Annotated in this window: 205 protein-coding genes, 1 tRNA gene and 6 pseudogenes; 84 read left to right on the plus strand and 128 right to left on the minus strand. The window is 66.4% G+C overall.

All coding sequences use genetic code 11. From position 1 onward, the window contains the following. A partial coding sequence (locus NA8_RS08740) for a helix-turn-helix transcriptional regulator (RefSeq protein WP_063049882.1) occupies positions 1–715 on the plus strand: 715 nt, incomplete at its 5' end. 75 nt (positions 716–790) lie between these two features. After that, on the plus strand, positions 791–1561 hold the full coding sequence (locus NA8_RS08745; protein WP_063049883.1) for a glucose 1-dehydrogenase: 771 nt from the start codon (positions 791–793) through the stop codon (positions 1559–1561). A gap of 15 nt (positions 1562–1576) precedes the next feature. On the opposite strand, the gene NA8_RS08750 is transcribed toward NA8_RS08745, so the two are convergent. Next, the gene (locus tag NA8_RS08750; RefSeq protein ID WP_063049884.1) at positions 1577–2569 is read right to left on the minus strand and encodes an NAD-dependent epimerase/dehydratase family protein; all 993 of its coding nucleotides are present in this window, start codon (positions 2567–2569) and stop codon (positions 1577–1579) included. A 220-nt stretch (positions 2570–2789) separates the two neighbouring features. On the opposite strand from NA8_RS08750, the gene NA8_RS08755 reads away from it, so the two are divergent. Continuing rightward, complete coding sequence (locus tag NA8_RS08755) at positions 2790–3425, plus strand: TetR/AcrR family transcriptional regulator (RefSeq protein WP_063049885.1); 636 nt, start codon at positions 2790–2792, stop codon at positions 3423–3425. 62 nt (positions 3426–3487) lie between these two features. Next, a complete protein-coding gene (locus NA8_RS08760; RefSeq protein WP_040866298.1) occupies positions 3488–3886 on the plus strand; it encodes an NUDIX hydrolase in 399 nt (132 codons plus the stop codon). A 251-nt stretch (positions 3887–4137) separates the two neighbouring features. Here the strand turns inward: NA8_RS08760 and NA8_RS08765 are convergent, their stop codons facing one another. Beyond that, positions 4138–4554: a hypothetical protein gene (locus tag NA8_RS08765; protein WP_063049886.1), complete on the minus strand. Its 417-nt coding sequence runs from the start codon at positions 4552–4554 to the stop codon at positions 4138–4140. A 157-nt stretch (positions 4555–4711) separates the two neighbouring features. Between NA8_RS08765 and NA8_RS33600 the strand changes: the two genes are divergently transcribed. The 5 genes from NA8_RS33600 (at position 4712) to NA8_RS08785 (ending at position 8186) form a co-directional block, all read left to right on the plus strand. Then, on the plus strand, positions 4712–4864 hold the full coding sequence (locus NA8_RS33600) for a hypothetical protein (RefSeq protein ID WP_157106600.1): 153 nt from the start codon (positions 4712–4714) through the stop codon (positions 4862–4864). Positions 4865–5021: 157 nt separating this feature from the next. Then, on the plus strand, positions 5022–6218 hold the full coding sequence (locus NA8_RS08770) for a lipase family protein (protein ID WP_063049887.1): 1197 nt from the start codon (positions 5022–5024) through the stop codon (positions 6216–6218). A 143-nt stretch (positions 6219–6361) separates the two neighbouring features. Continuing rightward, positions 6362–6688 carry a hypothetical protein gene (locus tag NA8_RS08775; protein WP_063049888.1) on the plus strand — a complete coding sequence of 109 codons (327 nt, stop codon included), beginning with the start codon at positions 6362–6364 and terminating at the stop codon, positions 6686–6688. 42 nt (positions 6689–6730) lie between these two features. Further along, the gene (locus NA8_RS08780; RefSeq protein ID WP_063050051.1) at positions 6731–6973 is read left to right on the plus strand and encodes a hypothetical protein; all 243 of its coding nucleotides are present in this window, start codon (positions 6731–6733) and stop codon (positions 6971–6973) included. Between the two features lie 151 nt (positions 6974–7124). After that, a complete protein-coding gene (locus NA8_RS08785; protein WP_063049889.1) occupies positions 7125–8186 on the plus strand; it encodes an NAD-dependent epimerase/dehydratase family protein in 1062 nt (353 codons plus the stop codon). Between the two features lie 203 nt (positions 8187–8389). Here NA8_RS08785 and NA8_RS08790 read toward each other — a convergent pair whose 3' ends face one another. Then, the gene (locus NA8_RS08790; RefSeq protein ID WP_084466630.1) at positions 8390–9127 is read right to left on the minus strand and encodes an IPT/TIG domain-containing protein; all 738 of its coding nucleotides are present in this window, start codon (positions 9125–9127) and stop codon (positions 8390–8392) included. Between the two features lie 696 nt (positions 9128–9823). Between NA8_RS08790 and NA8_RS08795 the strand changes: the two genes are divergently transcribed. The 4 genes from NA8_RS08795 to NA8_RS08810 all read left to right on the plus strand — a co-directional run bounded on the left by NA8_RS08795 (position 9824) and on the right by NA8_RS08810 (position 15585). Beyond that, positions 9824–11614 carry a choline/carnitine O-acyltransferase gene (locus NA8_RS08795; protein ID WP_245663725.1) on the plus strand — a complete coding sequence of 597 codons (1791 nt, stop codon included), beginning with the start codon at positions 9824–9826 and terminating at the stop codon, positions 11612–11614. 219 nt (positions 11615–11833) lie between these two features. Continuing rightward, positions 11834–13252 carry an MFS transporter gene (locus NA8_RS08800; protein WP_063049891.1) on the plus strand — a complete coding sequence of 473 codons (1419 nt, stop codon included), beginning with the start codon at positions 11834–11836 and terminating at the stop codon, positions 13250–13252. 108 nt (positions 13253–13360) lie between these two features. Next, positions 13361–14542 carry a pyridoxal phosphate-dependent aminotransferase gene (locus tag NA8_RS08805; protein WP_084466631.1) on the plus strand — a complete coding sequence of 394 codons (1182 nt, stop codon included), beginning with the start codon at positions 13361–13363 and terminating at the stop codon, positions 14540–14542. 2 nt (positions 14543–14544) lie between these two features. Then, a complete protein-coding gene (locus NA8_RS08810) occupies positions 14545–15585 on the plus strand; it encodes a 2-hydroxyacid dehydrogenase (protein ID WP_169810473.1) in 1041 nt (346 codons plus the stop codon). Positions 15586–15649: 64 nt separating this feature from the next. Here the strand turns inward: NA8_RS08810 and NA8_RS08815 are convergent, their stop codons facing one another. Then, the gene (locus NA8_RS08815) at positions 15650–16234 is read right to left on the minus strand and encodes a TetR/AcrR family transcriptional regulator (protein WP_063050053.1); all 585 of its coding nucleotides are present in this window, start codon (positions 16232–16234) and stop codon (positions 15650–15652) included. A 64-nt stretch (positions 16235–16298) separates the two neighbouring features. Between NA8_RS08815 and NA8_RS08820 the strand changes: the two genes are divergently transcribed. The 3 genes from NA8_RS08820 (at position 16299) to NA8_RS08830 (ending at position 18501) form a co-directional block, all read left to right on the plus strand. Further along, positions 16299–17168 (plus strand): alpha/beta fold hydrolase, encoded by an 870-nt coding sequence (locus NA8_RS08820; protein WP_063050054.1) that lies wholly within the window; start codon positions 16299–16301, stop codon positions 17166–17168. 95 nt (positions 17169–17263) lie between these two features. Then, positions 17264–17638 carry a MerR family transcriptional regulator gene (locus NA8_RS08825; protein ID WP_063049894.1) on the plus strand — a complete coding sequence of 125 codons (375 nt, stop codon included), beginning with the start codon at positions 17264–17266 and terminating at the stop codon, positions 17636–17638. Continuing rightward, on the plus strand, positions 17635–18501 hold the full coding sequence (locus NA8_RS08830; protein WP_063049895.1) for a TIGR03619 family F420-dependent LLM class oxidoreductase: 867 nt from the start codon (positions 17635–17637) through the stop codon (positions 18499–18501). The genes NA8_RS08825 and NA8_RS08830 overlap by 4 nt, the downstream gene beginning before the upstream one ends. Before the next feature lie 32 nt (positions 18502–18533). On the opposite strand, the gene NA8_RS08835 is transcribed toward NA8_RS08830, so the two are convergent. The 11 genes from NA8_RS08835 to NA8_RS08885 all read right to left on the minus strand — a co-directional run bounded on the left by NA8_RS08835 (position 18534) and on the right by NA8_RS08885 (position 30402). Continuing rightward, entirely contained in the window at positions 18534–19034 is a 501-nt protein-coding gene (locus NA8_RS08835) for a flavin reductase family protein (RefSeq protein ID WP_040866291.1), read from the minus strand. 340 nt (positions 19035–19374) lie between these two features. Then, positions 19375–20703 (minus strand): MFS transporter, encoded by a 1329-nt coding sequence (locus tag NA8_RS08840; protein WP_063049896.1) that lies wholly within the window; start codon positions 20701–20703, stop codon positions 19375–19377. A gap of 126 nt (positions 20704–20829) precedes the next feature. Then, complete coding sequence (locus NA8_RS08845; RefSeq protein ID WP_063049897.1) at positions 20830–22059, minus strand: cytochrome P450 family protein; 1230 nt, start codon at positions 22057–22059, stop codon at positions 20830–20832. A 9-nt stretch (positions 22060–22068) separates the two neighbouring features. After that, positions 22069–23331 carry a cytochrome P450 gene (locus tag NA8_RS08850; protein ID WP_063049898.1) on the minus strand — a complete coding sequence of 421 codons (1263 nt, stop codon included), beginning with the start codon at positions 23329–23331 and terminating at the stop codon, positions 22069–22071. Positions 23332–23532: 201 nt separating this feature from the next. Continuing rightward, on the minus strand, positions 23533–24831 hold the full coding sequence (locus NA8_RS08855) for a cytochrome P450 (protein ID WP_063049899.1): 1299 nt from the start codon (positions 24829–24831) through the stop codon (positions 23533–23535). Positions 24832–25090: 259 nt separating this feature from the next. Then, on the minus strand, positions 25091–26320 hold the full coding sequence (locus NA8_RS08860; RefSeq protein WP_063049900.1) for a cytochrome P450 family protein: 1230 nt from the start codon (positions 26318–26320) through the stop codon (positions 25091–25093). Between the two features lie 14 nt (positions 26321–26334). Then, positions 26335–27606 carry a cytochrome P450 gene (locus NA8_RS08865; RefSeq protein ID WP_245663726.1) on the minus strand — a complete coding sequence of 424 codons (1272 nt, stop codon included), beginning with the start codon at positions 27604–27606 and terminating at the stop codon, positions 26335–26337. After that, positions 27603–28208 (minus strand): GTP-binding protein, encoded by a 606-nt coding sequence (locus tag NA8_RS08870; RefSeq protein ID WP_040866287.1) that lies wholly within the window; start codon positions 28206–28208, stop codon positions 27603–27605. The genes NA8_RS08865 and NA8_RS08870 overlap by 4 nt, the downstream gene beginning before the upstream one ends. Beyond that, the gene (locus NA8_RS08875; RefSeq protein ID WP_039805398.1) at positions 28183–28533 is read right to left on the minus strand and encodes a DUF742 domain-containing protein; all 351 of its coding nucleotides are present in this window, start codon (positions 28531–28533) and stop codon (positions 28183–28185) included. The genes NA8_RS08870 and NA8_RS08875 overlap by 26 nt, the downstream gene beginning before the upstream one ends. 73 nt (positions 28534–28606) lie before the next feature. After that, complete coding sequence (locus NA8_RS08880; RefSeq protein ID WP_063049901.1) at positions 28607–29032, minus strand: roadblock/LC7 domain-containing protein; 426 nt, start codon at positions 29030–29032, stop codon at positions 28607–28609. After that, positions 29032–30402: an ATP-binding protein gene (locus tag NA8_RS08885; RefSeq protein WP_063049902.1), complete on the minus strand. Its 1371-nt coding sequence runs from the start codon at positions 30400–30402 to the stop codon at positions 29032–29034. The genes NA8_RS08880 and NA8_RS08885 overlap by 1 nt, the downstream gene beginning before the upstream one ends. Positions 30403–31028: 626 nt before the next feature. On the opposite strand from NA8_RS08885, the gene NA8_RS08890 reads away from it, so the two are divergent. Further along, positions 31029–31460 (plus strand): type II toxin-antitoxin system Rv0910 family toxin, encoded by a 432-nt coding sequence (locus NA8_RS08890; protein WP_063049903.1) that lies wholly within the window; start codon positions 31029–31031, stop codon positions 31458–31460. Positions 31461–31469: 9 nt separating this feature from the next. On the opposite strand, the gene NA8_RS08895 is transcribed toward NA8_RS08890, so the two are convergent. Next, on the minus strand, positions 31470–32186 hold the full coding sequence (locus tag NA8_RS08895) for an SDR family NAD(P)-dependent oxidoreductase (RefSeq protein ID WP_063049904.1): 717 nt from the start codon (positions 32184–32186) through the stop codon (positions 31470–31472). Between the two features lie 83 nt (positions 32187–32269). Here NA8_RS08895 and NA8_RS08900 point away from each other — a divergent pair, with 83 nt between their 5' ends. Continuing rightward, on the plus strand, positions 32270–32824 hold the full coding sequence (locus NA8_RS08900) for a TetR/AcrR family transcriptional regulator (protein WP_063049905.1): 555 nt from the start codon (positions 32270–32272) through the stop codon (positions 32822–32824). Positions 32825–33035: 211 nt separating this feature from the next. Here NA8_RS08900 and NA8_RS08905 read toward each other — a convergent pair whose 3' ends face one another. Both NA8_RS08905 and dapA read right to left on the minus strand, forming a co-directional pair. Beyond that, entirely contained in the window at positions 33036–34574 is a 1539-nt protein-coding gene (locus NA8_RS08905) for a DHA2 family efflux MFS transporter permease subunit (protein WP_063049906.1), read from the minus strand. Then, a complete protein-coding gene (gene dapA / locus NA8_RS08910) occupies positions 34571–35506 on the minus strand; it encodes a 4-hydroxy-tetrahydrodipicolinate synthase (RefSeq protein ID WP_084466633.1) in 936 nt (311 codons plus the stop codon). Before dapA ends, NA8_RS08905 begins: the two co-directional genes overlap by 4 nt. Before the next feature lie 71 nt (positions 35507–35577). On the opposite strand from dapA, the gene NA8_RS08915 reads away from it, so the two are divergent. Beyond that, positions 35578–36456 carry a LysR family transcriptional regulator gene (locus NA8_RS08915; protein ID WP_063049907.1) on the plus strand — a complete coding sequence of 293 codons (879 nt, stop codon included), beginning with the start codon at positions 35578–35580 and terminating at the stop codon, positions 36454–36456. Positions 36457–36461: 5 nt separating this feature from the next. On the opposite strand, the gene NA8_RS08920 is transcribed toward NA8_RS08915, so the two are convergent. Beyond that, positions 36462–37118, minus strand: a complete 657-nt coding sequence (locus tag NA8_RS08920) for an EthD domain-containing protein (RefSeq protein ID WP_063049908.1) — start codon at positions 37116–37118, stop codon at positions 36462–36464. Between the two features lie 111 nt (positions 37119–37229). Between NA8_RS08920 and NA8_RS08925 the strand changes: the two genes are divergently transcribed. Then, positions 37230–38705 carry an MFS transporter gene (locus NA8_RS08925; RefSeq protein ID WP_063049909.1) on the plus strand — a complete coding sequence of 492 codons (1476 nt, stop codon included), beginning with the start codon at positions 37230–37232 and terminating at the stop codon, positions 38703–38705. Here NA8_RS08925 and NA8_RS08930 read toward each other — a convergent pair. Both NA8_RS08930 and NA8_RS33605 read right to left on the minus strand, forming a co-directional pair. Next, on the minus strand, positions 38684–41404 hold the full coding sequence (locus tag NA8_RS08930) for a hypothetical protein (protein WP_063049910.1): 2721 nt from the start codon (positions 41402–41404) through the stop codon (positions 38684–38686). The genes NA8_RS08925 and NA8_RS08930 overlap by 22 nt on opposite strands. Positions 41405–41923: 519 nt before the next feature. Then, positions 41924–42082, minus strand: coding sequence for a hypothetical protein (locus NA8_RS33605; protein ID WP_157106603.1), 159 nt, complete (start codon positions 42080–42082; stop codon positions 41924–41926). 828 nt (positions 42083–42910) lie between these two features. Here NA8_RS33605 and NA8_RS08940 point away from each other — a divergent pair. Then, a complete protein-coding gene (locus NA8_RS08940) occupies positions 42911–43987 on the plus strand; it encodes a baeRF2 domain-containing protein (RefSeq protein ID WP_063049911.1) in 1077 nt (358 codons plus the stop codon). Between the two features lie 13 nt (positions 43988–44000). Here NA8_RS08940 and NA8_RS08945 read toward each other — a convergent pair whose 3' ends face one another. The 5 genes from NA8_RS08945 to NA8_RS08965 form a co-directional block, all read right to left on the minus strand. Continuing rightward, the gene (locus NA8_RS08945) at positions 44001–44687 is read right to left on the minus strand and encodes a PAS and ANTAR domain-containing protein (RefSeq protein WP_063049912.1); all 687 of its coding nucleotides are present in this window, start codon (positions 44685–44687) and stop codon (positions 44001–44003) included. A 439-nt stretch (positions 44688–45126) separates the two neighbouring features. Further along, a complete protein-coding gene (locus NA8_RS08950; protein WP_218019426.1) occupies positions 45127–46719 on the minus strand; it encodes a carboxylesterase/lipase family protein in 1593 nt (530 codons plus the stop codon). A 427-nt stretch (positions 46720–47146) separates the two neighbouring features. Further along, a complete protein-coding gene (locus tag NA8_RS08955) occupies positions 47147–51445 on the minus strand; it encodes a type I polyketide synthase (protein ID WP_063049914.1) in 4299 nt (1432 codons plus the stop codon). Then, positions 51442–51708 (minus strand): acyl carrier protein, encoded by a 267-nt coding sequence (locus NA8_RS08960; RefSeq protein ID WP_063049915.1) that lies wholly within the window; start codon positions 51706–51708, stop codon positions 51442–51444. Before NA8_RS08960 ends, NA8_RS08955 begins: the two co-directional genes overlap by 4 nt. A 25-nt stretch (positions 51709–51733) precedes the next feature. Beyond that, positions 51734–53401, minus strand: coding sequence for a fatty acyl-AMP ligase (locus NA8_RS08965; RefSeq protein ID WP_063049916.1), 1668 nt, complete (start codon positions 53399–53401; stop codon positions 51734–51736). A gap of 291 nt (positions 53402–53692) precedes the next feature. Between NA8_RS08965 and NA8_RS08970 the strand changes: the two genes are divergently transcribed. Both NA8_RS08970 and NA8_RS08975 read left to right on the plus strand, forming a co-directional pair. Further along, positions 53693–54190 (plus strand): MarR family winged helix-turn-helix transcriptional regulator, encoded by a 498-nt coding sequence (locus tag NA8_RS08970; protein WP_063049917.1) that lies wholly within the window; start codon positions 53693–53695, stop codon positions 54188–54190. Next, the gene (locus NA8_RS08975; protein WP_063049918.1) at positions 54183–55829 is read left to right on the plus strand and encodes an MDR family MFS transporter; all 1647 of its coding nucleotides are present in this window, start codon (positions 54183–54185) and stop codon (positions 55827–55829) included. Before NA8_RS08970 ends, NA8_RS08975 begins: the two co-directional genes overlap by 8 nt. A 70-nt stretch (positions 55830–55899) precedes the next feature. Here NA8_RS08975 and NA8_RS08980 read toward each other — a convergent pair whose 3' ends face one another. The 10 genes from NA8_RS08980 to NA8_RS09025 form a co-directional block, all read right to left on the minus strand. Further along, entirely contained in the window at positions 55900–56250 is a 351-nt protein-coding gene (locus tag NA8_RS08980; protein ID WP_063049919.1) for a hypothetical protein, read from the minus strand. Between the two features lie 90 nt (positions 56251–56340). Then, positions 56341–56751 carry a hypothetical protein gene (locus tag NA8_RS08985; protein ID WP_063049920.1) on the minus strand — a complete coding sequence of 137 codons (411 nt, stop codon included), beginning with the start codon at positions 56749–56751 and terminating at the stop codon, positions 56341–56343. 4 nt (positions 56752–56755) lie between these two features. Then, a complete protein-coding gene (locus NA8_RS08990) occupies positions 56756–58435 on the minus strand; it encodes a S8 family peptidase (protein ID WP_063049921.1) in 1680 nt (559 codons plus the stop codon). 195 nt (positions 58436–58630) lie between these two features. After that, on the minus strand, positions 58631–59572 hold the full coding sequence (locus NA8_RS08995; protein ID WP_063049922.1) for a GlxA family transcriptional regulator: 942 nt from the start codon (positions 59570–59572) through the stop codon (positions 58631–58633). A gap of 9 nt (positions 59573–59581) precedes the next feature. Further along, on the minus strand, positions 59582–61402 hold the full coding sequence (locus NA8_RS09000; protein WP_218019427.1) for an NAD(P)/FAD-dependent oxidoreductase: 1821 nt from the start codon (positions 61400–61402) through the stop codon (positions 59582–59584). Positions 61403–61405: 3 nt separating this feature from the next. Beyond that, positions 61406–62209, minus strand: a complete 804-nt coding sequence (locus NA8_RS09005) for a TauD/TfdA dioxygenase family protein (protein WP_063049924.1) — start codon at positions 62207–62209, stop codon at positions 61406–61408. Further along, the gene (locus NA8_RS09010) at positions 62206–63141 is read right to left on the minus strand and encodes an L-tyrosine/L-tryptophan isonitrile synthase family protein (protein ID WP_063049925.1); all 936 of its coding nucleotides are present in this window, start codon (positions 63139–63141) and stop codon (positions 62206–62208) included. Before NA8_RS09010 ends, NA8_RS09005 begins: the two co-directional genes overlap by 4 nt. Positions 63142–63640: 499 nt before the next feature. After that, a complete protein-coding gene (locus NA8_RS09015; RefSeq protein ID WP_063049926.1) occupies positions 63641–64786 on the minus strand; it encodes an acyltransferase family protein in 1146 nt (381 codons plus the stop codon). A gap of 5 nt (positions 64787–64791) precedes the next feature. After that, positions 64792–65970 carry an acyl-CoA dehydrogenase family protein gene (locus tag NA8_RS09020; RefSeq protein ID WP_063049927.1) on the minus strand — a complete coding sequence of 393 codons (1179 nt, stop codon included), beginning with the start codon at positions 65968–65970 and terminating at the stop codon, positions 64792–64794. Between the two features lie 10 nt (positions 65971–65980). After that, positions 65981–66787 carry an SDR family oxidoreductase gene (locus NA8_RS09025; protein WP_245663727.1) on the minus strand — a complete coding sequence of 269 codons (807 nt, stop codon included), beginning with the start codon at positions 66785–66787 and terminating at the stop codon, positions 65981–65983. Positions 66788–67108: 321 nt separating this feature from the next. Here NA8_RS09025 and NA8_RS09030 point away from each other — a divergent pair, with 321 nt between their 5' ends. Together NA8_RS09030 and NA8_RS09035 are read left to right on the plus strand one after the other, a co-directional pair. Next, entirely contained in the window at positions 67109–68407 is a 1299-nt protein-coding gene (locus NA8_RS09030; RefSeq protein ID WP_169810474.1) for a cation:proton antiporter, read from the plus strand. A 47-nt stretch (positions 68408–68454) separates the two neighbouring features. Then, the gene (locus NA8_RS09035; protein ID WP_084466635.1) at positions 68455–69120 is read left to right on the plus strand and encodes an HAD family hydrolase; all 666 of its coding nucleotides are present in this window, start codon (positions 68455–68457) and stop codon (positions 69118–69120) included. On the opposite strand, the gene NA8_RS09040 is transcribed toward NA8_RS09035, so the two are convergent. Then, positions 69117–70085 carry a GlxA family transcriptional regulator gene (locus NA8_RS09040; RefSeq protein ID WP_063049931.1) on the minus strand — a complete coding sequence of 323 codons (969 nt, stop codon included), beginning with the start codon at positions 70083–70085 and terminating at the stop codon, positions 69117–69119. The genes NA8_RS09035 and NA8_RS09040 overlap by 4 nt on opposite strands. Before the next feature lie 115 nt (positions 70086–70200). On the opposite strand from NA8_RS09040, the gene NA8_RS09045 reads away from it, so the two are divergent. Next, positions 70201–71451 (plus strand): KasA/KasB family beta-ketoacyl-ACP synthase, encoded by a 1251-nt coding sequence (locus tag NA8_RS09045; RefSeq protein WP_245663742.1) that lies wholly within the window; start codon positions 70201–70203, stop codon positions 71449–71451. A 33-nt stretch (positions 71452–71484) separates the two neighbouring features. Here the strand turns inward: NA8_RS09045 and NA8_RS09050 are convergent, their stop codons facing one another. From NA8_RS09050 to NA8_RS09060, 3 genes are all read right to left on the minus strand, one after another. Further along, complete coding sequence (locus NA8_RS09050; protein ID WP_063049933.1) at positions 71485–71892, minus strand: ArsR/SmtB family transcription factor; 408 nt, start codon at positions 71890–71892, stop codon at positions 71485–71487. Then, a complete protein-coding gene (locus tag NA8_RS09055) occupies positions 71892–72548 on the minus strand; it encodes an SRPBCC family protein (RefSeq protein ID WP_063049934.1) in 657 nt (218 codons plus the stop codon). Before NA8_RS09055 ends, NA8_RS09050 begins: the two co-directional genes overlap by 1 nt. 117 nt (positions 72549–72665) lie before the next feature. Next, positions 72666–73205: a TetR/AcrR family transcriptional regulator gene (locus NA8_RS09060; RefSeq protein WP_245663728.1), complete on the minus strand. Its 540-nt coding sequence runs from the start codon at positions 73203–73205 to the stop codon at positions 72666–72668. Positions 73206–73396: 191 nt separating this feature from the next. On the opposite strand from NA8_RS09060, the gene NA8_RS09065 reads away from it, so the two are divergent. After that, complete coding sequence (locus tag NA8_RS09065) at positions 73397–74698, plus strand: lipase family protein (RefSeq protein WP_218019428.1); 1302 nt, start codon at positions 73397–73399, stop codon at positions 74696–74698. A 602-nt stretch (positions 74699–75300) separates the two neighbouring features. Further along, positions 75301–76539, plus strand: a complete 1239-nt coding sequence (locus tag NA8_RS09070; RefSeq protein WP_157106605.1) for an alkane 1-monooxygenase — start codon at positions 75301–75303, stop codon at positions 76537–76539. Positions 76540–76648: 109 nt separating this feature from the next. Here NA8_RS09070 and NA8_RS09075 read toward each other — a convergent pair whose 3' ends face one another. The 4 genes from NA8_RS09075 to NA8_RS09090 form a co-directional block, all read right to left on the minus strand. After that, positions 76649–77563: a class I SAM-dependent methyltransferase gene (locus tag NA8_RS09075; protein WP_063050056.1), complete on the minus strand. Its 915-nt coding sequence runs from the start codon at positions 77561–77563 to the stop codon at positions 76649–76651. Between the two features lie 661 nt (positions 77564–78224). Then, positions 78225–79049 (minus strand): MBL fold metallo-hydrolase, encoded by an 825-nt coding sequence (locus tag NA8_RS09080; protein ID WP_063049937.1) that lies wholly within the window; start codon positions 79047–79049, stop codon positions 78225–78227. A 152-nt stretch (positions 79050–79201) separates the two neighbouring features. Beyond that, the gene (locus NA8_RS09085; RefSeq protein ID WP_063049938.1) at positions 79202–79990 is read right to left on the minus strand and encodes an oxidoreductase; all 789 of its coding nucleotides are present in this window, start codon (positions 79988–79990) and stop codon (positions 79202–79204) included. A gap of 73 nt (positions 79991–80063) precedes the next feature. Continuing rightward, a complete protein-coding gene (locus NA8_RS09090) occupies positions 80064–80639 on the minus strand; it encodes a TetR/AcrR family transcriptional regulator (RefSeq protein WP_063049939.1) in 576 nt (191 codons plus the stop codon). Positions 80640–80872: 233 nt separating this feature from the next. Between NA8_RS09090 and NA8_RS32555 the strand changes: the two genes are divergently transcribed. From NA8_RS32555 to NA8_RS09115, 6 genes are all read left to right on the plus strand, one after another. After that, positions 80873–81313 (plus strand): GNAT family N-acetyltransferase, encoded by a 441-nt coding sequence (locus NA8_RS32555; protein WP_245663730.1) that lies wholly within the window; start codon positions 80873–80875, stop codon positions 81311–81313. 118 nt (positions 81314–81431) lie between these two features. Beyond that, positions 81432–81575 (plus strand): hypothetical protein, encoded by a 144-nt coding sequence (locus NA8_RS33610; protein WP_157106606.1) that lies wholly within the window; start codon positions 81432–81434, stop codon positions 81573–81575. A gap of 539 nt (positions 81576–82114) precedes the next feature. Continuing rightward, complete coding sequence (locus NA8_RS09100) at positions 82115–83299, plus strand: cytochrome P450 family protein (RefSeq protein ID WP_245663731.1); 1185 nt, start codon at positions 82115–82117, stop codon at positions 83297–83299. 101 nt (positions 83300–83400) lie between these two features. Beyond that, entirely contained in the window at positions 83401–84021 is a 621-nt protein-coding gene (locus tag NA8_RS09105; protein ID WP_063049941.1) for a TetR/AcrR family transcriptional regulator, read from the plus strand. After that, positions 84018–84821, plus strand: a complete 804-nt coding sequence (locus tag NA8_RS09110; protein WP_063049942.1) for an SDR family oxidoreductase — start codon at positions 84018–84020, stop codon at positions 84819–84821. Before NA8_RS09105 ends, NA8_RS09110 begins: the two co-directional genes overlap by 4 nt. Before the next feature lie 104 nt (positions 84822–84925). Further along, positions 84926–84999: transfer RNA gene (locus NA8_RS09115), tRNA-Pro, on the plus strand. Positions 85000–85042: 43 nt separating this feature from the next. Here NA8_RS09115 and NA8_RS09120 read toward each other — a convergent pair. The 6 genes from NA8_RS09120 to NA8_RS09145 all read right to left on the minus strand — a co-directional run bounded on the left by NA8_RS09120 (position 85043) and on the right by NA8_RS09145 (position 89875). Next, a complete protein-coding gene (locus NA8_RS09120) occupies positions 85043–86314 on the minus strand; it encodes a site-specific integrase (RefSeq protein ID WP_063049943.1) in 1272 nt (423 codons plus the stop codon). Further along, a complete protein-coding gene (locus tag NA8_RS09125; protein WP_063049944.1) occupies positions 86314–86541 on the minus strand; it encodes a helix-turn-helix domain-containing protein in 228 nt (75 codons plus the stop codon). The genes NA8_RS09120 and NA8_RS09125 overlap by 1 nt, the downstream gene beginning before the upstream one ends. A gap of 2 nt (positions 86542–86543) precedes the next feature. Continuing rightward, complete coding sequence (locus tag NA8_RS09130) at positions 86544–86744, minus strand: helix-turn-helix transcriptional regulator (protein ID WP_063049945.1); 201 nt, start codon at positions 86742–86744, stop codon at positions 86544–86546. 425 nt (positions 86745–87169) lie between these two features. After that, entirely contained in the window at positions 87170–87880 is a 711-nt protein-coding gene (locus tag NA8_RS09135; protein ID WP_063049946.1) for a hypothetical protein, read from the minus strand. Next, complete coding sequence (locus NA8_RS09140; protein WP_063049947.1) at positions 87877–88908, minus strand: hypothetical protein; 1032 nt, start codon at positions 88906–88908, stop codon at positions 87877–87879. Before NA8_RS09140 ends, NA8_RS09135 begins: the two co-directional genes overlap by 4 nt. Positions 88909–89116: 208 nt before the next feature. After that, positions 89117–89875 carry a helix-turn-helix domain-containing protein gene (locus NA8_RS09145; RefSeq protein WP_157106607.1) on the minus strand — a complete coding sequence of 253 codons (759 nt, stop codon included), beginning with the start codon at positions 89873–89875 and terminating at the stop codon, positions 89117–89119. Between the two features lie 214 nt (positions 89876–90089). Here NA8_RS09145 and NA8_RS09150 point away from each other — a divergent pair, with 214 nt between their 5' ends. From NA8_RS09150 to NA8_RS32560, 3 genes are all read left to right on the plus strand, one after another. Next, complete coding sequence (locus tag NA8_RS09150) at positions 90090–90932, plus strand: hypothetical protein (RefSeq protein WP_063049949.1); 843 nt, start codon at positions 90090–90092, stop codon at positions 90930–90932. A gap of 1 nt (position 90933) precedes the next feature. Continuing rightward, a complete protein-coding gene (locus tag NA8_RS09155) occupies positions 90934–91764 on the plus strand; it encodes a protein phosphatase 2C domain-containing protein (RefSeq protein ID WP_063049950.1) in 831 nt (276 codons plus the stop codon). 666 nt (positions 91765–92430) lie between these two features. Continuing rightward, a complete protein-coding gene (locus NA8_RS32560) occupies positions 92431–93522 on the plus strand; it encodes a toll/interleukin-1 receptor domain-containing protein (RefSeq protein WP_084466638.1) in 1092 nt (363 codons plus the stop codon). Between the two features lie 155 nt (positions 93523–93677). Here the strand turns inward: NA8_RS32560 and NA8_RS09160 are convergent, their stop codons facing one another. The 11 genes from NA8_RS09160 to NA8_RS09205 form a co-directional block, all read right to left on the minus strand. After that, the gene (locus tag NA8_RS09160; protein ID WP_084466639.1) at positions 93678–95417 is read right to left on the minus strand and encodes a recombinase family protein; all 1740 of its coding nucleotides are present in this window, start codon (positions 95415–95417) and stop codon (positions 93678–93680) included. 344 nt (positions 95418–95761) lie between these two features. Further along, positions 95762–96121, minus strand: coding sequence for a hypothetical protein (locus NA8_RS09165; protein ID WP_063049951.1), 360 nt, complete (start codon positions 96119–96121; stop codon positions 95762–95764). Between the two features lie 135 nt (positions 96122–96256). After that, positions 96257–96835: an MT-A70 family methyltransferase gene (locus NA8_RS09170; protein ID WP_063050058.1), complete on the minus strand. Its 579-nt coding sequence runs from the start codon at positions 96833–96835 to the stop codon at positions 96257–96259. 11 nt (positions 96836–96846) lie between these two features. After that, positions 96847–97914: a replication-relaxation family protein gene (locus tag NA8_RS09175; protein ID WP_084466640.1), complete on the minus strand. Its 1068-nt coding sequence runs from the start codon at positions 97912–97914 to the stop codon at positions 96847–96849. Next, complete coding sequence (locus tag NA8_RS09180; RefSeq protein WP_063049953.1) at positions 97911–100118, minus strand: type IV secretory system conjugative DNA transfer family protein; 2208 nt, start codon at positions 100116–100118, stop codon at positions 97911–97913. Before NA8_RS09180 ends, NA8_RS09175 begins: the two co-directional genes overlap by 4 nt. Beyond that, positions 100108–100386 (minus strand): hypothetical protein, encoded by a 279-nt coding sequence (locus tag NA8_RS33615; RefSeq protein WP_157106608.1) that lies wholly within the window; start codon positions 100384–100386, stop codon positions 100108–100110. Before NA8_RS33615 ends, NA8_RS09180 begins: the two co-directional genes overlap by 11 nt. A 187-nt stretch (positions 100387–100573) precedes the next feature. After that, positions 100574–100771 carry a hypothetical protein gene (locus NA8_RS09185; RefSeq protein ID WP_245663732.1) on the minus strand — a complete coding sequence of 66 codons (198 nt, stop codon included), beginning with the start codon at positions 100769–100771 and terminating at the stop codon, positions 100574–100576. Next, positions 100768–101040 carry a hypothetical protein gene (locus tag NA8_RS09190; RefSeq protein ID WP_063049955.1) on the minus strand — a complete coding sequence of 91 codons (273 nt, stop codon included), beginning with the start codon at positions 101038–101040 and terminating at the stop codon, positions 100768–100770. The genes NA8_RS09185 and NA8_RS09190 overlap by 4 nt, the downstream gene beginning before the upstream one ends. Positions 101041–101165: 125 nt before the next feature. Then, positions 101166–102443: a hypothetical protein gene (locus NA8_RS09195; protein WP_063049956.1), complete on the minus strand. Its 1278-nt coding sequence runs from the start codon at positions 102441–102443 to the stop codon at positions 101166–101168. Between the two features lie 303 nt (positions 102444–102746). Then, positions 102747–103937: an OmpA family protein gene (locus NA8_RS09200; protein WP_063049957.1), complete on the minus strand. Its 1191-nt coding sequence runs from the start codon at positions 103935–103937 to the stop codon at positions 102747–102749. A gap of 88 nt (positions 103938–104025) precedes the next feature. After that, complete coding sequence (locus tag NA8_RS09205; RefSeq protein WP_063049958.1) at positions 104026–104280, minus strand: hypothetical protein; 255 nt, start codon at positions 104278–104280, stop codon at positions 104026–104028. A gap of 459 nt (positions 104281–104739) precedes the next feature. Here NA8_RS09205 and NA8_RS33620 point away from each other — a divergent pair, with 459 nt between their 5' ends. Together NA8_RS33620 and NA8_RS33625 are read left to right on the plus strand one after the other, a co-directional pair. After that, a complete protein-coding gene (locus tag NA8_RS33620) occupies positions 104740–105372 on the plus strand; it encodes a hypothetical protein (protein WP_157106609.1) in 633 nt (210 codons plus the stop codon). Between the two features lie 20 nt (positions 105373–105392). After that, positions 105393–108713: a hypothetical protein gene (locus tag NA8_RS33625; RefSeq protein ID WP_157106610.1), complete on the plus strand. Its 3321-nt coding sequence runs from the start codon at positions 105393–105395 to the stop codon at positions 108711–108713. Positions 108714–109315: 602 nt separating this feature from the next. Here the strand turns inward: NA8_RS33625 and NA8_RS09220 are convergent. From NA8_RS09220 to NA8_RS33630, 3 genes are read right to left on the minus strand one after another with little or no spacing between them, the layout of a single operon-like run. Then, complete coding sequence (locus NA8_RS09220; RefSeq protein ID WP_063049961.1) at positions 109316–109552, minus strand: hypothetical protein; 237 nt, start codon at positions 109550–109552, stop codon at positions 109316–109318. Continuing rightward, positions 109549–110157: a hypothetical protein gene (locus NA8_RS09225; protein WP_157106611.1), complete on the minus strand. Its 609-nt coding sequence runs from the start codon at positions 110155–110157 to the stop codon at positions 109549–109551. The genes NA8_RS09220 and NA8_RS09225 overlap by 4 nt, the downstream gene beginning before the upstream one ends. A gap of 5 nt (positions 110158–110162) precedes the next feature. Next, positions 110163–110372 (minus strand): hypothetical protein, encoded by a 210-nt coding sequence (locus NA8_RS33630; protein WP_157106612.1) that lies wholly within the window; start codon positions 110370–110372, stop codon positions 110163–110165. A 337-nt stretch (positions 110373–110709) separates the two neighbouring features. Here NA8_RS33630 and NA8_RS32565 point away from each other — a divergent pair, with 337 nt between their 5' ends. Further along, complete coding sequence (locus tag NA8_RS32565) at positions 110710–111930, plus strand: helix-turn-helix domain-containing protein (protein WP_169810476.1); 1221 nt, start codon at positions 110710–110712, stop codon at positions 111928–111930. A 27-nt stretch (positions 111931–111957) separates the two neighbouring features. Here the strand turns inward: NA8_RS32565 and NA8_RS09245 are convergent, their stop codons facing one another. The 4 genes from NA8_RS09245 to NA8_RS34945 all read right to left on the minus strand — a co-directional run bounded on the left by NA8_RS09245 (position 111958) and on the right by NA8_RS34945 (position 114457). Then, positions 111958–112728: a TIGR02391 family protein gene (locus tag NA8_RS09245; RefSeq protein WP_063049966.1), complete on the minus strand. Its 771-nt coding sequence runs from the start codon at positions 112726–112728 to the stop codon at positions 111958–111960. A 162-nt stretch (positions 112729–112890) separates the two neighbouring features. Continuing rightward, positions 112891–113724 carry a helix-turn-helix domain-containing protein gene (locus tag NA8_RS09250; RefSeq protein WP_063049967.1) on the minus strand — a complete coding sequence of 278 codons (834 nt, stop codon included), beginning with the start codon at positions 113722–113724 and terminating at the stop codon, positions 112891–112893. Then, positions 113721–114260: a DUF6879 family protein gene (locus NA8_RS09255; protein ID WP_063049968.1), complete on the minus strand. Its 540-nt coding sequence runs from the start codon at positions 114258–114260 to the stop codon at positions 113721–113723. The genes NA8_RS09250 and NA8_RS09255 overlap by 4 nt, the downstream gene beginning before the upstream one ends. Then, complete coding sequence (locus tag NA8_RS34945) at positions 114257–114457, minus strand: hypothetical protein (protein WP_245663733.1); 201 nt, start codon at positions 114455–114457, stop codon at positions 114257–114259. Before NA8_RS34945 ends, NA8_RS09255 begins: the two co-directional genes overlap by 4 nt. A 365-nt stretch (positions 114458–114822) precedes the next feature. Here NA8_RS34945 and NA8_RS09265 point away from each other — a divergent pair, with 365 nt between their 5' ends. The 3 genes from NA8_RS09265 to NA8_RS09275 all read left to right on the plus strand — a co-directional run bounded on the left by NA8_RS09265 (position 114823) and on the right by NA8_RS09275 (position 115864). Next, complete coding sequence (locus NA8_RS09265) at positions 114823–115110, plus strand: hypothetical protein (protein WP_157106613.1); 288 nt, start codon at positions 114823–114825, stop codon at positions 115108–115110. 99 nt (positions 115111–115209) lie between these two features. After that, positions 115210–115449 (plus strand): hypothetical protein, encoded by a 240-nt coding sequence (locus tag NA8_RS09270; RefSeq protein ID WP_157106614.1) that lies wholly within the window; start codon positions 115210–115212, stop codon positions 115447–115449. A gap of 10 nt (positions 115450–115459) precedes the next feature. Further along, positions 115460–115864, plus strand: a complete 405-nt coding sequence (locus NA8_RS09275) for a hypothetical protein (protein ID WP_063049972.1) — start codon at positions 115460–115462, stop codon at positions 115862–115864. Between the two features lie 153 nt (positions 115865–116017). On the opposite strand, the gene NA8_RS33635 is transcribed toward NA8_RS09275, so the two are convergent. From NA8_RS33635 to NA8_RS34950, 4 genes are all read right to left on the minus strand, one after another. Beyond that, positions 116018–116890, minus strand: a complete 873-nt coding sequence (locus NA8_RS33635; protein WP_157106615.1) for a hypothetical protein — start codon at positions 116888–116890, stop codon at positions 116018–116020. 127 nt (positions 116891–117017) lie between these two features. Further along, positions 117018–117764, minus strand: a complete 747-nt coding sequence (locus tag NA8_RS33640) for a hypothetical protein (protein ID WP_157106616.1) — start codon at positions 117762–117764, stop codon at positions 117018–117020. 21 nt (positions 117765–117785) lie between these two features. Beyond that, positions 117786–118682, minus strand: a complete 897-nt coding sequence (locus NA8_RS09280; protein ID WP_063049973.1) for an MBL fold metallo-hydrolase — start codon at positions 118680–118682, stop codon at positions 117786–117788. Between the two features lie 381 nt (positions 118683–119063). Then, positions 119064–119672, minus strand: coding sequence for a helix-turn-helix domain-containing protein (locus NA8_RS34950; RefSeq protein ID WP_245663734.1), 609 nt, complete (start codon positions 119670–119672; stop codon positions 119064–119066). Between the two features lie 541 nt (positions 119673–120213). On the opposite strand from NA8_RS34950, the gene NA8_RS33645 reads away from it, so the two are divergent. Continuing rightward, positions 120214–122295 (plus strand): restriction endonuclease FokI C-terminal domain-containing protein, encoded by a 2082-nt coding sequence (locus tag NA8_RS33645; RefSeq protein ID WP_157106617.1) that lies wholly within the window; start codon positions 120214–120216, stop codon positions 122293–122295. Between the two features lie 4 nt (positions 122296–122299). Next, on the plus strand, positions 122300–123604 hold the full coding sequence (locus NA8_RS33650; protein ID WP_157106618.1) for an HNH endonuclease: 1305 nt from the start codon (positions 122300–122302) through the stop codon (positions 123602–123604). A gap of 126 nt (positions 123605–123730) precedes the next feature. Here NA8_RS33650 and NA8_RS35985 read toward each other — a convergent pair whose 3' ends face one another. The 4 genes from NA8_RS35985 to NA8_RS34310 all read right to left on the minus strand — a co-directional run bounded on the left by NA8_RS35985 (position 123731) and on the right by NA8_RS34310 (position 125681). Then, positions 123731–124021: a ScoMcrA-related endonuclease gene (locus NA8_RS35985; RefSeq protein WP_501193535.1), complete on the minus strand. Its 291-nt coding sequence runs from the start codon at positions 124019–124021 to the stop codon at positions 123731–123733. 580 nt (positions 124022–124601) lie between these two features. Further along, positions 124602–124796: a hypothetical protein gene (locus NA8_RS09295; protein WP_063049976.1), complete on the minus strand. Its 195-nt coding sequence runs from the start codon at positions 124794–124796 to the stop codon at positions 124602–124604. Next, a complete protein-coding gene (locus NA8_RS09300; RefSeq protein ID WP_157106619.1) occupies positions 124793–125146 on the minus strand; it encodes a site-specific integrase in 354 nt (117 codons plus the stop codon). The genes NA8_RS09295 and NA8_RS09300 overlap by 4 nt, the downstream gene beginning before the upstream one ends. Next, a complete protein-coding gene (locus NA8_RS34310) occupies positions 125106–125681 on the minus strand; it encodes a hypothetical protein (protein WP_169810477.1) in 576 nt (191 codons plus the stop codon). Before NA8_RS34310 ends, NA8_RS09300 begins: the two co-directional genes overlap by 41 nt. On the opposite strand from NA8_RS34310, the gene NA8_RS32575 reads away from it, so the two are divergent. Beyond that, positions 125670–126059, plus strand: coding sequence for a dienelactone hydrolase family protein (locus NA8_RS32575; protein WP_169810478.1), 390 nt, complete (start codon positions 125670–125672; stop codon positions 126057–126059). The genes NA8_RS34310 and NA8_RS32575 overlap by 12 nt on opposite strands. A 223-nt stretch (positions 126060–126282) precedes the next feature. Next, positions 126283–127491, plus strand: a complete 1209-nt coding sequence (locus NA8_RS09310; RefSeq protein ID WP_063049979.1) for an FAD-dependent oxidoreductase — start codon at positions 126283–126285, stop codon at positions 127489–127491. Positions 127492–128322: 831 nt separating this feature from the next. On the opposite strand, the pseudogene NA8_RS35695 reads toward NA8_RS09310, so the two are convergent. Further along, positions 128323–128565: pseudogene (locus NA8_RS35695) on the minus strand (nuclear transport factor 2 family protein); the annotation flags it as partial. A 125-nt stretch (positions 128566–128690) separates the two neighbouring features. On the opposite strand from NA8_RS35695, the gene NA8_RS09320 reads away from it, so the two are divergent. The 3 genes from NA8_RS09320 (at position 128691) to NA8_RS09330 (ending at position 131231) form a co-directional block, all read left to right on the plus strand. After that, on the plus strand, positions 128691–129125 hold the full coding sequence (locus NA8_RS09320) for an acyl-CoA-like ligand-binding transcription factor (RefSeq protein WP_063049981.1): 435 nt from the start codon (positions 128691–128693) through the stop codon (positions 129123–129125). After that, a complete protein-coding gene (locus NA8_RS09325; protein ID WP_063049982.1) occupies positions 129122–130363 on the plus strand; it encodes an NADH:flavin oxidoreductase in 1242 nt (413 codons plus the stop codon). Before NA8_RS09320 ends, NA8_RS09325 begins: the two co-directional genes overlap by 4 nt. Positions 130364–130454: 91 nt before the next feature. After that, the gene (locus NA8_RS09330; protein ID WP_063049983.1) at positions 130455–131231 is read left to right on the plus strand and encodes an IclR family transcriptional regulator; all 777 of its coding nucleotides are present in this window, start codon (positions 130455–130457) and stop codon (positions 131229–131231) included. A 34-nt stretch (positions 131232–131265) separates the two neighbouring features. On the opposite strand, the gene NA8_RS09335 is transcribed toward NA8_RS09330, so the two are convergent. Further along, positions 131266–131871, minus strand: a complete 606-nt coding sequence (locus NA8_RS09335) for a PadR family transcriptional regulator (RefSeq protein WP_084466655.1) — start codon at positions 131869–131871, stop codon at positions 131266–131268. Positions 131872–132035: 164 nt separating this feature from the next. Between NA8_RS09335 and NA8_RS09340 the strand changes: the two genes are divergently transcribed. Next, positions 132036–132383, plus strand: a complete 348-nt coding sequence (locus tag NA8_RS09340; RefSeq protein ID WP_063049985.1) for a hypothetical protein — start codon at positions 132036–132038, stop codon at positions 132381–132383. Beyond that, a complete protein-coding gene (locus NA8_RS09345) occupies positions 132376–133071 on the plus strand; it encodes a Dabb family protein (protein WP_063049986.1) in 696 nt (231 codons plus the stop codon). The genes NA8_RS09340 and NA8_RS09345 overlap by 8 nt, the downstream gene beginning before the upstream one ends. On the opposite strand, the gene NA8_RS09350 is transcribed toward NA8_RS09345, so the two are convergent. Together NA8_RS09350 and NA8_RS09355 are read right to left on the minus strand one after the other, a co-directional pair. After that, positions 133068–133934 (minus strand): alpha/beta fold hydrolase, encoded by an 867-nt coding sequence (locus tag NA8_RS09350; RefSeq protein ID WP_063049987.1) that lies wholly within the window; start codon positions 133932–133934, stop codon positions 133068–133070. The two genes, NA8_RS09345 and NA8_RS09350, sit on opposite strands and share 4 nt — an antisense overlap. 619 nt (positions 133935–134553) lie before the next feature. Next, positions 134554–135153: a TetR/AcrR family transcriptional regulator gene (locus NA8_RS09355; RefSeq protein WP_063049988.1), complete on the minus strand. Its 600-nt coding sequence runs from the start codon at positions 135151–135153 to the stop codon at positions 134554–134556. Between the two features lie 98 nt (positions 135154–135251). Here NA8_RS09355 and NA8_RS09360 point away from each other — a divergent pair, with 98 nt between their 5' ends. The 8 genes from NA8_RS09360 to fadD11 are packed head-to-tail and all read left to right on the plus strand — an operon-like array spanning position 135252 to position 144272. Then, positions 135252–136133, plus strand: coding sequence for a metal-dependent hydrolase (locus NA8_RS09360; RefSeq protein WP_063049989.1), 882 nt, complete (start codon positions 135252–135254; stop codon positions 136131–136133). After that, positions 136130–137161, plus strand: coding sequence for a PDR/VanB family oxidoreductase (locus NA8_RS09365; RefSeq protein ID WP_063049990.1), 1032 nt, complete (start codon positions 136130–136132; stop codon positions 137159–137161). The genes NA8_RS09360 and NA8_RS09365 overlap by 4 nt, the downstream gene beginning before the upstream one ends. A 22-nt stretch (positions 137162–137183) precedes the next feature. After that, positions 137184–137693: an SRPBCC family protein gene (locus NA8_RS09370; RefSeq protein ID WP_063049991.1), complete on the plus strand. Its 510-nt coding sequence runs from the start codon at positions 137184–137186 to the stop codon at positions 137691–137693. After that, positions 137690–139186, plus strand: a complete 1497-nt coding sequence (locus NA8_RS09375; RefSeq protein WP_063049992.1) for an aldehyde dehydrogenase family protein — start codon at positions 137690–137692, stop codon at positions 139184–139186. Before NA8_RS09370 ends, NA8_RS09375 begins: the two co-directional genes overlap by 4 nt. A gap of 3 nt (positions 139187–139189) precedes the next feature. Then, a complete protein-coding gene (locus tag NA8_RS09380; RefSeq protein WP_063049993.1) occupies positions 139190–140653 on the plus strand; it encodes a flavin-containing monooxygenase in 1464 nt (487 codons plus the stop codon). After that, positions 140653–141519, plus strand: a complete 867-nt coding sequence (locus tag NA8_RS09385; protein ID WP_063049994.1) for a short-chain dehydrogenase/reductase — start codon at positions 140653–140655, stop codon at positions 141517–141519. Before NA8_RS09380 ends, NA8_RS09385 begins: the two co-directional genes overlap by 1 nt. Beyond that, positions 141516–142448, plus strand: coding sequence for an alpha/beta hydrolase (locus NA8_RS09390; RefSeq protein ID WP_063049995.1), 933 nt, complete (start codon positions 141516–141518; stop codon positions 142446–142448). The genes NA8_RS09385 and NA8_RS09390 overlap by 4 nt, the downstream gene beginning before the upstream one ends. Before the next feature lie 18 nt (positions 142449–142466). After that, positions 142467–144272, plus strand: coding sequence for a fatty acid--CoA ligase FadD11 (fadD11, locus tag NA8_RS09395; protein ID WP_063049996.1), 1806 nt, complete (start codon positions 142467–142469; stop codon positions 144270–144272). Positions 144273–144424: 152 nt separating this feature from the next. Here the strand turns inward: fadD11 and NA8_RS09400 are convergent, their stop codons facing one another. The 5 genes and pseudogenes from NA8_RS09400 to NA8_RS09420 form a co-directional block, all read right to left on the minus strand. After that, positions 144425–147733 carry a protein kinase domain-containing protein gene (locus NA8_RS09400; protein WP_063049997.1) on the minus strand — a complete coding sequence of 1103 codons (3309 nt, stop codon included), beginning with the start codon at positions 147731–147733 and terminating at the stop codon, positions 144425–144427. A gap of 438 nt (positions 147734–148171) precedes the next feature. Next, positions 148172–148582, minus strand: coding sequence for an arsenate reductase ArsC (locus tag NA8_RS09405; protein ID WP_063049998.1), 411 nt, complete (start codon positions 148580–148582; stop codon positions 148172–148174). A 279-nt stretch (positions 148583–148861) separates the two neighbouring features. After that, positions 148862–149977 (minus strand): ACR3 family arsenite efflux transporter, encoded by a 1116-nt coding sequence (arsB, locus tag NA8_RS09410; RefSeq protein WP_063049999.1) that lies wholly within the window; start codon positions 149975–149977, stop codon positions 148862–148864. Further along, positions 149974–150351 (minus strand): ArsR/SmtB family transcription factor, encoded by a 378-nt coding sequence (locus NA8_RS09415; protein WP_063050000.1) that lies wholly within the window; start codon positions 150349–150351, stop codon positions 149974–149976. Before NA8_RS09415 ends, arsB begins: the two co-directional genes overlap by 4 nt. A gap of 68 nt (positions 150352–150419) precedes the next feature. Then, positions 150420–150926 (minus strand): annotated as a pseudogene (locus tag NA8_RS09420) (GNAT family N-acetyltransferase); the annotation flags it as partial. Between NA8_RS09420 and NA8_RS34965 the strand changes: the two are divergent. From NA8_RS34965 to NA8_RS34975, 3 genes and pseudogenes are all read left to right on the plus strand, one after another. Then, a pseudogene (locus NA8_RS34965) lies at positions 150913–151596 on the plus strand (alpha/beta fold hydrolase); the annotation flags it as partial. The pseudogenes NA8_RS09420 and NA8_RS34965 sit on opposite strands and share 14 nt — an antisense overlap. After that, positions 151563–151847: pseudogene (locus NA8_RS34970) on the plus strand (hypothetical protein); the annotation flags it as partial. The pseudogenes NA8_RS34965 and NA8_RS34970, both read left to right, overlap by 34 nt. Positions 151848–151931: 84 nt before the next feature. Then, a complete protein-coding gene (locus tag NA8_RS34975; protein ID WP_245663745.1) occupies positions 151932–152432 on the plus strand; it encodes an NAD(P)/FAD-dependent oxidoreductase in 501 nt (166 codons plus the stop codon). 203 nt (positions 152433–152635) lie between these two features. Here the strand turns inward: NA8_RS34975 and NA8_RS09435 are convergent, their stop codons facing one another. Further along, complete coding sequence (locus tag NA8_RS09435) at positions 152636–153028, minus strand: group I truncated hemoglobin (protein ID WP_063050003.1); 393 nt, start codon at positions 153026–153028, stop codon at positions 152636–152638. A 467-nt stretch (positions 153029–153495) separates the two neighbouring features. On the opposite strand from NA8_RS09435, the gene NA8_RS09440 reads away from it, so the two are divergent. Next, positions 153496–154269, plus strand: a complete 774-nt coding sequence (locus tag NA8_RS09440) for an SDR family oxidoreductase (RefSeq protein WP_063050004.1) — start codon at positions 153496–153498, stop codon at positions 154267–154269. A 109-nt stretch (positions 154270–154378) separates the two neighbouring features. Here the strand turns inward: NA8_RS09440 and NA8_RS09445 are convergent, their stop codons facing one another. Continuing rightward, entirely contained in the window at positions 154379–154885 is a 507-nt protein-coding gene (locus NA8_RS09445; RefSeq protein WP_063050005.1) for a TetR/AcrR family transcriptional regulator, read from the minus strand. Positions 154886–155041: 156 nt separating this feature from the next. Here NA8_RS09445 and NA8_RS09450 point away from each other — a divergent pair, with 156 nt between their 5' ends. After that, positions 155042–155980: an SAM-dependent methyltransferase gene (locus NA8_RS09450; RefSeq protein ID WP_245663736.1), complete on the plus strand. Its 939-nt coding sequence runs from the start codon at positions 155042–155044 to the stop codon at positions 155978–155980. On the opposite strand, the gene NA8_RS09455 is transcribed toward NA8_RS09450, so the two are convergent. Continuing rightward, positions 155944–156936, minus strand: coding sequence for a helix-turn-helix transcriptional regulator (locus NA8_RS09455; RefSeq protein ID WP_063050006.1), 993 nt, complete (start codon positions 156934–156936; stop codon positions 155944–155946). The genes NA8_RS09450 and NA8_RS09455 overlap by 37 nt on opposite strands. A gap of 61 nt (positions 156937–156997) precedes the next feature. Between NA8_RS09455 and NA8_RS09460 the strand changes: the two genes are divergently transcribed. Further along, complete coding sequence (locus tag NA8_RS09460) at positions 156998–157351, plus strand: YybH family protein (protein ID WP_218019429.1); 354 nt, start codon at positions 156998–157000, stop codon at positions 157349–157351. Between the two features lie 136 nt (positions 157352–157487). Here the strand turns inward: NA8_RS09460 and NA8_RS09465 are convergent, their stop codons facing one another. The 5 genes and pseudogenes from NA8_RS09465 to NA8_RS35890 all read right to left on the minus strand — a co-directional run. Continuing rightward, complete coding sequence (locus tag NA8_RS09465) at positions 157488–158651, minus strand: MAB_1171c family putative transporter (protein ID WP_063050007.1); 1164 nt, start codon at positions 158649–158651, stop codon at positions 157488–157490. A 1-nt stretch (position 158652) separates the two neighbouring features. Beyond that, positions 158653–159165: a zinc metalloprotease gene (locus NA8_RS09470; RefSeq protein ID WP_063050008.1), complete on the minus strand. Its 513-nt coding sequence runs from the start codon at positions 159163–159165 to the stop codon at positions 158653–158655. A gap of 818 nt (positions 159166–159983) precedes the next feature. Further along, entirely contained in the window at positions 159984–160259 is a 276-nt protein-coding gene (locus tag NA8_RS09475; protein WP_063050060.1) for a GlsB/YeaQ/YmgE family stress response membrane protein, read from the minus strand. Positions 160260–160413: 154 nt separating this feature from the next. Next, the gene (gene folE / locus NA8_RS09480; RefSeq protein WP_084466644.1) at positions 160414–160962 is read right to left on the minus strand and encodes a GTP cyclohydrolase I; all 549 of its coding nucleotides are present in this window, start codon (positions 160960–160962) and stop codon (positions 160414–160416) included. Between the two features lie 2 nt (positions 160963–160964). Next, positions 160965–161129 (minus strand): annotated as a pseudogene (locus tag NA8_RS35890) (DUF2231 domain-containing protein); the annotation flags it as partial. A gap of 146 nt (positions 161130–161275) precedes the next feature. On the opposite strand from NA8_RS35890, the gene NA8_RS33670 reads away from it, so the two are divergent. After that, positions 161276–161446, plus strand: a complete 171-nt coding sequence (locus tag NA8_RS33670) for a helix-turn-helix domain-containing protein (protein WP_157106622.1) — start codon at positions 161276–161278, stop codon at positions 161444–161446. A 41-nt stretch (positions 161447–161487) separates the two neighbouring features. Here NA8_RS33670 and NA8_RS09490 read toward each other — a convergent pair whose 3' ends face one another. The 3 genes from NA8_RS09490 to NA8_RS09500 form a co-directional block, all read right to left on the minus strand. After that, complete coding sequence (locus NA8_RS09490) at positions 161488–162477, minus strand: BtrH N-terminal domain-containing protein (RefSeq protein WP_063050009.1); 990 nt, start codon at positions 162475–162477, stop codon at positions 161488–161490. A 207-nt stretch (positions 162478–162684) separates the two neighbouring features. Beyond that, complete coding sequence (locus tag NA8_RS09495) at positions 162685–163218, minus strand: hypothetical protein (RefSeq protein WP_157106623.1); 534 nt, start codon at positions 163216–163218, stop codon at positions 162685–162687. Positions 163219–163222: 4 nt separating this feature from the next. Next, complete coding sequence (locus tag NA8_RS09500) at positions 163223–164419, minus strand: protein kinase family protein (protein ID WP_063050011.1); 1197 nt, start codon at positions 164417–164419, stop codon at positions 163223–163225. Positions 164420–164612: 193 nt separating this feature from the next. On the opposite strand from NA8_RS09500, the gene NA8_RS09505 reads away from it, so the two are divergent. Next, positions 164613–167426, plus strand: a complete 2814-nt coding sequence (locus NA8_RS09505; RefSeq protein WP_063050012.1) for a helix-turn-helix transcriptional regulator — start codon at positions 164613–164615, stop codon at positions 167424–167426. 22 nt (positions 167427–167448) lie between these two features. Here NA8_RS09505 and NA8_RS09510 read toward each other — a convergent pair whose 3' ends face one another. From NA8_RS09510 to NA8_RS09520, 3 genes are all read right to left on the minus strand, one after another. Then, positions 167449–167712 carry a hypothetical protein gene (locus NA8_RS09510; protein ID WP_063050013.1) on the minus strand — a complete coding sequence of 88 codons (264 nt, stop codon included), beginning with the start codon at positions 167710–167712 and terminating at the stop codon, positions 167449–167451. A 329-nt stretch (positions 167713–168041) separates the two neighbouring features. Continuing rightward, complete coding sequence (locus NA8_RS09515; RefSeq protein ID WP_063050014.1) at positions 168042–170348, minus strand: ATP-binding protein; 2307 nt, start codon at positions 170346–170348, stop codon at positions 168042–168044. Between the two features lie 157 nt (positions 170349–170505). After that, on the minus strand, positions 170506–171177 hold the full coding sequence (locus NA8_RS09520) for a chymotrypsin family serine protease (RefSeq protein WP_063050015.1): 672 nt from the start codon (positions 171175–171177) through the stop codon (positions 170506–170508). A gap of 397 nt (positions 171178–171574) precedes the next feature. On the opposite strand from NA8_RS09520, the gene NA8_RS09525 reads away from it, so the two are divergent. Further along, positions 171575–172219, plus strand: coding sequence for a dihydrofolate reductase family protein (locus NA8_RS09525; RefSeq protein WP_063050016.1), 645 nt, complete (start codon positions 171575–171577; stop codon positions 172217–172219). A gap of 24 nt (positions 172220–172243) precedes the next feature. On the opposite strand, the gene NA8_RS09530 is transcribed toward NA8_RS09525, so the two are convergent. Then, positions 172244–172774, minus strand: coding sequence for a hypothetical protein (locus tag NA8_RS09530; protein ID WP_063050017.1), 531 nt, complete (start codon positions 172772–172774; stop codon positions 172244–172246). Between the two features lie 155 nt (positions 172775–172929). Between NA8_RS09530 and NA8_RS09535 the strand changes: the two genes are divergently transcribed. Further along, positions 172930–173772 carry a helix-turn-helix domain-containing protein gene (locus NA8_RS09535; protein WP_063050018.1) on the plus strand — a complete coding sequence of 281 codons (843 nt, stop codon included), beginning with the start codon at positions 172930–172932 and terminating at the stop codon, positions 173770–173772. 46 nt (positions 173773–173818) lie between these two features. Here the strand turns inward: NA8_RS09535 and NA8_RS09540 are convergent, their stop codons facing one another. From NA8_RS09540 to NA8_RS09550, 4 genes are all read right to left on the minus strand, one after another. Further along, the gene (locus NA8_RS09540) at positions 173819–174448 is read right to left on the minus strand and encodes a VOC family protein (protein WP_063050019.1); all 630 of its coding nucleotides are present in this window, start codon (positions 174446–174448) and stop codon (positions 173819–173821) included. Between the two features lie 49 nt (positions 174449–174497). Beyond that, positions 174498–174620 (minus strand): hypothetical protein, encoded by a 123-nt coding sequence (locus NA8_RS35500; RefSeq protein WP_281198991.1) that lies wholly within the window; start codon positions 174618–174620, stop codon positions 174498–174500. 480 nt (positions 174621–175100) lie between these two features. After that, complete coding sequence (locus NA8_RS09545) at positions 175101–175589, minus strand: hypothetical protein (RefSeq protein WP_063050020.1); 489 nt, start codon at positions 175587–175589, stop codon at positions 175101–175103. A gap of 84 nt (positions 175590–175673) precedes the next feature. Continuing rightward, a complete protein-coding gene (locus tag NA8_RS09550) occupies positions 175674–176348 on the minus strand; it encodes a hypothetical protein (RefSeq protein WP_063050021.1) in 675 nt (224 codons plus the stop codon). A gap of 126 nt (positions 176349–176474) precedes the next feature. On the opposite strand from NA8_RS09550, the gene NA8_RS09555 reads away from it, so the two are divergent. The 3 genes from NA8_RS09555 to NA8_RS09565 all read left to right on the plus strand — a co-directional run bounded on the left by NA8_RS09555 (position 176475) and on the right by NA8_RS09565 (position 178668). Next, positions 176475–176711 carry a hypothetical protein gene (locus tag NA8_RS09555; RefSeq protein ID WP_063050022.1) on the plus strand — a complete coding sequence of 79 codons (237 nt, stop codon included), beginning with the start codon at positions 176475–176477 and terminating at the stop codon, positions 176709–176711. 90 nt (positions 176712–176801) lie between these two features. Beyond that, positions 176802–177722 (plus strand): RNA polymerase sigma-70 factor, encoded by a 921-nt coding sequence (locus NA8_RS09560; protein ID WP_063050023.1) that lies wholly within the window; start codon positions 176802–176804, stop codon positions 177720–177722. A 205-nt stretch (positions 177723–177927) separates the two neighbouring features. Then, positions 177928–178668, plus strand: coding sequence for an SDR family oxidoreductase (locus NA8_RS09565; RefSeq protein WP_063050061.1), 741 nt, complete (start codon positions 177928–177930; stop codon positions 178666–178668). Positions 178669–178714: 46 nt separating this feature from the next. Here the strand turns inward: NA8_RS09565 and NA8_RS09570 are convergent, their stop codons facing one another. Beyond that, complete coding sequence (locus tag NA8_RS09570) at positions 178715–181921, minus strand: ATP-binding protein (protein ID WP_063050024.1); 3207 nt, start codon at positions 181919–181921, stop codon at positions 178715–178717. 27 nt (positions 181922–181948) lie between these two features. Here NA8_RS09570 and NA8_RS09575 point away from each other — a divergent pair, with 27 nt between their 5' ends. Beyond that, entirely contained in the window at positions 181949–182692 is a 744-nt protein-coding gene (locus NA8_RS09575; protein WP_063050025.1) for a hypothetical protein, read from the plus strand. 71 nt (positions 182693–182763) lie between these two features. Here NA8_RS09575 and NA8_RS09580 read toward each other — a convergent pair whose 3' ends face one another. The 5 genes from NA8_RS09580 to NA8_RS09600 all read right to left on the minus strand — a co-directional run bounded on the left by NA8_RS09580 (position 182764) and on the right by NA8_RS09600 (position 189505). Next, a complete protein-coding gene (locus NA8_RS09580) occupies positions 182764–184479 on the minus strand; it encodes an ABC transporter ATP-binding protein (protein ID WP_063050026.1) in 1716 nt (571 codons plus the stop codon). Further along, a complete protein-coding gene (locus tag NA8_RS09585) occupies positions 184476–186395 on the minus strand; it encodes an ABC transporter ATP-binding protein (protein ID WP_084466648.1) in 1920 nt (639 codons plus the stop codon). The genes NA8_RS09580 and NA8_RS09585 overlap by 4 nt, the downstream gene beginning before the upstream one ends. A 20-nt stretch (positions 186396–186415) precedes the next feature. After that, positions 186416–187357: an alpha/beta hydrolase gene (locus NA8_RS09590; protein ID WP_063050027.1), complete on the minus strand. Its 942-nt coding sequence runs from the start codon at positions 187355–187357 to the stop codon at positions 186416–186418. A gap of 253 nt (positions 187358–187610) precedes the next feature. After that, entirely contained in the window at positions 187611–188288 is a 678-nt protein-coding gene (locus NA8_RS09595; RefSeq protein WP_063050028.1) for a response regulator transcription factor, read from the minus strand. Further along, positions 188285–189505: a sensor histidine kinase gene (locus NA8_RS09600; protein ID WP_063050062.1), complete on the minus strand. Its 1221-nt coding sequence runs from the start codon at positions 189503–189505 to the stop codon at positions 188285–188287. The genes NA8_RS09595 and NA8_RS09600 overlap by 4 nt, the downstream gene beginning before the upstream one ends. Before the next feature lie 315 nt (positions 189506–189820). On the opposite strand from NA8_RS09600, the pseudogene NA8_RS35505 reads away from it, so the two are divergent. After that, a pseudogene (locus NA8_RS35505) lies at positions 189821–190054 on the plus strand (peptide deformylase); the annotation flags it as partial. Between the two features lie 159 nt (positions 190055–190213). Next, the gene (locus NA8_RS09605) at positions 190214–190861 is read left to right on the plus strand and encodes a LysM peptidoglycan-binding domain-containing protein (protein WP_063050063.1); all 648 of its coding nucleotides are present in this window, start codon (positions 190214–190216) and stop codon (positions 190859–190861) included. 12 nt (positions 190862–190873) lie between these two features. On the opposite strand, the gene NA8_RS09610 is transcribed toward NA8_RS09605, so the two are convergent. Together NA8_RS09610 and NA8_RS34985 are read right to left on the minus strand one after the other, a co-directional pair. Next, on the minus strand, positions 190874–192115 hold the full coding sequence (locus NA8_RS09610) for a PepSY-associated TM helix domain-containing protein (RefSeq protein WP_063050029.1): 1242 nt from the start codon (positions 192113–192115) through the stop codon (positions 190874–190876). Positions 192116–192171: 56 nt separating this feature from the next. Next, entirely contained in the window at positions 192172–192579 is a 408-nt protein-coding gene (locus NA8_RS34985; RefSeq protein WP_063050030.1) for a hypothetical protein, read from the minus strand. A gap of 23 nt (positions 192580–192602) precedes the next feature. Here NA8_RS34985 and fabG point away from each other — a divergent pair, with 23 nt between their 5' ends. Genes fabG through NA8_RS09635 form a run of 4 tightly spaced genes read left to right on the plus strand, consistent with a single transcriptional unit; the run spans position 192603 to position 196359 of the window. Next, complete coding sequence (fabG, locus tag NA8_RS09620) at positions 192603–193355, plus strand: 3-oxoacyl-ACP reductase FabG (protein WP_063050031.1); 753 nt, start codon at positions 192603–192605, stop codon at positions 193353–193355. Between the two features lie 55 nt (positions 193356–193410). Next, positions 193411–194277, plus strand: a complete 867-nt coding sequence (locus NA8_RS09625) for a carbohydrate ABC transporter permease (RefSeq protein ID WP_063050032.1) — start codon at positions 193411–193413, stop codon at positions 194275–194277. Continuing rightward, a complete protein-coding gene (locus NA8_RS09630; protein WP_063050033.1) occupies positions 194267–195088 on the plus strand; it encodes a carbohydrate ABC transporter permease in 822 nt (273 codons plus the stop codon). Before NA8_RS09625 ends, NA8_RS09630 begins: the two co-directional genes overlap by 11 nt. Continuing rightward, complete coding sequence (locus NA8_RS09635) at positions 195085–196359, plus strand: ABC transporter substrate-binding protein (RefSeq protein WP_063050034.1); 1275 nt, start codon at positions 195085–195087, stop codon at positions 196357–196359. The genes NA8_RS09630 and NA8_RS09635 overlap by 4 nt, the downstream gene beginning before the upstream one ends. Before the next feature lie 2 nt (positions 196360–196361). On the opposite strand, the gene NA8_RS09640 is transcribed toward NA8_RS09635, so the two are convergent. Both NA8_RS09640 and NA8_RS09645 read right to left on the minus strand, forming a co-directional pair. Then, entirely contained in the window at positions 196362–197651 is a 1290-nt protein-coding gene (locus NA8_RS09640; protein ID WP_063050035.1) for a YhgE/Pip domain-containing protein, read from the minus strand. 142 nt (positions 197652–197793) lie between these two features. Next, complete coding sequence (locus tag NA8_RS09645; protein WP_063050036.1) at positions 197794–198918, minus strand: amidohydrolase family protein; 1125 nt, start codon at positions 198916–198918, stop codon at positions 197794–197796. A 353-nt stretch (positions 198919–199271) separates the two neighbouring features. On the opposite strand from NA8_RS09645, the gene NA8_RS09650 reads away from it, so the two are divergent. Beyond that, on the plus strand, positions 199272–199640 hold the full coding sequence (locus NA8_RS09650; RefSeq protein WP_245663737.1) for a hypothetical protein: 369 nt from the start codon (positions 199272–199274) through the stop codon (positions 199638–199640). A gap of 90 nt (positions 199641–199730) precedes the next feature. Here NA8_RS09650 and NA8_RS09655 read toward each other — a convergent pair whose 3' ends face one another. Continuing rightward, positions 199731–199943, minus strand: coding sequence for a hypothetical protein (locus NA8_RS09655; protein ID WP_063050037.1), 213 nt, complete (start codon positions 199941–199943; stop codon positions 199731–199733). A gap of 27 nt (positions 199944–199970) precedes the next feature. Here NA8_RS09655 and NA8_RS09660 point away from each other — a divergent pair, with 27 nt between their 5' ends. Further along, on the plus strand, positions 199971–200360 hold the full coding sequence (locus tag NA8_RS09660; protein WP_157106625.1) for a DNA-directed RNA polymerase subunit beta: 390 nt from the start codon (positions 199971–199973) through the stop codon (positions 200358–200360). A gap of 59 nt (positions 200361–200419) precedes the next feature. Here NA8_RS09660 and NA8_RS09665 read toward each other — a convergent pair whose 3' ends face one another. The 6 genes from NA8_RS09665 to aztB all read right to left on the minus strand — a co-directional run bounded on the left by NA8_RS09665 (position 200420) and on the right by aztB (position 208221). Next, complete coding sequence (locus NA8_RS09665) at positions 200420–202258, minus strand: hypothetical protein (protein WP_245663738.1); 1839 nt, start codon at positions 202256–202258, stop codon at positions 200420–200422. A gap of 47 nt (positions 202259–202305) precedes the next feature. Then, complete coding sequence (locus NA8_RS09670; protein WP_063050039.1) at positions 202306–202992, minus strand: hypothetical protein; 687 nt, start codon at positions 202990–202992, stop codon at positions 202306–202308. A gap of 116 nt (positions 202993–203108) precedes the next feature. Further along, a complete protein-coding gene (bla, locus tag NA8_RS09675; RefSeq protein WP_063050040.1) occupies positions 203109–204014 on the minus strand; it encodes a class A beta-lactamase in 906 nt (301 codons plus the stop codon). Between the two features lie 87 nt (positions 204015–204101). After that, positions 204102–205271 (minus strand): zinc metallochaperone AztD, encoded by a 1170-nt coding sequence (gene aztD / locus NA8_RS09680; RefSeq protein ID WP_063050041.1) that lies wholly within the window; start codon positions 205269–205271, stop codon positions 204102–204104. A 32-nt stretch (positions 205272–205303) separates the two neighbouring features. Then, positions 205304–206221, minus strand: coding sequence for a zinc ABC transporter substrate-binding protein AztC (gene aztC, locus NA8_RS09685; protein WP_063050042.1), 918 nt, complete (start codon positions 206219–206221; stop codon positions 205304–205306). Continuing rightward, positions 206218–208221, minus strand: coding sequence for a zinc ABC transporter permease AztB (gene aztB / locus NA8_RS09690; RefSeq protein ID WP_063050043.1), 2004 nt, complete (start codon positions 208219–208221; stop codon positions 206218–206220). The genes aztC and aztB overlap by 4 nt, the downstream gene beginning before the upstream one ends. 59 nt (positions 208222–208280) lie before the next feature. Between aztB and aztA the strand changes: the two genes are divergently transcribed. Beyond that, entirely contained in the window at positions 208281–208967 is a 687-nt protein-coding gene (aztA, locus tag NA8_RS09695) for a zinc ABC transporter ATP-binding protein AztA (RefSeq protein ID WP_063050044.1), read from the plus strand. Here the strand turns inward: aztA and NA8_RS09700 are convergent. Then, a complete protein-coding gene (locus tag NA8_RS09700) occupies positions 208964–210142 on the minus strand; it encodes an MCE family protein (RefSeq protein ID WP_063050045.1) in 1179 nt (392 codons plus the stop codon). The two genes, aztA and NA8_RS09700, sit on opposite strands and share 4 nt — an antisense overlap. A 195-nt stretch (positions 210143–210337) precedes the next feature. On the opposite strand from NA8_RS09700, the gene cyp51 reads away from it, so the two are divergent. Continuing rightward, positions 210338–211702, plus strand: coding sequence for a lanosterol 14-alpha demethylase (gene cyp51 / locus NA8_RS09705; RefSeq protein ID WP_063050046.1), 1365 nt, complete (start codon positions 210338–210340; stop codon positions 211700–211702). 61 nt (positions 211703–211763) lie between these two features. Here cyp51 and NA8_RS09710 read toward each other — a convergent pair whose 3' ends face one another. The 6 genes from NA8_RS09710 to NA8_RS09735 are packed head-to-tail and all read right to left on the minus strand — an operon-like array spanning position 211764 to position 217794. After that, the gene (locus NA8_RS09710; RefSeq protein WP_063050047.1) at positions 211764–212990 is read right to left on the minus strand and encodes a cytochrome P450; all 1227 of its coding nucleotides are present in this window, start codon (positions 212988–212990) and stop codon (positions 211764–211766) included. A 31-nt stretch (positions 212991–213021) separates the two neighbouring features. Further along, positions 213022–214137, minus strand: a complete 1116-nt coding sequence (locus tag NA8_RS09715) for an NAD(P)H-dependent amine dehydrogenase family protein (protein ID WP_063050048.1) — start codon at positions 214135–214137, stop codon at positions 213022–213024. Position 214138: 1 nt separating this feature from the next. Continuing rightward, positions 214139–215737 carry an acyl-CoA synthetase gene (locus NA8_RS09720; protein WP_063050049.1) on the minus strand — a complete coding sequence of 533 codons (1599 nt, stop codon included), beginning with the start codon at positions 215735–215737 and terminating at the stop codon, positions 214139–214141. Positions 215738–215762: 25 nt separating this feature from the next. Then, the gene (locus tag NA8_RS09725; protein WP_063050067.1) at positions 215763–217013 is read right to left on the minus strand and encodes a hypothetical protein; all 1251 of its coding nucleotides are present in this window, start codon (positions 217011–217013) and stop codon (positions 215763–215765) included. Positions 217014–217018: 5 nt separating this feature from the next. Beyond that, positions 217019–217570 (minus strand): nuclear transport factor 2-like protein, encoded by a 552-nt coding sequence (locus NA8_RS09730; RefSeq protein WP_063050050.1) that lies wholly within the window; start codon positions 217568–217570, stop codon positions 217019–217021. Beyond that, positions 217570–217794: a ferredoxin gene (locus NA8_RS09735; protein WP_063050066.1), complete on the minus strand. Its 225-nt coding sequence runs from the start codon at positions 217792–217794 to the stop codon at positions 217570–217572. Before NA8_RS09735 ends, NA8_RS09730 begins: the two co-directional genes overlap by 1 nt. Between the last annotated feature and the right edge of the window lie 63 nt (positions 217795–217857).

A 217857-nucleotide genomic window follows, 5' to 3' on the forward strand; every position in this document is an offset into this window, starting at 1 on the left:
CCTGCGACGAGAGGAAGTCGCGATGCTCGCGGGAGTGGGCGTGTCCTGGTACACGTGGCTGGAGCAGGGACGCGATATCACCGTGTCGGCGGAGGTCCTCGACGCGGTCGGCGCGGCACTGCGCCTTTCCGGACCGGAACGGTCACACCTGTATCTGCTCGCCGGTCTCAATCCGCCGCCGCCGGGCCCGGCCCGCGACACCGAGGTCACCCCCGAGCTGCACCGGTTGCTCGACGCGTGGGGATCGCGCCCGGCGGTGCTGCGTGACCGCTACTGGAATCTGCTCGCGGTCAACGACGCGGCACGAATTGTCTTCGGATTCAGCGACGCCGACCAGAACTGCCTGATCAGCTTTTTCACCAACGCCAGGTACCGCGCCATGCACGTGGCATGGACCGCGATCGCGCCCGCGGTCGTGGCCGCTTTCCGCGCCGACGCCGCGCACGCCCCCGACGATCCCGAGTTCACCAGGGTGGTCGGCGAACTCGCCGCCGCGAGTCCCGAGTTCGCCCGGCTGTGGGCCCGCCACGACGTGGGCGCCGCCGTCCAAGCGGTGAAGGCGGTGCGCCATCCCGAAGCCGGTGAACTGCTGTTCGACACGACTACCCTCGCGGTGGCCGACCATCCGGACTGGTTCCTGGTGCTCTACAACCCACAACCCGGCACCGCCCGACGGGTCGACGGGCTGATGCGCATCCAACTCGCCCCGGCGTGACCGCAACCTGGTGGTGCCACACCTAGGTCAACTGGACACTGTTCGGTCCCGGGATGCTTCGGCACGCTGATTCCCATGACGCACAACATCTCCCGATTCGACGGCAAGGTCGCGCTCATCACCGGCGGCTCGAGCGGCATGGGGCTGGCCACCGCACGACGGCTGCTCACCGAAGGCGCGCAGGTGGTCATCACCGGCCGGGACCGGACGCGATTGGACGCCGCGGCAGACGCATTGCACGGCGGCGACCGCGTGTTCGCGATCCGAGCCGACGCCGCGCGTCTCGCCGACCTCGACACGCTCACCGCCGCCATCCGCGACCGGCACGGCCGCCTCGATGTCGTGTTCGCCAACGCGGGGGTCGCGTCCTTCCAGCCGAACGCCGAGATCACCGAGGACGAGTTCGACCGCGTCGTGGACACGAACTTCAAAGGCGTGTTCTTCACCATCCAGAAAGCCCTGCCGCTGCTGTCCGCGCACGCCGCGGTCGTCATCAACGCGTCGTGGACGCTGCATCGCGGCCTGCCCGGGGCCTCGCTGTACGCGGCGACCAAGGCGGCCGTGCACAACCTGGCCCATACCCTCGCGGCGGAGCTGGGACCCACAGGAATCCGGGTCAATTCCGTGAGCCCCGGGTACATCGAGACTCCGATGTTCCACGACAACGTCAGCCCCGACGCGCACACCGCCGTGCTGGCCGAAGTGGCGAGCCGCCGGTTGGGTACCGCCGACGATGTGGCCGACGCCGTGGCATTCCTCGCGTCCGCCGAGGCGTCCTACGTCAACGGCCAGGATCTGATCATCGACGGCGGTCTCGTCGCCGCCGTATCCCGCGAGCTGATCTGACCGGCTCGCGTTCGCTCACGTGCGCGAACCGTTCTCGCGCCGCACGGATTCGACGATGGCGTCCCGGATGGGCCGCCATCGCACATCGAGCTCGGCCAGGGTCCGGGAATCGTCGGTCGGCGTGGCAGTGGTCAGCAACCACGCGGCCTCGTAGCTGAGCCCGGCGCTGATCGGCAGGAATAGGGCGGCGGCGTCGGTGAGCCGCCCGATTCCCAGCAGCGCGGCCTTCGGCACCGGGACCCGCCGGATCCGCTGCCCGGCAGCGCTTTCCAGGATGTCCACGATCTCGTCGAACGCCACCAGGTGACCGCCGCACAGATAGCGCCGCGGTCCGAGACCGGGACGCATGACGGCGGCGTGCACGGCGGCCACGTCCCGGACGTCGATCATCTGCATCCCGCCGCGAATCCGCGGCGCGATCCGGGCCCGCAGAATCGCGCCCCAGCCGTCGGAGGTGATCCCGGCCTGTGCGCCGAGACCAGGGCCGACGACGCTGGAGGGGTAGGTGATCACGATCGGCGCACCCGCGGCCTGCAACGCCCGGGCGATCCGATCGGCGGCCGACTTGGTGCGGCCGTAGGCGCTGCGGCCGGGCGCGGTCGGGCTGTCGGGCGTGATGACCGGATCGGGGCTGGGGAAAAGCGCGCTGTAGCTGGCGACGTGCACGATCGGGTCAAGTCCGAGCGCTGTCGCGCGGGCCAGCACGGTGGCCGTCGCGTCGGCGTTGACCTCCCACATCAACTGCTCGCGCCGGTTGTCGGTGCCGACCACGCCCGCCGCGTGCAGGACGGCGTCGCATCCGTCGAGCAACGCCTCAACCACCTTCGGATCCCGGATGTCGCCCGGCAGCACCGACAGCGCTTCGGGCCCGGCATCGAACATGCCGACCGCCGCCGGGACCGATTCGCTCGGATGGACCAGCAGGACGACGCTGTGCCCCGCGCGCAGCAGTGCGGAAACTGTGTGCGCACCCAGGTAGCCGGTGCCGCCGGTGACCGCGATTCGCATCCCGGCTACCCCTTGTCGTTTCCGGTCGACCGCTCCCGCGTTTCCGTTCCCCGCGCCGCCGTCCACGGTCGACCGTTTCGTCCGCCCATCTCATTCCTTCGTCACCTGAGCTCACCTGTCCGGGTCGGCCACGGGGCGCCTTCGGCGCGCCGCGACAATTGCCCGAAGCATCGGCATAAATTCGATGCCAGTGGCATCGTAATAGAAGGCGGGAAGCGGCATGGGCGAAACGGCACAGGACCCGCGGTCGGAGCCTCGGAGCGTCGGCCGGCCTCGGGACGAGTCGGTCGAGCAGCGTGTGCTGGCGACCGTCCGGGAGATGTTGGCCGAAGTCGGATGGGACGAGTTGAGCGTCCGGGCGGTGGCGGCACGCGCCGGAGTCGGCCGGGCGTCCATCGGTCGCCGCTGGCAATCGAAGGCGGAGTTGGTGCTGCACGCCGTTCTGGGTGAGACACCCGACCTGGGCCCGTTCGAGGGCACCGACCAGAGCGGGTGGATCGAGTGGGTGCTGCGCGGCAGCCGGGAATTGTTCGCGCGCGGCGATGTTCGCGCCGCCGTCCCGGGGCTGTTGACCGCGCTGGATCACGACCCGCACTTGCGCCACCGGCTGTGGGCCGGGTTCAGCACACCGGCGGCCCAACTCTTCGCTGCGGGCGACACGGCCGGACGCCGTGGCGGGACTGTCCGGCCGGAGGCCACCGAACCCCGCGGGCAGGCCGAACTCGACGCCAGGGCTGTCATCGCACTGGCGGCGGGTGCGGCGCTGTTCCTGGAGTTCGTCGCCGACGGGGACGATACCGCGCTGATCCACCGGCGCATCGGCGAACTGCTGCACCGCGCCGTCCTCGAGCGCTGAGCCGGCCGATCCGCGCGAAATCCGGTTGGCGTCCCGTCCGGGCCGCTCAGTACAGTGGGCCGGTGATTCGCACGTCCGCGCTGGCCCATATCCGGGATCGCCGCCTACTGCAGGCGCGCTCGGCAGGCAAAGACGTCTTCTACATGGCCGGCGGCAAGATCGACCCCGGCGAAACACCCGAGGCGGCACTGCACCGCGAAGTGCGCGAGGAACTCGGTGTCGGCGTCGTCTCCTGCGACGAACTCGGGGTGTTCCACGCCGAGGCGTACGGCCACTCCCCCGGCACCCGCCTGCACATGACCTGCTTCACCGCGGAACTCGACGGCGACCCGCGCCCGACCAGCGAGATCGCCGAACTGCGCTACTTCACCGTGAGCGAGTACGCCGCGATGGATCACGTGGCACCCGGTTCGATGCTGGTCTTCCGCAAGCTCCACGAGCTAGGCGTGGTCGACTGGTAGCCCTCGCGAACTCCTGTCCTTGCAGCGCCGGCGCTGGTGGTGAACGACATTCTTGCGCCCGTAGCGCCGGACGGCTCCGTTCGTCACGCAGAGCGGGGCGTCCTGTGGCGGAACCGGATTCGGCCATCGAAATCGGCCACACGACGACGTGACGTGCACCGGATTACACAACCCGGCGCCCGGACCGCGCAAACCGCCGCACTCGGGCGGCACGTCGAAGCCGGGGAGCGGCGAGCGATGCCGACATCAGATCACCCTTCGCTCCCACTCCGCACGGTCTCCGGAGCACGACGAGCATGCTCGGCCACCCAGACGCCGACGCCGATCGCCCCGGCGACCGGCCACGACACCAGCCCGGTGACCGCCGCCGCCCCGAGCCCGCCGAAATAGAGCAACGACTCCCGATCCGGTACCCGATTGCGCACCGCCGTGGTCGCCGACGAAACTCCGGTCGCGACGGTGCGCGGCCCGGGCGGAAGCGGAATGCGGGCCATCCGCATGCCGATCGTGGGAACCGGCACGCGCAACCCGGCGCGGGCGGTGGTCGCGGGGTGCGACCCGGTCTTCGATTCGGCCTTCGATTCGGTCTCGGTGCCGGGCACCGGCGGTGCCGTCTCCCGCGCCTCGGAGCCGGATGCGCGGACCTTCTCGGTTGCTGCCTTGGACATGACCGCTCCTTCCTTCGTCCTGCACCTCGTCACTGTGTATGTGATCCAGCCAAGCCGTGCTCGCCCCTCGTCGCAACCCCCGGGCGATTGCCGGGCCGCCCGACCGCGCGCAGGACGCGCCGCAGCCGAACGGCCGTCGCCCAGGCGGGCGTGGCCGGTGGCGACCCCACATATCGCGGACCCGATCCCGGCGATGCGCCACCGCGTCATCGGCTTCGAATCGACGCAACGAACCAGAATGGCCAAAGGATTGCTGGAGACCAGGATACCCGCAGTAGAGCCGGAGAATTCGAAGTTCTATCGCCCGTAAAACGGCCTTTCTGACCGATTTCGGTTTCACCCCATGTGTCGCTGGTAATTTGCTGAGGGACATCAACCCAGCCAGCTGATCGACGAATGCGGCGAACTACCCTTGGAGGTCAACGGTCGTGACTCGTCCATTTCTTCGTATCCTGGGCAGCGGGCGCATGGGTTCGGTCCGTGTCCTCGGCGCGGTCGGCGGCATGGCACTCAGCCTGCTGCTGTCGACGACGGCAACCGCGGAGCCGATATATCCGCTGCCCGATCCGGATCCGTTCTACGCCGCCCCAGCCGATCTGGCGGCGCACCGACCAGGTGACGTGCTCGCGGTGCGGCCCTTGCCGCCGCTGGCTTCCTTCCCGGGCGCCGCCGTCCGGCTGGTCGAGTTCCGTTCCACCAACTCGCACGGCGCGCCGATCGCGGCCACCACCACGATCATCACCCCCGCCTTCCAGCGGCCCGGCATGCCACTGTTGTCGTATCAGCACTTCATCAATTCGCTCGGTACCGGCTGCGCGGTATCGCACCTGCTCTACGAGAACGATTTCAATTTGACGATGGCGACGCCGATGCTGAACGTGATGGTCCAACAGGGCTGGAGCCTGGCGCTGCCGGACCATCTCGGACCGCAGTTCGCACTCGGAGCCGGACGTTTGGGCGGCCAGATCACGCTGGACGGTATCCGGGCGGCGAGACAACTGCCCGAACTCGCCGTTCAGCAGAGCCCAGTGGCGCTGGCCGGCTACTCCGGCGGCGGTCTCGCCACGGCCTGGGCGGCAGCGCTCCAACCGTCCTACGCACCTGACGTGCGGCTGGCAGGCGCGGCCTTCGGCGGCGCTCCGATGAACCTGGTGGCGATGGCGGAGGGGCTGGGTTTGAATCCGCACCCGGCCTTCGGTCTGGCCATGGCGGCGGCGATCGGCCTGGAGCGGGAGTACCCGGATCGCGTGGTGATCAGCTCGAATCTCAACGGGCGCGGCCGCGCGCTCCGTGACGCCATGGCCAACAGCTGCACTAACGAAATCCTTGCCATCGGCGCCGGCGGCAGCGCGCGCGAGATGACCGACAGCACCTCGGTCTTCGACATGCCCCAGGCCTGGTCGGTGGTGGAGGAGAACAGCGTCGAGCTCTACGGCAGCGCTCCGGAAACTCCGATCTTCGAATGGCATTCGCCGACAGACCCGCTGATTCCGATCAGTGCCATCGACAACACCGCCCGACGGTGGTGCGGGGCCGGGGTACCGGTTCAGATGGTGCACGTGCCCGCGATCGACCATCTGTCCGCGGCGGCCGTGGGCGCTCCTGCGGTGGCGGCATGGCTCGAAGGCCGGGTTCGCGGAGAGCCCGCGCCCTCCAACTGCTGACGAATCGTCCCCGCTCGATGACTGCCGGTCGCTACGACCACGGCAGACGTCGAGCGCTCGGGCAGCGGAGGCAGCAAGCGGCCGACCCGAGCCGGATTGCGCGGCGATCTGCTGGGTAAACCGCCGTCACAGGAGGTGATCACATGCCGAAGGCTTGGTCGGACAAGCAGGAACGCCAATACGAGCACATCAAGGACTCCGCGAAAACCCGCGGCGCGAGCACCGATCGCGCGAAGGAGATCGCCGCTCGCACGGTCAACAAGAACCGCGCCCAGTCCGGGCAGTCCAAGACCGCGAGCAAGACGTCGACCAACGACAAGTCGCCGCAACAGCGCGGCGGACAGCGTTCGCACAGCGGCGCACAAGGGCCGACGCGCGACCAGCTGTACAACGAGGCCAAGAAACGCAATGTCGAAGGCCGCTCGAAGATGACGAAGAAGGAGCTGGCGCACGCGCTCGGACGGGACTGAGCAGGCGCGCCGCTCGACGACGAAGAGGCGAGAGGAGTGGAGATGGCCGAGCAGCGGGAAACGGGCACCGTTACCGGCACCAGGGACAAGGATTACAACCTGATCTGGTTCGTCGAAGCGTCCCTGGAGAATGCTCTGCGTCTGGATACGTTCATCCGGGACGCGGAACGCGACGGAGACAGCGAGCTGGTGGAATTCTTCCGCAAGGCGCAGGCCGACAGCCGTAAGGGCGGTCGGATGGGTAAAGAGCTGCTGTCCCGGCGCCTCGCCGAATCCGATATCTGAGCTCTTCCCGACGACAGGCGGGGAGGGTGGCCACGCGGCCGCCCTCCCCGCCTGTTTCCATCTTTATCCAGCTGGAACGGATGTCCGGGTGTCGTCGTCCGGAAGCCGGGTACATCGCTGTCGAATCTCGCCGCCGAGCCGAGGAGCAGATATGCGCGTAGTCGTGGTCGGTGCCACCGGAAACGTGGGGACGAGCTTGCTGGAGACCCTGTCGGCCGAAGCGGGGGTCGGTTCGATCGTGGGAATCGCGCGACGCGTCCCGAGCAAGTCTTGGGATGGCGTCGAATGGGTGCGGGCGGACATGCGAACCGACGACCTGGAATCCCACTTCCACGGCGCCGACGCGGTGGTGCACTTGGCATGGCTGTTCCAGCCCACTCACCAGCCCATGGTCACTTGGCGCGCGAATGTCGGCGGCACCGAGCGCGTGCTGCGTGCCGTGGCCGCGGCGCAGGTCCCGGCTTTCATCTACGCCTCGTCGGTCGGCGCCTACTCCCCGTGCCACGACGACGAGCCGGTGCCGGAGAGCTGGCCGACCGATGGCTGGCCGCCCGCCGCGTACACCCGTGAGAAGGCCTATGTCGAACGGCTGCTGGATCGGTTCGAGGCCGAGAATCCGGACCGCCGCGTGGTCCGGATGCGCCCAGGGTTCATCTTCCGCCGGGAGACCGCCAGCCAGCAGCGGCGACTGTTCGCCGGGCCGCTGCTGCCGAATCGTCTGATCCGGCCCGGGCTCCCGCCGATCCTGCCGCTTCCGCGTGGCCTGCGATTCCAGGCGGTACACAGCGACGACGCCGGTCGCGCCTATGCCCTGGCCATCGCCACCGACGCCCGTGGGCCGTTCAATCTGGCCGCGGAACCGGTGATCGACCGCTTCCGGCTGGCCGAGTTGTTCGGCGCCCGGGTGGTGTCCGTGCCGCCCGGACTCGTCCGCGCCGCACTCGCCATGGGGTGGCACGCGCGGACCCTGCCCGCGGCCCCGGACCTGTTCGACGCGGTGATGCGTCTGCCGATCCTGGACACCGGCCGCGCGCGGGCCGAACTCGGCTGGACGCCGCGGTTCACCGCGGTCGACGCCATCCGGCATTTGCTCTCCGGTTTGCGCGCCGGCGCAGGGGAAGACACCCCACCTCTGGCTCGCGACGCGGGCGGACCTTGGCGCTGGCGGGAATTCGCGTCCGGGGTGGGTGGACGAGAGCTGGGTGTCGGCTAGTTCGCCTGCCGATCTTCGCCTGCCGCAGCGGTCGCCGTGCCGGTGCCGGGGGCGACGGCGCTCGAGTCGTTCGACGACCCGGAGTCGACGTCACCATGACCGGAGGGGCCGACCCGTGCATCAGGGTCGACCCCTCCGGCCTTCGGATGCCGCCACCTGCGCAGTACTACCGCCTCAGGCTCGGACACATGCGGGCGGCGGCGTCAGCTGTAGATGAAGAACACGCCGGTGGCGATGCCGCCCGGACCGGTGACCGTGACCGGCACCGGACCGAAGCCCACCGGGGTGATCGCGGTGATCTGCGTGTCGGAATTCACCGTGAACGACGCTGCCGGAAGGAAACCGAAGAACACCCCGGTGGCGCCGGTGAATCCGGTGCCGGTGATCGTGACCGCGGTACCGCCGGTCACCGGCCCGGTATTCGGCGAAACCGAAATCAGCGTCGGCACCGAAACATACGTGTACGGCACTCCCGGACTTGTACCGGCCGGAGTGGTGACGGTGACCGGCACCGTACCCGTTCCCGGCGGAGCGATCGCGACGATCAGCGTACTGGAGATTCCGAAGAAGAATGTGGCCGGCGTGGCACCGAAGTTGACCGAAGTAACTCCGGTGAAGCCGGTTCCGACGATCAAAACCAAGGTTCCACCGGTCGACGGCCCGGAATTCGGAATCACCGCGGCCACTACAGGTGGCTGCACGACATAGGTGTAAGGAAAACCATTGCTGATTCCGCCCGCATTGTCAACGGTGACCTGTACGGTGCCGGTGCCGGGCGGGGCGATCGCCGTGATCTGCGTATCGGAATCCAGGGTGAAAGTCGTTGCGGTCGCGCCGAATCGCACCGTGGTCGGCCCGGTGAATCCGGTTCCGGTGATAACCACACTGTTACCCCCCGAAGTCGGGCCCGTAGTCGGCGATACCGAAGTGATAGTAGGCATGACATTGCCCCTTTTCAGAGTTGATTACCTGCACCGGGGGGTGCTCGACCTGCTGGTTGCCCGGCTGTAACCATTAAGGCCCTGAAACCATCGCTGCGGCAATGCATATCGCGATCCGTTTTCGTCTGTTTTAGTCCGCTTCCGTCTGGTTTATGACCGGCTCGACTACACAGCGATAAGACCGCGCCGGACAGACTACTTGGGCGAAGGCGACCAGGAGGTGGCCCTCGACATGGATATGGGTCGGCCCGGATATCCGGGGGCATGCGTATGGATGCGCATTTGCCGATGCCACCTCCCGTCGCGCCGTCGACGGACAGCTTCCGGCGTCGGTTCCCGTCCGTACCCGACAACATCCGGGATATGTTGCGCTGCTGGATGTCTCGCGGCTGCTGTCGAGCTACCTCGGCGGTTGGCACCGCGCAGGGTCGCGGGCTCCGGTCGAGCCGCTGCCACCGCGGGTTCGCTGCGCGCTCACAAGGCGACGGTGCCGCTACCGACGAGCGGGAGGTATTGACCGCGGTGGTGTTCGCACTGGTCAACGGCTGTTCGGAGATTAGGGTTCGATGCTCGAGCCGGGCCGGTGGACCGCGGCAAGCCCAGCTCGAGGATCCGCGTACTGTCCGCGGAAAAGCCTCGACCGGGCATTCCCACCGCTGGAGTCAGTCGTCGCGGTTGCGATGAGACACTCTGACGGTGACCGAGAAACTCGCCACCGAGATGCCCGTCAGCACATTCGATTACGACGAGCAATTGCCACGGCTTCCCATCCCGACGTTGGAGGAAACGTGCGAGCGGTTTCTCGAGAGGTGCTCGCCGTTGCTGACCGACGAGGAACTCGCTGCCACGAAAGCGGCTGTGGAGCAGTTCCTCGCGCCGGACAGTCCGGCACGGACATGGCAAAGCGAGATCGAGCGATTCGATCGAACACCCGGCGTCCATAGTTGGCTCGACGGATTCTGGAAATCTCGCCATCTCGGCTACCGGGACAGTATCGCCTACAACGCGAATTCCTTCTTCTTGTTTCCGGACTCGGGGCATGGGCAACTAGAACGTGCCGCCGCCCTGATCTTCCGCACCGCCGCGTATAAATTCGAACTCGACGCCGAGACGGTGTCGCCTGTGCTACTGCGCGGCAGGCCACTGTCCATGCATCAGAACAGGCGCCTGTTCTCCACCACCAGGATCCCCGGCATCGAGTGTGACACCGTGCGCTCGGCCTACAGTGCCGCCGAACCCGGGCCGCCGACCGCCCGGCACATCGTCGTCTTCTTCCGAAGTCGTGCGTTTCGAATGGACGTTGTCGCGCCAGACGGCACCCCGCATTCCGTCGAGGACCTGATCGCCGGGCTGGACGCGATCAGGGCAGCCGATCCGGCCGCGGAGGCGTCGCCGGGTGCGCTGACAACTGGACCACGCACGGCTTGGGCGAGGGCTCGCCAAGCCCTCATGGGAGATCCGGACAACGTCGCCGCGTTCGAAGCGATCGAAACGGCGCTGTTCTGTGTCGCGCTCGACGACTTCGCGCCCCGAGACGAACTCGCGGCCTGTAACCAGCTCATGCACGGCGACGGCGGGAACCGCTGGTACGACAAAGCGTTGACATTCATCGTGTTCGCCGATGGTCGCGCCGGCGTCAACATCGAAGAGTCCGGCCTGGACGGAACCACTGTGGCCGGCTTGTGCGACGCGGTTCTGGCGAGCGCGACAGCCATCTCGGCAGAAAAGCCAGGACAGGCGCCCGCGATATCACCGATCGAATTCCGTCTCGACGAGGCTGTCCGGCAGGAGGTTCGGCAAGCCTCAGCCGACTTCGCCGAGCTGGCGGGCGAGACCGCCACGCAGGTCGTCACGTTCGACGGCTTCGGCGCGGACACAGCCAAACGGCTCGGAATATCACCGGATGCGTTGGTGCAAATGGCTTACCAACTGGCTCATCAACGGTCCAGGGGGTTGCTCGGCACCACCTATGAATCCGTTGCCGTGCGGCATTACCGCCACGGCCGCACCGAGGCACTCCGCGTGGTCACCCCCGAAGTGGTTCGCTTCGTCACATTGATGAACGACTCGACCGCCACGGCCACCGCTCGGGCCGAAGCGCTACGTACCGCGGCGGGGGTACACGTCGCTCACACCAGAGACTGCCAGGCGGGGCGTGCTCCCGAACGGCACCTCGCGGAGCTACTGCGAATCCAGCGACAGCACGACGATAAGCCGCTCGCGCTGCACGAATCTCCCGGCTGGCAAATTCTGCGTGATGACTATCTCAGCACCAGTGCCGTGTCATCGGTCAATATTCGATTCTTCGGTTTCGGGCCCGCGGCCGACCGATGCATCGGGATCGGCTACCTCGTGCAGCCCGGCGGTCTCAACATCCACCTCAGCGCACCCAAGGGCATCGAACAGCCCCTGCGCCGATTCGCGCACGCTCTCTCTGTCGCCATCCCAGAGTTGTGCGACCTGCTCGAGACGACATCCGTCGCCTAGCGTTGCGTGTCGATGAATGACTTGTCGAAGACGGCAGTTCTCGCACGACAATCTAATAAGTGGTGCGTATAGGTCACGAAGTCATGGTGGCGAACATGGGCAGAGAGTTCGCCTGAACGAGACCGCGCCGATCGGCTCCAGGAGTACGAGTTGCACCCCGAGAGGTGAGTGGGGGTGAAAGCGTACCGAGAGCTTCTGGCGAATCGGACAGTATGCAACATGATTTTGCTCAGTCTGCTGTTCCGGACTGTTCTCAACTCCCAGTCGCTGTTGCTGGTCATGCATGTGCGGCACACGTTGGACCTCTCCTACGGTGCTGCGGGCCTATTGAGCACCGTGGTCTATCTGTGCATGGCAGGCACCGAGCTACAGCGCGGCCCGCGGCTCGATCGATCGGGCTTGCGGCCCACCATGGCTCCGGCGATCGTGGTGAACGGGATCTGTTGGCTGATCGCGCCATTCGCCCCGTTTCCGCTGTTGCTGCTGCTCGCGGCGTTGGCGGCATGGTTCGAGATACCGATCATCAACGTCGCGAAACAGGCCATCACGGTCGCCACGACCGAACGCGAGCGGCGACCGGCGCTCGCCGCGTACGAGGTGACCGCGGATATCTCGCTACTGGTCGGGCCGCCGCTGGGTGTCGCGGCGATGAGTATCTGGGATACGGCGGTGGTGCTGCTCGTCGTCCGACTGGTGGCCGTGGGTTGCGGGATCGTGTTGTTGCGACAGAACCCGCCGCTGCGAACCGGTCCGATCCGAGTGGCACGGCGTACCCCACGGCGATTCTGGTTGCAGATCGGGTTCGTGGCGCCGAATGTCGGGTACGCCGCGGCCGCCGCCGTCCTGTGTGCGGAGGAACTGAGTGTCATCACGGTCATGCACGATTTCCACGCCAAGAAATCGATCGGGCTGGTGCTCGCCATAGGCGCAGCCGGTGCGGTGGCCGGTGGGTACGGTTACGGCGCGATCTCCAGAACCATCTCGCCGTATGTCCTACTGGTCGGGCTCGGAATCGGCGTGGTGCCTTGCGCCCTGGCCACGGGGCCGGTTTCGCTGGCCATAGCCGTTTTCATCGTCGGCGTGCTGGCCGGTGCTGTTTTCCCGGCCAGCACCGATCGGATGAATGCCGTGGTATCCGAGGACGCACTCGGTGAAGCCCTCGGCTTTCATTTCAGCCTGATGTGGGTGGGCGTGGCCATGGGAAGCATCCTGGCGAGTCAGTCCGTCGACTTCGCCGGTTCATCAGGTGGCTTCCTATCCGCGACCGCGATCGGTATCGGTGCGGGAATCGGGCTGGGCCGGATCGCGGCGCGCGCTGCCCCTACCCCCGGGGCACCCGACGAAGTGAGTCGAGAACTCATCGTCACCACGACAAGGCGGATAGTGGACGCTGTCCTCGGCGACGATATCTACGGCTCGCTCGAGGCCCGGCCCCACGTGGATGACACCTCCGAGAAACACGCGGACCCTTCGGTTCCCGGACGCCGAAACCGAACAGAAGTCGCGGCCGTGACACCGATCAATTCCCACGCCGTGGACGAAGGCCAGACCGGGGGGCAACGCTTCCCGACACCTCGAGCCGAAACTCCGTCACCGCCCGAGCGAAAAGGCTCGCCATGGAGCCGACGGCCGGTCTAATTCCTCGGTCTTGCCGGCTGACGGCTTCTGGATATAGCCGAGTGAACGGCGACCCGCCCGAAGCCATACGCACCAAAATGTAACTACCACTTCGAAGGTTTACCAACCGTGACATCTACTCGTACGCAGTGTTCGAATCTTCCGAATCCGCTCGGGCACACCACCAGCACTACCTACGAGAGGCGCAGTCTCGATCGAGCCGTAAACCTATCGGATGCTCATTGCCGTCAACCGCTGACGCTTTCGCAGAACAACATCGTCGAGCGGTTCCCCGAGCTGTTCCACGACGCGCGAAAGCAATCGCAATCCGAGCTGGAAGAAGCGTTCCTCGCCGCTTTTCTGCGGCTGGCCGGCGAGCCGATGCATCGCGATGTGTCCAGGTATATGCTGTCGTATTCCGCGTCATCTGCCATCACGATGGTAGTAAGTCATTGCGCTCGCGCGGGTAAACGAGTCGCCTTGATCGAGCCGGTCTTCGACAATATTTCATCGATCCTGCGCCGAGAGAATGTCGAGCTCGTACCGCTGCCGGAACAAGAGTGCACCGTCGAACGCCTGCCCGCGGCGGTGGCTCGGCTCGAACCTGCGGTGATCTGGTTGGTCTCACCCAACAATCCCACTGGATGGGCGCTGTCGGAACCGGAGTTCAGAACCCTGGTCCAATGTTGCGCCGACCGTCGTTGCACCCTGGTCCTCGACGCCTCCTTCCGCTTCTTCTCGCCTCAGCCCATCGGTTGGTCGCAGTACCAGGTTCTGGAGGAATCGGGAATCTCATATATCGTGCTCGAAGACACCGGCAAGACCTGGCCCACCAGTGAAATCAAGGTCGGACTGACGGTATGCAGCCCGGATATGTACAAGGACATGTACCGGCTGCACGACGACCTGTTGCAAAGCGTCTCCCCTTTCCATCTCCGGGTGCTGACGGAATTCATCGAGGACAGCTGCACGAATGGCGTAGAGCGCAGCATCCTGCCTGCTGTACTACAGAACCGGGATATCCTCCGGTCGATCCTGGCGGATTCGGAATTGGATTTCCTCACCGATTTGCGGTCGCCCGTTTCGGTGGACTGGCTACGCCTCCGGGAGGGATGCGATTGCGAGGATTTCGTCCATGCGGCGGTTCGAGATGGAGTCCACGTTCTACCCGGGACGAACTTCTTCTGGAATCAGCCGGAGCGCGGGCGAGAGTTCGTTCGGGTCGCCTTGGCCCGCGATCCGCAGCTGGTGCTGGAGGGTGCGCGGTTGCTGCGAGACACCGCGACCCGGCTCGCCGCGAAAGAAGCATGACGATGAGCGCTCGATCGAGCCGTTATCGCACCTTGCTGACCGGGGCTGATCCGACACCCGCCGATACCGAATGGCTGCGGCGGAAGAATCTCGAAGTCGATGTTCGTCGCCACGACCTATCCGAAGCCGAGTTGGCGCGCGCGCTGATAGGCAAGGACGCGTACATTCTCGGTGGTGTGGAGCGCGCGACCGCCACCGCGCTGTCCACTGCCGACGACCTCCGAGTCATCGCGTTCATGGGCGTCGGATATCAGCCATACATCGATATCGCGGCAGCGACTGCGGCGGGAATCGCGGTGACCAACACGCCCGGAGCCAACGCACGTGCGGTCGCGGAATTCACGATCGGTCTCATGCTCGACGCGTGGCGCCGGATCACGGACCTGACGATGGAAACGAACGCCGGTCGATGGCCCGAGATCAAGGGGCGCAACCTTCATGCGAAGACGCTCGGCATCATCGGAATGGGGACCATCGGTGCCATCGTCGCCCGGATGGCGGCCGATGGGTTCGGGATGCGGGTGGCCTACGTGAGCCGAACAGCGAAACCCGAACTGGAACAAAAGATCCCCGCTCGCCGGGTCGAGCTGCCCGAGCTGCTCGCCGAGTCCGATGTCATCAGTCTCCATGCTTCATACGGCCCGCAGACGGACCGGATGATCGGCGAAGCGCAGCTGGCTGCCGTCAAGCCCGGCGCGATTCTGATCAACACTTCCCAAGCGGAACTCGTGGATCCAGCGCCGTTGCGAGCCGCACTGCTCGACGGTCGCCTCGCGGCCGCTGCCATGGACGGCTATTACATCGTGCCCGCGCCTTCCGCGCAAGACGATCCCCTCGGGTTGATGACGTTGAGCAACAACAGGTTTCTCGTCACACCGCACGCGGCGGGCGCTACCGAGGAGTCCTTCCGCGCGATGCTCACGGCCAATGTCGAGTCCATCAGGAATATTCTCGAGACTGGAGAAGACCCCCGAGTCGTCAACCCAGGCTTCCGTGATCATGCCCGTTGGTTGCCGGCGCCCCGCAGGCCCTCGAGTCGATGACGTCGAATCAGTGTGCCCGGATTCGCCGCGAGGGGCACTCGGATGATGGCGGACTATTGATCTCCTATTCGCCCGCCCCGTTCAGCATCTGCTCGATGCGGGCGCGCAACGATCGGCCGGCCGCGTGCAGGGGTTCGGTCGAGCGAAGGGTGCGGCTGAGCACGAAAGCGCCCTCGAGCGCCGCGAGGACGGCGAGGATGAGCTCGCGGGCGTCCGGTGCGGGCAAGCCGCGGCGGGCGAAGTAGTCGGCGCCCTCGTCGATCCAGGAGGCGATGACCTCGGCGGCGACTTCGCGCAGCCCGGGTTCGCTGTCGGCGACCTCGCCCGCGACGGTGCCGACCGGGCACATGTTCATCCAGCCGGTCTGTTCGATCTGCTCGGCCGCCGACGCGAACGCGGCGGGAATCGCCTCGCGCAGGTCATCGTCGACGTCCAACAGCACAGGGAGCAACTGCAGGTACGCGGCTCCGGACGTGCGCAGCGCCGCGGCGGCGATCTGCGGTTTCCCCTCGGGGAAGTGGTGATAGAGCGACCCCATCGGCGCGCCCGCGGCGACGGTGAGCTGCTTGACGCTGGCGCCCGCGTAGCCCTGCGTTCGCATCAGCTCGGCCATCGCGGTGACGAGGCGTTCCCGGGTGCTGGTTGACATCTTCTCGGTCACCGTTCCAGACTAGAGCAACTACTCTAGAGCGATCGCTCGGATGGAGGCGGACATGCCCGTTGTCGAACTACCGGTGGGCCGGGTGCACTACGTCGAACGCGGCGAAGGACCGCCGGTCGTTCTGTTGCACGGCCTGCTGATGAACCACACGGTATGGGACGAGGTCCTCGACGTCCTGCCCGACGGCTTCCGGTACGTGCTGCCGGACCTGCCGCTCGGCGCCCACCCCCTACCGCTGCGCCCGGGTGTGGACCTGAGCTTGCGCGGCTTGAATCAACTCGTCGCCGATTTTCTCGCCGCATTGGATCTGCGGGATGTCACGCTCGTGCACAGCGATTGGGGTGGTGCGCTGTTCCTCACCGCCTACGGGCTCGACGAACGCGTCGGCAGGCTCATCGTGCTGCCGTGCGAGGCGTTCGACAATTTCCCGCCCGGCCTGCCGGGCAAGATGGCCACCGTCGCCACCTATCTGCCGGGCGGCGTTTCACTGGCGCTGCGGCAATTACGCGTTCGATGGCTGCGTCGCTCGCCGCTGCTGTTCGGTTGGATGGCGCGGCGCCCGCTGTCCGACGCGCTGGTGCGCGACTGGACCGAACCGGGGCTGCGGGATGCCGGGATTCGGCGCGACCTGCTCGCCTACACCAAGTCGGGGTTCCGCAAGCCGGAATTGATCGCGAATACCGAGGCACTGCGCGACTTCCAGGGCGACGCGCTGATCCTGTGGTCGTCGGCGGGCAAGGTGATGCCGCGCGAGCACGGCCGCAGGCTCGCCGAACTGATCCCCGGGGCGAGACTGGTCGAAATCGATGACGCCTACGTCCTTTCGATGCTCGATCAGCCCGCCGCGGTCGCCGAGGCGATGTCGGAGTTCTTGGTCGAGCACCGCACCGCGCCGGAGCGGAACACTCGCCGACCGCGGTAGCGCACAGGCGTCCACCGCAGGCAGCGCTCTCGGGTGCTTGCCTTGACGTCGACGAGAAGGTTTAGCGTGGCGGTGACGGCGGCGAAGGAGGACGGATGCGCATCGGCGAACTGGCGCAGCGGGCGGGCACGAGCACCCGGGCCCTGCGGTACTACGAGGAACACGGTTTGGTGCGGCCGCGCCGCGCGGCCAACGGGTACCGCTCCTACGACGACGCGGAGGTGCGGATCGTGGCGAAGATCCGTGAACTGCTCGGCGCGGGGTTCGATCTCGACGACATCCGACCGTTCGTCACCTGCTTGCGGGCGGGCAACGGCTCCGGAGACATCTGCCCGGACTCGGTCTCCACGTTGCGGCGCAAGCTGGCCGAGGTCGATTCGTATATGGAACGGCTGGCCCAGGTGCGTCGCCATCTGAACGACCGGCTCGCGGCGGCCTGTGAGTTCGACCGGATCGAGCAGCCGAGGTGAAATTCGCGGTCAGCTACAGCACCCCCTTCTTCGGCGTCGACCCGGATCGACTGATCGCCTACGCCCAGCACGCCGAACGCTGTGGATTCGAGGCGATCTACCTGCCCGAGCACGTCGCGCTGTACCCGGGTGCGACGATCGGGCCGATGGAGCTCACACCGACGGTGCCGTTCGCCGACCCGCTCGACGCGCTGAGTTTCGTGGCCGCCGCGACGGATCGGATTCTGCTCGGCACCGCGGTGCTGCTGCTGCCCTATCACCATCCGGTGGTGCTCGCCAAACGCCTGGCGACGATCGACGTCCTGTCCGAAGGACGGATGCGCCTGCTCACGGTGGGCCTGGGCACGCTGCCCGGCGAGGCGCGGGCCGTGGGCGTCGATTTCGCCACCCGGGGCCGCCGTGCCGACGAGGCCATCGACGTGCTCCGGCTCCTGTGGTCCGGCGGCGCGGACGGGGTGAGCTTCGAAGGCGAGTTCTTCCGGTTCGAGAACCTGTGCAGTTACCCGAAACCCACCGGGGGCGGAACTTTGCCGATCCATGTCGGCGGATCGAGCCGCGCCGCCGCGCGCCGGGCCGGATCCCGCGGCGACGGCTACTTCCCGGGCGGGGTGCTCGGGCCGGTCGAACGCGCCACCCAGCTGGAGATCGCCCATGCCGCGGCCGGTACGGCGGGCCGGGACCCCAGCGCGTTCGAATACACCCGCTGGGGATCGATCGACATGCCCGCCGAGCGGGTCGAGGGAATGGCCGAACAGGGCGTCACGCGGATCGTCGTTAGCGCGAGTACGGGCGACCCGGAGCGCGCCCGCGACGAGTTGTCCGCCTTCGCAGCGCGCTTCGATCTTGCGAACGCACGGACGTAGCGACCGCGCACTCGTCGGCGCCGGAAACCTCCTCAGACGGCGTGGCCCGCAACCAGATCCGCCACCGAGTGATAATGCAGGGTCTCGGCGGCGGGTCGCCGCACGTCCCCGTCCTCGGGTTCCAGCAGCATGCCGACGTGATCGCCGAAGTCGTAACGCTCGCGGATGCGGGCGCTGAACCAACTGGGGACCGTACTGAGCACCGGAATGCCATCGGGACCCGCGTGCCAGTCGCAGTGCACGAACTTGTCGATGTCGTCGCCGGTCTCACCGCCGAAAAGCCGCGCCAGCGACAGCTGTTCACTGCCGAGCAAATGTACCGCGAGCCGCTCGGCGCGCTGCGCGACCCGGTATGTGTGGTTCTTCTTGGACAGGCCGATCAAGAACCGGCGCGGCTCGATGCTGACCTGCGTCGCGAATCCGACGAGACAACCGGCGCGCCGGCCATCCGCCTGCGCGGTGACCAGCAGCACGGGATAGTCTGCCGCCGCGACCACCGCGTCGAACACTGCGGTCCGGTCTTCGGTAGCCATCGGTCCTCCCAGCGTGATGCAACGTCTTCCCCGGATGCCCGCGCGATCGTCGCGCAAACATGCCGGACCGGGCAGCGCTCACCCTTCAACCGCGGCGGCCAACCGTCTGAGACGGCGACGCCGGAAGGGTGGGAAGCCCGGGTGACGGCCCGTGTAGATCGGCTCATTCCGGTCTACATCCCGTGGATGATAGTCCACCACAACGACTTACGCGCCGACACTGAAAACGCATGGTGGCGGTCGCCACATTGCGAGCGCACGGGCGCACTCCGCGGTCGACGTGCCCCGTCGCCCTCGTTTCAGCGGTGCCGGACCCGCGGTGAGCGCCGCTCCGGGCGGATCATGGCTCCGAGTTCCGGCGCACCGGAACGTCGCTCGCGCGTCCCCGCAGTGTCAGTACGCCTACGGCGGCCGCGATCATGCACAGCCCCACCACCCAGAGCCCGGCGCGCTGGCTTCCCGTCGCGTCCCTCAGCCCACCGGTGACGTACGGCGCCACGAAACCACTGACGTTGCCGATCGAGTTGATCAGCGCGATGCCGCCCGCCGCGGCGGCACCGGTCAGGAAGGTGCCGGGCAGGGCCCAGAACGTCGGCAGCGCCGCGAGCACGCCCACCGCGCAGACGGTCACCGCGATCATCGCGGCGAACGGATCGCCGAGATACAGGGCCGCCGGAATGGCGAGGCCGCCGAGCAGCGCGGGCAGCGCGACGTGCCAGACGCGCTCGCCGGTCCGGTCGGCGTGCCGCCCCCACCACACCATCACCATCGCCCCGATCAGGTAGGGCACCGCGTTGATCAGCCCGCGCTGCACCACCGAATACCGGGTACCGTACTGCTGCTGGAAGCCGTCGATGATCGTCGGCAGGAAGAAGCCCAGCGCGTAGAGGCCGTAGACGATGCCGCCGTAGACCAACGCGAGCCCGAGCACCCGCGGATGGGTCAGCGCGCGACGCAGAGTCCAGTGCTCGGCGCTGCGCAGCGCGTCTTGCTCGGCGGCGAGTTCGCCCGCGAGCCATTCCCTTTCCGCAGGGGCCAGCCAGGTCGCCCGCTCGGGACGGTCGGTCAGATAGAACCACGTCACCACCGCCAGCGCGATGGCGGGCAGACCCTCGACCAAGAACATGAACCGCCATCCGCTGAGCCCGAAGACCCCGTCGCCGTACTGGATGATCAGGCTCGACACCGTCGCGCCCAGCGCGGTGGAGATGGGCACCGCGGTCATGAACAACGCCACGATCCGCGCCCGTTGCGTCTGCGGGAACCAGTAGGTCAGATAGAGCAGGATGCCGGGAAAGAAGCCCGCCTCCACCACACCCAGCAGGAACCGCAGGATGTACAGCACGGTGGCGTCGGGCACGAACGCCATCGCCGTGGCCACCAGACCCCAGGTGACCATGATCCGGGCGATCCAGCGCCGGGCGCCGAACCGGTGCAGCGCCAAGTTGCTCGGCACCTCGAGCAGCAGGTATCCGACGAAGAAGATACCCGAGGCGAATCCGAAGGCGGTCTCGGTGAGACCGAGAGCGGTCTTCATACCGCTGGGTCCGGCGAATCCGATGTTCACCCGGTCCAAGTAGTTGACGAAGTACAGCAGCCCGAGAAAGGGCACCAGGCGAATCGTGACCTTGCGCAGCGTCGCGCCGGCCACCTCGGTGGTGGAAACCATCAGCGAACTCTCGGCCCCAGACCACCGCTTCGTCAAGTACGCCGCGGGAGAACCGCTCTCGCGCGAGCACACGAGACCGACGGCCGCTTCGCGCCCCCGGCCGTCACCGGGGGCGCGTGTCCGCGGCTAGTCGGCCGGCTCCAGATACACCGGAAGCCTGGCGTGTCCATTGGAAATGAAGCTGGACACGGTGCCGAGTTCATCGGGTCCTGCCGCTAAGCGCATGTTCGGGAAGCGCTGGAAGAGCGCGGGCAGGGCGATCTCGGCTTCCAACCGGGCCAGCGGAGCGCCCAGGCAGTGATGCGCCCCGTACCCGAAGGACATGTGCTCCTTGGTCGCTCGCCGCACGTCGAACTCGCCCGCGGTGGCGCCGTGCAGCTTCGGATCGCGGTTGGCCCCGGCGTAGGACGCGAGAATCGGCTCGCCTTTGGCGATGCGCAGGCCGTCGATCTCGATGTCGTCGGCGGCGAAGCGCAGCGGAAGATGCGCCACGGGCGCCTCGTAGCGCAACGCCTCCTCGATCAGGTCGGTCCAGGTCGCCCGCCCGTCGGTCACCTCGGCGAGCTGATCGGGGTGGGTCAGCAACGCGAAAACGGCCTGATCCAACAGGTTCACCGTGGTCTCGTGCCCGGCGCTGATGACGAGCAGCAGCGTGTCGATCAGCTCCTGCTCGGTCAGCTGCGAACCGTCGTCCTCGTCTCGGTGCGAGATCAGCAGGCTGGTCATGTCGTCGCCGGGTGTCTCGCGCCGATAGGCGACGAGCTCACCCAGGATCCGGTACATCTCCAGGTAGTTCGCCTGCGACTGTTCAGGAGTCAGCGAAGTATCGAAGATGCCGTCGACGCAGGTGCGCAAACCGGCGTGCAGGAATTCCGGAACCCCCATCAGGGCACTGATCACCTGGATCGGCAGCGGGTAGGCGAAGCCTTCCCTGAGGTTCACCGCGTCGCCCGCCGGAGTCGCCGCGAGCTTGCTCAGCAGATCCGTGGTGATCCGCTCGATCATCGAGCGCATGGCCTGGGTGCGGCGGTGGGTGAATGCGGGCGCGACCAGTTTGCGCAGTCTGCGATGGTCCGCACCGTAGGCGGTGAACATGTTGTTCACCGCGACCCACGGCAGCAACGGCCAGTCCTGCGGTATCTGCCCGTTGATGAGCGCAGGCCAGTGCTGCTTGGCGTCCTTCGACACCCTGGGATCGGCAAGCAACCGCTTGAGCAGATCCGCGTCGGTGACCGACCACGCCCGCACACCGCCCGGCAATTCGACGAGCGCCGCCGGCCCGCGCGCGCGGATTCGCGCGGATTCACCCTGGATGTCGGCGCCCGTCGGGTCGAGAACTAGGGGCTGGGTGTCCATCGGAACTCCTTAGAAGACGGTCAGCGGAGGGGATTTCGGAAAGACCACGGGCAGCGACACCAACGCGCGGTGGAACGGGCCCGGCCGCCAGTTCAACTGGCTGGGCGACACGGCCAAGCGCAGCTCGGGCAACGCGTCGAGGATCTGATCGATCGCGTCCTGGACCACCAGGTACGCGGCCGATCGGGCGGGGCAGGCATGCGGCCCCACGCTCCACGCCAGATGGGCGCGGCTGTCGGTGCGCTGACCGACACTGATCGCGGGATCGTTGTTGCAGCCCGCCATGCTGATCACGACCGGCTGGTGCGCGGGCAGCCAGACACCATCGATGAGGATCGGCTGCTTGGGATAGCTGACGCAATAGTTCGCCATCGGCGGGTCGTTGAACAACACTTCGTCGAGGGCGTCGCGAGTGGAAAGGCTCCCGCCGAGGAAATCTCCCGCGAACCGTTCGTCGGTGAGCATGAGCAGCAGTGTGTTGACGATCAGGTTCTGCATCGGTTCGATGCCGGCGCCGTAGAGCGTGACCAACTGATGGATCATCTCGACATCGGTTAGGCCCGCATCGTGCCGCAACAGCCGCGAGGTGACGTCGTCACCGGGCTCTTTGCGCTTCATCTGTACGAGTTCGAACAGCGCGTCGGTGAGCATCGCGTTGCCCTTGTCCGCGTTCACGCCCTCGAAGATGGCGGCCATGCCGGTCGCGACCTGCTGGCCGATGTCCGCCGGGCAGCCGATCATGGCGTTGAGCACCGCGAAGCTGAGCGGGAACGCGTACTGGCTGATCAGATCCGCCGCACCGTCCTCGCAGAACGCGTTGATCAACGGGATGGCGATGTGCTCGATGGTTCCGTGCAGCGAGTGCAGATCGACCCCGGCGATGCTCGCGACGTTCGCCTGCCGGTAGCGCAGATGTTCCAGGCCGGAACTGCGCAGCGCGTTCGGACGCCATTCCAGCATCGGCAGGACCGGGCACTCGCCCGGAACGTCCTTCTGCCAGGTGCGCGGATCGGCCGGGAAGTGGTCGGGATCGTTCAAGATGCGCAGCGCGGTGTGGTAGCCGATCACCAGCGTGGCGGGCAGGTTGGGCGACAACTCGACCGGGACGAGGGGACCGTACCGGCGGCGCATCTCGCGATAGGCCTGGTGCGGATCCTCGGCGTATTCCTGCGAATACAATGGGTAGCGAGGGCCGCTGCTGTCGATCGGCGAGCTGTGCGCGACGGGGCATCCGTTCGCGAACGCGGACGGCGGGAAATGTGGCGTGGTCAAAGACGAAACTCCAGAGGAACGAATATTTCGACGAACGCGATCGCCCGGCGCGTGCGCGCCGCGACGGCATAGGTCGACGTGATGCGGGGAAATCGGTGACAGGCCGGCGCACACCCTCATCAGCTGTGTGCACGACGACCTCTGAGGGCAACCTCCTTCTGGGTCGGATGCCACGGCGTCGGCACGCCGCGCGGAGCGCGACTACGACGCCGGACTCTTCGCCGACTGATCCCAAAGGACGGGCAGCGGCGGCGATTCGGGGAACACGACGGGCAGCGCGGTCAGCGATCGATGGAACGGACCCGGTCGCCAGGTCAGCTCCTCGGCGGGGACGGCCAGCCGCATCTCGGGCAGCGCGTCCAGCAGTTGGTCGATGGCGTCCTGCGCGATCATATAGGCCACCGAGCGGGCCGGGCAGGTGTGCGGCCCGACACTCCAGGCGAGATGAGCCCGGTTGTCGGTGTACTTGCCGGTGTTGATCGCCGGGTCGTTGTTGCATCCGGCCATGCTGACGACCACCGGCTGGTGAGCGGGTAGCCAGACGCCGTCGATCAGTATCGGCTGCCGTGGGAAGGTGACGCAATAGTTCGACAGCGGCGGGTCGGTGAACAACACTTCGTCCAGCGCGTCCCGGGTCGACAGGCTGCCGCCGAGGATGCCGCCCGCGAACCGCTGGTCGGTGAGCATCAGCCGCAGGGTGTTGATGATCAGGTTCTGCTCCGGCTCGATGCCCGCGCCATACAGCATCAGCACCTGCTGGGCCATCTCCGCGTCGTCGAAATCGACGGGATGGCTCAGTATCCGGGAGACGATGTCGTCGCCGGGATGAGATCGCTTCAGTGCCACCAGTTCCGCCATCGCGTCGTTCAACATCGCGTTGCCCCGCTCGGCCTCCACGCCTTCGAACATCGCCGCCATTCCCATCGCCGCCCGCTGCCCGATTTCCAGCGGGCAACCGAGCATGGCATTGATCACCGCGAACGACAGCGGAAAGGCGTATTGCGCGATCAGATCGGCCGAGCCCTCCGCGCAGAAGGTGTTGATCAGCGGAACGGCGATCTGCTCGACCGTGTTGTGCAGCGCGAACTGGTCGATCTCCTCGATGGCCGCGACGGTGGCCTGCCGGTACCTGGCGTGTTCCAGGCCGGTGTTGCGGATCGCGGCCGGACGCCACTCGAGCAGTGGAAGGACCGGGCAGTCGCTGGGCACGGTCTGCTGCCAGGTCCGCGAATCGGCGGGAAAATGGTCTGGGTCGTTGAGGATGCGCAGCGCGGTGTGGTAGCCGAGCACCAACGTCGCGGGCACTCCGGGCGACAGTTCCACCGGCACCAGCGAACCGTATCGCTTGCGCGCCTCTCGATAGACACGGTGCGGGTCCGATGCGAAATCGTCCGAGTACAGCGCGACGCGGGGGCCGTCGGAGCCGACCGGTGAGCCGTGCCGGACCGGGCAGCCGCTGGAAGCGGAAGCGGACGATGTCGAGGACTGTGGGTGGGTCAAAACGTGACTCCAAGGTCGGAACGTTCGACGAGCAGGGTAGGCACACGACACGCGTCCCGTGGTCTCGGGACTCGCTTTCCGTGTGAGCTTCGCAGTTCGACTTTACGCCGAATCACACTGCGGCAGAGCATATCTCGTGCACCGAACCGGCGCGATGGGCTGGGTTCCGCGTGCGCGCGCCCGCAGTGGAACACCTCTGCCCGGCACGGGCCGTCCGAGCGCCCGTGCCGGGTGGATCGAGATGTTCTTCCGGACCGGACTACCGCGCTGCCTCCAGGAACACCGGCAGCTCGGAATGGCCGTTGGAGATGAAGCTGAGCACGGTGCCCAGCTCGGACGGGTCGGTCGCGAGGCGCATGTCGGGGAAGCGCTGGAAGATGGCGGGCAGGGCGATCTCGGCTTCCAGCCGGGCCAGCGGCGCGCCGAGGCAGTGATGCGCGCCGTAACCGAAGGCCAGATGATCCTTGGCCGATCGCCGCAGGTCGAACTCGCCCGCGGTGGCGCCGTGCAGTTTCGGATCGCGGTTGGCCGCCACATAGGAGGCCAGGATCGCCTCACCCTTGGGAATGCGGACACCGGCGATGTCGATGTCCTCGACGGCGTAGCGCAGCGGCAGGTGCGCCACCGGCGCCTCGAAGCGCAGCGACTCCTCCACCACGTCCGACCACGGAATCCGGCCCGCCACCACGTCGGCGCGCTGGTCCGCGTGGGTGAGCAACGCGAAGATGGCCTGATCGAGCAGGTTCACCGTCGTCTCGTGCCCGGCGTTGATGACCAGCATCAGGGTGTCGACGAGTTCCTTCTCGGTCAGCTGTGAGCCGTCCTCCTCGTCCCGGCTGGCGATCAGCACGCTGGTGATGTCGTCGCCGGGCGTCTCCCGCCGGTAGGCCACGAGTTCGCTGATCAGCCGGTACATCTCGAGATAGTTGGCCTGGGCCTCCTCCGGCCCGAAGGAGGTGTCGAAGAATCCGTCGACACATTGCCGCACGCCGGGGCCCAAATGATCGGGCACACCCATCAGCTCGGTGATGACCTGGATCGGCACCGGATAGGCGTAGCCCTCGCGCAGGTCGACGGCCACACCGCGCGGGGTCGCCGCCAGTCCGTCGAGCAGGTCCGCGGTGATCGCTTCGATGCGCGGTCGAAGCGCCACGGTGCGGCGGTGCGTGAACGCGGGTGCGACAAGCTTGCGCAGCCGCCGATGTTCGGCGCCGTAGGCGGTGAACATGTTGTCGACCGCCACCCATGGGTGCAACGGCCACTCCTGGGTGATCTCGCCGTTCATGAACGCCGCCCAGTGCTGCCGGGGATCCTTCGACACGCGCGCGTCGGCCAACAGGCTCTTGAGCACGACGGCGTCGGTGATCGACCACGCGGGCACCCCGCCGGGCAGTTCCACCAGGGCCACCGGCCCACGCTCGCGCAGCCGCGCGGCCTCGCCTTGGATATCGGAACCGGTCAGATCCAAGACTATCGGCTCTTGCGACATCGGGACGCTTCTCCTTACACCATGTTCAAGGGAGGGGACTTCGGGAAGACGACCGGCAAAGCCGCCAACGCCCGGTGGAACGGCCCGGGCCGCCAGACCACTTGATCCGCGGGCACGGCCAACTGCATTTCGGGAAGCGCGTCGAGGAGCTGGTCGATGGCTTCTTGGACGACCACCGACGCCACCGACTTCGCGGGGCAGGCGTGCGGTCCGACAGCCCATGCAAGATGCGATCGGTTGCCTGCGGTTTCACCGCCGCGAATCGCCGGATCGTTGTTGCAGGCGGCCAGGCTGACCATGACCGGCTGATGCGCGGGCAACCAGGTGTTGTCGATCAGGATGGGCTGGCGCGGATAGGTGATGCAGAAGTTCGCCATCGGCGGGTCGTTGAACAACACCTCGTCCAGCGCGTCGCGCGTCGACAGACTGCCGCCGAGGACGTCGCCGCCGAAACGGTCGTCGGTGAGCATCAGCAGCAGCGTGTTGGTGATCAGGTTCTGCTGCGGCTCGATTCCAGCGCCGTAGAGACTGATCAGGTTGGAGAGCATCTCCTCGTCGTTGAGATTGGCCGGGTGATGCGCCAGCCGGGACGTGACATCGTCGCCCGGCTCCGCGCGGCGCTGGTGGATCAATTCCATCAAGGCCTCGGAGAGCATCTGCATGCCCTTGGCCGCCTCGACGGTGTCGAAGAGCATCGCCATGCCGGTGGCGACCCGCTGACCCAGTTCCGTCGAGCAGCCGACGATCCGGTTGAGCACTTCGAAGACGAGCGGGAACGCGTACTGCGTCACCAGATCGGCGGATCCGACCTCGCAGAAGGTGTTGATCAGCGGAATCGCGATGCGCTCGACCATCGAGTGCACCTCGTGCAGGTCGATGGCATCGATGCTCGTGGTGTAGGCGCCCCGGTAGCGGGCATGCGCGGCGCCGCTGTTACGCAGCGCGTTCGGGTACCACTCCATCATCGGACGGATGGGCGAGTCCTCGGGGATGTTCTTCTGCCAGACGCGGGGATCGGCGGGAAAGTGCTCGGGATCGTTGAGGATACGCACGGCTTCCTGATAGCCGATCACCAGCGTGGCGGGCACACCGGGCGACAGCTCGATCGGGACCAGCGATCCGTGGCGCCTGCGCATCTCCCGGTAGATCCCGTGCGGGTCGGCCGCGAATTCCTCCGCGTAGAGCGGGATCCTGGGACCGTCGGTGTCGATCGGCGATCCGTGCGCGACCGGGCAGGCGCCGGCGGCTAGTTCTGCGGGGAAAATCGAGGACTGTGGCGTGGTCAAATGCGAGACTCCAAACGGTGGAACAAGAATTCGACAAGCGTGATCAGCGAACGCAGGCACGTGCCTCGATCACGCGCGTCCAGTAACGTCAGCGGGGTGCCGGGTTCCAGGTCGAGGGCATCGCGCACCTCTTCCAACGGGTAGGGCCGTGCGCCTTCGAACTGATTGACCGCCACGGAATACGGAACGCCGCGTTCCTCGAGCACCGAGAGGACCTCGTCGGACTTCTCGATGCGGCGGGTGTCCACCAGCACGAGCGCGCCGAGAGCACCGCGGGCCAACTCCTCCCACAAGGGGACGAAACGCTGCTGGCCCGGAGTGCCGAACAGGTAGAGCGCGAGCTTGGGACTGAGGGTGATACGACCGAAGTCCATCGCGACCGTGGTCTGCGATTTGCCGGGCAGTCCGGCCATGTCGTCCACGCCGACGCTGGCTTCGGTGATGGTCTCCTCGGTGCGCAGCGGCTTGATCTCCGAGACGCTGCTCACGAACGTGGTCTTACCGACGCCGAAATTGCCGGCCACCAGCAGTTTCACCGAGCGGGTCACGGTCTCCGGCACGTAGTCGACGGCGCGATCAGACGGCGAGAGCACGGAGCCCATTGAGTACCTCCTCCAGCAGAGCGATCTCCGGCAGGGACTCGGCCGGGGTGGGGGTGACCAGGTGCCCGCCGTCCATGAGATCGGACGCGACGATCTTCACGACGGACGGCGGGAGGTCGAGGTACGCCGCGATCTCGGCGATCGACAGCGCACCTCGACGGCTGCACAGGGCCATGACCCGGCGCGCATCGGGCGACGCGCCGGGGAGTGGATCTTTGGCGGTCAGGACCAAAGTAACCAGGTCCAGCTCGCGAGTAGGACGCGTACGCCCTCCGGTGCGCACATAGGCCCGGACCAGGTCCGGATCGCGCCGCGGCTTGCTCATGACGGCGCCTCGCTTTCGCTCGGCTCCGTGATGCGCAGCGGCGCAGTACCTTTGACTCGCTCGCTGCGCTCGATCATGGCATTTCGCTGCCGTCTACGCGCCTACGCGGCTGGCTGCCGAGCTCGCGTCCGACCCGGCCGGCCAACTCGTTCATCCGGTGGGCGACGAGGCCCACATCGATCTCGTTGGTGGTCGCGACGCCGAGTAACGCGCCCTCGCCCGCCGCGGTGATGAGGATCATCCCCTGGTCGTACTCGGTCATGTTCTGCCGGACGCCATTCGTGGAATCGCCACAGAACTCGCCGAGCGCCTTGCCGAGCGAGCGCAGGCCGGAGGCCGCCGCGGCGAAGCGTTCCGCCTCGTCGCGGGCGATCCCCGTGGAGTGCGCGATCCGCAGGCCGTCGTCGGACAGCAACACCGCGAACCGCACACCCGTGATGCTGAGATCTTCGAGTAGCCAGCCCAGTTTGTTGCTGCTGTCGGTCACGGGTGTGGCCATCAGGATGTCATCCCTTCCGTGTCATCAGATGCGGCGGCGCGGCCGCTCTTGGAGCCGGTATGCCAAGCTGCTGCGACCTCGGGGCGAGCGAGGCCCGGTTCGGTGCGCGGCCCGACCGGGGCGAGCGCGACCGTCCGGCGTCGTCGCTTGGGTAACCCGCCGCTGGTGATCTCACTCACCGTCAGCGCGTGCTCGTCCTCGCCGGGCTGCTCGCTCGGCGCGTCCTGCGCGGGAACCGTCACCGGCTCCGGTTTTGCCTCGGTCACGGGCGCGACCTCCTGGACGTTCTGCGGGGTGACCAGCAGCGACTCCGGGATGTAGACCATCGCGCGCATGCCGCCGTAGACGTTCGGGCCGTCGATGTAGACGGTGAAACCGTAGCGGCGGGCCAGCGCGGCGATACCCGGGAAGCCGACCTTCGGCGACGGGCCGAGCTGGTGGATGTCGACGGGCCGCTCGTGCGCGAGCACTTGGCGGGCCTCCTCCATCTGCTCGGCGTTCATCCGCACGCCCGCGTCATCGATGATGACGGTGACGCCGTGATGTCCCTCCTGGAAGTTGACGTCCACGTAGGAAGTCGGCGGGGAGTATCGCAACGCGTTGTCCAGCAGGGTCGCCATCGTGTGCACGAGCGGTTCCACCGCGCGGCTGATCACGACGCGATCGAGCTGGTTGGGCCGCACCCGCAGGTATTCGCGGACGCGGCCGATGGCGCCGCCGACCACGTCGGTCAGCGTCTGTGCGGGCCAACGGCGGCCGGGCAGACCACCGCAGACGATCACGTAGGACTGCGCCTGACGGATCATCTGCTGCACGGTGTGGTCGATGCGGGTGAGGGTTTCGTACACCGCGTCGTCGCGATGCTCACGCAGCGCGGCGCTCACCACCTGGCTGACATCCGCGCCGAGACTGACCACGGAGGTACCGAACGAGCGCACCGCGGCGCTGGTCGCCTGGCGCGACGCCGAGGCGACCTCGGTGCGCGCGGCCTCCTCGGCGGCCTTGATCGCCTGCTGCGCCTCGTTGTTGGTCAGGTCCCTGGTCTCCGAGCGCATCAGGCTCAGATCGTCGGCGTACCGCTCGGAGATCCACCGCAGGATCTGCGCGAGCCGTGAATTCTCCATGCCCGCCTGAACTTCGACCGGGGGCACCTGCGACTCGAACCGGCGGATCGACTCGGCCACCGCGGGCAGCGTGGTGGCGGCGAACCGCTCGAGCGTGTCCTCCGTCGCGCGCTGTTCCCTGGTCACAGCCTCGAGCTTGGCCCGTTGAGCCCTGGCATACTGCACTGCGTACAACGCCCCCGCTACGGCGATCACCAAAGCGGCGGCGAGGATCCATGAAAGCACCACGGCGATATCTTGATTCATCAGTTCTTTCGTCGTTGACTGGTCTCGAGGAATCGGCCCACTGCCATCCTGCTTCGCTCGCCTTCCCTCGCCTGCCGACCATGAACGGACCGGTCGGTGGGGTCCGCGTCGGAGTACCGGAAACCCGCGACGGCACCGGCACTCACCCAGAGTGCCTACCGCACAGTGCCCGCAGGACAGGCGATTACATGTCAATCGCCGACCGCCCGGATCGTGTCCGAACGGTAACCAGAACCCGACCAAACGCACATTAGCAGCATTCCCACGAAGTCTCTGCCGATCCCATCGACACTTTCCGGTTTCCCGAAGCTGGGACGATACGTGCCGGGGATCGCGACATAGCTGCGCAATAATGTTGGGCTGCCGTGCAACCCGCGCACGTTCGCCCTGCATACGGGCCCGCACCTGGGATGAGCACCGGAAACGGCACCGGCGTCGCAGCGGCGCGGGGAGGCCCGGCGACCGGAACTCGGCAGGCGGAATCGGCGTTCACCGGTCTGTCGACAAACGTATTGACGGGTGTTCGATTTCGATTCCGTCGCGTCGTGTTCAGCTCGGCGTCGATCGTTCCCCGCGGCCACTCACCCTCGCGACCGGGCGGGCCACCGGCCGGATACCATGCGCCCATGGCAAAGCTGAAGGTCTCGGTCGACGTCCCGATCTCGCCCGAGGATGCCTGGACGCACACCTCCAACCTCGCCGAACTCGACAAATGGCTCACCATGCACGAAGCCTGGCGCGGGGAGGTTCCCGCCGAGCTGACCGTCGGCACCCAACTGGTCGGCATCGCCTCGGTGAAAGGCTTGCGCAACCGGGTCACCTGGACGGTGCGCGCCGCCGAGCCCCCGCGCCGCCTGCACCTGGCCGGCGCGGGCAAGGGCGGCACCAAACTGGGCCTGCAGCTGCTCGTCGCGCCGAAAGGCTCCGGTTCGGAGCTCACCGTCGACATCGAACTCGGCGGCGCGCCGCTGTTCGGTCCGATCGGATCCGGTGTGGCCCGTGCGGTCAAGGGCGATATCGAGCGCTCCCTGGACCGCTTCATCGCGCTCTACGGCTGAGCCCGAGCGTCATCCGCCGAGGGCGTCGAAGATCTCCTCGGCCCGGTCGCGGGTGCGATACATGTTCCACGCGGCCTCGGCCAAGTCGTCCGGATCGAGGGTGTGGCCTTCCGCGCTGCCGAAGCGCGCCGGGTCGGCGGTGACCATGGCGTGGATGTCTCCGCGCTCGACGAGACCCCCGATGGTGAGGGTGCCCGCGTAGAGGTTGCGCCCGGCCAGCGCCGCGTTGAGGGTCAGCGCGTAGTTGCGCAGCGCGGCGGCCGCGAGGGCGAGGTGACCGAGCATGGGCATGGGGCGGACGCTGGAAAGACCACCGGCGAAGAGCAATGCGCCGTCCCCCCGATCGAGCATGCCGGGCAGCACGTCGCTCACCACGTCCACCGCGGGCCATACCCACTCGAAGGCCGATCGCGCCTGCTCGGCGTCGATGTCGGTGATCGGCACCGGCTGCTGCGTGGGCCCCGGCCCGTAATAGACCATTCCGATCGGGCCATCGCGGCGGATGTCGCCGAGTACCGCGCCGAGCCGCGGCCGATCGGTGACGTCCGCGACGTGGGAGGTGGCGTCGATACCGCGCGCCCCCAGGTCCGCCAGGTATGCCGTGTGCCGCGCGTCGCTGCGCGAGACCAGCGCGACGCGAAATCCTTCCCGGCCGAAACGGCGGGCCATAGACATCCCGAGGCCGGGTCCGACGCCGACGATCACTGCTGTTGCCTGCTGCGTCATATCTCTCCCTAAATCTGAGGCCCCCCTCGATTTAACACCGTAGCATGAAGTCGAGGCTGCCCTCAGCTTTGTAGAATGGCCGCGTGACCAAACCGTTGCGCAGGGACGCCGCCCGCAATCGCGAGAATTTGCTGCGCGAAGCGGCCGAAGTATTCACCGAACAGGGCCTGGACGGCTCTCTGGAGGAGATCGCGCGGCGAGCGGGCGTCAGCATCGGAACGCTGTACAACCATTTCCAGACCCGCGACATGTTGATCGACGCACTCCTGCCGCCACGCCTGGCGGCCGTGGACGAGATCGCCGCCCGTGCGGCGGCCGAGCCGGACGCGTGGACGGCGTTCACCGGATTCGTGGAAGACCTGCTCGCCCGGCTGACCGCCGATCGCGGGTTGCTCGAGGCGTTCACCGGGGATCATCCCGCGGCGGCCCGGCTGGCGGAAGCCTGTCACCGCGGAATGTCGCAGCTGTCCGCCGTTCTCGCGCGCGTCCGGGAAGATGGCGCGCTGCGCGCTGACGCGACCGACGAGGACGTCGTCAATTTGATATGGGCGCTGTCGCTGCTCGGGGAGACCACCGGCTCGCCGTCGTGGCGGCGCGCCGCGGAGATCGTGTTCGACGGCCTTCGAAACCGTCGGTGACCGGAACGCGCACCGGTGCCGCTCGCAGCGGCAGTGGATCGGATTCGCCACGCCGATCAGGTGGCGGGGCCCGGTCCGGATCGTCCTCGACCGGACATCACCAGCTCCCACAGACGCGTCCCCGGCATGAATTCACGGGGCGATCGGGCGACAACCGGGCGACATCGTCCCGAGATCGCCTGAAGGACAGGCGATCTCGGGACGCGTACACCTACGCGTGTACCACCGTCGCGGCGTCGACCGCCTCCGGGTTCTTCGGCTTCGTGCGCGGCAGGAAGGATGCCGGGATCAAGGTGAGCACGATCAGCACCAGCGCCACCACATAGGTGTGGCTGAACGCCTCCGCGGCCTGCTGCAGACCGGTGTCGACGGCGCCCGGCGGAAGCTGGCTCGCCACGCCGGGATCGAAGTTCGACGCGATCGCCGGACGCGCGAGCGGCTGGTTGTTCAGCAGGTTGGTCAGCACCACCGACATCGTCGCCGTGCCGATCGAACCCGCGGTCTGGTTGACGATGTTCATCAGCGTCGACCCGCGAGCCACCTGCTGGTGGGTCAGGGTCTGGATCGCCGCGGTCATGATCGGCATCATGGTGCAGCCCATCCCGAGGCCCATCACGAACAGGGCGCCGATCATGGGGAGGTACGAGCTGTCCGCGTCGAGCTGGATGAAGTAGGCCGTCCCGATCGAGATCAGCGTGATACCGACGAGCACGATCTTGCCCGGGCCGATCTTGTCCACGAAACGGCCCGCGATCGGCATGCTGAGCATCGCGCCGATGCCCTGCGGCGCGATCAGCAGACCGGCTTGCAGCGCCGACTCGCCGCGCACCTGTTGCAGATAGGTCGGCAGCAGCAGGCCCGCGCCGAAGAACGCGATGGCGAACAGCACCATCGTGAGCACCGCGAAGGTGAGCGACCGGTTGCGGAACAGGTGCAGATCGATCAGCGGGTGCTCGGTGCGCAGCGCATGGAACACGAACGCGGCCATCAGCAGCGCGCCGATAACGGCCGGAATCAGCACCTTCGCCGCCAGCACGGTCCCCTCCCCCGGGATCGAGGAGACGCCGAACAGGAACAGCGCGAGGCCGGGCGAGGCCAGCAGCATGCCGATGAAGTCGAACGACTCCGAGGGCTCCGGCTTGTCGCCGGGCAGCAGGATGATCGCGAGCGCCAAGGCGACCACGCCGATCGGCAGATTGATCAAGAAGATCCAGTGCCAGCTGAAGTTCTCGATCAGCCAGCCGCCCAGGATCGGGCCGCCGATCGGGCCGAGCAGCATCGGCACGCCGAGCACCGCCATCACCCGGCCGACCCGCTGCGGGCCCGCGGCATGGGTCATGATCGTCATGCCCAGCGGCATCAGCATGCCGCCGCCCAGGCCCTGGATCACCCGGAAGGCGATCAGCGATTCGATGTTCCACGCCGTGCTGCACAGCAGTGAGCCGAGCACGAAGAAGGTGAGAGCCATGATGTACAGCCGCTTGGTGCCGAAGCGGTCGGCCGCCCACCCGGTCAGCGGGATCACGGTGGCCAGCGCGAGCGTGTAGCCGGTCATCGTCCACGCCGCGATGGCGTAGCTCGTGTCGAACTCGCGCTGGAAGGTCGGGATCGCGACGCTGACGACGGTGATGTCGAGAATCGACATGATCGCGCCGAGCACGACCACGCCCGCGACCTTGAAGACGGCCGCGTCCAGTTTGTCGGCCGACGGGTCGGGCCCAGCCGCCTGGGTATCCGGAGGTTGTGTCACCGCTTAAGCGTGGCACCTTCGCGGCCGCAACACCAGTCATTGCCCGTTCCTGATGTCGGGAATTCCGCGAGCGCGGACAAGGCGGCCCGGGTCGCGGCCTCGCTCGCGGGCAGCAACGGCAGCCGGACCGCGGCACTCGGTATGCGGCCCTGCGCGGCGAGCACGGCTTTGATCACCGCGGGATTGGGTTCGGCGAACAGCGCGGCCGACAGCACCGCCAGCCGGTGACCGAGCAACCGCGCCAGGTCGATCGGACCGGTGCGCCACGCGGCGACCAAGGCCGCGAACGACGAGGTGTGCACGGCGGCCGAGGCCGCGATCGCACCGGAGGCGCCGAGAGCCAGCAGCGGCGCGGCGAACAGGTCGTCACCGGCCAGCACGGCGAAATCGGCGGGTCGCGCGCTCATCAGCGCGATGGTGGCCTCATCGATGGCGCCGACGGCGTGCTTCAGGCCGATGACCTCGGGCATATTCGCGAGCGCGAGCAAGGTGTCGGTGCCGAGGGAAAGCCCGGTCCGATACGGGATGTGGTAGACGACCAACGGCACCGGGGACGCTGCGGCGAGCTCTCGGAAGTGTGCGAGCACACCCGCCTCGGACGGTCGCGTGTAGTACGGGACCACGGTGAGCGCCGCGGTGCTGCCCGGATCGAGACCGGCGAGGGCCTCGACGGAAGCCGCCGTCGAGTTCGATCCCACGCCGACCAGCAACGGCGCGTCGCGTTCCCGGCAGACTGCTGCGCACACGGCGACCACTCGCGCCCGCTCCTGCGCCGTCAGCGTCGCGGGCTCCCCGGTGGTGCCGAGTGCGACGATGCCGGACGCGCCGTCGTCGAGCACGTCGTGCGCGAGCCGCTCCAGCGCGCCTGCGGCGAGCGCGCCATCGGCCGTGAACGGCGTGACCAAGGGGACGAGAAGACCTGCGAGTGTCATGACGACCAGCCTGACCGCACCGAATCATCAGATCCAGTTCATGTTTCTGTCGCAGACCATAAGCTCGACTTATGCTCGATGTCCGGAAACTGCGTCTGCTGCGGGAACTGTCGCATCGCGAGACCATCGCCGCGGTCGCGGAAGCCCTCGCCTACACGCCGTCCGCGGTCTCGCAGCAGCTCGCCGCCCTGGAACGGGATGCGGGCGTGGCGCTGCTGAAGCGAACCGGCCGGCGGGTGACGCTGACCCCGGCGGCCGTGGCCCTGGTCCAGCACACCGAGCGGATTCTCGCGGTGCTCGAACAGGCCGGCGCCGAGCTGGCCACGACCCGCGCCGAACTCACCGGAACGCTGCGCATCGGAGCGTTCCCCACCGCGGTGCGGACCATCCTCTCCCCCGCACTCGTCGCACTGAGCAGTGCTCATCCCCGGCTGGAACTGCGTGTGACCGAACTGGATCCGGCGCTGGCGCCCGACGCACTGCGCGCCGAGACCCTGGATGTCGCACTGATCCAGGAGTACGACTACGTGCCGGTCCCCGCCGATCCCGCATTGCACAGCGAACCGCTGTTCGAGGAGATCGTCTATCTCGCGGCGCGTTCGGCCGAACCACTGGCCGCGCATCGCGAAAGTGCCTGGATCGCAAGCACTCCCGGCACGCTGTGCCACACGATGACCGTGCGCGCTTGCGAGGCGGCGGGCTTCACGCCCCGGATCCGGCATCACGCCGACGACTTCGGCACGGTCCTCGCGCTCGTCGCCGCCGGTCAAGGAGTCGCCCTCGTCCCGGAATTCGGGACGCGGGATTGCCCCCCGGGCGTCACGCTCGGCGCGCTGCCGACGCGACGGCGAACCCGCCTCGCCTATCGGCGCGGCGCGGGTAACCATCCCGCCGTGCGCGCCGCCCGAGTCGCACTTCGGGAATCGGCCGAACGTTCCCCCGGCCGCTGAACCGCTCAGCGCAGCCGATACCGGCTGGTGGGTACGACATCCAGGTTGCGGTCGCCGCCGAAGGTCGCGACGCTGGTCATCAGCCGCTCGATGCGGCGTGCCAACTCCGCCGCGTCGCCGCCGCTGCCGTAGAACGCGTGCGGATCGGTGAGCGCCTCGATCGGGAACAGCTCCTCCACGATTCCGGCGATGTCCGGCGCACCGGCCGTGGCGGGACCGGTCACGACGTTCTGCACGTAGCCGAATGTCGCCTGGGTCTCGATGGCGATCGCGGTGTGGTGGTTGCGCCAGCGGTCCAGCCAGTCCGCGTGCGAGAGGTCGTCCGGTTTGCGCAGGAAGGCGATGTTCGACAGGCCCGGCGCCCGCTCGCCCACAGCGGTGACCGGCGGCGGGATCGGAGTCGCCTCCTCGACGTGCCAGCCCGCCACCCGCTCGGCCACGGCGCTCAGCGCTCGTTCCGCCGCGTCCGGGCGCGGCGTCCCGTCCCACCAGACGCTGACGACGGCCTGCACCGGCGCGTCGAAAGTCGTGATGCGCAACATCGCCGTCTCGACCGCCGCGTCCGCGATATTCGCCTGCACCGCAGCGGCCTCCGCCAGTCGCGGCGCCGGATCCGCGGCGAGCAGGTCGCGCACGCCCCACAGCGCGTAGATCGTCTTCATCGCGGGTCACCTTCTAGAACACGTTTCACTCGGGATCCGAGCCTAGCCCACGGCACGGTTGGCCGCGGCGGCTCGGGGTATCCGACCGTCAGTCTTCCGAAGGGGTGATCCGTGCGGACCATATCGACCGACATCCCGGCCAGGCTGGATCGTCTGCCTTGGTCGCGGTGGCACTGGATGATCGTGATCGGGCTCGGCTCCGTCTGGATCCTCGACGGGCTCGAAGTGACCGTCGTCGGCAGCGTGGCCGCCCGCCTCTCGGAACCGGGCAGTGGCCTGAACATCACGGCGGCACAGGTTTCCGGTCTCGCCGCGGCCATGTACGTCGCGGGCGCGGGCACCGGCGCGCTCTTCTTCGGTTGGCTGACCGACCGATTCGGCCGCAAGAAGCTCTTCTTGATCACCCTGGCGGTGTACCTGTTCGCGACCGCGATGACGGCGCTGTCGTTCTCGATGTGGTGGTTCGTCTTCTTCCGGTTCCTCACCGGGTTCGGCATCGGCGGCGAATACGCGGCGATCAATTCCGCCATCGACGAGCTGATCCCGAAGCAGTACCGCGGGCGCATCGACATCGTGATCAACGGCACCTACTGGCTCGGCGCCGTCGGCGGTGCGCTGCTGTCCATCGTCGCGCTCGACACCGACCTCTTCGCGCCGGATGTCGGCTGGCGCTTGACCTTCGCGCTCGGTGCCGTGTTCGGACTGGTCATCCTGCTGGTGCGCAGGCATGTCCCGGAAAGTCCGCGCTGGCAGTTCATCCACGGTCACGAAGTAGACGCAGAGCGCACCGTCACCGCGATCGAGGAGCGCGTCCGAGCGGAGGCCGGCGCCGCTCTGACGGACGTCTCCGATCAGCGAATCCGGATCCGCCAGCGGCGGACCATCTCCTTCCGCGAGATCGCCGAGGTGATCGTGCGGCGCTATCCCCGGCGCGGCGTGCTCGGTTTGTCGCTGTTCATCGGCCAGGCATTCCTCTACAACGCCATCACGTTCAACTACGCGCTCATCTTGTCCAAATCCTTCGATATCCCCGACGACCGGGTCGGCTACTATTTCGCGGTTCTCTGCTTCGGCAACTTCCTCGGCCCGCTGCTGCTGGGCAAGCTGTTCGACACGGTCGGGCGCAAGCCGATGATCGCGGGCAGCTATCTCGGTTCGGCCGTGCTGTTGCTCGGCACCGCATGGCTTTTCGCGGGCGGACATCTGACCGCGACGACCCTCACCGCCTGCTGGACCGCCGTGCTGTTCGTCGCGTCGTGCGGCGCCAGCGCGGCCTATCTGACGGTCAGCGAGATCTTCCCGATGGAGACCCGCGCCATGGCCATCGCCTTCTTCTACGCGATCGGAACCGTCGCGGGCGGCGTCGCGGGACCGTTGGTGTTCGCCGAACTCACCGCCGACGGCGAGCCCGGGAAGACCGCCCTGGCGTTCGTCATCGGCGCGCTCGCCATGTTCGCGGCCGGGTTGGTCGAACTGGCCTACGGCGTGCGGGCCGAGGGCCGTTCGCTGGAGGAACTGGCCGAGCCACTCAGCGCGACTTCGGAGCCGAGCCGTGTCGAAGCCGGTCAGCCGCCGCCGAGCGGGTAGGGACGGCACTGCGCGGTGTCGTCGGCGGTGGCCCGGCCACAGCCGTAGATCATCACGGGTTCGGCGGTGCTCGAGGGATCCCAGATCTGCTCCACACTGAGCATGCCGACCCACTTGTCGTGCGCCACCCGCCCCGCGTGGGCGCCCTGGCTGACCGAGAAGTCCAGTACGCCACTGCTGGATTCGATGGCAGGTTGCCGGGGTAGATCACGCAGCGCGGCCCACACCGCGGCCGCGCTGATCGGGATCGGCTCGGTCCACACGCCAGAGACGGCCGGGGCCAGCGCCTGCACGGCGCGCACGAACAATCCGACCGCGTCGTAGGTCAGCGCGACCCGCTCCCCCAGCGGATGCAACTGGACGCGCTCGCCGAGCGGTTTGTCGGCTTCGGCGCACGCGTTCCAGCTCGGGGTGTCCGGATCCACAGTGGTGGCGAGGTGGTAGAACTCGACCCGGCTGCGCCGGCCCTGGCCTTTGTTCCGGCAGGTCACCAGGCTCGCTTTGGCCACGTAGACCAGCGGGCGCGCGCTGTTGGCCGCCCTGCGCCGGTCCGCGCTGGCCATGAAGCGGTTGACCGAATCGTCCGCGATCAACAGCACCCGCTGGTCGCCGCACGCTCGGTTGAGGCTCTGCAGGAAGTCGGGGAATTCCGAATCCCGGCCCGCGAAGAACAGCACCTCGTCGCACGCGTCGGTGTTGTCCGCCCCGGTGAAGGCATCGCGCACGTCCCACGAGCCATCCCAGATCCTTCGCCCGCCTCTGGCGAGGATATACAGGTCCGCCGCCATGTTCGTGGTGTACAGATCGGTCGGGTCGGGCCGGTGGTAGATCCGTACGCCGCGCCCGGCCACCCCGGGAAGCGAATTCAGGTACTGCTCGATCATGTCGGCGATCGCATGGTTGGGCGGGGCGATCTGGAAGTACAGCGGCGAGGACAGCGCCATCTCGTCGGCCGACAGACTGGGCGCCACCATCGGAATGCCCAGGCCGGTAAGCGAATTGATCATGATCAGCGTCGCCGTCCGGCTCTGATCGAGACCGATCGCCCCGACGATGCCCGGCTCGGCGCGGATCAGCGGCCTCAGCAGATCGATGACCTGCGGACCCTGCAGATTGGCCGGACCGGTGTTCGCGAGCAACAGCCGGATCAGCGGGACGGTGTCGGGGGTGATGGTGTCGGACGAGGCGACCGATTCCAGCGCGCCGTACTGCGCCAGCGCCAAGCCCTCGATGTCCTCGCTCTGCGCCGGGTAGTCGCCCGGAACGCCCGCGAGCTGACCGAAATAGACCAGGGTGAACAGCGGCCGCGCCGGCTGTTCCCTGGCCAGCTGCTCGGCCAGCAGATTCTGCTTGTACACCCGTCGCTGCACCTCCACCAGACGGCGGCTGCCGGGCTCGTCGCTCGCGAACAGGAAGCCCCGTCCGCCTGCCGCTGGATCATCCGGATCGTAGGCGCTGAAACCGACGCAACTGCCGTCCGCACCGGGAACGACGCGCACCCACCGGTCGGCCGCGATGGTCGCGCATGCGGGTGCGCTCGCACGCCACGGTCGCCATGTCGCGAATCCGGCCGCGGCCATCGCCAGCACCACCACCAGGAACATCGCGGTCGCCGACACCGCCCATCGCGCCCACCAAGGCGGGGCGGGGGGCTGGATGCGCCGGAACGGGTCGGGCTCGTCGTCGTTCGGGCCGGTCGCGGGCACGTCGAACCACAGCTGCCAGGCCCGGGGGCGCTGCCGCTGCCGCTCGACGGGCAACTCCTCCCCCCAGATCTCGTACAGCCGCCGCACCCGGTACACCGGGCGCGCGGTGACGCCGGGTGGTGGCGTCCGTGTGCCCGCCACCACCAGCAGCGGATCGTCCTTGCCTGTCTCGTTACGCACGTCGTTGATCAGGTCGAGCAGCCGGGGACCGGCTTCGCCGTCGAGCGCGCGCAGGACCGCGACCGGATAGGTGGTGCGCCGTGCCGCGCCGATACTCCACCAGCGCCGGCGGTAGGCGACGCGCAGGTCTTCGAGGAAGGCGTGCACCAGCAGCTTGGCCAGATGCTCGGCGTGTTCGTGACGCCGGGCGCCCTCGGTGAGTCGGTGCGCGAATCCGACGAACTGACTGGACTGTTCCGGGGCAAGGTATTGCTGGCGCATGAACCATCGGAACTCCCGCCCGACACCGGGAATCCGGCCGCCGGTGCGCGCCCGGAACACCGCCGTGGGCAGCACGATGCGCAACAGCCCCAGCACGATTCGCTGCACCGGGCCCACCGTGGCCTCGGCTTGACCGAGCAATTCCTCGCCCCAGCGGCCGAAGTCCCTGCGCAGCGACGTCGCCAGCTCGTCCAGCTCGTGGTCGGAACTCAGCTTGCGAGCCATCAACCACTCGGCCAACCGGTAGCGCCGGAAAGGCAACGGTCGCAAGCGCCCGAAGCGGTCCGCCGACAAGCCCTTGCAGAGGTTGTAGAGCAGCTGGCGCAGTGCGGTCAGCCCCGGCGTGGTGTCCTCGACCAGGGAGCTGCCGTCGGGCAAGGGGTCGAGAGCGTCGACGTCCACGGCTGCGTGCACCGCGCCGCCGAGCGCCGCGTCGAACGTGTCCAGGCATGCCTCGACATTGGTGAGATCGCCGCACAGTCCCACCATCGGCAGCATCCGCTCGCCGCGCGGCGGCCGCCGCACCAACCAGCGCAGCAGATCTTCGAGCACATCGACCCCCCGAAAGGAGACAGCTCTGGTGCCGGACATCACGCCCCCGTGTCCTCCGCCGAATGTGACCACCCATTGAAGCAGACGCCAAACCCGTTGGCAGTCAGAGACTCTTGGCGCCGGCGACCACCGCCGGCGGGAAGGGACGTGAACCGTGCGGCAAGCACACCGAACGTGCCGGAATTCGCGGGCGATCACGGTCGGGGCGAGGAGTTGCATGCCGGCAGTTCAGCGGAACTCGGGCCGAAGCTTCGATTTCGGCGGTTCGAAGTGCTTGTCGCAAAAGCTCGGCGAATTTTCGGGGCGCTCGAGGCACCTGCCGCAACAAGCTATTTACACCGCCGACACGTTCGCTGCGCGGGGAAATCACCTTGCACAGTCGCGATTCGAACGAAGGCGCCGTAAAGCAGCGCACGGCCCGCAATTACGACGCGCTTGCCGACGGCAGGGCCGCCTACGGGCTCGTCGGGGTCCGGCCGTCCGCACGCCGCGGAGGGCCGGGCAACCCCGTCGGTCCGGTCAGTTGTGCCGCGGGTCGGCGGTGGAGGTGTGGGGCCGGGTGATCCGGCGATGAGCCATGACTTCGGCCCACCAGCCGCTCAGCGGGCTGGGGTCGGGCCATACGATCCGATCTCGTTCTTCGTCGTCCGCGACGGGCGCTTCGGGTTTCTCGATCACGATGACGTTCCTCTGCGCTGGTGCGCGTTGCCGCACACATACTTGCGGAGAGCCCTCGTGTTCGTGCGCGCCGGTGGTTTCGCGCCAGAGCGCGTCGAATCGGCTGAACATCGAGCAGCGCGGGTTCCTCGCCCCATTTATCGGAAGGACCGCGCTGTCGATCCGATACTTCCAACATTTACCACAGCACACCCCGAACAAACCGATCTTTACGGTTCACGATTCGGACACCAAGCGGTCGCTTGGTTACAATTCAACCCGCTGAACAGTGAAAACACGCGTTTCACCGGCTTTCTTACACGAAACCGAAAAAGGGCAGCGAGTGAGAAATCACCTATCACTCTCACCGACGGCCGTGGCTGCGCTCGCGACCCCAGGGGCGGTGTGGCGGCGCATCCGCACCTGGGGCTGCTCGAATCGGCGGATCGCTCTCACCGACATCGCGTAGCGCACGACACACCCGCTCCTCGACTCCGAACGGTTGCCGAACGAACCGGGGAAGGTCCGTATCGTGCGGTGACCCTCGACAACGGCGACGATCAGGCGTGGACCGGCGGGGCCCGAGCCCGGTGGCAGCCGGTCGGAAGGGCGGAAATCTCTCGCGCGCAACGCGTTGGCCCGTACGGGGCACTCGCCGCGCGAGGATCTATGGTGCATGATTCGCCCCCAGACACCCGGGTACCCGCCGACTATGGTTCGCCGAACCGAAGCTGTAGGCACTCACGGCGAGGTCATCCGGGCACCGACGCTCTCGGACCGGATGGATGCCCGTTATTCGCCGCAGGCCTCGGCGCCGGCGTCCACAGCAAGGGAAACCAGGTGATACCGATGGCCGATCTCCGCCGGATAATTCGAAAACACGGCCCTTTCGCCTCGATCTGCTTCGACAGCTCACACGACACCGAAGACGCGGCGCGTGGTACCGAGCTGCGTTGGCGCTCGATCGACGCGGAATTGGACCGCAGCGGAGCCCGCCCGCGTATCCGGCGGCTGCTGGCCCAGGCGATCGAACTGCATCCCCCGCCGCGCGGGCGCTGCGGCAGGCTGCTCATCGCCGACGAGACCGAGGTGCTCGCCGACGAGCGCTTGCCGAGCCCGCCGCACGCCCAGATCGTCCGGGTGTCACCCCTGCCCTACCTGCTGCCGCTCATCGAAGTGCAGGCCGAGAAGATACCGCACGTCGTGGCGCTCGTGGACCGGGTGAGCTCGGAACTCTACGCGCTCGACGGCAACGGCGGCGAAGCGGAGGAGACCCTCCGCGGGGTCGGCCATCCGGCGCCGGAGATCCGGCGCGACGACTGGACGCATCGCACGATCCGGGAGCGGGTCGAGAACACCACGCGCCGCGACATCCGCGAATTCGCCGGGGAACTGGACCGGCTGGCCGACACCGTGCACGCGGAAGTCGTCGTGCTCGCCGGGGAAGCCCGGGCCCGGACGGAGCTGCGGGCGGTGTTCGACGCGAAGGGCAGGGATGTGGTCGAGGCCGAAGCGGGCACGCTGATACCGGGGTCGGATCCGAAGGCGCTCGACGCGGAAGTCCGCGAGATCCTGCACCGGGTGGCGGCACTGCGCCACCGCCGGGTGCTCGACCGCTTCGCCGCCGAGATCGACCGTCCGGACGGCCTGGCGGTGGCCGGGCTGGCCGCGACCACAACGGCGTTGCGCGCCGCCACCGTGGAGCGCCTGCTGCTCGACCGTGCGGCGCTGGGTGACCGCTTGGTGCTGGCCGGGACCGCTCCGAACCCGTTGCTCGGCCCGTCGGCGAACGCCGCGGCCGGTGAGATGCGCCGTGCCGACGAAGCACTGCCGGTGGCCGCGTTGGCGATCGGCGCCGAGATCGTCCTGGTCGACGCCGTGGCCGCGCTGCGCGACGGAGCCGGCGCCCTGCTCCGCGCTGGCTAGGACGCGGCGGAGATCATGATTTCGGGATGCGCTCGTGCAGTGTGAGCAGCATGTGATCGAAGGCGGTCTGCGCCGCGGGAGGCTCCGGGGGCAGGTGATCGATCTCGGCGATGAGCTGGGCGGCCAGATCACGCAGCTTGACGTTGGTCTCCTGCGAACGCCACTGCAAGACGTGGAATGCCTGCTCGGCGTTGATCTGGTAGACCCGCATCAGCGCACCTTTGGCCTGCTCGATCAGCGCGCGCGCCTGGAACAGTTTCGGCAACGTGCCGTCGAGCAGATCCTGGCGCTCCTCGGCGATGGTGGTGGTCAGGTCGACGTAGTACCCCGCGGTGCCGACGACGGTGCCGTCCTTGTCGGTCATGGTGTCGCCCAGCACGAGGACGTGGTGCAGCGCTCCCGCGGTGTCGATGATGCGGTGGCGGCTGCAGAACGGCTCGGCGTTGCGGACCGACTTCTCGATCGCCTCCGCGACATGATCCCGGTCCTCCGGGTGCTTGTGCGCGAGCAGCAACTCGGTCGTCGGCGTCACCGAATCGGGCGCGTAACCGTGCATCGCGGCGACCTCGTCCGACCACTCCCACCGCTGGTCGGCGAACCAGAACCGGAAGCTCCCCGTGGTCTGCGGTGTGCCTGCGCCGACCACCCGCGCTACCGCTCCCTCGGCCGTGTCCACGATTCGGTCGCCCGATTCGTTCATCGCGTCAGTATGCTCCTACCTGCGGCGTTTCACCGTGGATCCTGCGGATCGAAGCAGACGTCCCGACCCCGCACCCCCGCGGTGACATCATCATCCTAATCCTGTGGGAGCGGGTTCCATGCCTCCCCGATGGCGCCCCGCACCGATCCGGCGCCAGCGGTCACTGCCCACGTCACAGGAAAGCAACCCCGCGGCGGCGAATTGCTCGTGCCGTCATTCACCGAAGCGCAGGGTCACTTCGCTCGAGCGCGGGGCGGCGCGGCGGGCCAGCACCCGGCCCCGGCCGATCTCGTCTTCGGTGAGGGCCGACAGCGGATCGGAAGGCATGCCGACACGTCCGGACTCGACCGTGGCGACGCAGAGTCCGGCAGCAGCCGCACTCTCTGCGTCGGGTTCCGAGCATGCTCGACAACGGCGCAGACGCGCGTCGGCGACAGGTTCAGCGGCCGCGTTCGGCCCAGAACGCACAGTCGTGCGCGGCGGCGAAATCCTCCGTCACGACGCTGCCGGTCGCCCGCATGATCAGAGCAGGTCCATCGGAGCTGCGCCCGGCCGACTCCGGCCAGGCAGGCCATTCGGGTGAACCCGGAGCGTTCGGGTCGCCGGTGTGGGCAAAGGTGGTCCACCAGTGTTGCATTCGCGCGGCGAAAGCGGCGGACGCACCCGTCCAGGGAATCGGCACGCCCATGAATCTGGTGAACAGATAGAAGAGCTCGGAGGAGTGGAAGGCCCCGGGCAGAACAGGATTGGCGGCACCGAGCGGCGCCTGATCGACTTCGTACTGCCACAGCGGATGTCCGGCCTCGCGCGCCGTTCGGCTGGTGAACAGCGCGGGACAGGCGAACCGGCTGTCGGTGATCACCGCGATCTGGGCGGCGGCCGGGGAGGGGTATCGGTCGAGTGGATAGCGGGCCAGGACTCGCTCGGCGTCGGCGCCGAAGGATTCGCGCACGTACCGTTCGTAGCTCGCCGCGTCCGGGACGTGGCCGCGGGCGTAGTCGGTTTCGGCGACGCTCAGCGCGCCTTCCGCGCTGGTGGTCCCGACGATGAGCGGCGTCTTCCCCGCGTCCCCCGCCAAGGCCGCGTCGAGTGTCCGTGTGATGACGACGCCGTCGATGCTGGGCACCCAGACGGGAGTCTGTCCGTCGGCTTCGACGTTCGGCGCGTCCAGAAGTGCCGCTACGGGCAGTGCGCGCAGGCAGGCCAGCCGGGTCGCGGCATCCCCGCATCCGACGCGCTCGGCGTAGCGCTGCGAGCGCGCGAACGCCTCGCCGGGATCGACGGGGGCCAAGGGCGCTTGTGCGCAGGCGCCGCTCTGGATGATCGCTTTGGCGAACAGGGCCTCGGAGCCGGGTGCGGCGAAGTGGGTGCAGACACTCACGCCGCCTGCCGACTCGCCGAAGATCGTGACATTGCCCGGATCGCCACCGAAAGCGGGCGCGTTGTCGCGCACCCACCGCAGAGCGGCCTGCTGGTCCTGGATGCCGACCGTTCCGGTGGCGCCGCCGGATTCGGCCGTCAGTTCGGGCAGCGACATGAAGCCGAACGGTCCGAGGCGGTAATTGGGAACGGCCACGATGACGTCGCCGTCGGCGACCATCCGGGTGGGCCCGTCGTATTCGCTGTTGGAGCCGTTGATATAGCCGCCACCGTAGAAGAACACCATGACGGGCAGCGGGCGATCGCGGGCGCGGTCCGGCGCGTATACGTCGATGGTCAGGCAATCTTCGCTGGTCTGTCCGATCGGCGGCAGGCCGGGCAGGTACCCGTTCTGCACGCACTGCGGCCCGTGGTCGCGCGCGGGGCGCACACCGGGCCACGGCGGAACGGGGCGCGGCGGCCCGAACCGCGCTTCGCCCCCGGTGGGCGCGGCGAACGGGATGCCCAGGTATTCGACGACTCCGTCGACGGCGCGGCCGGAGACCTCACCGCCGGTCACGAGGACGCCGAGCGGAGCCGAGGCGACCACGGACGGCGGAGAACCCGCGAGGCACACACCGGCGGCGACCGTCACAGCGAGCGCGGTTCGCATGATCGAGCGAATCATGGCTGTCCACTACCTCCGATGCGTCGCGACGGTCGGCGGCGAGGCAGGCGGCCTCGTCCACCGCGGTAGCCGGCATCGATCGGCTCGGCGTCACGGTGCGCGCTCGGATCTGGAGCCGACCGGCCGCACGCGGCTGGAGCCGAAACGCCGCTGGAACCCTCATCTGGCAGATCACACGCCCGCGGGACCCCTCGACGACGTTCGAACCCCTACCTGCGGCAGCGGACACCGTGTTCGGCCCTCATCGTCCGCCCGGCCCCGGCACGTCGCCACTGCGACCCGGGCGATGGCACCTCGGGCTGATGCTACAGCGGTCCGGTGTGCGTCGCGGTACACGACGCAGCTGCCGCGTGGGCCACGCACTGGTCACCACCGTCTGTTCCGGTTCGTCCGGCGACAACCGCGCCGCCCGTCAGCTCTCGGCGAGCAAGGCCATTTCCTCGGCGAGGATCTTGATCGTCTCGCGGACCTGATCTTCGGTATGGCAGGCGGTGATGAAGAACCGCAGGCGCGCCAGATTTTCCGGCACCGCCGGGTACAGGATCGGGTTGACATTGATGCCGCGGCGCAGCAGCGCGTTCGACAGTCTCAGCGTCTTCGGCGAGTCGCCGACGATGCACGGAACGATCGGTGTGTCGTGGCTGTCGCCGGTGTCGATCCCCGCTTCCTGGGCCAGTCGCAGGAACAGCCGGGAATTACGGCGTAAACGTTCCAGCGGTTCGGTCTCGGACCGCAACTTCCGGATCGCCGCGGCCGAGGCGGCCGCGTTCATCGGCGTCATGCCGACGCTGTAGACGAATCCGGGCGTGGTGTATTTCAGGAAGCGGATCAGCTCCGCGCTGCCCGCGACGTACCCGCCGCACCCGGCGAGCGCCTTCGATGTCGTCCCGGACCACAGCTCGACATCGGCGCGATCCACGCCGAAGTATTCGCCGATCCCGCCGCCACCCGCGCCGAGCACCCCGACGCTGTGCGCCTCGTCGATCATCAACAGCGCCTTGTGCTTCTTCTTGACCGCGATGATTGCGGGCAGATCCGGGATGTCGCCGTCCTGGCTGTAGACGCCCTCGATCAGGATCAGTACCCGCCGGTACTGGTGACGGATCTCGGTGAGCAGTGCGTCCAGGGCGGCGTGGTCGTTGTGCGGGAACGGACGGCGGGTCGCGCCCGACAGCTTGCAGCCCTGCATGATGCTGTCGTGGGCGAGACTGTCGTGGATCACCAGGTCCTGCGGTCCGACCAGGTGTCCGATGATCGTGACGTTCGTGGAGTGGCCGCCGACCAGCGCGATGGCGTCCTCGGTGCCGAGCAGGGCCGCGAGTTCGGCCTCGAGTTCCCGGTGCACCGGCTTCTCACCGGACAGGATCCGGCTGGCCGAGCAGGAGCTGCCGTAGCGCGCCACCGCGTCCTGCACGGCGGCGACGACCGCCGGATGACCGGACAGCCCCAGGTAGTTGTAGCTGGAGAAGTTGATCACCGGCGTACCGTCGATGACGGAGGTGTCTCGCGTGATGCCGTCGTTGATCAAGAAGTAGGGATTGGACAGCCCGAGCGCTTCTAGACCGGAGAACCGGTCGGCGATCGCCTTCACCTCCGCGAAATCCGAGATCCGGTACTCCGGCTCGACGACCGCGCGCCGGGGTTCGGGTGCCTCGGCCATCGTGGGCACGGCGGCTTGCCGCGAGACGGGCGCGCCCCCCTGATTCGTGACCTGAGCGATGACGTCACCGAGCGTCGTGGCGGGGGTGAACCGGCTCGGAACGATGGCCGCTTCGGGCAGCTTTCGCACGAGCGCGGCGATCAGGTCGGTGAGCATGAGCGAGTCGAATCCCAAATCGCCGCCGATCGTTTGGGTATCGCGGAGCCGATCGGCCGGGAAGCCGCTCACCCTGGCGAACTCCGCGCGTACGACACCGGCGACGGCTTCCGGGGCGATCGGCAGGTCCGTGGTCGTGTGCGTCGCGATCGGTTGCGGAGTGACCGTCTGTGTCGTCGCCGGTGCGGCCCCCGCCTGTTGCGGAGCGCGCCCGGCGGACGGAACGCCCGCGAGACTCGCCAGCACGGCGTTCTGTTCCCGGAAGAGGGCGATCAACTGGTCCATGGAGGTTTCCTCGGTTGGTACGGAAGGCGTGGGGGTGGCGCACGGTTCGAGCCAGAACCGCTGATCGGTGCAGAACTCATAACCGGGCAGCCGACGGCGGACGCGCTGCGCGGGTTCGTAGAGCCGGTCCCAGTCGGGATCGAATCCGTCGCGATACAGCGCGGCGACGGTGCCGGCGAGTTCGCCCCCGGTCGCGCCGGGTCCCGGACTGGGCGTCAGGCAGCGCGCCGCCAGGTCCGGGTGGATCCGGCCGACCGGCGCGGCGAGGACGCGACGCGGTCCGAGCTCGACGACATGACTCGGCTCGGCCCCGAGGGCGGCCTCGACGGCCTCGCCGAAGCGGACGGTGGCGCGGACGTGCTCGGTCCAGTACGCGGCGTCCATCGTCTCGGCCGCGTCGAGCAAGCGACCGCGCACGGTCGAGTACAGCGGCAGAGCCGGTGTCCGGTAGCTGCATTCGCGGGCGACGGACGCGAACCGCTCCAGCATGGGTTCCATCAGCGGACTGTGGAAGGCATGGGACACCGTGAGCGCCTTGGCGCCCACTCCGCGCGCCGCGAGCGCCTCGTGTATCCGGGTGATCGCCGCGGCGGCGCCGGACAGCACGATCTCTTTCGGTCCGTTGACGGCGGCGATCGCGATCTCCGCCCGGTCGGCGAGGAGGCCCGCGACGTCGGCCGCGTCCGCCCGCACGGCGAGCATCGCTCCGCCCGCGGGCAACTGCCGCATCAGCTCGCCTCGTGCGACGACGAGGCGGCACGCGTCGTCCAGATCGAACACTCCCGCCACGGCAGCGGCCGCGAACTCACCGATGCTGTGCCCGATCACCCAGGCCGGCCGGACGCCGACCTCGGCGAGCGACTTCGCCAAGGCGTACTCCATCGCGAAGATCGCCGGTTGCGCAAGATCGGTGCGGTCGATCCCGTTGTGCTCGTCGAGCATCAGCTCGCGCACCGAGCGACCGAGATGGGCGGCCATCACCTGGTCGACCGCCGCCAAGGCGCGCCGGAACAGCGGACTGGCCGCGTCCAGCATGCGAGCCATTCCCGGGAATTGCGAACCCTGCCCGGTGAACATCCAGCCGACGCTCAGCGGTCGCACCACTCCGGTATCCGCACCCCCGCGCAGCCGCGTGATCGCGGTGTCGCGATCCGCCGCGACGATCGCGAGCCGGGCACGGCCGGACGACTTGACCTGGTTGCTCGTCCAGCACAATTGCGCGAAATGATCCGGCTGGCTGGAAGCCAAGGCGTCGGCGAGCCGACGAGCGTTGCGCCGCAACCCTTCCGCGTCGTTCGCCGACACCGTGAGCATTCCCCCGCCGGACGCCGGGGACGTTTCGGCCGCAGGTGCGCTGCCCAGCACGACATGGGCGTTCGTGCCGCCGATGCCGAAACTGCTGACTCCGCCGTAGCCGGGACCTTCCAGCGGCATCGGGTCGGTGAGCAGACGCAGACCCTGCTGTGTCATCCGCAGCCGCGGGTTCTCCTGGTCGGCGAATCGCGACGGCGGAACCACGCCGTGCCGCAAGCTGAGGGCGGCCTTGATCAGGCCCGCAACGCCCGCGGCGCCCTCGGTGTGGCCGAGATTGCCCTTGATCGACCCGATCCCGCAGGGGCGCAGCCGGTTGCGTCCGTGCAGTTGCCCCAGCGCCTTGACCTCGATCATGTCGCCGAGCACCGTTCCGGTGCCGTGCGCCTCGAGAAAATCCACCTGCTCGGGACGTACGCCCGCGCGCTCGCACGCCGCGCCGATCACCTGCTGCTGCGCCCACCGGTTCGGCGCCGTGATGCCGTTGCTGCGCCCGTCGGAATTGACGGCGCTGCCCTTGATCACCGCGTAGATCGGCAGGCCCGCCGCCTGGGCGTCGGCGAGGCGGCGCAGCACGAGTACCGCGACGCCCTCGCCGCGCACGATTCCGTCGGCGTCGGCGCTGAACGGCTTGCACCGAGCGTCCGGGGCGGAAAGACCGGCCTGGGTGTAGAACACCCCGACGGCGGGCGTGAGCACGAGGTTGACGCCCCCGGCGACCGCCTGATCGCATTCGCCGGAAGCCAGTGCGCCGCAGGCGAGGTGGACCGCGACCAGGGACGACGAGCAGGCCGTGTCGACCGCGACACTCGGTCCTTTCAGGTCGAACTGGTAGGACAACCGGTTCGCGGTCATGAAGTACCCATTGCCGGAGCCGTGCTGCGGCGTGATCGCGGCGTAGTCGCTCATCTGCAAGTTGGCCCATTCGTTGGCCATCACCCCGACGAAGACGCCGGTCCGCGAACCGGCCTCGGAGCGCGGGTCGAGCGTGGCGTCTTCGAAGGCGCGCCAGGTGGCTTGCAGCAGCAGCCGCTGTTGCGGATCCATCGCCTCGGCTTCACGCGGGGAGATGCCGAAGAAGTCGGCGTCGAACGCGTCCGCGTCGTCCAGGAAGCCGCCGCTGCGGGTGTTGATCGTGCCGGGCGCACCGGCCGGGTCGTGGAAGTCGGCAGCGTTCCAGCGGCTCGCGGGAACCTCGCAGATCGCGTCACGTCCCTCGATCAGCAGCCGCCACAGCGCAGCGGGATCGGGCGCTTGGGGGAATCGGCAGTCGAGGCCGACGATGGCGATATCGGTCATGCGGCGAGGGTGAATTCGGCGTCGATGTATGCGGCGATATCGGCGATGGTGGGGTACTCGAAGACCAGCACCGGGTCGACCTCGAGCGACCAGCGGTCCTCGATCTCGCCACACAGACTCACCGCCGAGACGGAGTCCAAGCCCAGCTCGGCGAGCGGGACCACGGGATCCACCTCGTGGGGCGCGCGTTCGGTGTAGTCCGCCACGCGCTCCACCAGCCAATCCTGAATGGTGGTCGAACGAGAGATTGTGCTGCTGAACATGTTTCGGCTCCTCGGCGGGTTTCGATCAGGCGGTCATGGACCGGCTCAGCGCCGGTTCGAGATCCTCGTGCAGGACACCCACGACGCGATCCTCGACAAACGCCTCCCGCATCGAGCTGCGTTGGACCTTGCCGCTGGTGGTGCGGTGCACCGACCTGGGTGGAATGAGAACGACGTTCGGCGCGGGCACGTCGAACCCGCGGGACACCGCGACCTTGATCGCCGAGGTGAGTTCGGCGAGCGTGGCGCCGCCTTGCAGCGCCGTCTTGACGCCTTGCAGCACCACAAGTCGTTCCCGGCCCCCCGCGTCGACGGATACCGCGACGCCGGCACTGTCGGCGAACGCCGGATGCAGCTCGCGCACCAGCTCCTCGACGTCCTGGGGATAGACGTTGCGGCCGTTGATGATCAACAGATCCTTGAGGCGACCCGCGACGAACAGCTCGTTGTCACGAAGTAAGCCGAGATCACCGGTGCGCAGGAACGGCCCCTCGCTGCCGAGGTGAGCACCGAAGGTTTCGCGGGTCTCGTCGGGACGATTCCAGTAGCCGGCGGCGACGCTTTCGCCGCGAATCCAGATCTCGCCGACGGTGTTCTCCGCCAGTTGTCGCCGCGTGTGCGGGCAGACGATGCGAACGTCCAGACCACGGGCAGCGGGTCCGCAGCCGACGAGCCGAGTGCCGCGCCCCACATCGAGGTAGTCCGGCGCTGAGGGCGTCGAGGCCGCACTGGCGAGCAGTGTCACCTCGGCCAGGCCGTAGGCAGGCCGGAACGTCGTCGGCCGCCAACCCGCGAGTCCGAAACGATCCAGCACCGCCGCCATGGTCTGCTCGCGGACCGGCTCGGCGCCGCTCAGCGCGATCTCGAGAGTGCTGAGATCGAGATCGGCCAACTGTTCGTCGGTCACCCGGCGCGCGATGAGATCGTAGGCGAAATTCGGCGCGGCGGTGAATGTCGCGCGGTACTTGTCGATGGCCCGTAGCCAGCGGATCGGACGCTTGAGAAACGTCGTCGGCGCCATCATCACCAGGTTCGCACCGGCGTATACCGCCCCGAGCAGCATGCCGATCAGGCCCATGTCGTGGAAGTGCGGAAGCCAGCCGACGCCGGTATCGGCATCCTTCATCCCGCCCGCGGCGATGGCAGCCTCGTTGTGCAGGAGATTGCCGTGCGTCACCACGACCCCTTTCGGGGTGCCGGTCGATCCCGACGTGTACTGCAGGAAGGCGATCGTCCCCGAGTCGATGTCGGGCATATGCCACGCGTCGGGGTCACCCAGGCGACCGTCGGTGGTGACCACGGCCACGGGCGTAGCCGCCGCGACAAGCGGCTGGAAGTGTGCTGTGGTGAGCACCAATCGGGCGCCGGAATCCGCGATCACATTCGCCACCCGCCGGGCGCTGCCCGCATCGTGGGGCACAGGCGCGGGAACGGCCACGACCCCGGCGTACAGGCAACCGAGAAACACCCGCAGGAACCTCAGCCCGTCCTGATAGAGCAGCACGACCGGCTCGGCCGATTCCGGACGCGCCGCCAGCCAGGCCGCGACAGCCCTGGCGTCGCGGTCGAGTTCGCGGTAGGTGACGACTTCCTCGCTGAGCCCTCGTCCGGCCTCACGCAGGTAGGTGTAGGACCTGCTCTCCCCGTAGTCGAAAATTTGCTGCCTTACGTGGTGAACAAAAGTCGGCTGCATCTCGTAGTTCCTCGGTAGGGATCGGTATCGACGTCGGCTACTACTCTCCGATGTCCATAACCGCGGGAAAAGAGACCTCAGGGACCGTCCAGCAAACCCCGGGGTGGGTCCGGACCCACCCCGGGGTCGGTGGTCGCCCGCCTTCCCGCACTTCGATTGCCGTGAATCCGCTCGGCCTCCACGGGTCGCCCGCCCAGCACGGCGGAGCAGACCGCCGGACACTATTTGCTTAGCGCAAGCAATTACTATATAGTTGCATAGCGCAAGCAACTTATCTCGTCTGGAGCGGCCATGGCAGTCTCACCCGATACGGCTCAGAGCTTGATCAAAGAGCTCTACCTGATGGGCCGGGCCATCCGTGTCGCGCTCGCGCATCCGGAGGAAGGGCACTTGCTTCCGGGTGGCATCGGGGTGTTGGGCACCCTCGAGTCCAAAGGCCCGTGCAGGCAGGTCGACCTCGCCGTGGACTTGTGCATCAGCCCGAGCGCACTGAGCAGGCACGTCACCGAACTCGTCGGCGCGGGCTATATCAGCAGGCACGCCGATCCCACCGATGGGCGGGCCACCCTCATCCGGGTGACCGACGAGGGCCGCGATCTGCTGTACCGCGTCCGCGCTTCGCGGGCCCGGGGCTTGCAGACCGTCCTGGCGGACTGGAGCGAAGACGACGCCGAGGGCGCGTGCGTCGCCGTGCAGAAGCTCCGCAACGCACTGACCGCGCACGCACAAAGCAGTGCGGTGCACGCGCATCAGCCGGTTTCGAAAGAGAGTCAGGAAGTAGATGTCTAGTTCAGTCGAGTCGGTGACGCGACGCGACCCGTACGCGATGACCCACCGCGAAGTGCTGGAAGCGATGACCGGGCTGCTCGCGGCGCTGTTCACCGCCCTGCTCAGCACGACGATCGTCGCCACCGCGCTGCCCACCATCATCGGCGACCTGCAGGGATCGCAGACCGCCTACGCCTGGGTCATCACCTCGGCGCTGCTGGCGAACGCGGCCTCCACGCCGATCTGGGGTAAATTCGCCGACCTGTTCAACAAGAAGGCCCTGGTCCAATCGGCCATCGTCATCTTCGTCATCGGCTCCGTGATCGCCGGATTCGCCGGCAACGTCCCCGTGCTGCTGGTCGCGCGCGTCGTCCAGGGCATCGGCATGGGCGGACTGACCGCACTCGTCGTCGCGATCATCGGCTCCATCGTCGCGCCGCGCGAACGCGGGCGCTATTCCGGGTACATGGGCGCCGTGATGGCGGTCTCCATGTCCGGCGGCCCCGTCCTCGGCGGTGTCATCGTCGACAGCCCGCTGGGCTGGCGCTGGTGCTTCTTCGTGTGCGTGCCGCTGGCCGTGATCGCGCTGGCGCTCTTGCAGCGGACCCTGCGACTGCCCACCGACCGCAAGGAGGGAGTGTCGATCGACTGGCTCGGCGCCGCATTGCTGACGGGCGGCGTCTCGGTGCTGCTCATCTGGGTGTCGTTCGCCGGGAAGGCCGGGTACTACGAGTGGATCTCGCGGGAATCGGCGATCTATGTCGCTTCCGGCGTGCTGCTGCTGCTCGCGACCGTGTGGGTCGAGTCGCGCGCCAAGTCGCCGATCATCCCGCTGCCGATCGTCACCGAACGCACCACCGGCCTGGCGATCATCGCCTCCATCGCCGTCGGCGTCGGCATGTTCGGCGCGACCACCTTCCTGGGCCAGTACTTCCAGACCGCGCGCGGCTACTCCCCCACCGCGGCGGGCGTGCTGACCATCCCGCTGGTCGCGGGCATGCTGATCGCCTCGGTCGGCTCCGGCCAGTTGATCACCCGGCGCGGCAAGTGGAAGGGTTTCGTGGTCGCGGGCGCCGCGCTGCTGGTGGTCGGTTTCGCGCTGCTCTCGACGATCGACCACGCGACGAGCCTGTGGCTGGTCGGCGGGTACATCACCGTCGTGGGGTTCGGTGTCGGCATGATGATGCAGAACCTGGTCCTGGCCGTGCAGAACACGGTGAGCGTGCACAACATCGGCGCCGCGTCGAGCAGTGTCGCCTTCTTCCGCACCTTCGGTGGCGCCATCGGGGTCTCGGTGCTCGGTTCGGTCCTGGCCACCCGGGTCGGCGAGCTGTCCGCGGAGGGCTTCGCCCGGCTCGGCATCCAGACCAAGTCCTCCGGCGGCAGCAACCTCGATCTCGGCGCCCTGCCCGCGCCCATCGCGACCATCGTGCGCGCCGCCTACGGCGACGCGACCGGGCGGATCTTCCTCATCGCCGCGGGCGCCACGGTCGTCGCGCTCATCGCGGCGGCGCTGCTGCCCAATCGCCCGCTGCGCCGCACGATCGACATCGATCCCGCCCTCGACCCGATGCAAGCCGACGCGCACCCGGCGACCCGGCCGGCTTCCGAGGGTGCCGCGAAGCAGGACGGCGCCAGACAACCGGCTCTGCTCGACTGAGCCACCGATTCACCCGCAGAGCCCCGAAGCCATCGGGGCTCTGCCCGTTCGCCGGGGTGCGACGGCGCAATCAGTACGGCGGACGCTCGGCGGAGCGCAGATCCACGGTCGTCGCCGAGGTCAGAGCCACGGCCAGGCAGCGCAACTCGCCGGGAATCAACACCGATCGGATCGCCCCCTGGAAACACTCGAGCACCGCGCCGTCCGGCCACCGCACGTCGTAGCGGTACCAGCACCGGCCCCCGCCTCCGGCGCGCTGGACGTCGCGCTCGACCCGGACGGCCAGTTCGCTGAACGCGGCACGAACCTGCCTCGGCGCGCCGGTGCTCGCGATCTTCCACCACGGCCGATTGAAGTAACCTGGCTCGGAGATCTCGACCAGGTAGAGCAACGGCATCCCCACGACGTCGGAGGCGGTCATACCGCTCAGAGTGCCGCAAAACGGACTGGACGGATGGGTGAAACGCCGGAGGTGTATCAATGCGAGACCGACTTCCGGGCGACGACCGCATCACGGCCCCAGGCGGTCCAGAAGCCAGTTCGGCCCCACCGTCTCCGCCCTCGCGGCCGCCACGCGGGCACGCAGTCCGCGGTCGGCTGTCACCACCGTGATCGGACGGCTGCTATCTTCCGCCCGAGCCGCGGCGACCACGCCGACGATCGCGTCGTCGCCCGAACCCCCCGCGCGCACCACGCGCACGCCGCCGAAATCCGGATCCGCCGCCGTGTCGACCGCGGCCTTCGCCGCTCCCTCGAGCACCACGATCATCTCGGCGGGTTCGGTCAGCTGCGCCCGCAGCCCGGTCATCCGCTCGAGCAATCGCCGAGCGGCGCCGGGCCGATCGCGCCACCACCCGTCGGGCCGTGCGCCGACGACGTTCGCGGCGTCCACCACGATCAGCTGAACACCGTCCGCCGCCACCGCCTCATTCTCCCGCGACGGTGACCACCGCGCCGGCAGCGGCCTCGGTCTCGGCGGGCCGAGCCGCCCGCACGGCGGCGAGCGCGTTCATCCTGCCGTATCCGTACTTGTCGCTGTGGCCGTCCGCCCCATACCCGCCGCCCTGCGGATCGATCTTGTCGCAGGCGTCTTTCAGCAGGTTCTTCACCTGGTCCGAAGTCAGGTCCGGATTCACCGACAGCATCAATGCCACAATTCCCGCGGCGCCCGGGCACGCGCTGGAGGTTCCGCCGAAGTCGTTGGTGTAGTCACCCGCCTCGTCGCCGGCCGCCACCGAGCCGGGGTTGTAGCCGTTCGCCCCGTGCCGATCCACCGTCCAGATCCCGGGCGTGAGCGGGCCGGGATGCCCGAAGGGTCGGTGCCCGAAATCGCTGCTGGGGAACGCGCACCACACCGCTTTACCGAAATCGCTGTAGACACTGCGCTTGCCGGTGTCGTTGCATGCCGCGACCGCGATCACCTTCGCGAAGCCGGCGTAGCCGTCGTTGTCCACGGATTCGTTGCCGTTGCCCGCCGCGAACAGCACCACACAGCCCTTGCCGCCGCGTCCGCTGGTGACGGCGTATTCGATCGCCAACCTGGTACTCGCGGGCAGCGCCACCACCCGGTTGTGCGCCGGGTCGTTCGGCTGGAACCACTTGCCGTCGGCCGGGCCCCAGCTGCACGAGATGACGTCGGCGCCATGATCGGCGGCCCACCCGAACGCGTCCGCCTCCGCCTGCGAGCCGAGCCCTGAGGCGAGCCGGATCGGCATCAGCGCGGCCTCCGGCGCCACTCCGGATGCTCCGGCCGTCCCGTTGGCGCACGCCACGCCCGCACACGCGGTGCCATGGTTGTCACCGTTGTCGGGGCCGGTGCCGAAGGGGTCCTTCGGGCGCGGATCATCGGTCTTCGCCGTGACATCCCGCGGCGCGACGATCTTCGCGGCACCGGCGAACTCGGGATGGTCGATGTCGACACCGTCATCGATCACGGCGATCGTCACACCCGCCCCGCGGGTGAGGGCATGCGCGGCTTCCACCGCCGCGTGCGCGTCGATCGTGACACCGCCGATGGTGGTCTTCTTCAGATGCCACTGCTGCGGGAAGATCGTCTTCCTGGCCCGGTGCCGGATCAGCTCCGGATGGCAGTACTCGACGTCGTCGCGATTCAGCAGGGCGGTGGCGATGTCGAAGACCCGCTGGCCGGTGCCCTCGGGCGCCGCTGTGAAGTAGGCGTTGGTGGCATACGAAACCGCCTGCTTCACAGTAAGATTCGCCGCGGTCAGGACGGCGAGACAATGTTCGCGCTCGACGTGGTCGACGAACTTCACGAAGATGTTCTCGGTATAGAGCACCGGGTCCCCGGTGACCGGGTCCACCAGTACGTGTCCGGCGAACCGCACCTCCGGCGCCGCGTCCAGCGCCGGCTTGCGTTCCCCCACCGATTTCGACCCCGCGGGCAGGCGATAGACCTCGACCCCTGCCTCCGGGTAGGCCTGCACCAGTGTCGCGTCGTCGAGTTCACCGCTCAGCGGCGTGCGCACCGACCCCGATTGCCGCCGGATCCCACGACCGCTGTGCGTGCGCACCACGATCAGATCGGGACTCTGCTCCAGTTCGAAACCGGGATCGTCCTTCGTACCGAAATTCGCGGTTGGCACCATGATCTCCTTAGCCGTGGGGACCCGAGCACCAACTATGAACTACATTTCGGCAACGGCGAAATACGAGCCGCCGACCCGGCAACTGGCGACCTGGGTTGCGAGCCACCTCGACGGGATGACCGGCGACCAGGGGTCTCGCCGTGGATTCGGATTCTCGCGAATCCACGGCGAGAGAAGGCGGCCCGCGATGACCGGTCAGCGGAAGGCCCGCCGGTACGCCTGCGGCGTGATCCCCACGGTCTTGCGAAAGACCTTCCGGAACGCGGCCACCGAGGCGAAACCCGTTTGGTCGGTGATGCACTCCATGGTGAGGATGGTCGTCTCGAGCAACACCTGGGCCTTGCGCACCCGGACGGTCTGGAGCCACTCGTTCGGCGTCATCCGGACCTGCTCGTGGAAGCGCCGGATCAACGTGCGTTTGCTGACGCCGGCTCGCTCCGCGAGATCCAGCACGGTGATCTTCTCACCGAGCATCGTTTCCGCCCACTCCAAAGTGGGATTGAGCGACATGCTGTCCGCCTCCGACCGCGGACGTTCCGCGATGAACTGCGCCTGTCCCCCATCGCGGGTCAGTGGCATCACCGAGAGCCGGGCGGTATCCGCCGCCACAGCGGTCCCGTAATCCTTCCGGACCATATGGAGACACAGATCCAGCCCTGCCGCGGCCCCCGCCGACGTCAGGATGCTCCCGTTGTCGACATACAGCACCGTGGGATCCACGCGGACCCGAGGATAGCTCCTCGACAATTCTGCGGCGGCCATCCAATGCGTCGTCGCCCGCCTGCCGTCGAGCAACCCGACCGAGGCGAGGGTGAACGCACCCAAACAGATCGATGCCACCCGCGCGCCCCGCTCATGGGCTCGCAGCAACGCCTTTCGCAATCGATCCGATGGCCGTGACAGGTAACTCATCGCTCCCGGAACGATGATGGTTCCCGCTTCCTCCTCGAGATATTCGATGTCACCGAGACATGAGATTTCGAAGAACTTCGACGGGACGTCGGAGTTCACCCCGCAGACATGGACCTCGTACGCCGGAGTTCCGTCCTCCCGCTGGGCCCGACCGAAGATTTCCAGCGGCACCGAGAGGTCGAACGGAATCACGTCGTCGACGGCCAGAACAGCCAATGATCTCATGCCTTCGACCTAGTCGGCCTGCTGTAGCGCTTCCGGTCCGGCCACCACCAACCCGGCGCGAATCAAGCGCTTCAAGGCGCGTCCCTGCAGCACCGTCAACCGTGGCGCCAGCTCCGACCACCGTGCCGGACCGCGGTTCAGCGTTTCCCACAGTTCCCTGCCCCCGTCTCGATCCAGGCACCGCACCTCGTTGCCCGGATCGGACGCGGAGTAGATCCGGTGGCAGGGCACGGTATCGGCGAGCGGCGACGGCGCCGCCTCGCTGTTGGCGACGGGGTCTCGCCAGTACGCGGCCAGCCCTTCGCGAGCTGCCTGCGGAATCTCGAACGGCGGCGACATCCCTTTGAAGCCCGGAATGTCGGCCGCCACACCCGTGCGGATGCGTGCGTCCGGAGACAGCGTCACGATGTCCTCCGGTGCCAGCTCGACCGCGTCGGCGGCGGTGTAGGCCCGCAGATAGGGCCCCTCGGTGGCCAGGTCACGCGGGTCGCGGGTGCCCTTCGTCATGATGTTCAGCAGATCGGGCACCAGGGCGGTGTTCAGCAGCGCCTGGAAGGTGCCCTCGGTGGCGTTGTCGACCTCCACTCGCCGGCCTTCCGCGCTCCAATACGGGCTGTCCGGATGCGAGCGCGAGATCTCGTGATACCACTGGTCGATGCTCAGTGCCCATGTCTCCGCCATCCCACGCCACTCGACGTCGTAATCACGCCAGAGGTCTTCCTTGGATTGCTCGTCCAAGTCCTTGTCGAAGGTCTTGCGCAGCACCAAAGCGGCCGCCCACGCCTGCGTGACGGCGAAGGACATGCCGGAGGAGAACAGCGGATCGACGAAGTACGACGCGTCCCCGACCGCCATCCAGCGATCCGCGTACGAACCGAAACAATCGCTGACCCGGGAATAGTTGGTCGCGGTCAGCATTTCCCGACGAATCGGTTCCGCGTTCGCCACCAGGTCCTGCAACACCGGAATCGACTTGATCGTCTTCAAGAAGATGTCCGGATCTCGCAGATCCACGCGAGCGAGCGACTCGGGATTGGTCACGATGCCGATCGACCACACGGTTTCCCGAGTACCGTCCACCAGCCGCGGCGTCGGGATGTACCACACCCATCCGTGCTCGAAGGCCACCGCGTAGATCGGCGACAAGTTCTCGGCCCGGAAGACGTTCCAGTCACCGGCCGCGCGTTGTGCGGGCACACAGTTGCGGTAGTGCGACCAGACGGCCACGTTGCGGTAGTCGGAAAGCCATTGCTTGTCGCGCTGCGACCCGCGGGCGGCCACCTGATTGGCCCGGCCGGACGCATCGACGAAATAACCTGCCTTGACCTCGGTTCCGTCTTCCAGGACCACCGTGGCCGCACCCCCGTCGAGGAGGAAGCGCACCACCCGAACACCCTGGAAGACATGGGCGCCGCACGACTCGGCGTGCTCGAGCAGCACGGTGTCGAATTCCGCGCGATTGACATGGACGGACCAGCGGTACACGCCATCGGCCAGGTAGTCCGCGTGCTCGAAGAAGCCGACGAACGGCCGGTCGGTGTCCCACTGGTAGATGCCGCCGTACTTCTGGATCCAGCACTCGCTCGCGAGGACCTTCTCCAGCGCCCCGCTCGCTTGTAGGACGGGGACGAGGGGATGCGCACCCGATTCGCCGATGTGCTCACGCGGGAACACCTCGCGATCGAAGATCGCCACGCGCAGATCGGTATCGCGGCAGAGCATCGCGGCGAGCGTGGACCCGGCGGGACCACCGCCCATGATGACGACGTCGTACTCGGTTGCTGGTCGAGAGATCGGTGCAGCCATTGATATTCCTCTCTGATGGCCCATTGCTCAGATGATCTGAATGCGCTGGAGGTGCCGGGAAACCGATTCGGTGAACGCATTCCGGCCGTGCAGCAGAGCGTGGTTCTCGGCCACGACGATGTCGCCGGTCCGCCACTCGTGGGCGTAGCAGTAGCGAGCGTCGTGCAGCCGGTCGCGCAGGTCCTCCATCACCCGGACACCGTCCTCGGCCGATATGCCGTCGACGGTCAAGAACAGCGGATTGGCGTAGCGGGCGGGATCCAAGGGTTCGGCATATCTGATCGTCGTCTCGCCGGTGGCCGGATGAGTGCCCAGCAGTGGCCATTCGGCCAGCCCGCCGTAGTGCGCGAGTTTGTCGGTCCGGTAGGTGATCGTGGTGCGGGCCCACAGCTCTTTCAGGTCTTCCGGCGCGTCCCGATAGACCTGGACGCTGTCACAGAACACGGTCTCGCCGCCCGCGCCCTCGCCCCGCACGCATTGGAACAGGAAGAACCGCGGTACGTGCTCGGCGAACGCGCCATCCCAGTGGAACGGGACATCGCCTTTGTCGAAGAGGTAGTTCTCGGCGGTCTCGCGTACCATCAGATCGAGGATGGAACCGAAGTTCCATTGCAGGATCTCTCCGGCCGCTCGGCAATAGACTTCGAGTTCCGCCTTGCCGAGCAAGCCGAACCCGCGCAGTACCAACACTTTCGCGCCGAGTGTCAGTGCGAGCAGTTCCTCGATCGGCACGTCGGCGAGCGTCCGCCCCGGCACATCGGACGCCACCAGACGGCCGAACGGCCGCAGCGACTCGCCTTCGAGCAGTATCTCGTTCAAGCTTTTCGTCATGAGTTTCCTAGATCTCGCCGTGATTCGGTCTCTGGTGTTCGTCCGAGGACGAAATGACTGGGCCGACTGTTGCGCCACACCAAGCGAGCGCCCAGTTCCTCGGCATGCATCCGCTTGACCAGCGTGTAATTCGTTCCGTCGTCGAGCACCACGCCATGCCACGGAGTCAGCCAGCTGTCCTGGGTCCGCAAGAGATGGAATCCGATCTTCTCGGAGTGATTCGTCTGCGGATGGATCGACAGTCGCACCGCGTCCGGGAAGATCTCCGCCATCAGACGGCTCCACGCCTGACTGCGCTGCACCACCTCGTAAGCCGTCTCCTTCGACCGGTTCCGCCGCTGCGTGGCCGACAGTCCGGGCAGCAGCACGGCGTTGTCCTCGACCATGAACCGATGGATCCCGTTGAACATCCGCCGAGCCGCGGGCTCGGTCCGGACCGCCTCGCGCAGCACGTCGATGCCGTCGGAGTACTCCTTCAGCAGGCGCAGCCTGCGTTCGTCCCAGGTCATTTCCGGCATGGCGTCGCGCAGCCCGTACAGGCCGACGGAACCGCCGCCGGTCGACCGGATGATGCGGCGCAGCTCGTCACCGTAATGGTCGACGTGCGCGTCCGGGATGCCCAGCGTGTCACTGAAGACATGCCCGTCGGAACAGATGGTGACGATGGCCCCCGGCCGGTAGACGGCCGAGATCTGGTCGCAGAATCCTTGCAGGGACTCGATCGCCAGTGTTTCCGCCATATCGGGCAGGCGCCCCAGCGTCTTGCGGCGGTTGCGCGACTTCGCCGGGAACGCGGGGATGATGAAGTGGACCGGCACACCGGCTTCGATGTACCGGCTCACCTTCCGCAGGTGCGGTGCGAAGCAGTCCGCGCACGGGGCCGAGTCGCACAGCGACTTCGGCTCGGCACTGCGCCGGCGCGCGAAGACCATGCGAAGTATCTGAGTGGCAACCGATCCGACATCATCGGCGGGATTCGGGTTCAGCTGTGGTTGTCCGAGCTCCTCAACATGCTCGGAGCCATTGTCGACAGTCGTACTCATCACTACCTTCCGGGCACACCAAACGAGCGCACGCAACCGGACCGCACGGCAAAGATTCCGCTATCAGAGCGGATCGAGCCGTCGATGGATGCCTGCGATCAGAACGTCGTAGTAGGACACGGATTCAGGCGTCGGATTCCATACGATATCCGGTATCGGCGAGCCCCGATGCTCACAGCCAGATCTGAATCACGTAGTCCATTCGATCGAACACCCCCCACGTTCACAACTTATCCTGTGGTTTATAACACTCCAAGGATACCTCCGAACAGACTGCTGGGCAACCACATTCCGGCACACCGCGACAAAAAGAATCCGGAGGCCCATGGCAACGCCACGAGCCTCCGAACAGGATTTTCGGAATTTGTCGGTCGTGCAGCTGGAGCGCCTAGCCGGCCACCCTTTCTCCGACCACCGTCGATCGTTTCGGCCGAGCAAAGCGGCGCATCGCCGGAGATTCGACGAAAGTGAACAACAACCATGCCGCGAAGATATTCAGGCAGAACAACAGGACGATCAGCAGCACCGCGACCGGAGCACTGAACGTGGCGGCGTTCATCAATCGACGGACGTAGAACACCGTCACGCCTTGACAGATGTAGAAGGCGAACGAGATCTCGCCGAGCCGGACCGCGAGCCTGCTCGACAGGAACTTCGACGCGCCGTCGATGTCGGACTGGGCCGCGGCGCCGATCAGCAGCGCGAGCGGAACCGCCGTCGCCAGGACGAAGCCGACATAGAACGGCGTGTACATCGCCACCACATATCCCGCGCCGACCGCAGCCACCGCCGTCCAGAGCGGGATGCGCAGCCAGCGCCCCTCCGCCACTATCCGGGCGATGAACACGCCGAGGAAGAATTCGAACAGCCGCGTCGGCGGAAAGAGATACCCGAACCAGAGCTGCAAAACGGGTATGGGCGTGAGTTCGGATTTCTCGGAACTCGGGATGACGAACGCGGTCAGCAGGACGATCACGCCCATGCCGGTCACCATGGCCGCGGCGCCGTACCACAGATATTTCACGTCGATACGCAGAACCGCCGGAATCAGAAAAGGAAAGAGTACGTAGAACAGGAGCTCGCAGGACAAGGTCCACGACGGCGTATTGACGCCCGCATTGATATAATTCTGCGGAAACCAGGCATGCAGCAGAAAGAGATTCGGCAGCCACGCCTTCCACGGTGTTATCGCCGCCGCGAACAGCACCATCGACGCCGCCCAGAGGGTCAGGTGGTTGGGAAAAATCTTGACCACGCGCCGCCGAATGAACTGCAGCTTGCTCGCTCCCGGTTTCCACGACCAGGTCAGCACGAATCCGCTCAGGATGAAGAAGAACGACACCCCGAGGAATCCTGCTTTGCCGACCACCCACGCCGCGTCGTACGCGATATCCGGATCGGAGAAGAGGTTAACCGGCTTGTACGGAGGTATCGGCGAGTTGGGCAGCATCACGTGGAAGACGAAGACCGAGAATGCCGCGAAGAACCGCAGTCCGGTCAACGACGGCAGCCGTTTGCGCTTGTCGAGATCCATCGCGATCAGCCCAATCCGACGACGAAGGGGAATTCCGGTCTGCCGCCCAGCACGAAGGCGCCCGTGGACTGGATCACCTGGTCGTGCGCTATGACGTGCCGTGCCATCGTGTTCGTGTCACGCAACCAGATGTCGAGCGGATTCGGCCGGTAGATCGACTCGGTGCCGACGAGTTCGCACAGACGGGTGACGATGCGCTGCGCTGCGCGGAACGCGTTGGTCCTGGCCAACGCGCTCGCGATCCTGAGGTCGGCGGGCAGCTCCGCGAAACGCCTGCCGTCCAGCGCGTCCCACAGTTCCGCCAGCGTGTTGACGACCGCGCCGCGGGCGACGATGTACTCCATCTCGCACTCACCGAGCAGGTACTGGGCACGGTAGTTGTCGGCCCACTTCTGACCGGTGGCGGTCACCGTCTTCCCGTCCGCGAGGCCACGAACGTAGTCCAGGGCCGCACGAGCCGTTCCCAGGGGTACGCCCGGCATGATCCGGGCCAGCGCCTCCGGCTCGGACAGCTTTCCGCGACAGCTCTTCCTTTCGCCGAACGCGAAGGAATGATGCTCGGGAACGAAGAGATCCTCGACCGCGTAATCATTGCTCCCGCTGCCGCGCAGGCCCGTGGTGTCCCAGGTGTCGAAGACGGCGACCTGATCGCGGCGCATGTAGAACAGCCGCACCAGCGGCCCGCCTTCCGCGGTCTCGACCATTCGGCCGCCCGAGGTCACGAAAGCGCCACCGATGACCAGGTCCGCGTGCGTGATCGCGCTGCCGAACTTCCATCGGCCCGTCAGTCGGTAGCCATCGGCCACCCGCTCGGCGCGACCAGCCGGGAAGATCAGTCCCGCCGTGATCAGATCCTGCGTCGGCATCAGCTCCGCGATGGCCCCCTCGTCGAGATAACCGGCGTAGATGCCGGTCGCCGCGCCGATCATGGCACACCAGCCGGTGGCCGTGTCCCCGTAGGACAACCCCTCGACGACCTCCAACTGCTCGAGCGAGGTCAGACCCGGACCGCCGATCTCCGCGCTGAAACCCATTCGGTAGACGCCGATCTCACGAAGCCGCTCGACGATGTCCATCGGAAGCCTGCGCTCGGCATCGATCTCACTACGACGTGCCGCCAGGTCGGGCGCCAGCGAGCGCACCGCCGACAGCAGGGAGGTGGCCGAGATTGTTGCTGCAGTCATGTCTGAATTCCTAAGCCAGAGAATTTGCCTGCGACTCGCGCAGGAGAAGCTCGATCGCCGAGGTGGTCTGCTCGGGCCCCAACGCCGAGTAGCCGCCGTCCACGGTCCACTCGGCTCCGGTGACGAAGCTCGCCTTGGACGATGCGAGAAACGCGGCCACCTCGCCGATTTCGCGCGCGTCGCCCGCCCTGCCCAGCATGTGGAACCGGGATGCCACCGCGTCGGTGCGGGCCCGGTCCCCCTCGGTGATCTCGTGCATCACCCGAGACCAGGTCCAACCCGGCGAGACGCTGTTCACCCGGATCCCGTCGCCCGCGTACTCCAGGGCGAGACTGCGGGTCAGCTGCAACAACCCGGCCTTGCTGACGGGGTAGCGAAGTCGCCCGGCTTGAGCGACTCGTCCGCTGGGAGAGGTGAAATTCACGATGGACCCCGAGGTTTCCCGCAACGCGGGCCGCGCCGCTTCACACAACATCGCCGTACCGACGACATTCGTGTTCAGCACCTCGAGCCACGCTGCTCGCGCATCCCCGCCGGGTCCGTCGTCACCGTAGACGCAGGCGATGTTCACCAGCGCGTCGATCCGTCCGTGCCGGTCGACCGCGGCCGCGACGAACGACTCGACCGACGAATCGCTGCGCAGGTCGACGGGCACGAAGACAGCTCGGTCGCCGATCTCGGCGGCCGCCCCCTTCCCTCCGTCCGTATCAATGTCACCCAGTACGACATTCGCGGAATATTCGGCGAAGACCCGGGCTACTTCAGCGCCGATGATGGTTGCCGCACCGGTTACGAGTATCGTTTTATGTTCGAACAACGTCGACTCCCCTCGGCTGCGACCTCGACCGGCGCAAGCCATGGCTCGAAGTATTCCGAACGAAAAGAGCGACCAGCCAGTACCATTCGCGACAGAGATGCACAACTTTGCGCCAGTCGGGCCGCCGCCGCGACGGGCGTGACGTAGATCACTCTGCACCCTCGGCCGTCGGGCGGATGCGATATCGTCTCAGTGCAGGCAGTCCATGTTTCGGGGGTTCCGCGCTGCGGTCGATGCGTGACGGAGATGTCCCGTGTGAACACGGAGATGTCCCGTGTGAACACGGAGATGTCCCGTGAGAGCATCGAATCCGGTCCCGCGATGTCCTCAATGTCGAACGGAGTCGAGGCGTTGCCGAGCGACCAAATGATCTTCTTGTTGCTGGATCTCGTATTGATCGTTGGCGCGGCACGCCTGCTGGGCTGGCTGGCCGAGAAGGTAGGGCAGCCCGCGGTGATCGGCGAGATCGTCGCGGGGATACTCGCGGGGCCGACAGTTATCGGGGCACACTTGTCCGAAGCGGTCTTTCCGCACGACACTCGTTCGTATCTCACGGCATTCGCGAACGTCGGCGTGATGATCTTCATGTTCTCGGCGGGTCTCGAGATGGATCTGCGATCGGTCGCCGGACGGCGGCGGTCGGTCGGGGCGATCGCGCTGTCGGCCTACCTCGTGCCCTTCGCGCTCGGTTCCGTCATCGCACTGTGGGCGCTGGCCCGGCACGACGGCGGCAACCGGCTGAACTTCGCGCTGTTCATCGGTTGCGCCCTGGCCGTCACGGCCTTTCCGGTGCTGGCCCGTATCCTGCACGACCGCAAGCTGCTCGGCACCCGGCTGGGCCAGTCGGCCATGACCTGCGCCGCGCTGGACGACGTCCTCGCCTGGTGTGTCCTGGCGGTGGTCATCGGCATCGCCCGGCCCGGCCTCGATCACCACTGGCGGCTGCTGCTGTTCGTTCCGCTGGTCGTGGTGTTGTGGTGGGCGGTGCGTCCGGCCCTCGACCGGCTCGCGGGCGCCGGTTCCGATAAGAACACGAGCAACATGGTCTTCCTCGGCGTCGCGGGCGCACTGTTGCTGGGAGCCACCACCGAATGGCTCGGACTGCACCTGATCTTCGGCGCATTCCTGTTCGGGGTCGTGTTCCCCCGGCGGCTGCGCGCGGCCGTCGACAGCGGCGCCCAACTGCTGAGCAGCATCTTCCTGCCCGCCTTCTTCGTGGTGGCCGGCCTGCAAGTCGACCTCGGCGCCATCGATCGCGCCGGCATCGCCGAATTCGCCGCGATCATGTTCGCCGCCCTCGTGGGCAAACTCGGCGGCACCTACCTGGCCGCCCGACTCGGCCGCAGCGGCAGGGCGGAAGCAGCGGCCCTCGCGGCGCTGATGAACACCCGAGGCTTGACGGAACTGGTGATCCTCAACATCGGGCTGACGATCGGTGTCATCGACGAGCGGCTGTACTCGTTGCTGGTCATGATGGCACTGATCACCACCGCGATGACAGCGCCGTTGCTGAAGCTCTGTGGTGTCACCGCCCCTCGCGGTGACCAGCCGCCGGGGGCGGCGGCGAAACAACAGCGGCGCAGCGATTCCGCCGTCGAGGCCGAGGCCACGGCACCGTGAGGCAACGGAGGGAAACCACGGGCAGCGTCCGCGCGGATCGGCCGACGATGCCACATGGCGGCGAGGAATGCGCTGTCCCAGCAGCTTTCGTCGACGTCGACGAAACATTGGTCCGTTGCGTCACCTTTCTGTCCTTGTTCGTCTTCGACGCGCGGCGCCGTGGGCGCGGCGCGCAGGCCGATGGCGTAGTCGAGGAGTTCCGGGCGCTGCGGGTGGCGGGGATGAGCCGTGCCGAATCCCATCGGTGGTTCTATCGGCGATGGGCCGGCCGCGACGTCGCCGACGTGCGACGCGTCGGCGACGACTGGTTCGCGAACTGCGTCGCGGACCCGGCGTTCTTCAATCTCGGGGTACGGCGTCGGCTGGACGAGCTGTCTCGCACCGGGACTCGCATCGTCCTGGTATCGGGCTCGTTCACCCCGGCGCTGCGCCCGATCGCCGAAGCCGTCGGCGCGACCTCGGTGCTGTGCACGACGATGGAGACGGCCGCCGGTAAGTACACCGGCGAGGTCCTGGCGACGATGGTCGGTGCCGACAAGTCCGCGGCCCTGCTGCGCTATGCCGAGCGGGCGGCCATCGACCTGCCGTCCTGCACGGCGTTCGGCGATCACCACTCCGACACCGCGATGTTCGAGCTGGTCGGTCATCCGGTCGTCGTCGGCGACTCCGATCCGCGACTGCACGGCTATCCCGCGCAGCGGCTGCCCGGCTAGGTCCCCGGCACCCGCCGGTTTCCGATCGTGAACGTGCGCCGGTACTGCGCCGGACTGACACCGAGGTGACGCTTGAACACCGCGCGGGTGTTGGCCGGATTTCCGAGGCCGACGCGATAGCCGATTTGGTCGACGGGCAGTTCGGTCGTCTCGAGTAGTTCCCGCGCCTGGTTCAGGCGCGCGCTGGTGATCCAGACGTGCGTGGAGGTACCGGTCTCCTCCCGAAATCGTCGGATGAAGCTGCGACGCGAGAGATTCGATCGCTTGGCGAGATCTTCGAGCGAATGCCGGTGGTCGAGGTTGGCGAGAATCCACGCCCGTGTGTCGGAGAGCAGGCCGGTGGACGTCTGCTCCAGGAACTGCCGGGTGTACTGGGCTTGACCGCCCTCGCGCACCGGTGGCGCCACCAGGTCGCGGGCGCGTTCGTTGGCGGCCGCGGCGCCGATGTCTTTGCGCACCACGTGCAGGCAGAGGTCGATCCCGCTGGTCACGCCCGCGGAGGTCAGCACGTCACCGTCGTCCACGAACAGGCGATCGGCATGAACCTCGACGTTCGGATACCGGCTCTGCAACAGCGGTGCGGCCCGCCAATGCGTCGTAGCGGGACGGCCGTCCAGCAGTCCCGCGGCGGCCAGAGCGAAAGCACCGGTACAGATCGACAGCATTCGCGCGCCTCGTGCGTGGGCGTCGCGCAGCGCTCGCAGCACCGGTTCCGGCGGCGGCTCCCCGTACGACGCGTATCCGGGCACCACCACCGTGCCCGCGTGGCGCAGAGCCTCCAGCCCTGCCGTCGCGACACAAGACAACCCCGGCACCGAGGTCGTCGCCATCGGCGAGACCGCGCACACCTCGAGCCGGTAGTTGGGGTCGGAGCCGAACACGTCGATCGGAATCGCGGCATCCAGAACAACCACTTCGTCGGGTATCACCACGGTGACCCGACGCGCTCCCCCATCCGCTTCCATGGCCCGATCGTAGCGGTGATCGGCACTCGGGCTACTACCCCAGCCTTCCGGCGCGCACATAGCCTCGCTTGAGCGTCCGAGCCGACAAGCCGAAAGAAGGGGTTTGATGTCCGATATCACGGACTTCTCCACCACCAACGGAGGGTTCCGGAGTGTGGTCGTGACTGCTATCGAGATGTCGACCGCTGTCGGCGCCGACACCGATGCGACCTGGAAAGGACTGCTCGCCGGGGAAACCGGAATCGCGAAAGTGCAAGACCCCGACTTCGAGCGCTTCCAGGTTCCCGTCGACATCGGCGGCCAGTTCAAACTGGATCCCACAGACGAACTCAGCCGCGTCCAGAAGCGCCGCATGTCCTACGTCCAGCAGGTCGCCTACGTCATGGGCAATCGGATCTGGGACACCGCGGGCAGGCCGGAAGTCGATCTGGATCGTCTCGGCGTCTGCATCGGCACCGGCCTCGGCGGCGCCGACACAATCATCGAGTCCAACGACCTGATGCGCGAGGCGGGCTACCGCAAGGTGTCTCCCTTCGCGGTGCCCATGGCCATGCCGAACGGCGCCGCCGCGGTGGTCGGGCTGGAACTCGGTGCGCGAGCCAGCGTGATCACGCCCGTCTCGGCCTGCGCTTCGGGATGCGAGGCGCTGGTGCACGCGTGGCGTTCGATCATCCTGGGCGAGGCCGACATCGTCGTCGCGGGCGGCGTGGAAGGCCGCATCAACCCGCTGGCGGTGGCCGGATTCTCGATGATGCGGGCATTGAGCACACGGATCGACGAACCCGAAGCCGCGTCGCGCCCGTTCGACCGGGATCGCGACGGTTTCGTGTTCGGCGAAGCCGCCGCGTTGTTCGTGCTGGAGTCGGAGGACCACGCGCGGGCGCGCGGGGCGAAGCCCCTGGCTCGCCTGATGGGCGCGGGCCTGACCGCCGACGGCTACCACATGGTGCTGCCCCACCCGGACGGCGCGGGGAACATTCGAGCGATGCGCCGCGCGATCGAGACGGCCGGCGTGAGCGCCACCGATATCGACCACGTCAACGCGCACGCCACGGCTACTCCGTTCGGGGACCTGGCGGAAGCGAGGGGGATCCGAGCGGCGGTAGGCGACCACGCCTCGGTCTACGCGCCGAAATCCGCGTTGGGACACTCGGTAGGTGCGGTAGGCGCGGTGGAAGCCGCCCTGACCGTGCTCAGCGTCCGGGACGGGGTGGTGCCGCCCACGCTGAACCTCGACAATCAGGACCCCGAGATCGATCTCGACATCGTGCACGGCAGCGCGCGCACCCAGAACATCGAATTCGCGCTGAACAACTCCTACGGTTTCGGCGGCCACAACGCGGCCGTCGTCTTCGGCCGCTGCTGACCGTAGCCATGCGTGGCCCGCCATCGGCACGGCTTACGCATGGCGGGCTCGACCGCCGGAATCCTCTGCGCCAGGCCGACCGGTCCCGGCGCCGCGGCGAGCGCGTTTTCCGCGGGCGATCTCCGTCGCGAGCGCGTCCAGCGGTTGAGCGAACTGGCGCAGCGGATCGACCAGTTCCGTGAGCCAGGCCCGGGCGGCGTCGATACCCTCCGAATCGAGGGCGTACAGCCGTCGTGTGCCTTCGGCGCGGACCCGCACCAGCCCGGCGTCGCGCAGCACCTTGAGGTGCTGGGAGACGCCGGGCTGAGAGATCGGCGTGTGCTGCCGCACGGCGGCGACCAGCGCGCCCGCGGGCTGCTCGTCGACTGCCACCGTTTCGAGGATGAACCGGCGGACCGGGTCGCCGAGCGCCTCGAAGATCTTCGCCGGTGAACGGTCCATCAGGCCTCGGAACCGCTTCCCGGGTCGATTGTGTAGAAGTCGACGGTTCGCAGCGCCGCCGCGTGCGCGGCGGCCGGGTCGTCGCCGTCACCGACCGCCGCCTCTGCCCAGCCGAGCGCCGCCGTCCGGACGAACGTCACGCCCTCGGGCGTCGTCGGGAAGGCTATGCCCTCGGCGGGGTCGACCGGTTCTCCGCTCGCCAAGTGCAGCCCGAGGCCCATCAGGGCCAGATCCCAGCCGACGCCTACCGCCCCCGGTCCGAATTGCGTCCAGAACTCCGGATCGACGGGAGCCTCGTGCGCCAACTCCAGCTCGGTGCCGTCCTCGGCGGGGATGAGACGGACCGTCAGCCAGGAGATCCGCGGTCCCATCTCCCACGTCACAGCGAACCGTTCCGGCGCATCGCACTCTTCGACGACACCGTTGGCGTTGCCCTCCAGCTGGTAGCGCCCGCCGACGCGCAGGTCGCCACCGATGGGCAGGAACCAGCGCGGGATCCGCTCGATATCGGTGAGCGCGTTCCACAGATCCGCCTGATCCGTCGGGTAGCGGCGGCGGGCGACAGCGATCCTCGTCTGCGCGCCGTCGCGGGATCCGGTGCGGACCTCGCGGGTGACGAGCCCGGCGATGGCCGCCGGATCGGTCAACAGTGGCATGACAACCTCCTTGAATAAGTTTTCACTTATATTAGCGGTACTCCGGCCGACCGCAAACACCACTCGGCGTTTCCCTCCACTCGCCGCACGGTCCCGACGCGACGAACTGCCGTCCGATCAGCCGTTCGGGGACAATCCCGCGATGGCGCGCAGGGCGGAGATCATTCCCGCGACGGGGATGCCGGGATCGATCGAGCGGAACAAGCCCAGCCCGACGCCGAGCGCCAGCACGGCGACGGCGGCTTCGGCCCGCGGCATCGGGGTATCGAGATCGTCCGTCGCCCGCAAGGCCGCACCGACCATGCCCGTGATGTCGGCGAGCCTGCTCGCCAATTCGGCGCGGAGGTGCTCGTCGCGTCGCGCGTGAACGCTGAACTCGAGTTCGAGTTGCGTCCAGTCGGGATCGCCGACCACCCGCTCGGCCCACTCCGTCATCCGCTTCAGGCGCGCCGCGGCCGTGGGCGCGGCGATGATTTCGGCGACCTCCGCCGCCCGCTCAGCGTGGATTTCATCGAGCACAGCCAGACACAAGTCGTCTTTGGTGCGGAAGTTCGAATACACCGCCCCTTTGGTGAAACCCGCGGATTTCGCGACCTTGTCCAGAGTTGTCGCCTGATAGCCGTCCTCCAGGAAAAGCCGTTTGGCGGTCGCGATCAATACAGTGCGCGTCCGCGCTTGGCTCTGCGCTCGAGTCGGCCGCGAACGCCCATCTCCCCGGAGCCGCCGACACTCATCGCTATTCCCAGACAATCTCTACCCCTTACAGATACTCTCAGTATCCGATTCTAGATGCCATGGGTATCCCAAATCGCAGGAAGGATCGCATCGTGAGGAGCCGAATACTCAGATTGGCCACAGCTTTGACGGGAACCCTCATCGTCGTCGGAGCCGGGGCGGTCGCCGCCCCCCACGCATGGACGGAACCGGCCGCGGAAGCCGTGGCGGGCGACGATTTCTACATCCCACCCGCGTCGGCGGAGGGCGCACCGGGCTCCATCATCCGCACCGAATCGTCGCGACTGGCGCTTTCGGTCCCCGGACAGCCGGGACAGGTCCCCGCCACGTCCACGCGCATCATGTACACCAGCAGCGATACCCACGGCGACCGGGCAGCCGTAGTGGGGACGTACCTCGAGCCGGCCCAGCCGTGGACCGGCCCGGGCGAGCGCCCGCTGATCGCCTACGCGGTCGGCACGAAGGGACAAGGCGATCAGTGCGCGCCTTCGAAACTGCTGGCGCAATTCGTCCAATACCAGCCTCCGTTCGACGTAATCGTCGAATACGACGTGGTGGCGTTGTACACGCTGCTGGCCCGCGGCATGGCGGTGATGGTGACCGATTACCACGGCCTGGGTACGCCGGCGGTGCACGACTATCTGAACCGGAAGTCTCAGGCCTACGCGCTGCTCGACTCGGCGCGAGCGGCGCTGCAATTGCCGGGCACCAGTTTGCATCCCGGCTCGCCCGTCATTCTGTACGGATACTCCCAGGGCGGCATGGCCTCCGCCGGCGCGGCCGAACTGCAGCCGAGCTACGCTCCCGAGTTGAACGTGCGGGGCGCCTACGCCGGCGGCCCGGTCGTGGACGACGAATACTTCATCGGCTTCAACGACGGCCGTCCCGCGCTCGGACCCGCCTTCGCGTGGATTCTCAACGGCATCGCCGCCAACTATCCCGAAACCCGCCCGGTGCTCGACGCCGAACTCAACGACACCGGCAAGGCGATCCTGCGCGAGTCGCTGGAAAAGTGCGCCGTACCGCTCGGCTTGGCCCAGCAGTTCCCGAACACCTCGCAGTGGACCACCAGCGGGCAACCGCTCACCGCGGTGATCGATCAGTCCCCCATCCTGAAGGCGGCGTTCAACGATCAGCGCGTCGGGACGCTCACTCCGGGAGTGCCCGTGCTCATCGCCTCCAGCCCGATCGACGAGGGCGCGCCATACGTGCCCGTCCGCGAACTGGCGTCCGGGTGGTGCGGCGGCGGCGCTCCTGTCCAGCTGAATGCCAACGGCGAGCTGCCCAGCGTCATCAGCGGATTGCGGGCCACCCACGTGCTGGCGTTCTTCCCGTCACTGGTGGCCTCCCAGCAGTGGATGACCGAGCGGCTCGCGGACCAGCCCGCGCCGACCAACTGCGGGGCGCTGCCCTGATTTGCGAAAGCGCGATCCGCTCGGATACCGTCGGTATCTCGATCGGAGACCCGGCACGGCGCCTCGCCTAGCGATTCGGCTCGTAGTGCCATGATCTCCATGCACGGTGGTCGGCCGCGGTTCGGTCCCACGACCGAGCCGCGGCCGACCTGCCTGCTCGGCACAGCACATATCTCCCGTGCGGCGGGCGAGTTCCACCCCACGATCGTCCCGTGGCTCCCGGACCCGGGGCCGGCGAGTCTACTTGCACCGAATTTGCTATCTCACCGTTCGTCAGCTAGGTCGATTTCGGTACAGAAAGGTTCGAATGTCGGAGTTGGCTCATCCCCGCCTGCCCGAGCCGCTCAGGTGCGCGCAGCGGTGATACTCGCAGATCCGGCACGGATCGTTTCGTACCCGACGCGGCGCCCGCTTCCCCAAAGGCGCGGGCCGATCCGGTCAGCGGTGCGCCCTCGCCGGGCGGACGTCGACAGCTCAGACGGCGGTTTCGACGGTTCGTCCCTACACAGCGAACTTCTAGCTATCCTGGATAGGCGTGCACGTTGTAGGTGTTGTCCGCAGTCGGAACTGTCGGTTGAGTGTCGTCCTGACGGATCGGCGAGATGACTATGACGATCTTCGAGCACACGCGAGCCCGCGACCCCAAGCGCTACCTCTGGATTCTGGGCTTGATCGCCCCGGGTTGCGCGCTACTGCCCTCTCAGCTGGTGTTGTACACCGGGCTGGAGCTGTTCTGGTGGATCGGCCCGATCATCATCCTCGGGGTGATCCCGCTGCTGGATTTCGCCATCGGCGACGATGGAAGCAATCCCCGCGACGAAGACTACGAGGCGCTGTCCAACGATCGCTATTACCGCTGGTGCACCTTTCTCTTCCTGCCGATGCAGTTCATCGGGCTGCTGATCGCCAGCTACCTGTGGGCAAGCAATGAGCTGAGCCTGGTCGACAAACTCGGCTTGGCCGTCACGCTCGGGTTCGTCTCCGGGATCGGCATCAACGCCGCGCACGAACTCGGCCACCGCGCCGAACGTCTCGAACGCTGGCTGGCCAAGATCGCGCTCGCCCAGTCCGGTTACGGGCACTTCTTCGTCGAGCACAACCGCGGCCATCACGTTCGCGTCGCCACTCCCGAAGACCCCGCCAGCGCCCGTTACGGCGAATCGCTGTGGCAGTTCCTCCCCCGCACCATAACCGGCGGATTCCGCTCCGCCCTCTCGTTGGAGCGCCAGCGCCTTAACCGCAACGGCAAACGCTGGCTGAGCCCCAGCAACCATCTCCTGCAGGCCTGGGCGATGAGCGCGGCATTGTTCACCACCTTGATCGTGGTTTTCGGTCCCGCCGTCATCCCCTACCTCGCCCTCCAAGCGCTCATCGGCGCGGGCCTGCTGGAGACCGTCAACTACGTCGAACACTACGGATTGCTGCGTGCTCGCCGCCCGGATGGCCGTTATGCCCGCTGCTCGCCCCGCGACAGCTGGAACAGCGACCACCTGGTCACCAACATCTTCCTGTTCCACCTCCAGCGTCACAGCGACCACCACGCCAACCCGGGCCGCCGCTATCAGACCCTGCGCAGCTGCGAGGTGGCGCCCCAGCTCCCCGCCGGTTACGCCACCATGGTCCTGCTGGCCATCATCCCGCCGCTGTGGCGCGCGGTGATGGATCCCCGCGTCCTGGCCCACTACAACGGCGACATGACCCTCATCAACACCAAGCCCCGGAGACGCAGGCTCACCCTGCCGATCCGCAATCCACGCCTGCGCGAGAACGTACGGCGGGCCGCGCAGCGCCGCACCCGCAGCATGAGCCCGTCGACCGGCGCGACGGAGGTCCGGTTCTGATCAGAGCGGATCGCTGACGCGTCCGTCCGCGACTCGCCAAGGGCCACAGCTGGGTGCGCAGTTTGCACTCGGGATGCCGTGGCTTTGCGCCACCCGCCAGCGGGCGGACTCAGCGCGGCAGCGGGGACCGGTACCGAGCGTCGGGTTTGAGGCAGGTGAACTGCATGACGTCGATATGCCCACGACGGAAGTACTCGGCCGAGCCGGTGAGATACCGGATGTAGGCGTTGTAGGTTTCGCGCCCGGCCAGCTCGATCGCCCGGTCTCGATGTTCGTACAGCGCGGCGGCCCAGCAGTCCAATGTGGTGGTGTAATGCGGTCCCAGCGATTGGACGTCGGCGACGGTGAATCCGGCGTCCTGCGCGTATTCGGTGACTCCTTTGGGGTAGTGGCCGAACGACAGCGGAAGCTGGCCACCGGGGAAGATGGTCTCGCGCAGGAACCGCAAGAAGGCGAAGTCGTCGCTGGTGATCCTGGTGCCGTGCGCGCGCAAATGATCGCGGCTGTGGCTGACCACTGTCTGCAACAACAGCACTCCGTCCGGGGGCATGATCCGGTAGGCGAACTCGAAGAACTCCCCATAGCGGTCCACCGGCAGATGTTCCATCGCCCCGACGCACACGATCCGGTCGGCACGCCGGTCGAAATCCTCCCAGCCCTGCACTCGCACCCCGCCGTAGGGGCGGCCACGGATCAGCCGGTCGACGAGCATGTCCCGCACGTACCGGTACTGGTTGCGGCTGCGGGTCAACCCGATCGTGTTCACCCCGTAGGTGTCCATGGCTCGCAGCATGGTCGATCCCCAGCCGCACCCGACGTCCAGGAGGGTCATCCCCGGTTGGAGATCACATTTGGCCAAGGCGAGATCGATCTTCGCCGTCTGGGCTTTTTCCAGGGTGTCGTCGGGGTGGGTCCACAACGCGCAGCTGTAGGTGCGGGTCGGGTCGAGGAAGAGTCCGAAGAACTCGTCCGGCAGTTCCTCCCGCGACAGGACCTCGCGGTACAGGGGGGCATACACACTCATGACGGCGGATCTTTCTCGCGAACCAGCACTGCTGTTCAGCGGAAGCCTCCGTGCCCTGACGGCTTCCGGCCGGATACGACCACGATGTCCGAAGACGCACCGACTACGCGCTGCCGCCGCGGCCGCCACGCCGTCGATCACGTAGCCGACCCCGGCCGACACCTTCACGTTACCTCGCCCACTCTGCGCAGACCTCGCGAACTGGCCATCCAGCAAACACGAGGACAGCGGCAGCTCGATTCCCCGCTGCGCGGACGCCGAGCCTTTCGCGTGCGGCCGAGCGGCGCACAGCGGCAAGACCTGCGCGAGTATGCGCGACCGGGCACACCCCGCCTGACCGACGACCATCCAGGTCGGGTAGCGCACTACCCGGGTCATGATGCCCACAGATAGCTAGGTTTGGTCGTACAACACGAAGTCCGCAGCGCCTGTCACCGGCCTTGGACCGGTTGGTCAGCACTCGGCGCGGAGTTCGGCACGCCACCGCGACAACGTCGTCACAGCGTGCGCGCGCGACCACCCGGCAGGCGTTCGGCACGAATTCGACCGCAGACAGAGGTAGCCGAAGAAGTCGGCATCAATGGGGCGCTGCCGACCCTGCTCGCGTTCGCCGAACCCGGGCACGTGCTCTACGGCAGCGACCGCCTGGTAGCCACAGCGGTCAGCTGCTCAGCCGCTCGAACTCCGTCGCGCAATGCGCGGAGAAGACCGTCACCGCGTCGCCGTGGTCGCTGACGAGTTCCCGGAGCCGCTGCTGGTTCTCGATGCGGGCCCGCCGCCCAGTGTCCACATACCACTGGAAAACCCGCGTTCCCAGGGGCATCGACGGTTGCGCACGCATCTGGCCGTGGTAGGTGTAGGCGTCCCCGGCGTGCAACAGCCAGCCGTCCCCGGTGTCGACGGCGACGCCGACGTGACCGCGCGTGTGGCCCGCCAGCGGAACCATGAGAATCTGCGGGGGCAGGCCCCGCAATTCGCGCACCGCCTGGAGATCGAACCAGCGCTCCGCGCGACTGTCGGACTCTCCGTAGACCGACCACTTGGGTCCGTGCTCGAACTGCACCGGTCGATACCGGAACTTCTCGCGACGACCGAAGGGCCCTTCGACGGCGTCCAGCTCCGCTCGGTGCACGTGCACGGTGGCCTGGGGGAAGTCGGCGAGACCACCCGCGTGATCGAGATCGAGGTGCGTCACGACGATGTCCCGGACGTCATCGCGGGAGAAGCCCAGCGCCTCGACCTGCCGGGCGATCGGCAGGTCGAGAACCGGGTGCGATTGCCGGATGAGTTGCCGCCCCACCCACACATCCGGCCGGACCAGCGCCTGCTCGCCGTAACCTGTGTCGACCAGAATCAATCCGGCGGAGTGCTCGATCAACAAGCAATGACACGCCCCGGCCGCTTTGCGCCGAAGCCCCGGCCTGCCGTCGAACAAACGGCCTCCGAAAGGACGGGTTCCCCCGGCATCCAGATGATGGACACGCACCAGTCCGCTCCTATCCGTGCCGTCCGGCCACCCTACCCGCCTGTACTCCCGGCCGCGACTCACTCCCACCACGTTCGCCACTCGAACGCTAAGGGCACGAATGTATTCCACTGCGTCGCGGCCGGAACACGAAGACTCCCCGGCAGCCGAACTCAGGCGATCTTCAATGTGCCGCCATCGATGACGTAGTCCGCACCGATGATATTGGCGGCTTTGGGTGAGGCGAGGAAGGCGACGAGGGCGGCGACCTCCTCCGGTTCGCTGATCCGGCCGGAGGCGATGCCGAACTGCTCGGGCACGGCCGCGAGCAGTTCCTCCTGCGAAAGACCCTGAGCGGCGGCGAACTTGGCGCCCACGCCGTGCGGTCCGCGCCACATCGGCGTGCCGACCACGCCGGGTGAGACGGTATTGACCCGCACCCCGCGCGGCCCGAACTCCTCGCTGAGCCGCTTGGTCAGCGCGGTCAGCGCGGCCTTGGCCTCGCTGTAACCGACCGGCCCCGCCGCCGGAAGATGTTTGTTGATCGACGAGATGGTGACCACCGCGCCGCGCCGCTCCAGCAGGCTGGGCAGTGCCGCGCGGGTGACCCAGATCGCGCTGAACAGATTCAGGTCGAACAGCTCTCGCCATTGCTCGTCCTCGACGTCGAGGAAGCCGCCCAGTTCCAGACGCGCGGCATTCACGGCGCCGACGTTGTTGACCAGGATGTCGATGCCACCCAGTTCGTCGAGTGCGGCGCCGATCAGCCGGGCCGCTCCCTCCGAGGTGGAGAGGTCGACGGGAACCGCTGCGACGCTCGCCTTTTCGAGCTCGGGCGTAACCGTGCGCGCGGCCCCGACCACCCGGACGCCCTCGGCGGACAATGCTTCGGCGACGGCCAAGCCGATGCCTCGGCTGGCACCGGTGACGACGGCGGTCTTGCCGGACAGTTCTAGATCCATGATGGAACCTTTCCTTCTTGAACTACAGGTCAAAAATATGGGCAGCGAACGAGGCCGCGGCGGGCAGTTCGATTCAGAGGGTGGTCAGAGCGGTGTCGATGATGCGGTGCAGAGTGGGCGCATCGTAGGTCTTGGCCATCACCCGGAGGCCGACGACGGTGTTCATCAAGAACTCGGCCATCGATCGCGGGTCGGTATCGGCGCGCACGTCACCATCGCGTTTCCCCTGGTCGATCCGGGCCTCCAACGCCGCGATCATATGATCCTGTGTCGCGCGGACCGCGCGGGCGATCTCCGCGTCGTGCCCCGCCATTTCCATGGCGGTGTTCACCGCCAGGCAGCCGCGCCGAACGGGCTGCGCGAGATCGGAGTCCGCCAGTCCGCACAGGAAGGCGGCCAGGCAATCGCGGGTGGCGCCCGGCCGGGTCAGGACATCCGCGGCCAACTCGACACCCAGCCGGTCGTAACGGTCGAGAGCCAGGTCGAACAACGCACGCTTGCTGCCGAAAGCGTTGTAGAGACTGCCTTTTCCGATGCCGGTGGCCTCGGCCAGCTGCGCGGGCGAGGTGTTGGCGTACCCGTGGGTCCAGAACGTCTCCATGGCCCGGTCCACCACCGTGTCCGGATCGAAGTTGCGCGGCCTGCCCATGACCCGAACCGTAGTCGTTTTAGACCGACAGGTCAAGAAGGTCTGTGACCGCGAGCCGTAGCTTCGGCACCCCGGCAGGCCACGGTGCCGGAATCGCGTTGAGCGCAACCCGTGCTCGTCGGTCGTTCGTCTCGCTGACGTTCTCGGGCCGGACGCTGTTGTGGAAGAGTGCGCGGTGACCACGGAGTCGACCATCGACGTCGATATCTCGCCGCACCCGCTGGACGACCCCGGTGCGGGCGTCGTTGCGCGGCGAACACCGCCGGTTCGCCCGCTGGGTGGGACGGATCGGGCGCTACGACGCCCGCCCCGAACCCGGCCCCTACGCGCCACGAACCATCGAGATGGGTAACTACCTGGGCCTGCGGGCCGACGGCCGACTGGTGGCGATGGCCGGGGAACGCTTGCGTCCGCCCGGCTGGACCGAGATCAGCGCCGTGTGCACCGACGCGGAATTCCGTGGCCGCGGATTCGCCACACGCCTGGTCCGCGCGGTCGGTGCGGGCATCCGCGCGCGTGATGAGACACCGTCCCAAGCTCGGCACCTGAAGCGAGTAGTTCACTACGCACGCCCTCCTATCGCGGAAATGGTCAGCTTGACAAGGCGCATCGACTTTCGCCGCGCCTCGCCGGTAACCGGTATGTCGCGTCGACAGCGCGGTGACGCCCGCTGATCGCTCGGCGAGAATGTCACGCCGGTGACCACCGACTCGAAAGTTCGAACGCGCCGATCCGCGCATGTTCGACCGGCGATCAGTCGACGCATATTTCACAGCAAGGAATGGCAATGTCATGTCGGATCGCATTCTGTTCTACGGCGCGTCCACCGGGCGCGGGGTCGTCGACTCGATCGACGCCGACAACAACATTCAGGATGTCCGGGTCATCCCCGAGGGCAGTTTCGCTCAGGACTGGACGCAGATCACCGGGCTCTGACCGGGCGGCGCCCGGTAGGGCGGTAGCGGGGCAGGAGAACCATGCTCCCTACCGCCGCGCCCGCTGCGAGATCAGTTGTGCGGCTGCCTCTGCCGGACGGTCACCGGGTCCTCGCCTCGGAAAGTTCGCGCTGCGAACGCTGACAGAGCTGAGTATGCTTTCCCACGTTAGTCGAATTACGCTGCGATCGAACAATTTTGGCGAACCGGTCGGTTCGACGGCCGAGCCGGATCGTGGCGCCAGTTGCCGGCGACGTACGCAGGGGAGATCGAACGTGTCGAGGTGGCATCGGGCACACGGATCGCCAGGATCCATAGCCTGGCCGGCGGGCCCGCGACTATTTTCACCCCCCGCGTGTCACCGGCCGCTCCCCCTCACATTCCTTCGGTAGCCGACCCGGCTATTCGCCCAGAGCCGAACCGCCTACGCCAGAGCTGCCGTGCGGATCCCGGCGTCGATTTCGGACCCCTTTCCAAGGAGCCTGTTTTGACTATCTCCCCATGTCCCGCCTTGCCCTTCGATCGCTACGGTACACGCGGGTGAAGCTGTATTCCGACGAGTTCGCAGCCGACCCCCACGCGGCATACCGGCGGATGCGCAGCGACCACGGCCCGCTCGTCCCAGTGGAGGTAGCGCCGGAAGTGCCCGCGACATTGATCATCGATTACCGCACGGCGTTGGACGTTCTCACCGACTCCGCGCGTTTCTCGGCCGATCCGAGCGAGTGGGAACAAAGCGTGCCGGCGCGGTGTCCGGTGCCGTGGGTGATGCGGTGGCGGCCGGACGCGTCACGGACGGCGGGAGACGAGCACGCCCGCTACCGGAACGCCGTCACCGCCGGCCTCGATCGGATCGATCTGCACACGCTGCGCGACACGGTGGAACGCACCGCCGTGTCGCTGATCAACGGTTTCTGCGCGGCCGGATCGGCGGATCTGCTCAACGAGTACGCGATCCCGCTCACCGTCCGGGTACTGGAGCAGGTGCTGGGGTTCCCGCCCGAGGTCCGAGACGACGCGTACACCGCGATGATGGGCCTGCGCGACGCCGTCGACGCGGCGTCGGCGGAAGCGGCGCATCGAACGCTCAGCGCGGCGATGCTAGAGGTGATCTCGGCCAAACGGGCAGCACCGGCGGGAGACGTGGCCTCCTGGCTGGTACAGCATCCGGCGCGGCTGAGCGAGACCGAACTCGTCCATCAGATGGCCATGCTGTACACGACGGGCGCCGAACCGACATGGAATCTGATCGCGGTCACTGTGCTGCTGCTGGTGACCGATGAGCGGTTCGGCGGTGAGTTGCTCGGCGGAGCACTGTCCACTCGCGACGCGATCGACGAGGTGCTGTTCAGCGATCCCCCCGCGGCCAATTCCTGTGTCAGATATCCGATTCAGCCGCAAATCGTCGGGAATGTGTGGCTGCCGCAGCATCAACCGGTGCTGATCGGCTTGGCGGCGTGCAACAACGACCCCGCAGCGGTGGCCGGTGACCGCCAGGGCAACCGGTCCCACTTGGCCTGGGGCGCCGGCCCGCACACCTGCCCCGCACAGTCGGTCGGCATGGTCATCGTCCAAGAGGCGCTCGACCAACTGCTGGATGCGCTGCCGGAAATCCGGCTGGCGATCCCAGCTGCGGAAATGACATGGCTCCCGAGCTCCTTCCACCGCGCACCGGCTACGGTCCCGGTCACCTTTCCGGAGTCCCCGCCCCTGAGTCTTCTTTGAGTCGGACGTGAGGGTGGTCTGTTGCACTGCGGACCACCCCACTACTTTTCATCTGTCTAAAACAATTAGCCATATGTAAAATAAGGACTACTCTGGGGCAGGTGCCGACTCATCGCACCCCGGATCCCGCCCATCGCGTTCGCGACGCCGAACGCACCAAACGCTGCCTGCTCGAGGCAGCCTTGGACGAGTTCGCCGCGAAAGGTTATGCGGGGGCCCGGGTCGGCGACATCGCCGAGCGGGCCGGCGTCAACAAGCAGTTGATCACCTACTACTTCGGCGGGAAGGAAGGGTTGTACCGAGCGCTCCAGCAGAGCTGGCTGGAGCGCGAGGCCACCTTCAGCGATCCGGCGCTGCCGCTGGCGGAGGTGGTCACGAACTATCTGCGCGACGGGCTACGCGATCCGCGCGGCATCCGGCTGCTCATGTGGCAAGGATTATCCGATGCCGCGCCGTCGGGTGAGCAGCCGATCTCGGAGAGCGATCTCGCCGAGACCAGACGCCGTCAGGAGCGCGGTGAGATTGCCGCCGACCTCGACCCGGCCGCCTTCCAGCTCGCGGTGATGGGCATGGTCATCGCCCCTCTGCTGCTACCGGTCCAGGTGCGTGAGCTGTTCGGCATGGAAGCCCGGACCACGGAATTCGAGCGACGCTACGGCGAACAGTTGCGCCGCATCCTGACCCATCTCACCGATTCCCGTTCCGAAGGAGAGACCTTATGACCTACCTCGTCACCGGCGTTCGCGGCATCGTCGGCCGAGCTGTCGTCGATCAACTGCGCGCGGCCGGAAAACCGGTGCGGGCGGCCAGTTCTCGCCCCGCAGACACCACCGTGCCGGACGGTGTCGAACTCGTCGGGCTCGACCCGAGCGACCCAGGATCGGTCGCCACCGCCCTTGCGGGTATCGAGAAAGTCTTCTGCTACGCCGCCGCCGAGGGCATCGACAACTTCATCGACGCCGCGAAGACCGCCGGAGTCGCCCACATCGTGCTGCTGTCCTCCATCGCGGCGGCGAACGGGCACAATCCCATCGGTGCACGCCATCTCGCGGTGGAGAACCCGCTGCGCGCATCCGGCCTGCCGTTGACCGTCCTCCGGCCGGGCGCCTTCGCCGCCAACGCCCGCACCTGGTTTCCCACCATCAGAGCCGACCGCGTCGTCCGCGTCCCATTCCCGGGCCTGCAACTGACGCCGATCCACGAAGACGATATCGCCGCCGCAGCCGTCACCGCCCTCGACGACCCGTCCCACGCGGGCAAGATCTACCCGCTCACCGGCCCCGAATCCCTGTCGCATCGCCAGCAGGTCGCCGCCATCTCCGACGCCCTGGGCGAGCCGATCGAACTGATCGAGCTGAGTTACGAGGAAGCAGCCGACGTCTACTACCGCCCAGTCCTCGATATGTGGGCACACGCCGGAACGGAGCCGAGCCCGGTCGGCCCCACTTCGCAGTCGATCACCGGCACACCCGCCCGCACCTTCGCCCAGTGGGCGGTCCACCACGTGAACGACTACCGTTGAGAACACACCCGTCCTCCACTACCCCACGCCCCCTCTGACCAGGCGATTAGCACCGCTCCGGCCTCGTGCGGTAATCTCTTCGAGCGCCCGCACAGCGGGCGCAACGGGCTGTGGCGCAGTTTGGTAGCGCACTTGACTGGGGGTCAAGTGGTCGCAGGTTCAAATCCTGTCAGCCCGACAGAAGAAAACCCCTTCCGACCAGCATCGGAAGGGGTTTTCTGCTATCGGGCTATCCGGAGACTTGGGACCACTTTGGGACCAGAACCGCCCTGTAGGTGCTGTGACAGCTTGTTCCCATCCTCCTGGAGCGCTTCCAGGTCCGGGTGCAGGTATCGCTGGGTGATCCGTGGATCGGTGTGTCCGGCGATCCGCTGCAACCGGTGCAGTGGAACGCCCGCGTCGGCGAACCAAGTGAGCCCGGTGTGCCGCAAATCGTGCCGCCGGAGATGTTCGTAGCCCAGCTGCGCGACGACCTCATCCCAGTGCGTCGCCTTCCGCAGGACGCCGGTCGAGATCCGGCCGCCACGCGGCCCCACGAACAGCCGCGCGTTCATCAACGCTTCTCGCCGGTCGTCCTCGCTGGCGTCCCGCAGAGCACGGTCAGAGTTCACGCGAGCGCGAGCGGCGTTGATCCGGCGCAAGATCACCGGCTGTATCTCCGCGATGAGCGGAATCGTGCGCGCCCGTTTGCCTTTCGTGCCCTTGTCCAGCATTCCGCCAGGGCCCGGAGTGGTCTGGCGCCGCAACGTCCACACCCACTGATCACTGTCGATGTCGCGCACCCGGCACCCGGAGACCTCACCGATTCGGGTCGCCGTGCACGCGGCGAACACCACCGCGTCGCCCCATCCCTGATACCTCCCGGCCGACGCGCCGACCAGTGCCATAGCGAGCTGTTGTAGCGTCGCCCAGTCCGGCAGTGCCAACGCCCGGGGATTGTCGAGTTCGTCCTCGTGCCGAGCGAGCTGGTGTTGCCATCCCGTCACGTCGACGCGGTTACGGTCGATGACCTCATCTCGGACGGCCTGGTTCAAAACCCGCGCCAGTGCGGCGAGCGTGTTCTTAATGGTGGACTGGCCGCACCCGTCCGCGATCCAGACCGACACAGCCCGATCAGCGAGGCCCGTCGTCATCATCGTGACTGGCAGGTGCCCGAGCGTCGGCACGATCCGGAGCCGCCAGCCCGCGCGGTACGGATCGAGCGTCTTGGGCTCCACGCCGCGCATCGCGGTGTCCCAGTGCGTCTTTCCGTACTCCGCGAGCGTGGCCGTCGCGGTCTTCGGGTCGACACCGCGAGCGGTGGCCTGCTCGATACGTTCGATCCAAGCCTCCGCTTCCTCCCGTGTGCTGAAGGACTCCGACTTGGAGGCGCGCCGCTTCGTCGCCGGGTCGGTCCAACGGACACGCGCCCGGTGCGCGCCAGCCTTCCCACGGAACTCGATGTCACCGCGGATCGAGACCCCGAGCGGGATCACCTGTACTCGGCCGTCCATCACGCCGCCGCCGGATCGATGCGCTTGTTCTTCAGATAGGCCATCAGGTCGGCACCGCTGTAGCGGATGACCCGATCGGAGACCACAACGAACGGAGGGCCTTGCGGCGGGCGAGCGGTGCGCCAGCGACGCAGGCTCGATGCATCCACGCGAAGAAACACCGCCACCTCTTCGGTTGTGTACCAAGCCGACTCTTGAAGATCTCGAACCTGCTCGTCATCGTTCATGGCTACGCCGCTCCCCCGGTCTGCGTCTGAGCCTCCTGCTCGGCAATCCATGCCTCGATGACACTCTGCCGGTACACACGGCGGCGCCCGAGTTTGAAGCTGGCCGGGCCGACGCCTTTGTGTGCCCAGTAGCGCCAGGTTGCGGCAGGGATGCCGGTGAGCCCTTCGAGGTCGGCGGCCTGGAGATAGCGGTCGGTGGTCATGGCAATGTCTCCGTTTCGGTGTGGTGCTGTGGTTCGAGTGGTGGTGCGTTGCGTGAGGCTGGGTGGTGCGTCCGGTGCGTTGCTGTCACATCCGGTGCGCACGGTGTTGCATGGCGCACCAGCGGGTGTCGCCTGGTGCGCACCGCCGTCGCAACCGGTGCGTCGCGCGGTGCACACGGTGTCGCACCCGGTGCACACGTCGCTTGATGTGTCTCGGTTGGTCGGGTCGGCCGCGACTGCGGCTGGTTTCTGCTGGCCGGTGGTCACGCTCGTCCCTGCCGCATGGGTCTGTGACCTGGCCATCTCCGGAAATGGATTGGCGGTGTCGGCGGCCGTCGCCTGCTGTGCACCGCTGTGTCGCCTGCTGTCACGTCCGGTGCGCACCGTCTCGCGTGCTGTCACAGGGATGGTGCGTAGTGGTTCGGTCATGCGACACCCCACGGGGTGAGGACCGGGATATCCGGGTCGGTGAGGTCGTCGTAGTCGACGGCAGCGACGGTCAGTGCACCGCTGTCGAGGACGCCGTTGCGGGTGAGTTCGTCGATGGTGCGCAGCACGGTGTCCGGTTCGGCGTCTCCGGTGCACACGTACAGCAGCCCGTCACACAGGTCGGTGGCGGTGCGGATGGTGCGCACCAGCGTTTCGGCGAGTTTGCTCGGCGTGGTCGAGTTGCCGACGTCGACCTTGACCGCGACCGTTGCACCGCCGAGGATCAGCTGCCCGTCGTAGGGGAACGCACCACGGTATTCGGTGTCGTAGCGCAGTTCCCGTTCCGAGCGCCAGTCGTAGAACCCGGTCGCGCCCAACGCGATCCGGACTTTGGCGACGGCGCGGCCGCGGGCAGACCACAAACGGGAGGGCTGCCAGTCCGGCATCGGGTGGCCGAATACGCGGGCCACGGCCGCGCGGGTCGGCACGATCCATTTCGGGCCGGTGTGGACCTTCGTCAGTGGGTGCACCATTCCGCCGGCGCGCAACCGGGTGAGCATCTCGTAGACGTGGTTGCGGCCGGTGCCGAGGAACTCGGCCAGCACATCCGGTTGCATGGCGCGGTGCTGCACGAGTGCGTAGATGGTGCGGGACTCGCGGCCGGTCGCGTAGAAGTAGTCGCCGTCATGGCGGGCGTGGAGGGTCATGACAGGTCCTTGGAAGGAGTCGGGACGATGGCGCCGGGCGCGGTGGTCTTGGCGGTGCGCAGGGCTTTCCGGTGGGTGAGGAAGCGGTTCCATTCGCGGTCGAAGTCCCGCAAGACCAGGGGCATGTCCAGGTCGTCGAGCGCGGCCGGGAGCCGTTCGGCGGCGGCTGTGATGGTGTTCTCCACCTCGCGGCCCCGGAACAGGTACAGCACGCCGGTCATGGGGCCGGGTTGTGCGTCGCGGGCGGCCCAGATCGCCCCACGCAGGGCCTTGTCCATGTTGGCGGCGCTTTTGGCGCTCAACTCGACCTCGATCGCCCACCACCCGTAGGTGCCGTCCACCACGCCGAGGAACCGGCCGTCGTGGATGTGCCCGACCGTGGCAGTGCGGGAACGGGACTGGCGCCGCTCCATTTCGGCCTCATGCCGCAAGCGGCGTTCGGAGACCCAGTGGGTCAGGTCCGAGCCGTTGAGCATGACCCTGGCCTGAGCGACCGCGCGATAGTGCTCGCAATGGTTGTTTGTCGGCTTCCACACCGTGTACGGCCGCCAACCCAGATACGACGCCGCGGTCTCCCCGGTCGGCACCACCCACTTCGCCCCAGCCTGCACCTCCACCAGCGTCGACTGCACAAGACGGTCTCTGCGCATCTGTCCGACCAGGTTGTAGACCGTGGTACGCGGCAGGTCCAGGAACCAGCCCAGCACATCCATCTGCATGCCGTACATGTCCACCAACCCCGTCACCGCAACCGTCGAGCGGGCCGACAGTGACCTTCCAGACTGACCCGCAAACAGTCGCTGGACCGTCGTGCGTGGAAGCCCGATGCGTTCGGCAATTTCCCTGCTGGTGGATCCGGATTCGTGGAGGGTGGTCGCTTCGCCGAGCACTGTTTCGACCTTGCGGGCGGGGATGCGCAGCTGGCGTGTGATCTGCTGGTAGGTGGCTCCGAGGTCGCGTAGTTCCCGGATGCGTTGGTCACGGTCGGTCGGTTGCCCGCCTGCGGGATCCCTTCTGTTGTGGTTCATGTCAGGTGACCCCCTTTCTGCTGGGAGAGACGTGGAAAACGTTGCAATGCAACGGAACCGGAGCCACGCAGGTATAAAGACCGCATATCTGGACGCCGTCGGACGTCCTGAGTCCTGCCGCTGGCGAGTTTCGTAACGAGTGGCGGCAGAACCGGTCTCGCTGTAACGAAACTGCGAGACCGGCGCTGCGGCTCCGTAGATGGAGCCGTCATCGGCTGCGCCAGGACGCACGCAGGCGGTCGTACTCCTCCATGGTTCGGTACTGAGGGCGGTAGTTCGGCACCTCGACCGGCTTGGGCCGCTGCGCTTGCTCAGCGTGCAGCCGCGGGTGGATGTCGTGTTCCTTCAGCGGGGCGGTGGTGTCGACCCAGCTCATCAACGCACGCATCCGCGCGTTCGTCTGAATCGTTGTGCCGTCAGCCGGGGCCGCTGGCGTGGCTGGTTGCTGCTGCTCGGCCGAGGAGGTCTGCGAGTGCTCCTGGGCCAGCAGTTCGGCGCGTGGTGGGGGCGGGCCCGGCCACAGCTCCTTCTTCGGAACACCCAGCGCCGCGGCGATCGCGTGCTGATGCTTCGGGTAGGGCACCCGGCCCTTGGTGATCCACCGCTCGACGGACTTCGGGGTGACTTCGACCTGCTCAGCCAACTGCTCGTAGGTCATCCCGGCATCGAAGATCGCATCGCGCAACCGTTCGTTGGTCACCGGTTCCGCTGACTGCTCGGGTCTCGGCGACTCGCTGCGGGTCCGCGCCGGTGCTGGCCACAGATCCTTCTCCGGCACCCGCAGCGCGGCAGCTGCCGCCCGCTGATGCGCGGGGTAGGGCCGCCAGTTCTTGGCGATCCACCGATAGACGGTCTTCGGCTCGACTCCGATCTTGCGGGCGAACTCGATCGGCGACAGCCCGGCATCGAAGATCGCTTCCCGCAAGCGCTCGTTCGGTGAAGGGTGTCCGCGACTTACACTGGACATGCTTCAAGGACTCCAATCTGATTGAGGCACCGAGCCGAGCGGGGGCCAACCCGCGAGGCTCCGAGTTCCCGGCGACTGCAATCGCCGGGGCTCTTCGGCCGTTTGATTTACACCCCCTAAACCACGTTGGCCAAGTTGGTCGGCTCGGTTTAGCAGGGGTAAACCGAGGGTAGGTCAGCCACCGCCCCGAGTCAAGAGGGCCTAAACTCAGCCTATGGCCGAAGGTGACGAGTTCGACGCCGTGCGGAGCGACCCCAACCCGCTTCGGCGGGGACGGCGCGCGACTGAGTTGATGACCATCTATCAACAGCGCGCCGTCGAGCTCGCTCGGCTACGACGCGTCGCGATCGACGAGGCGCACCGAGAACTCGGTCTCAACTACACAGACATTGCCGCGGAGCTCGGCATCACCAAAGGTCGAGTGACGCAGATCAGGAACACCGCGCCGCCCGCGGAAAGAGCGTTCTTTGGCGTAGGGCCGGTCTCAGTCGGCATCCCTCGCCGGTACGGCATGGAGGACGGGCGCGAGCGACCGTTCTTCGACGCGACCGACTTGACGACGCAGGCAACGGTTGAATCTGCGCTCGGGCGGCTTTCGCTCAGTTCAACGCGGTTCGCCATCGAGCCGACGCAGCTGGACCTTCCGGACGGTGACGTCGTCGTCATTTGTGGTCCGAAGTCGGCGCCGGTCGCTCGCGCACTGCTCGATGAAGATCCATTCTTTGACTTCGCCCAAGATGAGGACCAGCGGTGGTGGATCAGAGATGAAAGCACCAAAGGAGGCGCCCGGTACGACTCCCCATATCGTCGTGCAAAGCCCGTTCGTTCCGACGTCGGGTACTTCGCTCGGCACGTCCACGCATCAAGGGTCGCGGTCCACGTCGCGGGAATCACAAGCGTCGGTTCCCTGGGGGTGGCCCATTGGCTGGACGAGCATCTACCAGACTTGTTCAGGGGAAACGAGGACAAGTCAGTCAGCGGCGTTGTGCAGTGCGAGTTCACCGACGATTTCACGGTGGAGGCAAGTCGCCTGATCGCGGGCCCTTACCCTTGGTGACATGGAGACCAGGTTCGAGCTGAGATCGGCGCAGCTGCCGGGGCCTTCAAACGAAGATCGCATCTACGTGAGTGCTAACGCCATCGTTGTGTTGGACGGCGCCACTTCCCATCGACCGAGCGAGGGACCGACGGGTGGACAGTACGCCGAGTGCCTTGGCGCGGCGCTAATTGACATCCTCACGGCCGAACCGCACGCGACGGCACTGGATGCCGCACTGGAGGAAGCTATAAGGCGGACAGTGGAGACACTTCGCCTTCCCGCAATGGCGAAAGTGTCTCCGTCTTGCACAGTCGCTATCGCTCGGCACCGATACGACGACGATGTGGTTGATTTATTGCTGCTTGGGGACTCAACCGTTGTCGTCGGCCGCTCGGATGGGACCGAGCAGGTTATCACGGACGACAGGATGAGGCAGCTGGATCTGCCGGAATCCCATGAGTACAAATCGCGCCTAAGGCGGGGCTCCGGGTACGACGACACACACCGGGCGATCCTCGGTGCCCTGCAGCAAGCCGAGCAACTGCAACGAAACGAGCCCGACGGATACTGGATCGCCTCAACCGATCCGCTCGCGGCTCATCACGCGGTTACCTTCACGTGCGATGCCCAGGCGTTGCGGTGGGTGATTCTTGCGACAGATGGGGCCGTGGACGGGCTTGAATCAGTTGGCCTCGGCTGGCAGCAGGTTGCAACTGCAGCTGGCGACTCCGCACTGTTGAACCTACTTCGGCAGGCCGCCGAATGGGAGTCGAGAGTAGACCCACACGGACTGCTGCGCCCCCGGTCGAAGCGGCACGATGACAAAACCGTTGCAGTCGTTCGCTTCTGAAATCTGCCGGTCCATCTCGGAGTTGACCCGGGAGTGGCTCGGGATCGGCCCGGAATTGGCCCGGGACGCACTGATCCCGTCCAATCCCATTTGGCTCGTCTCGATCTCGCGTTGACCTGCACCTTCGGCGCAGGGCTCTCCCCTCACCCGACCCCGATTCTCTAGGGCTTCGCTGTTCCTAGAGAATCGGGGTCGGGTGAGGGGAGAGCCAGTAAGGTCAAGTAAGCGTGAAGTGGTGGGTAGGACACCGCAAGAAGGGGGACCACAAAGTGGGGGTCGAGGGAGTGGTTACGTCGAGTGCGGACGTTACGTTTGAAGAGCCGCCATCCACGGTGGCGCGTTCAGCACCCTGGGCGGTCTGTGATGTAGCTGTCAGTTAACCAGGAGAAGCTAGGCAGCGTAGGGATGATCGCAGCAGGTGAATTCGACGTTGACCAGTTGGTGGCTATGCATCAAAAAACGCGCGTGGCGGACAGCGCTCCGACCTTGCTGTCCGACGTCTGCGCCCACGCCCCCATCTCTGCACCCCTCTTGAAGAAGCAAGCTTGGGACTGACTGATGACCCATCTACGAAATCGACGATCGGACGCACGCAACCTAAGTAACGGGAGAGACCATCTGCCGATAGGCAGGGCGAGAGAGCTTGGGTACTAGCTAAGGAGAGCTTTGTCGAGGAGATATAGGCCAAAAACTTCTCCTGAGGTTCTCGACCTCTACGATGCCGGAGTACGTGATTTCCGTTACTTTTCCATAGATGACGCCAACTTTTCTGGAGCAGATCTCACAGGGGCGAGATTTTTTGGCTGCAAGCTTCGTGGAGCCAATTTTTTTGGTGCCCGACTAACTCACACGCAATTCAAAGGCGCTAACCTAGAGGCCGCATGTTTCGCGAAATCTTCAATGAATGCGACCGATTTGATTGGTGCATCTTTTCGTGATGCCGACATGGCGGGATGCGACCTAACAGGGGCGTCGCTTAATAGGGCAGACTGCACCCACGCGGACATGAAGCAGGTGAATTTAGGTAATGCGACCCTAACGGAAGCCAAATTTGAGCATGCTCAGCTGACTGGGGCGTTGCTTAGTGCTACGAATTTAGCCCAACTCGACTTAGGTCCATTTTGTAATGCAGAGTCACTCAGGCACTCATCCCCTTCCAATATTGACTCGCGTGCAGTCGTTAAATCTTATCGACATATGAATTTAAAAAGATTCATGCTTGAATGTGGAGTCCCACCCATTTTTGCTGAATATATGATCGACTGCGCTCGTGCGCTGAGCGAACCATTCTTAAGGAGTCTGATGCAAAGTACATTCATCAGCTACGGCGGACCCGATGAAGCTTTCGCCACGAAGCTCTATGAATCCCTCAAAGCACACGGTTCGATTGTATTCTTCTTTCCGACGTCGGCCACCCTCGGCGAAAGGATAGACAATGAGATCTATCGTCGCTTAAAAGAGCATGATCGAGTTATTCTGATCTGCTCCCAGGCGTCCCTGGATCGGCCCGGTGTTCTCCATGAAATACAAGAAACATTTGACAGGGAGTCCCGCGACGGCGGCGCCACGTACTTGCTGCCGATTATGCTGGACGATTACGTTCTGAATGATTGGAAAAAAGTTCATCCATCACTTGCCGAGAGGATCGGTCGGCGCGTAGTCGGGGATTTCCGCGGAGCCGACAAAAGCCGGACCAAGTTCGATGCGGCTCTTGGAAGGCTGATCGACGCTCTTAAGACCGCTCGGCCTGCCATCTAGCAACGCGGAACACTGTAGGTAGTCCGAGCTGTACTTGGGACCAACTTGGGACCACACGCTATGAACGCCCCTGCACAGCCAGTGCATCGGAAGTCTTTACGCCGTGCGCGTACCGTGCGTGACGTGCTCTAACAGGAGCCGGGGACAGCTGGGGGTCAAGTGGTCGCAGGTTCAAATCCTGTCAGCCCGACCAGAGTGGCCTTACTCAAACCGGTGACCGGCCGAACGCCGGTCACCGGGGGTAAGCCCACTTCGGTAGAACGTGAGAGAGCCTCCGCTGAGCGGGGGTTCTTTTCGTTTGGCGGGGTGATGTCGTGGTGAAGCTGGGTGGCTTCGTGAAGTCCGGCAGCAACTGGAGTTTTCTCATCGTCGGCCACTTCCAGATCATCAAGATAGAAGCGCTGGTAGAAGGCTTGGTTAAGGTGACGGCGGACAGTGTTCGCGGCGGTGGCGTAGAGCTTCCGGGGATCTTCCATGAGGTGAAGGGCGTCGCGTAGGACGTTGGCCCCGATGGATAGCTCCTCACCGGTGTTGACCAGTCCAGCTTCCACGCGGGCACGATCCTGCTTCAGACGATTCAGCTTGGTCCGGATCTTGGCCTGGGGCATGCCGCCGTCCGCAGCGAGGTCGATCAGGCGGTTTTCCTTCTCGTCGATCGCTTTGAGTTGCCTGGTCAGTGCAGCGTGGTGTTCGCGGGTGCTTGCCTGCTGGTCGGCCAGGACTTCTTCGAGTAGGCGGCGAACGTCGCTGACGAAGGTGGAGGGCAGTTGCAGGGTCTGGTAGTGGTCGATGATCGCGTGCTCGACCAGTTCGGTGCGGAGATGCGGTAGATCGCAGAGTCCTTCTTGTCTGGCGCGGCAGAAGAAGTACGTGTAGCGCTGGCCGCTGCGGCCTCTGACTTGGCTGAAGATGAGCCGCGATGTTCGTCGTTGCCGGTGGCAACGGTCGCAGAACAAGCCGCCCTTGAGGTAGTGGTTGTGGATGCGGTCACGCTGTCCCCTGGCGCTGCGGGCGTTCAAGACATCTTGGACGGTGTCGAACAGCTTCTGGCTGACGATCGGTTCGTGGCGTCCTGGGTAGAGTTCGCCTTTGTAGACGACGAATCCGGCGTAGTAGGGATCGCTGAGCATCAGGTGCAGCTTTGAGGACGATACCGGCGTACCGGCGGGCCATCGTTTGGTGGGGCGAGTCGTGAGACCAAGGTCGGCCATCGTGGCTTCCAGCCGTTCGATGGTGTATTCGCCAGTGGCGTAAAGTTCCCATGCTTTCAGGATGAGCGGCGCTCGTTCCGGGTCGAGGGCGATCGTGTTGATCTGCCTTCCCTCGAATTCGGCTCGCACGTTGAGATAGCCGATCTTCGCTAGTCCGATAGTGCCGCCGTTCATCGCTTTGTGCTGCATTTTGGTTTGGACGTCGAGACCCTGCAAGGTATTTTGCAGGTCATTCATGATGTCGAGCATGCCCTCCATAGCAACAGCATGCGGCCCTTCGCCGAAGTCTTCTTTAACCGAGACGATGCGCACCCCAATCTTCTTGAGCTGCACCTCCACGATGGCCGCATCGAACCGATTTCGGAACGCCCGTGAACGCATGTACACGATCAGGTACTTGATCTCGGGATGGCTGTGCAGGTAGGCGAGCGCTTCACGGAAGACCTTCCGATCATCGACGTTCTTCGCCGAGTGGGGTTCTACGAGCTCCCTAATCACCTGCGCGCCAAGGCTGCCCGCTTTGCGGAGCCCGAGCTCGCGCTGGGTGGCAATCGAGTTGCCATCAGGGTCGATATCCACAGCAGTATCCATCTGCCCCTTGGTAGAGACACGCAGGTACAGCACGGCGAGTTCGGCATCGGCTCCGGAAATTTTTATGGTATCTGATAATATTTTTCTGCCCATTCTCTCCCCTTCCTTAATTCATGTTGACCGCAAGTGGTCCTTGAATATACGAGAGCCTTCATATACGTCGAATCAGGTTTTTCCATTCGCCGCATTTGTCCAGATGTTAGCTCCATAGCTTTTTAGAATCAATTGATTACGAAAATTTAACAACATGTATTCGTGCGAGTGACATGCATTTATCGCAAATATTCTGCATGTTGGATAATCTCGGTGGGCTCGAAGGCCGACAGGTGGCCGGTTGATGGTGATCGCCCGGCCGACCTGTCGAACCTCCGATTTCCCAGCGCGACTGAACCGGTTAGCTCATGGCGTGCCCATCAAGGGCGACGCACACGAGTGGTTCAGCCGTCCGACGGATCAGCGCTCCGCTTGCTTCGCCGTGACGGCGTGGCCGGCGGTTGCTGGCTGCCTTGGTCGGTCGGTTCGGCGGCGGGTGCCGCCGAGGACCGACCACGCAAGCGTTCGATCGCCTGGCGTCGGATTGCCGCCTCGCGCTCGATATCTGCAATAGCTTGTTCGGCGCGCTCCGCGAGATCGGCTTCTTCCCGTGCTCGTTCGATGTGATCAAGCACCGCTTGCAGATGTTCGTCCGCGAGCGTTTTGCCGCGAAGTTGAGCGATCAGGCTCAGCTCCGCATGGATGTCCGGGTCTACCCGGATCGCCATGGTCTTGCGGGTGGAGTCATTGTCCGGCATGGACATGCAGCTACCTCCTCGGTTGGTGCGACTGGTGAGCGCTGTCTGCGTTCACAGGACAGCCGCAGCCCACCGACGAGAAAAGACTCCTCCAAGCGGGAGGCTATGGCGGCGCCGCGCGGATGGTATGCAGGCAACCGTTCACGCGGCCCCTCCTCGCCGAAACTTCCGATCCGAGGGCACGGGGTATCCAGGAATTATTATGTCCGAGTCGATTTCGTTACCCCACGCATGCCAGCCCGGCCACGGGCGACGAGCGAACAGTTCAAGGTATGGGCCACTGGAGATCCGTTCGATCACCGCGTACATTTCTTCGGGCTTCCTCGAATGCTCCTGTTGGACAGCGAACATCCACGTCGGTTGCCCTCGAAAGTTCACCTTGACCCGCCCGCGGGTGCCGTACAGCAGGTGTTCGGTCATGTTGCGCAGGTATTGACCCAGTCCCAACCGGGGCTTGATCCAGGTGAGTGGTGCGCGTGGTGTGAAGCCCCAGTGTTCGATGAGATCGTAACCGTAACGAAGCGTCGAGTTGGTGACCCAGAGCCATATGCTGGCCTCATCTTCGGCAAGGTCGGCGATCGGCATCGCTTTGATGCGCTCCAGGCTCATCAGGGGGTAGTGCTGTTCAGCTCCCCAATCGCCGCGCTGATTCGTCGGCCATGGCGGGTCCAGGAGCAGCGTTTTGAACCGCTGCGGTGTGATCTTCTCGGTCTGGGTCATGTGCTCGTGGTTCACAGGTCGCCCCCTTTCTGAATGAGTTCGATGAGTTGGTCTGGCGAGATGATGCGGAACAATTCGGCGGGCAGACGGCTGTCCCGTTCGATTCGGTCGCGTAGTTCGTTTCGCCGCTGTTCGGCCGTGAGGGCGCGGGCTGCGGTCATGCACCAGACGATCAGAGGAAAAGAACCGCCGCTCTGTTCTTGCTCGACGCCGGTGCTGCGGTAGTTCTCGTATTCCCGAGATTTCTTGACCAGCGTCGGGATGCTCTCGCTGCCCATGTCGCGCTCCAGGAACCAGGTACTCACCAACTCGCCGCCCACCGATCCGGCGGTTTCCAAGTACAGGTCCGGCCGCAGTGTCAGCAGAGCGCCACCGAGCCCCTGGTACGTGCGCCACGCCGCCGTTTCCACATCCGCCCGAAGCACTTCCAACGTGCCGTGGAGTTGGGCCGTCAGCAGCGTGATGCGGCTTTCGGCCACGGCCAGTGTGTGATTGAGAAAGGTTCGGCTCGGTGTGGTGTAGCGCCGCCGCGCGGTCCGGCCGGATTCGGTTCGCAGCAACTTGTCGCCAATGACGTCGACGTAGTGCACCAGGCCACTCGATCCGGCCCGCAGTCCGCCGATGCGCCGTTCGAGGGTGCCGAGTACTCGCCACTGTCGTAGCCGGGCCAGTGCCCGCTGGGTGATGCGTAGTCCAGAACTCGGGCTGAGTTCGTAGAAGTGCAGATCGTGCAATTGCCGGACGGTCAGGAAGCGGTACTCGTCTACAGAACGCAGAACCGCCCAGTCCCGCTCGCTCAGTGCCGCGCCGATCGCCGCCGCATCGCGACGGATACGAATCGGCCTGCCGGGGCCGTGGGGACGAGGGGATGATGAAGAAAAACCAGCATCAGTCGTTGCACGAACGCGGACCGATTCGCCACCCACCGGCGAGGATGCACGGCTGGAAGACAACGCGAAGTGATCACCGACGTGGTGAGCGAGATGATCACGACGCAGCAGCGGGCAGACGGCGGCCGGGTCCATCCCGCACCCAGAAACAGCCGGGCAGGTTCCGCTGGATTGGCAGGATGCGGTCATGATCGCCTCCGCCTCTGATGCGTCCGATTGCCCCGGCCATCCGCGCCCAGGTCATCTAGTAGCCGCGAAAATCCGGCTTCGATCTCTTCGATCGGTCGGCCGTAGCGTTCACGGCTGAGGCGGCGGATCTCCTCGGCACTTCCCGTTTCCGGCGGTGGAGCCTGCGTTACACCGGAAACCCACGGTTGCATGGTGTTCTGGCGGACAAGTCGGGCATAGATGTGGTGCGCGGGCAGGGCCGTGAAATCCTCCGGTGTGACGACGGATTGCCCGGCTGCCGCTGCCTTCGCATCCTCGGCATTCAGCGCGAAGGCGACACGGTTTCTCGCGTTGTTTCGGAAGGCATTCAGCATCTGCGCTGGCAGCTGTTTTTCATACTGGTGCGCCAAGTGGAACCCGGCCCGCAGGCTGCGGGACAAAGCTAACGCTTCATCGAGATCCGTTGGCAGATTTAGGAATTCCTGCACCTCGTCGATGTAGATCATCACCGGGGTCCGCAGTCCTTCGGGCAGGCTGACGCGCTCCAAGATCGCCTGCCAGAGGTCGTAGAGCACGACGGCCGCGAGCAGTTGCGCCGCTGGTCCGATAACGCCCTTTTGGAGCGGTACCAGCAGGATTTTCCTTTCGTTCAGCACTTGGCGGACGTTGAAACGGGGTCGCTGCTGCGCCAGTACCGCCCGCAAATGCCGATCCAGTAAGGGGCGAATCTTGTTGCTCAGTGGGGCAACCACATTGGCCGCAGCTTCGGGAGTCATGCCTTCGTACCACTGCCAAAACGGTCCGCTGGCAAACGGATCTTCGCGCACTGCGGCCTGCACCAGTGGACGCCGGAAACTGGGTGTGGTCAGGATCAAGGGCAGCATGATCAGGCTGGCGTCCGGCCGACGCACCAACACTTTCAAAGCGTTTCGCAGAATGTCGGCACTACGTGGACCGAGCGATTCGCCGTAAAGAGAATGGAAGGTGCCGAACATGCTGTCCGCGATGACATCCGGCGACAGGTGCTCCCGGCCGCTGCCGGGTGAACGATCCAGCGGATTCAATCCGACCGGCGCGTCACTGAGTGGGTCAACGATCACCACGTCATCCCGTCGTGATTCCGGAATCCGTGCCAGCAGATCGTTGATGAGATCTTTCGGCTCGATCACCACGACCGGTAGCCCGGCGAGTAGGTCTGACAAGATCAAATTGAGGAGCAGCACCGACTTGCCGGTGCCGGTGGGACCAGTCACCCAGGTGTGACGAAGGGCGTCAACCGTGTTGTAGCCGATCGTGCCGGTCGAGCCAGGCGCGTTGGCCAAGGCGATAATCCGCTCCCCGCTCTGCACTGCCGCGGTCGGTCGAATCGGGCGGGGATGCGACGACGACACACCCGGTAGCGAGACATCGTCCTTTTCCCGGATCGGCCAGGCCACCAGCAGCGTGATTTCCGGGACGCTCAGATGCGGGGCGGGGACGAACGATGACCAGAAGGATGTTCGCGGACGGTTCAAGCGGTCGGCCGAGTCGGTTTGGAGACGCAGCTGCACCCCGGAGGAGTTGACCGTTGCCAGGGCTGATGCGAGGTTCAGCAGCAGGGATTTTCGACGGCCGGCCGCAGGCGCCGACACCCCGATCCGTACCGTCGCGGAGAAACCGTGCTGCCCCAGCTTGCGTGTTGCCGCCTGGGTCGCGCCTGGACGGTCATCTGACTGGATGCCGATGAGCACCTTCGATAGCACGCTTTGGCTAGTGTCGTGGCGTTCCGTCGATGGCAGCGAAGGCTGGCGGCCGTGCCCCAACACGAGCTGGATAACCAGCTCCTCACCCACGGCCACCGCCGTGAGGGCGGACAGAATTGAACGTTCGGCAGCAAGCCGGTCGGCTGCTTCCAGTGGCCAGTCCGTGGCGGATAGCCCCAATCTCCGCGAGGCCCGAACCGGTAGACGGCCCTCCTGCGGTGCGCCGGTCACCATGCTGCCAGGTACCAACTGCTCGATGCTGTGGCGCAGCGTCTCGGCGTAGCGGCGCTGGGTGCCGATCAGGTAGCGGATGCCCTTCTGATCGGCGCGGGCTTCGACGATCACTTTCGGGCGATGGTGCTGGGCGGCCCAATGCCGCAGTAGTCCCGCAACCGAAGCCTCGCTCAGCGGACTCGGCCAGAACACGTACTGCCACACCACAGTCGTCGGTGTCATTGGTAGAGGAAGCTGCTCATTCGTCATCGGCAATCTCCTGCTGAGTTGCCGGGGCGGAAGAGGTGGTGTCGGGTTCAGTGGGTGATGCCTCCGTCGTGCCGGTCGGCTCGATGGCTTCATCAGCCGACGCATCCGCCAGCGCCGCTGCAATCGCGGCTCGCCCCAGCAGGCGAAGGTCCGGTGTCGTCTTTCGGACACTGCGCACCGTGATGCGGCGCTCCCGGCCTGTCGGCCGATTCGGCCGGTTACGTCCCTTTTCCGGCCGCCGGTAGTTGAATTTGTTGTTCTTCGACATACTTCACCCCTTCTACAAATTACCTTTGATTATTTGCAGCCATGACGAGCAATGGCGCGGATCGCGCCCACCCTGCCTGTCACTGCTGCTCTATTCCACTATGTGGATGAGAAATTAACTGACAATTAAATGAGAGAATTTCGCAACACCGAAGCGAACAGTACGACTACAGGCTTTAGAACATCGGCTACCAGCGTTCACGCAGTGTCCGAATCACAACAACCACCAGCCAGGCCAGTAGGCCACCGCCAATGATCAGGATCAGCGGCCACAAGATCGTCTGCACGAGGTAGACCGCCACGTATAGCGCAATCGCCGCCCCCAGCACCTTCAGGCACGCACCGACCAGGCGGTCGATGAGTCCCGGCTGCTCGTGGCCGCTCACGGTCGCCACCGCCGCACCCATGCCACCAGTTCGCCACTGACGATGGTGGCCAGCTCCCAGACGCGACCTGCCGTTTCCGGTGCCATCTGTTCGTGTACTTCGGCCATATCCACCAACTCGCGCAACGTCGTGGTGATCTTTCGGACCGTCGAATCTGCCAGATGCCTTGCCACGATGGGGTGGTCGTCGGCCAGTATTCTATCGGCGGCTTCCCAGGGCCAGGGCTGCTGCTTTCCTTTATTGTTCGGATCGAACGGCTTGCTCTCCATAAGTCCCTCCTTTTCAGGCATGACGCCTCATGAGTGATGGGTGCGGTTGTGCCGCTGCTGGCTGTTTTTACGCAGGCGGCACCACCGCAGGAATTGCATAGGAATGGGATAAGTTAGGGGCCTGATTACACCGCGGCGTCGGTGGTATTGCCAGCCGTGCTCTGGTCCTTCACCACGACCGTGCTTACAGGCTGCCTCTGGCCGTTCGTCGTGGCCGAGTCCGTGCTCGCCGATGCCCGGCCGTCGCCGGCCTCGGCCGCATCCCGCCGCATAGCCAACCCTTCGAGGCGGGCCACCAGCTCATCCAGCACCGACGTATCTACCAGGGTGGCGGGTGGGAACAGGCCGAACGAATCCCGCCCCACCAGAGGGAATTCCACGCCCCAACCGCACCCCTGGTGCAGGCTGCGGGCGATAGCGCGCAGCTGGTCCGCCCCGGCAATGGGCCGGGCCATCCTAAGCAGCGTCAGTGTCCGCAGCTGCTGTCCCTCAGCGATGAGCAGATCAATCCGGTTCACGAGTCCATCCCGCTTCCGTTCCAGCTGCTGCCGCTGTTTCCGCACCCGTCGCAGCTGCCGTGTCAGGTGCGACAGTTCGTCGGTCAGCACCGAGCCGTCGCGGAACACCGTCACGGCCACAACGAGATTCAGGACGGCCACCACGCAGCCGAAGAACAGGCCCAGGATCACCGCACCAGGCACCCCAACCTCGGCGGCCAATGATTCCCGGATCACCCGAAAGCCCATGACCACGCTGGCGCCGATGCTGATCACCGCGGCGGAGGCGATCAGCAGCCGGGGCACCAGGCCGCCTCGCCCCTTCGGCACGGTCGGCTGCCCCTGAGCATCCTTGGTACCGCGCAGGTCGAACCCCACGAAATGCAGCGCCAGAGCCAAGCCCGCGGTGGCGAGCAGTCCGAAGACAACAGATGTGATGGCGGGCAGCAACGACCGTCCTTCGGCCACCTGATCCCACGCCACGTTGAACATGTCCCCGGCGAACAACGTGAATACCGGCAGGTCGATGATCGGCACCAGCAGCGCGGCCAAGCGCATCGCCTTCGGCACCCGCCGGTGTTTCAGGCTGCCCGTGCCGGTTTCCTTCCTGACTTGAGCATCCACGGCGGACTGGCGTTGTTCGCCCTCCGCGGTCGTCAGCAGCTCGTCATGGACACCCGTCAAAGCTCGCGATCGCAAACGGGCCATGTCGGCCTCCACCAGCGCGATATTGCCCCGCAATTGCACTGCCTGCTGGGTGAGCTTTCCGAGCTGGGCCACACCCTCATCCCGAATCTTCGTAGCGGCCTGGACACCCTCACTGGTGACTTCGGCCTCCCCGTAGCTCAGACGGTCGGCCGAGCGGGACTTGGCGATGCGCATCTGTTCCCGGAACAGCGCCCACACGATCGGGGCAGCCTTACGGCGGGACAACGACCGGCCGCGCACTGCGGTCCGCACGTCCGCTTTGGATACCTGCGGCGGCGTGTAGGCCGGGGATGGCGGTGACGAACTGGGCGCTCTGGGTGTTGGCCGGGGTCGCCGGTTCAAGACACGGGACATGAGGACTCCTTCGGTGTTTGCGGGGAGGAGGCAGAAGCGGAGGGAAAGTGCTGCGGTTCGGCAGCGGCGGTGGCGCGTGGCCCAGCAATAAGCCCTGTGGCGCAACCGAATACAGCGATGCTCACGGTGAAATCCGAGCACTGCTCGTCACTGCCACAGCGTCACTTCCACCCGCCGGTTCAGCACGGCCGCCGATTCGATGAAACGACCACTGGGCGTCAAATTCGGGATGACTGGCTCACTTGCCCCGCGGCCCACCACGGTGCCCAGCAGGCTGGGTGGTAGGCCCAGGGCAACCAGGCGTGCTGCCACAGCATCGGCCCGCCGGCCCGATAGGTTGCTGCTGTCGTGGCCATCGAGTGCCGTGCAGGCGATGTGCCCGACTACCTCCACTTGGCGCACCTCGCAGCGGCTCGCGGACTCGACCAGGGGGCGCAGCACGTCATCCGCCGATACGGGCAATACGGCGCTATCCGGGGCGAACCGCAGTTCGGAGTCACTGAACTGCTGGTGACGCACGCAGCCGGTAGCCGGATCGGTGTAGGCAGCGGGTACCGGCACGAGCGGGACGGGCAGGGACGCCCGCGGTGGTGCCGCCATAGGTTCGGATTCGGCGATGTCGCAGCGATCGGCACCAGCCTTCTCGCAGATCTGCATCCACAGGTCTTCCAGCAACCGACGCCCGTAGGCAGGCAGCCGAGGCTGCACGCTGCCTCCGGTTATGCCGAGGCCGACGAAGGTGACATGGTGGCCGGTCAGGTTCAAAAGCCCCTGGCGATGGATGGATTCGGCGATGTCTGCGGGATTGAAGCTCAGGCCCCGAACGTCCAGATCGACGGGCGGTTCGGTACTTGCCCCGCTGCTCAGCACCAACATCCGGGCGCGGGGGTATTGGCTGGCACGGTCCATGAGGCGAACCAGCTCCAAACCCGGCGCCGTGGCCTGAACGTTGGCGAGATCCTGTTTCAGGGCTTCGATGTTCTCGCGGATCTTGCGATCCTTGGCACTACCGTGTTCGACGTCCTTGCCGCGCAGGGGCGTCAAGTCCCTCTCGATAACCGGACCGTCGACCGAAGTGACGATGCGGACGAGGGCATCGCCGGGGTTCTTCGCCTGTTCGGCGTAGGGGACGAGTTCTGACTCAAGGGGTTTGGGGATCGTCGGGAGAGGTTCGGCCGAGGTGGATGGAGCCACGATCACGACCGGGGTGGATACGGGAGTGGTGTCGGAGGCACAGGCGGTGATGCCGAATGTAGCGGCCAGGGTGGCGGCGCTGGCGACAAGGCCGCTGATATTGCGGTGCAGGCGATGCCTGCGCCTGCTGGCGGGTGGAGACATGGGTTCCTTCGGAAATACAAACGGTGGGGATGGGGTGGACACCAGGCGACGAGCCTGATGCCCACCCGGAACGGCTTGAAAGTTGGATCTACTCGTGCGGCCAGTGAACGAACCAGCCGATGTGCGCTTTGGTGAGGAGTTCGCCCAGGCGCTTCGTATGGCTCACCGCGAAGGGGGCCACTTCTTCGCATTCGGCCAGGACCGAATCCAGATCCCGGCGCAGCTCCTTGAGACGGGAATGGGCGAAGGCGAAGATTTCGCTCGCCACCTTCACGTCATCACTATCCGGAACGACCGGGTACAGCGACTCGGCCATATTCAGGCCGGTGGTTTCGGGGGTCATTTTGGTACCCACGGATGGGGCACCTCCTTACATAATTCATGGATGGGTTCCCGAATGGGCTCTATGAGGTTCACTCTGTGGAGTTTTCAAAGGACCGACTGCGGTTGACAAGTGGCAACTTGCGCCCTGGTCGAGCCTCTAAATCGTCCGCCTGAACCTTGTGACACTTCAACGTGTCGTCGCCTCAAATCCTTGACACCGCAGAGCGCTAGGTATCAAGGATGTTGACAAATCCGTCGAATGATTCATAATCGGGCATGAAGTATGTCTATCTCGTACGATCTACCAAAAGACTCAAATAGTTATCCGCCACAGCGAGGGCATATTATTGATCGCCCAGAACTGCACCAAGAAATACAAGACGCCGTGTACGGTAGCTCAGCTATCACATGGGTAGACGGACCGCTAGGTGCAGGAAAGACGGTCGCCGTCGCACGAGTTCTAGAGGAGAATAGCGATATGGCTGCTTGGATTACAGGTGTCAATCGAAATCTGCTCTTTTGTGACGGGAGGAACGAGTTCAAGCTCGACGGGATGCAGCACGACATGTCTAGCGTGATTGTGGACTCCGACTCGCCGCTTCGGCGGGATCACGATCCCACCACTGGCCGATTTGCCAAGCTGCTACGAATGCCGTCTGCACCCGCCCATGTCATCGTGGATAACTACCATCACGATGCATTTCCGGAACTACTTGAACCTCAGCCGTCGCCGTTTGTATCCCACGTCACGGTCATCTCTCGCGATCCACCGCCCGAGACGTTTGCGAGCGAGGTAGATCGCATTGAAGTTGGCGATTTGACTACCGACCAAGCGGCGGAATTAGTCGGCGCCTATCTACCTGATACGCCACTTGCTGATCGGGACCGTTTGGCCACGGCATTGTCTCATCGAGCCTTGCGAGTGGACTACGCAAGTCAGATTATTCAAAAGTATGGTGACACTATCCCCAATTACCTGCGTCAGATCAGCAGCCCAGAGCGATTTGCTCGCCACGTCATAAACAGCGTCGAACGCTACCATGACTACACCTACGAACAGCTGGCGATCCAACCCTCAAGGACTGCTTTGTATACGACCCACCGCATCTAGCCGGGGTGCATACTGGTGTGGTGAGTCCCCGGCCAACTCCCAGACCTGCCACCACGAAAGACCGAACCCTCTATGACGACATCAGTGAGGTGTGTCGCTTTGTCGGTCTGAGTGCCGTCTTTCTGCACGACGGCGACTTTGTCACGTACCAACACTTGGCGCGCGTCGCCATGGCAATTGTTGGCACTGAACGCTGGCACCGTGATCCGACCTATGAGACGCGGAAGATCGTCCGTCGGGCTATTGATCGTATCCCCTTATACATGTCTGGAAAAAACCCCGATAGGCCAGACTCCGAAGCCGACGACAACTTTTGGAAAGGGAAACCGCAGCGGGAAGCCGCCGAGATACTGTATGGATTTCGCCAGAAAGAAATCCGCGCCGCCTATGGCTACACCCCCGACGATCCTCTGTTTCAGCCACGGTTGACGTATAAGGACGACTATCGCCCGGCGGCGCTGAAGCTGCTCGGCCTGGAGCATGAAACAGACAAAAACAGTATCGTGCGTGTCTTCCGAATTATTTGGCGCGAGCTAGAAAAGTCGTTGCTGACTTTAGAGGAAGAGGCCCACGCGAGACGTGAAGAGGCTCAGCGCAGGAAGCAGGAGGCTGAATACGCCGTCCATCGGCAGGCACTCTACGATGAGCTTGAGAAAGCGATTAGTAGCCGGGAAAGCGAACATCTCACTTGGGTATGGGGCGATGCCGGCACCGGCAAGTCCACTGCTGTAAATGCCGTATTGGATGAGATTGGCGATCCAGCCGTCACAATTGACTGTTCGCCCGATGACTACAATCCGCAGAAGCTAAATGCCCAGCTCGTCGCTGTACTCAGAGAATACAAGTCCCTCGGTGATGGTGCCAGCACGGATATTAGAGAAGAATTCTGTAACTTCCTGTGTGGTATGGAAGCGCCGCCGTACGTCGTCATCGACAACTATGACACTCAGTTGTTCGGTGAGGTAGAGGATTCTGAATATCACTTCACCAATACGGTGATAGTTCAGTCACGCCATCCTCCCGCTGATACCGTCCAGGAGCGAGCAAACGTCGTTGAGGTGGGGGATCTCAACGACGATGAGTCGCGCGAGCTGATTCGGCACTTCTTGCCATCAGCAGACGACCAAGAATGTGAAGAACTGACCGCCGCGCTTTTCCATCGAGCGTTGCTGATCAACCAGGCGTGCCGCTTGATTCGTGACTACGACGACACCGTGGCGAACTACCTTAAGTCGATTAGTCAACTAAAGAATCTGAAGCGTTACGTCTTTGACCGACGGGAGGATGTGAGTCGTAGTATCACGGCGCATTATCAGCATGCAATTCGTAGGCTGCGTGACGGGAATCCTCTTGCTCTAGAGATTCTCGATGTCATAATGTGCTTGCAGGCCAAAGCGCCTCGGGTAGGATTAGAAACGGTGTGGTCAGAGATTTCAGAGGCCGACAACTCGGACCTATATGCTGTGAACGCAAACGCCCTTGGCGACATCGAAATGGCACTGAGAGAACTAAAGAGCCTCGGGCTCGTTCGCGAAATAGACGGCAATATCGAGCGTCACTATCTCACCTGGACAGTTCTTATGGCACTTCGATTGACGGAGTGGGACGAGAAATGCTTTGCCATCGTCTCCGCGGTAATAAGCATAGCGAAGAAATGGGGATGGTCAGCCCGCGAGACTCTGCCGATGCAACTTTTGTGGGCTGCCACCGCGGCCATACCTTCAATACGAAAATCTATTCTCAATGTCGTAGCGGACGAGGAGCATCCCTGGCGGAATCGCATCGATGATATGCAATATCTTGCGGCCGTGCACAATCGTTTATGTCAGCATGTGCTATTCTCGCATGATGCGGACGCTCTGATGTATGCGCTTATGAAGATCGACAAACGCAACCTGATCCTAACTGAGGACAGGGTGCACTTTACGGCGAATATTTCCGGCGAGATATCCGTTGATACGGCCAGGTCATCCAACGAAAGCAATATAGGATGCACGGTCCTTATGGAGGAGCTGGTTGCCCATGTCGGCGTCAGAAGGAGCCTTGGATGGGATGCTCAGGCTGACAAGAGGCGCAGGGACGATTTCGCGAAGATAGGTATTCGCGCTCTACCGGCGGCGTGGCATGCCTGCAAGGAAATTAGTCTGGATTTCGCGATTGACCGACTACTGCCAGAAGCAGCATATGCGCAGGCTGAGGAATCATATAGACGGCAATCCGGACCTGACCCTGACGAGCGCCATCGCTATCGGATGCACGATCAGGCGATGTTACTTCTTTATGGGCGTTGCCTCGTATCCCATGCTGGCGCGCCATGGTCATCCGCCAACCCCCAGACTGCCGCAGATGTCCTGCAACTCAATGCTCGTCAAGTCACGAACATACGCGGCCACGGGGAATCGACATGGATCGCTGTTGAAAGTCTGAGAATTATTTTCCACCAAACGCTGTGCCTCGGAGACTCGACGCAATCAGTCGGACTACTTCAAGAAGCATTCGCTCTAGTTAGAAATAGGGCTCATGAGCGGTTCGATTCGCCGGTGTATGCGCATCATATTGATACCACGCTCGTGCTCCGACTGTATCATCTGGTACGAGAGCACAATTTCGCGGTGTCGCTGAGGGGCTTTCTTGATGATCCCGATGGGAACAATACGCATTCCAAAAACATGCCTCTGTCAGGGGGTGCACAAAGATGGGAGGAAGGCTCACCGTTAGATTCGATGATTGACGATACGAAACAGGCATTTCAGGTATGGAAAGCACACAAGAGCTGTGACAATGAAGAACTTTGCTTCGAACTCGGGTCCCAGGCGGTCCGATTCTGGCATATTCTCTCGCTCCTCCAAGTGGACGAAATAGCTTCCCTGATAGACGATGATATTCTAAGGCAGTGGGTTCATTGGGTAACGCAGTGCCATGCTGACATGATCAATGAAACCGAGCCCAGTGCAGTTGTTGTTAGAGCTTTTATGGAAAAAGTAGCGCCTGAAGCAGTCGAAGCAACACTCGACAAGACTGATTCAATTATCCATGACGACGCGCTTCTGCAAGAGAAAATACAGCAAGCCAGGTCCGCCGGATTCAATCCAAGGATTGCTGTGGATAACCTGGCCGCGAAGTCAAAACGTCTGGAGGAGGAGCGTTGCCACTGGTACCAGGTAGCGCGCTATCGGGTTCTCGCGGCATCCATTGCCAAGATGTTCGATATCGAGTCTGCTGGTTCGGCAATCGCTGACGGCAAGAGCGTTGCCGAATGGTTTGGACGCGCTGACTGGATACGGATGATCGAGTCTGTAAATGACGATCCGAGGCAGCTGCTGAGGTTGATGGTGCGATAGGTCACCATTACCCATGCCGTCAAATAAACCAAGCAAGCCCCGGACCATCACAGTCCGGGGCTTGCTCGGGGGTATTCGTCCCAGCCGATCGCTCAGCTATTGACCTAACCAACATATCGCTTCCGCTGAGTCAAAGCGAATCGGGTACTCCTGGAGGCCAGTCCCTTACACCCACGGCGGCCGTCGTATCGGCGTCGCCCGTATAGGCGGCCGGATGTCCTGTAGCCGCGGCAGAAAGTCCGTGTCGTCATCCGGGTTCCACCAGTGCCCATCTCTGGCTTTGGCCGACGGTGGCTCGATCGGCTCGGTTGCGGCTTCGATCCAACCCTGCCAGTTTCCCGAATCTTCGTCGCTCGGTCCATCCTCCAGCCATTCGCCTGGCGCCGAGGCCAGCGGTCTCGGCAGCCAGACTGCCTCATCATCGTCGGATGCCGACGTCTCCAGGGAAGCACCCACATTGTCACTGTGACGGTGTCCGGGTAGGAACTGGTGCCTGCCCGGCGTGCGAATTCCTCTCCACCACATCCCAATCCGGAAGCACAGCACGGCCGTGAAGAACACCGAAGCGGGCCACAGGATGATGGCCAGCGACGATGACACGATCAGTGGTCGTCCTGGGACAGCGCCAGGCTGCCCCAGCCACCTTGGTCGAACAGCAGGAGGTACGCCGCTTCCGAATGCACCAGGCACTCGTCCGGGTGATGAAACCGATGGATGTGCCGTAGTTCCCATGCCCGCTCTGGAGTGAGGTCCATCAGGTGCACCTGGCACATGAACTCGGCCAATTTGCCATCGGCTTGGACAAAAGTGTTATGCGGCACCGGCCCTGGCCTGGTCATGCAGAATCTCCGCCCTCGCTGTCGCTCGACGGTGGCCACACCCGCCGTGGTGGAAACTCCGTACCGTCTCCCTCCGGCCCTTGTTCTTTCGGCAGCCTGAGCCGACCGCCTTGGACTGCCTCCACCAACTCGTCGAAGGATTCGATGCACCACGTCAGCTCGGCGGCATCACGCTCGTGATGCTCTGGGTCGTGCTGCCGAAGGGCGTACAGCACGTACTTCCACACCAGCCACGCCGCCCACTGGCCGTAGGTTGATGGGCTTACCGGCGCACCAGTCTGGTACACAAGGTTTTTGACGTGCCCACCGGCTTCACGGTCGATGAGCCAGATGTACAAGTTGAGCTGCTCGTAGACCTTGGTCGTGTCCTTTGGCCGATCGTCGTGAATATGCCGCCAAACGCCAACCAGCTCCCGTGCGCCGCGCAGGATGACCGTGCTCGGTTTTTCCACTCCGGCGCAGATCCGCAGAAACGGTCCGGCATCCGGCAGCGGCTGGTCAGGCTGGGCTTCCACCGGCGGCCCCGTGAACGCTAGCGGCGTGTCGGGAGTGAGACCGTACACGATGTGCTCGGAGCGCCTTTCCGGCATGGGTTCGGTGTCCATCCAGATCACCGCGGGTGGATGCTGGAAGGCTTCAGACGGCCGGCCTCGGCGAGAGCCTGGAGGGCCGCTGCCTTACGCGGGCATTTTCTGGCCCGGCAGGCGATATGGAATTGCATGATGCGATGCGCCTGCTCGGTGGTGAACGGCGCCCGGGGTGCCTGATGGTCTTCCTGCTGGGGCATGGCGGCGAGCTGGTGGATCGCACGGGAATGCATGGCGGTATCTCTTCCGGTTCGGGCCTCTGGTGGGCGAGGCAGGAGCTGTGGGAGGTACCCGGCACCGAGGGCTGATGAGGCCACCGGTTCGCCGCGCCCTTGGGGCGGCCGGTGCGCCGCTGAGGGTTACGGCGTCGCCCCGGTACCGGGTACCGGCCCTGACCGTAGGCCGCCGTAAAGGCCGTGACCGGCGCAAATAGCCGAAGCTTCTGAAAAATAACTGAAACCGTATAAGGTGCTTTTCGGTGCCGAAAACCGTTGCCGGGCAATATGTCCCGATGCGAAGACCGATCTTGCAGATGCACGTTCATGAGAGAGCGGAGACAGCGGGATGCACATGAAAACGGGCGAGGTTATCCGCCGTATCCGCAAGTCACTCGGCATGACCCAGGCCGAACTGGGAGCCATTTTGGGCTATACCCAGCCCGCCATTTCTCAGCTTGAACATGGCGGTGCCGCAGTGCACGATGTGCGGGTACTACGCCGAGTAGCCAAGGCGCTCCACGTTCCACTTGCCATACTGGTAGTGGAGTCTGACGAGGAGGCGGATGTGAACCGTCGCAACTTCCTACGAACTGGTGCCATCGGTGCTGGCGCGGCTATGACTGCGGGGCCAAGCGCCCCGTCAGCAGCAGGCAGCGTCCGAATCGGTGCCAGCGACGTCGCTGAGATCAACGCCGTAGTGAACCAGATTCACGAACTGGACCTGCTGGTGGGTGGTGACCGGCTGTGCCGGGTAGCGGCCCACGAAGTGCGCTACGTCGGGCAACTGCTGGACAACGGCACCTATACCGACGACGTTGGCCGGTCCTTGACCAGTGCTGCTGCTGAGATGATGACGGCTGCGGGCTGGGTCCATTATGACGCTGGCCGACTGGAGGAAGGCCGCAGATATTACGCCGATGCCGCTCAAGCCGCCACGGCGGCCGGTGATGGAATAGCGGTGGCTCATGCCCTGGGCAATGCCAGTTCCCTGCTGACCGAGTGGAACGGTGGCACCCCTGCGGGCGCTCGGCAAGCGGTGCAATATGCCCAGACCGCCTCCCGTGCGGCCATGAGTCATGGTGGACCAAAGCTGCGGGCACTCATGGCAATTCGCGAAGCCGATGCCCTGGGGATGCAAGATCCGACCGGTAACAAGTCAGCCGTCACCGACGCACTGAGTCGGGCGTATCGGGCGTACGAATCCAGCCGGGGATTCGATCCGGACTGGGTCTATCTGCCGGAGGCATTGCTGAGCGGCATGACCGGCATCATGCAGATGTACCTCGGTGAACACCAAGCTGCCTCGGAGCAGATCCGGGCGGCGATCGACGGATCTGCGGCTTGGCCGCGGGAACAGGCGGAATGGCAGGTACAGCTGGGACGCAATTTGGTTCAAGCCGGAGACATCGCCGAGGGCTGCCAAGTGCTCACAGACAACTTTGGGGGCATCCAGCAGATCGCCTCCACACGGGTCCACCAGAAACTGGAGGCGGTCACCGCTATCGTGCGACCACATTCACGGGTGCCGGAGGTGCGAGAGTTCTTGGGGAGCATGGCGGAGCACACCTCGTAATAGGACGACGGTCGAAGATCCTGGCTATCAGGAAGGCTGGACCTTCGCCCTATCGAGAGCTCGATGCATGACGCTCGCGACGTGGAGCCATTCGACAATCTCGTCTTGATCGAATTCAGGATCGGCCGGTCTATGGGCACGGGGATTGCGCCCAGCGCGAAACAGCGCCATCCCCAGAAACATGTACCCCTCTTGTTCGCTGATCTCCGTCTGTGTGACACCGTCGTTCAGGGCAATCAGCCTCTTACGCCCTAGTGTCTCTCCAACCAGGACGGCCCCATCTTGATCGACGACACCGCTCAACTGGCGGAGCCGGGCTCCAACGCTCTTGCACGCCTCCTCAAGCGCATCATCACCGTGGCCGTTACGCAGTCGGGAAATAGCACCGGCTTTGATGGCTGGATGGAGATGCTGAAGCCTGCTCTCTATGGTGCTCGGACCGGACGCCGCCCCGCTGGTTGGATAGTTGATCAGCTTGAGGATGAACTCCTGCATGCGACGGACGATTGAATCGCAGGTCGCCTGAACCGGGCCGGATACGTATACCCCCGACGTATCGGTGCGATGTTTGCACAGGTCTACCAACAGATACCATTCAGATCCGTCATCGTCATTCTGTGAGAATCGGGTCATATTTACTTGGGTGACGTCACGCACATCGTCAGCGAGGCCGATCCGGGCATCAAGTAGAGAACTGTACCGGCCATTGAGTTGGTTGATGCCCTTGAACCTCACCTGTGGGTCGACGCTCGGCCACTGCGCCGTGACACGATCCATCTCCCGCTCAATCTCCTCCATCAGTGGCCAGTTCTGATGGTGGTTGTGCGGAAGTCTCGCGTCAGCACTGCAATTACGTCTCGCCACAGAAGCTCCCCACGTCACCAGCACGCCTGTCTACGTGCGCATCTCAACCTTCCAGCAAAGCAAACTGATCTTACGCCGCTAGCGGTCGGGAGGGGCTTATGGTTGCCGTCTCCCCATAGCCTTGCCGATCAGCACGCGAGCGGCTTCACCGATCACGGCCTGCCCGAGGAGGGTCTGGAAGACCTGCTCGTACAGGATCAGTTCCCGCGGTTGGGTGACGGTCAGCTCAGCCGTAATGGTCTCGACGTGCGCCACTCGACGGTCGAATATGACGAAGTTGGTTGTTGGCACCTGGTAGTCGGACATCGCCGGGATGATGCTCACCACCACACTTGGCAGTCGCATCGTGCTCAGCAGATGGTCAAGCTGGCCGATCATCACATCGTCCGAACCCACGGTGGTGTAGAGGGCTTGTTCAGCCAGTACGAAGTTGAACCGGTGGTTGCCGCGGTGCAGGACCTGCTGGCGTTCCAGGCGGGCCGCGATCCCATCCTCCAGCGGTTCGTCGTGGCCGTAGAAGGCGGTCACTTTGGCGAGGAGCGCCCGCATGTAGTCCGGGGTCTGCAGCAGGCCCGGCATGATGACCGGCTCGAACCAGCGAGTCAGCCGCGTTTCCTCTTCCAGCGTGTGGAGTTGCTGCTGCTTGCGCTTGATGCCGGCGATTCGCTTCCATTCGACATAGGCCGCTTCGACATTGCGCAGGGTCGCGATCAGATCGGGAACCTGCTGCTTGGCCTTGCAGTGGCGGCACCAGATCCGGATGTCAGCCTCGGATGGGGTCTGCTTGCCACCCTCGATCTTCGATACCTTCGAAGAGTGCCACCCCGCCATCTCGGCCAGCTGGACGCCAGAGAGGCCCGCGTCCTTGCGCAGCTCCCGAAGACGGGCGCCTAACGCCTCTCTGGCATCACGAACGCTGGAGCTGGTCACTTGGCAGCAGCGTAGTCGCTCTTCTCGTACTCAGCGTGTGGGATTCCCACGCTCCACACCTTGTCGCGCACCGCCGTGCAGTGGACTGCGATCACCGGATCGTCGGTGACGGCGAACCCACCGAAGTCACCATCCTCTTTGAAGGTGACGAAGACGACCAGGCGGTCATCGAACAACCAGTAGTCGTCGCTGGCCAACTCGGCTGGGTTGATCAGGGGGCGCGGAAGCCACTTGATCTCTTCGCCCGCCTCGATGTTCAAGGGGGCGATCGTCAGGCCGAACCGGGTGTAGTCCACATGCGGAATACTGACCAGCCGAACGCGATGAACCTGCTTGCCGGTCGACGTCACCTCCTTGATGAGGTCATCCCAGGAACGGCACCACTCGTAGTCGTCTGGCTCTCCGGCCAGAAACTTGCGGAACGGCTCATGTTCGTCCGCGACGAGGTACTCGTCTTGGGTTTCCAGGTGAAAGGCCCTCTTCCACGCACCAGCGCGGAAGAGGTCGACGAATTCCTCGCCCTGGATCAGCTTCATACGGGCCGGATTTCCTTCCCCATCGGTACCTCGATGGCAGTTTCGTGGTCGGGCAAGTTCATCTGCTGCAAGGCTTCCAGGTCAGTCACAGGGGCACCACTGAGCGTGAAAGTACCGCGGCCGGTATCCGTCAGTTTGGTGCCGAGGCAGGTTCCCGGTTCGAGGAAACCCAGCAGGATGTGGGGTATCTCGATCACGGAGCCATCCGGGTCAATGCGCCACCCCTGGATGACGTAGGTCCCTCTATCCGAGGCAAAAAGCGTTGGGCATGTGCCGTTTTGACTACCGACACCGAGGCATCGTAAACGCATGGCGACCGTCCTTGATCTGATGCTGCGTGGATTTGCTCGAACGTCGTCATCGTGGCTTGTCAGGGGATGGTCGGTCAACGGTCCAGCCGTGCTGGGAGCAAATCCGAGCAAAAGCATCGCCCGGCTGTGACCAGGCACTTTACCGTCAGATCCGAGCCCCGGCACCAGGCGGATACCCGCGAGGAGCCGCCCACGCTTCGACGGTCCCTGGTGCCGGGCGCTTACCCACCGACCGGGAAGCGAGGGGAACAGTGCAGTATTTGGCACGAGTGCATTGCTGCGGTAGCCGCTGGCTGGTCCATGTGCCAGCGATCGACTACTGGACACCGGTCAACGACAAACGCGCCATCGAGTCCACCGCCCGCACGATGATCGCCGACATTACGGGGGTGGCACCGGATTCGTTCGGCGTCGACCTCGATGCGGCCCGTGCTGTCGGGAGCCTGGCCGAATACGCGGCGGCAGCGACCGTCTTACGGCGGTGGGATGGCGTACAGCCTGAGCATCCGACAACCGATGTCTCCATACCGCATAACTGAATAAATCACTGACGCACTGGCGTTCGCGCAGAACGCTGTTCAACTAGGGGGATTCCCATGCGAACCTTCGTCTCTCGCCTCGGCGCTATTGTCGCGTTGGTGCTGGCCACCATGCTCCTGGGCATGGGGACAGCGGGGGCGATCACGATCTCGGACTGCGTCGACGGCGGCGGCATCGTCATCCGCTGCGCTGAACAGCCAGTGACCCGCCAGGACAAGGTGGCGTGTCCGGCACCCGGCAAATCCACCCGGATCTGGTGCTTCGGCGGCTTCTACGGCTACCCGGAACCGCTGGAAATCCTGGAGTTCGGTGGCGACAGCCGGTACCGCGCTCGGTAGGGTCCAACCCATGACCACCGAGCGGGATGAGTCAACCGTCACGATCACGGGGGCGGCGCCAGGAGCCATTCTGGCGCTCAAACGGGCGGCGGCCATTGCTGCCGAACACGGACACCACTGGATTGGCGTTGAGGACCTGCTGGCCGCGATTCTGACCGCGGAGCCGCTGTCGCTGCTGGAGGTGCAATGGCCTCGACACGGCGGAACGCCGCTGGAGCGTGGGGAGATCAACGACTTCGATCCGTCACTGCCACAGCAGGCGCTGACGTTCGATGAGGTCAAGGCACTGGTGCTGTCGATCGTCCCCGGAGCACCAAAGGGCGCACATGGGCCGGCGGAACCGGCTGCTGTTGCCTACACGGTGACGGGACCTCATGCGGAGGAATTCCGGGCGGGGATTGAGGCGGAGGGGTAAGGCAGTGGGATTCTTTTGAAGAAGAACGAGCCCATTGTTTGCCGTCTGCACGAATCGTGTGCGCGCATAAAGATTCGGTCTTCACAGTGCGGAAGGCATCGGAACTTCTACGCTGTGCGATCCATAGCGTAACGCCAATCACTTGCCTGTTCCCTACTCAGGCTTGTCCTCCGGACTGCCGAAACGATTAAGCCTAGCGATGGCTTCTAGGCGCGTTTCACGAGGCATTCTTTTTCGAAGATAAGGGATCTTGTCGCTATCCAGTCGATGGGTAAGCCGATTCATGATCCGGCCGAACCGTGACTTTCCGCTGAAACCAACCTTGAAGCGCAGTGGTATAAATGCTTGGAGGCCGACCACTCGTCTCCATAAGCTCATCGTAGCGTAAATTTGCCGAAGTTCGTCGACTCGAAATGCGTACTCCACTCGAAATCTCAAATCGAAATTACGGTCACGAATATTGGCCAGCATGGTTCCTGCACTTTCGAGTGTGTCTCGATACGCATAGCGATAGAGGAGGTCTGGGTGCGCTCTAGCGCCGAGGGTAGCCAGGATATTTTCACCAATTGGCTTGAAGTCGGTAGTAGGCCCCATATAGATCAGATACATTCGATTATAGTGTCGCCACATCGTATCTTTCGCTTGCTGAAATACCATCAGAACGGAAGCCACATAGCCTATGTACATCCACCAGGGGACGACTCGAAAAAAACTATCCGAGTCGCGGTTGTATATAAAGGGGCTCGCCACCACTGCGAAAGTAAAAATAAGATTGCCAGCGACTATGGTGAGCTTTTGCAACGCCGTGTGAGTAACCGTCTTTTGTGCGTAAGCTATTCGGTCGAGTAGTGTGCTAGACCAGTTTGCAGACACACGCTCGTAGATCGAGCCTGATTCACGCAAAGCTTTGAGGTGCTCGATATCATTCTTGCTTACAAAATTCGTCCAGTTCTTTAGATGAATGCCGAGCGATACGAGATTCAATACAATACCGAGGGCGATGCCAAGAGTTTGGTACCAAAGCACGAGAGAAGGATAGCAGTCACAATCAGAAAAGCCTAGAGATTGGACGCATCCAACATCGCCGCGTCGCTATGGAAAGATGTGAGCAGGTCTTACGAGTTGGCAATTGTGCTACGAGCCAATTCATGATCTAGGGAGCTTCTGACTGCGAAGCACCTGAATTTGCCCCCAATGTTTCGAGTGACATGAACAACTGGGAAGCATATTTTTCGGCTGCACGGCGGACGGCATCTTGTGTGCACAACCGCCACCACCCGAATGCCGCAATAAGGTCAAACCCAACGAGTGCCGCCTGCTGTTGCCATGTGAGCGGCACAAGAGAGAATCGAGCGAGCAGAATGGTGGCTATGGCCGTGAGCAAGCAGATGACTGCCGCCGGGACACGGCAGGCATAGGTATTACGGCGGAAGCCATAGGAAATGTTCTCCTCGTGCACCAAGGGAAACCGTGTCTTGTCACGAGTTCGCTCTCGTAGTGCTCCTGTCGCTGCCGCATAGATATCATCCGCTTCGGCCGGATCTGCAGCCTCGGAAACCTTGTCGGGAAGGGTTATGTCTAAATATTTGGTTACGAGCTGATGCCTGCGTGCCACAGCGGCGCTTGCAGCGGTCGAGCGCCACCGCAGCATGTTTTCAGTTGGCCGGCCTCCCCAGCTCTGAAACAATTTCGGTTCGACTTGCATGCCGCGGTCACGAACAACTTGAGAAGCGACGAACGGGAGACAAAAGGCGGCGAAGGCAGCAACTTTTGTCCAGATCGTCACGACGACGGGAACTGCTGTTACTGCGAGAACGAATAGCGGTAAAACGACTAGGGTCGCAGGCAGAAACCGTGCCGTTCTATTGTACCGGTCCGTAATCTGTTGCAAGATATCCATGGACTTTACCTTTGTCGGCGATCAGCGTTTGTGGCACGGAAGCGTGCCGATGTAGTACAAGCCGTGGCTGCGGTCGCGGCCTTCGTCATCCAGAAAGTCAACGTTATAGGCGTTATCACTGACATAGATGTGGGCTTTTTCGGTACCTGTCTCGAACAAGATGTCGCCGCATGAATTCTGCGTCATGGTGTTGTAGCCGTCGTAGTAGTGAAGATACTCCGACGGAGCCTCGCCGATAACAATGAGGCCGGGCTCCATCTTTTCCAGCCAGACTCGCGGCACCTTTCCTGACGTGCGACCGTGGTGCGGGGCAAAGAGTACATCCACCTTGGGCATTGCCACCTTATCCTCGATCTTCTCCATGAAGTCGGTCTCAAGGTCGCCCATCCAGAGCATAAGAGGGCCGTTTTCGACAGAGTACTGGAGAATGCAGGATATATTGTTGGGCGACATTCCTGCAGCCGCGTCGGCCAATGCACTTTTGAAGTCTGGATCCGAAGTAACGGGCCACAACACGCTGAGTCCGGCCGAGCCGCGTTCATCGTCTCCGTCGTTCATCCAACGACGCTTGCAACCTTTGTAGATGTAGTACGCCTTCTTGGGATCGTCGCGCAGTGTGCAGTAACGCTTAAAGTCTACAGTCTCATCTTCTTTGGTAGCTTCGTTTTTAACGCAATAGAAATTCTTTATACCGATATGATCGTCTAGTTCGACAAGACCTCCGATGTGATCTTGGTCGGGATGTGTCGAAATGAAACGAGTGATGCCCTTGTCTTTCGACTGCGTGGCTATCTCGGTCAGAATGCTCCCGAGTCGGTCGTCCGGCAAGGAACAGTCGATGATGGTGAAGTTATCACTTCCGTGCCGGATGTAGTACATGTCGCCGTTACCGATGGCAAAGGACTTGACGATCGCCATTGACCCGCTCTCTATTAGTTAGGGTACGGAAGCATTGCTGGGACCGGACCACACACTCCATCACCGCAACCGGTCTACTGAAGTAGTTCGAGAAGTTGCCCTCGGCGTTACATCGGACTGGCGCAACGCCTTCCGGACGTTGATTTCCCGTCCCGAGCTCGTGCGATGATCCTGGTCAGTCGGGTGCGCCGTACCGTCGCACGGCTCGACCCATCTCGTCCTTGGACATGGTCGGAACCTCGCGATGCCTTGCTGCCGAAGGATCTCGACCTGAGCAGCGGAGTAGCCATTTCGCTGTATGGCGCACTGTCACAACCTCACTCCGCTTGTGCGGGATGCGCGGTCCTGAGTTCGTAGTCACGGCAGGGGACTCTGACCGCATCACCGCGTCGATGGCCGTAGCTGGACTCCTTTTTCCCGCAATGCCTTCCATACGCTGCCCTTCCCCTTCCCGAGCTTCTCCGCGATGGCCTTGAGTGAGTCGCCTGATTCGTAGAGCCGCGCGGCTTGGTTGATCTCGTCCTTGGTCATGGGTTGGAAGCGAGTCTGAACGCCATGCTCATCAAGGAGCTTGAGTAGGCTGCCCTTCGAGATGCCGTGCTGCTTGCAGAGTTGGTTGGTGGAGGCACCTTCGCGGTATGCATCGACGATCTCGGCGATGGTGTCTTGGGTGAAATGGTGCGCGATACGGCGAGGCTGGACAGGCGTTGTGCCTGGTGGACGTGGGGATGTGGTTTCGAGCAGCCTAGCGAGATTGCGAAGTTGGGTGGCCTGCGGATGGTTTGAGAGGTTTCCAAGGAGGGCGACAGTGAAAACCCCTTCCGACCAGCGTCGGAAGGGGTTTTTACGTTCCTGAGCGAGGGGCCGGATTCGAGCGGCTCTCACAGAAATCTCGCGTTTCAGGCTTGCAGAGCCTCTGGCCCACCGCTCGAGCACGTCTCGATTGTCCGGAACGGTCTCCGGGACGTCGATGTAGTGCGCCTTGGCCACCACGCGGGTGTTGCCGACCTGGCGGGCGGCGCGTTCGGGGTCTGAATTGTCCTGAAGCTAAAGCTTCGTGCGCCAGTACGTCAGGTTGTGGCGGGTGGTGAGGGTGTCGGGCTGGTCGGCGCCCAGTATCCGCAGGCGGTCGGTGAGCAGCTGCTCGTACTCGGTGACCGCGCCGATCCCACTCCAGCGGTAATCAGCCGCCAGTACTCCTGCGCCAGTTCCAACCGCCGCTTGGCTCCACGCCTGCCCGCCAACACGCCCTTCATGATCAACCGTGTTGCGACACAAGCTAGAACCCGAGAATCGCCAGAGGGTCGGTCTTCAGGAGTTGCCGACAAGGCCAACCGCGCCTGGCCGGCCCTCGCCTTGGACCTGACAGCATGGCTGCAAACCATCGCCCTGCACGACCACCCTGCCCGTCGCTGCGAACCGAAAACCCTTCGCCTGTGGCATTTTTCACTCGTCACCCGCATCGCCCACCACGCCCGCCACTAAACTCGTAGCAACAGTATTCAGCGTGGTGGGAGTGAACCCTGTGAGTATGCCCAGCATTGTTATGAAGTCCTGGCGCGACCGCTCGAACACCATCGGTGTAATTCCGGGCAAGTCTGACGATCAGGCAAACGCGCTGCGCGCCATTGTTGAGCAACTGCCGCTAGCTAGCGGTCAAGATGTACAACTGACATTCATGGGCGGACAAGCGAGAAGTGTTAATTGTGACACCTTCTTCATTCGCCAGCTGACCCGAGCTGCGATGGTGGTTAAGTCCGATGGAAATCAATGGGAAGCCACGCCAGCGACCAGATTCTGGTACGAGACCCGCGACGATGTCTTTTATGCCCGACACCTCCATGCACACGTCAAGCTCTTCGGTGAGCTACTAGCCCACATCAAGACTAGCCCTGAGGACCGCGAACTCCTCAAGGTAGCTCAGCGGTTCAATTTAGCCTGGACAAGTCTGGATCAGGTTAATCGCCGCCTCTCCTGGATGCAGGCGCTCGGGCTGCTGGAGCGGTGGGGGTACGGGAAGCTTGTCGTTACAGAGAAGGGGCGCCAATTCCTCGAAACGATCGAGCTTGCCACACCAGAGTCCGTTGCGCCAGACGCTGTCACCCATGACGAGGAGTCTCCCGACCTCTCAGAACCACAACCATTTCTAGTTCAAGCCTTCGACCGATTGAAACCTGCCGATCTCAAAAACCGAAGGGTGTTGATCGGCTACGTTCCAAGAGGGCGAAAAGGCGCGGGACGGGCGTCGGAAGGCGGCAGCCCGGGCATCTTCGAAGCTCTGCGGAAATACCTGGACCTCATCGGCTCAAGTGCGTCGTCAGACGAGATATACGAGAAAGCTGTTGCAGCATTCGGCCAGAAGAAAAGCTCCTATACGCAAAGCATGCACACCCTGAGGAATATGGGCGTCATCGAGATGGTGTCTTTCAACCGATATGGGATCCCGGGCCAGATCGCCACAATCGTACAAACTGGCAGTGAGGTCGACTTTGTAAGGCACCTCCATCTTCGTTATAGATTTGTCGGCGAGCTATTGGTAGCACTTGAAGGGAACGCATCGGTACGCGGACTTGCGGAGTTTGCAAATGAGAAGTATGGTCTCAATCAAATTGATAATGCCGAGATTCGTACTCGCCTCTCTTTCCTGGCTGAGGCTGGTCTAGTAGAGAGGATTGACTGGTCGCGGTACAGAATAACCGCAAACGGCCGAGCGCTTATATCTGAGTTGACCCTAGAGGCACCGCTTGAGTCTGCTACCGCGACTGAGGCGGGATCAGCCGCGGACGAATCGCATTCTCGCGCTGCCTCGTCATTCGAAGAAGTAGCTAGTGGTATAAATGAGGAACTAAGGCGTTACGGCAACGTTGGCAACGCTAGCGCCGAATTTGAGCGCGCAGTCGCACGGGGCTTTGAATTATTTGGGTTCAGGGTCGAACACCTGGGCGGACCAGGCCGGACAGATGTTCTGCTAACGGTGGAGCAGAGCCCTTCCGAGCGATATCGGGCTATTGTCGACGCCAAGTCATCGTCAACCGGTGTAATCAGCGATAATGCATTGACTTTCGACGTAATAAGAGACCATAGAAGCAAGCATAAGGCTGACTATGCCGCCGTAGTAGGGCCGGAGTTTACGCCTCGGCTCAAAGAGTGGGCAGTAAACCATAAAGTCAAGCTAATCACAGTGGAGGAACTGATCGGTTTAATTGAGCTGCATCAAAACACACCCTTGCCGCTGCCCGAACTGAAGATTCTATTCGAGACTTCTGACGACCTTACTGATGTATACGATGCGTATGGGGTGGCTGCTGGTGTCTCTGAGATACTTACCAAGATTATCGACGTGCTATACCAAGAAGCCAACGATGAAGATCCCATAGCCGAGGGCTACATCAGTGCGGAAAATATTTACTTCACGCTTCGCAAGGAGTTGAGCCCTCGGCCGTCTCGGGATAGCATTAATGAATGTCTGGAATTCTTGGCCAGCAGCGTAGTTCGAGCGCTTCACAAAAAGGGCGACAAGTACAAGCTGGCGGACGTGCCCTCGAATATCGACAGGCGCTTGTTCGGATTGAGCTCTAGCATTGGCTCCGTGATTCTGCCAGAACAAGGCTGATCAAATGGCAACCATGGCGTCCAGTCGCTCCAAACAATTAGCCCTCGGCAAACGGACGTCCACCTCGCTTGGCGGCTGCCTCTGCTCAGCGTCAGGTGAAGTCGGTGTGTCAAGCATCAGTCGAACCACTACAAACGGCTGTGCGAACAATTGCCGAATTGAGCCATACAGGATCAAGCGCGGCGCGCTGGCGCCGGGCGGACGCGTCGGCGCGTTGCGGCGCACGCTGGCGCTGCCGCATTCGCGGGTATACCTTTCCGTTATGGCACTGACGAGACCCCGCGACACCACGATCAGGCGACTCTTCGCCTTGTCGATGAATCAGTGTGCGTTCCCGGGTTGTTCGACCTCGATAGTCGACGAAACTGGCACGATTGTTGGCCGTGTCTGCCACATCCGCGCCCAAAGTGCTGGCGGCCCCCGGTACGACCCCAGTCAGACCGACGAGCAACGGCACGATCTCGATAACCTCATACTGATGTGCGCGACGCATCATGCAGTTATTGACGACTGGGATAACCTCGCTACTTTTACAGTCGAGTACCTAGTTGAGATCAAGCGAACCCACGAGGAAACTGCACGGTCAAAGGGCGACGAGGCAGCACCGCAGGCTACGTCGGCTGTAATAACAGCTTTGGCCATATCGGCTATGACGTACAACTATGAGTCAGGAGCGGTGCATAACGACTTTCGCAACGCAACCTTCAAAGTTGGCGGAGAGGGCGGTAGACCTCTCGGCGCCGGCGGCCAGGGCGGCGTACTCATCATCTCCGGTTTCGCCAAGCTACCTGATGAAGTCTCCGTGAATCTCGACGGGACACATGGTCAGGCGCCGGGCGGCGGCGGGGGCGGCGGGGGTGCCCTGAGATTCGAGGGACGCGATATCACCCACTCTGACATCGAAAGTGGTTTAGCTGTGCGCGCCTTTACCGCAGTCAATGGCGCGACTGTTGCGGACCACCTGCTCTATACCCTCGGTGCAGGCTACTCCCACTACGAACTGAATGAAGTTCCCGCCACCGCGTCCATCTCGACAGCGTGGATACTCGATTTGGGTCGAATTCCGCCGGATACTCTATTGCGAATGGAAATAATCTGCCAGTATCCGGACGGCGAAAAAGTAACAGTCGACTCCAAAGATGTTCACGTATATAAAACATCCGATCCGGTCAAGAGGTGCTCGCTAGTAGCCAATATTCAGCTGAAGGTCCAGCAATTGGGAATTTATACGCTCCATCTCGGATCGGCGAGCATGCACCTTGCGGAGTACCCGATTGAGTTTCGCTTGCGGAAATCGAGCACGAACTGAGTCCCCGACGGCGGGCGATCGACGACAGTTCTGACGACAACGGTGACGATAGCAACGAACTCGCCCACCTCCCCCGCCACACCGGCCTCCGAGCGCTCAGGTGGTAGACGGCTCTCACGGAGACTCTTAACACCTTCGAAGACAGCCCGATGCGCACACGGCATCGCTAGCAACGAACGTGCCAGATACGCTGGTCAACCGCGGTAAATCGAGGGCTCCATCGTGCACCCGTCGACCTAGATAAGCGCCAGTTACATGATCATTCCCCTGATTCCCAAGCTGAGAGCGCGTTCGTACGTAGTCAGTCGAGACCGCCGGCTTGAAGCCGTGGTTCTCCAGGAAATTTGGCCTGCCGTCCTTGTCGCACTTCTCGATCGCCTGCAACACATACGAGCGGGTCAACGACGACACCTGCACTCTGATACTCCCACCTCGAGAGAACCGAACGGCGGCGACGGTACCCCAGGGTACGACACAGCTTTCGACAACCGTGGTACTTGCTCCGGAAAGTGCTCAGCTGCGCTGCCGCTCTGGGAGCTTGCCGGGCGCCGACAAGTCACACGATGTCGGTCCGCTAGTGGCGATACTCAAGCTGATGTGGCCAAATCACGACCGGCACGGCGGGGCTCCCAAGGGGGCTCCGTCGGTGATCGACGCGCGAAGCGTCGTGACACTCGCGGCCACGATCATCCAGTGGCATCGTGAAGGTTGGACCGTGGCAAGCCGGTAGGCCGGGCGCTCCGAACCGATGCATGCTGGGGCCAATTTGGGGCCACACGCTATGAACGGTCCTGTACAGGAGTCGCGACAGAGCCGTTTTAGCCAAATGCACAACGTGTTTGACGTGCACAAACCGAATACGGGGATAGCTGGGGGTCAAGTGGTCGCAGGTTCAAATCCTGTCAGCCCGACAGCGAAAACCCCTTCCGACCAGCGTCGGAAGGGGTTTTCCGGTTCCTGAGGGAGGGGCCGGATTCGACCCGAGCCAGTCAAAATCTCATACTTTCGCCCTCGTCGCCGCGGGCCCAGCGTTCCAGGACGTCCCGATTGTCCGGAACGTCTCCGGGATGTCGATGTAGTGGGTCTTAGCCACCGCGCGGGTGTTGCCGAGTTGGCGGGCGGCGCGTTCGGGGTCGCCGTAGGCGTGGTCGACCGCGGTGGCCGCGCCTTCGCGGAACGTGCGCGGGGTCACCCAGGCGAAGTTCTCGCCACGTGCCGCGCGCCAGTGCGGCCGAAGTTGTTCGGGTTGCGCAGCGACCCGTTTCGGGCCGGGAACAGCAGTCCCATCGGGTTGGGGCGGTCGCCGACTTCCAGGTCCTTGATCGCTTCCCGGATCGCCTCGACGGTGTGGGCGGGCAGCAAGATGCGCCGCCACCCGTTGTCGGACTTCGGCGCGGGTTTGCGCACCCACTTGCCCTTCACCTCCACCAGGGTGCCGGTGACGTCGAGATAGGGCTCGGGCGCGTCGAGATGGATGTCCTCGAGCAGCAGCGCGAACACCTCATGCGGGCGCATGCCGGTGCCGGTGATCACGTCGACCACCCACACCACCGTCCAGTCCCGCGGCGGGCCACAGCTGTAGGCCGGAGTGCCGGGAATCGCCTCCCCGTTGGGCCCACGCCCGGACCTGGGCGCGGAAGGCGGGCAGAGCGTCGTGGTCTTGCACCTTGCCGCGAGCCGGGTTGCGTCGCCGCGTAAATGGACTGACCCCGTCGAGGGGGTTGGTCTCCACCGCGCCGTGGCGGACCGCGATCTGCATCATCGCGCGCAGAATGATCTTGTGCTGCTTGGCTTTGCGCCGCAGCCCCAACGCGATGAGTCGTTTGAGGTGACGGTCCAGCTCCCCGGCGGTGGCCTGCCAGACCTGCAGGTTCCCGACCGAGTTCTCGATCTTGATCGTCGCCGGGTTCGCGCGCTTATCGGTGGAGACATAGATCTCGCGCCGGTAGTCCTCGACATTGCCGTCGGTATAGGCTTCGTCGTCGCCCATCTCGGCCAGCAACTCCACGGCCAGGTCCATCAACTTGGTCGTGCGAGTGACCCGGCCGTACCCGAGCTGTTCACGATGATCACGCATCGCCTCGGCCAGCCGATTACGCGCCTCGTCCGCACTCGCCCCATCGATACCCTGTGCCGGGTTCTGGCCCCCGCCGAAGTCCTCCCGCCTGGTGATCGCGTCGGCTTCGGCACCCGTGCTGCAAGCGACTGGGAGCGAATCGATTCCGCCCAGATCCACGGCGGGGACCTTGCCGGCACCGAGCCCGACAGCCCACACCTGCGCGCCGACCGGGTCGCCGCGGGATTGTACTTCGGTCACGCCGACCAGGACCGCGCGCTGCCACCCGAACAGGTCGACCGCCTCGAGAAGGCACTCACAGACGCGGGCGCGCGCCACCGCTGCGAGGTCTACCCCGGCGCCCACCACGGTTTCACCCAAGCCGACACCGCCGCGTAACCACCCAGACGCCGCCGAACGCCACTGGGCGGCGCTGCTGGACTCTTCGACCGCTCACTGAAATCCGACTGATATCCTCCAACAGCACACGAAACTGCGTCCCGGTTGGTAGTCCGGAAACGCGACCCGTGGTATTACGCCGGGTCGTGGTCAACATTCTCTCCGTGGAGAGGGCCCAGTGTGCTCCCGATAGAACCTCTGACAGGGAGTACTTGTGTCCGATATGCGTATTGTCATCGCCGGCGGCGGACTCGCCGGGATGACATTGGCCCACCACCTGCACCGGCACGGCCTGGACGTGACCGTGTACGAGCGCGACGCCGGTCTGGCGGCACGTGACCCGGGATACCGGGTGCACATCAACTCCACCGGCACCTCCGCACTGCATGCCGCGCTGGAGCCGCGGTTGTGGGAGCTGTTCCTGGCGACCTCGGGCCGGCCCACCGACGACATGCTGTTGTTCGACGACCAGTTCAACCTCCGCCAGGCCCGTGACACCTCGGCGATGGCCGGTACCGGGACTCCCACCGGTGACATCCCCGAACACATGGTGATGTGCCGTTCGACCCTGCGCCGTATCCTCCACATCGGACTGGAGAAGACCGTGAGGTTCGGTTCCGCAGTCACCGGATATCGCACCAACCCGGACTCGACTGTGACCGTGCGCCTCGACAACGGTGACAGCGTCGAGGCCGATGTGCTGATCGCCGCGGATGGCGTCAACTCCGCCGTGCGAACCCAGCGGCTCCCGCAGGTCCGGGTCGTGGACCTCGGTTCGCGACACATCACCGCGAAGATCCCGCTCACCGAGGACACCAGGGCCAGGCTGCCAGAGCAGCTGTTCAACACGTTCTCCCTCGCCTTCGACAGCAACCACGACGGGCTCACCTTCGGCCCGCTCGAACGCACCGACCCTGGCTCGCCGCTGGTCAAAGAGCAGGACCAGGATTTCCAGGACGAGGCCGGCAAGAACTATGCGCTGAGCATTTTCAACTCGCTCACCGACCGGATGCTCCCCGACGCCGAACTGTTCACCGCCGCCCCGGAGCAGCTGAAGGCCTACGTGCTGCGCCGGCTCGCATCCTGGCATCCGGCTCTGGTCGAGACGGTTCGGCTGTGGGACACCGCAACCGTGCAGGCACTGACCCTGCGCAGTTGCGTTCCCACCGACGCCTGGGAACCCACCAATGTGACCGTCATCGGCGACGCGATCCACGCCATGAGCTCGGCCCTGGGTATCGGCGCCAACACCGCGCTGCGCGATGCACACGTCCTCGGCGACGAACTCCTCGCCGTCAGCCAGGGGAAGAAAATCCTCCTGGACGGCATCGGCGAGTACGAGCAAGCCATGCGCGATTACGGTTTCACCGCCGTCCGAAATTCCGCCGCTGTGGGCACACAGGTGATCGGACACCGCCCCCTCCCCGAATAACCAGCCACAGTGGACGCGAAGCCCACCACCGTCGGTGGGCTTCGCACTGGGCTCCATGCCGGGCGACTGGCCGATGCTCCCCACCACCGCCAACAGCCACGCCGCCGTCATGTACCACCGGGACGCGGACAGTGAGCTCCGGGCTGGCAGTGGGCTAACGGCACGATGGTGCGGACCCCCGCACATGGCTCGGCGTATCAGCGACACACCGGGTCGGTGATTGCTTGGCGGCATGCTGCAAGGACGAGTCCTGGGCTTGGTCGCCGAGCCGGCCGCCGGCGAAGAACCCGACTTTGCCGAAGATCCTGCAGGACAACGGGCTTCACCTCGCGCGCACAAATTGCCGCATGGGCCACCGAGCGCCACAGCCAGCAACCGGGCACCTCGGCCTAGTTCGTCACTGTCGTCAAGATCGTGCACGTACGTCGCCACAGCGGATTGGGCGTGTGATGTTGAACGAGCTTCGAATACCGGCAGAAGTACTGCCGACAGGCTGTACATCGCCGCTGCGCAGATCCCGAGTGCGCCGATCCGGTCCGCGTCGACCGCGGCGTGCGCGGCCAGGAAGTCCACCGCGTGACCGATATCGGCGATCTTGCGGTCCGGCGATTCGACCTCGCGCGGGTTCCCGCCGGATGCACCGAACCCGGTGAAATCGAAAGACAGTGCGGCATAGCCGCGTTCGGCCAGCCTCCGCGCGTAGCGGTCGGCCATCATCTCCTTCACGCTGGTCCAGGTTCCGGCGACCACCACGGCGGTCATCGCCACCCCGCGGATGCGCCAGGCGCCCTCGACCCGGACGAGGTCGAACCGGTAACTGCCACCCAGGGTCCACAGCGACGCACCGAACGACTCGGCCTTGCGGTGGGCCGCCTGGAACGACGCGGTGCAGATCGCACTGTCTGCGTCGATGTCGACCAGATGGTTGGCCAGCAGGTGCTGGGTCGAAGCGAAACCGCCCAGGGTGTCGCGCCAAGCGGCGACGATCCGGTCGGGTGTCAGGGTGACCGCTCGACACGAGGATCGCGGTCCGAATAGACCCTCGCACACGGTCGCACGGTGTCGCCGCTTCATCTCATTCAGCGGCACAGAGCTGGACACTTCGACGAGCGAGAGGCACGCCGATCGGCAGGACCGTTCGACTGACGGGAGCACGGGATGAGTGAGCCCCAGAATTGAAGACTCGACGAAGCGATCGATTGCAGGAGGCCCTCGACAATGCCCCTGAGGCGGGCGAACCTTCGGTTGTCATCCGCTCCGCCATCGTCGAGTCGGTCTCGCATCAGCCTCGGGTCCAGCGCGTGGCGCCGGACTGGCTACGCCTGATCTCTTCCGAGCCCGAGCTCGCCGCCACCGCACCGCTCGCCTACCGCCCCTGGATCGACACGCTGTCGCCCTATATCGCCCACCGCCTTCCCGATGCCCCCGCGGCCATCTGCCGCGCGCTGGCCACCGCGTATCAGGCGGCAGCTTTTGCCGCGCTGATCGAGTGGGCCGATGCAGGCGCCTGCGGTGACTGCGCCGACGCGGTCGACGAGATGCTGCGGTGGATGGACATCCACGCCCCCGTGACGATCCCGAACGATCGCCTTGTGCCCCGCACATCCCCACCCACACCAGGAGTTTCCCGATGACCGCCTCGTCCGCCGCTTCCGCCGCCCGGCCGGATCCCCTCGCACCCGTCTCGCTCGGCCCGGTGCGGTTGCGCAACCGGATCATCAAGTCCGCGACCTTCGAGGGGGTTACGACCGACGCTCTGGTCACCGACGCGCTGATCGACTTCCACGTCGCGGTCGGCGAAGGCGGAGTCGGCATGACGACCGTCGCCTACCTCGCCGTGTCCCCCGAAGGGCGCACCGAGAAGGACCAGATCTATTGGCGGCCCGAGGCGCTGCCCGGTCTGCGCAAGCTCACCGACGCCGTGCACGCCACCGGAGCCGCGATCTCGGCACAGATCGGGCATGCGGGGCCCGTGGCCAACTCGCGTTCCACTGGCCTGCCGTCCCTGGCCCCGTCCACCCGGCCCAACCCGCTGTCGATGAGCCTGGATCGGGCCGCCACCGAAGACGACATCCAGCGGATCATCGACGCCCACGCCCAGGCGACCCGGTACGCGATCGAGGTCGGATTCGACGCGGTAGAGGTCCACCTCGGGCACAACTATCTCGCCAGCTCGTTCCTCAGTCCGAACATCAACCGCCGCAAGGACAATTGGGGCGGCTCGCTCGCCAATAGGGCGCGGTTGGCCCGACGCGTCCTGCAGGCGGTCGGCGAGGCCGCCGACGGGCGAATCGCGGTGCTGGCGAAGATGAACATGGCCGACGGCGTCCCCGGCGGCCTCTGGCTCGATGAGTCGCTCGTGGTGGCGCAGATGATCGAGCGCGACGGCTACGTCGATGCCCTCGAGCTGACCGGCGGCTCGTCACTGCTGAATCCGATGTACCTGTTCCGGGGTGAGGTACCGGTACGTGAAATGGCCGAGACCCAGCGCGGCCTGGTCAAGCTGGGCATGAAGATGTTCGGGAACATGGTTTTCCGGCACTACCCCTACGAACCGCTCTACTTCCGCGACTACGCACGCCAGTTCCGCGACGAACTCGACATGCCGCTCGTCCTGCTCGGCGGCATCACCGATCTCGCGGGAATGAACGCCGCGATGGACGACGGGTTCGAATTCGTGGCCATGGCCCGTGCCCTCCTCCGCGAGCCGGATCTGATCAACCGAATCCAGTCGGAGTCGGCGAAGCAATCGCTGTGCATCCACTGCAACCTGTGTGCGGCCAGCATCTTCACCGGCACACGGTGCCCATTGGCCGCAACCAGCAGGCGCGGTAGCGATGCCGCGGCGCATCCGGTCGCCCTTCCTTCGTGACCCGCTTCACATACCGGTCAGCCTGCGGCACTATTTCCTAATAGAAATAGCCATGTCAGAGCACTGATGCTAGTGACGAAGGAGTCAGCGCATGACGATCGCGCAGGACATGATGCCCGGTGAGGCGCCCACTCCCAGCGCCCTTCTCGACCGACTGTCGCTCGTCCTCGACGCGTTCGACGGGCGCGACAGCCTCGGCCTGGGAGAGGTCGTCGCCCGCACCGGCCTGCCGCGCTCCTCCGCCCACCGGATGCTGGACCGGCTGGTACAGCTGCGGTGGCTCCGGCGGGAGGGACGCAACTACAGCCTCGGCATCCGGCTCGTAGAGCTCGGCTCGCTCGCGGTCCATCAAGACCGGGTGCACGCGGCCTCCGGCGAGCACCTACAGCACCTGTACCGAGCCACCGGCATGGTCGTGCATCTGGCGGTGCTCGACGGCGAAGACGTCGTCTACCTCGACAAGATCGGCGGACGCCTTGCCGCCCACGTACCGACCCGGGTCGGAGGCAGGTTGCCCGCCGCGAAGTCGGCGCTCGGCAAGGCCCTGCTCGCCTTCGCCGGCCGGGACGAGCCGGGCAGCGCGCTGATCCGGGAACTCGGATATGCCGTCGAACGCAACGGCGCCCTGCGCGGATTCGGCTGTATCGCCTCGCCGATCGGACCGATCGGCGAGGCGACGACCGCGGTATCGATCTGCGGACCGCTGAGCCGGATGACCTTCGACAGCAGGATGACCACCCCGGTCCAGCTTGCCGCGCATGCCATCTGGCGGAGTATGGCCACCGGCGGACGGGTCACCCCCACGCTGCAGCGCCGCAACATCCTGCGGTCGCTGCCGACCGCCCCCAGCGTGCTCGCCGAAGGCTGAACACCGGGAACCTCGGCGGGTGCGAGCGGCGAACTCAGCTGTCCGCGGAATCGTCCCCGACTGTGCGCCAGACCCCGGGATGACGGGGCACCGGGAGATCGTTCTCGTCGCGGACGGCGAGGTCGCGATATCGCGCGGCGGCCTCATCGATGTCGCCCAGCATCTGCTCGGCCAACTCGATCTCCGCCTCGAAGTGGCGTTGCGACCATCGCAGGGTCATCTCGGTGAACGCCCACCCGGGCTCCGGCTCGGACCGGTCGGCGTGCAGTGCGGCCCGGCCCGCCTGTTCGCGCAGGTTGTCGATGTGGGTACGGACGATCCGCTTCAGATGGTCGGGCTCGTGCAGGTGGCCCATCCACAGGCGCAGCATCACACCGTGTTTGAGCACCGGCATGTCCACCCCGGCGTTGCGGGACCAGTTCCGCAGCGCCCGCAACCCCGTATCGGTGATGCCGTACAGCCGCCGTCCGCGCACCCCCTCGTCGGCAACCAGGCGGGACCTAACCAACGCGAGCTCCTCGAGTTTTTTCAGCTCGGCGTAGACCTGACTGACCGAGGGGCTCCAATAGAAGAAGCCGATGCTCCAGTCCGCCCACTTCTTCAGGTCGTTGCCGGTCAGTTCCTCACCGAAGGACAACATGCCCAGAACGGCCCAACTGGTCGCAGGCAGGTTGGGGTAGGAATCGACGTCGGCTGCCACGATTGTGCAGCCTACAAGCCCTCCAACGGTATTCGCCGCCGGCGGCTCCCGGCCAACGGGATGACGCGCCGCCGGCTTCCGGGCCAGCGCCTACGTTCGATTCCATGGACGACCCAACCCTCTACATCATCGACCGAGTCGTACTCAGACCCGGCAGCGCACGGGTGTTCATCGACGCCTACCTCGACGCGTACGCACCGGCAGCGCGAGAACGCGGCTTGACGCTCGAGCGAATCCTGGTGAGCCCACCGGCCTGGATCGAGGGTGAGACGAACACCGTCACCGCTACCTGGACCGTGCCGGGCACGGCGGGCTGGTGGGCGGCCGCGGTTCGGGCACGACATGACCCAGCACCGGCGAAGTGGTGGGAATCGATGGCGCCGATGATCGTCGAACGCACCCGGTCGATGGCGAGCCGCTCCGAGGACGTGGAAGGACTCTGCGATGTATAAGGTGACTCGCTTGCTCCACATGACCGATCCCGGCGACGAGATGACCACAGCCGTGACCATCAAGCGCATCGCCGCCGCGGCCGAATCGGCGGGCACACGGCAGTCGCTGGTCTCCCGCACCTTGCCGGGAGTACGCAATGGCGGAGATGTCCTCGCGCACTTTCAATTCCAGTCCGAACGGGAGTGGAACAGCAGCCGCGCCGTGATCGACCAGGCGACTTCCGTGCCCGCGATCGGGCACGTCGACGCGGTGGAGTACGTGGGCGGGTCCCCAGCGAACGCGTACGCGGGACGCCGGTGGGCCTCGCAACCGCCGCGGTTGTACCGGACGCTGCTGTTGCGGGCGGCCCCCGAGGCCGACCCGGCGGAACTTCGCCGGTTCGAACACGCCACGCTGCAGATGCCCAAGCATATTCCTGCCATCCTGGCGTGGCAGTTGAGCCCGGTCCGGCACGCCAGCGGGATTTCGCGATGGACGCATGTGTGGGAGCAGGAGTTCGCCGATGTGGATGCCTTGCTCGGGCCGTATATGAAGCATCCGATCCACTGGGGGCATGTGGACCGGTGGTTCGATCCGGAATGCCCGGAACAGATCATCAAGGACCGGGTCTGCCACAGCTTCTGCGCGATCCCGGCGCCGGTCATCGACACGGCGCCGGAACTTCCGCCGGCCGCCGGGGAGGGCTAACGACCGAGGAAGGCCAGAACGGTGGCTTCCCAGGCCACCTTCTGCTCGATCATCACCCAGTGTCCGCAGTTGGGGAAGATGTGCACCTCGCCGTTGCGCAGGGTGCGCATCGGCAGCAGTGCCATATCGACCGGGCTGACGCGGTCGTCACGGCCCCAGGTGACCAGCACCGGGACCTTGATCTGGCCCAGCTTCGCCCACCCCGGTGTGGTGTCGGCGCTGCGGGCCGCCTCAGCCATCCGCGCCAGGGCGGCCTTCCCGTACATGCGGCGCGAGTTCTCCAGAGTCGCCGGATCGGTCGCCTGCTGCCAGCGCTGCTCGATCAATTCCTCGGTCACCAGCGCCGGGTCGTACACCATCGAGTGCAACCAGGCGATCAGCGCTTCACGAGTGGGATTCTCGACGAACTCGCTCAGCCGCACGATCCCTTCACCCGGCTGGGCGCTGAAAACGGGCGTCCCGATTCCGCCGATAGTGGCCAGACGATCCACCCGATCGGGATTCGCCAGGGCGAAGTCCGTCGCGACGAAGCCGCCCATGGAGTTGCCGACGACACGCACGCGGTCCAGGCCGAGCCCGTCCAGGAAGGCGCCGACCGCCTGCTGCGCGGACATCATCGGGTGCGGAGCGCCGAAATCGTCGCTGATTCCGAAGCCAGGGAACTCCAACACCAGTGTGCGGTAGTGCCGAGCGAAGACCGGGACATTGGCCCCGAAGTTGCGCCACCCCGTCACCCCGGGACCGGAGCCGTGCAACAAGAGCAGAGGCGGGCCGTCACCGCTCTCGCGGTAACGCAGCACGCCATGCTCGGTGGGCACTTCACGCAGCTCGGGAACGACTCGGGATTCGACCGATGTACTCATGGCCCGAGCCTGCCATCGCCGAGCTCGGCTGTCCGGCCGCGCTCCCGGTGAGCGGCACACCTCTCGGGCCGGTCGCGCGGGGACTCGATGGGTATCCGGATACCGGGCGATTCGATAGCGGCGCGCTGCGCACAACGCAGACCTGGACGTGACGCGGCGGTGGAACCTCGACGAGACGGGCAGACGTTCGGGAACGGTGACCCGACGCCCGGGCAGGATCACCGGTCCCGAACCGCCACCGTCGACCGGGTCTGCCCGGGTTGCGCGGCAGGGCTGTCGCGCTGCGACGGCTGCGCCGCCCACGCCTCGCTCGAGGCGCACGCTCGAGGACGGAAATCCCGCCTATACGCCGCCAGACCGAAGTTCGCTATGAAATAGCCGCCCTGAGAATGTCTCGGTGTGTCCACTCACCGACACGCCGAAGAACGCGCGTAACTCACGACCGGGTGTACGCAGCCGACCGCGGCCAGATACTGCTGACCCGGCTCACTGGTCAGCAGGCACGGGCAACCGGCCGTCCTGCGGCCATGGAGCCGAGCGCTCACCCGGCACGAATGCCCGCATACAAGAACCCGCCGACCTGTTCGCCAGGTGCGCGATCGCTCGACAGACGTTCGAACTAGTCGGTGATGATCGGCCTGATGTAGTCGCGGGCGAACGCGGTGAGCCCCGAGTCCAGGTCGATGGCGCCGATCGGTTGCAGGATCAGCGAGTGCACGATGCGGCAGACGACCTCGACGCGTACGTCCAGGTCCGGCACCTCGGGGAAGCCCTTCTCACGCATCGCGGTTCGCAGAACCTCGGTCGCTGCGGCGACCGACATCATGAAGAAGGCGCCGCCCTCGGTGGTGAGCTGCGGGAGCAGGCGGTCGGGCTCGAGAGTCAGCATCCGTTGCACCAGTGGATGGGTGCGCCAGCGGGTGAGGACGGTGGCGAACACGTCGACCACCAAGCCCTCCAGGGTGTCGTGCCGGGCCGGGAGTTCGCCGAGTTCGGCGAGCAGCTTGCGCACCTCCCGTTCGGTGACCGCGCGCACGACGTCATCCCGGGCGCCGACGCGCCGATAGACGGTCACCCGGTCGACACCGGCCTTGCGGGCGATGTCCTCGATGGTCGTCTTCTTCACGCCGACCTGCCCGAACTGGATCAGGGCTGCTTCGAGGATCCGTTCCTCGATGGTTTCGGCTGCGTTTTCCGAGGTGGCGGCAGTGGTGGGCACACCTCGACGCTAGCACCGATCGCCATCATTGCAACATTGCAAGTCGATTTGTGGCCGCAACATTGCCATAAGAAATGTAGCGATGTACGGTCTGCTGTATGGCTGATCACAGTGCAACGAAGCGCTCCTATCAGGACGAGGCCCACGCGATCCACGCCCGTGACGTCCATTTCGACTTCTCCTCGGTGCCGATGCACTACATACCGGGCGAGGTAGTCGCGACCCACGTCACCAACGTGATGCACCTGGTGCTGCCCGAAGGCGAGCGGGCGATGGCGGCCTGCTTGGCCGAGGCCCTTCCCTTCATCAAGGACGAACGCCTGCGTGAAGAGGTGACCGGATTCATCGGCCAGGAATCGATGCATGCCAGTAGCCATGAGGGTGCGCGTGAGCACCTGCAGTCGCTCGGTCTGGACGTCGAGTCCTACGTGAGCAAGGTCGCCTGGCTGGTCGACCGGGTCCTGGGCGATCACAAACTCAGCGGCAAGGCCAAGGAGCAGTGGCTCAAAGAGCGCCTGGGCCTGTTCGCGGGCATGGAGCATTTCACCGCGGTGATCGGCGAGTGGCTGCTCGAGGCCGAGGCCCTCGAAGCCGCAGGCATGCACCCGACGATGCTGGATCTGGTCCGCTGGCACGGCGCGGAGGAAGTCGAACACCGCAGCGTTGTCTTCGACGCCTACATGTACCTCGACGGCGGGTACGCGCGTCGGGCTCGCACGGGATTGCTCGCCACCGCACTACTTTTGCCGCTCTTCGTGATCTCCACGGCGTACCTGTATCGCAAAGACCCCAGTACGAACAAAGGCAGATTCTGGGGCGCGCAGTTCGTGAGCGCGACCGTGCGGGGCGTGATTCCCAGTTTCACGACCTTCTTCACCGAAATGCCGCGCTACCTGCGGCCGAGTTTCCATCCCTCACAGCTGGGATCGATGGACAGCGCGCTGCGCTATCTCGCGCACTCTCCGGCGGCGCGCGCATGACCAGCACCGACGCCGCCCCCACGCCGAGCCTTCGAGCGTTCGGCATCGCCATGGACATCTACAAGAAAGTGTTCACCACCCCCGCGCTGTCCCGTCCGAAGCCAGTGCGGTTCAACGGATTCGAACTCGACACCGTGGTCGAGTCAGTGCGTGCCGAGGCCGATGACGTCGCGTCGCTCACCCTGGTGGGCCGGGACGAACAGACCCTGCCGTCATGGCGGCCGGGTTCGCATCTCGATGTGTTTCTGCCGTCGGGACGACAGCGGCAGTATTCGCTGTGCGGGGATCCCCGGGATCGGCGGCGCTACCGCATCGCCGTGCGCCGCATCGCCGACGGGGACGGCGGATCACTCGAAATGCATGCGATGCAACCGGGCGCCGCGCTGCGAATTCGAGGGCCGCGCAATGCGTTCACTTATATCGAGAACGCGCCGTCCTACCTGTTCCTCGCCGCCGGCATCGGGATCACCCCCATCCTGCCGATGGTCAGGCAGACCGGTGAACGTGGGCGATTGGTGTATCTGGGGCGATCCCGGTCGACCATGCCGTTCCTGAGCGAACTACCGCTCGACACCGACATCCGCCCCGACGACGAATACGGCGCACCCGATGTCCCCGCTATCCTCGCCCGAGCGGAACCTGGCGCGGCCGTCTATGTTTGCGGGCCGCCCCCGGTGCTGGAGGCCGCGCAGCAACACCTGTTCCGGCTCAATCCCACCGCCTCGCTGCATACCGAGCGCTTCTCCGCGCTGCCGGTGACCGACGGCCGCGAGTTCGACCTGACTTTGGCGCGAACCGGGGTCGATGTCCGGGTCGGCAGTCAGGAAACGGCTCTCGAAGCACTCCGCCGGGTCAAGCCCGACGTGCTGTACTCCTGTCGTCAAGGATTCTGCGGCACGTGCAAGACCCGTGTGCTCTCCGGCGACATCGACCACCGCGACCGGTTGCTCAGCGACACCGAACGCCCCGACCACATGTTGACCTGTGTCTCCCGTTCCACCAACGGACCTCTCGTCCTCGATCTCTGACCGCGAAAGGCAATCCGGTCTCATGACTGCACGTTTCGTGCTGGCGAAATCCGACGACGCATTCCTCGCCGGCGCCGCCCGCCGCTACACCCATTTCGTCGACATCTCACAACCGCCGCAGCGCGTCTGGGCGGCATTGACCTCCGACGACGCCCTCGTGTCGTGGTCGCCGGTGATCACCGCGGCGCGCTGGACCTCGCCCCGGCCGTTCGGTGTCGGCACCACCCGCGTGGTCACCCTCGGCGGTGTCGCGCGCCTGGAGGAACGGTTCTACCGCTGGGAGGAAGGCTCACATATGACCTTCACCGTCGACGCCGCCTCGATTCCGGGCTTGAAGCGGTTCGCCGAGGACATCGCCCTACAGCCGACCCCCGGCGGGACACGGCTTATCTGGACGTTCGCGCTCGAAGGAAACGCCTTGCTGCGCCCGCTACTGGCCGCAGCGAGCCCGGTCAACCATTTCGTCACGAAATCGATTGCCCGCGGGATCCGCCGGGCGGTCGTCACTTCGGCGCAGGAGGCCGGTCGATGACTACCACCGAGACGCGGCCCGCCGCGCAGGACAGCATGTTCGAGGTGCGTAACCCGGCGTCCGGCCTGGTCGTCGGCCGGTATCCGAACCGGACTCCGGCGCAGGTCGAGGCCGCGGTCGCGCGCGCTCACGAGGCCGCGGCCGAGTGGGCCGCGATGGGTTTCGCCGAGCGCGGGCGGGTGCTGGACCGCTGGCGGGCCGAGATCGTGCGCGGCCGGAACGATCTCGCGCGCATCATGCATCAGGAGATGGGCAAGCCGATCTCCGATGCCAAGCTCGAGATCGTGATGGCGCTCGAGCATCTGAAATGGGCGGCGCGCAATGCTCAGCGCGTGCTCGGCCGCCGTGCGGTGGGATCGAGCTTGCTCACCCTCAATCAGGCGTCCAGTGTCGAGTACCGTCCGTTCGGCGTCGTCGGCATCATCGGGCCCTGGAACTATCCGGTATTCACGCCGCTGAGTTCGATCTCGTTCGCGCTCGCCGCCGGCAACGCGGTGGTGTTCAAACCGAGCGAGTACACCCCCGGTGTCGGGCTTTGGCTCGCAGAGGCATTCACCCGGGCGCTGCCCACGAGACCGGTGTTACAGGTGGTCACCGGTGCGGGCGAGACAGGCGCGGCACTGTGCCGCAGCCGGGTCGGCAAGATCGGATTCACCGGATCGACCGAGACCGGAAAACGTGTTCTCGCCGCGTGCGCGGAGCGCCTCACCCCCGTCCTGATGGAGTGCGGCGGCAAGGACGCGCTGATCGTCGACGCGGACGCCGACCTCGACGCCGCGGCCGACGCGGCGATCTGGGGCGGTATGTCCAACGCGGGCCAAACCTGTCTCGGTGTCGAGCGGGTGTATGTCCACACGGCCGTCTACGACGAATTTCTCAGCAAACTCCGCACTCTGGCCGGTGACCTGCGCGCCGGAAACGGCACGGCGCAGATCGGCCCGATCACCATGCCCAAGCAACTCGAGGTGATCCGCCGGCACCTGGACGACGCGATCGCTCGCGGCGGGCGCGCGCTACTCGGCGGCTCCGAATCGATCAGCGGTCAGTTCGTGCAGCCGACCATCCTGGTCGATGTCCCCGAGGATGCCGCCGCCGTGGTTGAGGAGACCTTCGGGCCGACACTCACGGTCGCCCGCGTGACCGATATGGATGAGGCCGTCGAACGGGTCAACGCGAGCGAATACGGCCTCGGCGCCACTGTCTTCGCCCGGCGCGACGGTGTGGCGATCGCGGACCGGATCAACAGCGGCGCTACCTCCGTCAACGCCTTCGTCGCTCACGCCACCGTCCCGGCACTTCCGCTCGGCGGAGTCGGGGCGTCCGGATTCGGCCGGGTGCACGGCCCAGATGGTTTGCGCGAGTTCACCTATGCCAAGGCGACCACGCGGCAGCGTTTTCCCTCCCCGCTGGCGCTCACGACGTTCAGGCGCAGTGCACGCGTGGACTTCGTGGTCGATGTGCTGACCGCGGCACTGCACGGAAGGATCGGCTGACCCATGACCGCACACGACATCGAGCACCGGCAGATCGTCATTCTCGGCGCGGGCTTCGGCGGGATCGGCCTGGCTATCAAGCTGCGCGCGGCCGGATTCGACGACCTCGTGCTGATCGAACGGGCCGAAGACCTCGGCGGCACCTGGCAGGCCAATACCTATCCGGGCTGTGCGTGCGACGTGCCCTCGCAGCTGTACAGCTACTCCTTCGCGCCGAACCCGGATTGGTCGCGTACCTATGGCGGCCAGCGGGAAATTCTCGAATATATTCGCTCGGTAGCGACAAAACACGATGTGGTGCGTCACATTCGGCTGGGCACCGAACTCCTCGGCGCGCGGTGGGACGAAGCAGCATCGGTCTGGCGGGTCGAAACCTCGCGCGGGCCCCTCACCGCCGACTACTTCATCTCCGCCGCCGGGATCTTCGCCGAAGCGAAGTACCCGAATTTGCCGGGACTGGACACTTTCGAAGGCAAGGCCTTCCATTCGCTGCACTGGGACCACGATCACGACCTGTCCGGCGAACGGGTGGCGGTGATCGGCACCGGAGCGTCGGCCGTTCAGTTCGTGCCCGAGATTCAGCCGAAGGTCGCGTCGCTGACTGTCTTTCAGCGGTCGGCCCCCTGGATCGTGCCGCGGATGGACCGCCGGACTCGGGCGCTGGAACGTCTGCTGTTGCGCCGGGTTCCTTTGACCCAGAAGGCAGTTCGCGGCACCTGGTACACCCTGATCGAAAGCTTCGGCCTGGTCGGCTTCGTGGACAACCGATTCCGGCACCCGTTCGAACTGCTCGGCCGCTTCCAGCTGCGCCGCCAGATCCGCGACGAGGCGTTACGTGCGCGAGTCACGCCGGACTATATGATCGGCTGCAAACGGGCCATCTTCTCCGATGCCTACCTGCCCGCGCTGGATCAGGACAACGTCCAGGTTGTGACCGACGGTATCGAAGAGGTCCGGCCGCACTCGATCCTGACTCGGGCCGGGGTGGAGATTCCGGTGGACACCATCATCTACGGCACCGGATTCACCTCCATCCCGACTGCGTATGAACGGATCGTCGGCCGCGAGAACCTGTCCATCGCCGACCTGTATCACAAGCAGCCGCAGACCTACCTCGGCGCGGCCGTCGCGGGCTTCCCGAACTTCTTCTGCACGCTCGGTCCGTTCGGCGCGGCCGGCAACCAGTCCGCAATCTTCATGATCGAGTCGCAGATCGCCTACATCGTCGACGCCCTGTCGACGCTGCGCACCCGGGGCGCGCGGCGGGTCGAGCTGCGACCCATCGTCCAGGAAAGATTCGTCGAGGAGATGCGGCGGCGCAGCGCCGAAACCGTCTGGCTCACCGGCGGCTGCGAGAGCTACTACACCACCGCCGACGGTGGCAATGCCGGGCTGTATCCGAGCTGGAGCTTCGAATATCGCAAGCGCACCGAACGGTTCGACGCCGAAGCCTACGAGGTGATCTGATGACACGCAATCCGCTGAGCTGGTTCGCCGGCTCGAGTTATGACGTCAGCGGAAAGGTCGTGCTGATCACCGGCGCCGGACAGGGCATCGGCCGCGAACTCACGAACCTCCTGCACACCCGGGGCGCGACCGTTGTGGTCTGCGACATCGATGAGATCGCCGCGCGTGCAACGGCATCCCTGCTCGGCTCCCCCGCGTATCCGATCGCCGCCGATGTCGCCGACCGTGCGCGGATGGAACAGGTCGTGGCGGAGGTGGTGCAGCGGTTCGGCCGCCTCGACGTCGTGGTCGCCAATGCCGGTGTCACACCCGTTCCCGCCACGGTGCGCACGCTGGATCCAGCCGACTTCGACCGGGTCGTCGGCATCAATCTCACCGGGGTTCTCAATACCGTGCACCCCGCACTCGATCACATCGTCCGCGCCAAAGGTCATGTCGTGGTCGTCTCCTCGTGTGCCGCGTTCGCCCCCGGGATGGGCGGTTCTCCGTACATGGTCAGCAAGGCCGCGGTGGAACAGCTCGGGCGCGCCCTACGGGTCGAACTCGCTGCCGTGGGTGCGAGCGCCGGCATCGCCTACTTCGGCATTGTCGAAACCGCCATGACCCACGACATGCTCGATACCGACGAGCTCGGCCGCCGGCTCGACGCGATGCTGCCTTGGCCGCTGCGGGTGCGGATCACCGCGAAACAGGCCGCGCGCAGCATCGCCGACGGCATCGCCCGCCGTGCCCCGCGCACGATCGCACCCGCCGGCTGGGAGCCCTACGCGCTGCTGCGAGGTGTTGTCAACGTCGTTCTCGACAACCGCCTCGCGGCGAGTTCGTCCGTGCACGAGGTGCTTCGCACCATCGAGGCGCGCCGATGACCGCCCTCGTCGAGCGCGGATCGTTCCGGGCCCGCGCGGTGCGGCGCTTGTCGACGCACACCATCCGGCGGCTCGGTGCGTTCGCGCCGGTGAACCCGACGACCCTGGCCACGATCCGGCCCCTGATCGACCGCACCTTGCGCGCCGCGGCACCCACTCTGCGCGGCACCGCGATCCGGGTCGTGCACGGGCCGGTTCGGGGCGAATGGGTGTACGGCCCGCGAGTCACCCGCACCGGCCACGTCGTGCTGTATATCCACGGCGGTGGATTCGTGGCCGGGTCCGCGGCGGGTTATCGCGGCGTGGCCGCACGAATGTCCACCGCGACCCGGATGCCGGTCTTCACCCTCGACTACCGGCTGGCGCCCGAACACCCCTATCCCGCAGCACCGATGGATGTCGCGCGCGGCTACCGGTGGCTGCTGAAGCAGGGCTACCGTCCCGAGCAGGTGATCGTCGCGGGTGACTCGGCCGGAGGTTTCCTGGCCGCGGACCTGATCCTCGCCAACGGACAGTCGGCGGTGCCGCAGCCCGGCGCGCTGGTCCTGTTCTCCCCCATGACCGATCTGAGCCTCACGCTCGCCACCGGCCATGCCAACGCCACGCTCGACGGCTTGTTGACGGTGCCGATGTCGCGCCACGCGATCGCGCAGTTCACCGACCTGCCACTGGAATTGCGGCCCGAACCCGGGATGTCGCTGCCGCCCGCGCTCATCCACACCAGCGACACCGAGTTCTTCAGCAACGACGCCACGACGCTGGCGAACCGTTGGGCGGCAGCGGGCGCGCACTGCGAGCTGCGAGTCTGGCCGGACCAGATGCACGTCTTCCAGGCCCTGCCGGCGCTCATCCCCGAATCCCGATTCGCTTACCGCGCGGCAGGCCGATTTGTCACCTCGATCCTCGAACCCTCGACTGCCGCCAGTTGATTCAGAAAGGCCGGTTCCGTGAGTCCTGCTCGCTTCGACACGCTGCCCGCAGCGTTCCAGCACACCGCGTCGATCGATCCTGACGCGATCGCACTGCGCACTCCCGGCAATGCCCGCACCCTCACCTGGCGCGACTACGCACGCCAGGTTCGTGACGTGGCCGCCGGGCTCGCCCGACTCGGCGTCCGGCGCGGCGACACCGTCGCGCTGATGCTGACCAACCGCATCGATTTCTATCCCCTCGAGGTCGGCGCGCAACACCTCGGCGCGACATCGTTCTCGTTGTACAACACGCTGCCCGCCGAGCAGCTCGCCTACGTTCTCGACAATGCCCGCGCCCGCGTGGTGATCTGCGAACCGCAATTCCTACCGCGCCTGCGGGACAGCGGAATCGAACTCGACTACGTGATCTGCGTCGACGACGCCCCGGCGGGCACACTGTCGGTCGATGAGCTGACCAGTGCCGGCACAGCCGATTTCGACTTCGACGCGACTTGGCGAGCGGTCCAGCCCGGTGACGTCGCGACTCTGATCTACACCTCGGGCACCACCGGCAACCCCAAGGGTGTGGAAACCACCCACGCCAACCTCCTGTTCCAGGTGTACGGCATCGACAACGTGCTGCATTTCGAATTCGGTGACACCATCACCTCGTTCATGCCGACCGCCCACATCGCCGACCGGCTCACCGCCCTGTACGTCCAGGAAGTGCTGGGTACCCAGGTGACCTGTGTGTCGGACCCGAGCAACATCGCGTCGGCGCTCACCGATCTGCGGCCGACGGTCTGGGGAGCAGTGCCCAGGGTGTGGGAAAAGCTCAAGGCCGCCATCGAATTCAAGGTGGCCGATGAGCAGGACGGGACCCGCCGCAAGGCATTGGAGTGGGCGCTGGGGGTGGCCGGCGAGCGCAGCAAGCACCAGCTGGCCGGCGAGCCGGTACCCACCGAGCTTGCTGCCGAGTGGAAGCTGGCCGACGAGATGGTGCTGAGCGGCCTGCGCGCCGCCCTCGGATTCGATCGGCTGCGCTGGGCGCTGTCGGGTGCGGCGCCGATTCCGGCGCAGACCCTGGCGTTCTTCGCCGGACTTGGCCTCCCGATCGCGGAGATCTGGGGCATGTCCGAGTTGTCGTGCATCTGCAGTGTCAGCCATCCTGACGACGCCAAGTTGGGGACCGTCGGAAGACTTTTGCCCGGCATGGAATCCCGCCGCACGGCCGACGGCGAACTGCATGTGCGTGGTCCACTGGTCATGAAGGGTTACCGCGGCCTGCCCGAGCAAACCAGCGAGGCGATCGACGCGGACGGCTGGCTGCACACCGGTGACATCGTGGAGATCGACGCCGACGGTTACCTGAAGATCGTCGATCGCAAGAAGGAACTGATCATCAATGCCGCCGGGAAGAACATGTCTCCGGCGAACATCGAGAACACGATCAAGGCCAGCACACCGCTCGTCGGAGCCATCGCGGTCATCGGCGACGGGCGCCCCTACAACACCGCTCTGATCGTCCTCGACGTCGAAATCGCCGGACCTTACGCGCGTCAGCACGGACTTCCCGACGCGTCCGCGGCCACCTTGGCCGCCGATCCCACCGTCGTGCAGACGATCGCGGCCGGGGTTGCCGCGGGCAATCAGCGGCTCTCGCGCGTGGAGCAGATCAAACGGTTCCGTGTGCTCCCGGTCTTCTGGGAAGCCGGTGGTGACGAAGTCACCCTCACCATGAAGCTCAAGCGGAAAGTCATTGCCGAGAAGTACCTTTCCGATATCGCCGACCTGTACAAGCAGGAGCTCGCACCAGGGGTGCATGAGCCCCAGCAATCCTGACCCGCCGGTGTTGCACTGTGTCCCCGAGGGATCCGGCCGGGCACAGTGCCGGGCAAGGGTGACGCGCGAAGGGGGCTGTGTATAGCGAACCGTCGTAGACTGCCACGTCGCGGCGAGCAGGCTGAACCCGACCAAACCCGTGATGGTTCACCCTAGGCTCCGGGTTGCCCTCTGTGTTGGGTTACTACCTCCCGCCGCTCCTGCTCTGTTGCCCAGGCCGCGATCTGCGCCCGCGAGGTGAAGCCCAATTTTGTCAGTATGTGCTCCACATGCCCTTGCGCCGTGCGCTGTGCGATCGTCAGTCGAGCGGCGATCGCCCTGTTGGTGAGACCTTCGGCGACAAGGTCGGCGACCTGGCGCTCACGTTTCGTCAATGTCGCGTAACGGTGATCGGTCGGTGCCACAGCTCGGGGTTGCTTACCCAGCACGAAGTCGACCGCGGCATCGAAGCTCATTGCGGATCCGTGTCGGCGCTCCGCCTCGAATGCTCGCGTGCCGATCAGCTCGACCGCCCGATGCTCGCACTTCTCGTGGTACTTCGACAAGGCTGAAAACACGATGCCGGAACCGCCGAGGGAACGGCCGAGCTGCTCGGCGATACCCAACAGCACGGCGGCGCGCCGGGCATCGCCCTGCTCGGCCGCGATCCAGGCCAGGACCTCCGAGCAGATCGCGGCGACGATCGGGTCGATCACCAGCCGCGACAGGTGCACAGCTTCCCCTAAATGGTGCACAGCGCGCTCAGGCTCACCTTGCAACCAGTGGGTAAGCCCCTTCACTCCTAGTACATAAGAGTGATAGACCGTCTCACCGTGAGAATCGGCGATGGCCAGTGCCTGTTCGATTCGTACGAGGGCTCGGGGCGTATCCCCCTGCAGGGCGTAGGCCAAACCAAGCGCGAGCAGTGCCCTCGAATGCGTTGTGAGTTCACCGCACGCCCCGAATGTATCGATGACGTCTTCCATGAGAGCGCTGGCCCGCACCGGATCGCCGCATACGAGAGCGATGAAACCGTCCGCGTACGCCAGCAGGGCACCGCTCATAGGCTCGGTCGTCCGTTCCGCGAGCCCTCGAAGCTCTGCCAGCCGGCAAGTCGCAGCCCCGAAATCGCCCAGTGTCGCGGCCAGCATGACCGCCGCCACCAATGCCTTGGCCCGGTCCGCGTTCGGTGCACCCGACGACCGGCTGAGCGCACGGTCACACCAGCGACGCCCCTCGCTAGATCGCCCACGCAGCAACCAGAACGGAAACAGCGCGTGAGCGATGCGTAGAGCGTGCTCACCCTCCCCTGCCAGGCTGAACTCTATCGCCTGTCGGAGATTCGGTAGCTCCCGCTCCAAGCGGGCAATCCACTTCAGCTGGCGTGGACTCATCCATTCGGCTTCGGCGTTGATCGCCAACCGCTCGTACCAGTCCCGGTGACGACGAGACAGCTCCGTGTAGTCGCCGGTTCTTTCGAGTTGGTCCCTGCCGTACTCCTGAACAGTCTCGAGCATTCGGAACCGGACAGCGCCGTCGACGTCTTCGCGTATCAAAATCGACTTGTCGACCAGGGCGGAAACCGAGTCGAGCAGCTCCGGCTCGGCCAGATCCGCACCGCACACCTGCTGGGCGGCGTCGAGTTCGAAACCTCTGGCGAACACCGATAGTTGATCCCACAACCGCTGCTCGGTCTCCGTGCACAGGTCGTAGCTCCAGCCGATGCACCACCGCAACGTCTGCTGCCGCGTCGGTGCGCCTCGCCTGCCGCCGGTCAACAGCGCGAAGCGGTCGGTCAACCGCAGCAGAAGTTGCTCCGCTGACATCATGCGCAGCCGCGCGGCGGCCAGCTCGATCGCCAGCGGCAGCCCGTCCAATCGGCTGCAGATCCCGACCACACTGAGTCTGTTGCTGTCGGTCAGCTCGAAGCCGGGCACTGCCGCGGCAGCTCGCTGGGCGAACAGCGTCACCGCATCGAAATTGGCCAGACTCCGCAACGACGGCGAACATTGGGGGTCCGGAAACGCTAGCGGCGACATCGGAACCACCGACTCCCCGGCGATATCCAACGCTTCGCGACTGGTCGCCACGATCCGCAATGGGGGGCTGGCTCGCAACAGGGACTCGGCCAGCTCAGCGACCGCGTCGATGACCTGTTCGCAGTTGTCCAGCACCAGCAGTCGCTCGCGTGCGGAGAAGAATTCCACGAGTACCTCGAGCATCGGCCTGCCCGCATGGTTCCGCAGACCGAGAGCGGCGCCCACGACATCGACCAACGACGCCGCATCGCGCAGCTCACCCAGCTCGACCAACCACACCCCACCCGCGAATTCCCGCTGAACCTTGTGAGCAACCCGCAGCGCGAGCCGTGATTTGCCGATCCCCCCGATCCCGGTCAATGTGACCAGACGCGATCCCGACAACAGATTCTTCACCTCCGACACCTGGGTACGCCGACCGACAAAGCTGGTCAGCTCCAGGGGCAGGTTCCCCTCGCCTGCGCGTCGCCGCCCCGCGACTCGATCGGAAACGACCTCCGGGACCGCAGGCGCGGCCACCGGGAGCGATGCTCGTTCTACTCTCGCGGCTTCGGGTAAAGCCATCGCATCGACCGCGAAACCGTGAGCGAGCTGAACCTGCTGAAGCTGCTCGCCCAGCTCCGCGGCGGTAGGGCGATCGCGCGGTTCACGAGACATAGCCTTTTCGATGACGGCACACACCCCCTCCGCGAAGCCGCCCTCACGCAGGTCCGGCACCGGCTGGGTCGTGATCCGCAAAAACTGTGCTACCACCTCCTCACCACGACGACGCTCGAACGCCGCATGCCCGGTCAGCGCGCAAAACAGCGTGGCCCCCAGGCCGTATACATCCGAAACGCGACTCGGGCCATCCCCACCGAGCACCTCCGGCGCAGTGAATGCCGGTGAACCAGTGATCGTGCCGGTCGCGGTCTCGAACCCGCCGACGATGTGAGCAATGCCGAAGTCGGTCAGCGCCGGCTCGCCGTAGTCGGTGAGCAGGACGTTCGCCGGTTTGACGTCCCGGTGCAGAACCCCGGCTTGATGCGCCACCTCCAACGCGCCGGCCAATTTCACACCGAGACGAAGTACCTCCTCCACCGAAAGCGGGCCTTCGCTCCGGATCCTCGCGTCGAGCGATCCCCGGCGGTGATACTGCATCACCAGGTAAGGCCGCCCGGTCTCGGTTTCACCGACGTACAGAACGCCGACGAAATTCGGGTGCCCCGTGAGCCGCGCCATCGCCCGTTGCTCGCGGAAGAAGCGCTCCCGGTTGCCCTCCAGTTCGCCGGTCAGAACCTTCACCGCCACCATGCGATCCAAGGCGACCTCGGTGCAGCGGTAGACGACACCGAAGCCACCGCGACCGATTTCCTCGGCGTCCGCGAACCCGGCAGCGCTCAACTCCGTAACGGTGTCGTCGCCAACATCGCGCTGTGTCGTGAAAGGATCGCTTTCACTCATCGTCTACTCGCGACGACTCACCGCTGGCCGCATACCAGTCAGAATATCGCCGCTTGCATTCCCGGTGGTACGGCCAGAACTGCAACCATGAAGAACGTGTTTGTCACACTTCGATCACCCGGCCCTCGCCATGATCGAACTCGCGGGACTCGTCCTGCCGGCCTCCGGCTCCGTCCTCACCACGGCGATGACGCCACCGGCTCGCGCAGATGCAGTGCTCGCAAGTGCGCAAGAGCCGGTCGGAATCCGGTCGCCCATACGATGACCTCAGCGCGTTGCTCATGATCGGACCAGTAGACGCCGTTGCGCGTCATTCCGGAAACATCGCAAGCGCGTATTGATGGGCATCAACTCTGATTTCGGTCCGCAGATTCCGGTGTTGCAGCATCAAGCCGGTTCGAATACCTGGCTGGTGCTCGTGGTGTCGATGTCCTCCGGTCAGGCGCGGGCGGGCAGCAGTTCGGCAATCAGATCCTCGACGCGTTTCTTGATCTCGTCACGGATCGGGCGCACGGATTCCACGCCCTTACCCGCCGGATCCTCGAGTACCCAGTCCCGGTAGCTGACACCGGGAAATACCGGACAGGTGTCGCCGCAGCCCATGGTGATGACCACATCGGCGGTTTCGACCACGTCGAAGGTGAGAATCTTGGGTGATCGATCGGAGATGTCGATGCCGACCTCGCGCATGGCTTCGACCGCGGCGGGGTTGATCGACTCGGCGGGTGCGCTGCCTGCGGAGCGGACTTCGATGGCGTCTCCGGCGAGGTGGGTGAGGAATCCGGCGGCCATCTGGGAGCGTCCGGCGTTATGGACGCAGACGAACAGAACACTGGGCTTCGTGGCCATGAGTGAGTAGACCTTTCGGGGCAGGTGCTGGATGGGAGCTAGGCCATGGCCTCGACAGCGGCGGGATTGATCTCATCGCCGGGCTCCGAGCCGCCGAACCAGGCGACGGCGTTGTCCCCGGCGAGGTGGGTGAAGAATCCGAGGGCCATCTGTGAGCCCCCGACTTGGGTACTTCGTCGCGGATGTCGACGCCTACTGCGTGCCGCGTCAGTCCGGCGGCCATCTGAGACTTTCCGCTGTTGCGGACGCAGACGAACAGAACCGCTGGTGCCGCAGCGGTCACCGCTCCGATGCCCTTCCCGCGGCCATGGCAGCGGCAGGTGCCTCCGCGGCGGAACGGTAACGCTTGCGCAGCGCCAGCGAGACATACACCAGCCCGACGAGGACCGGCACCTCGATGAGCGGGCCGACGACGCCGGCAAGGGCTTGCCCGGAGGCGGCGCCGTAGGTGGCGATCGCGACGGCGATGGCGAGTTCGAAGTTGTTGCCCGCCGCGGTGAACGCCAGCGTGGTGGTGCGCTCATAGCCCAGACCGAGGACAGCGCCCAGCACGTAACCGCCGCCCCACATGACGGCGAAATACGCCAGCAATGGCAGCGCGATCCGCACCACGTCCAGCGGTTGAGCGGTGATCTGTTTGCCTTGCAGGGCGAACAGCAGCACGATGGTGAACAGCAGCCCGTACAGCGCCCACGGCCCGATCCGCGGCAGCAGCGTGGATTCATACCAGTCCCGTCCCTTGGCACGTTCTCCGAAGCGGCGGGTCAGAAAACCGGCGATCAGCGGGATGCCGAGGAAGATCAGCACCGATTTCGCAATCTGCCACGGTGAGGCGTCGATCGTGGTCTGCTCCAAGCCGAGCCAGCCGGGCAGCACCGAGAGATAGAACCAGCCCAGCACGGCGAACATCAGCACCTGGAACAGCGAGTTCAGCGCCACCAGCACGGCGGCGGCCTCACGGTCACCGCAGGCCAGGTCGTTCCAGATGATGACCATCGCGATGCAGCGCGCCAACCCGACGATGATCAACCCGGTCCGGTACTCCGGCAGATCCGCCAACAGCAGCCACGCCAGCGCGAACATCAACGCCGGACCCAGCAGCCAGTTCAACACCAGCGACCCGATCAACAGCTTGCGGTCACCGGTGACGGTGTCGAGACGGTCATAGCGCACCTTCGCCAGAACGGGGTACATCATGACCAGCAGCCCGACCGCGATCGGCAGCGAGATGCCGTCGATCTCCACCGCGCTCAGTGTCTCCCCGAGACCCGGAACCAGGCGGCCCAGCAGCAGCCCGACCACCATCGCGACACCGATCCACACCGGCAGGAACCGATCCAGTGTCGACAGCTTCGCCACGACCCCGTTCTCCACGACGGCGGTGTCGGCGCTCACGCGTGCACCGCTGTGGCGGCGCCGCTTTCGACCAGCAGCACATCCGACAGCCGTTGCAGCGCTTCGGGAACCACCCGGTAGTACACCCACGAGGCACGGCGTTCGCTGGTGAGCAGTCCGGCCTCGCGCAGCACCTTCAAATGGTGAGAGATGGTCGGCTGGGTCAGATCGATGCCTTCGGACAGGTCGCACACGCACGCCTCCCCGCCCGCGCGCGAGGCGATCACGCTCAAAAGCCGCAACCGCATCGGGTCCGCCAGGGCCTTGAACACCCCCGCCAACTCCGCAGCGGCCTGCGCGGTCAACGGTGCGCGCACGATCGGCGAGGTCGTGCACGACTGCACCGGAACGATCGGAAGGTGCGACTTCGACATAGACCTATATTGACCTATATCAATACTGGATCGCAAGCAAACGGCCGGTGAACAGCTCGCGGCTCCGATTACCGTATGGGTGAGCGGCGTTCGAGCAGGACGGTGTCGCACCAGATACCGTCGCGTCGGCCGATGCGTTCGCGGACGCCGACGGTGCGATATCCGGCGCTGTGATGCAGGGCGAGGGCGGCGCGGTTTTCGGTGAAGATGGAGGTTTGCAGGGTCCAGAGCCCGGCGTCGTCGGCGGCGATGACCTGGTGGCGTAGTAGTGCTTTGCCGACACCGCGGCCGCGGTGGTCTTCGGCGACGTAAACCGAGGTTTCGGCGACGCCGGCGTAGACCTCGCGGTCGGATACCGCCTCGGCGGCGGCCCAGCCGACAACACGACCATCGAGTTCCGCCACCCACCGATGCTGCGGTAGCCAGTGTGTGTCGAGGTAGTCGCGAGTGGGGGTGTGGGTGTCGAAGGTCGCGTTGCCGGTGGCGATGCCCTCGCCGTAGATCGCCAACACGGTAGGCCAGTCGCGGTCAGCCAGGGTCCGGACGGTGATACCGGTGGGGATGTCGGCGGGGCAACGACCTGCTCCCTCGGCCGAACCCCCACCCTCCCCATCCGGGCTGGTGCGCGGCGGTTCGGTGACCTCGACAGACGGCACCAACATCACCTACCTCGCCCGCGGGGCGGGGCCGGTGATCCTCGGTGTGCACGGCGGGCTCGGCAGTGCGATCAGCCTGCTGCCGGTGGCAGAGCACCTGGCCGACGATTTCGAGGTCGTCCTGATCAACCTGCGCGGGCACGGCACCAGCGGATGGGGCCACTCAACCCCGCACATCAGCCACATGATCGACGACGTTCTGGCCGTCATCGATGCCGTCGGACCGGTCACCACCCTGTTCGGCTACCCCTACGGCGCGGTCATCGCCCTCGAAACCGCCCTCGTCGCCCCCGACCGCATCGACCGCCTCACCCTCTACGAACCACCCCTGCCCATCACCTACCCGATCCCCGCCATCACCGGACTCGAAAACCGCCTCACCGCAGGCGACTACGAACAACTCCTGCTGGACACCACACCCGCCGCCGGAGGATTCACCGCCACCGAACTCGCCGCCCTGCGCACCGACCCGCTCTGGATGTCCAAAGTCGCCCACGTCCCCACCCTGGTCCCGACCATGCAGATTCTCGCTGGACTTGCACCTACCGTCGAGCAATACGCCGCGGTCACCGTGCCGACGCGGCTGATCGTCGGCACCACCAGCGCCCCCTACATCCTCGCCGCCGCCGACCTGTCCGCCGCCGCGGGCTCACCGTCACCCACGACCGACACACCTTCACCGCCCACACCGACACCGGCGCCGCATTCCACGCACCCCGCCTCATCGCCGCCACCGGCGGTTTCGCTTCCCCGAACATCCCCGCCCTCCCCGGCCAGGACCGCTTCACCGGAAAACTCCTGCACGCCGGCCGATACCGCTCACCACACGACTACACGGGACAGAATGTGATCGTCATCGGCGCAGGCAACACCGCTGTGCAAATCGCCGCACACGCCACAGTCACCCTCGCCAGCCGACACCCGGTGAAAGTCGTCCCACAGCGACTACTCGGCCGAGACCTGCACTTCTGGTTCCGGATCAGCGGCTTCGACACCCTCCCGCTCGGCCGATTCGTCACCAACCCACCCACCCAACCCGTCCTCGACACCGGCCGCTACCGCACCGCCCTCGCCACCGGCAACCCCATCAGGCGACCGATGTTCGCTCACCTCGACGGCGACAACGCCATCTGGCCTGATGGCACGCGCCAACCCGTAGACACCGTCATCCTCGCCACCGGCTACCGCCCGCACCTCCCGTATCTCGCAGACCTCGGCGCACTCACCGACAACCACAACCCCCGCCACCGACAAGGACTGTCCCTCACCCACCCCGGCCTGGGCTACCTCGGCCTGGAATGGCAACGCACCCCCTCCTCCAACTCTCTGCGCGGAGTAGGCCGCGACGCCCAACACCTCATCACCAGCATCACCAGCCGTAAGTCGACGACATCGGCACGCGGCGATGCCGATTCGAAGTCGTAAACCAGTCGAAGTCACCGCGCCAGTCCGATATGTGCACGCAACGATCGATCTGCGGCTTGCTCAACGGCATTCGCATGCGTGTCTGCGGTATGCCGTGAACTGGGGGCGGAGGACTGAATCCTCATACCCCACACGACAAAAGGCCAGGCCATGCCGGTGCGTGGGCGACTCGAACCTCGTCGGGACAGTCTAAGTGCCGCAACCTATTCGACCGCTTTGGAGATGATGTCGTCGGCGAGAGGAGCGACCGTCGCGATGATCTCGGCCGTAAGCGCTGGTCGTGTACCAGCCGCCTGGAGAGACTGGGTCAAATGTTCGGCGACGCGGTCGAAGTGGCGCCGGGTTATGCCTCGACCTTGGTGGACCTGCTTCATCGTCGGCCCGGTGTATGGTGTCGGCCCTCCCAAAGCGGCGGCGAAGAACTCGACCTGACGGCCCTTCACTCGCGGCATGTTGACGCCGGTGAAGAATGGCGCCAGTTCATCGTCGGCCAGGATGCGTGCGTAGAGGTCTTCTACGACGATCTCGAGGGCAGGGTGGCCCCCCGCCCGTTCGTACAGGGTGCGCTCGTAGGGCGTGGCCGACGTTGTATCCACGGTGGGCTCCTCGGATTGCGGGTGATCAAATGTTCGTCCGGAAGAGGACGGCTCGGCATATGTTAATGCAAATTCACGTTGATTTCCATGTCCGGGCGGCTCGGTACCGGGTTCGGCGCTCCGTCGGCTCAGAACTATAATTCCTTGTAAAGGGCTATCTATTAAGCGGTTCAGCGGTTCGCGCGATGAGTGTAGCGAGTCAGACAAGTTACCAGTTGTTGAAGTGTCCACGTGGCGTCGCGGGGCTGAACCACAATGCCGTCCGGCAGAGTGAGATCCGGCCGATGGGTCGGCTCGACCGGAGTCGCCGGTGCGGGTGCCGCGCCGTCAGAGCCGAGTTCCACTGTCTTGAAAGCCGTTTGCGACTTGCCGGTGACCTACGGCACATATCTGCCCTGTTACGGAGATCCGGTCGCCGGCGTCTTGTGTGCGTCCGATACACAACGAGGAGAAGCGAGGATCCGACCATGAGCGGGAGCGGGCACACCACACACAGGAAAGTCGCGCTGATTACCGGAGCGAACAAAGGAATCGGCCGTGGAGCAGCCGAACAACTCGCCGCGCTGGGGACAACAGTCCTACTCGGAGCCAGGGATCCGCGGCGTGGAGAGGAGGCCGCGGCGGCACTGCGCGGGGCAGGCGGCGACGCACACTCCATCGCCCTGGACGTCACCGACCCGATCACCATCGAGCAGGGGGCAAAGCGGATCGAGGAGCGTTTCGGACACCTCGACGTGCTGATCAACAACGCCGGAATCACCGGCTCCGGAAAGGTTTCGCCGCAGGACGCCCACGACCAGGTGCCCAGCACTGTCGACCTGCGGATGGTCCGGGCAGTGTTCGAGACCAACGTTTTCGGCGTGATCGCGGTGACCAACGCGATGCTGCCGCTGCTGCGGCGGTCACCGGCACCGCGCATCGTGAATGTCAGCAGCCACGCCGCTTCGCTCACCCTGATCAGCGACCCGAACGGCCCCTTCGCGGGGTTGCCGCCGTCGGCCGCCTACACCCCTTCCAAGTCCGCGCTGACCGCGCTGACCGTCAACTACGCCAACGAACTTCGCAAAGACGGCTTCCTCGTGAATGCCGCCTGCCCCGGTTACGTCGACACCGACAGCAACAATCACACCGGGTTCCTCACGGTCGCGCAGGGAGCCGCGGTCCTGGTGCGCCTGGCCACGCTGGGCGCCGACGGACCGACCGCGGGCATGTTCAGCGAGGACGGCCCGGTGCCCTGGTGAAGACGAATCGACCGGTAGGTGATCGGATACGCCTCGAACCCGCTTCAGGAAGACGAATTGATGCCGGGCGGCGTCGCGGCTCGGCTGGTTACAGCGGCGCCCACGGCTGTCACATGCGGTCGATGATGCTCGAGGCGATATCGGTGGCGGCTTGGTAGCTGTCCTCGTCGGCGATGTCGAGATCGCCCATCATGGACAGGCTCCAGCTGATGGCCAGCAGGGCCTGGCGGGCGTGAAATTCCGCCAGCGGCGAGGAGCCGGGCGGGGTCATCAGACCGGCGAGGACCCGGAACTGGTAGCGCAGGCTGGTCCCGAAGCCGAGGTCGCGGAAGGCGGGCTGGTTTTCGGCCCAGAAGCGGATCATGTCCTTGCCGAGCCCGTGTAGCAGTTCGCCGTAACGGGTGACGATCTGCCGGGCGCGTTCGGCGCCCGGCGGCGCGGATTCGGCCCACTCGACGATGTCGTCGATGCCGCGGCGCAGATCCTCCGACAGGCTCGCGACGATGTCCTCTTTGGTGCGGAAGTGGTAGTACAGCGCTGCTTTGGTGATGCCCAGGCGTTCGGCGATCTCCCGCAGCGACGTCTTCTCATAGCCGTGTTCGGAGAACAGTTCCATGGCGACGGAACGAATTCGTTCTCGGGTGTCGCTGCGACGCCTATCCATCGGATCCCTTGTTTTTGCTTGACGACCGGCTAGGCGGAGCTTAACGTCTCCTCGTAGCCCAGGTAACTAGCCGGGCGGCAAGTTAAATAAACGCTGTGGGGAGAACCGATGATCGAAGAGGCAGCGAAGGCGCCCGTCACGGGCGCGGCCATGACCGCGATCGGGGTCGCGATGATCCGGGCACGCGAATCCGAGCGGCCGGATCGGCTGTACGACGACCCGTGGGCGAAGCAGTTCGTCGCCGCCGCCCGGTCGGATTTCGAACCCGAGCGCTGGGCCCGGCTGGAGACGGTCGCGGAGCAGTTCTATGCCGGGCGCAGCCTCGGAGTGCGGTTGGTCGACGACTGGGTACGTGAGGCGATCGACGCCGGATGTCGCCAGATTGTCTTGCTCGGCGCCGGCTTGGACACTCGCGCCTTCCGGATGGCGCTACCGGAGTCCATACACGTTTTCGAGATAGACCTGCCCGGGCTATTCGCGTTCAAGGAGCCTGTACTGACCCGGGCCGGTTCCGTCGCGACCTGTCGTCGCCAAGTCATCGCCGTGGATCTGGCGGAGGATTGGCCAACGGCGCTGAGGAAGAACGGCTTCCGTCCCGATGTCCCGACGTATTGGGTGGACGAGGGCGCGCTTGCCTACCTGCCGCCGGAGCAGCACCGTCGAGTTGTTCTGACACTTACCGAATTGTCTTGTCGAGGAAGTCGTTTCGGCGTCAGCCGATTCCGGGTCGACGCCACGGCCGGCCCGTATCCCGAGTTGCGCCGCCTCGTCTCCGGCGATGCGGCCCCTCCGCGCGCCGCCTGCGGTCTCGGCGAGGATGTCGAGCAGTGGCTTGACGAAATCGGCTGGGATACCGAGTTCCGCAGCTGGAGCGACATGGTCGCGCCGCTGGGCCGCCCGGTAGCGGGACTCGACCCGGACGTCGGGAATATCGCCGCGACCCGCCGGCCGACGCCGCAACGCCGGTCCGGCGACTCATGCACCCCTTCGAAACTGCGAGGAGAACGAACTCACTTTGTTCCAGTCCGGCCGGATGACTCTCCATAGCAGGTGGCGATCGCGGTGGCGCGGTCGCGCAGGGATGTGCGCAACCACTGCGGGGTGAGGGCTTCCGCGTTCGTGGCGAGCTGCCACAGCGCCCATTCTGCGTGTCTGGGATCTTGGAAGCTCACCTCGAGCCGCAGCCAGCCGTCGGTGTCGGTTTCTTCGGCGCGGACGGCGAGTGCGCTGCTCACCAGGTCCTCCCGGTGTGCCGGGTCCACTCGGACCAGCACGGTGACTTGATCACCGCCGGTCCGGAACTGCGTGCTGCGTTCCTGCCAGGCCCGGTCCAGATCGACTCGTTCCGGCCGCTGTGCGGGTTCGGGCAGTTCCTCGGCGGCCAGGACCCGCGACAACCGGTAGGTGCGGTCCGCGCCGGACATCGTGGCCAGCAAGTAACCCTGGTCGCGTACGGTGACCAGGCCGATCGGGTCCACGGTGCGCCACTTCGGGGTCTGGGCCACCGCCGCGTAGTGGATGCGCAGCTTGTGTCCGGCGAACACCGCGCGGCGGATCTCGCTCACTATGGTGTCGGGCACCTCTTCCGCGATCAGCCGGCGTGACAGGAGGTCGATCTCCGGGTCGATGAGCAATCGCCGGGCCGCGCCGGTCGCGGTGGCCCGATAGCTTTCCGGTAGCGCGTCGACCACCTTGCGCATGGCCGACGCGAGCGCGGAGCCGAGGCCGAACGCCTGTGCGCCGCGCCGTGATCCGGCGACGAGCAGCGCGAGCGCCTCGTCGTGGCTGAGTCCGGTGAGTTCGGTCCGGAAACCGGGCAGCAATGCGAAACCGCCGTGCCGGCCGCGTTCGGCATAGACCGGGACGCCGGCCGCGGAGAGGGCTTCGATGTCACGCAGCACGGTGCGGGTGGATACCTCGAGCTCGCGGGCGAGCGTGTCCGCGGTCAACCGACCGCGCTGACGCAGCAATAACACCAGCGAGACCAACCGGTCGGCGCGCATCCGAAAAATCTACCGGAATACACGACACAGGATGTCGTGATTTGTTGGAAGGCTGATCAACATGACAAACGAGAACGTGGCCACCGACCCCAACGATCTGGGCAGGTACTTCATCGAGCGCGCCAACGCGGGCGACGTCGAGGGGTTGGTGGCGTTGTATGAGCCGAACGCCGTGCTGGCGTTCCCACCGGGCAACCTCGCGACCGGACATGCGGAGATCCGCAAGGTGTACGAACAGTTCGTCGCGGCCGCGCCGGTGCTCTCGCCGGGTAGGCAACATCCAGCGCTGGTGAGCGGCGACCTGGCACTGACAGCGTCCACGCTGGACACCGGCGAGGTGACTGTCGAGATCGCCCGTCGCCAGCCGGACGGGTCGTGGCTATGGGCCGTGGACCAGCCGGCACTCGTGCCGTAGCGCGGCGGCGGTGGGCCGGCGCGACCGAGCCCACCGCGGCGCAGCGGCGTGTGGCGGGGCCGTCGTTCGCCGACCGCGAATGTGCGGGGTGCCGGTGAACCCTCGGACGAGCCGGGATCGATCCGCGCAACCGGCGTTACGGCGGCTTCGTCAGGCCGCGGACGTGTGGCCACGCCTCGGCAAGTGCGAGCAGCCGGCGCAACTCCGCGGTGAGGTCCCGTGCCCCCGGACGGATTTGGTGCCGGGGCGTGATCCGGGTCGCGCTCGGGGGGCGCCCGGAAGCTTTGGCGGCAATGGCCTCGGCGACGCGGCGGGCATAGATATGTGGGTCGACGCCGGTGACGGTCAGATCGTCGGGGTTGTCGCTGTAGCGTTTGAGATGGAGCAGACTGTCGCGGATCTCGACCGTCATGCGGTGCAGACGGAGGGCCGGGTCCGTTCGGCCGTTGGCGTCGCGCGCCTCCAGAACGATTTCGGGTACGGCTGCGGCGAGATCGGCCCACATCGGTCGCAGTCGGCGGCAGTATCGGCCGGTGCGATCCCATCCGAGGCGGCTGAGCAGGATGCTGATCAGCGGCACCGTGACCACGGCGGGAGCGCCGACGGCCGAGAGAAGGAAGCCGCTCCATGCTTTCCAGTGCATCTCGGGATCGAATGACGGCCGGCCCGTCACGACATCGCAGGCGGTCTCGATCGGGTAGACGACCGCCACGATTCCCATGCCCACGGCGGTGCACAGGACCGCTGCGTACAGGGCGCGTTCCTGCCAGGTGGTGTCCGCCGCGGCGCGCATCTCGCGCACACTCACCCGCCCGACGAGCAGGGCCGTAGCGCCGAGCGGCAGGGAAAACGCGACCCAGACCACGACAGCCGGCCAGCCCAGGGCTTGGTCGATCAACTGATCGGCGCGGCGGGACGGCGCCCCTGCGATCAGGATGACGCCGGTGGTGACGATCGCGAGGAGGTAATAGCGCCGCTGCCTGCGCCATGCGTGGGCGGGGTCGGCGCCGGCCCACAATTCGGCGATGCCGTAGATATTCGAGACGGCCAACACGGTTGCTCCCAGCGAGAGCTGTCGGGCCAGGTTCACCACGTCGCTGTCGCCGCCGGGCAGCAGCCAGACCAGTGACTGCTCGAACCATGCCTCCCGCAACAGGTGTTCGCAGATACCTGCGGCGAGCGCGCGATTGACGAGCCGGTCGACGACGCTGTCCCCCAACAGCCACCACCGACCGGCCAGCACCAACGTGAGACCTGTCAGGACAGGCCAGGTGATCCAAACCGGGATCGGGGAGGTCATCTCATCGGTGCCGGTTCCGGAAGAATGTCGAGCGGAACCGGCTCGCCGACCGCTTCGGTAGCATCGCTTCCACCAGCAGCAGGTCGGCGAAGGTTTCGGCGGCGCGCTCACGCTCACTGCCGTAGTCTTGGCGGCGCAGTACGCCGCGGATGGTTTCCAGCGACAGCGAGGGCATCAATTCGCGCAACGGCAGATCAGCCGCGCTACCACCGGGACCGCTCGCGGTCCCTCCGTGGCCGAGCAGCATGTGACCGATCTCGTGGGCGATGATGTGATCGGCATGCCATTCGGTGTCGGCCCCGTACATGATCACGTCGTCGCCTTCCCGGGCGATCCACAGGCCGCTTCCGGTGCCGCATCCGTTCCCCGCGAGTGCGCCGACGTCGATCGGGCACAGCGTGATCGGCCGGCCCCGGTACGCTGCCACCCGCGCGATGTATTCCGTTATGTCCCATGGATGGGGGATCGGTACCAGGCGACCCAGCTCCTCGAATCGCGCGGCGAGATCCTCCATTACGCCTTCCCCTCGTTGATCACGTGCCCCATGCCGATATTGCGGTGAGCGTAGTCGCCTACGGAGCATTGTCGCGGACGCGGCTTGTCGCGCAAGCCTTCTCGTATCCGCCTTCGGGGATCGGCCGCGACGTCATCGGCCTTGATTCGCGCACTACTCGAACGCGGAGCAATCGACCGGAGCGGATGATCGCGCCTCGAAGATATTCAGCGGGTTCGACGATCTACAGAGCGACGCAAAGGGTATATCTACGATTTCCCCTGACACGTCTGCCACGCCGGAAACGTGGCGTCCGTTATCCGCGCCGGCGCGGCCGAGTCACCATCGACTCGGGCCGTCGTGGGCGCGGCGGCAGCGCTCGTCGCCGAGGTGGTCCCGCGCGGAGTCGGCGATGTGTCCCCGGAGGTACTCCTACAGCCCGGCGAGCAGCATCACCGCGCCACACGCCACGGCGGCGACACTGCGCCCGGTAGCCCTGCTTGTCATCTCGAGATTCCGCTACTGTCAGGACGTTTGCGACGATGGTCCGAGTTCGGCTCATCAGAACGAGCAGTCGGCGGGCAGCCCGACCCAGCCCCTCTTCAAGAATTTGATGACGGCGCAGAACAGATCCTCCGACCAGGAACCCACCGGGGTCGCGGCGGACGACGTCGCGACAGGTGCGGCAACGGATTCCGCGGCGGCCGAACCCGCTGGTACGACGAGTCCTGCGATCAGGGCGGTGACGACGACGCTCTCACGAAGAACGGCCCGAACCTAAAAAGGTTCGGGCCGTTCGAAGCGCGCGCGTTCGGCGCCTAGGCCGCCGAGCGCGGGTCTCAGCGCAGCGCGCCGCGACGGCCGGTCACCAACCCGACCAAGAACAGCAGGACCACCGCGCCGCCGAGGCAGGTGAAGAAGCTGAACCACAGTCCGCCGCCCTCGACATCGACTCCCAGGAGCTTCAGCAGGAAACCGCCGAGCAGGCCGCCGACAACGCCCACCACGATGTTGAGCAGAATGCCCTGCTGAGCATCGGTTTTCATGAACTTGCTGGCGATCCAGCCGGCCAGACCGCCGATGATGATCCAACCGAGGATTCCGAGACCGAGCATCATATTCTCCGATTCGTCGAGTTGAGCCCGCACACTGATCGAGCGAGCGTCTGTCCTCGCCATACCCCGGTGGTCGGCCGTCAATCGCTCTGCGTAGCAGAGGGATCGTCACGAATCGACCGGCCGAAGCGCAGATGCGAGCCGGCGTGGTCGCTCAGTGCATGATCCCGGTGAGCGAGAAGAATTCCTGACGAGAGCGGGCGTCTTCCCGCAGTGTGCCGAGCAAGGTCGAGGTGACCGTGGTGGTACCGACTGCTTGGACGCCGCGCAGGGTCATGCAGGTGTGTTCGGCTTCGATGACGACGCCCACGCCGATCGGTCGCAGATTCTCGGCGAGCCGATCCGCGATCTGCTTGGTGAGTCGTTCCTGCACTTGGGGCCGGTGGGAGAAATGCTCGACGATACGGGCGAGTTTGGACAACCCGAGGATGCGCTCGCCCGGCAGATAGCCGACGTGAGCGACGCCGACGAACGGCAGCAGGTGGTGTTCGCACACCGATCGCAGTGGGATGCGGCGAGCCAGCACGAACTCGTCGTAGCCCTCGTCGTTGGGGAAAGTGGTCAGGTCGAACGGGCAGGGCGTGAACAGTTCGGCGTAGGCGCGGGCCGGTGCGGAACGCCGTGGTGCCGGTGGGGATGGCGAACAGACAACCCGATCGCCGCCGCGGCCAGCGCACTCAGCACGCCGAGCGCGATCAGCCATACCGCGCCGCGAGCGAGAAAAGCCGGGTCCTCGACCACGTGCGAGGCGATGTCGAACACTGAACCCGCCACCCAAGCCCCGATGGGCACCGTGACCAGGATCGGATGGAACGGATGACCGTACGGCCCGGCGAGCGCCGCGCTCACCGGGCGTTTGGCCTGCCGCATGTCACTGCGGCGCGGCTGTCGGCCGTAGGACACAAGAACAGGTACGGCCCGGCCGGCTCGGCGCCGAACGCGCCCTCACGGTCCTTCGATCGCTGCTCGCCGAACAGGGCTTCGAACCCACGCGTGCGGCGCCGGATTGCCTGCGCTTGCGCAACTGCCCGTTTCATCCGCTCGCCGCCGCCGAACCCGAGCTGGTGTGCGGGCTCAATCACGCCTATCTGACCGGCGTGCTCGCCGGGCTCGAGGCGGACACGATCGACGCGGTGCTCGCGCCCAAGGCCGGGGAATGCTGCGTAGAGCTCCGCTCAGCCACCTGACGAGCGTCAGGCGCCGACAGACAGGGGCGGCGTCCGAAGCTCTACCGTCCCAGGCAGTTCAACGCCCGCATGGCCTCGTACTCCACCCGCGAAAGATCCTGGAGAACCGAGCCTGCCTGTAGGAGGTGACGCTCATCGCCCGCTTCACCGGCTTGTGCGATCAGTGCTGCGGCGTCGGTCCATAGGGTGGCTGCCTCGGTGTACAGCCCGTGGCCGGTGCGCAGGTGGCGGCTGTCGAGGGTCTGGGTGCATTCGGCGAGGAAGTCGCGGTAGAAGTTACGAAACAGAGCGCCGCCGGTGCCGGCCTTCTCCATCAAGAGGGCGGCCTGCGCGAGATCCCGCCGCGGGTTGTCGGTGCGCCGGAGCCATGTGGGCACCAGCTTGCCCGCCTTCTCGATGCCTCGGTGACCGAGGTTGGCGATGGGCGGGTTGAGGAAAGCCTGGGCGCAGGCGGTGATGGCGGGAACGATCCGGCTGTGCGGGGAAGGCAGGTTCCGCCCAGCGGTGAGGGTGAAGGACCGGTGCTCGGCGGTCATCGGGCCGCGCGCGGCCCTGGCCCGGGCGAGGCCGGTCAGGCTGGTGGATACCGCTCCGCCTTGCTGGTCGGTGTCCACCAGGTAGGCGTCGTGGTCGTCGTAGCCGTACACAGCGACGACGTGACCACCGAAGTGCACCTTCGAGCTGAAGTAGTCCAGGTAGTAACTGTCGAGTTGCAGCCCTACGGGGAGGCCGGCATCGATGGGGGCGACCACGTTCTCCCAAGCACGGCGGGCGGATGTGGTCTCCTTGACCGAGAGCTCCAGTCCGAGTCCGGCGGCCAGGTTCCTGGTGAGGTCGAATGGCTTGACCCGTCCCCCGAGGAAGGGGAAGCCCATGTTCTTACTATCCCAGTAGACGAAGGACAGACCGGAGCCGAGGCCGAAGAGCATGGGCTCGGACAGATCGATTCCCTGCTGCCGTAGCAGCACTCCCAGGGCCGTCGTCTCGCAGTGCTGCGTACCGCGCGCGTCAACGTCTATCACCGTGGCCATGCCATGCCTTCCTGAGCGCAGATCATCAGGTCATCTCGCGGCTCCCCGCTACCCGACGGGACGTGCCGCGCGGATGGGCGCGGCCGCGCGTGCGGCGGGCGGTCAAGGGAGCGTTGCCGACATGGTGGACTCTCCCGTGGCGGGAGAGTCCAACGCCGCACCCCGGTGCGAAGCGCTTGCCGCGCGCACGACCGACCGGGAGCTCCCTCAGCAGGAACCGGGCACACAACGCCCACGGCGCCGCCGACCGGCCAGTGGGTGTATGCCGCGAAACCCCGGATGCGCGGGAACGTGGCCGTCCACCGGAAGCCGGATGATCTGCCGTGCTCCGGGCCCTACCTCCGCCTCGGTGTGACAGTCCTTGTGCCAGCCGAACGGCATCAGGTGGACTCGTTCGCCGCGCTGCTCCAGACGTTCGGTGATTTCCACCAGAACGTCCAAGGTGTCGGCGAGTGCCGAAAGCACATCCACCTGGCCGGTGGCGCTTATGCGATCACCCGGCACATGGGCGACGCCGTCGATGACGACCTCCCGCGCATCTGTCTCGGCGGCGATGCGCAGCACGGTCCGCACGGCCGCGCCCGTCAGAGTGAGATCTCCGCGACCCACGCCGACGGACACCCGCAGGCAATCATCGAAACACTTGCGTACCCCGATCCCCCACTCCATATCGACCGCGCACGGCCCCTTCGCCGTCACTGTGTACTCGAAGGTCCGGCAGCGAGTACTGATGATCTGCACGGTGCTATCCCTCCTCCAGCGCTTTCACGGCGTCGAGGTCCAGCACCGCGTTGGCGGTGCGCTCGATGATGCCGAGGCAGATCTCGTCCGGTTGGTATCTCGGCTGGATGGCGCTGTGGCCGATGGTCGCCAACCAGATGAAATACGGGTACAACGCCTGCTGCCGGTAGGCCAGCCACGCCGTGTCGAAATCGGGCGCGGGCGCACCGCATGCCGCGACGTGGTCGAGGTAGATGGCCAGCAGTTCACGCTCCCAGTCGCGCCGGTCCCGCACGGCGAGACCGGAACCGACCACATAGGCGACGTCGTAGGCCCAGCTGCCACGCAGGACCACTTGCCAGTCGGTGAAGCCCATCCGGCCGCTGGAGGTTCTGTAGGTGTTGCCGATGTGGCTGTCGCCGTGCAAGAAAGTCTGTGCACCCGTGCTGGCTATCTCCAGCGATCGTTGCAGCGCGTGATAGAGCCGGTCGTGGTCGTGCGCCAGCGTTTCCGGTATCACCGCCGCCGCGCGCCTGGCTCCGACCCGCGCGCGTTTCGACATGCCGATCAACCGGTCGAGGTTGGCGAAATGCGCCCGCGGCGGCTTCAGCCATCGATGGCGCTCCAACTCGGCGTCGTTCCAGTAGCGGGCGTGCCACGTGGCCATCGTGCGCAACAGATCCTCGATCTGAGTGCGGTCGATCGGTGTCTGCGGTGTGCAGAAGGTGGCGTCTTTGGTGCTGACGATGTCCTCGAGCAATGAGATCGTCCGGCCCGATCGGTAGTCGACAGCGCTGTGGTAGCCGCGCGGCGCTTCGATGTCCAGGGCCGGCCGGAGGTGGGTGAAGAAACCCGGTTCACCGCCGATGATTCCGGCCAGGTCCAAGGTGAGGCGCTGTTTGAAGTCCGCGGTGGTCTTCGCGAACAATTCCTCCGGCAGGCCTGCCGCCCGGCCTGTTGCGTTGTAGGTCACGCTGAGCTTCCAGCGGGTGGAGGTGCCCGCGCTCACGTCCTGCGTCTCGAAGGAGTCGACTTCCGCACCGGGGTGTCCATCGCACAGCACGGCGGTCAGCCATTGCGCTGTCACTTCACGGCCGGTCACCGGCACGTCGCTCGGGGTCCGGGCCCGCTGCCGGATCACCGTTTCCTTCGCGACATGACCACCGACGCGGGCGATCCCCCGCACAACCTCCAGTACGGGCTTGGAAGCACTGGACGCCAATGGACACTCCTCCGCTTTGTTGGGTTCGGCTGCTGCGCTCAACCGAGTTCCGCGCCATCGGGCACGCCCCAGGGACGGTAGGGCAGCCGAGCCGAAGGAACATCCGTCGAATCCGAGAGAAATATCCGCATGGCCGGGCCGGGCCGGGACGCTCGATCGGATCCGATCGCCCGCGATGCTTAAGCTCACCCGCATGCAGGAGTCCCCCGCGACGGTCTTCCTCGGTCGTGATGCCGAGATCGAGAACCTGGCGGTGCTCGCGCGCCGAGTCGCCGCGGGACAGGGCGCGGTGGTGCTGGTGGAAGGTGAGCCCGGTATCGGCAAGACGTCGCTGCTGGAGGCAGCCGGTGCTCGAATCACGGCGGCGGGCCTGCGCGTTCGCACCGGCGCGGCGGTGGAATTGCAGCGCGACGTACCGTTCGCCGCGGTGCGCTCCTGGCTGGCAGCTGACGACACCGCGCCCGGCGGCGGCCCGGATCCGAGTCGCCCGCTGCTGCACAGCGGGGATCGCGCGGGCGACGCCGCGGCGACGCACGAGTTCGCCGTCAGCGAGGGGATCCTGGATCGTGTCGACGCTTGGTGCGCCGCCGCTCCGGTGGGTCTGATCATGGACGACGTCCATTGGGCCGACGCGCCGAGCCTGTCTGTACTGCGGCGACTGTGCGCACTGGTCGACGCACTGCCGCTGCTACTGGTGCTCGCGACCCGCCCGCTGGCCGCGGACCCGGCGTTCGCGGCGCTGTCGGCCGAACTAGTCGAACGGCAGGCCCCGGTGATACGGCTCGGCGCACTGCCCGACTCGGCCGCGGCGGCGCTCGTGGGGCTTCTGGTCGGCGCTGCTCCGGGCCCGGGTTTGCTGCGAATCGTGGCCGGTGCGCGTGGAAACCCGCTGCACATCACCGAATTGGTGGCCGCATTGCTCCGCGCGGAGGCGATCACACTGGTCGCCGAAACCGCCGCGCCGCTACCGGACTCCGGCGAACCGTCCTCCGCCTCGCTGTCGACCGCGATCATCCAGCGCCTCGCACTCCTGTCCCGTTCCACGCGGGATATGCTGCCGATGGCCGCTGCCCTGGGACCCGTCATCAACGTGGGGGAACTATCGGCCGTGCTGGACGCCCCGCTGCTGGATGTCTGGCGGGCCGTCTCCGAAGCGATGGACGGCGGGCTGCTCGCGCGGGTCGATTCCGAACTGGTGTTCCGCCACGACCTCATGCGGGACGTGCTGGCCGTCCAGCTACCCGATTCGCTGCGCTCGGACTTGCTCTGGAGGGCCGGGCAGGTCCTGCAAGCGACCGGTGCGCCGCTCGAGCGAGTCGCTTACTACCTGTCAGCGGGCGGCCACGACTTGGATCGGACAAGCCTCGACTGGTTGACGGCCGTGGCAGGCAAGTTGATCGTGCGAGCCCCCGAACTGGCGGTGCAGTTGCTGAGCCGCGCCGCGACCGCGACAGAGCTAGACGGTGCCTCGCGTTCCGTTCTGGTCCGCTGGCAGGCCCGGGCGCTGCTGTGGAACGGCCGCGCCGCCGAAGCCGAAGCCGTGGTGCGCACCGCACTGCGCACTCGACCCGAACACGACCACGATGTCGAACTGACCTGGCTGCTCGTCCAGGTCTGCCAATCACAAGGCCGCTTGGCCGACGCTGTCGCGGTGGCCGAGACAGCGCTGTCCACGATGGAACTCGGCGCCGAGGACGCGGGCCGGCTCGTGGGACTGTGCGCACTGGACAATTTCTTTCTCGAGCGGTTCGAAGCGGCGGAGCGCGCCGGCCGGCGAGCCGTGTCGACGGGACAGAGCAGTGGTACCCCGCTCGCCACCGGATACGGATTGATGGCCTTGGGTGCGGTGCGCTACACCCAGGGCTATCTCGACGAGGCGCTGGATTTGAGTACGCGAATCCTCACCATCTTCGAGGACGGCACCGGATCGGACCAGTTCGATCCGTACGTGCTGTACGCGCACTGCCTGATCGAACTCGATCGGCTCGCCGACGCCGAACAGACGCTGCGGACGGCCATCGGCCACAACCGCCGGATGCACGGTGTCTACCTCTCCCCCAACCTGCTGGCCAAGGCGCGGCTGTATCTGCTCGACGGCCGCTGGGACGACGCGCTGGCCGAATGCGCGGCGAGTCTGGCGGCGCCCGATGTCCTCGGGTACGCGCCCGTCGCACACAGCCTGGCGGCCCTCATCGGAATCCACCGCGGCACGTTCCTGCCGGATCCCGATGCCATTCCCGTGCCGGACCACCGGCTGGGAAGCACCGGTTACGCGCAGTTCCACCCCTGGGTCAAGGCATTGACGCACGAGGCCCGTGGCCATCCGGAGCTGGCGCTGGAACTGCTCGTCGACACCCATCGGCGACTGGCCGACGGCCTGACCGCGTCCACCCTGCACTACATCTACCCGGACATCGCCCGGCTGGCCTCGGACGTCGGCGACGCAGCTGCGGCTCGGTCGGTGGTAACGGGCGCGGACGAACTGCTGGCTCGGCAGAAGACCGCGGGCCGGACCGGAACGGCCCTGCTGTGCCGAGCCTTGGCAGACGGCGATCCCGCCATGCTCTTCGCCGCCGCGGATGCGTTCCGGCGGTCCGGGTGGCCGCTCTACGAAGCACAGGCACACGAGAACGCCGCTGTGCTGCTCGCCGCTTCGGGACGAGAGGCCGAGGCCCGCGGCGCGCTGGACACGGCGATAGGGCTCTACGGTCGGCTGGGTGCGTCGTGGGACAGCGCCCGTGCCGCCGCACGGGTGCGGCCGCACGGGATCCGACTGGGCGTCCGCGGCAGGCGCAACCGGCCCAAATCCGGCTGGGCGGCGCTGACCGACACCGAACGCAAGGTCGCCGCGCTGGTCACCGAAGGTTGCTCCAATTCGGATATCGCAGCGCAGATGTTCTTGTCGCGCCGCACGATTCAGTCACACGTGTCGAACATCCTGGCGAAACTCGACCTCCGGTCACGGCGCGAGATCGCCGCCGCCATGCCGCGTTCGGTGCTTCCATGAGGCCTCGCGCGAGGTGCCGCGATCATGCCCATCGCCGTGATCTCGACGAGCCGGGTGGCGGCGGAATGAGCTTCGCCCAGAAGTCGTGCCGCACCGCGTCCCACAACCTGGTCAGCTCCGGAAGCAGTTCTCGCGCTTGCACGAGATCCGGATAGGCGTCGGGGCCGAAGGAGACGATCGGCGCGGGGTCGGACGCGCTGTGCACCGCGACGATGGAGATCAGCTGATCCTGCAGTACGCGCCAGGTGACGCCCAGGCCGTCGGCTTCGGTTCGGACCTCATCCATCTGCGGCCCCCCATCGCAGTGCCCATCGCACGCGCGGTCGGCGATCACCGTCGATCGACCGGACTCCGGCCGATGCCGCGGAGTCGGCTGATCGTTTGCCAGGCTCCCGTCGTTCCCCGCCCGTGGTACCACGCGACCGGCCTCCGAGGGCGCCGGTGGCGTTCACGCTACTGTCAACCGCTGTCAAAGCCGACCTCCTGCTCGTCACGATCTGACGAGCATCACAGATCCGGCACCGCGCGGTCATGGGTGAAAATACCCACTTGTCCACCCATCTCCGCAGTTCGCGGCACCCGAAGCGGCACGCGCCGTCCCGCCGGAGCCAGGGTTCAGCCCGGGCGTGCCGTCCATGCCGCGACCTGCGTACGAGAAGAGAAGCCGAGTTTGCCGAGGATATTCTCGACGTGCCGGTCGACGGTGCGAGGCGATACGACGAGCTGCTCGGCGATCTGCCGGTTGCTGAGACCTTGCGCGACCAGCTCGGCCACCTGCCGCTCGCGTGCCGTCAGCACCCCGGCTCCCAGCCGCGCGGGTGGCGGGGCGCCCGCGCTGCGGTCGAGCGCGTAGGTGATCGCCTGGTCGTGGTCGAGCCCTTCGCCACGCACCCGTTCCGCACGCACCACCGTCTCCGGCAGCGCATCCATCACCCTGCGCTCACACGCCGCGTGCTGTTCGGGCATGTAGGGCCCGAACGCGGCGATCGAGGTCCCGATGCGCCGCCACATCGTGTGGATCGCGCCCAGCAGCCGGGCCGCATGGCGATGCTCACCGCGAGCGGCCGCCGTCCAGGCCAGCAGCTCGATCATCAGCGCCGTCCCCACATGGTCGTTGAATTCGCGCTGAATCTCCAGGGCCGCGTGAGCGGAGGCCATCGCCTGGTCGTAATCGCCGCGAACGAGTTGGTCGTAGCCGAGTGCCCAGACCGCGTACGACTTGGTCCACTGCTCGCCGCGCCGATCGGCCAGCTCGATCGCGCGCCGAGCCGTCGCGCCCGCCCGCGGATCGCGTCCATGGCCGTAGGCGACCGCGAGCTGGAAAAGCGTCAGCCGGACCAGCTCGTCATCCTCGGAGAAGCTTTCGACCACTCGCTCGAAGCCGGTCACCGCAGCGGCGAGGTCGCCGCGGAAACCCGCGGCGGAAGCGCGCAGGCTACTCGCCCAGCCGAGGGCGCGGCGATCTCCGGCTGCCGTGGCACGGGTCACGCACTCATCGAGCGCCGCGTCGGCGGCGTCGAGGTCACCCTGCAAGACCCGCACCCATCCCGCTACCCAGAGTGCGTGGATCCGCTCGGCGTCAGCGTCGACGGCCACCCGCAGCGCGCGGTCCACCCAGCGCCGTCCCGAGCCGAGGAACCCATCGGCGCACCAGTGATAGCGCAGCGCCGTCACCAAAGCCAGCGCCTCGCGCGAACTCGCCGGAGTGCTGGTCGCCCACTCCAACGCGGCCCGGACGTTCGCGCGGTCGGCGCGCAACACGGCCAAGCCGGTCTCCTGGCCCGGACCGTTCCACTGCCCGGCGATCTGCTCCGCGAGCGTGAGGTAGTAGTCGCGGTGCCGGTCGCGCAGCGCGGTGGCCTCCTCGCGCTCGGTCAGCCGCTGCCATCCGTACTCGCGGATCGTTTCCAGCAGCCGATACCGTGTCTGGTCGTCCGCCGCGACGAGAACGACGACCGATTGCGCGACGAGGTGATCGATCAGGTCGAGCACCTGCTCGCGGGGCAGGTCAGGGCCTGCGCAGACGCCCTCGGCGGCGTGCAGGGTGAAGACTCCGGCGAAGACCGACAGTCGTGTCCACAGCAACTGCTCGGCCGGTGTGCACAGCTCGTAGCTCCAGTCGATCAGCGCCCGCAGCGTCCGCTGTCGTGGCAGCGCGGCGCGGGTGCCTCCGGTCAGCAGTGCGAACCGATCCTCGAGCCGGTCCAGAATCGTCTGCAAGGACAGTGATCGCAGCCGGGATGCGGCCAACTCGATCGCGAGTGGAATCCCGTCCAATCGCTCACAGGCCCGCACCACCGCGTCCGCATTGCGCTCGGTGACCGTGAAGTCGGGACGCACCGCCCTGGCACGCTCCACCAGCAGCGTGGGCGCGTCGAAACCGCTCACCGCCACGGGTGTCACGGACTCGCCCGAAACAGGCATCGACAGCGGACGGACGGGGTAGACGTGCTCGCCCGGCTCGCCCAGCAGTGCACGGCTGGTGGTGAGGATCCGCAGCCCGGGGCAGGCGCGTAGCAACTGGTGGCACAGCAGGCGGCACGCGTCCAGCAGGTGCTCGCAATTGTCCAACACGATCAGCGCCCGCCGGTCGGCGAGGCGCTCCACGATCTGCTCCTCCGCGGTCCGGTGCGACAGATCCGGGATCCCGAGGCTGGCTACTACCACCCGGGCCACCAGTTGCGGATCATCCACAGCGGCCAGGTCCACCAGCCACGACCCATCAGGAAACGAGCGGCTGGACGCAGCGGCGACCTCGATGGCCAAACGGGTCTTCCCCACCCCGCCCACTCCGGTCAGCGTGACCAGGCGCGCGGTCGCCAGCAGTGCGCGGACCTCGCGGATCTCCCGCTGCCGGCCCACGAAACTCGTGACCGCCGACGGCAGATTACCGACTCCGCGTGTGGGCCTGCTTTGCCCCATGATATGTCGATTTTAGCCGCTCGGAATCGGGCGCCGGGATTCGAGACCTTTTCGCCTGCTCTATCGACCATTAGAGGCTCGGCTCGAACACCGGACTCGCGCATTATTCGGATATCGTCGGATCGTCTCGAGGCGGCCGAATCGGCGCACCGGCGGTTCAGATGGGCCGGAAACCAGCACCTATGTCATTACGGGAATCGATGTCGGTGAGGATGGCGTTGATGTCGGTACCCACTTCGGGCCCGAGACACCCCATGCCCAAGTAGGCGTTGACCATCCCGACCAGGGTCGAACCGATCACCACCGGCGCGCCGGAGTCGCCTTTGAGCACGCACATCTGGGTCCAGGTGTCGCTGCTGTCGCCCGTCATGTCGCCCCAGGCGACACCGCAGGTCTGGCCGGTGGTGCGGCCCTTTTTACAGACGACGTCGGGAAATCGCGCGGGAGCGCCGAGACCGTCGATGAGGAACCCACCGACCTCCCGAGCGGGAACCACCCGTGCGGCATCGAATTCGATGACCGCGTAATCCAATTCGTGATCGGCGTAGACGAATCGACCCAGCACGCCATAGCTGGGATAGGTCACGGACGTGACGCGCGCCCCGGGTTCGCCGCAATGTCCCGCCGTCAGACCGACCAACCGGCCGGCCGCGTCGTGCCCGATGGTGGTGAGCGTGCATTCTGCTTCGTCATCGATCGCGATGCCCGATCCACCGCCGATCGGCGGCAGCGGCAACTGCGGAACACCGGCCGCCGCGCCGGCGCCCACCGAGACCGGGCCGCACGCCAGCGCCGCCGCGGCGACGACCTTCATCAGTGAACGAGTCATTGTTCCTCCAACCGAGGTTCCTCCAACCGAGGTTCCTCCAACCGAGCCGAGCGGAATCCCCGCGACCCGGCCCGAGCCGCACCCACAGCCGGCGAACCCGGCATACGCATCGCCTCCCACCACCGAAGTCCAGGACCCACGCAAACTTACGCGCGTTCCCAGTCCGAGCTACCCACGTGAACGAGATGGAAACGGGGCCTGGCGTTCTTCCCCTCCGGCAAGCCGGATCGGCTGTGTCGCAGAGCTTTTCCCGGACGGTCGTCGAGCGCCGGTATATACCGCCGCCAGCGGCCTCTCGACGCCCCTGGAACTCGCAGCACCGAGCGTCTGGTTGCAATATGAGATCAGTGCGGCTAGATTCTCCCTGATTGCAGATTGCAACCAGATGGGAGCGCCAATGGCACAGTTGGTCCGCGTTCAGAACTTCAACGTGTCCAGCGATGGCTACGGATCAGGGGAAGGACAAAGCCTGGATCGCCCGTTCGGCCACGCCGATCCGGGGCCGCTCTGGTCATGGGCGGGCGCCACCGCGCACTGGCCCAACCGCACCGATCCGGGCGGCAGCTACGGTCTCGACGACTACTTCACCCGCGACTACCACAACAACATCGGCGCCGAGATCATGGGGCGCAACAAATTCGGCCCGCAGCGCGGACCATGGGAGAACTACGACTGGCAAGGATGGTGGGGGGACGAACCACCGTTCCATACGCCGGTGTTCGTCCTCACCCATTATCCGCGACCGTCGATCACGCTGGGAGACACCACGTTCCATTTCCTCGACGCGACTCCGAAGGACGCGCTGGCCCAGGCATTCGATGCCGCCGAGGGAAAGGATGTGCGCATCGGCGGCGGTGTCGCCGTCGTCCGGGAGTTCCTCGACGCCGATCTCATCGACACGATGCATATCGCTGTCGCGCCGGTAGAACTCGGACGCGGCGAAAGGCTGTGGGCGAGCCCCGACGAACTCGTCGACCGGTTTCACCTGGAGCGGATCCAGAGCCCGAGCGGAGTGGTGCACCACGTGTTCTGGCGACGCTGACCGCTACGAACAGGTGCTGAGGACTCAGGCGCTGCGGGGCATCGGCCGAGCTACCGGGTTGATGATCAGTCCCGCCTCCCACGCACGCTCGATGACTCGCGCGACATCGATGCGCCGCACCTCGCGGATCTCCGGGCTCGTCAGGAGATCCCCGATGTAGGCGACGACATGCTCGACGAGCAGGGAACGCACGTCACCGAGCCGACCGAGGAGCCGGGCCGGGGCATCCACCGCGCGGACCCTGATATCCACCTGTTCCTCGCCTACCTCTTCGGTACGGACGAACACCGCGCACGGGTCCTCCAGCGCCAGTTCCACTCGCATGCGCACCCGCACCGCGGCGGCGAACCTCCCGATGACTCCGGCGAAGTCCGCCCGCAGCCGAAGCGTGATCGGCACCTCCACGGCGACGTCCCAATCCTCGCCGTCACACACTTCGGCCCGGACCTTCCCGGGCCGACCGGTCGCGGTGACACAGACCAGCCCGCCGGGACCGGCATGAACCGGCCCCACTTCGATACGCTCACCGACGATCTCTTCGATGACCTCCGCCACACGGTTCGGACGAGCAACCGACTGCAACATCTGCTGCGCGAACCGCGCACGCGCCCATTCCGTCGCAGCGAAGACTGCCAGACCCGCCCACCGACCGAGTCGACCTGGGAACCGGCAGCACCGATCTTCATCGACCCACTGGTTAACCTGGGTGGGTGGCAGTGGTCGGGGTCGAGCGGGATCGTGGTGCCGGGTGGGATTTCGGGCGTGCGACCGCAGGCGGGGCGGCGATGATCGGGTTCCGTGATCGCGGGGGCGGCGAGCTGGACCTGCGGGTCACCGGGATACCGGCGGTCACGGTGCTGTTCGAGTTCGGCGGCAACGAACTGGTCATCGAGAGCAACGCAGGCAGACAGACATTCGCCGGCTTCGTTTCGGGGTATCCGCCCGGCACGATGCATATCCGCGGTGAGCGGGTCGAGTGTGTCGAGGTGCGGTTGTCACCGGCGCGCGCCTATTCGTTGCTGGATATCGCACCGGCGGAGCTGGGCCGCACGGCGGTCGTCGGCGTGGAGGACCTCTTCGGACCTCGGGCGCAGTGGCTGCGCGAGCAACTCGCGCACGCGGCGACATGGGAACAGCGCTTCGCGCTGACGCGATCGTTTCTGCTGCGGTGTGCCGACCCGGCACGGACACCGGATCCGGAAGTGGTGGCCGGCTGGGATCGCATCCTCGCCGGCCGCGGACAGGTCAAGGTCGGCGAACTCGCCGCATCGTGCGGATGGAGCCGCAAGCGGCTGTGGTCGAGGTTCGAGTCCCAGATCGGCCTGACTCCTAAACGTGCCGCGATGCTGGTCCGATTCCGTCATGCCGTGGAAGGGCTGGTGGCCGGCCGCCCCGCCGCCGAGGTCGCCGCGATCTGCGGCTACACCGACCAGTCCCACCTGTCGCGGGACGTGTCGAGCTTCGCGCAGGTCACCCCCGGGGCGCTGGCCGCGCAGCCGCGCACCGCCATCTCCGCGCACCGCTACCGAGCGTGGGGAACGTTTTTCCGCTGAACGTTCTCGACGTCCTCCCGAAACGCGCGCACAGCATCGCTCGCGCTCAGGCCCCGGCCTCCCACGCGAACCCGTCGGGGTCGGCGAAAGGCCCGATATCGCTGCCGATGGCGATCCGGTGCGACCCGGCGCCCTCCGGGGAGACGCCGGCATCCTTGGCGGCGGCACGACGCCCGTAGAGCGCCAGCTTGACCGACGACGACGGGGCATCGAACTCGACGTACTTGCTACCGAAGCTCTTCGCCACGGTCAGGCCACGATCGACGTAGAACTGCTTGGTCGCCTTGACGTTGTCGACCCCGAGCAGAATCACGAAATCGTCGATCTCCCGGGTGGCCGGGCCGGTGTCCTTCTTCGACGACGTCGCGATTTTCCAGATCGCCCCGTCCGGAGCCTGGATGACGCCGCCGTACCCCCAGAAGCCCTTCTTGGCCGGCTTCAGGGTCGTCGCTCCCGCGTCGAGCGCGGTTCCGACGAGGCTGTCGACGGTGCTCGGCTGCGACACCACGAGCGAGAGGATGAAGCCGCGGAACCCGTTCGTCGGCGCCTCCGAGGCGCGCACGCGTACCTTGTCGCCGAGATCGAACGCGGCGGCGTAGAAGTTCGCGCCGGTCGCGGGATCGGGCATCTCGAGAATGACGGAGTCGATGGTGGGCTGCTCGGTGGTGGTATCCATGGCGATGACGCTAACTACTGATCGGTGACCGGCGCTTCTCGATTCCTGATCAGAAAAGAGAACCGAATTGGTCATCATCAATCGTGCGGGGCCGGGATTCGCCGCCACCGATCGCACCGATGGCCACCGCCGACAGCAGGTAGCTCATCGCATCCGCCACCACTGTCAGCATCGGGCCCAGTAACCCACCTCGGCCCGACCCAAGGGCGGCCCCACTTGCCACCCGGGTCACCCGACGTCACCACCTCATTCGAATCGCTCACGGCGACCGATGTATGAAAATAGTTCGCGCACAATGGAATCAAACAAACGGGCGCTCGGCGGACACAACGTCTGGTTGTGCATCAGTGGCACTGCGGTGCCATCGACCGAGAGGATGGAGCCAATGAACCGCTGAGCTGAGGCGATCCCCGGCGCAAGCTCGCTACCGCAGGCGGTGGCGACCTGCGCTCGTGCGATCAGGGGAGGACAATCTCGTAGCCGCTCGATGCTGCCGTCGAATTGCCTCGGAGCCGGCCCGCGAGCCGCTACGGTCCCATTGGGATGCGGGTGTCCACCCCCTGAGGGCGCCCCACCCACCCGGGGGGTGGGCGCCCTCCACCCCCCGGGGCCCCGCAAGGGGCTCATGTGGGCTCGGCCTGTACCGATCCGGTCAGGCCGGCACTCCCGGACAGTCCCACGCCTCGACCGGGTCGCGGGAATACCAATGTCCGGTCCATTCCCTGCCCGATTCGAGGGCATCGTAGAAATCCTCGTCATCGGGCAATTCCGGTCCGTGGGCGTAGACCACGCCGGGACGGTCACCGTGGAAGCGGCGGGCGCGCTCGACCGCGCGAGCCGAGCGCTCGGCGAGATAGGCGCGCTGGGTGATCAGCCACTCCTCGCTCGTGCGAGCTCCCGGGCCGCCGTAGTCCAGCGGGTAATGCGTCTGGTACTCCAGCCGCGCCAGCTGCTCGCCGGCGTGCTCGTACAGCCACACGATCCACCCCGGTACCTGCGGCTGCGCAGCCAGCGCACGAACAGCGAATCCTTCGCGCGCGGTCGGGATTTCCGGATCACGCCGTGCCGCGGCGACGACACGGGCGACCGCCGCGAAGTCGATGCTGCTCCGCCCCCGATCTTTCCGATGCCTACCACCCATAGCCGATAACTCTAATTCCCGGCACCGGTCACCGCCCAGGGTTCGCTCCAAGTTGGCCCGCGACCGGCCGTCCTTGCTCTCGACCTACCAGCGCTCCGTGATCTGAGCCGCGCGGCCTCGGGCGTACGCGATGACGTTCTCCGCGTAGGCCGCCTCGTCTCCGTCCGCGAAGCACGACCGGAATTGGATGAACGCTTTGTCCAATTGCGGTCCGGGACCGCGGTCGGCGAGCAGGACGACGATGGCCTCCAAGGCTCCGATCTGCGGGTCCGGGAGGGCAAGCAGTTCGTCGAGGTACCGGCCCGGTTCCAGCAGGCGCAGCGCGCGGCGCGCGCAGGCGTGCACGCGCCGGGGCAGTTCGGCGCGGATGGCGTCGACGTCTGCTTGCAGCACCTGGCCCGGTTGTGCCGGATCGGCCTGGAGGGACCACAACTCGGTCGAGTCGTCCGACATACCGTGGTCGTCGATCAGACCGGGGCCGGTCGCCTGCTCGAGCGGCGCGAGTGGGAGACCCTGCTGCGCGTTACGCCAGTTACAGAACTCCCACCAGGCGGTGGGTGTAGCACTCGGGTTCAAGCCGAACTTCAACTCCTGCCGGCCGCCGGTCCAGGTACGCACGGTCCTGGTGCGGCCGACCGAGGCCACTCCGCCCGGCGCGATCCGGAGCCACACGGCCTCCGGCCCTTCGAAGCCATAAGGCTGCAGCAGTTTTCGCGCCTCGCGCGTCAGTCGGCGCAGCGCCGCGTCCGGTCCGGCCATGCCAGCAGATTAACGGCACGCACCGACACGCAGGATCAGGGAGCCGAGCGCCGTACGCTCTGCGGATCCCGCCACCGCGCTGCGCGCCCCCCGACGATCCGCGCGGTTCATGCCACACTGGCGTAGATGGAGCGAGCCAACGCTTTCCACGACGAGAAATCCTCGCCCGCGTCCGGCGGGGAGAGCACACGCACCGTGATCGTCGCCTCCGGGGCCAATATCGCGGTGGCGGTGGCCAAAACAGTCGCCGCGACGCTCTCCGGCTCGGCGTCGATGGTCGCCGAGGCCGCGCATTCGTGGGAACCGGCCTCGCCCGAGGTGCGCGCCGCCGCGGCTCACCCGGAACTTGCGACCACGCACTGATGTGACGTGCGCCACCACTCCCCTGTGTTACGAAACGGCGAGGCCAGGCGTCTGGTGAGTGAGCCAGTCGAGAGAAACAGGAGCCACACCATGGCCGGTACATCGCAGCGCACGCCCGGCGGGGCCGACGACCGCCCCGCCCCCGCCACCGAGGCGTTCGTCGCCCATCGGAACCTGCTGTTCACCGTCGCCTACGAGATGCTCGGCTCCGCCGCCGACGCCGAGGACGTCCTCCAGGAGACCTGGCTGCGGTGGGCGGGCGTCGATCTCGGCATCGTCCAGGATCAGCGCGCGTACCTGGTCCGGATCGTCACCCGCCAGGCCCTCGACCGGCTGCGCGCGCTCGGCAGGCGCAAGGAGTCCTACGTCGGCCCGTGGCTGCCCGAGCCGCTGCTCACCGCACCCGATGTGGCCGAGGATGTCGAACTGGCCGACAGCGTGTCGATGGCGATGCTGCTGGTACTGGAGACCTTGACGCCGATCGAGCGGGCGGTGTTCGTCCTGCGCGAGGTGTTCGATCTGGCCTACGACGAGATCGCCGAGGCCGTCGACAAGAGCCCGGCCGCGGTCCGCCAGCTCGCGTACCGGGCGCGGGCGCACGTCGCCGCACGCCGACCGCGCGGAGTCGTGTCGGCGGCCGAGACGCAGAACGCGCTCGAGGCGTTCCAGCGCGCGATCGAAACGGGCGATCTGCGGAACCTGCTCGACATCCTCGCACCGGATGTCGTCCTGCTCGGTGACGGCGGCGGCGTCGTGCAGGCCACGCTGTCGCCCGTCGTGGGAGCCGACAGGGTGGCCGGCGTACTGGCTGGCGGATTGGGCAGGTTCGCCGCGTCGGCAAGGCAGCCTGCGCAGGTCAACGGCTATCCCGCGCTGATAATCCGCCAGGACGGCGAGATCGACACCGTTTTGGCGCTGCGCATCGACGACGGACTCGTGACCGGGCTCTACGCCGTGCGCAATCCCGAGAAGCTTTCCCGTTTGCAGCGCGAAACCGCCCTGTGCCGCTGACGACAGGACGGGGCGCACCGGCTTTCCGGTCTCTCGAGCGGAACGAACCGATAACGGTTCTGTCGTGTGGGTCGGCAAAGCCGCCCTGCCGCCGGTTGGCCGGTGGAATGCTTCGACCGCGGACGGTCGGTCGACTGCTCGTGGCGCACGGCCACCCGCCATGAACCGCCGGAATGTCCGGTGGCACGACGGGAAGTTGGGGACCATGAAGCTCACAGTGATCGGCGGAACCGGGCGGATCGGCTCGCAGGTGGTTCGGAAGCTCACGGCTGCCGGGCACGAGGCCGTCGCCGCGGCGGTGTCCACCGGTGTCGACCTGATCACGGGAAAGGGCCTGGACCAGGCCGTGGAGGGTGCCGAAGTCGTGATCGACCTGGCGAACTCGCCGACCTTCGACGAGGCGTCCTCGGATTTCTTCCGCACCTCCATGGACAACCTGCTCGCCGCCGGAGCGGCCGCTGGTGTCCGCCATCAGGTCGTCCTCTCGATCGTGGGAGTCGACCAGGTGCCCCAGCTGGACTACTACCGGGCCAAGACCCTGCAGGAGGAGCTGCTCCGGCAGGGGCCGACGCCGTACTCGATCGTTCGCGTCACCCAGTTCTTCGAGTTCATGGACGCGGTGCTGTCCTGGACCGCCGACGGCGACACCGTCCGCATGCCCGCCACCCCGATTCAGCCGATCGCCGCCGCGGACGTCGTCGACGCGGTCGTCGAGGTCTCCACCGGCGAGCCTCTGCTGGGAATTCGTAACGTCGCGGGTCCGGACGTCTTCACCCTCGACGAACTCGGCAGGCTCACCCTGGCCGCCCAGCACGACGACCGGACCGTGGTCACCGATGACACCGCAGGCATGTTCGCCGCCGTCACCGGCGATGTGCTCACCGCGGGGCCGGACGCGCACCTGGCATCGACGCACTACCGAGATTGGATCCGAGAAGCTCACTGAATACCGTCACGCCACCGAACGGCGCCTCGCGCAGGAGTCGTGGCGCTCAGGCGAACGGCCAACGGGTCAGCCGGTCCTCGGCGCGCGACTCATAGGGCCGTGCGCCGAGTACGCGCGCCCGGTGCCGCGCCGCGACCACCTCGTCGTGCGCGCCGGGGAGACCGAGGATTCCGCGCGCGGTACCGCGATAGAGCCCGGACGGCCCGAGGCACACCAGTCCGGGCCATTGCACGAGCAGCGTCTCACCCCAGCCCTGGGTCAGCGGCTCGAGTTCGGCGGCGAGCTCGGCCACCCGGTCGCGCCACCGCGGCGCGCGCTGCCCCACCGCGAGCAGCGCCTCGAGCAACAGCGGCACCCGCACCACGACCCGCGGGCCGTGCCACCTCCCCGGCAGGGCGACAACCGACTCGATCGACGACATCGCCCGGTCGTGGTCACCCATCTCCGCCGCGGCCATCGCGACCACCAGCGCGAAGTCCTCGTCGAAGTCCTCGGCCATGCGGTCGGCTTCGGCCAGCACCTCGGCGAGGCGTCCCCGGTGCCACAGTTCGATCGAACTGCTCGTCAGCACCGAGGCCTCGGCGAGCAACCGGGCCTGATCGTCGACCGTCCCCAGATCGGCGGCGAAATTCGTCATCAGCACCCGGGACCGCTGGTAGTCGCCACGCAGCACGGCGAGCATCACCTGCCACCACAGCTGAGTCGCCGCGAGGTCGGCGCCGCCGCCGGAAGCGAGCCGGGCGAATTCGGCCGACAGTCTGCGGACCAGTCGCATATCGCCAGCTTCGAGGGCACAGACACGGCGCAGGTGGACCGCCGTCGCCCGCGCCGCGCGGTCGTGGCCCGCGAGTTCTTCCAATTCCTCGGCGATCTCGCGCCGGTCGGCGACGGTCGTCGGGTCCCAGGTGCACACGAACTCGGCCAGCAGCACCTGCGGCCACGACCGGCTGCCCGGTGCGCTGCGTGCCCGCGCGTCGGCCAGGACGTCGAGATCGCCCGCGAAACCGTGAATCGCACGGTCGGCGGCCTCGATCGCTTCCACCTCGGCGACCAGATCGGCGTCGAGATCGAGGCGATGGGCTAATGCCTGTGCTCGCAGCCCCGACGAACCGGCTTGCACCACACCGTAGCCGGAGAAGTACCCGGCGACGCCGCGGGGTGCGGCCAGCAGCGCGGTTCGCGCCAGCCCGGCCCAGTCGCCGCGCTCGCCGCATCGCCGCCCGGCCCGGTCGAAACACGCGGCAGCCGCGTCGAAGTGACCGAGGCGGTTACGCGCCTGTCCGGCGAGCCGATCCAATTCGATGGCCAGTTCCACGTCGCCGGAGCCCGCGTGCCGGGCCCCGCGCGCGGCGAGTTCCGCGCATTCGGTAGCCGCGTCGCGCCGCAGTGCGTCTCGCGCCGCGGCGGCACAGGCCTGCGCCGCGGCGGGATCCAGCGAATCGAGCGCGGCGGCGCTGCGGTGCAATGCCCACGCGGCGAGCGCATCGGGCCGCAGGTCGGCCAGCGCGTCCGCGATCCGTTTGTGCAGCAGGGCGGTTCGTACCTCGCCGATGGTGGCCAGCACGGCGGCGCGCACGAGTTCGTGCCCGAAGGCGACGGCGCCGCCCTCGACCGACACGACTCGCGCGGCGACGAGTTCGCCGATCCGGTCGTCGAAACGCGGCGCGCCGTCGGCGGCAGCGGCCAATCCGACCGGGGCGTGCGGGCCGATGACGGCCAGCACCTCGGCGAGCGCCCGTGCCGCAGGCGAAACGGCGCCCAGCTTCGCCGCCGTGATCTCGGTCGCCGCGCCACCGACATCCAACCGGCGACCGGTCCGGACGAGATCGCACAGTTGCGCCGCGACGAACGGGCTGCCGCCGCTCACCTGGACGATCTGGGCACGCGCCCGCGGACCCGCCGAACTCGCGTCGGCGCGCACCAATTCGTCCACCGCGGCGTCCGACAACGGCGGCAGGTCCACCGCGACGTGGGCGCCCGCGGAGCGCAGCAACCGCACCGCGGCGTCCACCTCGGCCGGGAGCGGCTCGGGCCGCACCGTGAGCAACAGCAAGACCGGATGAGCGCGCAGTACCCGCATCGCGGCCGCGATCATCCGCACCGAGTCGGGGTCGGCCCACTGCACGTCGTCGATGATCGCGACCATCCGGCCGGTCTCCCGTATCACCTCCGCGAAGAGCGTGGCGAGCGCGCGCGGTGTCGGGATGTCAGGGACCGCGCGCCCGGCCAGCGTCGCCTGATCCAGCCACGGCGTGAGCGTCGCCAGAGCCGGGGAACCCACCCCGCTGCTGCCCGCGGTGAAGAAGGCCGCGTCGCCGTGGCGTCGCACGGTGTCCTCGACGACGGCCGTCTTGCCGATGCCCGGTGCGCCGCGCACCGTCACGACGGTCAATCCCCGCTGTGACCGGTCTCGGGCGCGGTCGAGGACTGCGGCGATGTCGTCACGTCCGACGAGGGCCGAGCGCCCCGGCGGCGAGAGCGTCGGCGGGTGGCGGATCTCGTGCTCGATCCGGGTGGTGTCGGGCGCGGGATCGAGCCCGAACTCTTCGCGCAGCTCGCGCCGCAACCGGGTGAGCACGTCGAGCGCCTCCGAGATCCGTCCGCAGTCGCGCAGCGCCAGCGCCAGCAGCCGAGCCGTGCCTTCCCGATGCGGATACCGCTCGCGTTCGTCGGTGAGTAGGGTGACCGCGCGCCCGGCCCGGCCCAGCACGATCAATCCCTCGGCGCACAACTCGACCAGTTCCGATCGCAACTCGTCCAAACGCGCGCGCTCGGGAGCGAGTTCGGCGATGTCGCCGACATCCGGCAGCGCGTCGCCGCGCCACAGGCGCAACGCGCGCTCGAGCAGATCCACGGTGCGTCCGACGTCGCCATCGGCGTGTGCCGCCCTGGCGTCCCTGGACAGCACGTCGAGCAGGTCGAGGTCGGTGCCCGAACCGCCGCACCGCAGCGCGTAGCCGTTGGGGCCGGTCTCGATCCGGACGTCGGGCAGTGGCCGCAGCGCCCGGCGCAACCGTGACACATAACCCTGGAGGGTGACCAGGGCGCTGTCGGGCGGCCTTCCGCGCCAGAGCAATTCGCACAGATAGTGCGCGCTGCGGGCGGTGCGCTCGGCCGCGAGGATGACCAGGAGATCGGCGTGTTTGCGCGCCGGGATGGCGATGCGGGCGCCGTCCGGGCCGCGCACCTCCAGCGGACCGAGCACCGCGATGGCGGGTGAGTCGTCGCCGGACCCGCCGCGCACCAGCGTCACACCAGCGCCCTCGTCGACTCTTGGCTCATGACACACACCCAAGCACTCCTGCCAACCCCGGCCACCGGCGACGATGGGACCGTCGGCGGCCCCTCTCGCGAGACTGTAACGCGGATGTGCGGCGCCGCGCTGACCATCGGCGGCGCCCTGTGCATCGCGGGCGGCTCACTGCACCCGATCGTCGCGGGCAAGGGCCATTCGGTCGAAGCGCTCACCAGTCCGGGCACACCGATCGCGCAGATCCTGCTCGGTATCGGAACCGTCCTGCTGGTGTTCGGCCTGCCCGGTATGTACGCGTGGCTGCGGCCGCGACTGGGCGCGATCGGGTTCGTCGGCACGGTCGCCTACCTGCTCGGCAATATCGTCACCGCGACCGGACATCTCACCGTCGAACTGTTCGTCGCCTACCCTTTCGCATCCGATCCCGCGACCGCGCACCTGATCGCGGGCGACGACAACATGATCGACACGACCGCGTTCGCGCTGTTCAACTCGATCGGCGGTCTGGTGATGCTCGCCGGGATGGGCCTGCTGGGCGCGAGTTTGCTGCGCCACCAAGCGGTTCCGCGCTGGATCGCGGTGCTCACCCTGCTCGGCATGGCCGGCTTCTTCCTCCCCATCCCCGCCACCCAGGGGCTGTCCGGATTCATCTACGAGGCGCCGCGCGGCATCGCCGTCGCCGCCATCGGCGTCCTGATGCTGCGCAGGCCGGGCGGATTGCGCCGCTGGGCGAAGCGCACGCGTGGCCCGGCCGCACCGCCGACCGCGTGACCGGGCCGCCCGGAGTGGAGCCGGGATGTCGTCACCGCCGCTGATCCCGGCCGCGGTGACGACATCCCGGCTCATTCGCTCGCTGCCGTTGCCATGGATATCGCCCAGAAGTCGGCGTACCGGCCACCCCGGCGCACCAACTGGTCGTGACTGCCCTCTTCGACGATCCGGCCGTTGTCCAGGAAGACGATGTGATCGGCGCGTTGGACGGTCCGCAGCCGGTGCGCGACCAGCACCACCGTCCGGCCCGCCATCAGGCGCTCGATACCGTCGTGCACAGCCGCCTCGTTCACCGGGTCCAGCGCGGAGGTCACCTCGTCCAGCAGCACGATGGGCGCGTTCTTCAGCAACGCTCGTGCGATCGAAACCCGTTGCCGCTCACCGCCGGACAGCAGCGCGCCGCCCTCGCCGACATTCGTCGCCCAGCCGCCGGGCAGCCGCTCGATCACCTCGTCCAGCCGGGCGGCGGTCGCCGCGGCCCGCACCTCGGCGTCGTCGGCGTCGGGACGGCCGAGGCGCACGTTCTCCTCGATGGTGCCGTCGAAGAGATAGACGTCCTGGAAGACGATGGCGAACCGCCGCATCAGCACGTCGGTGCCGATCGCGCGCACGTCGACGCCTCCTACGCGCACCGTGCCGTCGTCCACGTCGTAGAACCGTGCGAGCAATTGCAGCAGTGTGCTCTTGCCCGCACCGGATGGTCCGACGATCGCGACCCGCTGTCCCTCGGGTACCGACAGCGACACCTCGTCGATCACGGTGCGGCCGCCGTGCCGGAAGACGACGGAGTCGAACGCCAGGTCGTGGCCGGTCGGCGGGATCGGCCTGCGCGGTTCCGGCAGCGACTCGGTGCGCAACACCGTGTCGAGACCGGCCAGCACGGACCGCGCGCCGCGAAGTTTGCCGCCGATCTCCGACAGCGACAGCAGCGGATCCGCGCAGCGGGCGGCCAGCACCAGGATGGTCAGGATCTCCGCCGCACCGATGTGGCCGCCGAGCGCCAGGTAGGCGCCGAGGGCCAGCAGCGCGGTGAACATCGCTTGGACCGTGAGCGTCAGGCCGACGATGCCGGGCAGAGCTGACAGCATGGCGCGGCGGGAGGCGCGTTCGAGCGCCGACAACGAATCGTCGAGCATCCGGAATCGTTCGGTAGTCCGGCCGCCGGCGCGCAGGACCGGCTGCGCCTGAAGGAATTCGATGACTCTCCCCGTCGCCTCCTTCACGCGTTCGGTCCGTTCGGCATCCGCGGCGGCCATCGAGTGTCCCGTCCAGAGCTGGATCACCGCCACGACCGGCACGGCGGCCAGCGCGGCCAGCCCCATGCGCCAGTCGTAGGCGAGCATCACGGCGACGATCGTCAGCGGCGTCACACTCGCGGAGATCATCGGTGCGAGCAGATGCGCGATCACGCTCATCGCCTGCAGCACACCCTCGCTCGCGAGTACCGAAACCTCACCGACGCGGCGGGCGGTGAACCAGCCGAGGGGCAATCGGGCCAGGCGATCGCCGAATCGGCGATAGACACCGCGCAGCAGCGTGGTCCCGACCAGGAATCCGGACAGATCGCTGCGATAGCGCAGCGCCGCATAGCCCGCGATCGCCGCGCCGAAGGCGATCAGCCAGGGCCAGGCGTCCGTGGGCGTGTCGCCGAACAGCGCCCGCAACAGCGGAACCAGAAGTGCGTAGGACAGGCCTTCCGCTATCGAGGTGGCCGTCATCATGGCCACGGTGCGACGTACGGGCCGCGCGTACTCGCGTCCCAGCACGCGCAGCAGCATGCGAATCATCGGGGCTCGCCTCCTTGCGATGTCTGATCGGCGACGTCCGCGGGCCGCCGGTTGGTCGCGTTCCACTGCCTGCTCGGTGGCCCGAGCTCGCGCTGTAGCACGCCGCCGAGGGTTTCGACCGCATCGGTGCGCGCGGCTCGGTGTGATCGCCGGAATTCGGCGTACTTCCCGTTCTGTGCCAGCAGTTCGGCGGGCGTGCCGCGTTCGACGACCGATCCGTTCTCCAACATCACGACGGTGTCGGCGTCGGCGACGGTCTCGAGACGATGCGCGATGACCAGGATCGTCCGATCGCCCTTCAGTGTCGTCATGGCTCGGCGCACGGCCTGTTCGGTCTGCGGGTCGGCGAAGGCGGTCGCCTCGTCGAGCACGAGAACGGGTGCGTCGGCCAGCAGCGCGCGGGCGATCGAGATCCGCTGCGCCTCACCGCCGGACAATCCGGCATCGGCGCCGAGCACCGTGTCGTAGCCGCGCGGCAGCTCGAGAATCCGGTCGTGGATGTTCGCCAGCCGGGCCGCGCGCACCACGTCGTCGAGGTCGGCCCGGGGTACCGCCAGCGCGATGTTGTCCGCGACCGACGCGCGCAGCAGGCGAACGTCCTGGAAGACGAAGGAGACCATCCGGTAGAGCTCCCGGCTGCCGAGTTGGCGCAGGTCGACACCGCCCAGCCGGACCGAACCGTGGGTCGGGTCGAAGAATCGGGGCAACAGCTGCACCAGGGTGGATTTCCCGCTTCCCGACGGCCCGACGATGGCGGTGACCGTACCCGGCTCGAGCACCAGGTCGATCCCGCGCAGCACCTCGTGATCGGCGTCGTAGCCGAATCGGACCTCACGCAGCTCCACCCGGTGCCCTTGCGGTGCGACCGGGAGCGCGGGCTCCGGTAACGACGGCACCGCGAGCACGTCCCGGATCCGGCCGACCGCGCGCCGCGCGGCCTGCAGATCGTCGAAGCCGTGACCCAGCGCCGCGACCGGGGCGGTCAGGCCGAGTCCCAGCAAGAGGAACGGCAGGAGATCCGCCGGAGCCAGGGATCCGCCCATGATCAGGACGGTGCCGCCGATCAGCACGACCAGCAGCACGAACGGCGGCGACAGCATCACCTGCATCGCCGCGCCGATTCCAGCGAGACCGTGCACCATGCGCAAAAAAGCGTCCGCGAAATCGTCTGTGGCCGTGCGGAATCTCCGGTGGGCACGCTCGCCGGAGCCGAACGCCTTGACCACCGAGATGCCCTGCACGAATTCGACGGTCGCATTCGCGATCCGGCCCATCCCCGCGTCGAACTCCTGCTGTGTGCGCAGCCGGGCGGGGGTCATCATGAGGGGGACCAGCGCGACTGCCAGCACCACCGGTATCAGCGTGATCAAGGTCAGGCGCCAGTCGACGGTGAACAAGTAGATCAGCGACACCAGCGGCACGACGAAGGCCGCGACCAGCTCGCCAGGGGTGTGTGCGATGAGCGGGTGCACGGCATCGACGTCCTTGCCCACGATAGTCGCCAACTCGCCGGTGCGGCGGCCGGAGAACCATCCGATCGGGACCCGCCCCAGTCGTGCGGCCAGTTGCCTGCGCAACGACAGCTGCACCCGGCCGTCGAGAAGATGCCCGAGTCCGGACGACGCGGCCGTGCACAGCAGCCGGACGAACAGCCCGGCCGCACCCGCGAGCACGATCATCCGGACCTGACCGTGATCGATCGGGTTCGGCGACAACAGCGTTCGCCCCAGTTCGACCACCGCGAGCAGCGGCGCCAGACCAGCGACGGCGCCGACGATCTGCAGGACGACGACGGCGGCGAAACCACCCAGGTAAGGGCGCAGCAACTCCGTCGCGCTCCGCTGCGCGGAGGGTTCGGCCTCCGATAGGGGTGGGGTGGACTGCTTCCTCGCCTCGGCGAGGTCGATGGTGCTCATCGTTCTCCGGCCTTCGTCGATCACTCTGCGGCTGAATGCTTTTGCGAGCCGGTCGACGTCTCCCCGGCCAGGGCGCGGCGCAGGACAGCGGCGAGTTCGGCGCTCTGGCGCTGGGACACCTCGGCGGACAGGATCGCCTGCGACCCGTGGAATGTGCCGGGCCACTGGTGCAGCTCGACCGGCACGCCCGCCTGCAGCAGGCGCAGCGCGTAGTCGATGTCTTCGTCGCGGTTCGGGCAGAACTCGGCGGTAGCGATGTAGGCGGGTGGCAGACCGGACAGATCCGTGGCCCGCGCAGGCGCGGCGTACGGTGTGGCAGGCGTGGAACCCAGGTAGTGCTGCCACATCTGAGCCACCTTCGCCCGCGTCACGAAGGGCGTATCGGTGAAGTTGCGCGCCGACCATGCCTGCTGCCGGTCATCGAGGGCGGGTTGGTTGAGCAGCTGGAATCGGATCGGCGGCCCTTGCTGGTCACGCGCCCGCAACGCCACCGCGGCCGCGAGTCCCGCGCCGGCGCTGTGGCCTCCGATCGCGATGCGCGCCGGGTCGATGCCGAGTTCGGCCGCGTGCTCGGCCGTCCAGGCCAGCACCGCGTATACGTCGTCGTGAGCGGCGGGGAACGGATGTTCCGGCGCCAGGCGGAAGCCCACCGAGATCACCGTCGCGCCGGAATTCTCGGCGAGCATCGCGGCCCACGGATGTTCGGTGTTCAGATCGCCCATGACGAATCCGCCGCCGTGCAGCCAGATCATCGCGCCTCGCGCCCCGCGTGGCCGATAGATCCGTATCGGCACCTCGACGTCGCCGGGCACCGTTCGATCTTCGATGTGCAGGTGCGCGGTGGCCGGTACCGGGATCGCGGCGGCCAACTCGGCGAGGCGTTTGCGGGCGGTGACGGGGTCGCTCAGGTCGGCCGGGGGGAAGAACGAGACAGCTGCTTCGAGTTCGGTATCCAAGATCATGCCGTCGATCGTCGCGCTCGCCGGGCATGCTCGGCTTCCGGCGACGGGAGGCGCTGTCTACGTGAATACGCGTACGCGAGTCGCGATCGGCTGCGTCGATCGTCGTAGCCGGTCGCGCATCCGGTTCACGAATCACTCACCGCGGCAACGACCTACCGCGACAACCACCCCAACGTATTGCGAAGATCTCGTCCGCGCGTCGCTCGTTGCCCAAAGGGCCGCACCGGCATCAGGACGTGGAGGAACCCGATCGCTACGGGGTGGGATCGCTCAGCCCGGTCTGGTAGGCGATCACGACCAGCTGCGCGCGGTCGCGCGCACCCAGTTTCACCATCGCGCGGCTGACATGGGTGCGCGCGGTGGCGGGACTGAGAAACAGCGCGGCGCCGATCTCGTCATTGCTCATGCCCTGCCCCACCAGGGCCAGCACTTCGCGCTCCCGGTCGGTCAGCACGGCGAGCCGGTCCTCGGCCGACTTGGCCGCCCTGCGCTGCGCGGTGAACTGGCTGATCAGGCGGCGGGTGATCCGAGGTGCGAGCAACGCGTCACCGGCGGCGATCACTCGGATGGCGTGCAGGAGTTCGGCGGGGCCCGCGTCTTTGAGCAAGAATCCGCTCGCGCCCGCCTGCAAGGCGTCGAAGACATTCTCGTCGGTGTCGTAGGTGGTGAGGATGAGCACCTTGACCCGTTCCATCCCGGTGGCCTGCGCGATCTGGGCGGTGGCGCGTATCCCGTCCAGTCGGGGCATGCGGATGTCCATCAGGACGACGTCGGGGCGAGTGGCACGGGCGATTTCGACCGCTTCCGCGCCGGTGGTGGCTTCACCGACCACCGTGATGTCGTCCTCCAGATCGAGCAGGACCTTGAAACCGGAGCGGACCAGGCGTTCGTCGTCGGCGAGCAGAACCTTGATCGGAGGCGTCGAGTTCACAAGCGCGATCCCACCGGGGTCAGGGGCAGCCGGGCCGTGACCTCGAACCCGCCGCCGGGACGCGGCGTCGCGTCCAGTTCACCGCCGAGCAACCGGCAGCGTTCCCGCATCCCGAGGATGCCGCGGCCGGTCGGGTTCGAGCCGCCCGCGCGAGCAGGGAGGCGCGCGGCGTCGGCGCGGCCCTCATCGATCACCCGTATCCGCAAGGCGTCGACGCCGGGTTCGAGCGCCACCGTCACCCTGGTCGGGCCGACGTGCCGGATCACGTTGGTGATCGATTCCTGCACGATGCGGTACGCGGCGCTGCCCACGGCGGTGGGGAGCGGCGTCACCGGGGTGGTCTGCTCGAACGCGATGTCGAGCCCGGCGTCGCGGGCCTTGCCGACTAGTTCATCGATCTGGCCGAGACCGGGGTAGGGCTCGCGTTCGTCGCCGTCGCGCAGGACGCCGAGAATGGCTCGCATCTCCCGCAGCGCCCGCGAACTGGTCTGTTCAATGGTGCGCAGTGCTTCGCGGGCCTGTTCCGGTCGCTTGTCGAGCACGTGGGCGGTGACGCCGGACTGCACGTTGATGATGGCGATCGCGTGGGCGACGGTGTCGTGGACTTCGCGCGCGATCCGCAGCCGTTCGGCGTCGACCCGCGCCCTGGCTTCCTCGTCGCGGGACCGTTCGGCGAGTTCCGCCCGCTGTTGCGCATCGGCGGCGATGACCCGGCGGGATCGGACGGACTCACCGAGGATCGTGCTGATCACCGACGCGCCGATCCGGAAGAACACCCAGCCGATGGCCACCAGTGGCTGGATGTCCGCCGCGGCGATCAGCCAGCCGAGGGCGAGCACCGTGATGCCCGCACCGGCGACCAGCAGCGATCGCCGCCCGTCGCCGTAGGCGGCGAGGGTGTACAGGGCGACGAAGAGGCCCAGATAGGAAAGCCGGTCGGGGAAGCCGAGACCGAAATAGAAGACACTCGCCAGCCCCGTGACCACGAACACCGCGACCGGCCGGCTGCGACGCGCGGCGACGGCCAGGCCGCTGACGATCAGCAGGGCGTATCCGAAACCCGACACCGGTGTGTAGGCCGGCTCGAGCGGCACCGGGATCGCGGCGCTCTGCACCTGGATCACGGTGACGAACAGCGCCAGCAGAACATCCGGGAACCAGGCGGGCCGACGCGAGATCCAAGCAGACAGCCGTCGCGACACCGCCCGCAGAACCATGCCGTGAGGGTACGGCATCCCTGAGTTCCCGCGCTCCCGCGCGAGCGCGCGATCGGCTACGACCACCGACGCAGCCGATCGCGCTTCCCCTACGCGCATTCACGTAGACAGCGACTCCCGCCGCGACGATCCTCGGTGGTGCGCGGACCGATCCGCCCGGGGCGCGATCGGCTCCGCTGTCTCGCGCTGCCTCGATCGCCTGGTCGGCCGGGCGGTTGTTGCGCCGGGCACATGGTCCTCGAGCTCTCCCAGGCCCGCGAACGCGGTGTACAGGCCGGTGATCGCCTCGACATCCTTCAGTTCGTGCCCGGCGCGATGCTGCGCACGCGACAACGTCGTGTCCAGATCGGGCCGCAGGACCAGGTAGGACAGCGCCGAGCGGTCGCGTTCGGCGGCCGCACGGAACGGCGGCAGGAACCGCGGCCCGAAGCCACCGGCTATCTTGCCCGCTGCCTACAGCACGAGACCGACCACATCGCCGGCCGCCTCTACCTGGAACGCCTCATCGGAAGAAACCAGCGGGCCGCCCGCCCGAAAACGAGTAGTCGCTTACTCACGTTCAGGCGACTATTCGCGACGAGCATTCGGTACTGCGAAACCCTTCGTAACCGGTGGGTGTCCGGAGTCGGCCGGAACCGATCAACGGCGGCGACGCGTCCCGCAGGATTCGCGCTCCCACCGGCGGCAGTCTCGGAAAAGGCGGAAAAGATGAAGAAATACGAAGTTCAACCCGGCGACACTCTCTCCGCGATCGCGCATCGCGAGTACGGCGACAGCAGTCTGTTCCCGGCGATCGCGCGCCAGAACCATCTCGCCGATCCGAATTCGATCGACGTCGGGCAACAGCTCCTGCTTCCCTACATCACACGGCGGCACCTCGTCACCACCTCCGACTCCACCGCGGCGCGCAAGCAGATCACCCAGCGCTACTACGGCAGCGAGGACACCCATGTCCAGCTGATCTGGGAAGTGGTCAACGGTGTGGCACAACGCGAGATACAGCAAGGTGCGTGGCTGCACATCCCGGAGCTGGCCGATGTCGGCCACCACACAGTGGTCGAAGGCGAGACTCTCGCGGTACTGGCCGAACGCTGGTACGGCGACGACCACCTCGCCCTGCTGATCGAACTGGCGAACCACCTGCCCTCCGGGAGCGAACCGGCTCCCGGCCACGTACTCATCGTGCCCGGCCTCAACTGCCGCCGCACCGTCGCCGGCGATACGCTGCGGACGATGTGCCACCACGCGTACGGCCCCGCCGACCTGGACACCAGGGTGGGGGTGGTCGCGGCGGCGAATCACCTCGCAGATCCCGACACGGTCTTCGCCCGGCAAGTGATCCACTTCCCGTCGTGACTCGTGGGACGGCTACGCCCTCGCGCCGATGCGACGGCGTTCGGTTCTGCGGCGGAACAGCCAGGTCGACAGCCCGGTGACCGCGAGCGCGAGCGGAGTCATGCCGAAGACCAGCCAGACCAGTCGCCACCAGCCGTTCACCAGCCAGCCGAAGTGGGCGGGTTCGAAGACCTTGGCGTAGAAGGTGTTCGCCAGCGGCCGGTCGTGGCTCGCGTCGACCACCTTGACGTCTGCGCCGTCGTAGGCGTTCACATAGACCAGGACGTCACCGCTGTAGAAGAGGCGATGCTCGCGGGGCGAGTAGGCGCCGGCCACGGCGGCGCGGTAGTACGGGGCGGCGTCGGTGGGCAGCAGCAGGTAGGCGAGTCGGCCCGGCGCGGCGCGCTGCGCGATCGCACCGGCCTCGCCGATGGATAGCGGAGCCCGGCCCGCCACGCTCGAGCGCGGCTCGAAGGTCCTCTCGGTTCGTTCCAGAGTCGAGTTGCCGCCGGTTGCGACGAGCCAGGCCCGCTGGACGGCAGGCCATTCGATGGTGGTCCCGGTGATGCCCCACACCAGCAAGAACGGCACGGCGAGAACGCCGATGACGTCGTGCAGGTCGCGGTCCCGGGCGAAGCGCCCCTTCCGCAGGCGGACCCGGAACCCGTTGCGCAGCCGCCTGAGCGACGGCCACCAGATGACCGCACCGGACACCACGAGCGCCACCAACAGTGTGCCGAGCGAGCCCAGGATCACCGCGCCCCACTTGATGTCGATGAGGGGAGCTTGGTTTTCCATGATCGGTATCGCTCCGGAATAGCGCGCGCAGCCGAATGCGCAGTTGTGCAGATTGGCCAGCCAACCCAGCACACCGTCGGTGAGGTTCACCCGCTCGTTGATTCGTCCGGTACCGGGATCGATGGAGTAGGCGGCGGTGTACTGCGTGTTTCCGATCGCGATCACGCCGCCGTCCACGCCGACCCAGCCGACGGCGAAATCGGGATCGGTCGCGCGCACCAGCGCGACGGCCTGCTCGGTGTCGATCACCGGCGACGCGTCCGTGTGCCGATAGAACGAGGCGTGCTGGGCCCGGAACAGTTCGGCGTGGTAGAGCAGGAGCGCGCCCGAGGTCGATTGGACCATCAGGACCGTGCCGAGGATCAACGCCGACCAGCGGTGGATCGAGATCAGTGCGCGCCGCACCGGTTTGCGGGATCGCTCGCGCGAGCGGACGATCCGCTTGCCGGGCTCGTGCACCACCGCGGTCGCATTCATAAGGTAAGGCTAACTTGAAACAATCCCTTCCCAGCCTCGGCGAGTCCCGATCCGCCTCATCGGGCAACGCGAATTCGCCAACGGGCTCGCGCCACCTCGAACAGGCGCATGTCGTCGGTGTCAGTGGGGTGGATCATCGCGATGAACACCGCCGAGGTGGCGATCTGCTCGACCACGATCGCCAGCAGGTCCTCGACGGTGAGCGCGGGATCGGCGGCCAGCGCCTCGATACCGTCGATGTTCTCCTCGAACACCGCCGGCGCGATACTCTCCCGCGTGGAGAAGTGCCGGTAGAGCACGCCCTGCCCGGTTGCCGGCCGGTTGTCGTTGCCGTCCCAGCGCGGCTGCTCGGCGGGATCGGCGATCAGCTCGAAGATGGCCGCCGGACCCGCGTTGATCTCAGCGTGCTCGGCGGCCGGTCCTCGCCACGGCGACCGGCCGGTGCGGTATGACTGATTCGACATCCGACCGACGAAGGGACGCGCTCATGGGCGAGCGAGTGGCAGTGGTTTCCGGCGCCGCGCGAGGGATCGGCGCGGCGATCGCCAAGCGCTTGGCGGCGGACGGGCTTCGTGTCGGCGTGCTCGACCTCGATGCGGCCGCCTGCGCCGACACGGTCCACGCCATCACCGAGGCGGGCGGGCAAGCCGTCGCGCTCGGCGCCGACGTGTCGAACGAGGAGTCGGTCGCCGCCGCCGTCCAGCAACTGGACAACGAGCTGGGCGCGCCGACGGTCGTGGTGAACAACGCCGGCATTCTGCGGGACAACCTGCTGTTCAAGATGAGCGTCGCGGACTGGGACGCCGTGCTCAACGTGCACCTGCGCGGAGCCTTCCTACTCACCCGCGCGGTGCAGAAGTACATGGTCGAACAGAAGTGGGGACGCATCGTCAACATGTCCAGCACCTCCGCGCTCGGCAATCGCGGTCAGGTGAATTACTCGGCGGCGAAGGCGGGGCTGCAAGGCTTCACCAAGACCCTGGCATTCGAGCTGGGCAAATTCGGCGTCACGGCCAATGCCATCGCTCCCGGATTCATCGTCACCGACATGACCGCCGCCACCGCCGAGCGCGTCGGCGTCTCGTTCGAGGACTTCCAGAAGGCCGCCGCATCGCAGATTCCCGTGCAGCGGGTAGGCACTCCCGAGGACATCGCGCACACCGCCTCCTTCCTCGTGAGCGAGGGCGCCGGTTTCGTATCCGGCCAGGTGATCTACGTGGCGGGCGGCCCCACCGACTGATCCCGCGGCCCCGGCCGCCATGCGGGGGCGGGCCGGGGCGGTAACGTCGCAGCACATGAACCGGCGTGCGGCTCGTCGTACCGTGACGAGCTATGTTCTCCTGCTGCCGAGCCTGATCGGCGTCGGCGCGTTCCTGCTGCTGCCGATCCTGGTGGTGGCCTGGCTCAGTCTGCACAGCTGGAACCTGTTGGGGCCCAGGGAATTCGTGGGGCTGCGCAACTGGCGCTCGGTGCTGGGGGACGCCGCCTTCGGCCATGCCCTGCTGGTGACGCTGGCGTTGACCGCCATCGTGGTGCCCGCCCAGACCATGCTGGGTTTCACGGTCGCGGCGCTGCTGGCTCGGCGGCGCGGCGCGACGAGCCTGCGAATCATGTACGCGCTGCCGTGGATGTGCGCGCCGGTGGCGGTCGGTGTGATGTGGCAGTGGATGTTCGCCCCCACCGGGGGCGCGGTCAACGCCGCACTCGGCAGGCGCGTCGAATGGCTGTCGGATCCCGCGCTTGCGCTGCCGTCGGTGGCCGCGGTGAGCGTGTGGGCGAACTTCGGGTACGTGGCGCTGTTCTTCGTGGCCGGAATCCGCGCGATTCCGAGCGAGATCCTCGACGCGGGAGCGCTGGACGGCGCTACCGGCTGGCGCCGGATCCGCTGGCTGATCCTGCCGCTGCTGCGCCCCACCATGTTCTTCGTGCTGGTCACCGGGGTACTGACCGCGTTCCAAACCTTCGACACCGTGTACGCGTTGACCAAGGGCGGTCCGGGCGATCGCACGGATGTGCTCGCGATGCGAATCTTCTCCGAGGCCTTCGACGCGGCGCGTCCGGGCCGCGCCGCCGTCATGGCGCTGGTGGTGTTCGCGGTGATGTTCGCGATCACCGTGGCGCAGCACCGCTACTTCCGGAATCGGACCACCTATGAGTTCTGATCGCCTGCGTTCGGCCGCGGCCTACGCGGTGCTCTCGGCCGGGGCGCTGCTGACCGTGACGCCCCTGCTGCTCAGCGCCCTCACCGCGATCAAGACACCCGACCAGTTCGCCACCGGGTCACCGCTGGCCCTGCCGCATCCGGCCACGGCGGACAACTTCCGGACGGTGCTGGACTACGGGTTCGGGCGCGCGGTGCTGGTGACCGCACTGATGACGGTGTTCGTCACCGGCGGGCAGCTGATCACCTCGGTGCTGGCGGCATACGCGTTCGCCCGCACCGAATTCCCGGGCCGCGAGGCGTTGTTCTGGGTGTATCTGGGCACCATGATGGTGCCGCCGATGGTGACCCTGATCCCCCTGTATCTGATGTTCGCCGAACTGAGCCTGCTGAACACGTTCTGGGCGCTCGTGCTGCCGTTCGTGTTCGGATCGCCCTACGCGATCTTCTTGCTGCGGCAGTACTTTCGCGCGATTCCGCAGGAGTTGATCGGTGCGGCGCGGCTCGACGGCGCGAACACCCTCGACATCATCGTGCACGTGATGGTGCCGATGAGCCGGCCGGTGCTGGCGACCTTGACGCTCATCACGATCGTCTCGCAATGGAACAACTTCATGTGGCCGCTGGTCGCGAGCAGCGGCCGCTCGTGGCAGGTGCTGACCGTGGCGACGGCGAACCTGCAGACCCGCTACAACGCGCAGTGGACCCTGGTGATGGCGGCCACGACGCTGGCCATCGCGCCGCTGGTGGTGCTGTTCGTGATCTTCCAGCGGCAGGTGCTGCGCTCGATCGCGTGGACGGGGGTGAAATGAGGACGTCGACCCGCGTCGTACTCGCTGTCGCACTGGCTGCGGCGCTGCTGGTCACGGCCGCCCTGTGGCTCGGCCGCGGTGGCGACGGGTCCGGGCGTACCGTGCTGGGGCTACGCGTCTGGGACGAGAGTCTCGTTCCCGCCTACCGTGCCTCCCTCGCGGAGTTCGAGCGGGCGAATCCGGACATCGAGGTGCGGCTCACGGTGGTGCCGTGGTCCTCCTATCAGCAGAAGCTGCGCTTGGACGTGGCCGGGGGCACCGCCGACGATCTGTTCTGGACCAACTCTTACGAGGACTACGCCGATACCGGGCGGTTGATCGATATCGGGGCGGCGCTCGGTCCCGAGGCCGCGGCAGTCTGGGATCCTTCGGCGATAGCACAGTACTCACGCGACGGAAAGCTCTGGGCTGTACCGCAATTCGTCGACGCCGGTACAGCGGTGTATTACAACCGGGAACTGCTCGCGGCCGCCCGCGTGGATCCCGCGGAGCTGAACGCGCTGCGGTGGAGCCCGGGCGGCGACGACACCTTACGACCGGTGCTGCGCAGGCTCGCGACGGCCGCCCCGTGGGTGTACAACGCGGGCCAGGACTTCCAGTCCATCGAGCTGCCCTACCTGGGCTCGGCCGGAGGACGATTGCAGGACGACAACGACCACTTCGTCTTCGACAGCCCGCAGGGCGTGGCGGCGTTCGACTATCTGGTGCGGTTGATCGCCGACCGGCTCACGCCCTCTCCCGCGGACACCAACACCAATCCCGACTTCGCGAAGAACGCCTTCCTGCAAGGCAAACTGGCGCTATTGCAGTCCGGGACGTTCAATCTCGCGCAGATCTCCGAACGTGCCCGCTTCGGCTGGGGTGTGGCGCTGCTGCCCGAGGGCCCCGCCGGGCGGGTGAGCACGAACAACGCGATCGGCGTCGCCGGTAACGCGGCCACCCGGCATCCGGACGCGGTGCGCCGGGTGCTGGCCTGGCTCGGCAGCGGCGCGGGCAATCGCTACCTGGCCGATGGCGGCGCCGTCATCCCGGCGGTCGTCTCCGAGCAGCAGCGTTACCGCGACTACTGGGCCGCGAAGGGAGTAGACGTCTCGCCCTTCTTCGACGTGCTGCGCGGCCCGCGCATCTCCTCCGGTGGCGGGCCGGGTTTTCCGGCCGCGCTCCGCGCCGTCGAGCCGATTCTCGCCGAAATGTATCCGGGCCGGATTCCGGTGCCGGAGGCCCTGTCCCGGGCCCGGACCGCGGCCGAGGCCGCCGTGGCGGAGAACTGATCCTACGCCGCGGAGTCCCCGGCCCGATCCGCTGTGCGCGACAGGCCCTTGCGATCGTAGAACGACGTCACCGCCGCACCGGAGCACAGGCCGATGACCAGGCCGAGCAGCGCCATCCAGACGCCGCGCTCCAGACCGGCGGCGCCTCTGGCCTCGAAGTACAGGATGGCGCGGACGCCGAGGAAGACCTGATGCATCGGCTCGAACGTGGACAACCAAGCGAAGTATGTCGGCGTCGCCTCGATCGGCACGGTCCCACCCGCCGAGGGAAGTCCCAGCACGATGAACAGGATCAGGTTGACCAGCATGCCCGCGGCGCCGAAGGCGGCGAGTATCGACAGCGCGGTGACGCCCACGGCGAGGATGGCGAAGGTGGAGTAGAGGAAAAGCAGTAGAGCTTTGTCGATGGGCATGTCCAGGGCCGTGGCGACCGCGAGGAATACGGCCGACACGATCGGCGCGACGACGGCGAGAACGCCCCATTTCACCAGCAGGGTGCGCAGCCGCGAGATGGGAGTGGGCGGATAGTGCACGTACCACGGCCCGTATTCGGTGGGCGTGAATCCCAGGGATGCGTCGACCATGGTGTGGATGATCATGGCGCCGGTGAACCCGGCCAGCAGGAGCAGCAGCGTGTAGAAGAAAGCCGACAGCCCGCCGCCGGTGCCTTCGGGGAGTGGCCGATACGGCGCGACCACCACGTCGATCGGCTCGGCGAGCAGCAACCGGCCTGCTCCGGTCAGTTGCGGTGCCGGGCCGCCCGAGGACCGGAGTTGTTCGTCGACGGCGTCGATGAGCTGCCGTCCGACGGTGGCGTTCACCTCGTCCAGCGCCTGTTCGGCGATGCGGAGAGTGATCTGCGTGGCGTACGTGCCGGTGCGCGGATTGGTCTCCACGGTGATCACCGGCCGGTCCACCTTTCCGGGGACCACGCCCGCGGCGCCGAGGATCGCGAGCCGCTTCGTGAAGTCGCTCGGGATGATGATCGCGCCGTAGATCTTGCCGTCGCGCAGTTGCCGTTGCGCTTCGGTGATGGAGATGCCGCGCAGGTCGACTTTGTCGGCCGGGACGTTCGCGGTGAGCGCCTCGGTGATCTGGCGACCGACGTCGGCCGGTTTGCCGCCGAGCGTGTCGCCGACATCCTGATTCACCACCGCCAGCGGCAGGTCGTGCAGATTCTTCTCCGGATTGATGACGTAACCGAGGTACATCACCGACAGCAACGCCATGAGCAACGTGACCACGACGACGGGGCGGGTCCAGGTACGGACTCGCGTGGGCTTCGCTGCCATGGGACCGGCTCCTCTCGCTGCGGCGACGCGGACTATTCGGCGAACTCTTGGTTATCTTCACCCGTGCGCGCGGACATCCGGGGACCACGGTTCGGAGTTTCGCCGGGAACCGCGGACCCACCCGACGGCGCGCGGCTGCCGCTCACCCGCCGACCGCTGCGGCCAGCCGGGGCAACTGCCGCAACGGGTTGATCCGTTCGACCTCCATCCGCTGGTCGGCGTCGAAGATGTCGCTGAGGCCGGGAGCCGGATCGTGGGTGCCGGACCGCGGGAGGGTGAGCGCGCTGAATGGCCAGTCGGATCCGAAGACGACGTGGTCGCGCTCGGTGACCGCCAGCACACTCGTCATCGCCGCAGCCGACCCGCTCAGCGCGGTGTCGTAGTAGAAGTTCCCGATCTGGCGTTGCGTGTCGAGTAGCGACGGCCTGGGCAGGTCCTCGGGCCAGAGCTCGCCGATCACCGTCTGCGAGGCGACGCTGATGCGGTGGGACAGGAAGGGAAGCGTCCCGCCCGCGTGCGCCAGCTGGAAACGGATGTTCGGGTAGCGCTGTGTCATCCCGGTGGCCATCATCAACGTCGCCGCGCGGGTGGTGTCGAAGGTGAATTCTTCGAGGAAGTCCGGCAGCGGCAGTTTCGGCTTCGCGTCGGCGGCGATGGCGGCCGGGTGCACGAAGACATAAGCGTTGCGCTGGTTCAGCGCGATCAGCAACGGCTCGAACCGGGGATCGCCGAGATAGACGCCGTCGTAGGCGGACAGCAGAACCACACCGTCGAGACGCAATTCGTCCAGCGCGTACACGGCTTCGGCGATGGAAGCGGGGATATCGGGCATCGGCAGCACCGCGAAGGCGCCGAATCGCTCGGGGTGGTCCCGGAACAGCCCGGCGGCGTAGGTGTTGCAGTAGCGGGCCATGTCGGCGGCTTCCTTGCCGCGCAGGAAGGACACCCCGGGGTCGGATACCGACAGTGCCTGCGCCTGGATGCCGTAGTAGTCCATGAACGCCAGCGCCTGCTCCGGCGACCAATCCGGCGTCGGGTACCCGCCGATGGTGACGTGACCGTGCTCGAGCAACGCCGCCCGGTAGTCCGGCGGCAGGAAATGCGCGTGCAGGTCGATCCGGTAGGTGCCCGAAGGCGCAGGTTGCCGAGTGCGAAGCGGAGTCGCCCGCGCGACCGCCGCCATCGCGGCGGCGCCGAGCGTCCCGGAGAGAGCGCCGCCCAGCGCCCCACGCCTGCTCATCTTCCTGCGGAATCGGGAATCGGTCATCGAAGTCCTCACTGGTCCGGACGGGGAGCGGCCGAGCCGTCGATGCTCGCCTGCACCACCTGCCACGACGGTATCCGAGGAAATCATCAACTAAGATGAAATCATCGTCAAGAGTTGATGAAGAAATACTCAGGACCGTGGAGAATCTCAACAACTCCCCCTTGCGGCGAGGCTTCGAGACGAAGCGGCGAACCCTTCCGGAGACTGTCTCGCGTGAACCGCCTCCCAGTTGGACGGCTCGGCCCTGCACGGCATGCGGCGCGGCGTCCGCGCCGTATCGGCACGGCCGTGATCCGGCCGTAACGACTCGGTGTCCGCCCTCGATTGCCACATGACCTTCGAAGGGAATTCGAATGAGCTCTACGACAATCGCCGCCGCACGAGTCACGGCCGCCGCCGTGTCGGTTCTGGGCTTTGCCACGGTAATCGGTTCCGGCACAGCCCAAGCCGCGCCACAGGACTGTGTCGTCACGCGAGACCTGTTCAATGCGACGGCGACCTGCCACGACGAAGATGCGCCCCCTGGCAGGGAGTACACCCTGGTGGTCGAGTGCGTCGGCCTGCACGGCGTACCGAATGCGTTCCCGCTCATGGCCATCGGTTCTTACCGAGGTTCGTGGAGTGGCTCCTTCAGCCCCTCCGGCCAGGGCACCGCCTCATGCTTGGGCCCCACCGGCATCGGCACCACCACCAACGCCTACGTCGCGGTATACCGCGACTGATCGGATCGTGGCCGGACTGCTGTCCCACAGTTGACCGGCCACCCATCGAACGGTGCGCAGACGAGTACGCGGACCGGATGGGACCATCCCTCAGCCGCGGGCCGCACCCTCCGGCCACACCACGTCCACCGGCACCCCGGCTTTGCGGGCCAACCGCACCACAGAGCCGGTTCCGCTTCGCTCCCCGTCCGCACCGTCCCATACCGCGACCAGCCGGTCTACCGAGTCCACCACCGCTGCGTTCGCGGCCTCGTACGCTTCGCGGCCCGCCACGTTCACGTGCTGTCGGGTGCGGTTGTACACCCTGGCGAGCTTCTCGAGGCTTTCGGATTGCCCGCGCGGGTGCAACCGGAGCTGGGCCGGATCTTCTTCGTCTCCGGCAGCGTCGGTGCGATCACGATGCCCGCGCAGCTCGGCGCGGGCGTGCGTGCGCAACTGCTCGACCGCGGCGGGCAGCCTGGACCGATCGTGTCGCATCCACGATCGAAACGGTGGACGTTCCTCATCGTCCCGGACATCCCGGACTCCGACATGAGCCTGTTCGCAGAGTTGTTCCGGCTCAATGTGTCTGTGGCCCGTCCGGGCGCGCAGATCGCGTTGCCGTCACCGGCAGACGGAGACCTCGGGTTTCGGGTCTGGGCCCACGCACCGCAAGGCACCTACCGGCCGCGCGGCATGGTCGTGGTCGAGGCCATCCGCGTCTGCGCAATCCAGCCGTAGGCGCACGCCGCCGAACCGATGACGTCGGTCGCAGTCCGTGGGCGGCGATAGCCGTCGGTTCAATTGTCGTAGGACGCGACGCCGACGGGCCCGACGCCCACGCACAGGTTCAGGCCCGGTGTGGCGGTGGTGATTCGCAGTGCCGAACCGCTGCCGATGAGGCGAACGAACACGGTGTTGGGACCCTTTCGGACCGGCGCGGTCACCGTTTCGCCTTGTTCCAGGGCGACGGTGATGCGGCCGTCGCGGCTGGCGAGGTAGTTGAGTTGCGCTGTCCATTTGTTCGCGAGCATCGGGCCGTCGAGGAGCAGGCGAGCCGGGGCGGCGCCTTCGATCCGGTAGCCGCAGCCGGGCTCCGGGCCGGGGAGGATGATCCGGTTCCACCAGACCGCCGCCTCGACGATCTCCCCGTTGTCGGTGATCATCCGCAGGTGGGGTGTCGAGTCGGCGAACGTGCCGGGAGCGGCTATGGGAGCCAGGACGTTCCTGGTGAGATTCTGCGGATAGGCCAAGGGATTCAACACATTCCACGGCACCTCCTGCTCGAGCAGGGGCGGCGCGCCATCCCACGCGCTCAGCCCCGATTTCACGTTGGTGATGTAGGTTTCGGTCGGGCCGGCACGCCAGGATCGCACGAACATCCAGGTGGACCAGAGACTGCTGACGACGAACACCACCGTCACCGCGATCGTCACCGACCGCCCCGGAAGCGCCGGACCCCGGCACGGCCGGGGACGGGCCCGCAGCATCAGCGCACCCGCGGCCGCCCACACCACCGCCGTGTCGGCGAAATAACGCAGCGACTGCATCAACTCCCCCGCGGTGTTCGGTCCGCCGCGAGCCAGTGCCACGGCCAGCTGAGCGATCAGAACGTACGCCGCGGCTGTCAGCCAGACCGCACCGATCCGCCGCCGGGCGCGCATCGTCAGCGCTACGACCGCGCCCAGCGCGAGCCAGGCCGACACCACCGCCCACCCCGGCGGATCCGCCCACGGCGTCGACGGTAGCCACCGCTCCCACACCCAGGGGCCGCCGAACAGGGCGGGCACGACCCCCAGGGAGGCGGCTCCGGGCAGCAGGTCGCGCAACTCGTCCCACCTGTCGGGCAGGCCGGGACCGTCCACCACCACGAGGTAGATGATCGACCAGCAGGCCAGCACCGCGCCCGATCCGACCCACAGCGGCGCACCCCGGCGGGCCACCGTGCGCATCGGGGCCGCGCGCCCGTCGACGTAGCGGGCCAGCGCCGTGATGGCGAAGGCGACGAACGGCACGACCGCCGACTTCTCGAAGAACAGCAGTGTCAACGCCAGCACCGCGACCCCGGAAAGCGCGTATCGGCGGCGACCGGTCCGGACGAGCAGCACCGCGTCCCCGATCACCCAGGCGAGGGCGAACTGCAGCGGCAGTGCGTTCAGAGCGGCGGCCCACCAGGCGAACGCCGGGATCGTCAGGGGGCAGAACAGGTAGAAGACCAGCGGGAGCAGGATCGGCCACCGTGGGCCCACCACCACCAGCAACATGCGCACCACGGCTACCGACGCGCAGAGCTGCATGATCAGCAGCACCGTCACCGGTCCGGCCCAGACCAGCGGCGCCACCGCGTTCACCGCCCAGGCCGTGGCGAATGCCAGCGGCATGAAGTGCCCGTCGTGGTCGTAGAGCAGCAGGTCCGTAGACCACAGCCCGAATCGGGCCGCCCGGCCGACAAGGATGAAATCGTCCCAATAGAAGTAGCCGCTGCCCGCTACCCACCAGCGGACCGCCAGTTGGAACACCAGGCAACCGGCCACGACGACCAGCGGCCGCGTGTTCCGGATCCGCCGCATCCGGCCGCTCGCCGCCGCGGACCGAGGGGCGCGCGCGGGCTCCGGCACGGCGAGCACAGCAGTATCCATGTCATCCCACCGTAGCGGCGGTCGGCCCGGGACCAGTCGCTTCGCGGCTATGGGAATTTCCGGTCCCGCCAATACGACAGGTCGCCCGCCGGCCGGGTCTCCTCCACGTCCAGTGCCGCGTCGGCCCGCAAGGCCTCGATCAGAGCGGCGCTGCCCGCGATGCCGGTCCAAGGCAGGTCGATCTCGGTCGCCACGAACCACGCCTGGTCCGCGGGCCAGATGAGATTCGGGCTGTTGATCGTCCGTGGCCAACCCGGCAGCAGGTCCGCGGCTCCCCACTGCCCTGCCTCGCCGAGCGGCCCACGGAACAGCAGGTAGTCCCGCGCGGGTATGCGCAGGCGCGGCCCTTCGATCACGTGCGGCGGGAAGGCCGGTGTGATGGTGGGCGCGGTCGTGAGATCCGCCGCCTCGTCCACGCTGAACGCGACGACCACCGAGGAGCCGCCGTAGATGTCACCGAATCCGTCCCAGAGCCCGAAGTAGCACTCGTCCGGCGTCTCGGTGTGCTCGGCGAGTACGCCGGTCAGCCGGTGCAGCACCTCGGCGTCGAGGTCGCCTTCGAGATTCAGCAGGGTAGCGGGATCGGACGGTTCGTCGTCGGGTTCGACGGGGTGGAACAGCCGGGCGTATCCCGCGAACCCACTGGGTCCGATCGAACACAGTTGCATCCAGGGGTCGCGACGCTCGGTGAACCACTCGGCTTTGGAGACGTCCGGCTCGTGTCGCAGCGGCATCCTGCCAACCTAGCCTGACTTCGAACGATTTCCCGTCGACGCGAACATCGGAAAACCCGGAATCCACAAAGTATTTCGCGCGCCGGTCTCCGGTCGAGCACTGCGATGGCCGCCGGCTAGGTGAGTGTGTCCATGACGTAGGCGGCGGCTTCGGCGAGGAGAACCTGATCGTAGGCGGCATCTCGGGTGGCTTTGCTGGACATGATCGCGACGACGAGGGGCGCGGCATCCGGGGGCCACACGACCGCTATGTCGTTGAGTGTGCCGTAGTCGCCGGTCCCGGTCTTGTCGGCCACTCTCCATCCCTGCGGTGTGCCCGCCCGGATCCGCTGGGCGCCCGCGGGCGTGGCGTTGCGTTCCAGCAGATCACGCAGGAAGTCCCGCTTGTCGGCCGGAAGGGCGTCGCCCAGCACGATCCGGTGGTAGACCTCGCCGAACGCCCTCGGCGAAGTCGTGTCGCGCGGGTCGCCCGGGGTGGCTTCGGTGATCGCGGGCTCGATCCGGTCCATCCGGGTGACCGGGTCGCCCAGACTCCGGGCGTAGGCCGTCAGCTCGGCCGGGCCACCGAGATCGCGGAGCAGGAGATTGCCCGCGGTGCCGTCGCTGTACCGAACCGCGGCGTCACACAGCTGGCGGATCGTCATTCCCGTGTCCACGTACCGAGGGGTGACGGAGGCGTTCTTCAGCAGATCGTCGCGGGTGTAGGTGACGACGGTGTCCAAGTGCGAGAGCGGGTTACGATGCAGCACCGCCGCCGCGGCCAAGCCCTTGAACGTCGAACAGAACGCGAATCGTTCGTCGGCTCGGTGGGCGACGGTGACGCCCGTCCCGGTGGCGCGGGCATAGACGCCCAGGCGTGCGTCGTACTTCCGTTCCAGCTCGATGAGGCGACCGTGGCGCTCGTCCGCCTGGGCGGTGGGCGCGGCGGCGGAAGGCGGTCCCTTCTCCGCAGCGCACCCGGCCAGCGGTAGGAGTGCCGCCGCGGCCAGAAGCGTCCGGCGGCCGATGGGCGACTGCGTCATACTCGTCCTTTCCCGGGGTCGGTGTCGCGGTGAACGGACTCACCATCGCGACCATCGTCCGCTGTCCCCACCGACGAGAGCCGGGGGTCAGTGCCCGAGCACGCCGCTCACTTCGTTCGGCGTGCTCGGCAGCGCTACGCTCGCCGTCTTCGCTCCGGTGCCCAGGTCGATGCGGTGCACCTGCTTCATACCGGGGTCGGAGACATAGGCGGTGCCGCCGCGGACGAACAGCGCGGGTCGCGGCTTCTGCCATTCCAGCGGCTCCTGCCAGGGATCCGTGACCGGGATCGTGCGCACGACGGCGCCCGCGACGGGGTCGATCACGTGAATGCGGCCGTCGGTGCCGAGGACCAGGGCTTCGCCGTGCGGGCCCCGAGCCAGCGACCGGAAGGTGTAGCTGGCGCCCAGATCGACCAAGCGCAACGCGCCGGTGACCGTGTCGATCAGTGCGACCTTCTGCGGACGCTCGAGTTCGGCGTCCTTGTCCTGCTTGTAGTCGCCGAGGACGACAGGCGAGGTTTCGCTGCCTGCCTGGTTGCCGATCCGGCCGTACTCGGTGGGGCTGGTCACTTTGGTGATCGCGCCGTCGCGGTAGACGAGCACGCCGTTCTCGCAGCCGATCACCACGGCCTCGCCCGCGGCGGTCGCCTCACCGTGCACGCCGGGGCAGTTCTCGTTGCGCGCCCTCTCCGTGCGGTTCTTGTCGAGCACCACGATGCCGGTCCGCTTCTCCTCGGTGCCGAGGGTGAGGACGAGTTCGCCGTTGGTCAGTTCGATCGCGACGCCGTGGTGCGGGGCGGCCGCGCGGTAGGCGTCGGTCTTCGGCGCGCCCTTCGCGAGATCGGCGGAGTCGAACGCGACGACTTCGCCGGTGCCGTCGCTGAAGAGCACGGTCCGCCCGGCATGCCGGACCACGTGCCCGGGATGGGGGCCGGGGAAGTCGGTGCCGGTGAATTCGGCTGTGACGGCGTCGAAGACCTGGAAGCCCGCCTTGGTCGAGACGATCAGGTGCCGGTCGTCACCCGCGGGGTTGAGCCGGTTGAAGCCGTCGAGCTCGACCGTGCGCGCGAGTTCGAGGGTGGTTCCGTCCAGTACGTGGATTCCGCCGTCGTAGGTGATCGCGACCGGGTCGGTGATCGGTGTGCGCCGGGTGTCTTGTTCGGGGGAAGCACCGGCGCCGCATCCGGCGACGGTGAGTACGGCGGTCAGCAAGCCGGTCAGGGCGGCCGATTTCGTGGTTGTCGATCGAACAGGCATGGGCGACTCCGTCTTTCGTTCCGTGGGTCGGGCTAGGGGGTGGTGAGGCCGCGCACGATCGACTCGGTGTTGGCCCGCATCATTTCCAGGTAGGTGCCCGCGCCACCACCCGGCTCGGTGAGCGACTCGGAGTACAGGGAGATCACCTGTACGTGCACCCCGGCCTGGTCGGCGAGCACCCGGGCCAAGCGATCGGGCTGCGAGGCGTCGGCGAAGATCGCGCCCACCCCGGCGGCCCGGATGGTCCCGGCGAGGGCGGACAGATCCGATGGGCTCGGTGACGCGAGGGTGGTGCCACCCGGAATCACCGCGCCGACCACCTCGAAGCCGAATCGCTGTGCCAGGTACCCGAAGACGTGGTGGTTGGTGACCAGCTTCCGCCGTTCGACGGGGATCGTCGCGAAGCGCTCGGTCATCCAGCGATCCAGCCGGTCGAGCTCGGTCAGGTAGCGGTCGGCTCCGGCACGGACCGCCGCGGCGTCCACGCCGGGGACGTGGTCGACGATCCGGTCCCGGATGACCTCCACCGCCCTGCGCACCCGGCGCGGATCGGTCCAGAAGTGCGGATCCGGTCTTCCGTTCGCTTCCTCCGCCGCGTAACCGATCGGGTCGACCGCCGCGCCGACGGATACGCCGGCGACCCCGGACTTCTCTGCTGCCTCGACGTTGCGCAGCACGCTCTCCTCGAGACCGAGACCGTTGTAGACGATGAGGCTCGCGCGTTCGAACTGGGCGGCCTGCTGGGCGGAGATCGCGAAGAAGTGCGGGTCCGTGTTCGCCTGCATGAGCACGGTGACCTCGACCGCATCCCCGGCGACGGCGCGGGTGAGATCGCCGAGGATATTGGTGGTGACGAGAACTCCGTCTCGGTGGGCACCGGAACTCGAGCATGCGGTCAGCGCGAACAGCGCGGCGACGATCAGCGCGCACAGGCGGGCAGCGACTCTCATCGGCCGGTCTCCACCATCGAGGTGGGCATGATGTCGAGGCGGAACGTGCGCGCGGTGCGCAGATTGTCGGTGTAGTCGATCTCGTGGATCGCCCGCGCCACGGGATCGTTGAGGTAGGCGCGGTGTTCGTCGACGAGGATCAACGGCGCGGGCGTGCCGTCGGCTACCGGCGCGGTCAGCGGCCGCGCCACCGCGGACTCGCGGCCGGACGCGGCGTCGTAGCTGTGCAGCAGGCCGTCCGAGGTCAGCACCAGCAGTGCGGCGCCCTCCCCCGCCGTGTTCGCCGCGACCACCGGACCGATGTCGACCGATGTCCAGGTCTTGCGCCTGACGTCGAGCACCCACACCCCGCGCCGACCGGCCGCGGCCACGAGCGTCGCGCTGCCGCGGCGGTGGCGGAACTCGACCGCGCGGTCGCCGTCCACGGTGCCGGGCGGATAGGGGATCTTCTCGCCGGTGAACGCCGCGTCGCGTGCCGTCACCAGCAACGCACCGTCGGCGCAACCGAAGACGACGCCCCGCCTGGTCACCGCCGAGCCGCGCGGATGCGGGCACGGCTGCGCGAGGTCCGAGGCGTGCGCGCCGTCTCGGGTGCGGACCTCGATGCGCGCGCGGGAGGGCACGGCCACGAGCAGGTGCTCGGCGTACGGCACGGCGGCGGCGTCCGCGATCACGCCGCGCTCGTGCACCGATCCCGCGCCGAGCGCGGACCGGTCCAGCAGCGTGGTGTTGCCCGCTTCGGAAACGATTGCCGTGAGCGCGCTGTCGGCGTGCGCGACCGACACCGGCCCACCGGTGCGGATGCCCAGATCGCGGGCGGGCGCGCGGTAGTAGTGCACGTGATCGCCGTGGTCGACCGTCCACGCACCCGCGTCCACGATCCGTATCCGGTCGCGGGCGGACAGGAACGCGAAGCGCCCGTCGGCGCTCACCCGCTCGACGCCTTCCATCCGGCCGAGATCGATCACGTCCTCGGTGATGAGGTCGACCACCCGCACGGCGCCGGTCGCGTTGTCGGCCACGACCAGACGCGGCTGCGCCTCGCCGGTCTCCTCCGCGCCCGCCACGTACCCGTGCGGCGTCGGCTCCGCAGGCGCGGATTGTTCTGTCGCGCAACCGATCAGGGGCGCAATCGCGGCGAGGACCAGCACGAGCGCCAGCGGTTTCGTGGTCGTATGGGAGGCGCGGATCCGCTCACGCAACCAGGACGACACCGCCGAGACGAAGAACAGCGCGACGGCCGTCGCCGCGATGGTCGCCCCGGCGGCGGTGCTCGCGTGCCACGAGATCAGCAGCCCGGCGAACGTGGCCAGCGCGCCGAGCGCCGCGGCGGTGAGCATGATCAGGGGAATGCGATGCACCCAGTAGACGGCGGCGGCGGGCGGCGCGATGAGCAGACCGAAGACCAGCAACGTGCCGACGATGTGGAAGGACGCGACGATCGCCAGGGTCACCAGGCCGATCAGCGCCACGTTGGCCATCCGGGGCCGCAACCCGAGGGTGTGCGCCTTGCGCGGGTCGAAGGTGAGCGCGACGAACGCCCGGTAGCCCAGCACCGAGATCACCGCCGCGATCACCGCGGCCGCGACCAGATACCAGAGGTCACGCGCCCCGACGGCGAGTACGTCACCGAAGAGGAAGCCGGTCAGGTCCACCGCGAACGAGGGCGAACGCGACACGATGATCACGCCCGCCGACAGCATCCCGACGAACAGCAGTCCGATACCGGTGTCGGCGGCGAACCTGGTGCCGCGGCCGAGCACCGAGACCCCGACCGCCATCGCCGCGGCGCTGCATGCCGCGCCGAGCACCAAGTTTCCGCCGAGCAATGCGGCGATCGCGACGCCCGGCAGCATGCCGTGTGCCATCGCGTCGCTGAGAAACGCCATACCGCGCAGCACGACCCACGTGCCCGCCAGGGCGCACAAGCACGACACGAGCAATCCGCCCCACAACGCCCGCTGCACGAACGAAACCTCGAACGGGGCCAACCACTCCATGAGGCAGCAGTCTACAATGATAACGGTTTTCATTTCAATGAGGTGATCGGAGTTCGCTCATGCCGCCGTCCGCTGTCGATCTCGCCGAAGTGATGGCCGGTTACCGAGGAAACCCGGTACTGCACGCATTCACCGCCACGATCCCGGCCGGACAGGTGACCGCCCTCGTCGGGCCCAACGGTTCCGGCAAGTCCACCCTGCTCGGCGTGCTGGCCGGCGTCCTCACGCCCACCACGGGCACCGTTCGCCGACACCATCTCCGGCGCCCGGCGCTCGTCGTGCAACACAGCGGCGTTCCCGCGACGCTGCCGATCACCGTGCGGGAAACAGTCGCGATGGGACGGTGGGCGCAGCGCGGCGCATGGCGGCGTCTCACCCGGCAGGATCGCGCGGTGGTGCGCGCGTGCCTCGACCGGATGGCCATCGCCGACCTGACCGAGCGCCGACTCGACACCCTCTCCGGCGGCCAGCGCCAACGGGCGCTCCTCGCGCAGGCACTCGCGCAGGAGTCGGACCTGCTGCTGCTCGATGAACCGGCCACCGGCCTGGACTCCGCCGCACAACAGGAGATCTCCGAGGCCATCCGCCGCGTCGGCGCACGTGGCGTGACGGTCGTGCACGCCACGCACAGCCGCGAGGACGCCCTGCGCGCCGACCACTGCTTGCTGTTGCGCGACGGCCGGCTCACCGGCCAGGGTGATCCGCGCACCGTCCTGCGCGAGCAGAGCACCGAGGCGGTCGACTAACGCGGCACCCCGGGCATGCCCGCGAAAAGGATCTGGAAGACCTTGGGCGCGTTGGGCACGACCGCGCTGGACGGAGTGAACGGCGCGCCCGCGTTGGTATCGGTGACCACGTAATCGGCATGACTGCCGGGAACCCGGTCGAGGATCCCGTCGCAGCGTGGCCCACCGGTCGCGTTCACCTTCGGCAGGTCGTCGGGATACCGATAGGGCCGCGCGCCGTACATGAAGCTCGCGTTGAAGATGGCCCCCGGCTTGTATCCGCCGATGATGGCTTCGGCCGCGGGCAGAGCTCTCGCGATGCCCACCACCACGCAGTACAGCACGGGTGAGTACGTATCGAGCAGGGAACTGGTGGGTCGCAGGAGCGCGGGCACGGCGGTGAGATCCCGCTCGTTGTCCGTGAGCACCGACCGGGTGGTGTCGGCCAAGCCGATGAGGTTGAGCAATACGGTGTCCAGGTCTTGGGCACCCTGGACGACCGTCGCGCCGGTCGCAGTAGCGTTGCCCGCCGCGCGCAACAGATCAGGGGTGGTGTCGGCGTAGAGCCCGGTGACCTCCCCGGCAGACGACAGATCGCGCCGCAGCGCGGGCAGACTCGGGTTGATCTGCCGCAGGTAGTCGTCCGCCCGAGCGAGGAGATCGCCCAGCCGATCCCCGCGCCCTTGCAGTGCGGTGCCCAATGCGGCCAGGGTGGCGTTGAGCTTGCCCGGTTCCACCTCGGCCAGGATGTCGGTGAGACGCTGGAACAGCGTGTTGTATTCGACGGTGACGGATTCCGCCCGGATCGTCGCGCCGGGTCGCATGGGCGTCGGCGAGGGTACGCCCGGTACCACGAAATTCACGTATTTGGCGCCGAATACGGTGGTCGAGCGGATGTTGACCGTCGCGTTGGCGGGCACCAGCCGCAGCAGCCCGGGATCGAGCGCGAGACGCAGGCGCGCCCGGTCACCATGGAACTCCACGGCGCTCACCCGGCCGAGTTCCACCCCCCGCATCCGCACCTTGGCGTCGGGGTCGAGAACCAGTCCGATACGGGACGTCTCGACGGTGACGGTCTCCGTGGAGCGGAAACGTCCGGCGTACATCGCGACGGCGACCGCGACCACAGCGGCGACGAGCAGGATCAGCACCGCCCCCGCGACCTTCAACCGCACTATCCGCCACGTCACCGACATGGCCTGCCTGCCGACATTCATCTTCGAATCCACCGATCACTTCTCGGCGCGGGCTGTGCGGCACCCGCAGTCCTGGCGTCCGGCCCGCGCACCGGCGGACGTGGCCCGCGTCTTGCCGGACGCTCGCTAGCCGTAGTACTGTCCAGACACGTGTCCATCATAAAACTTGGACGCTTATCTGGGGAAGGATTTCCAATGACTCTGGTGAAACCACGGCGGGTATCCGGAGGCGACCACGAGCACGGTCATCTGGAGGAGTTCCGAGTCGACCCGATCGGCCTGATGCGCCGGGTCCGCCAGGAGTGCGGCGACGTCGGCTCGTTCGACCTGGCGGGGCGGCAGGTCATACTGCTGTCGGGCGCGGAAGCCAACGAATTCTTCTTCCGCTCCGGCGACGAGGACCTCGACCAGGCCGCCGCCTATCCCTTCATGAAGCCCATCTTCGGCGACGGCGTCGTCTTCGACGCCAGCCCGGAACGCCGCAAGGAAATGCTGCACAACCAGGCTCTGCGCGCCGAGCACATGCGCGGGCACGCCGCGACCATCGCCCGCGAGGTCGAGCGGATGCTGGCCCGCTGGGGCGACGAAGGCGAGATCGACCTGCTCGACTTCTTCGCCGAACTGACCATCTACACCTCCTCGGCCTGCCTGATCGGCGTGAAATTCCGCAACGACCTCGACGACCGCTTCGCGCACCTCTACCACGACCTGGAACGGGGCACCGACGCACTGGCCTACGTCGACCCGTACGCCCCGATCGAGAGCTTCCGCCGCCGTGACCAGGCGCGGGCCGAGCTGGTCGAGCTGGTCCAGGCGATCATGGATCGCCGGGCCGCCGACCCGCCGACCGGCAAGGACGACCGGGACATGCTCGACGTGCTCATCTCGATCCCGGGCAACAACGGCGAACCGCGCTTCAGCGCCAGCGAGATCACCGGCATCTTCATCTCTATGATGTTCGCGGGCCACCACACCACCTCCGGCACGGCGGCCTGGACGATCATCGAATTGCTGCGCCATCCCGAGGTGCTCGGCCAGGTCGTCGCCGAGCTCGACGAGCTCTACGCCGACGGCTCCGACATCAGCTTCGGCGCGCTGCGCCAGATCCCGCACCTGGAGTCCGTGCTCAAGGAGACGCTGCGCCTGCATCCGCCGCTGATCATCCTGATGCGGGTGGCCCGTGGCGAGTTCGACGTCTGCGGGCACCGCATCGAACCCGGTGACCACGTCGCGGCCACACCCGCGATCTCGAACCGGATCCCGGAGGACTTCCCCGATCCGGACGTGTTCGATCCCGGCCGCTACATCGATCCCAACCAAGCCGATCTCGTCAACCGCTGGACCTGGATTCCGTTCGGCGCGGGCCGGCACCGCTGCGTCGGCGCGGCGTTCGCGTTGATGCAGTTGAAGGCGATCTTCTCGCTGCTGTTGCGGGACTGGGAGTTCGAGATGACCCAGCCGTCGGAGACCTACCGCAACGACCACTCCAAGATGGTCGTGCAACTCGCGCAACCGTGCACCGTTCGCTACCGCAGGCGCCGCGAGGAAGGCAACGGCTGAGGGCACGGCCGGGCCCGCGCGAGTTCCCCGCCGCCCGGTGGCGGGGAACTCGCGCCCGGATCTACTCGTAGCGCACGCGCCAGCTCTTGATGCCGTTGATCCAGCCCGACCGCAGCCGCACCGGCTCGGCGACCTGCCGCAGGTCGGGCATCACGTCGGCGATGGCGTTGAACATCAGATCGATCTCCAGCCTGGCCAGGTTCGCGCCGACGCAGTAGTGCGCGCCGGTGCCGCCGAAACCCACGTGCGGGTTCGGGTTGCGCAAGACGTCGAAGGAGAACGGATTCTCGAAGCCCTCCTCGTCGAAATTGGCCGAGCTGTAGAACAAACCGAGCCGCTCGCCCTGCCGGATGCGCTGCCCGCCGAGTTCCAGGTCTTCGGTCGCGGTGCGCTGGAAGGCGGTCACCGGGGTGGCCCAGCGCACGATCTCGTCGGGCGCGGTGCGCGGACGCCGCTGCCGGTAGATCTCCCACTGTTCCGGGTTGTCGACGAACGCCTTCATCCCGTGGGTGATGGCATTGCGCGTGGTCTCGTTGCCCGCCACCGCGAGCAGGATGACGAAGAAGCCGAACTCGTCGGAGCCGAGCGCCTCGCCGTCGAGGTCGGCGTGCACGAGCTCGCTCACGATATCGCCCACCGGGCAGGCGCGGCGCTGCTCGGCCATGTTCCAGGCGTAGCCGAGGATTTCGGCCGAGGCCATCGCGGGATCGCCGTACTCGGGGTCGTCGTAGTTGAGCATCTGATTGGACCAGTCGAACAGCTTGCGCCGATCCGCTTGCGGCACGCCGATCAGCTCGGCGATCGCCTGCAACGGCAGTTCACAGGCCACCTGTTCGACGAAATCGCCGCCGCCGGTTTCCTTGGCGCCGTGCACGATGCGCGCGGCGCGCTCGGTGAGTGCGGCGCGCAGGTTCTCCACCGCCCGCGGCGTGAAGCCTTTGGAGATGATCCGCCGGATCTTCGAGTGCTTGGGCGGGTCCATGTTCACCAGCAGGGCTCCGGTGAGCGCCATCTGCTCCGGCGTGATGTCGCCGGGCAGACGGATGATCGCCCCTTTCCGCTCCGAGGAGAACAGTTCCGGATGCTTCGAGATCTCCTTGATGTCGGCGAGCTTGCTGACCACCCAGTAGCCGCCGTCACGGAAACCCCCGGAGGTCTCGTCGGATTGCGCGTTCCACCACACCGGGGCGGTCCGTCGCAGCTGCGCGAACTCCTCGACCGGACTTCGGTTCTCCCACAGCGCCGGATCGGTGAAGTCGAATCCGACCGGTAATGCCGGTGCGGCCATTGCTACCTCCTAGATGAAACGGGCAAGCCGGTCAGCGCGGCGCGGCTCGCCGCGCGAGGTCGGGATCGGCCGCGTCGGACGATGCGCCGTCGGCCCCGCGCAACGAGGCGGCGGCGCGACCCGCGACGAGCGGCAGCTCGAGATAGGTCCGCACACCCGGTTCGGCGGCGACGACGTAGGGAATCGAGTTCACGCAGTGCATGGCCGTGGCGACGATGCCGGGGTTGCGCGCCAGACCGGCGGCGGCGCTGTGCGCGTGCATGCCGGTGAACGTCACCATCGCTCCGGGGTCACCGACGATCTCGACCTCGTATCGCTCACCCGCCGGTCCGAACGTCCAGGGCGGATCGAGGTTCTCGGCGCCCATGAACCAATTCACCGCCGCCGTGATCACCGGTGCGCCGCGGACGGTTCCCTGCCAGCGGAAGCGTTGCGCGGCGACGCGTCCCGGCGCGATCGGCCCGATCGGCGAGTCGATCGGTGCGGTGGCCACCGCCGTCTCGTGCGTCACCCGCAGTTGCTCGTCGAGCGAGATGCCCAGCGCGTCCGCGATCATCCACACCGATTGGCTGTAGCCGCCCGCAAGAATGTCCGCCATGACGCTCGCCGCGGCCTGCTCCGGTGTGGCGCCGAACAGCATCCAGTCCCGGACCACCTCGGGCGCGCCATAGGTGCGGATATCGGAGAATTCTTCGGCCCGAACCTCGGTGATCGCCCCCGACAGCGCCGACACCACCAGCGGAATCTTCTCGGTGATGCCGCCGGGATGGATTCCGGTGCCGTGCAGAGTGACTCCGGCGGCCCGGCACAGCTCGTCGTAGCGCCGCCGCTCCGCGCGGCGCGGATAGAACCAGCCCAGCGGTGTGACGATGTTCTTGCCGGACCGCAGGATCGCGCGCACCGTCTCGGTGTCGGCCATGAACGGGCTGTACAGCACGCAATCGGCCGGTGTGGCGAGCAAACTCTCGGCATCGGTGCTCGCGCGCACTCCGATCGGCGCACGGCCGACCAGCTCGCCCAGGTCCATGCCGTCCTTGTCCGCGCTGTGCACCCAGGCCCCGGCCAGTTCCAGATCGGGATGGTCGAGAATGCCCTCGATGGCGGCCCGCCCGACTCCGCCGGTCGCCCATTGGATCACCCGGATCATGTCAGTCCGCCTTGTGGTCGGGGCCTCGGCCGGCCACGTACTGCTTGGCCCACCGATAGTCGGGCTTGCCGCTGGGCGCGCGCACGATGGCGTCGGCGACCCAGATCTGTTTGGGCACTTTGTATCCGGCCAGGAATTTGCGTACGTGCGCGTGCAGGTCGGTGAATTCGACCGGCCCGGCTCCGGACAGCGACACCACGGCGGCGACCTGATGGCCCCAGCGTTCGTGCGGCACGCCGAGCACCACCGCGTCGTAGATCGCGTCGTAGGTCTTCACCACGCTTTCGACCTCTTCGACGAACACCTTCTCGCCACCGGTGTTGATCACCATGTTGCCGCGGCCGATCAGCGTGATCGATCCGTCGGTCTCGGCGCGGGCGCGGTCGTCGGTGACGACCATGCGTGTGCCGTCGACGGTCTTGAACAGTTTGTCGGTCTTGCCGGGGTCTTTGTAGTAGCCGATCGGCACGTTGCCGGTCTTGGCCAGCCAGCCTTCCGAGCCCGGCGCGACGGGGTGGCCGTCGTCGTCCACGACGACCGCGCCGCGACCGGTCTGCACGCGGGGCCCGCGGCCGGGATCGTCGTGCTTCTGGGCGAACCCGATACCGCCGAAGCCGGTTTCCGACGATCCGATGGAGTCCGAGACGACCGCCCACGGGAACAGCTCCAGCAGCGCGTTCTTCACCGGCTGCGACAGCAGCGCGGCGCCGGAGGCGATCGCCAGCAAGGACGAGGCGTCCACCGGCTCGCGCCCGAACGCCTCGATCAGCGGTCTGGCCATGGCGTCGCCGGTGATCACCATGACCTGGGGGCGCTGCTGGGCAACAGTCCGCCAGACGCTACCGGCGTCGAAGCGGGATTCGAAGATCACGGTGTTGCCCGACCACAGCGCGGTGAAGGTGGGCATCATGGCGGCGGCATGGATCAGCGGCGGCAGCACCAGCCAGGCGCTCGGATCGACCTGGGCGCCGGTGCGGGACTGCTGGAACTCGTCGGCGACCGGTTCTCCGGTGTAGAAGTCGATGCCGCCGCCGAGGACCCGCCACATGTCCTCCTGCCGCCACATGACGCCCTTCGGCATGCCGGTCGTCCCGCCGGTGTACATCATGAACAGGTCGTCGGGCCCGCGGCGGACCACCGGGCGGTCCGTCGGCTTACCGGCGAGGGCGGCCTCGTAGCCCGTCGACGCGGAATCCGCGTCACTGAATTCGTCGGCTACGCAGACCGTGTGCAGCAACGCGGTCGTCCGGGCTTCCTGGACGGCTGCGGCGTAACAGGAGTGGTGCACGAGCACCTCGAGATCCGCGTTGGCGTAGACATAAGCCAGTTCTGCCACGCCGTAGCGGTAGTTGATGTTGATCGGCACGGCGGCGAGCTTGAAGCACGCGATCAGCGTCTCCATCGTCTCGATGCTGTTGTGCATCTGGAATCCCACGTGCGTTCCCGCGCCGACGCCGAGGCTCGCCAGATGGTGTGCGAGCTGGTTGGCGCGGGCGTCGAGTGCCCGGTAGGTCACGCGGCGGCCGGACTGGATCAGAGCCACCCGTTCGGGCATGGCGTCCACGGAGTGCTCGAAGAGGTCGGCGAAATTGTTGGCCATCTCGTTCCATCTCTGGGTGGGGCTGTCACACGACGGTGAGCGGAAGGGGGATCCCCCGGTCGGTGAAGGTGAAGGCGGCGCCGGTGCTGAACCGGGTCAGCGCGACCTCCGTCGCCTCCCGGAACGCTTTGTCGCCGAGCGTGACGGCGGCGCGCCACCCGCCCGCGCCCGCCGCGACGACCTCGGCGGAGAAGCGCGGGTTCACGCCGCGGACCAGGGCGTTCAGCGGCTGCAGGTGCTCGGGGTCGAGCATCGACGGCCACGCTCCGTCGGTGTGCGCACCGCTCGCGGCCGGGAACGTCACCGTGACCGTGTCCCCGGTGTCCGCGATCTCGACACCGGTGTAGGGCAACGGATTGAGAGCGGGATGTAGCCGCAGTACCGTCGCGAGCGCGGCGGCGTCGGCGCCGAGGCCGAGGCAGTTGCGCAGGCGCTCACTGGTGAGCCCGGCGATCCCCGCGAACTGTTTGCGTCCGATCTCCAGCGCCGCGGCGGCGTCGGCGCGGGTCCGCACCGCGATCATGAAACCGAGGGTGAGCAGATGATGTTGCAAGCAGACCTCGTCGGCTAGACGCACCAGCGCGGAGCGGGAGAAGTCCGCGAATCGCACATCGCTGAGCAAGGGGCCCGCGTAGTCCGGCCGTCCTTCGTCGTCGCGATCGATCGCGGCCAGCTCCAGTCCCGCCGCCATCGACCCGGCGACCAGCTCGGCGTTGGGCGGCACCGCCGGCGGCACGTGCCCGGGATCGATGACGACCGTCCACGCGCACACCGGCTTCCGGTCGGCCGGGTGGCGGGGCGGGCGGTGGATGGGCCGGACCTGGGCGTGCGGGTTGGTGGCCAGCGCGGTCGCGTCGAAGGTCGGGTCTTCGATGTCGTGGCACATCGACACGACGAAGTCCTCGCCCATCGGTTCCACGTCGGCCAGCGCACCGCAGTGGTCGAGCCAGAACTCGCCGTGGTGGTGGTCCTCCACCCGGAAACGGAAGTCCATGAACTGCGGTGGAGCGCCGATGTCCAGTTGCAGGCCCTTGAAGATGGTCTCCACGCCGTCGCCGGCGAAGCCGAGCGCCCGCTGCATGCGCCGGGTGTAGACCGGGCTGGCCACCTGCCACTCCTCGATGGCGATCTCGGTCATGCCCTCCCGGCCGAACGCGGCGATCGAGTGCGCCATGCCGGAACGGTCGATGAGGTGCCCGCACAGGAGCAGTTCGGGAACCAGCGCCGCCAGGGTGTCCCGGTCCAGGTCGGCGAATCGGCTGTGTGCTGCGGCCATGTCGGTCACCACAGCGGGACGGGGGATTCGCCGATGCGGTACCAGCCGGGCAGCGGTTTGCCGGAGACGGAGCGCTCGATGCGCTTCTGCATGCCCGGTGTCAGTGCCTTGTTCGTGATCATCTCCAGGAACAGCGCCGAGACGTTGCCGAAGTCGAAGAAGTCGCGCTGCCAGGACCATTGGAAGTCGCCGCCGTAGCGGAACCAGCTGCCGCCGATCCCTTCGGGCGAGTAGTTGCGCCCGTCCGGACGCTCGGCCTCGCTGATCTGCTTCCAGAATCCGATGACGTTGCCGGTGCGGTCGTCGACCACGAACTCCTGGTAAGGGTAGGTCCAGCCCTCCAGTCCGGCCATCTCCTGGCCGAGGGCCAGATCGCGGATCTCGTCGCGTCCGACGGCCATGAACTCCTGGGTGGGGCCGTAGTTCCAGCCGTAGGTGGCGTCCTCGGTGTACATCTGCGCGAGCGGCTTCCAGTCGCCCTTCTCCTCGCAGCGCTGGTTCTCCACGATCCAGCGCTGGATCATCTCATCGAGCTCGGCGCGGTCGAAAGCTGGCATCAGTCGGTACCTTTCGGGGAGTGATCGGTCGCGTCTTCGGCGATCGATAGGGCTCGAGTGGGGCAGTAGCGGATCGCGTCCGCCACGGCGGGCCGCAGACCGGCGGCCGGAACATCGTCGAGGATTTCGACCCGGCCGCGTTTGGGCACGGTGAACACCTCCGGCGCCTCGGCCTGACAGACCGCGTGCCCCTGGCACAGATCGAGGTCGGCCCGGATTCTCATGACCGGCTCCGCACGGCCCGGCTCCGCGGCCCGGGTATCCGGATTCGTTCGCATCGACGGCTC

The organism is Nocardia arthritidis NBRC 100137, assembly GCF_001612765.1.
GTDB classification, from domain to species: Bacteria; Actinomycetota; Actinomycetes; order Mycobacteriales; family Mycobacteriaceae; genus Nocardia; species Nocardia arthritidis.

Coding starts and splice junctions, on each gene's coding strand:
- NA8_RS08745 (WP_063049883.1), top strand. CDS start 791: ATGACGCACAACATCTCCCGATTCGACGGCAAGGTCGCGCTCATCACC.
- NA8_RS08750 (WP_063049884.1), bottom strand. CDS start 2,569: ATGCGAATCGCGGTCACCGGCGGCACCGGCTACCTGGGTGCGCACACA.
- NA8_RS08755 (WP_063049885.1), top strand. CDS start 2,790: ATGGGCGAAACGGCACAGGACCCGCGGTCGGAGCCTCGGAGCGTCGGC.
- NA8_RS08765 (WP_063049886.1), bottom strand. CDS start 4,554: ATGTCCAAGGCAGCAACCGAGAAGGTCCGCGCATCCGGCTCCGAGGCG.
- NA8_RS08770 (WP_063049887.1), top strand. CDS start 5,022: ATGGGTTCGGTCCGTGTCCTCGGCGCGGTCGGCGGCATGGCACTCAGC.
- NA8_RS08775 (WP_063049888.1), top strand. CDS start 6,362: ATGCCGAAGGCTTGGTCGGACAAGCAGGAACGCCAATACGAGCACATC.
- NA8_RS08780 (WP_063050051.1), top strand. CDS start 6,731: ATGGCCGAGCAGCGGGAAACGGGCACCGTTACCGGCACCAGGGACAAG.
- NA8_RS08785 (WP_063049889.1), top strand. CDS start 7,125: ATGCGCGTAGTCGTGGTCGGTGCCACCGGAAACGTGGGGACGAGCTTG.
- NA8_RS08790 (WP_084466630.1), bottom strand. CDS start 9,127: ATGCCTACTATCACTTCGGTATCGCCGACTACGGGCCCGACTTCGGGG.
- NA8_RS08800 (WP_063049891.1), top strand. CDS start 11,834: ATGATTTTGCTCAGTCTGCTGTTCCGGACTGTTCTCAACTCCCAGTCG.
- NA8_RS08810 (WP_169810473.1), top strand. CDS start 14,545: ATGAGCGCTCGATCGAGCCGTTATCGCACCTTGCTGACCGGGGCTGAT.
- NA8_RS08815 (WP_063050053.1), bottom strand. CDS start 16,234: ATGTCAACCAGCACCCGGGAACGCCTCGTCACCGCGATGGCCGAGCTG.
- NA8_RS08820 (WP_063050054.1), top strand. CDS start 16,299: ATGCCCGTTGTCGAACTACCGGTGGGCCGGGTGCACTACGTCGAACGC.
- NA8_RS08825 (WP_063049894.1), top strand. CDS start 17,264: ATGCGCATCGGCGAACTGGCGCAGCGGGCGGGCACGAGCACCCGGGCC.
- NA8_RS08835 (WP_040866291.1), bottom strand. CDS start 19,034: ATGGCTACCGAAGACCGGACCGCAGTGTTCGACGCGGTGGTCGCGGCG.
- NA8_RS08840 (WP_063049896.1), bottom strand. CDS start 20,703: ATGGTTTCCACCACCGAGGTGGCCGGCGCGACGCTGCGCAAGGTCACG.
- NA8_RS08845 (WP_063049897.1), bottom strand. CDS start 22,059: ATGGACACCCAGCCCCTAGTTCTCGACCCGACGGGCGCCGACATCCAG.
- NA8_RS08860 (WP_063049900.1), bottom strand. CDS start 26,320: ATGTCGCAAGAGCCGATAGTCTTGGATCTGACCGGTTCCGATATCCAA.
- NA8_RS08870 (WP_040866287.1), bottom strand. CDS start 28,208: ATGGGCTCCGTGCTCTCGCCGTCTGATCGCGCCGTCGACTACGTGCCG.
- NA8_RS08875 (WP_039805398.1), bottom strand. CDS start 28,533: ATGAGCAAGCCGCGGCGCGATCCGGACCTGGTCCGGGCCTATGTGCGC.
- NA8_RS08880 (WP_063049901.1), bottom strand. CDS start 29,032: ATGGCCACACCCGTGACCGACAGCAGCAACAAACTGGGCTGGCTACTC.
- NA8_RS08885 (WP_063049902.1), bottom strand. CDS start 30,402: ATGAATCAAGATATCGCCGTGGTGCTTTCATGGATCCTCGCCGCCGCT.
- NA8_RS08890 (WP_063049903.1), top strand. CDS start 31,029: ATGGCAAAGCTGAAGGTCTCGGTCGACGTCCCGATCTCGCCCGAGGAT.
- NA8_RS08895 (WP_063049904.1), bottom strand. CDS start 32,186: ATGACGCAGCAGGCAACAGCAGTGATCGTCGGCGTCGGACCCGGCCTC.
- dapA (WP_084466633.1), bottom strand. CDS start 35,506: ATGACACTCGCAGGTCTTCTCGTCCCCTTGGTCACGCCGTTCACGGCC.
- NA8_RS08915 (WP_063049907.1), top strand. CDS start 35,578: ATGCTCGATGTCCGGAAACTGCGTCTGCTGCGGGAACTGTCGCATCGC.
- NA8_RS08920 (WP_063049908.1), bottom strand. CDS start 37,118: ATGAAGACGATCTACGCGCTGTGGGGCGTGCGCGACCTGCTCGCCGCG.
- NA8_RS08940 (WP_063049911.1), top strand. CDS start 42,911: ATGGCCGATCTCCGCCGGATAATTCGAAAACACGGCCCTTTCGCCTCG.
- NA8_RS08945 (WP_063049912.1), bottom strand. CDS start 44,687: ATGAACGAATCGGGCGACCGAATCGTGGACACGGCCGAGGGAGCGGTA.
- NA8_RS08950 (WP_218019426.1), bottom strand. CDS start 46,719: ATGCGAACCGCGCTCGCTGTGACGGTCGCCGCCGGTGTGTGCCTCGCG.
- NA8_RS08955 (WP_063049914.1), bottom strand. CDS start 51,445: ATGACCGATATCGCCATCGTCGGCCTCGACTGCCGATTCCCCCAAGCG.
- NA8_RS08960 (WP_063049915.1), bottom strand. CDS start 51,708: ATGTTCAGCAGCACAATCTCTCGTTCGACCACCATTCAGGATTGGCTG.
- NA8_RS08965 (WP_063049916.1), bottom strand. CDS start 53,401: ATGCAGCCGACTTTTGTTCACCACGTAAGGCAGCAAATTTTCGACTAC.
- NA8_RS08970 (WP_063049917.1), top strand. CDS start 53,693: ATGGCAGTCTCACCCGATACGGCTCAGAGCTTGATCAAAGAGCTCTAC.
- NA8_RS08975 (WP_063049918.1), top strand. CDS start 54,183: ATGTCTAGTTCAGTCGAGTCGGTGACGCGACGCGACCCGTACGCGATG.
- NA8_RS08980 (WP_063049919.1), bottom strand. CDS start 56,250: ATGACCGCCTCCGACGTCGTGGGGATGCCGTTGCTCTACCTGGTCGAG.
- NA8_RS08990 (WP_063049921.1), bottom strand. CDS start 58,435: ATGGTGCCAACCGCGAATTTCGGTACGAAGGACGATCCCGGTTTCGAA.
- NA8_RS08995 (WP_063049922.1), bottom strand. CDS start 59,572: ATGAGATCATTGGCTGTTCTGGCCGTCGACGACGTGATTCCGTTCGAC.
- NA8_RS09000 (WP_218019427.1), bottom strand. CDS start 61,402: ATGGGCCATCAGAGAGGAATATCAATGGCTGCACCGATCTCTCGACCA.
- NA8_RS09005 (WP_063049924.1), bottom strand. CDS start 62,209: ATGACGAAAAGCTTGAACGAGATACTGCTCGAAGGCGAGTCGCTGCGG.
- NA8_RS09010 (WP_063049925.1), bottom strand. CDS start 63,141: ATGGTCTTCGCGCGCCGGCGCAGTGCCGAGCCGAAGTCGCTGTGCGAC.
- NA8_RS09015 (WP_063049926.1), bottom strand. CDS start 64,786: ATGGATCTCGACAAGCGCAAACGGCTGCCGTCGTTGACCGGACTGCGG.
- NA8_RS09020 (WP_063049927.1), bottom strand. CDS start 65,970: ATGACTGCAGCAACAATCTCGGCCACCTCCCTGCTGTCGGCGGTGCGC.
- NA8_RS09030 (WP_169810474.1), top strand. CDS start 67,109: ATGTCCTCAATGTCGAACGGAGTCGAGGCGTTGCCGAGCGACCAAATG.
- NA8_RS09035 (WP_084466635.1), top strand. CDS start 68,455: ATGCCACATGGCGGCGAGGAATGCGCTGTCCCAGCAGCTTTCGTCGAC.
- NA8_RS09040 (WP_063049931.1), bottom strand. CDS start 70,085: ATGGAAGCGGATGGGGGAGCGCGTCGGGTCACCGTGGTGATACCCGAC.
- NA8_RS09050 (WP_063049933.1), bottom strand. CDS start 71,892: ATGGACCGTTCACCGGCGAAGATCTTCGAGGCGCTCGGCGACCCGGTC.
- NA8_RS09055 (WP_063049934.1), bottom strand. CDS start 72,548: ATGCCACTGTTGACCGATCCGGCGGCCATCGCCGGGCTCGTCACCCGC.
- NA8_RS09070 (WP_157106605.1), top strand. CDS start 75,301: ATGACTATGACGATCTTCGAGCACACGCGAGCCCGCGACCCCAAGCGC.
- NA8_RS09075 (WP_063050056.1), bottom strand. CDS start 77,563: ATGAGTGTGTATGCCCCCCTGTACCGCGAGGTCCTGTCGCGGGAGGAA.
- NA8_RS09085 (WP_063049938.1), bottom strand. CDS start 79,990: ATGGATCTAGAACTGTCCGGCAAGACCGCCGTCGTCACCGGTGCCAGC.
- NA8_RS09090 (WP_063049939.1), bottom strand. CDS start 80,639: ATGGGCAGGCCGCGCAACTTCGATCCGGACACGGTGGTGGACCGGGCC.
- NA8_RS33610 (WP_157106606.1), top strand. CDS start 81,432: ATGTCGGATCGCATTCTGTTCTACGGCGCGTCCACCGGGCGCGGGGTC.
- NA8_RS09110 (WP_063049942.1), top strand. CDS start 84,018: ATGACCTACCTCGTCACCGGCGTTCGCGGCATCGTCGGCCGAGCTGTC.
- NA8_RS09120 (WP_063049943.1), bottom strand. CDS start 86,314: ATGGACGGCCGAGTACAGGTGATCCCGCTCGGGGTCTCGATCCGCGGT.
- NA8_RS09125 (WP_063049944.1), bottom strand. CDS start 86,541: ATGAACGATGACGAGCAGGTTCGAGATCTTCAAGAGTCGGCTTGGTAC.
- NA8_RS09130 (WP_063049945.1), bottom strand. CDS start 86,744: ATGACCACCGACCGCTATCTCCAGGCCGCCGACCTCGAAGGGCTCACC.
- NA8_RS09135 (WP_063049946.1), bottom strand. CDS start 87,880: ATGACCCTCCACGCCCGCCATGACGGCGACTACTTCTACGCGACCGGC.
- NA8_RS09140 (WP_063049947.1), bottom strand. CDS start 88,908: ATGAACCACAACAGAAGGGATCCCGCAGGCGGGCAACCGACCGACCGT.
- NA8_RS09145 (WP_157106607.1), bottom strand. CDS start 89,875: ATGTCCAGTGTAAGTCGCGGACACCCTTCACCGAACGAGCGCTTGCGG.
- NA8_RS09150 (WP_063049949.1), top strand. CDS start 90,090: ATGGCCGAAGGTGACGAGTTCGACGCCGTGCGGAGCGACCCCAACCCG.
- NA8_RS09155 (WP_063049950.1), top strand. CDS start 90,934: ATGGAGACCAGGTTCGAGCTGAGATCGGCGCAGCTGCCGGGGCCTTCA.
- NA8_RS09160 (WP_084466639.1), bottom strand. CDS start 95,417: ATGGGCAGAAAAATATTATCAGATACCATAAAAATTTCCGGAGCCGAT.
- NA8_RS09165 (WP_063049951.1), bottom strand. CDS start 96,121: ATGTCCATGCCGGACAATGACTCCACCCGCAAGACCATGGCGATCCGG.
- NA8_RS09170 (WP_063050058.1), bottom strand. CDS start 96,835: ATGACCCAGACCGAGAAGATCACACCGCAGCGGTTCAAAACGCTGCTC.
- NA8_RS09175 (WP_084466640.1), bottom strand. CDS start 97,914: ATGACCGCATCCTGCCAATCCAGCGGAACCTGCCCGGCTGTTTCTGGG.
- NA8_RS09180 (WP_063049953.1), bottom strand. CDS start 100,118: ATGACGAATGAGCAGCTTCCTCTACCAATGACACCGACGACTGTGGTG.
- NA8_RS33615 (WP_157106608.1), bottom strand. CDS start 100,386: ATGTCGAAGAACAACAAATTCAACTACCGGCGGCCGGAAAAGGGACGT.
- NA8_RS09190 (WP_063049955.1), bottom strand. CDS start 101,040: ATGGAGAGCAAGCCGTTCGATCCGAACAATAAAGGAAAGCAGCAGCCC.
- NA8_RS09200 (WP_063049957.1), bottom strand. CDS start 103,937: ATGTCTCCACCCGCCAGCAGGCGCAGGCATCGCCTGCACCGCAATATC.
- NA8_RS09205 (WP_063049958.1), bottom strand. CDS start 104,280: ATGACCCCCGAAACCACCGGCCTGAATATGGCCGAGTCGCTGTACCCG.
- NA8_RS33620 (WP_157106609.1), top strand. CDS start 104,740: ATGGCTGCTTGGATTACAGGTGTCAATCGAAATCTGCTCTTTTGTGAC.
- NA8_RS09220 (WP_063049961.1), bottom strand. CDS start 109,552: ATGACCAGGCCAGGGCCGGTGCCGCATAACACTTTTGTCCAAGCCGAT.
- NA8_RS09225 (WP_157106611.1), bottom strand. CDS start 110,157: ATGGACACCGAACCCATGCCGGAAAGGCGCTCCGAGCACATCGTGTAC.
- NA8_RS33630 (WP_157106612.1), bottom strand. CDS start 110,372: ATGCATTCCCGTGCGATCCACCAGCTCGCCGCCATGCCCCAGCAGGAA.
- NA8_RS32565 (WP_169810476.1), top strand. CDS start 110,710: ATGAAAACGGGCGAGGTTATCCGCCGTATCCGCAAGTCACTCGGCATG.
- NA8_RS09245 (WP_063049966.1), bottom strand. CDS start 112,728: ATGGAGGAGATTGAGCGGGAGATGGATCGTGTCACGGCGCAGTGGCCG.
- NA8_RS09255 (WP_063049968.1), bottom strand. CDS start 114,260: ATGAAGCTGATCCAGGGCGAGGAATTCGTCGACCTCTTCCGCGCTGGT.
- NA8_RS09275 (WP_063049972.1), top strand. CDS start 115,460: ATGACCACCGAGCGGGATGAGTCAACCGTCACGATCACGGGGGCGGCG.
- NA8_RS33640 (WP_157106616.1), bottom strand. CDS start 117,764: ATGGATATCTTGCAACAGATTACGGACCGGTACAATAGAACGGCACGG.
- NA8_RS09280 (WP_063049973.1), bottom strand. CDS start 118,682: ATGGCGATCGTCAAGTCCTTTGCCATCGGTAACGGCGACATGTACTAC.
- NA8_RS33645 (WP_157106617.1), top strand. CDS start 120,214: ATGCCCAGCATTGTTATGAAGTCCTGGCGCGACCGCTCGAACACCATC.
- NA8_RS33650 (WP_157106618.1), top strand. CDS start 122,300: ATGGCAACCATGGCGTCCAGTCGCTCCAAACAATTAGCCCTCGGCAAA.
- NA8_RS32575 (WP_169810478.1), top strand. CDS start 125,670: ATGATCACGCATCGCCTCGGCCAGCCGATTACGCGCCTCGTCCGCACT.
- NA8_RS34310 (WP_169810477.1), bottom strand. CDS start 125,681: ATGCGTGATCATCGTGAACAGCTCGGGTACGGCCGGGTCACTCGCACG.
- NA8_RS09310 (WP_063049979.1), top strand. CDS start 126,283: ATGCGTATTGTCATCGCCGGCGGCGGACTCGCCGGGATGACATTGGCC.
- NA8_RS09325 (WP_063049982.1), top strand. CDS start 129,122: ATGACCGCCTCGTCCGCCGCTTCCGCCGCCCGGCCGGATCCCCTCGCA.
- NA8_RS09330 (WP_063049983.1), top strand. CDS start 130,455: ATGACGATCGCGCAGGACATGATGCCCGGTGAGGCGCCCACTCCCAGC.
- NA8_RS09335 (WP_084466655.1), bottom strand. CDS start 131,871: ATGTTGTCCTTCGGTGAGGAACTGACCGGCAACGACCTGAAGAAGTGG.
- NA8_RS09340 (WP_063049985.1), top strand. CDS start 132,036: ATGGACGACCCAACCCTCTACATCATCGACCGAGTCGTACTCAGACCC.
- NA8_RS09345 (WP_063049986.1), top strand. CDS start 132,376: ATGTATAAGGTGACTCGCTTGCTCCACATGACCGATCCCGGCGACGAG.
- NA8_RS09350 (WP_063049987.1), bottom strand. CDS start 133,934: ATGAGTACATCGGTCGAATCCCGAGTCGTTCCCGAGCTGCGTGAAGTG.
- NA8_RS09360 (WP_063049989.1), top strand. CDS start 135,252: ATGGCTGATCACAGTGCAACGAAGCGCTCCTATCAGGACGAGGCCCAC.
- NA8_RS09365 (WP_063049990.1), top strand. CDS start 136,130: ATGACCAGCACCGACGCCGCCCCCACGCCGAGCCTTCGAGCGTTCGGC.
- NA8_RS09370 (WP_063049991.1), top strand. CDS start 137,184: ATGACTGCACGTTTCGTGCTGGCGAAATCCGACGACGCATTCCTCGCC.
- NA8_RS09375 (WP_063049992.1), top strand. CDS start 137,690: ATGACTACCACCGAGACGCGGCCCGCCGCGCAGGACAGCATGTTCGAG.
- NA8_RS09380 (WP_063049993.1), top strand. CDS start 139,190: ATGACCGCACACGACATCGAGCACCGGCAGATCGTCATTCTCGGCGCG.
- NA8_RS09385 (WP_063049994.1), top strand. CDS start 140,653: ATGACACGCAATCCGCTGAGCTGGTTCGCCGGCTCGAGTTATGACGTC.
- NA8_RS09390 (WP_063049995.1), top strand. CDS start 141,516: ATGACCGCCCTCGTCGAGCGCGGATCGTTCCGGGCCCGCGCGGTGCGG.
- NA8_RS09400 (WP_063049997.1), bottom strand. CDS start 147,733: ATGAGTGAAAGCGATCCTTTCACGACACAGCGCGATGTTGGCGACGAC.
- NA8_RS09405 (WP_063049998.1), bottom strand. CDS start 148,582: ATGGCCACGAAGCCCAGTGTTCTGTTCGTCTGCGTCCATAACGCCGGA.
- NA8_RS09415 (WP_063050000.1), bottom strand. CDS start 150,351: ATGTCGAAGTCGCACCTTCCGATCGTTCCGGTGCAGTCGTGCACGACC.
- NA8_RS09440 (WP_063050004.1), top strand. CDS start 153,496: ATGAGCGGGAGCGGGCACACCACACACAGGAAAGTCGCGCTGATTACC.
- NA8_RS09445 (WP_063050005.1), bottom strand. CDS start 154,885: ATGGAACTGTTCTCCGAACACGGCTATGAGAAGACGTCGCTGCGGGAG.
- NA8_RS09450 (WP_245663736.1), top strand. CDS start 155,042: ATGATCGAAGAGGCAGCGAAGGCGCCCGTCACGGGCGCGGCCATGACC.
- NA8_RS09455 (WP_063050006.1), bottom strand. CDS start 156,936: ATGCGCGCCGACCGGTTGGTCTCGCTGGTGTTATTGCTGCGTCAGCGC.
- NA8_RS09460 (WP_218019429.1), top strand. CDS start 156,998: ATGACAAACGAGAACGTGGCCACCGACCCCAACGATCTGGGCAGGTAC.
- NA8_RS09465 (WP_063050007.1), bottom strand. CDS start 158,651: ATGACCTCCCCGATCCCGGTTTGGATCACCTGGCCTGTCCTGACAGGT.
- NA8_RS09470 (WP_063050008.1), bottom strand. CDS start 159,165: ATGGAGGATCTCGCCGCGCGATTCGAGGAGCTGGGTCGCCTGGTACCG.
- NA8_RS09475 (WP_063050060.1), bottom strand. CDS start 160,259: ATGCTCGGTCTCGGAATCCTCGGTTGGATCATCATCGGCGGTCTGGCC.
- folE (WP_084466644.1), bottom strand. CDS start 160,962: ATGGCTGATCGCGCTCGGCGTGCTGAGTGCGCTGGCCGCGGCGGCGAT.
- NA8_RS09490 (WP_063050009.1), bottom strand. CDS start 162,477: ATGGCCACGGTGATAGACGTTGACGCGCGCGGTACGCAGCACTGCGAG.
- NA8_RS09505 (WP_063050012.1), top strand. CDS start 164,613: ATGCAGGAGTCCCCCGCGACGGTCTTCCTCGGTCGTGATGCCGAGATC.
- NA8_RS09510 (WP_063050013.1), bottom strand. CDS start 167,712: ATGGATGAGGTCCGAACCGAAGCCGACGGCCTGGGCGTCACCTGGCGC.
- NA8_RS09515 (WP_063050014.1), bottom strand. CDS start 170,348: ATGGGGCAAAGCAGGCCCACACGCGGAGTCGGTAATCTGCCGTCGGCG.
- NA8_RS09520 (WP_063050015.1), bottom strand. CDS start 171,177: ATGACTCGTTCACTGATGAAGGTCGTCGCCGCGGCGGCGCTGGCGTGC.
- NA8_RS09525 (WP_063050016.1), top strand. CDS start 171,575: ATGGCACAGTTGGTCCGCGTTCAGAACTTCAACGTGTCCAGCGATGGC.
- NA8_RS09540 (WP_063050019.1), bottom strand. CDS start 174,448: ATGGATACCACCACCGAGCAGCCCACCATCGACTCCGTCATTCTCGAG.
- NA8_RS35500 (WP_281198991.1), bottom strand. CDS start 174,620: ATGCTGACAGTGGTGGCGGATGCGATGAGCTACCTGCTGTCGGCGGTG.
- NA8_RS09545 (WP_063050020.1), bottom strand. CDS start 175,589: ATGGGTGGTAGGCATCGGAAAGATCGGGGGCGGAGCAGCATCGACTTC.
- NA8_RS09550 (WP_063050021.1), bottom strand. CDS start 176,348: ATGGCCGGACCGGACGCGGCGCTGCGCCGACTGACGCGCGAGGCGCGA.
- NA8_RS09555 (WP_063050022.1), top strand. CDS start 176,475: ATGGAGCGAGCCAACGCTTTCCACGACGAGAAATCCTCGCCCGCGTCC.
- NA8_RS09560 (WP_063050023.1), top strand. CDS start 176,802: ATGGCCGGTACATCGCAGCGCACGCCCGGCGGGGCCGACGACCGCCCC.
- NA8_RS09565 (WP_063050061.1), top strand. CDS start 177,928: ATGAAGCTCACAGTGATCGGCGGAACCGGGCGGATCGGCTCGCAGGTG.
- NA8_RS09575 (WP_063050025.1), top strand. CDS start 181,949: ATGACACACACCCAAGCACTCCTGCCAACCCCGGCCACCGGCGACGAT.
- NA8_RS09580 (WP_063050026.1), bottom strand. CDS start 184,479: ATGATTCGCATGCTGCTGCGCGTGCTGGGACGCGAGTACGCGCGGCCC.
- NA8_RS09585 (WP_084466648.1), bottom strand. CDS start 186,395: ATGAGCACCATCGACCTCGCCGAGGCGAGGAAGCAGTCCACCCCACCC.
- NA8_RS09590 (WP_063050027.1), bottom strand. CDS start 187,357: ATGATCTTGGATACCGAACTCGAAGCAGCTGTCTCGTTCTTCCCCCCG.
- NA8_RS09600 (WP_063050062.1), bottom strand. CDS start 189,505: ATGGTTCTGCGGGCGGTGTCGCGACGGCTGTCTGCTTGGATCTCGCGT.
- NA8_RS09605 (WP_063050063.1), top strand. CDS start 190,214: ATGAAGAAATACGAAGTTCAACCCGGCGACACTCTCTCCGCGATCGCG.
- NA8_RS09610 (WP_063050029.1), bottom strand. CDS start 192,115: ATGAATGCGACCGCGGTGGTGCACGAGCCCGGCAAGCGGATCGTCCGC.
- NA8_RS34985 (WP_063050030.1), bottom strand. CDS start 192,579: ATGTCGAATCAGTCATACCGCACCGGCCGGTCGCCGTGGCGAGGACCG.
- fabG (WP_063050031.1), top strand. CDS start 192,603: ATGGGCGAGCGAGTGGCAGTGGTTTCCGGCGCCGCGCGAGGGATCGGC.
- NA8_RS09625 (WP_063050032.1), top strand. CDS start 193,411: ATGAACCGGCGTGCGGCTCGTCGTACCGTGACGAGCTATGTTCTCCTG.
- NA8_RS09630 (WP_063050033.1), top strand. CDS start 194,267: ATGAGTTCTGATCGCCTGCGTTCGGCCGCGGCCTACGCGGTGCTCTCG.
- NA8_RS09635 (WP_063050034.1), top strand. CDS start 195,085: ATGAGGACGTCGACCCGCGTCGTACTCGCTGTCGCACTGGCTGCGGCG.
- NA8_RS09640 (WP_063050035.1), bottom strand. CDS start 197,651: ATGGCAGCGAAGCCCACGCGAGTCCGTACCTGGACCCGCCCCGTCGTC.
- NA8_RS09645 (WP_063050036.1), bottom strand. CDS start 198,918: ATGACCGATTCCCGATTCCGCAGGAAGATGAGCAGGCGTGGGGCGCTG.
- NA8_RS09650 (WP_245663737.1), top strand. CDS start 199,272: ATGAGCTCTACGACAATCGCCGCCGCACGAGTCACGGCCGCCGCCGTG.
- NA8_RS09665 (WP_245663738.1), bottom strand. CDS start 202,258: ATGGATACTGCTGTGCTCGCCGTGCCGGAGCCCGCGCGCGCCCCTCGG.
- NA8_RS09670 (WP_063050039.1), bottom strand. CDS start 202,992: ATGCCGCTGCGACACGAGCCGGACGTCTCCAAAGCCGAGTGGTTCACC.
- bla (WP_063050040.1), bottom strand. CDS start 204,014: ATGACGCAGTCGCCCATCGGCCGCCGGACGCTTCTGGCCGCGGCGGCA.
- aztD (WP_063050041.1), bottom strand. CDS start 205,271: ATGCCTGTTCGATCGACAACCACGAAATCGGCCGCCCTGACCGGCTTG.
- aztC (WP_063050042.1), bottom strand. CDS start 206,221: ATGAGAGTCGCTGCCCGCCTGTGCGCGCTGATCGTCGCCGCGCTGTTC.
- aztB (WP_063050043.1), bottom strand. CDS start 208,221: ATGGAGTGGTTGGCCCCGTTCGAGGTTTCGTTCGTGCAGCGGGCGTTG.
- aztA (WP_063050044.1), top strand. CDS start 208,281: ATGCCGCCGTCCGCTGTCGATCTCGCCGAAGTGATGGCCGGTTACCGA.
- NA8_RS09700 (WP_063050045.1), bottom strand. CDS start 210,142: ATGTCGGTGACGTGGCGGATAGTGCGGTTGAAGGTCGCGGGGGCGGTG.
- cyp51 (WP_063050046.1), top strand. CDS start 210,338: ATGACTCTGGTGAAACCACGGCGGGTATCCGGAGGCGACCACGAGCAC.
- NA8_RS09710 (WP_063050047.1), bottom strand. CDS start 212,990: ATGGCCGCACCGGCATTACCGGTCGGATTCGACTTCACCGATCCGGCG.
- NA8_RS09715 (WP_063050048.1), bottom strand. CDS start 214,137: ATGATCCGGGTGATCCAATGGGCGACCGGCGGAGTCGGGCGGGCCGCC.
- NA8_RS09720 (WP_063050049.1), bottom strand. CDS start 215,737: ATGGCCAACAATTTCGCCGACCTCTTCGAGCACTCCGTGGACGCCATG.
- NA8_RS09725 (WP_063050067.1), bottom strand. CDS start 217,013: ATGGCCGCAGCACACAGCCGATTCGCCGACCTGGACCGGGACACCCTG.
- NA8_RS09730 (WP_063050050.1), bottom strand. CDS start 217,570: ATGCCAGCTTTCGACCGCGCCGAGCTCGATGAGATGATCCAGCGCTGG.
- NA8_RS09735 (WP_063050066.1), bottom strand. CDS start 217,794: ATGAGAATCCGGGCCGACCTCGATCTGTGCCAGGGGCACGCGGTCTGT.